We start from the raw sequence: 166,102 nt of genomic DNA, 5'->3' as shown, positions 1-166,102 counted from the left end.
GGGTTGATCGCGCGTAGCGCGAGCGGGGTGGGGTGATCCCTCCTCTCGGGCGCTGTTGGATGGGGAGAGACCGTCACCCCACCCCGTCTCACATTTCGCTACGCTCCATGTGAGCCGACCCCTCCAGTGGAGGGTATGAAAGAGGCGTTACCGCTTCTGCTCGGTGGGCCTGCGCGGGGGCCGCGGCGGCGCCGGCGTGCCGCTCATCTTGTTGGCGGCCTCGCTGACGTCGAGCAGCGAGCGGCGAATGTCGTCGAGGTAGGCCGCCGATTTCTTCTTCATGGTGCCGGCAAGCTCGTGCAGTCCCTGGATCTTCTCGAACAGCTCGTCGGCCTTGCCGTCGACGAAGCCCGGCACCGCGCCCTCGATCTTGGCGACCGCCTTGTCGAAGCCCGCAAAGGCGCTGTCGACCTTGGCCATGACCGAATCGATCTCGGCGCCCTTGCTCCTGAGGTCGGCGGTATAGGTCTCGAACGTGTGCAGGCCCTCCTTGATTGCGGGGGCGTTGTTCACGATGGTGCGGTCGACGCTGTGCAGAGTTTCGACGATGGTTTCGGCGTCGCTGAGATCGGCCGTCAGCACCGGGATGCCGTCCGCGTCCAGCGGCACCGGCGGTGCAGAGGGGGCGCCGCCGATGAGTGAGATCGCGGCAATGCCGGTGAGGCCCTGGAACTCGATTCCGGCCACGGTGTCCTTGCGGATCGGCGCGGTGTTGTCGAGCATGACGAGTGCCACGATCCTGCGCGGACTATCCAGCTTGATCGACAGGATCTGGCCGGCGGGCACGCCGTCGAAATTGACCGGCCCGCCGCGGCGCAGCCCGCTGGCGGAGCCGCCCTCGAACACCACGCGCAACTGGCTGCGGCTCTGGATGGTGCGCCATTTCTGCGCGCCGAGCAGGCCGCCGAACGCCACGGCGATCGCCGCCAGCGTTGCCGTTCCGATCACAAGATTGCTCGCGCGTGCCATGCAGGGGCGATTTTACGGCCAAAGCGGGGAAGTTGGAAGGAGCCCGCGATGTTACGTAGGGCGGGTTAGCGAAGCGTAACCCGCCACCATCTCTCGTACGCCTGGGGATGAATTGGTGGATTACGCTGCGCTAATCCACCCTACGGCACGGCGCGACGTCAATGCCCGGCCGCCCGCTTTGCCGCAGCATTGTTCAGCACGATCAGGGCATCGACGGCCACGCCCGTCCTGGTGTTGATCAGGAACGGGTTGATATCGATCGAGGCGATGCGATCGCCCGCATCCGCGATCAGGTTGGACAGCCCGACCAGCGCCTTCACCGCCGAGGCCTCGTGCAAGGCCGGCCTGCCGCGATAGCCGCGCATCTTGACGCCGGCCTTGGTGCGGCCGATCAGGAGCTGTGCCTCGGCCTCGTCCAGCGGCGCGCCGGCGAGCGCGACGTCCTTCATCAGTTCGATGTCGATGCCGCCGGTGCCGAACAGCACGACCGGGCCCATCTCCGCATCGAGCGAGGCGCCGACCACCAGCTCGAACTCGGCCTTGACCTGCTGCGCGATCAGGATGCCGTCGAGCTTCGGCTTGCCCTTGAGCTTCGCCACGCGCGCGGTGATGTCGGCGAACGCCTTCTTCACCTCGGCTGCGCTGTTGAGGTTCAGCACCACGCCGCCGATGTCGGACTTGTGCAGGATCTCCGCACTGACGAGTTTTGCCACGACCGGAAAACCGATCTGCTTGGCAATCTTGATGGCGTCCGCCGCGGTCTGTGCGATCGCCTCCTTCGAGATCGGGATGCCGTAGGCCTTGAGCAGCTTCTTCGAGGCGACCTCGTCGAGCGCAGCACCGGTCGCCGATTTCAACGTCTTCTCCAGCACGGCGCGGGCGGCGGGTTTCGAGCTCGAGACGATATCGGGCACCTCCTTGCGCAGCTTCGCATAGGCGAGCAGCGACTTGATCGCGGTCACCGCGCGGTCCATGCCCTGCATGACCGCGAGATGCGGCAGCGACTTCCGCAAGCCCTTGGTGTATTCGGTGAAGCCGATCGACATCGCGCTGATGTAGATCACCGGCTTGCCCGCCTCGCTCGCCATCTCGTTGACGATACGCAAATTGCGCTCGCGCAGCTCGTGCGGCGCCTTCGGCAGCTCGGCATCGACGATGACGATGTCGATATCGGGGTCGTCGATCATCAGCTTGATCGACTTCATGTAGACGGAGGGATCGACCACCGCGGCGAAGCCGGCATCGAGCGGATTGCCGACGATCGAGCCGGGGCCGAGCATCTTCGCCAGCTCCGCGCTGACATGCGGGCTCAGCGGCGTGAAATTCAGGCCTGCGGCATAGAATGCGTCGATCAGCATGCCGCGCTTGCCGCCGGACAGCGTCACAGCGGCGAGCCGGTCGCCTTTCGGAACGGCCGCGTGCACGAAGCACTCGGTGGTCTCGATCAGCTCGTCGAGGCCGCCGACCCGGATCACCCCTTCGCGCGTCGCGATCGCGTCGAACGTCTCGATCGAGCCGGCGAGTGCGCCGGTATGCGCCATCGCCGCGGCGCGGCCGCCTTCGGAGGCGCCGAGCTTGAGCGCGATCACGGGCTTGCTCGCCGCGCGCGCCGCCTTGCAGGCATCGCGGAACGCCTTGGTGTTGCGCACGCCTTCGAGGTAGACGACGATCACCTTGATGCTCGGATCCTCGGCGAAGTAGCGCATCAGATCCGGCGTCTCGAGCCCGGCCTCGTTGCCCGTGGTCACCATGTAGCCGACGCCGACACCCCGGTCTTCCAGCGTCTGGCGGATCGCCATGACGATGGCGCCGGATTGGCCGGCGATTGCCACCGCGCCCTGCTCCATGGTGACGATGCGATCGTCGATATTGGTGAAGAGCTTCTCGCCGGCGCTCAAATTGCCGAGGCAGTTCGGGCCCGTGACCGCGAGCCCCGTCTCGCGCACCGCAGCCTGCAATTCGGCAGCGAGCTTCTGGCTTTCGTCATCCTGCAGCTCGCTGAAGCCGGAGGTGACGATGGTGGCCGACCGCGCGCCGGCTGCGGCGGCGTCGCGGATCACCTGCACGGCAAAGCGCGCAGGCACCAGCACCAGGACGTGATCGGGCTTCTCCGGAAGACTCGCAAAATCCTTGTAGCAGGGAACGCCCCAGACGGTATCGCGCTTGGCGTTGACCGGATAGAGCCCGCCTTCGAAACCATATTTGATCAGATTGTTCCAGATGCGCTCGGCATAATTGCCGGGCTTGTCGGTCGCGCCCACCAGCACGATGTTGTGCGGGTGCAGCATTGCGTGGATGCCCTTGACGATGTCGCTGGCATCGGGCGGCGGAGACCATGGACGTGATGCGGGCGCAGCAGACACACGGGCTTCCATGGCGTGACCTCACCTGTTGTTCTTATTGGTGTCGCGTCACTCTGTTCTATGGCGAGTCCTTTGGCAACTGTGTGGCTGGTATGCCGTGTGGTGGAATGAAGCGCGCACCGGTGCGTGTCAGTCCGATCGGCGATCTAGCCGTCGGCGCCAATCAATGTCGCATGCACGATGTAGCGCTCGGGGCCGGATGTGACGGCATCGAATGGCCAGCAGGTCGCGAGAACAAGCTCGAAACCCTGTGCCATGGGATCGATGCCGGATGCATCGAAGCGAACCACGGCCGAGGAATCCGCGCGATAGCGAAAGTGTCGACCGTCACTGCGCGTGACATCGATGACGTCGCCAATGGCAACATCTTTCAGGAAGCGGAAATGGGTGTCGCGATGGGCGGCATAGACGGCGATCCCGCGTTCGCCCGCATCAGCCGTGTCCTGGATATGACCGGGCCCGAAAGCGAGCGCTTGCCCGCTCGTGCCTTCCAGCACGATGGCGCTGGCGCCGATCCGCTTCACCTCGATCCGCGCGACCGGCCAGGTGTCGGCCCATGACCAGGGCTTTACCGCCTGTCCCGTGGCAATGCTTCGGTCGAAGGCCCGCTCCAGCAGCACCTGCGCCAGCCACGCCTTGGCGTGGATATAGGCGCCGTCGCCGAACAGGATGAGGCCGCCAAGCGCGAGGACCAGCGGAGAGATGAAGCGGGGCATTGTGTTTCGTCTCCCGTCATTGCGATAGCGAAGCGAAGCAATCCAGACTGTCTCCGCGGCGGCAGTCTGGATTGCTTCGTCGCTTCGCTCCTCGCAATGACAGTGAAAAAAGGCGCGCGCGGCCGTTTGGAAGGGACGGGCAGCCGCGCGCGCTAACAGAGGAGTCGGGGAGCTCCTCTCTCAAGCGGCGTCGGTGAGCAAGGTCCGACGCCGGTTGAACACGAACAGGATCAGGGCGAGCACGATCAGGATGAAGCCCGCGATCATCTTCAGCTCGGCCGAGGTCGCGGTCTTGGGCAGGCGGATCGCATCGGGCGCAGCAGGCATAGGCCGTCGCGTTGCCGGCTGATTGCGCGCGTCGGCATGGCGCTCGTGCAGCTGCGTTGGCGTCAGATGCGGCCGCTCGCCGAACACTTTCTCGAACTCCCAGCCCGCGGGCAGGTTGATCGGCAGTTCGCTGAGCTTGAGCGGTTCGCCTTCGGGACGGCTTGGCGTCTTGTCGACCGCGACGAGGCTGGTCAGCCGCGTGACGATCTGATGGTCGAGCGCCAGCGCCAGGATCGCCTTGTCAGCTTCCTCCGGCGTCATCTCGCGCAGGGTGCGCGCGACTTCCGCATCGGCGATCTTCCGCCTGGCCCAGAGCTTTGACAGGCCCTTGCCTTCGGCTGCGTTTTGCAGCGGCAGCGTCACCGACCACGGACGGTCGCCGACGCGGCCCTTGATCTCGAGCGAGCCTGCGAGCTTGTCGAGTCTCGCCGCCAGCACCAGGGGCTCGTCGCGATAGACGTCGGGGATGATCGCCGGGGTGACGTCGGCATTGGCCTCGGAAAACCTTGCGGTGAGGCCGGTCACGGCCGGATTCTCCAACTTGGCGAACAGGCCGCGCATGCGCTCCTCCACCTGCTCGGTGGAGCCGATATGGGTGAAGGCGCCGCGGCCGAGCTCGGCGGCACGGGTCATCAGATAGGTGTTGGGCGCGGACCCGATGCCGACCATGAAGACGCGCGAGCGGCCGCGCATCGTCGTGATCGCATCGAACAATTGCTGCTCGTTGCCGATCGCGCCGTCGGTCAGGAACACGACCTGGCGGACCATGCCGGTGTCGCCGAGCCTGTCGGCCAGTGCCGCGCGCATCGCCGGCACCATCTCGGTGCCGCCGCGCGCCTGCAAGGCGCCGACGAAGGAGGTCGCCTCGCCGACATGCGCAGCATCGGCCGGCACGGAGGCCGGAAACAGCACGTCCATGGTGTCATCGAAGCGGATCACGTTGAAGCGGTCATTCGGCTGCAGGCGGCCGAGAGCGTAGAGCAGGCTTGCCTTGGCCTGCACGATGGACGTGACGCCCATCGAGCCGGAATTGTCGATCACGAACACGACCTCGCGGGGCAGCGGCTTCTGCGCCGCCTGCCCGGCGCTCGGTGGGGTGACGAAGGCGAGCAGGTAATCGGCATCGCCGATGTGCTCGCGGAACAGTCCGACCGATGGCGCTGTCTCGGCAGCCGGCTTCCAGGTCAGCTCGAAGTCGCGGTCGGCGGGAATAGTACCGTCAGCGAGCGTCACCACGCGCGTCGTGTTGTCCGGGCTTTCCGTCTTGACGTTGTGATGGTGGCTCTTGACCTCGCCGAGCGCGAAGCCGGCCTGCAGGCGTACCGTGATGCTGGTCGGATTGACCGGCGGATGTTTGGCGGGATCCAGCACAGGGGGCGAGATGCGCTCGCGATCCGGCACCGGGTCCGACGATGTCGCGCCCCAGCCCGAGCCGTCCTTGCGGAAATCGACGCTCTGGATGATCGGTGCGGGATTGTAGCGCGGCCCGACCACGAGCGGCAGGCGCAACGAATATTCGTTGCCGACTTGATGCACCGGCTCCTGGTACTCGATCTGCACCAGCACGGTTTCGCCGGGACCGATATTGGCGACCGAGTTGGTGAAGATGTTCGGCCGCTCCTGCTCGGTGAGCGCGGCCTTCTGGCCGGCGCGGCGCGCCTCCTCGTAGATCACGCGCGCTTGCTGCCGTTCCTTGATGTCGCCGATGATGACGCGGTCGCCGACCACCATCTTCAGTGTGTCGACGGCGCCGCCGGCCGCGAGCGGATAGACGTAGGTGGCCTCGACCCAATCCTTGGTCGGGTTGCGAAATGCTTGCGTGACGCGGGCGCGCAAGGTCGGGCCCGACACGGTGATGTCGATATCGGTCCCGAGGCGAATCGCCTCCGTGGTAGTGCCGTCCTCTTTCAGTAGCAGGCTGCCCGACCGTGCTTCGCCGGGCTGGAGCAGGCTGGCCTGTTCGGTCGTCGCCGACCAGCTCGCCCCGAAACTCACCAGCAGGGCCAGGAAGGCGACCAGCATCACGGCGATGCCCTGCGCCAGAAGGAACAGTCCGACCTTGATGAGGCGGCTCAACAGCGGGTGGTCGTCGCTATCGGCCGTGTCGTAGGCGTTCATTTGGCTTGCTCCGAAGCATGTTTGCTGGTCCTCAGCATCCGCCGGCGGGGCGGGATTTCGCGAGCAGAATGATCGGCAATGTTCCGCCGCGGCCGGCCCAGGCTCGCTTGAGCCGGGGCGGTCATGTGCGGTTTTGTGCTGGTTTGTCCGCCCTGCTAGAGTGACCGGCCTGGAGCGGGGCTGACGGTGAAGATGCAGGACAAACTCACGGACAAGCAGCTTTCGGACGAGCAGAGCCGCGAGATCGCCGAGACCATTCGCGAGGAGCTCGCCCGGCGCCGGATGTCCCGGCAGGCGCTGGCCGAGCAAGCCAAGCTCAGCCTGTCGACGCTGGAGAAGGTGCTCGGCGGCCGGCGGCCGTTCACGCTGGCGACGACCGTCCGGCTGGAGCAGGCGCTCGGCGTCTCCTTGCGCAAGAGCGTCATCGTGGTGACGCCGCCGGCCGCAAACGACGTCGCGCCCGACAGCCTCGGCTCTTATGCCCACCGCGCAGTGACCTGGCTCGAGGACGTCTACATCACCCTGCGGCCGTCGTTCGGCGACAAGGACGCGATCTTCGCCTACCGCACCGAGATCGCCTGGGAGCCGAAACTCTCGTCGCTGGTCTTCCGCGAAGGCGAGCGGACCGATGCCGCCTACGAGCATACCGGCGAGGTCGCCGTTCCCCATCAGTCCGGCTTCATCTACCTCGTCTTCATCAAGCACGGCCAGCACCGCGTGATCACGGTGTCGCGGCCGACGGTATCAGGCGAGATGTACGGCATCATCTCGACGCTGCGCGCCGGGCCCGGCTCGCAGCTCACGCCGATCGCCGCGCCGATCGCCTATGTGCCGCTCAGGAATATCCCAAAACCTTCCTTGGGCCGGGTTGCGCCCGAGGATCCCAACCACGCCTTGTATCGAAAGCACTTGCGCCGCACGGTGGAAGAGCCGTTCGCGTTGTTTCTGACGCTGTGACAGCAATCCGCTGGGGGGGTGCGTTGCTGGCTTGCTCGAAGCGTTCGCGCCGATCAGCCACTCCGCGCAAGTGAACGGCCCAGGTTAAAGCCATGGTGGTCGGGACGAATCCGGTCGAGGCAAGTCTCGCGATGAAGAGCCCGTTCTATACCGCCGAGCACGACGCGTTCCGCGACGCGATGCGGCGGTTCGTCGAGAAGGAGATCGCGCCCTTCGCCCATGAATGGGACGAAGCCGGCGAATTCCCGCGCGAGCTCTATCGCAAGGCGGCGGGAATCGGCCTGCTGGGGCTCGGATTCCCGGAGGAATATGGCGGCATCGCCGCCGACCAGTTCATGAAGATCGTCGCGAGCCAGGAGCTTGCGCGCGCCGGCGCAGGCGGCGTCAGCGCCAGCCTGATGAGCCACACCATCGGCTCTCCCCCGATCGCGCGGGCCGCACGCGCCGAGGTGAAGGCGCGCGTGCTGCCGCAGGTGCTGGCAGGCGAGAAGATCTCCGCACTGGCGATCACCGAGCCGGGCGGCGGCTCGGACGTTGCGAACCTGCGCACCCGGGCGCGTCGCGACGGCGATGACTACGTCGTGAGCGGGGAGAAGACCTTCATCACCTCGGGGATGCGCGCCGATTACCTCACCGTTGCGGTGCGGACCGGCGGCGAGGGCGCCGGCGGCGTCAGCCTGCTCCTGATCGAAGGCGACACGCCCGGCCTGTCCAGGACCAAGCTGAAGAAGATGGGCTGGTGGGCCTCCGACACCGCGACGCTGCATTTCGACGCGTGCCGCGTGCCCGCCGCGAACCTGATCGGTGAGGAGGGCCAAGGCTTCAAGATCATCATGCAGAACTTCAACAGCGAGCGCATGGGCATGGCCGCGAGCTGCACCGCCTTTGCGCGCGTCTGCCTCGACGAGGCCATCGCCTACGCAAAGGAGCGCAAGACCTTCGGCAAGCCGCTCGCGCAGCACCAGGTCATCCGCCACAAGATCGTCGACATGGCGCAGAAGGTGGCGGCATCGCAAGCCATGCTGGAGATGCTGGCCTGGCGGCTTGAGCAGGGCGAGAGCCCGGTCGCCGAAATCTGCATGATGAAGAACCAGGCGACGCAGACCATGGCTTTTTGCGCCTCGGAAGCCGTGCAGATCTTTGGCGGCGCCGGCTTCATGCGCGGCATCAAGGCCGAACGCATCTATCGCGAGGTTAAGGTCAACGCCATCGGCGGCGGCACCGAGGAGATCATGAAGGATCTGGCCTCGCGGCAGATGGGGCTTTGAACGCTCTCTCCTCGCGTCATTCCGGGGCGCGAGCGAAGCGGAGCGAGCCCGGAATCCATAACCACAAGCGGAGGTTATGGATTCCGGGCCCGCGCCAAGGGGCGCGTCCCGGAATGACGAGGCTGAGAGAGAATGTTATTCACCGCCGACCACGACGACATCCGCCGCTCGCTACAAAGATTCATCGCCAACGAGATCAATCCGCACGTCGACGCGTGGGAGAAGGCCGACATCTTCCCGGCGCACGAGCTGTTCAAGAAGATGGGCAGCCTCGGCTTCCTCGGCCTGAACAAGCCGGTCGAATTCGGCGGCTCGGGCCTCGACTATTCCTATGCGCTGATGATGGCGGAAGAGCTGGGCGCCATCACCTGCGGCGGCGTGCCGATGGCGATCGGGGTGCAGACCGACATGGCAACGCCCGCGCTGGCGCGGTTCGGCTCGGACGAGGTGCGGCGCGAATTCCTCACCCCCTCGATCTCCGGTGACTACGTCGCCTGCATCGGCGTCTCCGAGCCCGGTGCGGGGTCGGACGTCGCCTCGATCAAGACCCAGGCGCGCTCTGACGGCGACGATTACGTCATCAACGGCGGCAAGATGTGGATCACTAACGGCACCCAGGCCGACTGGATCTGCCTGCTCGCCAACACCGGCGACGGTCCCGTTCACCGCAACAAGTCGCTGATCTGCGTGCCCATGAAGGCCAAGGGCGTCACAGTCGCGCGAAAACTCGACAAGATGGGCATGCGCTCCTCCGACACCGCGCAGATCTTCTTCGACAATGTCCGCGTGCCCAAGCGCAACCGGATCGGCGAGGAGGGCCAGGGTTTTACCTACCAGATGATCCAGTTCCAGGAGGAGCGGCTCTGGGGCGCGGCCGCCTGTCTGAAGGCGCACGAATACATCATCGACCAGACCATCGAATACACCCGCAACCGCAAAGCCTTCGGCAAGTCGATCCTCGACAACCAGGTCGTGCACTTCAAGCTTGCGGAGATGCAGACCGAGGTCGAGCTCCTGCGTGCACTGATCTATCGCGCCGGTGAGCAGCTGGTCGCCGGCGAGGATGTGACGCGGCTCGCGACCATGGCCAAGCTGAAGGCCGGGCGGCTCGGCCGCGAGCTCACCGACGCTTGCTTGCAATATTGGGGCGGAATGGGCTTTACCAACGAGACGCCGGTCAGCCGCGCCTATCGCGACAGCCGCCTGACCTCGATCGGCGGCGGCGCCGACGAGGTCATGCTGATGGTCCTGTGCAAGATGATGGGCACGCTGCCCGGCAGCAAAGGAAACGCCTGATGATCACGCTCTATCATTGCGACGCTGCGCGCTCGTTCCGTCCGCTCTGGATGCTGGAGGAGATGGGTCTGCCCTATGAATTGAAGATGCTGCCGTTCCCGCCGCGCGTCTTCGCCAAGGACTATCTCGCGCTCAACCCGCTCGGCACCATCCCCTTCATGATCGACGGCGAGACCAGGATGACGGAATCCTCCGGCATCTGCCATTACCTCGGCATCACATACGGCCCGACGCCCTTGATGGTCGGCCCTAAAGATCCCGCCTACGGCACGTTCCTGAACTGGATGTACTTCAGCGACGCCACGTTAACCTTCCCGCAAACGCTGGTGCTGAGATACACCCAGCTCGAGCCGGAGGAGCGCCGCAACCCGCAGGTCGCCACCGATTACGCGAAATGGTTTCTGGGGAGACTGCGCGCCGTCGAGGCAGCGACCGCGAATGCCGAAACATTGTGCGCTGGCCGCTTCACCGCCGCCGACATCGTCATCGGTTACGCGCTTCGGCTCGCGAGCAATATCGGGCTTGCCAAGGATTTTGGCCCTAACGTCGCAGCCTATTGGTCGCGTCTGCAGCAGCGCGACGGCTATAAGCGCGCGGTTGCTGCGGAGCAAAAGGCCGGGCAAGAGCAGAATGTTGCGCCGAGGGTGAGGGCGTAAGGAAGGCTGTCATTCCGGGGCGCGGAAGCGCGATCCCGGAACCTCACGATTTCCCGGTTCGCGCTATTGCGCGTCCACGACGTGCTATGTCTTTTGACAGCGCTATCCTATCGTGACAGCGCCCGAATTTCCGCTAAGGTGACCTCCGTCCGCAGCGGCCAGAGAGCCGCGCGAGGAGGAACCCAATGGAATATAACGGTCGCGAATCCGACCATCTGATGCTGATCACGCCGGAGCGGGTGTTTTATGCGGGCCTGCTCGGCCGTCCGCGCAAACGGACACCCGGCTGCTGCCATGTCTATGTCGCGGTGAAGGGCAATCTGCACCTGACCATCGACGACGTTCTCGCCACCGGCGAGCTGTTCGTCACCCTGCCGAACCAGCGGCACTCCATCGCCAGCGACTATCGCACCGTCATCAGCGTGACGCTGGAGCCGGAGAGCATGCCGGATGGCGTGATCGAAGCCTTGGCCGCACGTCTGACCGGACCCGACCAGGCCGCCTATGTCCGCAAGATCCTCGCCGCCTACGCACTTTTGCGTCAGCGCCGCTATGGCGACATCACCACCGCCGAGTTCGACGAGATGTGCTTTGGCGAGGCGCTGCCGCGCCGCGTGCTGGATCCGCGCGTGATGCGTGCGGTGGCCCGCATCGAGCGCTTCTCCGGCGAGCCGGTGACGGCGGATACCTGCGCCGCTGAAGCCGGCCTCTCGGCCTCGCGCTTCCTGCACCTGTTCAAGGAGGAGACCGGCATCTCGTTCCGCTCCTTCCGCGCCTGGAAGCGCGCGCGGTATCTGCTGCACTTCGCCAACCAGGACCTCAACCTCGCCCATCTGGCGCAGGACATCGGCTATCCCGATTCCACGCATTTCAGCCACTCGATCCGCCGCTTCTACGGATTGAAGCCACGGGCGATCTTCGTCGGCTCGCGCGATCTTGCGATCTATCGCAGCACCGAGACCGTGCGGATGGCGGAGGCTTCGTAGGGTGGGTTAGCCGATCAGATGCGCGAAGCGCAGCTGCTCGGCGTAACCCACCTCGTCAATTTCCACGGAGGCAGACAGTGGTGGGTTACGCCTTCGGCTAACGCACCCTACGAATTCGTCGTTTTTCCCAGCTTCTCCGCGCAAGAAGCCGCATGTCGCGCGTCACATGATCGCAAGCGTTGAATTCTCAACGTGCGAGACATTGAACGCATGAGCGACAAGGCCGTCATCACCTGCGCGCTGAACGGCGTGCTCACCGACCCCAAGCAGCACAACGTGCCCGTGACGCCCGAGCAGATGGCGCGCGAGGCCAAGGCTGCGTTCGAGGCCGGCGCGTCCATCATGCACATCCATCTGCGCCAGCAGGCGCCGGGCAAGGGACATCTGCCGTCCTGGGAGGTCGCGGTCAGCAAGGAGATCCAGCAGGCGATCCGCGAAGCCTGCCCGGGCGTGATCATCAACCACACCTCGGGCGTGTCAGGGCCGAACTATTCAGGCGCGCTCGACTGCATCCGCGAGACCAAGCCCGAGATTGCCGCCTGCAACGCAGGCTCGCTGAACTACCTGAAGGTGAAGGCCGACAACAGCTGGGCCTGGCCGCCGATGATGTTCGACAATTCGGTCGAGAAGGTGAAGGACTATCTCGACGTCATGAACGCGGTCGGCACCATCCCCGAGTTCGAGTGCTTCGACGTCGGTATCGTCCGCTGCGTCGGCATGTACCACCAGGTCGGCATGTACAACGGCCCGCTCGAGTACAATTTCGTCATGGGCGTCGCCTCCGGCATGCCGGCCGATCCTGAATTGCTGCCGATCCTCTTGAAGCTGAAGCGCCCCGAGGCGCATTGGCAGGTCACCGCCATCGGCCGCGAGGAGATCTGGCCGCTGCACCAGCGCTGCGCCGAGCTCGGCGGTCATCTGCGCACCGGCCTCGAGGACACCTTCTATCTCGCCGACGGCAAGAAAGTGACGTCGAACGGCCAGCTGATCGAAGCCGTCGCCGCCTGCGCAAGGCGCGCCGGCCGCGAGATCGCGAGCCCCGCCGAGGCGCGGAAGATCTTTGGGACGAACAGGTAAGGTATCGCCCCGTCATTGCGAGCGAAGCGAAGCAATCCAGAATCTTTCCGCGGATGCAGTCTGGATTGCTTCGTCGCTTCGCTCCTCGCAATGATGAGCAGGATCAAGTCATGTCCACCATCGAAAACACCATCTCCCCCGGCAGCGCCGCCTACCAAGCCAACCGCGACGGCATGCTCGGCCTGATCGACCGCATGCGCGCGCTCGAGGAGCGCACGCGCGCCGCGTCCGCCGCGGCCAAGGACCGCTTCCACAAGCGCGGCCAGCTGCTGCCGCGCGAGCGCGTCGCGCTGGTGCTCGATCCCGGCGCGCCCTTCATCGAGCTCTCGACGCTGGCGGGCTACATGTTCGACGTGCCGGATGCGAGCAAGAGCGTGCCGGGCGGCGGCGTCATCGCCGGAATCGGCTTCGTCTCCGGCATCCGCTGCATGGTCAGCGCCAGCGATTCCGGCATCGACGCCGGTGCGCTGCAGCCTTACGGTCTCGACAAGACGCTGCGGGTGCAGGAGCTCGCGCTGGAGAACAAGCTGCCTTATGTCCAGCTGGTCGAAAGCGCCGGCGCCAATTTGCTGCGCTACCGCGTCGAGGATTTCGTTCGCGGCGGCAACATCTTTCGCAACCTGGCGCGGCTCTCCGCTGCCGGTCTGCCGGTCGTCACCGTCACGCACGGCTCCTCCACCGCGGGCGGCGCCTATCAGACCGGCCTCTCCGACTACATCGTCATGGTCCGCGGCCGCACCCGCGCCTTCCTCGCCGGGCCCCCGCTGCTGAAAGCCGCGACCGGCGAGATCGCGACCGAGGAAGAGCTCGGCGGCGCCGAGATGCATACGCAGATCTCCGGCCTCGGCGATTACCTCGCCGAGGACGATCGTGACGCATTGCGCATCGCGCGCGAGATCATGGCCGCGCTGCAATGGGAGCGGCCGGGCAAAGCGGCGGCGCAGTTCAAGCCGCCGCGCTATGACCAGGAGGAGCTGCTCGGCATCATGCCGATGGACCACAAGCGCCCGGTCGACATGAAACAGGTGATCGCGCGCATCGTCGACGATTCCGATTTCACCGAGATGGCACCGAGTTACGGCCCGGCCACCGTCTGCGGCCATGCCCGCATCGAGGGCCAGGCCATCGGCATCATCACCAACAACGGCCCGCTCGATCCCGCCGGCGCCAACAAGGCGACGCATTTCATCCAGGCCTGCTGCCAGACCCGCACGCCGATCCTCTATCTCAACAACACCACCGGCTACATGGTCGGGAAAGCCTATGAGGAAGCCGGCATGATCAAGCACGGCTCCAAGATGATCCAGGCGGTGACGTCGGCAACAGTGCCGCAGATCACCATCTATTGCGGCGCCTCGTTCGGCGCCGGCAATTACGGCATGTGCGGCCGCGGCTTCCATCCGCGCTTCTGCTTCTCGTGGCCCAACGCCAAGACCGCCGTGATGGGCGGCGAGCAGGCGGCCGAGACCATGGCGATCGTGACCGAGGCCGCCGCCGCGCGTCGCGGCAAGCCGATCGAGAAGGACAGGCTGGACGCCATGAAGGCTGAGATCATCGGTGTGTTCGACGGCCAGATGGATGTGTTCTCGACCAGCGCCCGCGTGCTCGACGACGGCGTGATCGATCCGCGCGACACCCGCGCGGTGCTATCGGAGGTGCTCGCGATCTGCCGCGAGGGCGATGCGCGCACGCCCCAGCGCATGCAGTTTTCGGTGGCCCGCCCATGAGGAACGGATCAGTGCAGCACCGGCCGTTCTCTAGGGTTCTGGTTGCCAATCGCGGCGAGATCGCACTGCGCGTGATGCGCAGCGCGCGAAAACTCGGCCTCGGTGTCGTCGCGGTCTATTCCGATGCGGATCGCGATGCGCTTCATGTGAAGCAGGCGGATCAGGCCGTGCGCATCGGCGACGCCTTGCCGGCGCAATCCTATCTCAACATCCCCGCGATCATGGCCGCGGCCAAGGCCAGCGGGGCGGATGCCGTTCACCCCGGCTATGGCTTCCTCGCCGAGAACGAGGCGTTTGCGCGCGCCTGCAAGGATACCGGCCTCGTCTTCATCGGCCCGTCGCCGCAGGCGATCGAGGCGATGGGCAACAAGGCAGGCGCCAAGGAGATCATGAAGAAGGCCGGCGTGCCCATCGTGCCCGGCTACCAGGGCGCTGAGCAAGGCGACGAGGTCATGCTCGCCGAAGCCGGGAAGATCGGCTTCCCCGTGATGATCAAGGCGGTCGCCGGCGGCGGCGGCCGCGGCATGCGGCTCGTCACTGACGCGGCATCCTTCCCCGAAGCCCTGCGCAGCGCGCGGTCGGAAGCGAAAGCCGCGTTCGGCGATGCTGCCGTCATCCTCGAGCGTGCGATCCAGAACCCGCGCCACATCGAGATCCAGGTGTTCGGCGACAGGCACGGCAATGCCATCCATCTCGGCGAGCGCGATTGCTCGGTGCAGCGGCGGCATCAGAAGCTGATCGAGGAGGCGCCCTCGCCCGCCGTCACGCCGGAGCTGCGCGCGAAGATGGGCGAGGTCGCGGTGTCAGCGGTCAAGGCGCTGCGCTATGAGGGCGCCGGCACGCTGGAATTCCTGCTCGATCAGAGCGGCGCGTTCTACTTCATGGAGATGAACACGCGGCTGCAGGTCGAGCATCCCGTCACCGAGGCGATCACCGGGCTCGATCTCGTCGAGCTGCAGCTGCGCGTCGCGCGCGGCGAACCCTTGCCGGTGAAGCAGCAGGACATCAGGTTCTCCGGCCACGCCATCGAGGTGCGGCTCTGCTCGGAAGACGCCGCGCAGGATTTCATGCCGCAGTCGGGTCGCATGGCGCGCTGGCAGGTGCCTGACAGCATCCGCGTCGAGCACGCATTGCAATCCGGCTCGGAGATCCCGCCATTCTACGATTCCATGATCGCCAAGCTGATCAGCCATGGCGCCAATCGCGAGGAGGCGAGGGGACGGCTGATCGTTGGCCTCGAGCAGCTTACGGCCTTTGGCGTGACGACCAATCAGGCGTTCCTGTTATCGTGCCTGCGTCACCCCGGCTTTGCCAAGGGTGAGGCGACGACGGCTTTCATCGGCGCCCATCGCAACGAGCTGCTTGCGCCGCGTGCGGACGCGGCATTCAAGATCGCGCTGGCAGGCCTGCTGCTCTACGTCACCAATCCGCGCGCGCCGTCGTGGCAGGGCGGGCGGAGCCTTGCCGCCACCTTTCCGCTGCCGGCGAAAATCGACATCGGCGGCGATGCGCACGAGCTCGACACCATGCGCGAGCGCGACGGCAGCTACACCGTCGCCGTCGAAGGCCGCCAGCATAAGTTCGAGATCGACCAGCTCGATCTCGACGCCATCCGCTTCCGCCTCGCCGGCGTGATGGACAGCGCAAAATTCCTGCGGGATGGCGATCGGCTGTACGTCCAGCACCGCGGCATCCCGCTGGTGGCGAATGATCTCACCCTCGCCGCGCCGAAGGCGACTTCAACGAATGGCGGCGACGGCAAAGTCCGCGCCGCCATGAACGGTCGCGTCGTCGCTGTTCTCGTCAAGCCCGGCGACCGCGTCACCGCCGGCCAGCCGGTGTTGACGCTGGAGGCGATGAAGATGGAGCACGTCCACAAGGCCGGCACCGCGGGCGTGGTTAGCGCGATCGACGTCGCCGAAGGCGAGCAGGTCACGACTGGCCGCATCGTCGCGGAGATCGGGGCGGGTTAGCGCCACAAACGCGGTCTCGTAGGGTGGGCAGGCACGCAGCGCCGTGCCCACGAATGTCGATCATAAGCGGAATGGTGGGCATGCTTCGCTTTGGCCACCCTACGGCTGTGGCGGCCGCTCACGTTCAAAAAACAAAGTAATTTCAAGATCTTGCTTGTTGCGCAAATCTCGCGGCATTTCGCATTGAACATAGTTCATTTTCAAGCTACCAATATTGAACGATGTTCAATATCTGGAGCTATTCATGCTGCGCGCGCGCGACCAAGCTCAACCGGCCAATGCACTGGTCCCGCCAGTCGTTCGCCGACTCTCGTACGCCCCCCTTCAAACCGGCGAGAAATATCTTATCGGTGCGCTCCTCGTCCTGACGCTCACCGCGCTTCTGGCGCCCACGATGCCCGCCGCCGCCTGGCACATCCCGCATTTCGTCGATAGCCGCACCTTCCTCGGCGTGCCCAATGCCGGCGACGTGCTGAGCAATCTCGCCTTCCTCGCGATGGGCGTCTGGGGCTCGGAGCGGCTGCGTGCCCGCCACGATGCGCCGGTGGGTGCGAACTGGTTCTTCGTCGGCCTGATCCTCACGTGCCTCGGCTCGGGCTTCTATCATCTCGACCCCGACGTGCCGCAACGGCTCATCGCCGATCGTCTCGGCATGGCGGTCGCGTTCGCGGGCTTTCTGGGCATCGCGGCCAGCGAGCGCATCAGCACGCGCGCAGGCGAAGCGGTGCTGGTGCTGACGATGATCGCGGGCCTGTTGGCGGCCTGGGTGGCACGCGAGAATCTCACGCCCTGGGTGGTCGTGCAGTTCGGCGGCATGGCGCTGGCCGTGGGCCTCGCGTTCACACGCCCGCGACCCGGCGCGCTTGGCGTGCCGCTCGGCGGCGTGATGGTCTTCTATGTGCTGGCCAAGCTGTTCGAACTCGGCGACGTGACCGTGTTCGAAGCGACCGGCCACATGGTCTCGGGCCATACGCTCAAACATCTCGCCGCCGCGCTCGCGGCCTGGCCGGTGATCCGGGCACTGGGATCTAGGCCGTGTACGCATTAAGCGGCTGGCCGTCGACTGATGTCCGCTTAAGCCCCAACACCAGCGGAGAAGCAGCAATCTTCCAATGTAGCTGAAGGGCCACATGCGGATTCATGCAGCGCAGCATCATTCAATCACCTCGTCAGCCGTCGCGAGTAGCGCGGTTGGAATATTCAGTCCGAGAGCGCGAGCAGTCTTAAGATTGATCACCAATCGGAAGCGTTCCGGCTGCTGGATCGGGAGTTCGGCCGCTTTCGCGCCCCGCAGCAGTTTTGCAACATAACCGGCGGAGCGGCGATTGAGGTCAATGATGTCAGGGCCATACGCGAGAAGGCCACCTTCGACCGCTTCTTCACGCCAGTGATACACCGCCGGAATGCGGTTTTGCGCGGCGAGCTCGATGATCTTGCGCCGGTTGGCGAACCCGATGGGGTCCACAAGCACGAGCAGGCCCTGAATATCCTTCGAAGCTATGGTCTGGAAAGCAGGGCCTATGTCCTCCACCGAGCGTTTGATCAACGGAAGTATCTCGACCTGCCGGTCCGCGGCGGTTTTCTGGAAGTCGGCCATCAGCCGTGCATGATATTGGTTGTCGGGGTCGAGGAGCACCGCGAACCGCGACGCCCGTGGCAGTAACTCCAACAGAAGCCCGAAATTCTTGCCGCTGCTTGCGACCCCGGTCAGTCCCGTCACGTTTCCACCCGGCCGCGCAAGACTTGCCGCAAGGCCGACACCGACCGCGTCTGCGGTGGCAGTCACGATGGGGATCGTGCCGGTGACTGCCCTGGCGGCAATTGCCTCGGGCGTGCTGGACGCCACAATCACCTCGACTTCGAGAGCCACCAGCTCGGCGGCAAATCTCGCCAGTTGTTCCCGGTCATTCTTCCAGAACCGGCGCTCGATGATGATGTTCGCGCCCTCCACATATCCCATCTCGCGGAGTCCGCGATCGAAGGCTTCGATACGTTGGTGCGGAACTGACGCCAGGAAACCGATGCGAGGCATCTTCTTCATGAGCTGATGGGCGGGCTGCGCGATCAAGCTGCGCGGCCAAACGGCACCGATGGCCCCGATCAGTGCAATGAACTCCCGCCGCTGCATGTACCCTCCAAGGACCACGCCTGGGGATGACTACATTAGCATTTTGCCATGGGACCGTGTGATCGACGGAGGTATGCGGGATTGAGATGGGCCGTTTGGGTTGAATAAGTCGAAAATAACGTCACAGCAAGAACCTCGCTGAATTAGGTCAGAGCGAGTGATGAAGTTCTCGCCTTCAACCCAACTATGCTCTCGGAGCTTTCGCAGAAAAGCATCGAGCGTGCGTTGTACCAACTCCCGGCTCGGAGCACTTAGGTAAACAATTCGATGGACACGTTCCTTTTGCCGGGCGCGCGCGGCAACTGGCCAAATTGCGGCCAGTCCGCCGAGGGTCGACATGAAATCGCGTCGCCTCATGACTAGCCTCCAAACAGCGGAGCATTATGGGGCGCAATCAGGACCGAGGATAGGGAAATGAGTCCGCAATGGATCGAATGCAGACGGTCGCGGTCGCGCGGCAAGGTCGCTACGGGCCGACATCGGGCGTAGAGCCTTATTCGATCACCTCGTCCGCACGGGCGAGCAGTGATGGCGGGATTTCGATGCCTAAGGATCGCGCGGTTGCTGAGTTGAGAACCAAACTGAACTCCGTGGGCTGCTGAATGGGCAAATCCTCCGGCCGAGCACCTCCCAAGATTCGTGCGGCGTAGATGCCGGCTTTTTCAAAGTTTGCGACAAGGCTCGGCCCGTAGCTCATCAGGCCACCGGCCGCCGGAAACTCGCGGAATTCATAAGACGCCGGAAGCGAATGACGATCGGCCAATGCGACAAGTTGCGCACGCAGGTTGAAAAATATCGCATCGTTGCTGACGAGGACCGCCCCGACTTGGGCACTAACAAGCTGCCTGAAAGCTGGCTCTAATTCATCCTGGTTGCGCGCCTTGGCTACTTTCAAGGTCCGCCCGGTCGAACGGGCAACTTCGTCAATTTCCTGAAGCAAGTCTTGATTGTCAGGGTTCACCAAAAATCCGACGGTAGCCTTTTGCTGGAGCAGCTCCTGGATCAGTTCGAGGCGCTTTAGGACAAGCCTCGCTGTCATCATAGATATGCCCGTGGCGTTGCCCCCGGGGTGAGCGAAGCTCTTTGCCAGTCCGAGCTTCACGGGGTCTGACGCGATTACGAATACGATCGGAATGGTTGAAGTCACTTTCCTTGCGGCGAGCGCAACCACATTGCCCCCTCCGATGATCAGCGCTGGATTGAAATGCAAGAGCTCCTGAGCGAGCTCCGGAAGCCTACTGTGGTTTCCTCGTGCCCACCTACGTTCTATCGTAACGTTTTTGCCAACTACGAAACCCCTCTCCGCGAGACCTCTTTCGAATGCTGCGTCATAGGGACTCGCAATGTCAGGGGAACCCACGGACAACACACCGATAACAGCTACCGCTGAACGTTGCGCGCTCGCCGTCAGCGGCCACAGAGGTGCCGCGCCGACAAGAAGCGTGATGAACTCCCGCCGTCTCATGTGCGCTCCTAAGCTCTCTGGTGACGGCATCGTAGCCGTTCAGGCGAGCTCATTGAAAGTGGCCAAGGTCAAAAGTGTTGCATCCGCGAACCGCCGCAGACTTCTGTCTCCCCCAGCTCCACGAAGCGAGAAACATTTGTTCCCGCTCCTAGAATTGCAATATGGCACGCCAATTTGCGACAGCATTACTGCTACACATCTCGCTGGGATTGCTGACCATGCCATTGTTTAAGGAGATCAGGGACCCTGACGATGCTCACGTTCCGGCGTCAGGCACGTGCAACCGCAAGAATGAGTTTCGACCCGGGCGGTTGAGGGGTTGGAGTGCAGGCTCAGACTTCTGCTATGGGTCAAAAGCGGTGCTCGGAGGGCGAGGTCCCAATGGTCGGCTGAGGGCCACAAGCGGACATCAACGGGACGATGCAAGAGCACATGGCGGATTTTCGGTTGCCATGATCCGGCCCCGCGCTGGGGAGCACGGAGCGTACAGAACGCTGGCTTGAGGTTGAGGCAATTGGTCCAATCTTCTGATCCATCTTGAAACAAGATCAAGCCTCTCTAAGTCTCACGCCGGAGGGCTCCTCCGACCTCTTTTGGAAAGGATTGCTTGTAACCGTCGAGGACGACGATGATGACACTGGAAGAAAAGCTCGCCCGCTTGCGCACCCACCGCAATAGCATTCACCGCTACCACCGGCTGCTCAAGACCCGCCTTTCCGATCTGGAGCGCGAGTACATCGAAAGCCGTCTCTCCGAGGAACGGGCGGCGCTGGTAAGCCTCGCGCGCACGCCGTTCCCCATTCCTTTTAAAATGCCGCCGCCAGAGCAGCAGCCGCAGACCTTCAAGCCTGAGGTGACCTGAGCTTGCCGTGGGCATCAGGAGGTCGCTCCCGTGCGACAGCGGCCCATCAACGGCGTCGAGCCGGAAAGAACCGAGGATGACATTACGCGTGAGCTGCTCGGCCCCAGGGGCGTTCCGGGCGGTCCCGATCCCGCCCGCATGGTCCCGCAGGTCGAGAAGAACACGCCAAAGCACATAAGGTGGAGAAACCCCGAGCTCCCGCGATGAACCGAGCGCCAGAAACCGGAACCTTGTTGATCTGGTCAAGGGCAGAGAGGCGGAACGGGTAGTGGCAAATCACCGTTGCTCCGAATTGCGGGGCGCCTTTGATTGCGGTGCAATGATGCAAGACGCTCAGAAGTACATCAACATTGCCGCTCTAGTCGCGCTCGCTGGTTGGCTTGGTCTCTGTTTCAAGATGGGCTGGTACTGATGGGGCGGCTTACGCCCGGAGTAGACCACATCGGCCCCAGCCTGGAGGTTTTTCCGGATCGAAAAACGAGCTGGGACCGAGAGGTCTGCCGTTGGATGGCAAACGCAGCTTGGTCCCAAAAATCATGCCCCGTGGCATTCAAATTTGGGAATCCGACGCAAACGGAATGCCCGATGAACCTAGCCGCGGAGCAAGGCCTTTCCATCGGCACTTTCGGAATTTGGCGCCGGGAGTAAGCCCTCCAGCAAGGCTAGCTCGAGCTGCGGCACTTTCGGCTGACCCAAGGCCGACTGCGCTGAGTAGCTGCCGGCCCCAGGTCCGCACCGAATTTCGTCCGCGTCGGCTGGACAGGTTTTTCCGATGACGGCGAAGCTATGCCACGAGCCAAACGATCCAGCTTCTCAGCTACCGGTGGTCAGCCGCGGCGGGTTGCGGGACATAATCCAGAGCTCGATTGCTGCCAAGATTGCGACCGCCGCGCCGATGATCACATGCACCGTCATCGCGGTGGTTCCCTGGAAGCCCAATACCCAGGGCGACACCAGTGCCCACAAGCCGACGACGAGGTTCAGCCATTCCTCCCACACCGCGAACGCCGCCAGCGCCGCGACCGCAAGGATCGCGATGGCGATACCGGTGATAACGGCGTTTTGAGAGACCGTCCCCGCATCGAAACCGAATATCCAGGGCGAAACGAACAGTACCGCGCCGAGGATCAGGTTCGCAACATCACAAAACTTTGCGTTCGTCCAATTCCCTTCCCAATTCTGCATGGCACCCTCCATTGGAGGTTTCGATGCCAAATCAACCGCGTAATCGCCGAGCCGGTTTCCATCGCGGCCCGCGGCATAATGGCAACGGAGAGGCGGACCCGCCGCGCCGGTGCTGTCCTAGGCTGTGTGCTCATTAAGCAGCTGACCGCCTGCGGTCCCAACCTTAACAGCGGCGGGAAAGCGGACGGCTCCGGAGGTCGCTGAAGGGTCAAAATGCGAAGAACTCAGGTTGAGCAAATCTGGACCGCTCTGCCGCGATAAGCAGACCTCTGTGAGACGCAGCGCAACTTCGCAGATGGACCAAAGGCTGAATTTACGGACTTAGTCACTATTGGCACGCGCCAGCAGGGACGTTCGAAGCCCTTCTTCGATTGACACGATCTGACTGTTCTCTCCAATTGGCCAATTGTCGGTTAGAGGCTTGAAGTCGTCGCCGCCCATCCTAAGTTCAGACGCTGCCGGCTGTGTCCGGCAAAACGAAACTCATGCGAAAGGATTGAGAAGCCCGCTTGCGCGGGCATAAGTCGAGGGAAGTCACATGAGAAAGCTTGCTCTTGCAATCGCCGCGGCAGCAACGCTCCTCATCGGAACCGTTGCGCCGGCCTCGGCCCATTGGCGGGGCCATCATCATCATTGGGGCGGTCCAGGCATCGGTCCGGCCATCGCACTCGGCATGTTCACCGGAGCGCTGGCCGCCGCGGCCGCACCTCCGGTCTATTATGCGCCGGTCTATGGTCCGCCGCGATACTATTATGGCCCCCGCTATTACCGGACCGTCCGGTATTATCCGGCGGCATATCCTTACTGGTATCCCTGGTGAACTGATGCAAAGGCCCGGCCTGCAACCGGGCCTTATCGCTGCCCGGCATCTCGATCGCCTGCGTCCGGCGCTGCCGAGCCCGCGTTTGGGACGACTGGAACCGATGGCAGCAGGAGAAGTTCTGTCGCTAAGATGCAGGTCCGGAGGCGCACCGGGCCCGAGCGAGCGCGCCAAAATGCGCCTCGACGTTAGCCCGGCCCGCGTAACACGATCGGATCTGGCCTCCCCATGAACAAGAATGCCCGTTTCAATATCGGATACGCCATCGCCGCAATTTTCGCGGTCTTCCTGATTCAGTATCTGATCTCGGCGGCGAACCAGATCGCGGTGATCCCCTACAGCGAATATCAGCAATTGCTGCGCCAGGGGAAAGTCGAGACGGTCGGCATCTCCGACCGCACCTTGCAGGGCACGCTGAAGGAGCCGCTGTCCGGCGGCCAGAAGCAATTCGTCACCACGCGCGTCGACCAGGACGTCGCCCAGGAGCTCGAGAAGCACAACGTCCGTTTCACCGGGCAGATCGAGAGCACGTTTCTGCGCGACCTGTTGTCCTGGGTCATGCCGGTTCTGCTGTTCTTCGGCGTCTGGTGGTACATCGGCCGCCGCATGGCCGAGGGCGGCGGGATCGGCGGCGGGCTGATGGCGATCGGCAAGAGCAAGGCCAAGGTCTACGTCGAATCCAACACAGGCGTCACCTTTGCCGACGTCGCCGGCGTGGACGAGGCCAAGGACGAACTGCGCGAGGTTGTCGATTTCCTGAAGAACCCGACCGACTATGGCCGGCTCGGCGGCCGCATGCCGAAGGGCGTGCTGCTGGTGGGCCCGCCGGGTACAGGCAAGACCTTGCTCGCCAAGGCCGTGGCCGGCGAGGCCAGGGTGCCGTTCTTCTCGATCTCCGGCTCGGAGTTCGTCGAGATGTTCGTCGGCGTCGGCGCGGCGCGGGTGCGGGACCTGTTCCAGCAGGCGCGCGAAAAGGCGCCGGCCATCATCTTCATCGACGAGCTCGACGCACTGGGCCGCGCCCGCGGCATCGGCCCGTTCGCCGGCGGCCATGACGAGAAGGAGCAGACGCTCAACCAGCTGCTCGTCGAGCTCGACGGCTTCGATTCGCGCTCCGGGCTCGTCATCCTCGCCGCCACCAACCGGCCCGAGATCCTCGACCCTGCCCTGCTCCGCGCCGGCCGCTTTGACCGCCAGGTGCTGGTCGACCGTCCAGACAAGCGGGGCCGGATCGAGATCCTCAAGGTGCACATGAAGAAGGTGCGCCTGGCCGAGAATGTCGATGCAGACGCCGTTGCCGCGCTGACACCAGGCTTCACGGGCGCGGATTTGGCCAATCTCGTCAACGAGGCCGCGCTGCTGGCGACGCGCCGCGCCGCCGAGGCGGTGACCATGAGCGATTTCAACAATGCGGTCGAGCGCATGATCGCAGGCCTGGAAAAGCGCAATCGCCTGCTCAACCCCAGGGAACGCGAGATCGTCGCCTATCACGAGATGGGGCACGCCCTCGTCGCGCTCTCACTGCCGGGGACCGATCCCGTGCACAAGGTCTCGATCATCCCGCGCGGCGTCGGCGCGCTCGGCTACACCATCCAGCGGCCGATCGAGGACCGCTTCCTGATGACCAAGGAGGAGCTGGAAAACAAGATGGCGGTGCTGCTCGGCGGCCGCGCCGCGGAGCTGATCGTGTTCGGGCACTTGTCGACCGGTGCGGCGGACGACCTGCGCCGCGTCACCGATATCGCCCGCAGCATGGTGACGCGCTACGGCATGTCGGAGCGTCTCGGCAGCGTCGCCTATGAGCGCGATCCCGGCAACTTCCTGGCCGGCCCTGACCGCCCCTATCCGACGCGCGAGCGCGACTATGCCGAGGAGACCGCCGCCGCGGTCGACCACGAGGTGAAAACCATCGTCGACCAGGTGTTCCAGCGCACCCAGGGCATCCTGACCACGCGGCGGCCGATCCTGGACCGCGCCGCAAAGAAGCTGCTCGAGAAGGAGACGCTGGAGCAGAGCGACATCGATGCGCTGATCCGGGAGATGCCCAAGGAAGGTCTGCGGGCGATCTAGGCCCCCCTCACGCAGCGCGCTTGCGCCTGATCTCGGCGGGAAACTCGATCATCCGCCTGTCCGGCGGCGAACCATTCGAGATCAGCGGCGCGGGCGCGCCTTCGCGCTTCGGCGCCTCGATCCCGATGCCGGGATCGGTGCTTCTGGCGTGCCATTCGATCAGGAGATGGCCGGCCACCAACATCAGGCCGGCGCAGAACAGCGCAAGAGCCGCGCTCACGAGATCACGATAGTCATCCATCCCACGAACCAAACATGCGTGCAGCCTCATCGGCGCCTGCGTGGACCAGATTGGAATGAAGGCTTCGCGTTTCAAGAGCCCGGCGAGCGCGGAGAAGGAGACGGCAATCGCCATCGCCGATTTCATTCACGTCACGCTGGAACATTCCGGCCATTTCCAAATTCTAGTGGCGCCCACCGGCCTGAGGCGTCTGGGTGCCATGATCGGGCTCAGCGGATCAGGTTCGCGGTGGTCCAACCATCTTGCTCTAACGAGGATTTGGCCATGAAACCTGACTGCGCTCGGACCGCGCCGCTCTCGGCGCTTCACTCAGATTATCGCTTGGATCGGCAACGCGCCCTGGATCGGGGCGAACGGTGCTCGTGAGGGAGGGCGCGATGTTGGTTACCTCACTTCCTGCCCTTCACGGGGAAAGTGGGCTATCCCGCTATCTCAAGGAGATCCATCGTTTTCCGCTGCTCGAGGCAACGGAGGAAGCCGACTATGCGAGGCGATTGCGCGATTGCGGCGATCGTGACGCCGCCTATCGGCTGGTGACGAGCCATTTGCGGCTCGCGGCGAAGATCGCGCTGCAATATCGCCGCTATGGCCTCGCCATCGCCGACCTCATCTCGGAGGCCAATGTCGGGCTGATGCTGGCCGTCAAGCGGTTCGACCCCGAGAAAGGCTTCCGGCTCGCGACCTATGCCTCCTGGTGGATCAAGGCCTCGGTTCAGGAATACATCCTGCGATCATGGTCGCTCGTCAAGCTGGGCACCACTGCTGCGCAGAAGAAGCTGTTCTTCAACCTGCGCAAGCTGAAGAGCAGACTTGGCGTTGCGGAGGATGGCGAGCTCCGGACGGATCAGCTGACATCTATCGCCAAACATCTCGACGTCAGGGAAGCCGACGTCGCCGAGATGAACGGCCGGCTGCGCGGCGACATCTCACTCAACGCGCCGATCAGCGTCGAGACGGAAGGCGACCAATGGCAGGACCGGCTGGTGGATCCCTCTCCCGATCCGGAGAGTCTGCTGCTGGACGCGGCCGACCGTGAACGCACCAAGGCTGCCCTCGCCGATGCACTCGCTGCGCTGACACCGCGGGAGCGCAGCATCGTCGAGGCGCGATATCTCGGCGAGCCGCAGCAGACGCTGGATGCGCTCGCCGGCAAGTTCGGCATCTCGCGCGAGCGCGTCCGGCAGATCGAGCAGCGCGCGTTGCAGCGGATCAAGGCGAAGATGTTCGCGCGCCTCGATGAGGCGCGCCTTGCAACGTCGCGTTAGGCGAGCGAGGAAGAATGCTGATCGGCCAAGGCCGATCAGCATCCTCTGCAGATATCGGGGACGAGACGTTCGGGCGAAAATTCCCGGCTCCTGCGCTCGGTCTGGCCGGACTTCCCCGGATTGCTCCGAGACGCTCCGACGGAACTGGTCGCAAGCTGCCGGGCGGGCTCGGCCGAGCTCCGCATCTCGGCACGAGGCGTGTCGGCCTCCTTGGCCTGGAGCCCATTGGCCATGCCCAACACAGCGACGGCGAGGACAATGCCTCTCATCTGATGATCCTCCTTTCGCCTGAGCGATGAGTGGCTGAACGATGAGGAGCGGCCTCGCCGGCCGCTCCGCCGTTTCAGCTCGTGGCGGGCTCCGGCTTGTCTCGATCAGGCGGCGTGAGGTCGAGTCGGATCCCGGATGGCCCGAGGACCGGCAGCAATGTGTCCACCTTCATGGTCGGGCTGCCCCGATCCCAGCTCGACCACGGCATCGTGTCCAGGTACGGGATCGGCGGCAAGGCGAGCCGCTCGAAACTGTCCGCCGTCTTGGCGGCAGGGCCGGGGCTTTCGGCGCCAAAGGCCGCAAAGGGCACCAGCGAGAGGCCAGCCCCAACGGCCAAGGCGGCGAGCCGCCGCAACGTTTTCCGAGTGGTTTCCCCGCGAGCGGAGAAAGCACGATCCTTGATCATTTCATCCTCCTTTCGTTCGAGAACACAGTCACAGATCCATGGCAAACGAGCCCGGCCGTTCGGCCGGGCTCGCCCGTCCTTAGAAGTCCATCGCGGGAGCGCTCGGCGCTTCCGTCTTCTTCGGCTTCTCGGCCACCAGCGCTTCGGTCGTGATGAGCAGCGAGGCCACCGAGGCCGCATCCTGCAAGGCGGTGCGGACGACCTTGGCAGGATCGATCACGCCCGCCTGCACCAGATCCTGGTACTCGCCAGTCGCGGCATTGAAGCCCCAGGTGTAGGTCTGGTTCTCGAGCAGCTTGCCGACGACGACGGAGCCGTCCTCACCCGCATTCTGCACGATCTGCCGCGCCGGGACCTGGATGGCGCGGCGCACGATGTCCACGCCCGCCTTCTGGTCGGCATTGACGGTCTTGACCCCGTCGAGCGCCTTGAGCGCGCGCAGCAGTGCCACGCCGCCGCCCGGCAGGATGCCTTCCTCGACCGCGGCCCGGGTCGCATGCAGAGCGTCGTCGACGCGATCCTTGCGCTCCTTGACCTCGACCTCGGTCGCGCCGCCGACCCGGATCACCGCGACGCCGCCGGCGAGCTTGGCGAGGCGCTCCTGCAGCTTCTCGCGGTCGTAGTCCGAGGTGGTTTCCTCGATCTGCGCCCTGATCTGCTGGCTGCGCGCCTCGATGTCCTTCTTGGCGCCGGCGCCGTCGACGATCGTCGTGTTCTCCTTCTCGATCACCACTTTCTTGGCACGGCCCAGCATCTTCACGGTGACGTTCTCGAGCTTGATGCCGAGATCTTCGGAGATCACGGTGCCGCCGGTGAGGATCGCGATATCCTCCAGCATCGCCTTGCGGCGGTCGCCGAAGCCCGGCGCCTTGACGGCGGCAACCTTCAGGCCGCCGCGCAGGCGGTTGACGACCAGCGTCGCCAGCGCCTCACCCTCGACCTCCTCCGCGATGATCAGGAGCGGCTTGCCGGATTGCACGACCTGCTCCAGCAGCGGCAACACGGCCTGCAGGCCCGACAGCTTCTTCTCGTGGATCAGCACATAGGGATCCTCGAGCTCGGCCTTCATCTTCTCGGCGTTGGTGACGAAATAGGGCGAGATGTAGCCGCGGTCGAACTGCATGCCCTCGACCACTTCGAGCTCGGTGTGCAGGCTCTTGGCCTCCTCGACCGTGATCACGCCCTCATTGCCGACCTTCTGCATCGCATCCGCCAGGAAGCGGCCGATCTCGGTGTCGCCGTTGGCGGAGATGGTGCCGACCTGGACGATCTCGTCGTTGGAGGTGATCTTCTTGGCGTGTGACTTGAGGTCGGCGACGATCGCGTCCACGCCAAGGTCGACGCCGCGCTTGAGGTCCATCGGATTCATGCCGGCAGCGACCGCCTTGGCGCCCTCCTTGACGATGGCCTGCGCCAGCACGGTCGCCGTGGTGGTGCCGTCTCCGGCGAGATCACTGGTCTTGGAGGCGACCTCGCGCACCATCTGGGCGCCCATGTTCTCGAACTTGTCCTCCAGCTCGATCTCCTTGGCGACGGTGACGCCGTCCTTGGTGATGCGGGGAGCGCCGAACGATTTCTCGATAACCACGTTGCGTCCCTTTGGACCGAGCGTGACCTTCACCGCATTCGCCAGTGTGTCGACGCCCCGCAGCATGCGCTCGCGGGCCTCGGTCGCGAACTTCACGTCCTTGGCAGCCATGTTGTTAAACTCCTTTCCGTTCGATGACTGTCAGCGTTACGCCGCCTTCTTCAGCGTGCCGGCCTGCTCGGCCACGCCGAGAAGATCGCTTTCCTTCATGATCAACAGCTCCTCGCCGTCGATCTTGACCTCGGTGCCCGACCACTTGCCGAACAGCACCCGGTCGCCGACCTTGACGTCGAGCGGCACGAGCTGGCCCTGCTCGTTTCGCCCGCCCGGCCCCACGGCGATGATCTCGCCCTGCTGCGGCTTCTCCTTGGCGGTGTCGGGAATGATGATGCCGCCGGCGGTCTTCTCCTCGGCATCGATGCGGCGCACGAGCACACGGTCGTGCAACGGGCGGAAATGCATGCACATCCTCCTTGGGTAGGTTCAGCGATGTCCAAAATCCGGGTCCGGAACCGGCCCCCGGGCGGCAAACGACCTAGGAATACGCGGATTTCTAGTCAAGAGGACCTGCAAAAATTTTTGCGCTACTTCAAGGTTCTTGTCCGGATCCTTTGGATGTGCCGCCGTCCCTGTCACGCCTGCTTGGCGGGCGAGGTGCATCGGCTTGGGCCCGCAAATCTCGAGAGCCGCCCTTACTGGTCATTTCCATGTGAGGATGATCCCATATAGCCCCTTGAGGTCCGCTTTGGGTCAAAAGCGGTAACGCTCTGCCGAGCAGAAGATTTCCGCTCCTCCCTCAGGAGCTGACATTTCTTCTATGAGTCCGCCTTAGCGGCCTCGCCCCGTCCCGTCATTGAGCAGACACGCCACCTGATGCCCGTCTCCGGCATCCACCAGCGCCGGCCGCTGCGTCTTGCACCGCTCCATCGCAAACCGGCAGCGGGTGTGAAATGCGCAGCCCGACGGCGGATTGACCGGGCTCGGCACGTCGCCGTCGACCAGCGGCGCGAGCTTCTTCGCCAGCGGGTTGGCGACCGGCACCGAGGCGAGCAGGGCCTGCGTGTAGGGATGCCGGGGATTGCGGAACAGCTCGTCCTTGTCGGCGATCTCGACGATGCGGCCGAGATACATCACGGCGACGCGGTGGCTGATATGGGCGACCACGGCAAGGTCGTGCGCGATGAAGAGATAGGAGAAGCCGTGCTGCCGCTGCAGGTCGATCAGAAGGTTGATCACCTGCGCCTGGATCGAGACGTCGAGCGCGGAGACCGGCTCGTCGCAGACGATCAGGCGTGGCCCCAGCGCCAGCGCGCGGGCAATGCAGATGCGCTGGCGCTGACCGCCGGAGAATTGATGCGGGAAATTGCGCATCTGGTCGGGCCGCAACCCCACCTGCTCGAACAGCCTTGCGACCTGCGCTTCCAGCTCCTTGCCGGTCGCGAGCCCATGCACGGCGATCGGCTCGCCGACGATGTCGCCGGCGGTCATGCGCGGATTGAGAGAGGCGAACGGGTCCTGGAACACGATCTGCATCGAGCGGCGGTGCGGCCGCATCGCCGTTTTCGACAGATGCGTGATGTCCTCGCCGTCGAGGCGGATCTGGCCCGAGGTCGGCTCGACCAGCCGCAGCACGCTGCGCGCCACCGTGGACTTGCCGCAGCCGGATTCGCCGACGAGGCCGAGCGTCTCGCCGGTGCCTAGCGCGAAGGAGACGCCATCGACCGCGTGCACGGTGCCGACCTGCCTTCGCAACACGCCGGCGCGCACGGGATAGTGCTTCTTGAGGTCGGTGACTTCGAGCAGTGCCTCGGTCATGCCACCTCCGCCACTTCTTCCGCGCGCCAGCAGGCGGCGAGATGCCCGCCGCCCCAATCCGCCAGCGGTGGATATTCGGCCTCGCAACGCTTGATGGCGAGCTTGCAGCGCGGCGCGAAGGCGCAGCCTTGCGGCAGCCGCACCAGCGATGGCACCGTGCCGGGGATTTCGTTGAGCCGCGCCTGCGCGGCGGCGCCGGAGGCCGGCACGGCCGGGATCGAGGCCATCAGCCCGCGCGTATAGGGATGCTTCGGCGCGGCGAACAGCGCCTCGACGCTGGCTTCCTCGACCTTCCGCCCCGCATACATCACGATCACGCGTTGCGCGGTCTGCGCGACCACGCCGAGATCGTGCGTGATCAGCACGAGCCCGGTGCCGAGCTCCTTCTGCAGGTCGAGGATCAGCGCCAGGATCTGCGCCTGGATGGTGACGTCGAGCGCGGTGGTCGGCTCATCCGCGATCAGGAGCGCCGGCCGGCAGGCCAGCGCCATCGCGATCATCGCGCGCTGGCGCATGCCGCCGGAGAGCTGGTGCGGATATTCGCGCGCCCGCCGCGCCGGCTCGGGGATGCGCACCAGCCGCAGCATCTCGACGGCGATGCCTTGCGCCTCTTTCGCCGAGATATGCCGATGCAGCCGCACCGCCTCGACGATCTGGTCGCCGATCCGCATCACCGGATTGAGCGAGGTCATCGGCTCCTGGAAGATCATGGAGATGCGATTGCCCCTGACCGCGCGCATCTGCGCCTCATCCAGCGCCAGCAGGTCGGTGCCTTCCAGCGCGACGGAGCCGCCGACGATGCGCCCGGGCGGATCGGGCACGAGACGCATCAGCGACAGCGCGGTGACGCTCTTGCCGCAGCCGGATTCACCGACGATCGCCAGCGTCTCGCCGCGCCTCACGCTGAAGGAGAGGTCGTCGACAGCCCTGAACAGGCCGGAATTGGTGAAGAACACCGTCTTCAGGTTTTTCACGTCGAGCACGAGATCGGTCTTGTCCGCCATCAGCCGCGCTGCCTCGGATCCAGGATGTCACGCAGGGCGTCGCCGAACAGGTTGGCGCCGAACACGGCGAGGCTGATCGCGACGCCCGGGAAGATCACCAGCCACGGCGCGGTGCGGACATATTCGGCGGCGGATTCGGACAACATGCGTCCCCACGACGGATAGGGTTCGGGAATGCCGAGGCCGAGGAAGGACAGCGAGGCTTCGGTCAGGATGGTCGAGCCGAGCTGCGCCGTCGCCAGCACGATCAGCGGCGCCAGCGTGTTCGGCAGCACATGGCGCAGCGCGATCCGCATCTCGCTCATGCCGATCGACTTGGCGGCCTCCACGAACGGCTGCTCGCGCAGCGCCAGCGTGTTGGCGCGGATGACGCGCGCCACCGTCGGGATCAGCGGAATGGCGATGGCGATGATCACGTTCGGCAGCGAGGGCCCGAGCGCGGCCGTCATCACCAGCGCGAGCACCAGCAGCGGCAGCGCCTGCAGCACGTCGGAGACGCGCTGGAACACCAGATCAAACCAGCCGGAGAGATAGCCGGAGGTGAGGCCGACGATCACGCCGATGGTGCCGCCGAGCACGGTCGAGCCGATGCCGACCGCGAGCGAGATCCGTGCGCCGTGGATGATGCGGCTGAACACGTCGCGGCCGAAGGAATCGGTGCCCATCCAGTGCGCCCAGCTCGGCCGCGCCAGCGCGCGGGCGGAATCGACGGTCAGCGGATCATAGCGCGCGATGACATCGGCGAAGATCGCCGTCAGCACGAACAATGTCATGATGACGAGCCCGGCCGCGCCCAGCACGTGCCGCTGCGCCATGAACAGCACGCGCCGCCAGCCCCCGGTCGCATGCGCCCCGGCCCGCCTCAGCTCAACGTCGAAATCGATCGCGGCCAAGCTGATCTCCTAATCCGTGTACCTGATCCGCGGGTCGAACACCGCGTAGAGCATGTCGACGGTGAAATTGGCGAACACCACCACGACCGCGATGAACATCACGAGGTTCTGCACGATCGGATAGTCGCGCCAGCGGATCGCCTCCACCAGGAAGCGCGCGACGCCGGGGATGTTGAACACGGTCTCAGTGACGATCAGGCCGCCGATCAGGAACGCCGCCTCGATGCCGATCACGGTTATCACGGGCAGGATCGCGTTCTTCAGCGCGTGGTGATAGTTCACCGCCGCTTCGGATGCCCCCTTGGCGCGGGCGGTGCGGATGTAGTCCTGCCGCAGCACCTCCAGCATCGAGGAGCGCGTGATGCGCATGGTCAGCGCCGCGCTGCGGAAGCCGACGGCGGCGGCCGGCACGGCGTAGGTCGCGAACGCCTCGAGCCAGGTCTTCGGATTGGGATTGAAGATCGGCATCTGCCCGAACATCGCCACCGACGCTGTAAGGATCAGAAGGCCGAGCCAGAACGAGGGCAGCGACAGGCCGCTGAGGCTGACGACGCGAAGCGCGTAGTCGAGCTTCGTGCCCTGCTTCACCGCGCTGATGACGCCGAGCGGAATGCCGATCGATGCCGAGAACAGCAGCGCGAGGCCGGCGAGCTTTGCCGTGATCGGAATTCGCGGCAGGATCTCCTGCAGCGCCGGCTTCTCCGAGACATAGGAGAAGCCGAAATCGCCGCGCATGAAACCGCTGATCCAGTGCCAATATTGCACGATCAGGGGACGGTCGATGCCGAGCTCCTTCTCCAGATTGGCCTTGTCGGCGGGATCGACATAGCCGGCGGCGGCGAACAGGATGTCGACGATGTTGCCCGGTACGATGCGCAGCAGGAAGAAGATGACGATCGAGATCCCGAACAGGGTCACGAACATCAGGAACAGGCGCCGCACCAGATAGGCAAACATGCACCGCCCTCCGCGCCAGCCGTTAGCGTCGCGTCACTTGTCGAGCCACACGTCCTCGTAGCGGAAGCCGTTGTAGGAGCTGTTCGACATGATCGTGACGCCCTTGACGTGGGGGTGCCAGCAGGTGCCGGCGCGGGCATGGAAGATGATCGGGCGGGCGACGTCCTCCTGCAGCTTCTTGTCGATGTCCCACACCAGCGGCCTGCGCTTTCCGATGTCGGTCTCCTGCGACTGCACGTCGAACAGCTTCTCGATCTCCTTGTTGCAATAATTGGTGTAGTTCCGCTCCGAGCCGCAGGCATAGTTCTCGTAGAACGACTGGTCGGGATCGTCGACGGCATTGCCGGTCAGGTTGAGGCCGAGCATGTAATCCTTGCGCGCGACCTTCGGGAACCAGTTCGCGGTTTCGACGACGTCGAGCTCGCCGTCGATATAGATGGTCTTGAGCTGGTCGATCAGGATCACGGCGGGGTCGCGATATTCCGCGATGTTGCGCGTCGAGACTTTCACGGCGAGGCGCTTGTCCGGACCGTAGCCCGCCTTCTGCATCAGCTTCCTGGCTTCCTCGCGGTTGGCGTTGATGTCGCGGCCATAGCCCGGAATGGTCTCCAGCCGGTCCTTCGGCATGCCCCAGAGGCCCTGCGGCGGCGGCAGCATGGTGCCGCCGATGTCGCCCTGGCCTTCGAACAGGATGTCGACGAACGCCTTGCGGTCGAGCGCGAGCGCCATCGCGCGGCGGATGTCGATGTTGTCGAACGGCGCGGAGGTGGAATTGACGATGATGTTGGTCGAGACGTTGGTCGGCTCGACGACGCAGGTGGCGTTCGGCGCCTGCGACTTGATGTCCTTCAAAAGCGGGATCGTGATGTGCGTCGGAAAGGTCATGTCGAACTTGCCGGCGACGAAGGCCAGGATCGCGGTCGAGCGGTTGGTGATGATGGTGTACTCGATGCCGTCGAGATAGGGCAGGCCCTTCTTCCAATAATTGGGATTGCGCGTCAGCTTGATCGATTCATTGGCCTTGAACTCGACGAACTTGAACGGTCCGGTCCCGATCGGATGGGTGCGCATGTCCGCCGGCGAGACATGACAGGGATAGACCGGCGTGTAGCCGGAGGCGAGCATCGCCAGCAGCGAGGGCTGCGGCCGCTTCAGGTCGAAGGTGACCTCGAATTCGCCGTTGGTCGTGACCTCGTTGACCTCGCTGTACCAGGCCTTGCGCGGATTCTGCCGCAGCTTCTGCTGCGACTTGCCCATCAACAGATCGAAGCTGCATTTGACGTCGGCGGAGGTGAACGGCTTGCCGTCGTGCCATTTCACGCCCTGGCGCAGCTTGAACGTGAGCTTCTTGTTGTCGCTGCTCCAGGACCAGCTTTCGGCGAGGTCCGGCCGCAGCGTATCGGGGCTGTTCTGCGCGATGTGCTGATCGTAGATGAGGAGATTGTTGAACACCCCCATGAAGGGGATGTTGATCGAATAGGTCGCGCCTTCGAGGATCGAGGCGTTGGCCGGACTGTCGCGGTGATACATCCGCAAAATGCCGCCCTGCTTGGGCTCGCCGGCGAGCGTGGCAGTTGAGGCCGTCAGCACAGATAACGCCGCCATTGCGGCGAGCGCCCACACGCTCCGCATGCTCATCCTCCCTGGACCTCGGTTTTGCGGCCTGTTTATCCAGACGATAGCGAGGCGCGTGCAGCGAGGCAACCCGCAAGGCTCGCTGCGCCCTCGACAATTCGGATGACGGAATATCTCGGGTGCTTCTCTCGCGATGTGAGAGTGCAGGTGCGAAGACGCGATTCCCTGTGAGAGTTTGCGCGAGGTCGCCTCAACAACCTCTGCTGTCATCCCGGACAAGCGCGCCCTCAGCGCGCGCCGATCCGGGATCCATAGCCACAGGGAGGAGTTTGGCGAAGACTCGGATTTGCCAGCCCATGCCGCAACTCCTTCCTGGGGTTATGGGTCCCGGGCTCGCGACTTCGTCGCGCCCCGGGAAGACAGTTGCGTGTATGGCGCTTGCTTGCGCACCTTACGTAGCGGAAACCCTCACACGATCCGCGAGACCTTGTTCCCCCAGTACCGGTCCCGCAGCAGCCGCTTGTACAGCTTGCCGGTCGGCAGCCGCGGCAATTCCTTTTCGAAATCGACCGAGCGCGGCACCTTCTGCCGCGACAGCGACTTTGCGCAGAACGCGATCAGCTCCTCGGCGAGCGCCGGCCGCGGCTCCACGCCGGGCATCGGCTGCACCACCGCCTTCACCTCCTCGCCGAGATCGGCATTGGGTACGCCGAACACCGCGGCGTCCGCCACCTTGGGGTGGGTGATCAGGAGGTTCTCGCATTCCTGCGGATAGATGTTCACCCCGCCGGAGATGATCATGAAGGTGGCGCGGTCGGTCAGGTATAGGAAGCGGTCGGCATCGACATAGCCGACGTCGCCGACCGTGCTCATGCTCCCATCGGCAGAGCGCGCCTCCTTGGTTTTCTCGGGATCGTTGAAATATTCGAACGGCGTTGCCGTCTTGAACCAGACCTGGCCGGGCGTGCCGGTCGGGCATTCCCGCATGTTCTCGTCGAGAATGTGCAGGTCCCCGAGCAGCACCTTGCCGACGGTGCCGCGATGCGCCAGCCATTCCTCGCTGTTGCAGGCGGTGAAGCCGAGGCCTTCGGTGGCGCCGTAATATTCGTGGATGATCGGTCCCCACCATTTGATCATCTCGTCCTTGACCTGCGGCGGACAGGGCGCGGCGGCGTGGATGGCGATCTCCAGCGAGGACAGATCGTAGCGGGCGCGCACCTCCTCCGGCAACTTCAGCATGCGCGAGAACATCGTCGGCACCAATTGCGTGTGGGTGATGCCCCATTGCTCGACCAGCTGCAGGTAACGCTCGGGATCGAAGCTTTCCATGATGATCACGGTGCCGCCCATGCGGATCGTGAGGTTCACGGCCGCCTGCGGCGCCGAATGATAGAGCGGCGCCGGCGACAGGTAGACCATGCCCTCGCGGTAGTGCCAGAGCCTCAACAGGAAATCGAACAGCGGCAGATTGTGCTTCGGCTTCTCCTCCGGCAGCGGGCGCAGGATGCCCTTAGGTCGTCCCGTCGTGCCGGAGGAATAGAGCATGGCGGTGCCGAGCCACTCGTCGGGAATCGGCGTTGCCGGCAGGCCGGCGGTCACCTCCGATAGGCCAACGATGCGCTCGCTCTCGCCCGGGCCGTCGGCGACGATGCAGAGCTTGATGTCGGGACAAGCCTCGATCGCCTCGCGCGCGATGGCGAGCTTGGTCATCGACGTGATCAAAATCTTCGACTGGCTGTTGACGAGCAGATAGGCGAGCTCGCCCGGCGTCAGGAACGAGTTGATGCAGGTGTAGTAGAGCCCGGAGCGCTCGCCCGCGCCGCAGGCTTCGAGATAACGCGCATTGTTCTCCATGAAGATCGAATAATGGTCGAGCCGCCTCAAGCCGTGCTGGCGGAACAAGTGCGCCAGCCGGTTGCTGCGCGCCTCCAAGTCGCGATAGGTGACGGCCTCGCCGGTCGCCGCCATGATGAAGGCGGGCTGCAGCGGACGCAGGCGGGCGTGGTGACCTGTGTACATCGATCCTCCGGATGTCGATCAGGCGGCAAGCAGCAGGATCTCGCGCACATCGGCGGAGCTAGCGATCTTGCGCGGGTTGCGCGGAATCCAGTTCGTCCGCATCGCGGCTTCCGCGATCGCGTCGAAATGCTCCGGCGAGATGCGCACGTCGGCGAGGCTGCGCGGCATGCCGAGCGAACGGATGAAGGCATCGAGCACGTCGGCCGCGTCACGGCCGGGATAGCCCATCGCGGCCGCGACGATCATCTGCCGCTCGGCATTGTCGCGCGCATTCCAGCGCATCACCGCCGGCAGCATGACGCAGGAGGTGTAGCCGTGCGGCACGTCGTATGCCCCGCCCAGCACGTAGCCGATGCCGTGGCTCGCGCCCATGGGCACGCCGGCGGCGAGGGCGCCCATCGACAGCCAGGTGCCGATCTGCGCATCCATCCGCGCATCGAGATCCCCAGCGTCGGCCTTCACCCGCGGCAGCGCGTCGGCGAGCATGGCGAGGCCCTTCACCGCCTGCGCATCGGCATAAGGATGCGTCTCGCGCGAGCAGATCGCCTCGACGCAATGGTCAACGGCGCGGATGCCGGTCGACAGGAACAGCCATTCCGGCGTGTGCACGGTGATGGCAGGATCGAGGATGGTCGCGCGCGGCACGGCGAGCGGATGCCGCAGCATCTGCTTCACGTGGCTCGCGCGGTCGGTGACGCCGGCAATCGATGAGAACTCGCCGCCGGCGATCGTGGTCGGCACGCTGACCTGCCGCACGTGAGGGGCGTTCATCTCGGGCGCGGCACCCTTGTGCACGCGGATGCGGTCGATGCCGGCGATATCGTCGATGCCGTTGGCAAGGCAGAGCTGCACCGCCTTGGCGCCGTCGGTGATGGAACCGCCGCCGATTGTGACGATCAGATCCGCCTCCGCCGCGCGCGCCGCTTGTGTCGCCGCGATCACCGCCTCGCGCGGCGTATGGGCCGGCATCGCGTCGAACAGGCCGGCGCAGCGGGAGCCGAGCGCCTCTCTGATTTTCGTGATTTCGTCGGTCTGCCGGTTCAGCGTCCCCGACACCATCAGGAAGGCGCGGCTTGTTCCGAGCCGGTCCATCTGCGCGACGATGGCCCCGGCCGCAGGATGGCCGAACACGACCTCCTCGATCGCGCCGAACACGACACGTCCCTGGTACACGCCTGTCCTCCCCGGACAATTCGTTGTTGTTGTTAGGGACGCAATCTAGCCGACCCCGCCGGAGCCGTCATGCGCGAAGACGCTGGCCGTTTGCAGCGCAGGGGCGGGGCTGTTGAAGATGAGATGTGGCGGCGGCCGGCGCGCACGCCTCGTCCTTCGAGACGGCGCTACGCGCCTCCTCAGGATGAGGCTCATCGGCGCCGGTGCCCGTCGAGAACTGCCGCCGCGCACTCCACCCTCATCCTGAGGAGCCCGCTTAAAGCGGGCGTCTCGAAGGATGGCTGCAGGGGAAAATCTCTCCAAGGCGAGTCCTTGCCAAAAAGGCAGGGCCAGCAACCGGCCGCTATTCCCTCAAAACACCACGCCCACGCGCGTGCCGCGCTTCCAGGCGATGCGGCAGCGCTTCTTGGTGTTGACGTGCAGCAGCTCGAAGCGATCGGGGATCGCCACCTGACCGCCGAGATCGACGCAGGCCCCGCCGGGCGAATAGTCGATCAGCGTGCACGGGATCACCGGCGCGCGCGGGTCGGTGATGATCTTGGCCTGGCGTGACACCAGGCCTGCGGGCTTCACACGGACGAACTTGCGCGGATGCATTGGCACGTCTCCTCCAACTCCGCAGGTCGCGGCGGCTGATCTGTCCCAATCATGGAAAAGAGTTGATGCGATCCCCCTAAGCCGCGCCCGAGAATTTTAACGAAAAGTGTCAGCGAAAGGCAAAAGCAGCGGTAGCGGAGTGCGCTTCCCCTCTCCCCATAGTGACGACGTGGCGCGCGCCTGCCTCAACACCGTCATTGCGAGCGAAGCGAAGCAATCCAGAAATCCCTCCGCGGAGGCAGCCTGGATTGCTTCGTCGCAAGGGCTCCTCGCAATGACGAGCAGCGAGCCGTGCCCACGCCCTCACTCGGTCACCGGCACCACCTCGATCCCCGCCGCCAGCCCCGGCGGCACCGGCATCGGCACCGTCACGTAATCCTTCGGCAGGTTCACCGGCCGGTAGTCCGGCTCCACCGCCATGCGCTTCAGCACGCTCTCATGCACATGTGCGCCTTCGGGGATCAGGCGCGGCTCGCCATCGGGGATGTAGAAGCCGAAATAGACTTTCCGCGCCGGCCATTCCCGGTACTTCGCGCGCTTCGGCAAGAACTCCAGCACCCGCCAGGCCGCCGTCATGGAATCGTGCAGCATGCCGCTCTTCCCGGTAAAAGCGGGCTCGACATAGGTGAACGGCGAGTTCTTGCGCTGGACGCCCCAGGCGAGCTGGTTCACCGTGCGCGGGTTGAACCTCAGCCCGGCCTTCTCGGCCTCGTCGATCATCCACAGCAGCGGATATTTGGACTCGCCGCTCTCGGCCTCCGGATAGCCGCCGCCGACGTCGCAATGCACGCCGGCGAACCACACCTGCATGATGTCCTGCGGCACCTTCTTCTCATCAGGCACGTAGCGATTGCTCCAGAACTCCTGCGGCTCCGCGTAGGGCTTCAGGCGGAACATGCGCCGCCGCTCGTCGATCGCGATCGCCTGCCGGAAGATCCTGATGCTGGGATCGCGCAGTGTGAAGGCGAGCTCCTCCAGGCTCGGCCAGTAGAAGCGATCAGCGCGCGGCACGATCACGCTCGCCACCGTGTCCCAGACGCCGACGAAATGGATGGTCGGCCAGCGCGTCGAGGTGATGCGCGCGAACTGCGCGGCGAGATCAAATTCGTCCTTCGGCAGCGGCCCGCTCTCGTCGAACACGATGTTCTTGATATCCTCGACGTCGTTGCCGCGCCCGCTGCCGGAATATTGCTTGTAGGCGATGAGGCCGCTTCCTGCGAGGTTCGCCTGCTCCGGCGAGATCAGGCCGATCTTGTGGATCAGCCCCGCCAGCACGCGCACCGTGTAGGCCCCGCGCGAGAAGCCGAACAGGTAGATCTTGTCGCCGGGCGCGTAATGCTGAACCAGGAAGCAATAGGACGACAGCACGTTGTCATCGAGCCCGTATCCGGTAGCGAGCCCCCACACCAGCTTGATGTTGGCCTTCCAGCGCCCCCAGGTCGACGGCTCCGTCATGGTGCCGACCCCGGGATCGTAAAACACCATCTGCCGCGGCGACGTCTTGTCCGTCTTGCGCAGGCAGCGATAGAGCTTCAGGACGTTGGAGATGTTCTCGCTGATCTCGTTGCCGGTGCCGTCACAGCAGATGACGAGATTCTTGCCGGCGGGCTTGTGGTCGGCGGGGTGGGCGGATTCCATGGGATGCGCCTCCGGGTGATGCTACCGGGGCGAGTATAGCGGAAAATGGATGGCAGCGAGGAGGCGACGTCGCCGGCACCCGGTCCCATGGCCGAAGGCTGTGTTGACATTAACCTCTTGTTAACCATGCGGTTGCCTAATGTCGACGATGGGGGATCACCATGTCGGCCCATGTGACGCGACGGAAGTTGATGCCTGTTTCGGCCGATCCGGCCATCTGGTCGATGGCGAGGCTGGCGGTTCGCGCCAAGGCCGTCCTACAGGGCAGAACGCCTGTCCTATGGAGCAACGCCATGTTCGCAAGGGACGACTTAGTGGACAATCTCAGCCGCGATCTCGATCGCGCGCGCGGCAGACGCGATGCGCTCGCATCCGAAGCCACGACCCTGACGGCCCAGATCGCCGAAATTGAAGCCCGCCTTTCGGAGGAGAAGAAAAGGCGGGAGCGTGAGCGCGTCCTGAGCGAGATCGAACTGATCAAGACGCGAATCAAGCAAGCCGCCGGCGCGTTTGCACCTGTCGTCGACGGTCTCTCCAGGGCGGTCGAATCGGCTGCGGCCGTTGTGCCCGAGGCGCGCGAGCTCAATAGTTTCCTGGTGTCGGTGGCGACCGAGGTCGACAGCGTGCTCGATCCCCTGTTGCGTGAACTGGATCAGCGCGCGGATGCGGTGCGATCCGGCCACGCGGCGCTGGACTTGCCGAGTTCGGCCGTTGAAGTGCCGCCCATCGAGCTGCCGAAGGACACCAACGAACGCCTGCTTCGCTTTCCGGCCTGGCTGTCCCGCGACAAGGAAACGGACAAGAAGGAAACGGCGGAGAAGCCGCACAGCACGGCGGCCTGAAGCATCGGCGCGCTGTGCACGCTCTACCCTGTCATTCCGGGGCGCGCCTCTTGGCGCGAGCCCGGAATCCATACTCACGATGGTGGTTATGGATCCCGGGCTCGCGACTTCGTCGCGCCCCGGGATGACGAGCCGTTGTTGGGCTCGCTGGTTGCCGAGCAGGTAACTCCCCCGACCCGCTCAGTTGGCCGCGCGGCGCAAGAAGGCCGGAATATCGAGAACGGCCTCGTCGGGCGCATTGCGTGCAGGCGCGCGGCCGTAAGCATGGAGCGGTTGAAGCGCCGCCTGCCGCGCATGGTCCAGGCCCGGCCTTGCCGGTGGCCCCACGGGGTGGTGCGGCTGCGGGCGCAACGGCGGGCTATCCACGTGCGGAAGGACGGCGCTGCGCTCGATGCGATCGGCGATGCGGCGGCCGTCGTTGCGCAGCCTGCCGGCGAGCTGGGTGAGGGCGGTTTCCACCGGGTGCGCCTGCGCCGGATCGAGATTATCGATACCGGTCGCCACCACCGAGACGCGGACGATGCCCTCTAAGCTTTCGTCAAAGGACGCACCGACGATGATGTTGGCGTCCGGGTCGGCCTCGTCGCGAATGCGGGTCGCCGCTTCGTCGACCTCGTACAGCATGAGATCCTTGCCGCCGGTGATGGAGATGATGAGGCCACTGGCGCGCTTGATCGAGGGATTCTCGATCAGCGGATTGGAAATCGCGGCGACGGCAGCGGCGAGCACGCGCTTCTCGCCGGAAGCCTCGCCCCGTCCCATCATGGCCTTGCCCTTCTCCTTCATGACGGAGAGGACGTCGGCGAAATCGAGATTGATCAGGCCTTCCTTGACGATGAGGTCGCTGATGCAGGCCACGCCCGAGTAAAGCACCTGGTCGGCAAGCGCAAAGGCATCGGCGAACGTGGTCTTCTCGCTGGCCACCCGGAACAGGTTCTGGTTCGGGATGATCAGGAGGGTGTCGACCGTCTTCAGCAGCTCTTCGATGCCGGCTTCGGCAAAGCGCATGCGGCGCGTGCCCTCGAAGTAGAACGGCTTGGTGACCACGCCGATGGTGAGAATGCCGAGCTCGCGCGCGATCCTGGCGACGACGGGTGCAGCCCCGGTGCCAGTGCCGCCGCCCATGCCTGCCGTCACGAACACCATGTGCGCGCCGGTCAATTGCTCGCGGATCGTGTCGATCGCCTCTTCGGCTGCGGCGCGTCCCAGTTCCGGCTGCGAGCCGGCGCCGAGGCCTGCGGTCACCTTCGTGCCGAGCTGGATGAGGCGCTTCGCCTTCGACATCGCCAGCGCCTGCGCGTCGGTGTTGGCGACCACGAACTCGACACCCTGCAGCCCGGCCGCGATCATGTTGTTGACGGCATTGCCGCCGGCGCCGCCGACGCCGAACACGACGATGCGGGCCTTCATTTCATGAATATCGGTGTTGCCAGTCATTCTTCCCTCGCGATTGCTCCGGCAAGCCGGGGATTAAAGAAAGTCTTGCGTGCTACCTGCAAGCATGATCCGGAAAAGTGCGAAGCGGTTTTCCGAAAAGATCATGCTCGAACAAAAACCTGGAGCGCGATGACGATTCGTCCCAATCTCATCGCGCTCTGGCCGCGCGGTCTGCTTGCACGATGAAGGCGGCCAGATGTCCCAACCGACGCGCCGCGTGTCCCGCGATCGAGCCGCCAGGGCGGCGATCGCTCCGCAGCGCCGTCACTTCGTCTTCCAGTCGTGCCGCCCATGCGTTGGCGGCCTTGGTCTCGGCGGCCGCCTGCGTCAGCTCGACGGCGAGGCGATCGGCGCGCTCGCGCTCGCGCTCGAACACGGCCCTGTAGGCGGTTGCGACGGATTCGAGCCGCGCGATCTCCGCCTTGAAGACCTCGGTCTTGACGGCCTCGATCCTGGCCAGGGAGGTCGCGATGGGATCTGCCCGGCGGGCTCGTCGCGGGCGCGGCGTGTAGCGGAGAGCGGCGAGATCGACGCTCACCACCGCCTTGCCGTCCCCCGACCGCGAGCGCGGCAACCGCCGACGCCGCGCCAGCGCCCGCGCGGCCTCGCGCGAGACATTGAGGCGGGCACCGAGATCGGCATACGTCAACAACTCAACGCACATCGGCGCTTCTCCTGGAGCGAACCGGGAAGGCATTTCGAGCTAATGATGGCTGGACGATTACCGCAGGCTAGGGTGCGTTGGTTAATGGACGGTTAACGGGCGCGGGGGGTGTTTACGGGTGGGTCGCCGTGCCGGCCGCCGGAGACGTAGGGGCACCAGCTGTCGCGGCTGCGTCTTGTCGGTCTTGCGCAGTCAGCGATGGAGCTTCAGGACGTTGGGGATGGTTTCCGAGATCTTGTTGCCGGTGCCGTCACAGCAGATGACGAGGTTCTTGCCGGCGGGCTTGTGGTCGGAATTGGCCGCGGTCTCCATGGGATGCGCCTCCGGGGGATGCTACCGAGGCGAGTATAGCGGAAAGCCAGACTCTCGTCAGCTATCGTCCGTAACCCTTTAAGCAGAATACAACTTCCGATACTCGTCGCAATCGTACCGAGCTGGTTCAAGTAGCTGACACATCGACTCAATCATTTCCTTTCGTATCTCATGTTGCGAAGTTAGGTACTCGTCTACGTCAACCAAATTTCCAATTCGCTTCAGGGCCTTCGTGGCGAGCTCACACTCGTCGAATTGAACTGGAGGGACGGCTGCGAGGTTTGCGGGATCTTTGGTGAGCGTGTGGGTTGGATTGAACTTTATCGCGATCGAAACCATGTCCTCGACTTCTGCTCCAGCATTTACGCGATACCCAAGAACATTCTTCACGTCCAAAATCGAGGGAGGGTTTTGCGAAGTCGAAAGTCCAATTAGCCACTTGCAAAGACCTACAAGGAAAAGGGCTTGAACGCCCTTCGGCAATTGATTTCGAGGATCCGATGCTTTGGCCGTTGTGTTGGCTCTAGAGAAGCCTTGGCAAGGAGGGCCGCCAATGATGCCAATTCGAGAGCCGACATCGACGGCATTCTTGACAATTGAAGCAACGCCTTTCGGACCAAGCGCGATCAAGTCGCCGGCCGTGGCGGTTGCACCTCGAAAATTACGCTTATGCGTTTCAATCGCTGCTGGGGAGATATCAAACGCGGCACTAAGTTTGAAACCGGCCGACTTAAATCCATGATCGAGACCGCCGGCGCCGGAGAAGAGACTCACTATCTTTGGAAGCTGGTTCGTCTTGCGCTTGGAACTGGATCGTTGCTGCTGGGCCTTCGTCATCACTCTTTATCTAGTCGGTAAGGTCGCTTGCGAGTGCTTGCGGCTTGTCACTGCAACCGAGGGTATACACAGAGGGGCGTTGCGTCCAATTGTTACTAAGTACAGTAAAAAACCTATTAAGTTTCAGAGAGTTGAAGGCAGGGAAGAGGCTCGGTCGGCGGAGATGGATACGATAACGGCGAATCGGCGTAGCGCGAATATGGCGGCGATCCGCTCGAAGAACACACGTCCCGAGATCGCCGTTCGCCGTTTCCTATTCGCCGCTGGCCTACGGTTTCGGCTGCACGCGAAGACCCTTCCAGGAAGGCCCGACATCATTTTCGGATCGCGGCGGGTTGTGATTTTCGTTCACGGCTGCTTTTGGCATGGGTGCACCAAGTGCGTAGATGGAACACGCAGGGTGAAGTCGAATTCGAAATATTGGGTCGAAAAGGTTCGGGGAAACCGATTGCGCGACGCTAGGCATAAAAGAGCATTACGCGCGGAGGGATGGAGATGTTTGACAATCTGGGAATGTGAAGTGGCGAAGCCACGTAAGTTGCGCCAACTTCTTGATGCTGTTCTCTCTCATCCGAGAGTGTAGTCGCTCGCTCGCCAAAAACAAAAACGGCCGGATCTTCCGATCCGGCCGCTACTCGAACTCTACTCGGCTAAGCCTACGCCACGCGACGCAACTTAGCCCCCGCCCTAAATCAAAAATCTCAGCTCGCCTGCTTCGCCGGCTGGGTGTCGCCGACCTTCTTCTGGATGGCGCGCTTCAGCTCGACGGCGCGCGGGGAGAGCGCATCGGCGTTGGCCTTGAGCAGGTAGGCGTCGAGGCCGCCATTGTGGTCGACGCTCTTGATCGCGTTGGTGGAGACGCGCAGGCGCACGTTGCGGCCGAGGGCTTCCGAGATGAACGTCACGTTGACGAGGTTCGGCAGGAAGCGGCGCTTGGTCTTGATGTTGGAGTGGCTGACCTTGTGGCCGACGAGGGGGCCCTTGGCCGTCAGTTCGCAGCGGCGAGACATGGCATAAATCCTTTAGTTCGAACCCCCAACGAGTGCGGCCGCCATTTCGGCGCCACGGGGGCAAATTCTTTCGTCCTTGCAGGGAGCGGGCGGACGTATAGGGGGGAAGGCGCCTTGCGTCAAGGCGACGGGCCGTTTTTGGCCCGTCGTCCCGGGGCGGGCAGAGCCCGAACCCGGGATCTCGTGCCCCATCCTCGGTGTCATCGCCCGCGAAGGCGGGCGATCCAGTACTCCGCGGCGGCGCGGCTGACCAGAGGCGCTGCGGCGTACTGGATGCCCCGCCTTCGCGGGGCATGACAGCGGAGGTGGGGAGAGCTCGGAACGCCCCCCGTTACCGCCCGCTCACCAAAACGGCAATGATTGTCGCGCCTTACCATCACATAAAGGGCGTATTCGCCGTCGAAGAGTCCGGTGGAGTTCCCGGGGCTGCACGCCCCGACACATTGTTTGCCGCCGGTTTTGGCTTAAGTAACAGCACATCGCGCTCTGATTGGATTGTTTCGTGCCGACAACGCTTCATTTCGCGCAAGACCTGCGCTCAGCCTGTCTGTGTCGGGGCGTCCGCTTGGACGTCCCCTTGGCCGGCCGGCTGATGGCGCTTTTTGGCCTGGCGGTGGTGCTGGGCCTGGCGTCCGGCGCGGCGCCGGCGGCGGCGCAAGGCAAGCTCGAGGCGCAATATGAGGCGACGCTGGCGGGCATTCCCGTCGGCAAGGGCGCCTGGAACATCGATATCCAGGACGACGTGTTCTCGGCGGCGGCCGCCGGCGGCACCACCGGGCTTTTGAAGTCGTTCACGGGCGGGTCCGGCACCGGCGCCAGCCAGGGGCGCGTCGTTGGCGGCGCGCTGGTGGCGACCGGCTACCAGGCCTCGACCACCACCCAGAAGAAGACCGAAGAGATCCGCATCACCCTCGACAAGGGCAATGTGAAGGATTTCGCCATTTTGCCGGAGCCGCCGGTCGATCCGGACCGCATCGTCGTCACCGAGGCCCACCGCCGCGGCGTCTGGGACCCCATGACGGCCTCGCTGCTGCGCGTGCCCGGCACCGGTGATCCCGTTTCGCAGGACGCCTGCCACAGCTCCGCGCCGGTGTTCGACGGCCGCATGCGCTACGAGCTCAAGCTCGATTTCAAGCGCATGGAGACCGTGAAGGCGGAGAAGGGCTACAAGGGCCCGGTCGTGGTCTGCGCGATCTATTTCGTGCCGATCGCCGGCTACATTCCCGACCGCCCGGTGATCAAATACCTCGCCGCCCAGCGCAACATGGAGATCGCGTTCGCCCCCATCGCCGGCACGCGCATCCTGGTCCCGTTCTGGCTGAAAGTGCCGACCCCGCTCGGCCCCGCCATGCTGGAAGCCACGAGCTTCATCACGTCGCCCCAGCCGCCGAGGGTCGCCAAGACGCAGTAGGCAAGGAGGCCGCACCGCTCTCTCCGACGTCATTCCGGGGCGCGCCCCTCGGCGCGAACCCGGAATCCATCGGGCTCCAGGGATGGTTTCACGATGGATTCCGGGCTCGCGACTGCGTCGCGCCCCGGAATGACGAGCGTTCGGTGGCGCCCTAGCAATATCAACGACCTACCTACTGTGCATGGGGTTGTTTTCGCACTCTTCGTTTGACCAGCCCGCGTGCTCAGGGAATCCATTTGACTCCTCCCCGATTCTGATTCGACTCGCTGCCGTCCCCAGCTTTAACCACCCCGGTCGCTTGTGTGCCCTCGCAAAACTCCATCTAGTGCGCAACCAAGACGAGTCCCGCGACATGTTGCGTGAACGGAACGGGACTCATAGGGGAGTCAGCGATTCGGCCGCGATTCGTTCTAGAGTCGTTCCGAAGCTTAAAGCGAACGGGAAAAGCGTCGCAAAGTGAGACAGTTGCGCGGGATTTGGGGAGGGCGTTTTCACGCCCGCGGTGTGCCCCTCACCCTGAGGAAGCCGCGCAAGCGGCCGTCTCGAAGGGCGAGGGGCTTGGCTCGCCCAGCAGCACCAGCCGGGCCTTCATCCTTCGAGACGCGCTGACGCGCTCCTCAGGATGAGGAACGAAGAGCCAGCCCCCTCTCCGCCCCGGATAGCACTGACATTCGCCCAAATCGCCATTACCTAATCCGATAGACATGGCTTTTTCCTCCTCCCCCTTCGCTTCCGAGCGCGCCCCCGGCGCGGGCGTCACTGCGGTGCTCGGTCCGACCAACACCGGCAAGACCCATCTCGCCATCGAGCGGATGCTGGCGCATCCCTCGGGCATGATCGGCCTGCCGCTGCGCCTGCTCGCGCGCGAGGTCTACAACAAGATCGCCGCTCGATCCGGCGAGGCCAGCGTCGCGCTCGTCACCGGCGAGGAGAAGATCAAGCCGAAGAACCCGCGCTATTGGGTCTCGACCGTCGAGGCGATGCCGCGCGATATCGACGTCTCCTTCCTCGCCGTCGACGAGGTCCAGATCGCCGCCGATCTCGAGCGCGGCCACGTCTTCACCGACCGCATCCTCAACCGCCGCGGCCGCGACGAGACGCTGCTCTTGGGTGCCGCGACCATGCGCCCGATCATCGAGCGCCTGTTGCCGGGCGTGTCCATGATCACGCGGCCCAGATTGTCGCAGCTCGAGTTCGCCGGCGATCGCAAGATCACGCGCCAGCCGCGCCGCACCGCCATCGTCGCGTTCTCGGCCGATGAAGTCTATGCGATTGCCGAGCTGATCCGCCGCCAGCATGGCGGCGCCGCCGTGGTGCTGGGCTCGCTGTCGCCCCGCACACGAAACGCGCAAGTGGCGATGTTCCAGAACGGCGACGTCGATTATCTCGTCGCCACCGATGCCGTCGGCATGGGCCTCAATCTCGACGTCGACCACGTCGCTTTCGCCTCCGACCGCAAGTTCGACGGCTATCAGTTCCGCCGCCTGACGCCGGCCGAATTCGCGCAGATCGCAGGCCGCGCCGGCCGCGCCACCCGCAACGGCACCTTCGGCACCACGGGCCGCTGCGCGCCGTTCGAGCCCGAGCTCGTCAACGCGCTGCAGAACCACACCTTCGATGCCGTGAAGGTGCTGCAATGGCGCAATTCCAAGCTCGATTTCTCCTCGCTCGGCGCGCTCCAGGTCTCGCTGAACCTCGCCCCCGGCCACGAGACGCTGACGCGCGCGCCGATCGCCGAGGACATGCGCGTGCTCGATCACGCCGCCCGCGACGGCGAGGTGCGCGATATCGCGCATGGCAAGGCCGCCGTGGAGCGGCTCTGGGAAGCCTGCCAGGTCCCGGACTACAGAAAGCTGTCGCCGGCCGCCCATGCCGAGCTGGTGACGACGCTATACGGCTTCCTGATGCGCAAGGGCTGCATTCCCGATGCCTGGTTCGAGTCCCAGGTCACCCAGGCTGACCGCATCGACGGCGACATCGACACGCTGTCGGCCCGAATCGCCCAGATCCGCACCTGGACCTTCGTCGCCAACCGCCCGGACTGGCTGAAAGACCCGGAACGCTGGCAGGGGATCGCGCGGGAGGTCGAAAATAAATTATCGGATGCGCTCCATGAACGCTTGACTGAGCGTTTCGTTGATCGCCGGACCAGTGTATTGATGCGCCGCCTGCGGGAGAACACGAGCTTGAATACTGAAATCGGCAAGACCGGCGAAGTCATCGTCGAAGGCCATGTCATCGGCCGCCTCGATGGCTTCACCTTTGCACCGGATGCGGCGGAAGCCGGCTCCGATGCGAAAGCCTTGCAGGCTGCAGCGCAAGCGGTGCTCGCCGGCGAGATCAACGCGCGCGCCGAAAAGCTGGGCAATGCGCCGGACGAGCAGTTCGTGCTCACCTCCGAAGGCATCATCCGCTGGACCGGCGATGCCATGGCGCGCCTTGCCGCCGCAGACGAGGCGCTGCATCCGCGCATCCGCATCATCTCGGACGAGCGCCTGACCGGCGCCCCCCGCGACAAGGTGCAGGCGCGGCTCGAGCTCTGGCTCAAGACCCACATCGAAAAGCTGCTCGGGCCGATGTTCGAGCTGTCGAAGGCCGAGGACGTCACCGGCATTGCCCGCGGCATCGCCTATCAGCTGGTCGAGGCGCTCGGCGTGCTCGAGCGTCCGAAGATCGCCAGCGAGCTGAAGGATCTCGACCAGTCCTCGCGCGCCGTCTTGCGCAAATACGGCGTCCGCTTCGGCGCCTATCACATCTATTTCCCCGGCCTGCTCAAGCCCGCCGCGCGTGCGCTGGCCGCGCTGCTCTGGGCGCTGAAGCAGGACAATGTCGATCTCTCCGCGCTCTCGGGCGCGCAGCATCTGGCCTCCTCGGGGCGCACCTCGTTCCCGGTCGACAAGGCGCTGCCGCGCGATGCCTATCGCGTGCTCGGCTACAAGCAGGCCGGCGAGCGCGCGGTGCGCGTCGACATTCTGGAGCGCCTCGCCGACCTGATCCGCCCGGCGCTGGCGTGGCGCGAGAATTCGCCGGGCGAAAAGCCCGCCGGCGCGTTCGACGGCCGCAGCTTCGTGGTGACGCAGGCGATGACCTCGCTGACCGGATCTGCCGGCGAAGATTTTGCCTCCGTGCTGCGCGCGCTCGGCTATCGCATGGAGAAGCGCCCGCCGCTGCCGCCGAAGCCTGTCGTGACCGAGCAGGTCGTGACCGAGCAGATCGTCACTGAGACCGTCGCGGCCGAGACGCCGCCCGCTGAAGGCAGCGCGGAGACCTCGACCGAGGCTGCAGCTGAGGCTGTTGCCGGCCTGCCGGCTGAGGCCCCGGCCGCTGAGACTACGGCCGAATCCGTCACTGTCGAAGACGCGCCCGGCATGGAGCCGCACGACGAGCCTGCTCAAGAGGAAGCTCACGAGGAGCCGGCGCTGGAAGCGTCTCCGGAAGCGCCCGTCACGCCCGAGGACGCCCCCGGCATCGCGCCGCCCGCAGAAGAGGCTGCGACGCCCGCCGATGCTACCGGCCTCGAAGCGGCTGCCGCCGAGACCGCCGCGACGGAAGCTGCTGCATCCCCCGATGCTGCCGCGCCTGAGGCGGCAGTTGCACCGGCCGAGCCCGAGCTGGTCGAGGTCTGGCGCCCTGCCGGCCGTCACGAGGATCGCAAGCCGCGCCACGAGCGCCATCGCCATCAGCGTCACAACAACCAGCGTCCGCGGCCCGGCGCTGAGGCTGGCGCTGCACCCGATGCAGCGAGCGCCGCGCCCGGCGAAGCCGCCGACGGCGCGAAGCCGGGCCATCGTCGTGGCGGCGGCCATCGCCGCGATGGCGGCCGCGATTTCCGCAAGCCGCGTGAAGGCGGCGAGGGCGGTGAGCGCCGCGACGACCGCAATCGCAGCTTCCAGGGCAAGGGAGACCGCGACAAGGATCGTGATCGCAACCGCGATAACAAGAAGTTCGGCGGAGATCGCGACAAGGGCCGCGACAATCGCGGCCGCGACCGCGACAAGGGCCGTGACCGCCGTGATCGCGAGTCGGGTCCCTCGCTGCGTCCCTACGCCTCGAGCGCGAACCCGCGCGAGCGCGATCGTCCGATCGATCCGAACTCGCCCTTCGCCAAGCTCGCCGCGCTGAAAGAGCAGCTGGGGCGGAAGGAGTAATCCCACGACGACGACGACCGAGCGGCAGCGTATCGACAAATGGCTGTGGCACGCGCGGGTGGTGAAGGCGCGCACCTCCGCGGCCGAGCTCGTCGTCACCGGCCATGTCCGCGTCAACGGCGTGCGCGAGACGTCGCCGGGCCATGCGATCAAGCTTGGCGACGTCCTCACCATCGCGCTCGATCGCACCGTGCGCGTGCTGAAGGTCACCGCCTTCAACGAGCGCCGTGGCGATGCCGCTTCGGCTCGCGTGCTCTACGAGGAGCTCGGCACGCGCAATTAATTGCGCTTTGCATTCATTTCTTGATCGATCAAACACACAAAGCCGTCATGATCGGGCCTTCCCGACCTTGCGGCGCCCGGCCATCCGCGCTAGGCAAGCCGCGACTTCTAAAAGAGCTTTTCGGAGCGTTGGATGACTTACGTCGTCACTGAAAACTGCATCAAGTGCAAGTACACCGACTGCGTCGAGGTCTGCCCGGTCGATTGCTTCTACGAGGGCGACAACATGCTCGTCATCCATCCCGACGAGTGCATCGATTGCGGCGTGTGCGAGCCGGAATGCCCCGCCGACGCCATCAAGCCGGACACGGAACCGGGCCTCGAAAAGTGGCTCCAGGTCAACGCCGACTACGCCAAGAGCTGGCCGAACATCACCCAGAAGAAAGAATCACCTGCCGACGCCAAGGAATTCGACGGCATGGAAGGCAAGTTCGAGAAATATTTTTCTCCGAACCCCGGCTCTGGGGACTAATTCGCGCCCAAACTTAACCCTAATAGCGGCGCTGCCGCCGAAAACCAGCCCTCAAGACCCCTAAATCATTGATTTTTGCGGGAAATGTGCTATATTGGGCACATTAAGCCGAACCCCGTCAGCCCCGTTGGCCCCTCTGGGTTCCCGTGAAACCAAATGTCGAACAGGGGCGTGGCAGTTTCCGCGCGCAGGCTGTGTCACAGAAAACGCGTAAAAAGAGTACTTCAGCGAGGGCTTCCCATAAGGAGGCCAAAAAAGTCGCCGCGGCCAGCCGTAGCGCATCCAAGGGTCGGACCGCGACGAAGGCGCCGGCTGCAAAGTCCTCGAAGAACAAAAGAAGCGCAATGCCTAACAAGACTGCCAAACCGGCCGCGAAAGCGACCGCTGCCAAGCCTGCTGCCGCCAAGCCTGTGACTGCCAAGCCTGTGACCGCCAAGGCCCCCGCTGCCAAGCCCGCCGCGCCGAAGGCTCCCGTTGCTGCTGCGCCTGCCAAGGCTCCCGTCGCTGCCAAGCCGGCCGCCAAGCCCGCGGCTGCGCCGAAGGTCGAGGAAAAGAAGGTCGTGACCCAGCGTCAGGGCTTCAAGGCCAACGAATTCGTGGTCTATCCCGCTCACGGCGTCGGCCAGATCCTGGCCATCGAGGAGCAGGAGATCGCCGGTGCGAAGCTCGAGCTGTTCGTCATCAACTTCATCAAGGACAAGATGACGCTGCGCGTGCCGACCGCCAAGGTCGCCAATGTCGGCATGCGCAAGCTGTCCGATCCGGCCCTGGTCAAGAAGGCGCTGGAGACGCTCAAGGGCCGCGCCCGCGTCAAGCGCACGATGTGGTCGCGCCGCGCCCAGGAATACGAAGCGAAGATCAATTCGGGCGACATCGTCGCGATCGCGGAAGTCGTGCGCGACCTCTATCGCTCGGAATCGCAGCCCGAGCAGTCCTACTCGGAACGCCAGCTCTATGAAGCGGCGCTCGACCGCCTGTCCCGCGAGATCGCGGTGGTGCAGCACTCGACCGAGACCGAAGCGGTCAAGGAGATCGAGGCGCAGCTCGCCAAGAGCCCGCGCCGCAATGCCAAGGCGGAAGCTGCCGAGGGCGAAGCAGACACGGATGCAGAGGGTGATACCGACGATACCGATGGCGACGACAGCACCGTCGCCGACGAGGCCGCGTAAGCCGGCACCGAACGCAAGCAATCAAAAGCCCGGCCGTTTGGCCGGGCTTTTTGTTTGGCTTCCTGAGGCCGCGGGAGTTCGGCTCTACGCGCCGCGCGGCTGGGTCCAGATCGCGATCGGCTGCTGAATGCCGCGGACCGCCCGCGCCTCTCGCGCTTCCAATGACTGAAACGTTGCGGCTGCGCCGCCCAGCTCGGCCTTCGCCTGGCTGACGAGGTCGTCACTTGCCACCAGCGCGCAGCCCAGGGTGCGGGTCAAGGCCTCGAGACGGCTTGCCACGTTGACGGTCGCGCCGATCACGGCAAATTCCAGACAGGTCTGCCCGAGGTCGCCGAGCACCACCGGCCCATAATGCAAGCCAAAGCTCACGTGCAGCTTTGGCTCGCCTGACGCTGCCCGCCGATCGTTCCAACCCTCGGCCGCGGCGATCATCGCCTGCGCACATCGCAGCGCGTTGCTGGCGTCGTGCTCGCCCGCGAACGGCGTGCCGAACGTCGCCATCAATCCGTCCCCGAGATATTTGTCGAGCGTGCCGCTATGACGGAAAACCTCGTGCTCCATCAAGCCGTGGAATTCCCGCAACGTCCGCACCACCTCCTGCGGCGAGCGCCCGTCGGCAAAGGCCGTGAAGCCGACGATGTCCACGAACAGCACCGCGACGTGTTGCGTGCGCACCTGCTTCAACGGCTCGTCCTGTTTCGACAATTCCGCCACGACATTGGGTGAGAAGTAGCGCGCGAGGTTGCCGCGCTCGCGCTCCACCGCGGCATGCCGGATCAGGAGGTCGTTGCTGCGGCGGACCGCGAGCGCCAAGGTCACGGCCACGATCATGAATACGACGATCTCCTGGATGCGAACGTGGATTACGATCGCGCTGGGCGAGATCATCGCAAACAAGCGCTCATCGCTGCCTGTTGCGGCGGCGATGCGGGCCGTCAGCGCAGGATCGCGATCGGGTTGCCACCAGACCCAGGCGATGCCGATCAACCAGAGCGCAGCCGTCCACACGCCGACCGCAATCACGGTCCGCCAAGTATAGGCCAGTGTGGCGCCCGCGAGCAGGACGAAGAAATAGATGAAGTTGCCGGAATGGTACTGCATCGCGACCGGCCAGTGCGAGGCTCCGAACGGATTGGGAACCACGATGAGGCACGTGAGCAGCGCCAGGTCGCAGAACAGGAGTGCCAATTCCGGCCGTGACAGGCCGACCCGCCCAACCCGGACCTGGGCCCAGCCGATCAGTGCGAACAAGCCGAGCAGCGCCACGTAGTAGAGCTGCTCCCAGGCCGGGTTGATCACCATGATCAGGCAGCCAATGACGACGAGGGCGACATAGCGCGCCCGCACCGCGAGTTGCAGGCCCTCCCGCTTGGCGGACGTCAGCGCGGCCTGTGCGAACTGAACTGTTTCGGCATCGCGCTCGCTCGGCGCGGGCGAATGCGCAGCCGGCAGGTTGAAGCGCTCGACGAGCATTGTCACGGCAGTCTCCTCGCTTGGGCCTTCAGCCGCTGGTTCGCTGCGCCCTTGCCGAGACGCTGATTTCGTTCCGGCGGCCTTCTCCGTCAGCCGCCGCCGCAACCGACGTCCACCAGTCCCCCAAGGCATCGATCAAGGGCACGAGCGCGTGACCGGCGGAGGTCAGATCGTACTCCACGCGCAGCGGATATCCGCCGAATTCGGTGCGGCTGACGATGCCGGCGTCCTCCAGCTTGCGAAGCTCGAGCGCGAGCATCCTGTGTGAGATGGTCGGATTATCGCGGCGCAGATCGCTGAAGCGCTTGGTGCCTTGCTTCAAATAATAGATCAGCAGAGTCGGCCAGCGACCGCTCAGAATCTGCATCACTTCCTCGATGGGACATCTCGACACGAGATCCTTCATCGGTGCCTCCAGGTTACAAAAAAGTTCGTAATTTACTTGATGCGGCGAGCGGCTAGGGTCGCATCACCGCTGCGCAGCGTGATCATCAGAAATCACGGAGAATGGATCATGGACCCAATTCTACTCTACGGCTTCCCGAAGGGAAGCTCCATGGGGCTCGTTGCGGCTCTCGAATGGCTGGGCAAGCCATATCGGCTGTGTCGGGTCGATATGTTGGGCGAGATGCGAAACCCGTCATACGCCCGTATCAATCCGCGACACGAGACGCCGGTCTTCATCACCGAGCAGGGCGAGGTGCTGACGGAAACGATGGCGATCGCGGCCTGGCTAGAGGCCAGGGATGTCGAACGGCGCATCAGCTTCGATCCGCTGTCACGGCAATCCGATCGCATGCATCAGCTCATGGCATTCGTGAATACCGGTTTCACCGCCGCCTTCGCGCCGCTGTGGGCCGCATTGGAAGCCGAAGCCATGGAGCCTGCCGCGAAGTCGGTCCTGCGCGCCTTTGGCACAGCAAGGGTCATCGAGCGTCATGACAAGCTGGAAGAGATGATCGAAACGCGGCAATTCCTGCTCGGAGAGCGGCCGACCCTCGCCGACGCCGTGCTCGTCGGCGTCGCGCGCTGGCTCGACTTCCACGCGGTTGCGGAGAAGAGCCGCTGGCCGAAGCTGGCGGCACTGCGGGCTCGCCTCGAAGCCGATCCCGCGGTCCTCTACGCCACCGCTCTGGAGGACGGCGGCTCTGATCCGGGAACGGGATCGTGCAAAGGCCACGTCGCGCTTGACGAATTGATCGCGCGGTTCGGCAAATAAGGAAGCAGGAGGAGCCTCGACGCGCTCCTACTTCACGGGCCGCTTCTCGAGCTTCCGCGCCAGCGTCCGCCGGTGCATGCCCAGCCGGCGGGCCGCTTCCGAGATGTTGAAGTCGGTCTCGATCAAGGTCTGGTGGATGCGTTCCCATTCCAGCGTCTTGATCGAGGTCGGCCGCGAATCGAGCGAGACCTCGGCGTTGCCTTCGGCCTTGTGGAAGGCGGCCTCGATGTCGTCGGTGTTCGACGGCTTTGCCAGATAGTGACAGGCCCCCAACTTGATCGCCTCGACCGCGGTGGAGATGCTGGCAAAGCCGGTCAGCACCACGATCAGCATGTCCGGGTCATGCGTGTGCAGGAGCTCGACGCAGGCAAGGCCCGAGGCGCCGCCGAGCTTGAGGTCGACCACGGCATGACCGAAAGAGCGTTCCTCCAGCACCTGGCGCACCTCCTCGATCGAGGCGGCGAGTACCACCTCGTAGCCGCGGCGCTCGAACGAGCGCTTCAGCGTGCGGGCAAAACCCGCATCGTCCTCGACGACGATCAGCGAACGGTCAGGCGTCAAAATTCCCTCCGATCGCCAATGTTGCGAGCGGCAGCGTGAGGCGCACCGTGGCGCCGCGCTTCCTGTGGTTCTTGGCGCTCACGGTGCCCCCCAATTTGCGCACGACGTTCACCACCAGGAACAGGCCGAGCCCGCCGCCGGCACGACCCTTGCTCGACTGGTAGGGCTTCCCCAACTGCGCCAGCATCTCCGGCGCAAAGCCCGGGCCGCGGTCGGAGATCGACAGCACGAGATTGTCGCCCTCGCGCTCGGCGACGAGCTCGACCCACTCGCGCGAGACCTCATAGGCGTTGTCGAGCACGTTGAAGATCACCTGCTTCAGCGCGACGTCGGAGACGATTGCGACGTCCTCGCCGAAGGTGTTGACGAAGTAGAGCGTGCGGGCGGAGCGCGCATTGCGCCATTCGTCGACCAGCGCGGTGACGAAGGCCGTCACCGTCGTCGGTGAGGAGCCTTCACCGCGCGCTTCGCCCGCCGACACCAGGATGCCTGTCACGATCGACTTGCAGCGCTGCAACGAGGTTTCCATCTCCGCGAGGTCCTCGGCAAGCTCCTGATCGGCGGCAAGATCGGGCATGCGGCGCCAGTCGCTGAGGATTACCGAGAGCGAGGCGAGCGGCGTGCCGAGCTCATGCGCCGCACCGGAGGCGAGCAGGCCCATGCGCACGATATGGTCCTGTTCGGCGGCATGCTGGCGCAGCGCCGCCAGATGCGCGTCGCGCTCGCGCAAATTCCTGTTGATGCGGGTGACGAACACGACGAGCAGCACGGCGTTAAGCACGAAGCCCAGGAGCATGCCTGTTACGGTGAGCGTATAGGTCTCGCTCAACGGATTGGGCGGCAGATCGAGCGGCCGGTAGGCCAATGTCAGCCAGACGAAGCTGGCGCAGGTCAGCGCCACCAGCGACCAGGTCGATCGGGCATCGAGCAGCACCGCACCGAGCGTCACCTGGAGCAGGAACAGCGAGGTGAAAGGATTGGTGGCGCCGCCGGAGAGATAGAGCTGCGCGGTCAGCGCGGCGACGTCCAGTATCAAGGCGACCAACAGCTCGTTGTTGGTGATCGCAGCGCGATGGCGCACCCAGACCAGGCTGGAGACGTTGAGCAGCACCAGCGCGCCGATCACCGCGCCCATCCGCTCCAGCGGCAGGGGGATGCCGAGGCCGAAATGCACGGCACCGATGGTCACGATCTGGCCGACCACCGCGGTCCAGCGCAGCTGGATCAGCAGCGCCATGTTCTTGCGGTTGGTCTCGTCCTCGGTCGGCATGGTGCCGATCAGCTCGCTGCGCGCGTCGGCCTGCGATTGCAGCGTGACGGCTTGCCCGTCACGCCCAAGCGTCTGGGAAAGCGTTTTCCCGTCGTCAGGTCGGCTCGACGATCGTTCCAGCATCTGATCCCGTCCTGCGGGCGTCGGCATCCGAGCCGCCGGCCTTGTCGTGGACGAAGCGCTTGCGACGGAACAGCCCGCCGCCGAATATGACGAAAAGCCTGCCGGCGAGCATGAAAGCCAGGGCAAACCACGTCAGCGCGTAGATCAGGTGGTTATTGGGAAAGCGGATCACGGTCAATCCGCCGATTGGGCCGCCGGCGATTTGTGATCCGGCGTCGGCGTCCACGAAGAAGGGCGCGACCTCGCGAAGGCCGCGCGCCGCCGCAATGGCGGCGACGTCCCGCGAGTACCAGCGGTTGTGCTGGGGCACGTTGGTTCGCAAGAAACCGCCCCTCGGCTCGGTGATGCGCAGGAGGCCGGTGATCTCGACCCGACCTTGCGGATTGCCGTCCCGGCGCGTCGATGCGTCGCGGCGCTCGGACGGCACGAAGCCGCGATTGATCAGGACCAGCGTGCCGTCGTCGCGCGCAAGTGGCGTCAGCACCCAATAGCCGGGGCCTTCCTCGGTAACGGCCTGAACCAGCGTCTCGCTCTCATGCAGGAAGCGCCCGCTGAGGCTGACGTGCCTGTATTCGTCATTTGCGGCGCTGACGGTGGACCACGAAGCGGGCGAGGGAATCGGCTGAGCCGGCGCGTGGACGCGCTGCTCGACCCGGTCGATCAGCGCCAGCTTCCAGGCGCGGCGCTCGATCTGCCAGACGCCGAGCGCGATCAGAAGCACGAAAGTAATGAGCGACAGGATCGTGAGCCACAAGGACGGCGACCGCGCAGCCTTGCTGCGCGCATCTCCGTCCTCACCCGTCACGGTCCCGGTTTCGCTCACTTCATGCCGCTCATCTGGTGCATCGGCATCATGTTGCTGTTGAGGTGGCTCATCACCCACAGCGAACCCGACAGCGCGATCACCACCATCACGATGGTGAAGATCAGCGCCATCATGGTCCAGCCGTTCTCGGAGGCCGTGTTCATGTGCAGGAAATAGACCATGTGCACGACGATCTGCACGATTGCGAAGGCCATGATCACCAGCGCGGTGATCTGCTTGCTCGGCAGCGCGCCGCTCATCACCAGCCAGAACGGGATCGCGGTGAGCACGACCGAGAGCACGAAGCCGAGCATGTAGCCCGAGAACGTGCTGTGGGCGTGGCCGCCCTCGTGGTGATGGTCGTGCGCGCCGGCTGCGTGGGTATCGGTGCTCATCGCAGAACTCCCAGGAGATAGACGAAGGTGAAGACGCCGATCCAGACCACGTCGAGGAAGTGCCAGAACATCGACAGACACATCAGGCGGCGGCGGTTGGCCTCGATCAGGCCGAACTTTCCGACCTGCACCATCAGCGTCACCAGCCAGATCAGGCCGCAGGTGACGTGCAGGCCGTGGGTGCCGACCAGGGTGAAGAAGGCGGAGAGGAAGGCGCTGCGCTGCGGCGTGGCGCCCTCGTGGATCATGTGGGCGAACTCGAAGAGCTCGATGCCGATGAAGGCGAGGCCGAACAGGCCGGTGATCGCGAGCCAAACCTGCGTCTGCGCGACCTTGTTCTGCTGCATCGTCAGCATGGCAAAGCCGTAGGTGATCGACGACAGCAGCAGCATGGAGGTGTTCACCGCGACCAGGGTGAGGTCGAACAGGTCCTTCGGCGCGGGGCCGGCGGCATAGTTGCCGCCGAGCACGCCGTAGGTGGCGAACAGGATCGCAAAGATGAGACAGTCGCTCATCAGATAGATCCAGAAGCCGAGCGAGGTGCTCCAGCCTTCCGGATGCGGATGCTCGTCAGCGAGGTAGAAGACCGGCTCGCCGGTCTGCGAGGGATTGACGGCAACGGTCATTTACTTGGCTCCGGCGAGCAGCTTGGTGCGCGCGTCCTCGGTCCGGATGACGTCGTCAGCCGGAATGTCGAAGTCGCGGTGATAGTTGAAGGTGTGGCCGATCCCGACGGCGAGCATCGCGATGAAGCTCAGGGCGGCGAGCCACCACATGTACCAGACGAGAGCAAAGCCCATCGCGGTGGCGAAGCCGGCGAGGATGATGCCGGTGCCGGTGCTGCTGGGCATGTGGATCGGCTTGAACCCGGTGAGCGGACGCTGATAGCCGCGCCGCTTCATGTCCCACCACGCGTCATTGTCGTGAACGACGGGGGTGAAGGCGAAGTTGTAGTCCGGCGGCGGCGAGGAGGTCGCCCATTCCAGCGTGCGCGCGTCCCAGGGATCGCCGGTGACGTCCTTGAGCTGCTCGCGCTTGAGCAGGCTGACCGCGAACTGCATCAGCATCGCGAGGATGCCGATGAAGACGAACACGGCACCGATCGCGGCGATGACGAACCAGATCTGCAAGGACGGATCGTCGAACACGCGCAGGCGGCGGGTCACGCCCATCAGGCCGAGCACGTAGAGCGGCATGAAGGCCAGGTAGAAGCCGGTGACCCAGAACCAGAACGACATCTTGCCCCAGAACGGATCGAGCTTGAAGCCGAACGCCTTCGGGAACCAGTAGTTGATGCCGGCGAACGCGCCGAACACCACGCCGCCGATGATCACGTTGTGGAAGTGCGCGATCAGGAACAGGCTGTTGTGCAGCACGAAGTCGGCCGGCGGCACCGCGAGCAGAACGCCGGTCATACCGCCGATCACGAAGGTCAGCATGAAGGCGATGGTCCACATCATCGGCAGCTCGTAGCGGATGCGGCCGCGATACATCGTGAACAGCCAGTTGAACATCTTCGCGCCCGTCGGGATCGAGATGATCATCGTGGTGATGCCGAAGAACGAGTTGACGCTGGCACCCGAGCCCATCGTGAAGAAGTGGTGCAGCCACACGAGGTAGGACAGGATGGTGATGACCACAGTGGCGTAGACCATGGAGGTGTAGCCGAACAGCCGCTTGCCCGAGAAGGTCGAGGTGACCTCGGAGAAGATGCCGAAGGCCGGGAGAACCAGGATGTAGACTTCGGGGTGGCCCCAGATCCAGATCAGGTTCACGTACATCATCGGGCTGCCGCCGAAATCGTTGGTGAAGAAGTTGGTGCCGACGTAGCGGTCGAGCGACAGCAGCGCGAGCACCACGGTCAGGACCGGGAAGGAGGCGACGATCAGCACGTTGGTGCAGAGCGAGGTCCAGGTGAACACCGGCATCTTCATCATGGTCATGCCGGGGCAGCGCAGCTTGACGATGGTGCAGATCAGGTTGATGCCGGATAGCGTCGTTCCGACGCCGGCGACCTGCAGCGCCCAGATGTAATAGTCGACGCCGACATCGGGACTGTAGCCGATGTTCGACAGCGGCGGATAAGCCAGCCAGCCGGTGCGGGCGAATTCGCCGATGAACAGCGAGGCCATCACCAGCACCGCGCCGCCGACCGTCATCCAGAAGCTGAAATTGTTCAGGAAGGGGAACGAGACGTCGCGCGCGCCGATCTGCAGCGGCACGACGTAGTTCATCAGGCCCGTGACCAGCGGCATCGCCACGAAGAAGATCATGATCACGCCGTGGGCGGTGAAGACCTGGTCGTAGTGATGGGCGTTGAGATAGCCTTCGGAGCCATTGAAGGCGAGCATCTGCTGGCCGCGCATCATCAGCGCATCGGCAAAGCCGCGCAGCAGCATCACGATGCCGAGGATCATGTACATGATGCCGATGCGCTTGTGGTCCACGGTGGTGAACCATTCGCGCCAGAGATAGCCCCAGAGACGGAAATAGGTGAGGGCGCCGAGCAGCGCGGCGCCGCCGAGCGCGACCACGACGAAGGTGCCGACGACGATCGGCTCGTGCAGCGGCAGCGATTCGAGGCCGAGCCGGCCGAAAATGAGCTTGAGAAGATCAGGAGACATGCGCGTTCTCTTTAGGAATCTGACTTCAGGAATCGGACTTGGGACGCTGTCCGAGGAAGAAGGACGAGGACTTCAGCGGCGTGAACGACGGCCGCTTCAGGCCGGCACCCAGGAGCGGCGCGAATTCGGTCGGAGCCTTGATCGAGGCGGTGGTCTGCCCCTGCGGCGCATCCGGCGTGCAGGTGCCGGCGACGAAGGTCGGCTCGGGTCCGAGCACCGTGCCGCGGCGGGCATACTTGTCGTAGGCGAGCGGCAGGGTGTTGTTCAGGCCCTGATGGCCGTTGCCGCCCTTGGCGTCGATCGCCATCATCTCGCTTTGACACATCTTGCCGGTCTCGACGCACATGTTGAGGATCAGGCGGTAGAGATCGGCATCGACGGTGCCCCAGCGCCGCACCGGCTCGTTCTGGCTGGGCTTCTCCAGCTGGAGATATTCGGCGCGGCCGAGCGAGCCGCCGGCCGACTTGGCGCTGGCGATCCAGGCGTCAAAACCGTTGTCGTCGAGTCCCTTGAAATTGAAGTGCATGCCCGAGAAGCCGGCGCCGCTATAGTTCGCCGAAAAACCCTTGTAGGTGCCGGCGTGGTTGACGACGGCGTGGAGCTTGGTCTCCATGCCCGGCATCGCATAGATCTGGCCGGCGAGCGCGGGGATGTAGAACGAGTTCATCACCGAGGACGCGGTGATGCGGAAGGTGATCGGGCGATCGACCGGAGCTGCGAGCTCATTGACGGTGGCGATGCCGTAGTCCGGGTAGATGAAGAGCCACTTCCAGTCGAGCGCGACGACGTCGACCTCGAGCGGGGCCTTGGACTTGTCCACGGCGCGCTCGGCATGAATGCGGCCGAGGGTGCGATAGGGATCGAGCAGATGCGTGCCCATCCAGGTCAGCGCGCCGAGGCAAACGATGATCAAGAGCGGCGCCGACCAGATCACCAGCTCGAGCTTGGTCGAGTGATCCCAGTCCGGCTCGTAGCGGGCCTCGGTGTTGGACTGGCGGTAGCGCCAGGCGAACAGCACCGTCAGCGCCATCACGGGCACGACGATCAGCAGCATCAGGACGGTGGAGATGATGACGAGGTCGCGCTGTTGCGCTGCGATATCGCCGGCTGGCGCCAGCACGATGTAGTCGCAGCCGCTGAGCGCAGCAGCCAGAGGTAGTAGCGCCAGGATCTTGAGACGGGACACGGGCCGAGCCTTATGAGATTGAGTTTCCTTTGCGGGGCCAAGGGGTAGCTGCGGCGCAACAATGGGGACATTGGACAATTTGTCCAATGTTGCAGTGCGGGAGGTTGGGCCAGATAGGGCCAGATTGCCTGGGCCCCGCCGGGCGGTCGGCTTTGGTTTTCAGGACGTTAAGGGCGCACGAATGGCGACGGCACAGACCCCCGAAATGGCAAACCTCCACACGGGCGAGCACGGCCACGACCAGGCCAGTCCCGGCGAGATCGCCATCGGCGTCATCATCGGCCGTACCTCGGAATTCTTCGACTTCTTCGTCTTCGCGATCGCCTCGGTGATCGTGTTTCCGCGTCTGGTTTTTCCGTTCGCGGGCGAGCTGACCGGGACCCTCTATTCCTTCATGGTCTTCGCGCTGGCCTTCATGGCCCGTCCGATCGGCACCGTCATTTTCATGACGATCGACCGGGAATACGGCAAGACGGCCAAGCTGATCTCGGCGCTATTCCTGCTCGGCACCGCCACCGTCGCGCTCGCGTTCCTGCCCGGATATCAGGAGATCGGCGTCGCCGCGATCTGGCTGCTGGCGCTGGCGCGCATCGCGCAGGGTCTGGCCTGGGGCGGCGCCTGGGACGGCATGGCTTCGCTGCTGGCGCTGAATGCGCCGGCCTCCCAGCGCGGCTGGTATGCGATGGTGCCGCAGCTCGGCGCGCCGCTCGGGCTGATCGTGGCGAGCGCGCTGTTCGCCTATTTCGCCGGCCTCCTCTCGGCCGATGATTTCTTCGACTGGGGCTGGCGCTATCCGTTCTTCGTCGCCTTCGCTATCAATGTCGTCGCGCTGTTCGCGCGCCTGCGCATGGTGACGACGGAAGAATACGCCACGCTGTTCGAGACCCGTGAACTCCAGCCGGCGAGGATCTCAGAGACGGTCGCGCGCGAAGGCCAGACCATCATGCTAGGGGCCTTCGCGCCGCTGGCGAGCTTCGCGCTGTTTCACATGGTCACGGTGTTCCCGCTGTCCTGGGTGTTCCTGTTCACCCACGAAAGCCCGGTGCGCTTTTTGATCATCGAGATCGTCGCCGCCGTGTTCGGCGTCGCCGCGATCGTGGCCTCCGGCATCATTGCCGACCGCGTCGGCCGCAAGTCGCTCTTGATGGGATCGGCGATCGCGATCGCGATCTACAGCGGCTTCGCGCCGCAGCTGCTCGACGCCGGCGCGTTCGGCGAGACCATCTACATGGTGATCGGCTTCATCCTGCTCGGCCTGTCCTTCGGCCAATCCTCCGGTGCGATCGCCTCGAACTTCCGGCAGGCCTATCGCTACACGGCGTCCGCGCTGACCTCCGACATGGCCTGGCTGTTCGGCGCCGGTTTCGCCCCGCTGGTCGCGCTGCTGCTCGCCACCAATCTCGGCGTCATCGCCTCGGGTGCGTATCTGTTGTCCGGCGCGTTCTGGACCCTGCTCGCGCTCTGGCTCAGCGGCCAGCGCGAGGCGGGGGATATGGACGCAGGGCGCTGATCACGCAGCGCATGCAGGGGTGGGTAAAGGCGCTCCTCGCGCCGTGCCTACCTCTAGGCATTACCCCTGCCGCTGCCGCAACAGCGCTTCGACATCCAGCCGCTTGGTGAACATCGCGAGCTTCCCGTCAGGCCCGAACGGCCATTGCTCCCGCGGCTTGTCCCAATACAGCTCCACGCCGTTCTGGTCGGGATCACGCAGGTAAAGCGCCTCGCTGACGCCATGGTCGCTGGCGCCATCGAGCGCAATCCCGGCCGTGAGCACCCGATGCAGCGCATCGGCCAGCGCAGGGCGCGTCGGAAACAGGATCGCGGTGTGATAGAGCCCGGTCGCATCAGGCGGCGGCGGTGAGCCGCCCTTGCTCTCCCAAGTGTTGAGCCCGATGTGGTGGTGATAGCCGCCGGCCGCGATGAAGGCCGCCCCCGAGCCCATCCGCTGCATCAGCTCGAAGCCGAGCACGCCGCAATAGAAGCCGAGCGCACGATCGAGATCGGCGACCTTGAGGTGGACGTGGCCGATCCTGGTGCCGGCAGGAATGGTGGGGCTTTGCGACATGTGAATGCTCCCTCGAAAACATGCACGTAAGCCCCGCTGGAGCCAGTGCTACGGCCAAACTCGAAACCCATCGTTTCTGAATGGGAAACTAAGCCAGCTCCGACACCTCGCCCTCGGGCAGGCCGAACTCGAACGTGTTCAGCGTCATCGACACCAGCGTGTAGTAGCCGCACAGCCCGATGACCTCGACGACGCCGCGCTCGCCGAGCAGCTTGACCGCTTCGTCGTAGAGACCTTTCTCGACGCCGTGGCCCTCGTGCAGCGACTTCGCGAGATCGTAGATCATCTTCCCCATGGGATCGTCGAAATCGGGGGTGCGGCGGTCGCGGATCGCATCGATGATCTCGCCCTTCATGCCGCCGGCGAGCGCGAGGCGCTTGTGCGCGTACCATTCGTAATGCGCGGTCCAGTGCCGCGCCGTCACCAGGATCGCGATCTCCGACAGCTTGGCCGGGAAGATCGTGTCGAAGCGCATGACCTCGCCGAGCCGCGTGGCGTGCCGGGCCATCTCGGGACTATTGAGCCAAGCCATCATCGGAGGCGGCGGCTTGCCGCGCTTGCCGGCGATCGACTCGTCATAGGTCTGCCGCTGGCTCTCGTTCATTTCGCCAGGCGAAAGAAGTTTTAGGCGCATTGTCGTTTCCTCTTTGTTTTCAAAGCTCGCCGCAGCAATGACTATAACCGATAAGTGGTTGAATTCCGCGGGGGCTTGGCCCAGACTCGCTGGCAACAATTCGAATGTTGGGTGATGGAAACGACCAATGACCGATCTCAAAACCAGCGATTCCGAATCCGCCGATCTCGAAACATTCCGCAACGAGACCCGCGCCTGGCTAGAAGCCAATTGCCCGCCGGAGATGCGCAAGCCCGCAACGTCCGATGCCGACGTGTTCTGGGGCGGACGCAACGCGAAATTCTCGTCCGAGCCGCAGCGCATCTGGTTCGAGCGCATGCGCGACAAGGGCTGGACCGTGCCGGATTGGCCGCGGGAATATGGCGGTGGCGGCTTGAGCGCGGCCGAGCACAAGGTGCTGCGCGCCGAGATGGCGCGGATCGGCGCCCGGCCGCCGCTGTCGAGCTTCGGCATCTGGATGCTCGGGCCGGCGCTCTTGAAGTACGGCAACGAGGCCCAGAAGAAGGAGCATCTGCCGAAGATCGCCGCGGGCGAGATCCGTTGGTGCCAGGGCTATTCGGAGCCGAACGCCGGTTCCGACCTCGCTTCGCTCCAGACCCGCGCCGAGAGCGATGGCGACGACTTCATCATCAACGGCCAGAAGATCTGGACTAGTTACGCCAATTACGCCGACTGGATCTTCTGCCTGGTCCGCACCGACCCGACCGCAAAGAAGCATGACGGCATCAGCTTCATCCTGTTCGACATGGCCTCGAAGGGCGTCTCGACCAAGCCGATCCTGCTGATCTCGGGCTACTCGCCGTTCTGCGAGACCTTCTTCGACAATGTCCGCGTGCCGAAGTCGCATGTCGTCGGCACCATCAACCGCGGCTGGGACGTCGCGAAATATCTGCTCCAGCACGAGCGCGCGATGATCTCGGGGATGGGCGAGCGCGGCGTCGGCCGGCCGCTCGGCCAGATCGCGGCCGATTCCGTCGGCACCGATGGGCAGGGCAGGCTCGACGACGCCATGCTGCGCGGTAGAATCGCGACCTTCGACGTCGATGAGGCCGCGCTGGCGGCCTGCGCCGAGCGCGCGGTCGATCTCGCCAAGGCCGGGCAGGCGCATCCGGCGTTCTCCTCGGCGATGAAATATTACGGCACCGAGCTCAACAAGCGCCGCCACGAGATCCTGATGTCGGCGGGCGGCGTCGATGCGCTGGAATGGGAGAGCGAGCGCTCCAGGCAGGGCGCGCGCCCGCGCGCCTGGCTGCGCACCAAGGCCAACTCGATCGAGGGCGGCACGTCCGAGGTCATGCTCGGCATCGTCGCCAAGCGCATCCTGGATCTGCCGGGGGCGTGAGCCTTTCTGTCATTCCGGGGCGCGCGTAGCGCGAGCCCGGAATCCATAACCACCAGTCGGGAGTATGGATTCCGGGCCTGCGCCTGCGGCGCATCCCGGAATGACGAACCAGATAGATTTCGAACGGAAACACGCACATGGCCCTCGTCCTCACCGAAGAACAATCCATGCTCCGCGACTCCGCGCGCGGGCTGATCAGCGACAAGGCGCCGGTGTCGCACCTGCGTCACTTGCGCGACAGCAAGGACCCCACCGGCTTCTCCAAGCAGCTCTGGCATTCCTTCGCCGAGATGGGTTTTGCCGGCTTGCTCGTGCCGGAAGAGTTCGGCGGCAGCGGTCTCGGCTTTGTGGAGGCCGGAATCATCATGGAGGAGATCGGCCGCACCTTGATGCCATCGCCCTTCCTCGCGACGTCAGTGGTGGCGGCATCAGTGCTGACCCGCGCCGGCAATGCCGCGCAGAAATCGGAATATCTGTCGAAGATCGCGAACGGCTCGCTGCTCGCGACGCTCGCGATCGACGAGGGCGCCAAGCATCGCCCGCTGCAGACCAGCCTCAAGGCTGTGCGCGCTGGCAACGGCTTCAAGCTATCGGGCGCCAAGGCGCTGGTGGTCGACGGTCATGTCGCCGATCTCCTCATCGTCGCCGCGCGCACCGCGGGCTCTGCCGGCGAACGCGAGGGCCTGACGCTGTTCCTGGTCAACCCCAAGGCCAAGGGCGTTGCGATCGAGCGCACCATCATGGTCGATGCGCACAATGCGGCGCGGATTGAATTCGCCAATGTCGAGGTCACCGCCGACAGCGTGCTCGGCGAGGTCGACCAGGCGGCCGGCCCGCTCGATGGCGTGCTCGATATCGGCCGCGGCGCCGTCGCCGCCGAAATGGTCGGCCTCAGCGACGAGGTGTTTGGCCGCACCGTCGAGTATCTGAAGAGCCGCAAGCAATTCGGCAAACTGATCGGCGAATTCCAGGCGCTGCAGCATCGCGCCGCCGAGCTCTACATCGACATCGAGATCACCCGTGCCGCCACCATGAAGGCGCTGCAGGCACTGGACGCCGACATTGCCAAGGCCGCACCCGCCGTCGCCGTCGCCAAGGCGCGCGCCGGCACCACCGCCACGCGCGCGGTGCAGGAAGGCGTGCAGATGCACGGCGGCATGGGCATGACCGACCAGTTCGACATCGGCTTCTTCATGAAGCGCGCCCGCGTCTGCGAGGAGCTGTTCGGCGACGCGAACTACCACACCGAGCAGCTGGCCAGGTCGCGGGGTTATTGAGATGCTCTCGTAGGGTGGGTTAGCACTGCAGAAGCGCGAAGCGCATCTGCAGTGCGTAACCCACCATCTTCGTCCGGCAAACGCGGAAGCATGGTGGGTTACGCCGAGCAATTGCGCTTAGCGCAATTGCAAGGCTAACCCACCCTACGACGTTCGCCGGAGACACCCCTTACCGCATCGGCGGTGCGTACTGCACACCGCCTGCGTTCCACAGCTGGTTCATGCCGCGCGGGATCTTCAGCTTCGACTTCTCGCCGATGTTGCGATCATACATCTCGCCGTAATTGCCGACGTGGCGGATGATGCGCGCGGCCCAGTCCTTGGTGAGGCCGAGCTGCTCGCCGTAACGGCCTTCGGTGCCGACGAGGCGCATCACCTCCGGCTTCTTCGACTTCAGGGCCTCGTCGATGTTCTCCGAGGTGACACCCAGCTCCTCGGCGTTGATCATCGCGTAAAGCGTCCACTTCACGATCATCATCCAGTCGTCGTCGCGCTGGCGCACCACGGGGGCGAGCGGCTCCTTGGAGATCATGTCCGGCAGGATCATGTGGTCGCCGGGCTTCGTCAGGTTCAGCCTGAGAGCATAGAGCTGAGAAACGTCGGCGGAGAACGTGTCGCACTTGCCGGTGTCGTACGCCTTCACCACGTCGTTGAGGTTATCGAACTTCACCTCTTCATACTTCATGTTGTTGATGCGGAAGTAATCGGCGACGTTGAGTGTCGTCGTGGTTCCGTTCTGCACGCAGACCTTGCTGTCTGCCAGGTCGAGCGAGGTCTCCTTGTTGCGCGTGCGCGGCACCATGAAGCCGACGCCGTCGTAATAGGCCACGGCCGGGAAATACAAATCGTAGTCGAGCTCGCGCGCCATGCTCCAGGTCGTGTTGCGCGAGAGGATGTCCACCTTGCGGCTCTGCAGCTCCTTGAAACGCTCGTTGGCGTCGAGCGGAACGAACTTCGCCTTGCCGGGGTCGTTGAAGATCGCAGCGGCCACCGCGCGGCAGAAATCGACGTCGAAGCCGGTCCAGTTGCCCTTGTCGTCGGGGATCGAGAAGCCCGGCAGGCCCTTGTTGACGCCGCACAGCACCTCGCCGCGGCGAACCGTGCGCCTCAGGGTGCGGGTGTCGTAAAACTCGTAAATGATCGCGCCGATGGCGACCAGCACGGCGATGGCGACCCCGATCAGCAGGCCGCCACGAAAAGTGCGCATCATGTTGCTCTCTCGAAAAATCGGGAAAAGGAATCAGGCGAGGACGGAGTGCATGATCCGGATCCGGACGACCGCGTTGGCGCAAGGCACGCTGCGACCGTCCGAAGCAATCATGCCGGGATCATGAACCTTAGAGCTCGGGCTTCTGCCGGATGACCACCTTGGTGCCGACAGGGACGCGATCGTAGAGGTCGGCGACGTCGGCGTTGACCAGGCGGAAGCAGCCCGAGGACACCTTGGTGCCGATCGTGTCGGGTCGGTTGGTGCCGTGGATGCGGTAGACGGTGGTGCCGAGATACATGGCGCGGGCGCCCAGCGGATTGCCGGGTCCGCCGGCCATGAAGCGCGGCAGATAGGGCTGGCGCTGGATCATCTCCGGCGGCGGCGTCCAGTCCGGCCACTCCTTCTTGTTGGTGATGGTCACCAGCCCCTGCCACTGGAAACCGTCGCGGCCGACGCCGATGCCATAGCGGATGGCGCGCCCGCCGGGCTGCACCAGATAGAGGTGACGTTCGGCGGTCGAGACGATGATGGTGCCCGGCGGCTCGGTGGTGCGGAAGTAGACCACCTGCTTCTGCCATTCCGGCTCGAGCTGGTATCCGTCATCGGCGATCAGGCCCGGCTCGTCGCCGCGGTCCGGCTGCTGGGCGAAGGCGTGCGGTGTGGACAGCACCAGTCCCATCGCAGCCACGAAAATCCCGGTCAGGCGACGAAAATCCGTCATTCAAGCTCTCCCCGCTGCCACACAGCGCAAATCATTCGGAACCATCAAACCTGAGGGGCAAGTTCATGGCAAGTTGATGGCGCGCCGTCCTGGCATGTCACGAGAATGCTTTGGTTTTTTGACGGGCCCGGCGCAATGCCACGAACAGGGGATGGCGCGAAAAGCATAGGTGGTACCGCAGTGGTGGTTCGCTCCCTCCCCCGCTCGCGGGGGAGGGTTGGGGAGAGGGTGCTTCCGCAATGGGACACTTCCCCAGAGGATAGAACCCTCACCCGCTGCGCGGGACGATGCTCGCATCGCCCGGAACGCGGCGACCTCTCCCGCAAGCGGGAGAGGCTTAGATCGAACGCGCGGTGAGATCGAGGCCGACAATTTGCGCCAGCTAAATCTTGTTGCTCTCCGCCGGGATCCCGAGCCGCCGCACGATCTCCGCCGCGACGGCGCGGGCTTCGACGCGCGAGCCGATGCGGGGGCTGCGAAACCGCCGCCCCGAATGCAGCCGGATCACCACGATGCAATGCTCGTCCTCGGAGCGGCCGCGGCGCTCGACCGTGATCGTTTTCACGTCGGGTCCGGCGATGCGGTCGGCGCGCAGGCTGCCGTCGCCCCACAGGCGCTCGACGCGAATATCGTTCGGCCCGATGATCCAGAACGCGCCAGTCGCAAGGTTGGCATAGCGATAGACGGCGAATGCGGCGATCGCGCCAAGCGGCAGCAGCAGGATATCAACATGGCTCGGCGAGAGGCCGCGCCACAGCTTGTAGGCATAGGGGGCCGCGGACAAAGCCACCGCGATCAGTGCGACGATGCGGATCTCCCGTGCAGGAAACGCCTCGAGAGGCTCGCCGAGATGCATCTCGGGATTGCTGGCATCGAGCGGGTTGCTCGGCGCCTCGACATTGGGAACGTCGAAATGCGCCGCGATCCACGCCACGGTGTCGCGGACATGGGTGACATCGGAAATCGGCGGCGAGGTCAGCCGCTCGCCCGAGGCCAGGGTGAAGACGAGCTGGAAGCGGGCCTTCACCCGCTTGCTGCCGGGGACCTGTAGCGCGGCGATCTCGTCCTTGCGGACGAGGCGCGTCCGGAGCTTTCCGAACGGCCGCTGCCGGCCGATCAGGATCTCGTCCGGCGTGATGATCCACACCACCGCCGGCGCCATCATGATGCCGACGACGAACCCGGCCCCCACCAGCAGCGCCACGGACGATATCGCGATTTCCAGGACGTCCCTCGTGAACAGTCCCGGCGTGAAGCAGAGTGCGACGGCAGCCGCACAGCCGGCCACGACCAGCCGCTGCGCGATCGAGGAACCTTCACGAAGGCGGATGTCGGTGCTGGTGGTCGCGTCCATTGCGGGCGGCTGATTGCGTCGGTTGCGAAACTCCACGGACGGCTCCGTGGAGTCAAGCAACAAGGGCGACAATTGAAGCCCGCCGCGCGATGACCGTGCGGCGTCAGCTGCTCGCGTTCAGCAGCTTGGCCACCGTGCGATCGATCTCGTCGTAGCTGCCTTCGCCGGCGTGCTGGAACACGATCTTGCCGCTCTGGTCGACGATGTATTGCGCCGGCCAATATTGATTGCGATAGGCGTTCCAGGTGTTGGACTCATTGTCCTGCGCCACCGGATAGGTGATGCCATGGCGCTTCAGCGCGGCCTGCACGTTGGCGGCGGAGCGCTCGAACGGGAATTCCGGCGTGTGCACGCCGACCACGACGAGGCCTCGATCCCGGTACTTGGCGTAGAGGCCGGTGACATGCGGCAGCGTGTTGACGCAGTTGACGCAGCCATAGGTCCAGAAATTGACCAGCACGACCTTGCCGCGGAGATCGGCGATATGAAGCGGCTTCGAGTTGAACCAGTTGGTGATGCCGGTGAAGTCGGGCGCGGCCTGCTGGTTCGCGGCGGCGGTGACGACAGGCGCGGCGCGTGCGGCCTCGTCGCAGATGCCGGGGATCACGGCGCCGGTCACTGTGATGCCGATCAGTGCAGCAGACACCGCGAGCAGCTTGAGAGTCATGGAAAGCGTCCTCCGGTGAAGATGAGGTGGGATCACAGGCCGATCTGGCCGGTGGGGTAGAAGCCGGTGAGCCACGCCACAATCAGCGTGTCGTATTGAAAATAGGCGGCGACCGCGAAGCCGATCACGACGACGCCAAAGCCCTGCTGCAGCCGCGGTGAGATCCGGGCCAAGCTGCGTACGCGCGTGGTCGCGGCCTGTCCGCCATAGGCTATTCCAAGCATCGGGATCGCAGCGCCAATGGCATAGGCGACCAGCAGCGTGCCGGCCCAGGCAACGTTCTTCGACGTCGCCACCAGCGTCAGGATCGAGCCGAGCACGGGCCCTGCGCAGGGCGTCCAGACCAGTCCCAAGGTGGTGCCGAGGATCAGCCCACCGAGCGCGCCCTCGCGCTGTGTGGCGCCGATGTTGCCGAGATCGAGCCAGCCGTTGATCCGGATCGACAGCCATTCGAACGGCGCCGGCCACAGCATCAACAGGCCGAAGCCGAGCAGCAGGACCGCTGCCGCCTCGCGCAGCACGTTCGGATCGAAATCGAAGGCCCGCGTGATCGCGCCGAGCGCCAGCGCGACCATCGAGAAGGAAAAGACGAAGCCGAGCGCGATCATCGCGGGTCGCAGATGCCCCGCGCGCCCGATCGAGGCGCCGAGCAGGATCGGCAACATCGGCAGCGTGCAGGGCGCGGCGATGGTGAGGATGCCGGCGAGGAGAGCAAAGAGCAGGTCCAGCATGAGGCAGTCGTGAGGGAGGTCACGAGGGCTGTTCGCGTGCGGTGGGACGGTCGTTACGCAGCGTCACGCCTTCGTGACGGGGGCTGTTGCTTTGCAGAGCACGGTGGCCGCGGGCTCCCGCCTCTCCCCCTTGCCGGAGAGGCCGGCGCACTCGCAGAGTGCGGCGGGTGAGGGTTCTTTCCTCTGGGGGGAGTGCCCCGTTGCGGAAACACCCTCTCCCCAGCCCTCCCCCGCAAGCGGGGGAGGGAGCGCACCGACCGCGGAGCCGGCAACCACTCAGGCCCAAATAAAAACGACCCGGACGGGGCATCGCCCGGGTCGCTGGAGGTCTTGGGAGGTTTAACGAAACCGTATGGGAGCTTTATAGAAGGGAAGTTTTTCCGCCTGATGTTGTCGTTTGTTTCAATTGTTTCGTCAGTGGTAACGCTTCCGTGTCCGGGGAGAGGGCCAAAACGAAGGTCCTATCCCCTTGAAAACATTGTTGTTAAGCGGCGAAACGGTCGACGCCGGCGCCCTTAAGCAAATCGGCGAGTTGCTTGCGCGCATAGAACATCCGCGTCTTCACCGTGCTCTGGGGGATGCCGATGATCTGGCCGACCTCCTCCACCGACTTCTCGTGGTAATAGACGAGGTTGATGATCTCCCGATGCGCCGGCGACAGCTTCTGCACGCAGGCGCGCAGGATGGCGCTGGTGTCGCTGCGGTCGAGCGAGGTCTCCGGCGTGTCGCAACCATCAGGGATCTGACGCACGTCCTCCTGATCGATGTCCTCAAAGCGGCGCTGGCGCATCGCGGTCAGCGCCTTGAAGCGGGCGATCGAGAGCAGCCAGGTGGACACCTGCGAGCGGCCCTGGAATTGGCCGGCGGTCCGCCACACGTCCAGAAACACCTGGCTGACCAGATCTTCCGCCGTGGTGGCGTCCCGCACGATGCGCAGGATGAATCGGTACACCCGTACATTGTGCCGGCAGTAAAGGATGTGCATGGCCGTCCGGTTGCCGTCGGCAATGCTTGCGAGGAGCATGTCGTCCGAGGTCGCCTGAGCGGCAATGATGCTCTGGCCGGCTTGGGCGTTGATGGCAATGACGTTCGGCATGGACTTGGCTCCCCGTAGCGCCGCAACCGAGCGGCGTTTCCTTGGGTCAAAGTGTTAATGAGCCAACGTTTCGGGACGTCTGCACGAAAAGCGGAAAATGGTTTCGTGCGCCGTCAAATTGTTTCGCCGGACAGGGTGCGACGAAACATTCGGGGCAAAAAACCTTGTGATTTCAACGTACGGAAAATACGGGGGTGGGGATTCGGGGCCGGACGGGCGCGCCGCGGAACGAATTTAGGAGGATTGCGTTTGGTCGCGCCGCACCTACCGCTGTCGTCCCGGGGGCGATAATCTCGTAGCCCGGATGAAGCGCAGCGAAATCCGGGGCAACTCCATCCGCGGCTACAGCACCCCGGATTGCGCTGTGCTCCATCCGGGCTACGGCAGAGCGGGTTGTGCCGCTCGCCCTACGCCTTCTCGCCCTGCGGCGAGAACAGATAGCCGCCGCCGCGGATGGTGCGGATTACGGCAGGCTTGGCCGGGTCGGGCTCGATCTTGCGGCGGATGCGCATGATGCGCAGATCGACCGCGCGGTCGAAGGCTTCGGCGTCGCGGGCGTTGGCAAGCTCGAGCAGGCGCTCGCGCGACAGCACGCGCTTCGGATTGGCCGCGAACACCTTGAGCAGCCCGAACTCGGATGCGGTCAGCGGATGCTCGTTGCCCTCGTCGTCGCGCAAGGCCTGCGCTTCGAGGTCGAGCCATTTGGTGCCGAAGCGCACCAGCTGCTCCTTGTCCGACTTCGCCGCCGGCGCCTCTGCCGCCTTGGCCGGTCCGCTCCGCCGCAGCACCGAGCGGATGCGCGCCATCAGCTCGCGCAGCTCGCAGGGCTTTGCCACGTAATCGTCCGCGCCGAGCTCGAGGCCGACGACGCGGTCGATCGGGCTCGCGGTCGCCGTCAGCATGATGACGGGCACGTTGATGCGGCTCTTGAGGTCGCGGATGATCGAGAGCCCGTCTTCCTCGGGCATGTTGAGGTCGAGCACGACGAGATCAGGCATGCTGCCCTGGATTGCGGCGCGCAAGGACTTGCCGCCGTCGCACAGCGTCACGGTGAAGCCGTGCATCTTGAGGTAATCGCCGACCATCTCCCGGGCCGGAGCCTCATCGTCGACGATCATGATGTGCTGGCTTTGGGTCATGGGCTTTGCATCATGGGCTTTGCATCACGGGCTTTGACATCACGGCGCTTCAGTCGCAGGGAGGGTGATGGTGAAGGTCGAGCCCTTGCCGGGGCCCTCGCTCTCGGCGGTCACCTCGCCGCCGTGCATGTCGATGATACGCTTGACGATGGAGAGCCCAAGTCCCGTCGAGCTCTCCCCGGCAGTCGGCTTGGCCGACAGCCGCTGGAACCGGCCGAACAGCCGGCCGAGGTCCTCCGGCGACAGCCCGGCGCCCTCGTCGCTGACGCTGACGATGGTGTCGCTGCCCTCGTGGACCACGGTGACGTCGATCTTGCCGCCGATCGGCGAGTATTTGATGGCGTTGCTGATGAGATTGTCGATCGCCTCGCGGATGCGGTCGGTGTCGCACATGGTGACGATGTTGGGCGGCGCGGTGACGCTGATCGCCTGCTGCTTGTTGACCGCGAGCGGCTGGTTGGCCTCGGCGACTTCCTTGACCAGGGCGGCGACGTCGACCGGCTCGCGGCGGATGGTGATGTCGAAGGCATCGGCCATCGCGTCCGAGATCAAATGATCGACCATCGTGGTCAGGCGCTTGGTGGCGTCGCGGATGTGGTCGACCTGGGCGACGACCCCGCTTTCCGAGGCGCCGGTCGAGATCAGCTCCTTGAGCATCTCGGTGCGGCCGAGAATGACGCCGAGCGGGTTCTTCAGGTCGTGCGCGACGGTGCCGAGAATCTCGTTCTTGAAGCCGTTGGCGCGCTGCAACCGCAGCCATTGCGCCGAGAGGCGGCGGTTGGCCTGCATCAGGGCGCGGGTGCGCTGGGCGACGCGGTCCTCCAGCTGGGTATTGGCGTCCTGCAGCTGCTGGTAGAGGATGACGTTGTCGAAGGCGATCGAGAGCCTGGAGGAGAAGATCTCGACCAGCGAACGGTCGGTCTCCGACAGCTCGCGCTCGGCCTGGAGGAGCACCACGACCTCGCGGCCCGATCCGGTGCGCAAATAGATCACGCTGCGATGGTCGGCGAACTCGTTCTTGCGGCGCTGGAACGCGGCCTCCACCATCTCGCGCAGCTCGGGGTCGAGCGCCTTCGACGAGGTGGTGCCGATGAAGCGGCTGTAGCAGCCGCTGCCGGCGAGCACCGAGAGCTCGGGGTCGATGCCGCCATTGTCGCGCAGCACCAGGATGCCGGCGCAATCGACGTTGAGTAGCGAAGCGAGCTGGGTCAGGACGCCCTCGGCGAGCCGCTGCATCGACTTGAAGTCGTACAGCGTGGACGCCGCATCGATGATGATCTCCAGCCCGCGCCGCGTCTGCACCATGCGCTCGAGCTGCTGATAGGAGCGCAGCGCCGCGGTCAGCGAGGTGAACAGCTTGTCGGCGGTGAGCTCGGTCTTGGCCTTGTAGTCGTTGATGTCGTACTGAACGATGACGCGCCGCTCCGGCGCCTGGCCGGGCTGGCCGGTGCGCAGGATGATGCGCACGGTCTCGTTCCGGATCTCGTTGCGGATGAACTCGACCAGCTCGAGGCCGGCGACGTCGGTCTCCATGATGACGTCGAGCAGCACGGCGGCGACGTCGCGGTGCTCGGCCATCAGCTTGCGCCCTTCGGCCGCGGAATAGGCCGACAGGATCTCCAGGCTCTGGCCGTTCAGGCTGTAGTCCGACAGCGCGAAACGCGTACCGTCATGCACGGCCGGATCGTCATCGATGACGGCGATCTTCCATTTCCGGGCGTTGCTGTCCTCCGACGCGGTACCGGTGTCGTCGATCAGGTGGAGGACATCGTCCTGTTCGGCCATTGCGAAGATCCGTCACTTTCTGTGCTTTGCGCGCCGCCCTTGGCGACGCGGGGCATGATAATGCGAAAAGTAGTGCCTTGTCCCAGCTTGGATTCCAGCATCATCCGGCCGCCGAGCTGCTGGGTGACGAGGTTATAGACGATATGAAGGCCAAGTCCCGTGCCGCCTTCATTGCGCCGGGTGGTAAAGAAAGGGTCAAAGGCCTGGCGCTGCACGTCCGGGGTCATGCCGGCCCCGTCGTCGGAGAAGCTGATCTCGATGTCCTCGGTGCCGCGCGGCCGCGCCGAGATCGCGATCCGGCCGGCGCGGCCGTCGGCGAAGGCGTGGTTGGCGGCGTTGAGGAAGAGGTTGGTCAGGATCTGGCCGTAGGAGCCGGGATAGCCGTCGAGCAGCAGCCCCTCGGGGACGTCGACCTCCAGCGTGATCGGCGAGCGCTTCAGCACGGGCTTGAGGCTGGCGATGATCTGGTCGGTGGCTTCGCTCAAGGAGAATTGCCGCCGCTCGGCATGGGAGCGGTCGACCGCGACCTGCTTGAACGACTGGATCAGCTCGCCGGCGCGGGTCAGATTGGCGACGAGCTGCTGCGAGGCGTCGCGCGAGGACTGCACGAATTCCTCCAGCTGCGAGCGGCGCAGGCCGCCCTCGCCCTTGAGCTGGGCTTCGAAAATCTCGGTGCGCCGGGCAAAGCTCGAAGCCACCGTCAGGCTGATGCCGATCGGGTTGTTGACCTCGTGCGCAACGCCGGCAACGAGGCCGCCGAGCGCGGCCAGCCGCTCGGCGTCGATCAGGTTCTGCTGCGCGGTGTTGAGCTCGAGCAGGGCGCTCTCGGCCTTCTCCTTGGACGCGCGCAGCTCGTCCTCGGTCCGGCGCTTGGCGATCGCGTTCTCGCGGAATACCTCGACCGCGCGTGCCATGGCCCCGACCTCGTCGCGCGCTTTCGTGCCCTGCACCTCGCGATCGAGGTCGCCGAGCGTGATCGCGCGCATCGCGGTCATGATTTGCTGCAGCGGCAGGCGGATCGACAGCGCGATCAGGACGCCCGCGGTGAGGATGATGCCGAGGAAGATCACCGCGATCGACAGCACCCGGCGTGAGATATCCGCCAGCGTGCGGTCGAACACCTCCTGCGCCTTCTGCTCGCGCTGGCGCATCTTGGTCGAGAGGTCGTCGATGGCGCCGATCGCCTCGGCCTGGCTGGCGTCGATGGTGTTGCGGAGCAGCTCGGTGCGGCTCGCAAGCTGCTCGGAGAGTTTTGCAAAGCCCTCGCGAAGTGCGGCGGTGCGGGCCGCGAGCCGCCGCAAGGCCATCTTCTGCAGGTCGTTGTCGGCGAGATCGATCATGACCGGGATGGTCCTCTCGATCGTCTCGGTATGGCGGCGCGCGTCGTCGGCGGCGCCCGACGACTGCGACAGGTAATAGGAATTGGCCGCGACCAGCATCGCGGTGAAGGCTTCGCGGGATTTGCCGAGGGAGGGCCAGATCAGCGCGTCGCGATGGCCGGTGGCGCCCTCGATGATGGAGTAGAGTCCCGCCATGTCCCTGGCCGGGCCCTGCACCTGCTCCTCATAGGTCTTGGCGATGGTGGACTGCACGCTGCGCAGCTCGCCGAAGCCGTTGAGGAAACGGTCGGTGGTGCGCTCCAGCTCCTCGACCGACCCTGATAGCATCGGGTCCTTGGCGGCGCGATTGGTCAGCGTGCCCAGCACCGCCTCGCGCAGCAACAGGATCTCGGCGAACAGGTCCGGACTCGGCTGGTTGATGTAGCGGTGGATCAGGTTCTGCAGCCGCCCGGTCTCGCTTTCGAGCAGCGCCAGGATCCGGTCGGACTCGCGCACCTGGCGCACATCGTCCCAGGCCGAGCCGAGCACCTTGGCGCCGTTCCAGATCATCGCCACCAGCACCACGACCACGGCGGAGTTCAGCGCGGCGATCGACAGGATGCGCCAGCGGATCGGCACCGCCCGTAAGAGGCCGACGATGCGCGCGCGCAGCTGCCCGATCGGGCCGGGTGGCTTGTCCGCGTGATCGCTATGTCCAAGCGCAGCCAACAGGCCTCACTCCACCTTGCGAATCCGTTCGATCAGCGCGGCCGCCGCGGGGTCGCGCGCGGCCTTGGCGTAGATTGCGGCCATGGCGTCCTCGAACGGCTTGCGGTCGATGTCCCTGATGATGGTCACGCCGGCTTCCTGCGCCTTGCGCTGCGACTGTTCCTCGAGGTCGCGCCACTTCTCGCGCATGAACCGGCTGGAGCGCTGCGCGGCCTCCTTAAAGATCGTCTGCTCCTCCGCCGACAGGCTGTTCCAGGCCTTCAGAGAGATCACCAGCACCTCCGGGCTCATCGTGTGCTCGGTCAGCGTGTAATGGCCGGCATGCTTGTAATGGTTCGTGGTCACGAAGGATGGCCAGTTGTTCTCGGCGCCGTCGATCAGATGGTTGGCGAGCCCGGTGAGCACCTGCCCGTAGGGCAGCTCGACCGGTTCGGCGCCGAGCGCGCGCATCATCTGGCTCATCAACTCCGACTGCTGCACCCGGATCCGCAATCCCTTGAGGTCCGCGATGGTCTTCACCGGGCGGACCCCGTTATAGATCGACCGCGCACCCGAATCGTAGAAGGCGAGCCCGACGAAGCCGTAGGGCTCGAAGCTGCCGAGGATCTCGCTGCCGACAGGCCCGTCCAGCACCTTCTGCATGTGCTCGATGGACCGGAACAGGAACGGCATCGCCAGCACGTTCATCGCCGGGACGAAATTGCCGATCAGGGCGACATTGGTCCGGTTGAGGTCGATCGCACCGGCCCGGGTCTGCTCGATGGTCTCCTTTTCCTCCCCGAGCTGGCGGGAGTGGAACACCTTGATCTCGTGGCGGCCCTTGGTGCGCTCGGCGATCAGGGCGCCCATGTAGCGCAGCGCCTGGACGGTCGGGTAATCTTCGGCCTGGGTGTCGGCGGCGCGAAATTCGCGCGCAACCGCACTCGTCGCGCGCATGCTCGACGAGACTGCGGCAAGCAGAAGCGCGACGAAGACCACCCCGGTCCGCGAGAGTTCGGCACGGCTCAACACTGGCACACTCAACCCCTCAGTGGTGGAGTCTATGGCGGAAGGAAAAGGTTCAATGCAATCTAAAGCGTTTTCAAGCGAAGTGGATACCGGTTCGCGTAAAGAAAACCCGTCAAATTAATAATTTAGAACCCGTTCCGATCGGAACGGGGCTCCAGCAGAAGTTAAGGGAAGTCCCATCCCGCCCCCGGCCAGCGGGCTGATTGTGCGGCGCGGCCGGCGTTCATTCCCGGTTGAAACGACCACTGCCGGGCCTTAAGCAGGACAGCCGCCTCGTCGACCGCGGCCTGGGAAGAGCCATCCTGATGTCAGCCTTGCGCCTTTTGCAGCTCGTTGCCGCCTTTGCGGCCCTCGCATTGGCCGCCCCTGCGCGGGCCGCCACCGAGATCGCCTGGTGGCACGCCATGTCCGGCGAGCTCGGCCGGCAGCTGGAGAAGCTCGCCGCCGACTTCAACGCCTCGCAATCCGATTACCGCATCGTGCCCGTCTACAAGGGCAATTACACCGAGACGGTGACGGCCGCGATCTTCGCCTTCCGCTCGCGCAGCCAGCCCGCCATCGTCCAGGTCAACGAGGTCGCCACCGCCACCATGACCGCGGCCAAGGGCGCGATCTATCCGGTGTTCAGCCTGATGCGGGACCAGGGCGAGCCGTTCTCGCTCAGTGATTACCTGCCCGCGGTCTCCGGCTATTACACCGATGCGGCGGGCAATCTGTTGTCCTTTCCGTTCAATTCCTCGACGCCGATCCTCTATTTCAACAAGACCATGTTCCGCGACGCCGGCCTCGATCCGGAGGCGCCGCCGAAGACCTGGCCGGAACTGGGAGCGGCCGCCAAGCGCCTGCGCGACCGCGGCGCTGCTTGCGGCTTCACCACGTCCTGGCCGTCCTGGATCCATGTCGAGAATTTCGCCGCCTTCCATAACCTCGCGGTCGCGAGCCGGGCGAACGGCTTCGCCGGGCTGGATGCGGAATTGACCATCAACAATCCGAGGCTGGTGCATCACGTCGCGGCGCTCAGCGAGTGGCAGAAGACCAAGCTGTTCGACTATAGCGGCCGTGGCCAGTCGGCCGAGCCGCGCTTCCAGAAGGGCGAGTGCGGCATCTTCATCGGCTCCTCGGCGACGCGCGCCGACATCAAGGCCAATTCGAAGTTCGAGATCGGCTACGGCATGATGCCCTATTGGCCCGACGTGAAGGGCGCGCCGCAGAACTCGATCATCGGCGGCGCCACGCTGTGGGTGCTGCGCGACCGTCCGCGCGAGGAATACAAGGGCGTGGCGCGCTTCTTCGCCTATCTGTCCCAGCCCGGCGTGCAGGCCGCCTGGCACCAGAACACCGGCTATCTCCCCGTGACCCGCGCCGCCTTCGAGCTGACGCGCTCGCAAGGCTTCTACGAGCGCAATCCGGGCTCGGCGATCTCGTTCGAGCAGATCACGCTCAATCCGCCGACCGAGAATTCCAAGGGCATCCGGCTCGGCTCCTTCGTCCTGATCCGCGGCGTGATCGAGGACGAGCTCGAGCAGGCCTTCGCCGGCCACAAGAGCGCGCAATCAGCGCTCGATTCCGCCGTCGAGCGCGGCAACAAGCTCTTGCGCCAGTTCGAGCGCGCGAGTCCCGAGCGGTAGGGTGTGTTGCGATTAGGTCTCGCCGCCGCTGCGAACGAGGTGCGCTCCCTCCCCCGCTTGCGGGGGAGGGTTGGGGAGAGGGTTCTCTCCACGTTGGGATTGTCTGAAGTCTGCGGAGAGTGTCCCCACGTGGAGAGAGCCCCCACCCGGCGCTTCGCGCCGACCTCCCCCGCAAGCGGGAGAGGTGCACCGTTTCCTTGGCTTGCACCGGGTCAACCAAAGTTGCCCCTGCATTCGATACGCGAGTGCAGATGACAATCACGCCGCAACAGCTGCCTCCCTTCACCGACGCCGCAAGCTTCCGCGCCTTCCGCTCCGCGTCCACGCAATGGCTGCCGATCGCCCTCGACATCGCACGTAGCCATGGCCTCGATGCCGGCTCGCCGCATGTGTTTGCGACCGGCACCAATCTCGTGGTCGGCCTCGGCGAGACGCTGATCCTGAAGATCTTTCCGCCGCTGCTCGCAGCGCAGTTCGTCTCGGAGCGCGTCGCGCTGACGCAGCTCAAAGGCCGTCTGCACCTGCCGATCCCCGAGATCGTCGCGGAGGGGATGCGCGACGGCTGGCCCTATCTCGTCATCACGCGCCTTGCCGGCACGCTGGGTTCGGAGGTCTGGCCATCACTGCCGGAGCCGCAGAAGGAGTGGCTGCTGCGCCAGATCGGCGAGACCATTGCGAGCGTGCAGCGCGCGCCGCTTGGACCGCTCGCGCATATCGAGCCGCGCTGGGATGCGTTCATGCGTCAGCAGATGCAGGGCTGCCGCGGGCGGCACGAGCGTCTCGGCCTCGCACCAAAATTCCTCGCCGGCCTCGACGATCTCCTACGTGACGCCCCGAAGCTGATCCCGATGGACGCGCCGCCGGTGATCCTGATCGGCGAATACATTCCCGAGAATTTCCTGCTCGCCTGCGATAATGGCCAATGGTCGCTCGGCGGCCTGTTCGACTTCGGCGACGTGCTGACAGGGTGGCGCGACTACGACCTGCTCGGCCCCAGCGCCTTCATGGCGGCGGGCCGTCCGGGCAGAGTGAAGAGCCTGCTCGAAGGCTTTGGCTATGCAAGGCTGGATTTCACGCTCAAGCGCCGCCTGATGACCCTGATGCTGCTGCACCGCGCCAGCGACCTCAACAGCCACATCTGCATCGAGGGCTGGCAGGAGAGGGCGAATGATCTGGTCGAGCTACAGGAGCTGATCTGGCCCAACTGAGCGCTCCGCTCCGTCATTCCGGGGCGCCGCGCAGCGGCGAGCCCGGAATCCATTGTGCCGCGCGTTCTGCCGCCGGATGGATTCCGGGTTCGATGCTGCGCATCGCCCCGGAATGACTCCTGGGGCGCCGCGGCGCGAGCGCCAGATGGCAACGTTTGGCGACTGCCTCCACACTGAGCCCTCAAGCCGAGAAGCCTAATTTTTATGCAATTGCTCGTCTTTGTATGCAATGGCCCCTTGCGGTGCAGAGTGGTCAGATAAGAATAGCCGGCGATATCAATTACTTAGATGAACTTTAGTCTCCCGTTAAGCCTTGGCACAAACCTTGCGAATCCAGTTCCAGCCAAAAACCTTTGTGTTGGAGCGATTTCATGAAGCGCCGCGATTTCCTCAAATCCGTTTCCGGGTTGGCCGCTGGCGCGGCGCTCCCGGCCATGCCGTCCGTGATCTCCCCGGCCAAGGCCGATGCCCGCTCGGAGACCTTGCTGATCGTTTCCGAAGGCGGCCCGAACAATCTCGACATCCATGGCATCGGCACCAACGTGCCCGGCTATGAAGTCTCCTGGAATTGCTACGACCGCCTGATCAGCCACGAGATGAAGAGCGGTCCCGGCGGCGTGCCCTATTACGACCGTGACAAGTTCAAGGGCGAACTCGCCGACGACATGAAGATCGACGACATGTCGGTCACCTTCAAGCTGAAGAAGAACGCCAAATTCCACGACGGCGCGCCTGTTACCGCGAAAGACGTGAAATGGTCGCTCGACCGCGCCGTCAGCGTCGGCGGCTTCCCGACCTTCCAGATGAGCGCGGGTTCGCTCACCAAGGCCGAGCAATTCGTCGTGGTCGACGATCACACTGTGCGCGTCGACTTCCTGAAGAAGGACAAGCTGACGATCCCCGATCTAGCCGTGATCGTGCCCTGCATCGTCAATTCCGAGCTGGTGAAGAAGAATGCCAGCGAGAAGGATCCCTGGGGCCTCGAGTTTACAAAACAGCAGACCGCCGGCTCCGGCGCCTACAAGGTGACGAAGTGGACCGCGGGCACCGAGGTGATCATGGAGCGCAATGAGGATTGGGTCGGCGGTCCGCTTCCCAAGATCAAGCGCGTGATCTGGCGCATGGTGCCGCAGGCAGGCAACCGCCGTGCACTGCTCGAGCGCGGCGATGCCGACATCTCCTATGAGCTGCCGTTCAAGGATTTCCAGGAGATGAAGGCGAACGGCAAGCTCAACGTGGTGTCGCTGCCGTTCTCCAACGGCATCCAGTATATCGGCATGAACGTCACCAAGCCGCCGTTCGACAATCCGAAAGTGCGGCAGGCCATCGCCTATGCGTTGCCGTACCAGAAGATCATGGACGCCGTGCTGTTCGGTCTCGGCAATCCCATGTTCGGCGCAAAGGACAAGGCCACCGAAGTCGCCTGGCCGCAGCCGCACAAGTACAACACCGACATGGAGAAGGCGAAGGCCCTGCTGGCTGAAGCCGGTTACGCCAACGGCTTCGAGACCACGATCTCGTTCGATCTCAACTTCGCCGGCGTCAACGAGCCGCTCTGCGTCCTCGTGCAGGAGAGCCTCGCCCAGCTCGGCATCAAGACCACCATCAACAAGGTGCCCGGCGCCAACTGGCGCACCGAGCTCAACAAGAAGGAGATGCCGCTCTTCACCAACGTGTTCTCGGGCTGGCTCGATTACCCCGAGTACTTCTTCTACTGGTGCTATCACGGCAACAATTCCGTCTTCAACACCATGAGCTACAAGTCGGCGGCGATGGACAAGTTCATCGACGGTGCGCGCACGGCGGCCGCCACCGGCGACAAGGCCGCTTACGATGCCGACGTGAAGGGCTTCGTCGATCTCGCCTTCGCCGACGTCCCGCGCATCCCGCTCTACCAGCCCTTCGTAAACGTCGCGATGCAGAAGAACGTCAGCGGCTACCAGTACTGGTTCCACCGGCGGCTGGATTATCGCGCGATGGCGAAGGGGTAAGGGGTCATGAGTGAGGTGCGCACGCCTCTCTCATTCCCTCTCCCCTTGTGGGAGAGGGTGGCTCGCCGCGTAGCGGCGAGACGGGTGAGGGGTAGCCACGAACTCCGATCTCGCTTGTCGCTACCCCTCACCCCAACCCTCTCCCACAAGGGGAGAGGGGGCGCAGCGGCGCAAGCCGTGCGAGCTTGTTCCCAATCGGAATGCGGAAGGAGGTTGCTATGCTGACCATGATCGGCAAGCGCCTGATGTTCGCGATTCCCTCGCTGATCGGCGTCGTCATCGTCACCTTCCTGCTGACGCGCGCGCTGCCGGGCGATCCCGCGGCCTACTTCGCCGGCCCCGCCGCGACCAAGGAAGCCGTCGAGCAGATCCGCAAGAAGCTCGGCTTGGACAAGCCGCTGATCGAACAGTTCTTCCGCTATGCCAACGATCTCGCGCATGGCGATTTCGGCAACTCGCTGACGACGGGCCAGCCGGTCGCCACCGAGATTCGTAACCGCCTGCCGGCGTCAGCCGAGCTGACGCTGCTCGGCCTCTTCGTGTCCATTGCGATCGCCATTCCGCTCGGCGTGCTCGCGGCAACGCGGCCGGGATCGTGGATCGATCATCTCTGTCGGATCACGACCACGGCCGGCGTGTCGCTGCCGGTGTTCTTCACCGGCCTCGTGCTGGTCTATGTCTTCTATTTCCGGCTGGGCTGGTCGCCGGCGCCGCTCGGCCGTCTCGATGTGTTCTACAGCGCGCCGCCGACGGTGACAGGCTTCTATCTGATCGACACTTTGATCGCGCGCGATGTCGAGGCGTTCCGCTCGGCGTTGAGCCAGCTCATTCTTCCCGCAACGACGCTCGCAATCTTCTCGCTGGCGCCGATCGCGCGCATGACGCGCGCCTCGATGCTCGCGGTGCTCGCGTCCGAATTCGTCCGCACCGCGCGCGCCAGCGGCCTGTCGCCGGCAACCGTGATCGTCACCTACGCGTTCCGCAACGCGATGCTGCCGGTCATCACCACGCTCAGCATGGTGTTCTCGTTCCTGCTGGGGGCCAACGTGCTGGTCGAGAAAGTGTTCGCATGGCCGGGCATCGGCTCCTACGCGGTGGAAGCGCTGATCTCCTCCGACTTCGCGCCGGTGCAGGGTTTCGTGCTGACCATGGCCGTGATGTACGTGCTGCTCAATCTGATCATCGACATTTTGTACGGCGTGATCGACCCGCGCGTGCGGTTGGAGGGCTAGGCTATGAGCTCCGTTGCGCCTGCTGTTGAACCTGTCGGCCCCGCCCGCACGTCAGGCCTCGTCGCGGTGCTTGAGCAGACCCGTTACGTCCTCAGCGAGAACAAGGTCACGGGCTTTGCCTTTGCGCTGCTCCTGATCATCGTGTTCGCCGCGCTGTTCGGCCCTTACGTGGTGCCGTACGATCCGCTCGCCTCCGACACCGCGGCTGCGTTGAAACCGCCGTCGGCGGCGCACTGGTTCGGCACCGACCAGCTGGGGCGCGACATCTTCAGCCGCGTCATCGTCGCCACGCGCCTCGACTTCTTCATCGCGATCGCTTCGGTCGCGCTGGTGTTCCTGATGGGCGGCCTTGCCGGCATCGCGGCCGGCTATTTCGGCGGCTGGACCGACCGCATCGTCGGCCGCATCGCCGACACCATTATGGCCTTCCCGCTGTTCGTGCTCGCGATGGGCATCGTCGCCGCGCTCGGCAACACCGTGCAGAACATCATCCTGGCCACCGCGATCGTGAACTTCCCGCTCTATGCCCGCGTCGCGCGCGCGGAAGCCAATGTCCGCCGCAATGCCGGCTTCGTGCAGGCCGCGCGTCTGTCAGGCAACGGCGAATTCCGCATCCTCCTGGTGCACATCCTGCCGAACATCATGCCGATCATGATCGTGCAGATGTCGCTGACCATGGGCTACGCCATCCTCAACGCCGCCGGCCTCTCCTTCATCGGCCTCGGCGTCCGCCCGCCGACCGCCGAATGGGGCATCATGGTCGCCGAAGGCGCGGGCTTCATGGTGTCGGGCGAATGGTGGATCGCGCTCTTCCCCGGCCTTGCCCTGATGATCGCCGTGTTCTGCTTCAACCTTCTCGGCGACGGCCTGCGCGACATCGTCGATCCCCAGCGGAGGACGTGATGCTCAACCTCCAAGAAAAATTCTCCAATGATTTCAGTCGCCATTCTACTGTGCATGGGGTTGTTTTCGACCGTTTGAGTGACGGGAGCCGGCCATGACGGCCCAGCCCCTGCTCGACGTCCAGGACCTCACGGTCGAATTCACCACCCGACGCGGCATCGTCAAGGCGGTGCAGCACGTCAACATCTCCGTCGCCAAGGGCGAGACGCTCGCCATCGTCGGCGAGTCCGGCTCCGGCAAGTCGGTGACCTCCTACGCGGTGATGCGCATCCTCGACCGCGCCGGCAAGATCGCCGAGGGCTCGGTGATGTTCTCCGGCATCGACGTCAAGGCGGCGACCGAAGACCAGATGCGGGACTTGCGCGGCCGCGAAGTCTCGATGGTCTTCCAGAACCCGCGCGCCGCTCTGAACCCGATCCGGAAAGTTGGCGACCAGATCGAGGACGTGCTGCGGACCCATGTGCAGCAGGCCCAGGTCGCCGATCACGGCGAGAAGGCGATCGAGGCGCTGGAGCAGGTCAAGATCGCCCGCCCACGCGAGCGGTATCACGCCTATCCGTTCGAGCTGTCGGGCGGCATGTGCCAGCGCGTCGTCATCGCGCTCGCGCTGGCCTGCAATCCGCAGCTGCTCATCGCCGACGAGCCGACGACCGGATTGGATGTCACCACGCAGAAGGCGGTGATGGACCTGATCGTCGAGCTGACGAAACGCCGCGCGATGTCGACCATCCTGATCACGCACGATCTTGGCCTCGCTGCCGCCTATTGCGACCGCGTCGTCGTCATGGAGAAGGGCCGCGTCGTCGAGACCGCCACCGCCGCCGACATTTTTGCCAACCCTCAGCACCCCTACACCAAGAAGCTGATGCGCGCGACGCCGCGGCTCGGGGTGAGCTTGCGCGATCTGCTGCCGGAAGAGGAGACTCTTGCCTCTCCCCGCGTGCGGGGAGAGGCCGACGCACGAAGTGCGGCGGGTGAGGGGGACTCTCCACGAGTCGAGTTCGCAGAGGCAGCCCCTCACCCCAACCCTCTCCCCGTGAAGGACGGGGAGAGGGAGCAGAGCGGTGCAAGCGGTGAGAGGGAGAAGACGCTCCTCCTCCGCGTTGAAAAGCTCGTCAAGGAATATCCCCGCCAGGGCGCGACCGCCGTGCTCGGCAAGCTGTTCGGCCGCAAGCCGCCGGTCGAGCCGGACGTGTTCCGCGCCGTCGACGGCATCAGCTTCGTGATCGGTCATGGCGAGAGCGTCGGTCTGGTCGGCGAATCCGGCTGCGGCAAATCGACCACGTCGATGATGGTGATGCGTCTGCTCGACCAGACCTCCGGCCTGATCCAGTTCGACGGCGAGGACATCGGCGGCATTCAGCCTGCCGCCTTCGCCCGGCTGCCGCAGCGTAGCCGCATCCAGATGGTGTTCCAGGACCCGACCGACAGCCTCAACCCGCGCTTCACCGCCGCGCGCGCGATCGCCGACCCGATCATGCAGCTTGGCGATATCAAGGGCCGCGACGCGCTCCGCGCCCGCTGCGAGGAACTCGCCACCATGGTCGGCCTGCCGCACAATCTGCTCGACCGCTTCCCGCACCAATTGTCCGGCGGCCAGAAGGCCCGCGTCGGTATCGCCCGGGCGATCGCGCTGCATCCCAAGCTCGTCATCCTGGACGAGCCGACCGCGGCGCTGGACGTCTCCGTGCAGGCTGTCGTCCTCAACCTGCTGCAGGACCTCAAGGCGCGGCTAGGTATGAGTTATCTGTTCGTCTCGCATGATTTGAACGTGGTGCGCTTGTTGTGCGATCGTGTCATTGTGATGCGGACCGGACGGATCGTCGAGGAGGGCTCTTCCGAGCAGGTTCTCGGCGATCCCAAGGACGACTACACCAAGGAGCTGCTGACGGCGATCCCGCATCCGCCGTTGCCGATCCACTGAGACTGCACTGATTGCTTGAGAGCGTGATGGCCGAACCCCTGGACGACTATATCGACGCCGTATCGAAGGCGCTGGCGCTGCCGATCGAGGAGGCCTGGCGGCCTGCCGTGCGCGCCAACCTCGAGGTCTCGTTGCGGCTTGGCCGTCTGGTCGACGAATTTGCGCTGCCGGACGAAACCGAGCCGGCGCCGATCTTCACGGCCTGACGCCATGTCCGCCAAGCCAGAGATGACGGCCTCCGAGATCGCAAGTGCGGTTGCGGGGCGCAAGATGTCCGCGCTCGATGCCACTGAAGCTGCGCTCGCGCGCATCGCGCGGCATGACGGCATCCTCAATTCCTTCACCGACGTCACCGCTGAACGCGCCCGCGCGAAAGCGCGCGCGATCGATGCGGATCTCGCGGCGGGCAGGACAATCGGTCCGCTCGCCGGCGTCCCCTTCGCCGTCAAGAACCTGTTCGATGTGGCGGGCCTTTCAACGCGCGCCGGCTCGAAGATCAACCGCGACCTCGCGCCCGCCAAGCGCGATGCGACGCTGATCGAGCGGATGGAGGCGGCCGGCGCCGTTCTCGTCGGTGCGCTCAACATGGGCGAATACGCCTACGATTTCACGGGCGAGAACATCCACGACGGTCCCTCGCGCAATCCGCACGACACCACGCGGATGAGCGGCGGCTCCTCCGGCGGCTCGGGCAGCGCCGTCGGCGGCGCGCTGGTGCCGATCGCGCTCGGCTCCGACACCAACGGCTCAATCCGCGTGCCGTCGTCCTTCTGTGGCATCTTCGGCCTGAAGCCGACCTATGGCCGGCTGTCACGTGCGCGCTCCTTCCCGTTCGTGGCGAGCCTCGATCATCTCGGCCCGTTCGCGCGCTCCGTCGCCGATCTCGCGCTCGCCTATGACGCGATGCAGGGTCCGGATGCCGACGACGGCGCCTGCACTACGCGCGGGTTGGAGCCCGTCACGCCGCTGCTCGATGAGTCCATCTCCGGCCTGCGCGTTGCGATCGCCGGCGGCCACTTCCAGAAGAACGTGTTTCCGGAAGCGGTCGAAGCCGTCAGCCGCGTCGCCAAGGCGCTGGGCGCAACGCAAGTGGTGGATGTTCCCGAAGCATCGCGCGCCCGTGCCGCCGCCTATGTCATCACCACCACTGAAGGCGCTTCGCTCCATCTCGATCGCCTGCGCAAGCGCCCTGGCGATTTCGACCCGGCGGTGCGCGACCGGCTGATCGCGGGCGCCATGGTGCCGGCCCCGCTGGTCGACCGCGCCCAGAAATTCCGCCGCTGGTATCGCGCGCAGCTTGCCGAGATCTTTCGGTCGGTCGACGTGCTGCTGGCGCCGGCGACGCCCTGCACCGCGCCGAAGCTCGGCCAGGTCAATTTCAATCTCGACGGCGTCGAGCTGCCGGTGCGCGCCAATATCGGCATCCACACCCAGCCGATCTCCTTCATCGGCCTGCCGGTGGTCGCGGTCCCCGTGCCGCTCGAGCCGCTGCCGATCGGCGTGCAGATCATTTGTGCGCCCTGGCGCGAGGACATCGCGCTGCGCGTCGCGCACGCATTGGAGAAGATGGGCGTCGTCGCTGCGCCCGCGCCGAGAGGGTTCTAAGATGCAGATCGATCTCCCCGAGGTGATCGCGGAAGTCAAAGCCGCGTTCGAGCGCTATGAGCAAGCCCTCGTCAGCAACGACGTCGCCGTGCTCGGCGAGCTCTTCCGCAACGATCCGCGCACCTTGCGCTACGGCATCGGCGAGAACCTCTATGGCTACGAGGCGATCAGCGGCTTCCGTGCCGCGCGCTCGCCGGTCGGGCTGAACCGCCGCACCGCCAAAACCGTGATCACCAGCTATGGCCGCGACACGGCCGTGGCGTCCACCTTGTTCTATCGCGATACGGCTCCCGGCAAGGTCGGCCGGCAGATGCAGACGTGGATACGTTTCCCGGAGGGCTGGCGCGTCGTCGCCGCTCATGTCAGCATCATCGACGAGCCGAAAGAGACCGTATGACGCTTGATGATCTTCCGCAGGGCGCATTGCCGGCCGAGCCGGTGGTGCCGCGCGTCGACCGTGCATCGCCGTCGCTGCTGAAGGTCACGCGCGCCGAGGAGCTGCGGCTGCAGCTTGCCGACGAGATCGTGCGGGGAACGCTGGCGCCGGGCTCGCCGCTGGACGAGACCGACATCGCGCGGCGCTTCAACGTCTCGCGCACGCCGGTGCGCGAGGCGCTGCGCCAGCTGGTGGCGAGCGGCCTTGTCGAGGCGCGGCCGCATCGCGGCGCCGTGGTGGCGCGGCCATCCGTCGAGCGGCTGAAAGGCATGTTCGAGGCGATGGCGGAGCTCGAGGCCTTGTGCGCCGGTCTTGCCGCCGAACGCATGTCGGCGGCGGAGCGTCACGGCCTGGAGGCCGTCCACGAGGAGCTGCGGGTGCTGAGCTACACCGGCAATCCCGAGCGCTTCCACGAGGTCAACGAGCGCTTCCACAACGCGCTCTATGCCGGCTCGCAGAACGGCTACATCGCCGAGATCACGCTCGCGACCCGCGTCCGCGTGCAGCCGTTCCGCCGCGCCCAGTTCCGCAACCTCGGCCGCCTCGCCAAATCGCAAGCCGAGCACGACCGCGTCGTCGTCGCCATCATGCGCGGCGACAAGCAGGGCGCCGCCGCCGCCATGCGCGCGCATATCGAGCTGGTGCGCGGGGAGTACGAGATCTACGCGGTGTCGGTGTGAGTTGCGTGTTCACCACGAGGTGAAGGAGAGGCGTCGGTTCTCAGGAACCCGGCTTTGCACCGATCGTTTCCTCCCATCGATCCGATAAGGAGAATACACCATGGCCTCCTCCGAGAAAGATCCCCGCCATCACACCCAGAAGATGAAGCAGCGTCTACAGGAGACGGTGACGCATCTGCGCGAAGACATCCGCAAGGTCGACGAGCCCCAGCTCACCGCGATGTTCGAAACGTCCGCAGAGGTGCTGTCCGGCCTCGTCAAGGCGTTCGACGATTACGAGAAGAAGAACGAAGCCGCCTGGCGCAAGTCGGCGTGAGGCCGCGGTCGCTGTCTACGCCGTCGTGGCTTCAGCCATAAACTTGCGCCAGCCGCCATAGGCGGTGATGTCGCGAGCTTCGCCCAGCACTTCCGGCTCGACCAAAAATCCCTTCACGCTGCGGCCGTCGGCGAGCCTGATCGTGCCGATCGCCATGGGCGCGGGAATCGCGTTGACGAACTTGCCGAAGGCGGAAGACGACAGCGACCAGATCTCCAGCTCGATCGCAGCGCCTTGGCCGGCCTCGACGCGCAGCATGCCCGGCTTCGGCGGCGTGGTCTGGAGTGCATAGAGCTTGTAATCGGCGGCCGTCCTGGTGGCCTCGATCATGTGTGCGTTCAGCGCCGTCAGCTCGCCGTTCAGCGCCATGCCGGACAGATGTGCGCCGACCACCGCGATCGGAATCTCGTCGTCGCTGCTTGCGGGCAGGGGCGCGAGCGGGGCCTGCGCCACACCCTTCGCGCCGACCGTCAGTTTCGTGTCGCCATGGAACACCCGTCCGATGCTGGCCAGCAGCGCGTCGCGCCCTGCGGGCGCCAGCAGCGTGATGCCGAACGGGATGCCGTCGCTGCGCATCGCAGCCGGCACGGCGAGGCCGCAGAGGTCGAGCAGGTTGACGAAATTGGTGTAGGTGCCGAGCCGGCTGTTGAGCTCGATCGGATTGGCCAGCACCTGCGCGGTCGTATAGGCCGTCGGCGCCGTCGGCAGCACCAGCGCGTCGATGTTGGCGAACGTGCGCTCGGCGATCTTGCGCAGGCCCTGCAGGCGATAGAGCGCCGAGAAGGTTTCCGCCGCGGTCAGCCGCGCGCCGGCCGCGGTGATCTCCCGCGTGACGGGGTGGATCGTGTCTGGCGCGGACGCCAGCAGGTTCTTGATCACGAGGTAACGCTCGGCGACCCAGGGGCCCTCATAGAGCAGCCGCGCCGTCTCGTAGAACGGCTCGAGGTCGAACTCGACCAGCTTTGCCCCGAGCGCGGTCCATCGCTTCAGCGCATCGTTGTAGGCGGCTTCCGCTTTCTTGTCGCCGAAGAAGATCAGCTGGCCGTTGCGCGGCACACCCAAGCGCAGGTTTGCCGGCATCGGCGTGATCGCGCCGAACGGCCGGTCGCGCGAGAATGGATCGGCCTGGTCGGGGCCGGCCATCACCGACAGCGCGAGTGCGGCATCGTCCACGGTCAGTGCGAACACCGAGATGCAGTCGAGCGTGCGGCAGGCCGGCACCAGGCCTGCGGTCGAGATCATGCCGAGGCTCGGCTTCAACCCGACGATGTTATTGAGCATCGCCGGCACGCGGCCGGAGCCGGCGGTATCCGTGCCGAGCGACAGCGGCACGAGTCCGGCGCCGACCGCAGTGGCTGAGCCCGAGCTCGAGCCACCGGGAATCAGATCCTCGCGGATCGAATTCCTGGGGATGCCGTAGGGCGAACGGACGCCGACGAGGCCGGTCGCGAACTGGTCGAGATTGGTCTTGCCGATGATGATCGCCCCCGCCCCGCGCAGCCGTTCCACCGCGGTCGAGTCGTGTGCCGGCGTGTAGGAGAAAGCCGGGCAGGCCGCGGTGGTAGGGAAGCCCAGCGCGTCGATATTGTCCTTCACCGCGACCGGCACGCCGTAAAGCGGCAGGCTGGCAGCATCCGCCTGGGCCGCGAGCTTCTCTGCTTCCGCGATCGCGTCCTTCTCGTCGCGCAGGCTGATGAACACGGCAGGATCGTCGTGATCGCGGATGCGCTGATAGGTCCGCGCGACCGTCTCTGCCGGCGTCAGCGTCCCCGCGCGGTGCGCGGCCACAATCGCGGCGATCGTTTCAGGCTGCTCGGCCCCCATGGCGGCAAAACTCCGGCAATTCGTCTTCGCCCGGAGTTAAGCAAGCGATGTGCCATTGTGTACAGAATCCGGGCAGGATGATCGTGCCGGATCCTATCGTGCGATCAGTGGCTTGGGGGACATTTCGGCCGGCGCCCGGCCGGTCGCCTCAGTGACCTATCTGCCCAAATCATAGGCAGTCGGGATCAGGTGAAGCCGGAGAGGATCCGGAGCAGCTGTGCCCGGTTCTCCTTGCCGATCTTCGCCTCGACGTGCCGCTCGTGCTCGGCTGCGAGCCGCTTGAATTTCGTCAGCGCCGTCTCGCCCTGCGCGGTGAGGTGCAGCGCATGCGAACGCCGGTCCTGCTTCGACTTGATCCGCTTCACCAGCTTGCGCTGTTCGAGGCTGTCGAGCAGGTGCACCAGCCGGGCACGCTCGATGCCGAGGCGTTTTGCCACCGCCATCTGCGACAGGCCCGGATTGGCGCCGATCACGGTCAGCACCGAATATTGCGTCGGCCTGATGTCGACCTCGCCGAGCGTCTTGATGAAGTCCTGAAAGATCCAGATCTGGAAGCGCCGTACCGCATAGCCGGCGTGGCCGACCAGCGCGTCGAGGCCAACGTCGTCGGCACCATCGCGTGGTGCTGCGCCGTTGCCGGCGCGCTTGCGCGGGGCGTGGCGGCCGTCGGCCCGGGATGCTGTGGCTGTCACGTCGTGTCTCCTGTCGCGCAACCCTAGCGCCCTTGGACCCGGAGCGAAAGATTGTTGTTGACGACAACAATTGGCGTGCCCAACATTATAGGCCAAAGCAGCCCGGAACGAGGCCGCGGCCGATCCTGTAACCGGGATGGAGGAGGAAACACATGACAGTCGCCTCACATGGTGACGTTGCAGGCCTGTTCGCAACGCCAAGGACCGTCGCAGAGCATCGGCCCGACGGCAGCATCGTTCTGCGCTCGCCCGAGCCTCTCGGCGAGACTGCGCGCTGCACCGGCGATTGGCTGGAGCAATGGGCGCAGCAAAGGCCGGATGCGATCTTCCTGGCCGAGCGCGGCAACGTCGAAATGCCCTGGACCACCGTCACCTATGCGCAGGCGCGGCGGAAGGTGCGCGCCGCCGCGTCCTGGATCCTGGCGCAAGGGCTCAGCGCGGATCGCCCCGTCGCGATCCTCTCGGACAACAGCATCGATCATGCGCTGCTCGCGCTCGCCGCCCAGCATGTCGGCGTGCCCTCGGCGGCGATCTCGCCGGCCTATTCGCTGATGTCGAAAGATTTCGACAAGCTCAAGAGCATGATTGCGCTGCTCGATCCCGGCGCGATCTACGTCTCTGCGCTCCAGCCGTTCGCGCCAGCGCTGGCCGCCATCAAGCCGCTGCACAACGCACACATCATCAGCGGCAATGCCGATGACGTCGACGTGCTCGCGTTCCACGCCATTGCGGCAACGCCCGAGACGCCTGACGTCGCAAGAGCCTTCGCAGCGGTGACGCCTGATACGATCGCGAAATTCCTGTTCACCTCGGGCTCGACCGGCACGCCGAAAGCCGTCATCAACACCCAGCGCATGCTGACGTCGAGCCAGCAAGCCAAGGCGCAGACCTGGACCTTCCTCGAACGGAGCCGCGATCTCGTCATTCTCGATTGGCTGCCCTGGAGCCACACCTTCGGCGCCAACCACAATTTCAACCTCGTGCTGCGCAACGGCGGCGCGCTCTACATCGATGGCGGCAAGCCCGCGCCCGGCCTGTTCGCGACCTCGCTCGCCAACCTTAGAAGCGTGATGCCGACGGTCTATTTCAACGTGCCGCGCGGCTTCGACATGCTGATCGCCGCGCTGCGCAGCGAGGAGGAATTGCGCCGCCGCTTCTTCGACGAGGTGAAATTCGCGTTCTATGCCGGCGCGGCATTGCCGCAGAATCTGTGGGATGCTCTCGAAGAGCTCTCGCTCGAGACGGTCGGCCGCAAGCTGCCGATGGTCTCGGCCTGGGGCTCGACGGAAACCTCACCGCTCGCCACCGACTGTCATTTTCTCGCCGAGCGCTCCGGCAACATCGGCGTGCCCATTCCCGGCACCGAGCTGAAGCTCGTCACCTCCGGCGACAAGCTGGAGGTGCGGGTGCGCGGCCCCAACGTCACGCCCGGCTATTGGAAGGCACCCGAGCTGACCAGGCAAGCGTTCGACGAGGAGGGCTTTTACTTGATCGGCGACGCGGTGAAGCTTGCCGATAGCGCGCGCCCCGAGCGCGGCCTGTTCTTCGACGGTCGCGTTGCCGAAGACTTCAAGCTCAATTCCGGCACCTGGGTCAGCGTCGGCGGCTTGCGCGTTGCCGGCATCGCCGCGCTGGCGCCGCTGGCTCAGGACATCGTGGTCGCCGGTCACGGCGGTGACGAGGTGCGTTTCCTGGTGTTCCCGAATATTGCGGCTTGCCGCGCCCATGCCGGTCTGCCCGAAACGGCGGCGGCCAGCGACGTGCTGGCGCACGACAAGGTCCGCAGCGCCATCGCGCAGGGTTTGGCGAAGCTGAAACAGCAGAGCGCCAACTCCTCCGGTCACGCCACCCGCGCGCTGCTGCTCGCCGAGCCACCGTCGGTCGACGGCGGCGAGATCACCGACAAGGGCTACATCAACCAGCGCGCCGTGCTGACGCGCCGCGCCGATGCGGTAGCGCGGCTGAACGATGATGCGTCGGGTGAGTGGATCGGATTGTAAAGGCCGAGTTAGCGACGCCACATTCCGCTGTCATTCCGGGGCGCGCCTCTTGGCGCGAGCCCGGAATCCATTTCACCGTAGGGGTGGTGCACGATGGATTCCGGGTTCGCGCCACGCGCGCCCCGGAATGACGAGTGGGATACGCCAACAACCCTGTCGCAATATCCTGCCGATTCTTTTGTTGCCTAAGCAACTAATCTGTGCGAACCGTTCCAGACAGAGATGACGGCGGGCGAACCGCCGCGTTCTTTTCTGGAGGAAGCAATGCGCGGCAGAAGGGGTGCCGTCGGCAAATGCCGGCGCATGATCGGGAGTGACGGGAGCTTGCGCGCCGCGCGCGACCCGTCAGGTGTCGACGCTGCCGGTGACTGCGCCGAGATTTTCGTGCAGCCGGCGCAAGAGATCGATCAGCACCTCGCGTTCGTCCTTGCTGAGGCAGGACAACAGCCGTCGCTCGCGTTCGAACGCAGCGACGATCACCTTGTCATGGGTGGCGCGGCCCCTTGCCGTCAACGAGATCGAGTGGGTGCGGCCGTCGTTCGGGTCGGTGCGGATCGACACCAGCCCGCGCTTTTCGAGGCCGGCAAGCGTCCGGCTCACCGGCCCCTTGTCGAAGCCGATGACGTGGCAGATGCGCGAGGCCGGGATGCCGGGTTCGATCGCCAACAGCGACATGATCCGCCATTCGGTGACGTTGACACCGAACTCGCGCTGATAGAACGCGGTCGCGCTGTTCGAGAGCTTGTTGGCGATGAAGGTGATGAACGCCGGGACGTAACGGTCGAGATCGAGCGTCGGCCCTGCATCATGGGGCGCGGGCTTGTGGCGGGCTTTGGTCGAGGACGGCGGCATATCGGGTTTCTGACTCGCGGCGGGCCCAAAGACCTAAGGGCATGCGTCGTCCTTTCACAAGAACAAAATGAGGGAGGTCTTCCATGACCGCATCCGGCTGCGCGGGATCGGGTGTCCCGCATGTCGACGTCGACCCCTTCGACATGAGCTTTTTTGCCGACCCCTATCCGGCGCATGAGCTGCTGCGGGAAGCCGGCCCCGTGGTCTATCTCGACAAGTGGAACGTCTATGGCGTGGCGCGCTATGCGGAGGTCCACGCTGTGCTGAACGATCCCGCAACCTTCTGCTCCAGCCGCGGCGTCGGCCTTTCCGACTTCAAGAAGGAGGCGCCGTGGCGACCGCCGAGCCTGATCCTCGAGGCCGATCCGCCGGCGCACACCCGCACCCGCGCCGTCCTGTCAAAAGTGTTGTCGCCGACCGTGATGAAGCAGGTCCGTGACCGCTTTGCCGAGGCGGCCGAGGCGCGTGTCGATGCCCTGCTGCAGATGCGCAGCTTCGATGCGATCGCGGATCTCGCCGAGGCCTACCCGCTCTCGATCTTTCCGGATGCGCTGGGCCTGAAACCGGAGGGGCGTGAGCATCTGATTCCCTACGCGAGCGTGGTATTCAACGCGTTCGGCCCGCCCAACCGGCTGCGCCAGGAGGCGATCGAACGATCGGCGCCGCATCAGGCATACGTTGCCGAGCAGTGCCAGCGCGAGAATCTGGCACCCAGCGGCTTCGGCGCCTGCATCCACGCGCAGGTCGACGAGGGTGCTATCACGGCCACCGAAGCGCCGCTGCTGGTGCGCTCGCTGCTGTCGGCCGGACTCGACACGACAGTCAACGGCATCGGCGCTGCGGTGTATTGCCTCGCGCGCTTTCCCGATCAATGGCAGCGGCTGCGCGACGACCTCACGCTCGCGCGCGGTGCCTTCGAGGAGGCCGTGCGCTTCGAGAGCCCGGTGCAGACCTTCTTCCGCACCACCACCCGTGAGGTCGAGCTCTCCGGTGCGCGAATCGGCGAGGGCGAGAAGGTGCTGATGTTCCTTGCCGCCGCCAACCGCGATCCGCGGCGCTGGGATGCCCCCGACAGGTACGACATCACCCGCCGCACCTCCGGCCATGTCGGCTTCGGCTCCGGCATCCACATGTGCGTCGGCCAGCTCGTCGCCCGCCTCGAAGGCGAGGTGATGCTGACGGCGCTGGCGCGCCGCATCGCGAGAATCGAGATCACGGGCGAGCCGAAGCGCCGTTTCAACAACACGCTGCGCGGGCTCGACAGCCTGCCTGTGACGATCACCCCGGCCTGACGAGGAGCTTGATGCCTGCCATTACCTTCATCCATCCCGACGGCAAGTCCTATCGCGTCGAGACCGCGGGCGGCGAGAGCGCCATGCAGGCCGCGACCCGTCACGGCCTCGACGGCATTCTGGCCGAATGCGGCGGCAACGCGATGTGCGCGACCTGCCATGTCTATGTCGACGAGAGCTGGCTCGCGCGCCTGCCTGCGATGGCCGACGACGAGGATGCGCTGCTCGACGGCACCGCCGCTGAGCGGCGACGGACGAGCCGACTGTCCTGTCAGATCACGATCACGCCCGATCTCGATGGGCTCGTCCTGAAGTTGCCAGAGCGGCAGGTCTGATCTGCCAAGCCGTCGGATCTTCGCAAAATATCAAACAGGGAGGGAATGATGAAACATCTGAAGTGGACGCTCGCGCTGGCTGCGAGCTTGGTGACCGGCGCGGCCAACGCCGAAATATCGGACAACGTCGTGCGCATCGGCGTGCTCAACGACATCTCCGGCATCTTCCAGGACACCAATGGCATGGGCTCGGTCGAGGCCGCGCGGATGGCGGCGGAGGATTTCAACGGCGGCGGCAAGGGCATCAAGGTCGAGATCGTCTATGCCGATCACCAGAACAAAGCCGATGTCGGCAACGCCATTGCGCGCAAATGGCTCGACGTCGAAGGCGTCGACGCCATCGTCGACGTGCCGAACTCGGCCGTCGGTCTTTCCATCAACGCGCTTCTGCGCGACAGCCGCATGACCTTCCTGGCATCATCGACGGCGAGCTCGGATCTGACCGGCAAAGCGTGCTCGCCCAACACCATCCAATGGGTCAACGATGCCTGGGCGACCGGCAACACCACCGCAGCCGCCATGGTGTCGCGCGGCGGCAAGGACTGGTATTTCCTCACGGTCGATTACGCGCTCGGCAAGGGCATCGAGGCGGAGGCGCAGAAATACATCGAGGGTCACGGCGGCAAGGTGCTCGGCTCGTCCAAGCATCCGCTCGGCACCTCCGATTTCGCGTCCTTCCTGCTGCAGGCGCAAAGCTCGAAGGCGCAGGTCATCGGGCTCGCCAATGCCGGCGGCGACACCATCAACGCGGTGAAACAGGCCGCCGAATTCGGCATCCAGCAGAGTGGGCAGAAGCTCGTCGCCTTCCTGCTCTTCATCAACGACGTTCACGGCATGGGCATCAAGGTCGCGCAGGGCCTCCAGCTCATGGAAGCCTTCTACTGGGACATGAACGATGATACCCGCGCGTTCGCCAAGCGTTTTGCTGCACGGCCCGGCATGAACGGCAAGATGCCGAGCGGCAATCAGGCCGGAGTCTATGCTTCCACGCTCGCTTATCTCAACGCCGTCGCCGCCACCGGCAGCGACAATGCCAAGCAGGTCGTGCCCGAGATGAAGAACTTCAAGGGCAAGGACAAGCTGTTCGGCGACACCGCGATCCGTCAGGACGGTCGCGTCGTGCATCCGATGTACCTGTTCGAGGTGAAGAAGCCGGAGGAGTCGAAATATCCGTACGACTATTACAAGCTGGTCGCGACGATTCCGGCAGACCAGGCGTTCCGCCCGCTCGCGGAAGGCGGGTGCGAGCTGGTGAAGTAGCGGCCGCGAGCGCGGCGCAATTGCACCCTCTCCCCTTGTGGGAGAGGGTGGCTTCGCGAAGCGAAGCCGGGTGAGGGGTCTCTCTCCTCACGAACAATCGCGAGAGTTGAGAGAACCCCTCATCCGACGCCGTAGCCGAAGCTCTGCTTCGGCGTTCTTAAGAACGGCGGCCGAAGGCCGCCTATGCCACCTTCTCCCACAAGGGGAGAAGGAAGTAAGACTACACCACCTTGCTCGACCCCTGCGTGATCAACCGCGCTGCGCGCTGGTCTCGCGCGTAGATCCACAGCCAGCTCAGCGCGACGCTGAGGCGGTGGCGCAGGCCGATCAGGAAGTAGATGTGGGCGATGCCCCAGATCCACCACGCGATGGTGCCGCGCAGCTTGATCTTGCCGAAATCGATGATTGCGAGCCGCTTGCCGATCTGCGCGAGGTTACCGGAATGCTTATAGCGGAACGGACCCGCTGCAGCGCCGCGGAGGCGCGCTTTGATGGTCTCCGCGACGTGACGGCCCTGCTGCTTGGCGGCCGGCGCGATGCCGGGCACCGGCTTGCCGTCCCAGGCGTTGATGCTGACGGTATCCCCGATCGCGAAGATCTCGGGATGGCCTGATATGGTGAGGTCGGCCTCGACCAGCACGCGCCCGGCGCGATCGTGCGCTGCGCCGAGCCATTCGGCCGCGGGCGAGGCGCGCACGCCGGCGGCCCAGATCCGTGTCTTGGCCTCGAGCAGTTTGCCGCCGAACACGACGCCCTCGCGATTGATCTCGGTGACGGCCTGCCCGAGCACGACCTCGACGCCGATCTTTTCCAGCGAGGCCTGCGCATAGGCTGATAGCTCGTCGGGAAAGCCGGCGAGCACGCGCTGGCCGGCCTCGATCAGCACGACGCGGGCCTTGTGCGTGTCGATGTTGCGGAAATCGGCGGGCAGGGTGTGATGCGCCATCTCGGCGATGGTGCCGGCGAGCTCGACGCCGGTCGGGCCGGCGCCGACGATCACGAAGGTCAGCCGTGCCGCGCGCCGCTTTGGATCGATCTCGCGCTCGGCGCGCTCGAACGCCACCAGGATGTGCCGGCGCAAGGTGGTCGCATCCTCCAGCGTCTTCAGGCCGGGCGCGAACTGCTCCCATTCATCGTGGCCGAAATAGGCGTGCCGCGCGCCCGTGGCCAGCACCAGCGTGTCGTAGGGCACCTCGCTGCCGTCGTCGATCAGCACGCAGCGTCGTTCGGCATCGACGCCGCTCACGGTGGCGAACAGCGTCGTCACCTCGCGCCGGTCGCGCATGAGATGACGGATCGGCCAGGCGATCTCGCTGGTTGCGAGCGAGGCGGTCGCGACCTGGTAAAGCAGGGGCTGGAACAGATGATGATTGCGGCGGTCGATCAGCGTGATCTCGACGGGAGCGCCCGCAAGCCGGTAAGTCGCCTCCAGCCCGCCGAAGCCGGCGCCGACGATGACGACGCGATGGGGATTTGCGGCCATGATTTAACCCTCGAATCTCGCTGCTGCTCGCCTTCATTTAAGTGCGGATTGGGCGCCGCGGTCCAATAGAGGTCATCAATCGTCGCATAGGCCTGATGTATCGATCCGGCGCGAAAAAACGCCGCAGCCTCCCGGACCGGCCCTGAGCCGGCCTCGGCCGAAGTGAGTAGAATTATAATTCTTGCCATCTCAGATAGGGGCGAAATATGGTGCAGGGCGGGCGCTGAGCCATTGGCGGCGCGACATATTTTGCGTTCAATAGAGACAGGCCTGGAGCGGCGATCACCCCGCTTCCAGGACCGATAATTAAGGAGGGAGTGTTATGAGGATGGCATTCTGGCTGGCGGGCGCAGCGGCGCTGGTGCTGGCAAATCAGGCATTCGCCGGAGACACCATCAAGATCGGTTTCGTCTCGACCTTCAGCGGCCCGACCGCCGTGATCGGCAACGACATGCGCAATTCCTTCGAGCTCGCGCTCGATCATCTCGGCCGCAAGATGGGCGGCAAGCCGGTGGAGGTGATCTACGAGGACGACGGGCAGAAGCCCGACGTCGGCAAGCAGAAGACCGAGAAGCTGGTGCAGTCGGACAAGGTCGACTTCATCGTCGGCTATATCTGGTCGAACGTGCTGCTCGCCTCGCTCAAGACCGCGGTCGATTCGAAGACCTTCCTGATCTCGGCCAATGCCGGTCCGTCGCAGCTCGCGGGCGAGCTGTGCTCGCCTTACGTGTTCTCGACCTCCTGGCAGAACGACCAGACCCCGCAGGCGGTCGGCACCTATATGAACCAGAAGGGTGTCAAGTCGGTGTTCCTGATCGGCCCGAACTATGCCGCCGGCAAGGACATGCTGGCCGGCGTCAAGAGCACCTTCAAGGGTCAGGTCGTGGGTGAGGAATATACGGTGTGGCCGAGCCAGCTCGACTTCTCCGCCGAGCTCTCCAAGGCGCGTGCCTCCGGCGCCGAGTCGATCTTCGTGTTCTACCCGGGTGCTGCTGGCGTGCAATTCCTGAACCAATATGCACAGGCCGGGCTGAAGAGCACGATGCCGCTCTACACCGCCTTCACCATCGACGAGCTCTCGCTGCCGCTCCAGAAGGAGAACGCGCTCGGGGTGCCCGGCGCGCAGCAATGGGTCAACGACCTCCCCAACGAGCAGAACAAGCGCTTCGTCGCCGACTACCGCAAGAAGTACCCCGGCCTGCGCCCGACCTTCTACGGCGCGCAGTCCTATGACGCCGCGAACCTGATCAACAGCGCCGTCGTCGCCGTGAAGGGAGACACCTCCAAGAAGGACGAGATGAAGGCCGAGATGGAGAAGGCCAACTTCAAGTCGGTGCGCGGCGCGTTCAAGTTCGGCAACAACCACATCCCGATCCAGAACTTCTATCTGCAGGACGTGGTCAAGGATTCCGAAGGCCAGCTCGCCTTGAAGACCGTCGCCACCATCGTCGAGAACGACCAGGATCGCTTCCACGAGAAGTGCAAGATGAAGTGAGCCACAAGCGACGTAGCCCCTTCTCCCCTTGTGGGAGAAGGTGGCGCGAAGCGCCGGATGAGGGGTTCTCTCCCCTTGCAAGATTGTCCGTGAGGAGAGAGACCCCTCACCCGTTCCGCCGCTTTGCGGCGAGCCACCCTCTCCCGCAAGGGGAGAGGGGAAGCAGAATTGCCTACACCCTCGGCATGCTTGCCGGGCGCACCTCGCGCGCTTGCGCTGCGAGCCTGATGCCGGCGTTGGCCGCGCCAAAACCCTGATAGTTCCTGCGCTCGACGATCTCGAAGAAGAAGCGCTCGTCGAAGATGTGGGTGTAGACCTGGAAGAACTCGCCGTCGCCTTCGCGGTCGTAGAGGATGTGGTTGGCGCGCAGCTGCGCCATCAGTTCGGGCGAAAGATCGTATTTGGCTTCGATGTCGTCGTAGTAATTGTCGGGGATGTCCAGGAAGCCCGCGCCGCGCTGGCGCATCGCGGCGACGGTCGCAAAAATATCCTGACACGCGAAGGCGACATGCTGCACGCCCGAGCCGAAGAACTCGGAGATGAAGCGCGCCGGCAGGGTGCGGTTGGCAGAGGAGCCGTTGAGCACGAAGCGCAGGCTCTGGTCGGCGTTGATCACGGCCTGGCTCTGCACGAGGCCTCTGGGGTCGGCGATCTCTATCTGCGGCAGGCGTTTCAGATCGAGAATGCCGGTGTAGAACAGCAGCCAGGTCAGCATCTCGTCATAGGGCATCGACTGCGCGATGTGGTCGACGGCGACCAGCGCATCGGCGCTTGAATCGCTTGCAACAGGCTCGAAATCGGTGTCCCAGTTCTTGCCGGCTTGGTCGAGAAAATAGAGCAGGCTGCCGCCGACGCCATGGATCGCGGGAATCTCGAGTTCACCCGGTCCGACCGGCTGGTAGAAGGTGCGCGCTTTCAGCGTCTCGGCACGCTGCATGGCGCGGTCGGCGTCGTCGACGTCGAGCGCGATGGCGCAGACGCCGGGCCCGTGGGTGACATAGTGCGAATGCGCAAAGCCGTCGGTCTCGCAATTGATGACGAGCTCGACCTTGCCCTGCGACCAGCGCTCCACCGCCTTGCTGCGGTGCTGGCCGCTCTTGCGGAAGCCGAGCTGTGAGAACAGGCGGCCAAGCTCGCCGGCCTTGCTCTCGTTCACGGCAAATTCGATGAAGCCGGTGCCGCGGCTCTTCGCCTTCGGGGCCAGCGCCTTGCCGGCGAAATTCTGCCAGTCCGGTGCGAGCTGGTCCTCCAGCAGAATCAGCGAGCGCAGGCCATCGACGGCGGTCTGTGCGGCCGAGCCGGCGCGGAACTGGTCGTTGAAGATTTCCAGCGACAGCGGTCCGGCATAGCCGGTCGCTGCGATCGCCGCCATGAACGCGCCGACCGGCAGGTCGCCCTGGCCGGGGAAGGAGCGGAAGTGCCGGCTCAATGACAGGATGTCGAGCTCGAGCCTTGGCGCGTCGGAGAGCTGCACCAGAAAGATCTTGTCGCCGGGGATCGAGGCCATGGCGCGGGTCGGAAAGCCAGGTGCCAGCGCATGGAAGCTGTCGAGGATGACGCCAATCGCGGGATGATCGGCGCGGCGCACGATCTCCCAGGCGTCGCGGTAATCGTTGACGTGGCGGCCCCAGGCCAGCGCCTCATAGCCGACGCGCAAACGACGTTTCGCGGCGCGATCGCCAAGCTCGCGAAAATCGTCAGCCGCGCGGTCGATGCCGCCGAGCGCGGCGGGTGAGACGTTGGAGCAGATCAGCAACAGATCGGTGCCGAGCTCCTGCATCAGATCGAACTTCCGCTCCGCGCGGGCGAAGTTGCGCGTACGCTGCGGCTCCGGCATGCCCTCGAAATCGCGGAACGGCTGGAACGCACAGAGCTCGAGATTGAGGTCCGCGCACATCTTCGCGATATCGCGTGGGCCGGCGCCGAACGACAGCAGATCGTTCTCGAAGATTTCGACCGCATCGAAGCCCGCGGCGGCGATGGCGCGGAGCTTTTCGTCGAGGCTGCCTGAGAGGGAGACGGTGGCGATCGAGCGCTTGTTCATGCGGCCTGCTCCATGATCTGCCCCGGCGAGATCGTTTGCCCGGTACGCGCGGCCGCGCTGACGGCTTCGACGACGGCGAGCGTCCCCATCGCGTCCTCGACCGATATCAGCGGCTGTTCACGGCCGGCAATCATTGCGCAGAAATGCCGGAGCTGCTCGACCAGCGGATCGAACGCGGGCGGCGCGATGGTCCCGCGCGCCAGCGGCGCGTACCAGCCGGGCTGCTCCGTGTATGACCACAGCTCCATGTTCGGCACGGAGAGCGAACCCGCCGTCCCTGCGAAGATGTAGCAGGGCTGGTCCTGCCTGGGATAGGCCGGGTTCTCGCCTGAGGAGAGCTCCCAGCTCCACGGCGCCGGCGTCGCATCCGACACGGTTACCGTGCCCAGCGCGCCGTTGGCGAAGCGCAGCAGCAGCGCGGCGGTGTCCTCGACCGCGAAGCCGCGCACCTTGTTCGAGGTCAGCGCCTGCACCTCGACGATCTCGCCGCAGATGAAGCGGAGATTGTCGATGTCGTGGATGAGATTGATCAGCAGTGGCCCGCCGCCTGCCTCACGCCGCCAGGCGACCTCGAAATAATCGTCGGGCTTCTTGAGGAGCCACAGCCCGACCACGGCCGTGAGCTGGCCGAGCTTTCCGTTCGTCACGGCCTCGCGGGCCGACTTGATGACGGGATTGTGCCGCCGGTGGTGGCCGACCAGCATCGGCACGCCGGTGCGTCTCACCGCCGCGCACAGGCGTTGCGCGGTGGCAACCGTCTCGGTCACCGGCTTCTCGATCAAAGCCGGCACGCCGGCTTCGGCGCAGTCGAGCGCCATGGGCAAGTGCAACGTGTTGGGCGACGCAATGATGAGGCCGTCGGGCTTCTCTTCGGCCAGCAGCGCGCGATGGTCCGCATAGCAGGGCACGCCATGCGCCCGCGCATATTCCTTCGCGGCGGGCGAGGGGTCTGCGATGCCGGCGAGCACGCAATCCTGGGCGGACTCGATCAACTCGATATGGCGGCGGCCGATCAGGCCGGCGCCGGCCACGGCGATCCGCATTCTCGCGCTCATGCCGCGCTCTCCTCCATGGCGCCGCCGAGGAAGAGCTGCCCGATGCGCGGATCGTTCAGAATGCGCCTGGCGTCATCGACCATGCGGGTCTGGCCAAGCTCCAGCACGATGCCGATGTCGGAGATCTCCAGCGCCGAGCGCGCGTTCTGCTCGATCATCAGGATGGTGACGCCGCGATCGCGCAAGCTCTTGAGGATGTCGAAGGTCTGCTGCACCATCAGCGGCGACAGACCGATCGAGGGCTCGTCGACCAGCACCAGCTTCGGCTCGAGCAGCAGCGAGCGGGCGATCTCGAGCTGCTTCTGCTCGCCGCCTGATAGCGTCGAGGCCTGCTGCGCGGACTTGCGCCGCAATGCCGGAAACAGGTCGAGCGCCGCCTCGATCCGCTTGGGCAGGTCGAGGCCCTTGTCGGCGGCGACGCCGCCGAGCTCGATATTGTGGCGCACCGACAGCTCGGGAAAGATGTTGCGGCCCTGCGGCACGTAGCAGATGCCGGCGTTGAGCAGCGCGCGCTGGCTCAAATTGGTGACGTCGCGGCCCGCGAAGCTGATCTTGCCTTCGCGCAGCTTGAGCAGGCCGAAGATGGCCTTGAATACCGTCGATTTGCCGGCGCCGTTCGGGCCGATGATCGTCGTGATCGTGGCTGACGGCACGGCAAACGTCGTGCCGTTCAAGATCGTCATCTTGCCGTAGCCGCCGACGAGATTGTGGACCGAGAGAATGGGATCGCTCATTACGCGCTCCTAATGTCCGAGATAGGCTTCGATCACGGCGGGGTTCTTGCGGACCTCGTCGGGCCGGCCCATCGCCAGCACCTTGCCTTCCGCCATCACCATCACGCGCGAGCACAGCGACATCACGAACTCCATGTTGTGCTCGATCACGACGAAGGTGGCGTTCTTCTCGCGGTTGATCGCGACCAGGCGCTCCTTGAGGTCCGCCAGCATCGACGGGTTGACGCCGCCGGCTGGCTCGTCGAGCAGCACCAGGCGCGAGCCGCCCATGAAGGCCATGGCGGCATCGAGCAGTTTTTGCTGACCATAAGAGAGACCCCCAGCCGGCTCGTCGGCGAGATGGTCGAGCTTGAAGAAGCCGATCATCTGGTTCGCGGCCTCGGTCAGCCCGGCATCGGAGCGGCCGACCAGGCGCGAGGCCATGTTGCCCTGGTGCTCCTGTCCGGCGAGGATCAGGTTCTCGCGCACCGAGAGCTTTGGGAACACCTGCAACAGCTGGAAGGTGCGGCTGACCCCGAGCTTGTTGAGCTCGGAGGGACGCAGGCCCGTGACGACCTGTCCGTCGAGCTTGACTTCGCCGCCGGTCGGCGTGAGCTGGCCGAGGATGCAGTTGAACAGCGTGGACTTGCCGCAGCCGTTCGGCCCGATCAGGCCGAGGATCTCGCCCTCGCGCACGTCGAACGAGACCCCGTTGACGGCGTGGATGCCGCCAAAGCTCTTCTTGATGTCGGTGACTTCGAGGACCGCGCTCATTGCGCCGTCTCCAGGCGCGACTTTGCGACGGCGCGCAGCGCGGACGCCGCCTTGGTGCGGCGCTCGGCGAGATATCGGTCGAGGATTCCGAGAATGCCGGTCGGCGACCAGATCAGCAGCAGCATCACGGCGACGGCGTAGAGCATCAGGTAGTAGCCTTCCGTGAAGCGCAACCATTCCGGCAGCAGCACCGCGATCATCGCTCCCAGGAACGGACCGAAATAGAAGCCGGCGCCGCCGACGATCACCATCAGCAGGAGGTCGAGCGAGAGCGACAGGTTGAACGGCACGGGATCGATATATTGCGTCAGCGGCGCATAGAGCGCTCCGGCGACGCCGCCGAGTGCCGAGCCGATCGCGAAGGCCATCAGCGTGTAGCGGCGGGTATCGACGCCGAGGGATTGCGCGCGCAACGGATTCTCGCGCAGCGCCATGAAGGCACGGCCCCAGGGCGATCGGATCAGCCACCACACCGCAAGCGAGACGATCGCGAGCGAGCCGAGGCAGACATAGTAGAACGGCAGCGGTTTGTTGGTCGCGATGCCGAAGATGTGCGGACGCGGAATGTTGGAGATGCCGTAGATGCCGCCGGTCAGCCAGCTCTCGTTGCGGAACACCAGGAAGGCGAGGGTAGAAAAGGCGAGGGTGACGAAGGCGAGGTAATGGTGCTGCACGCGCAGTGCGGGATAGCCGAGCACCCAGCCGATCGCAAAGCTCAAGACGATCGCCACCAGGATCGCCGCCGGCAGCGGCCAGCCATGTGTGGTCATGATCGCGGCCGCATAGGCGCCGATGCCGACGAAGGCGCCTTGCGCCAGCGAGACCTGGCCGGCATAGCCGAGCGTGAGATTGAGCCCCATGGCGGCGATGCTCATCACCGCCCATTGGCTCAGGATGAACAGGCCGTAGCGGTTGAAGTTCATGGGGACGATGATCAGCGCGGCGATGATGGCAAGGCCGAGCGCGATCTTCAGGGGTTTGGCGATGCCGCTCATACGGTGCGCTCCTCGGCACGGCCGAGCAAGCCCTGCGGCCGGAACAGGATGACGGCGATCAGGAACATCATCGGCACGGCGGCGCGATACTGCGTCGAGACATAGGCCGCCGCGAGATTGTCGAGTACGCCGATCAGCAGGCCGCCGGCGATGGCGCCGCGCACCTGGTTGAAGCCGCCGACGATCGCGGCGATGAAGGCGGCCTGGCCCAGCACCTCGCCGGACGAGAATTTTGCGAGGTAGATCGGTGTGATCAGCAGCGAGGCCAGCGCCACCAGGAAGGCGTTGATCAGGAAGGTCAGCAGGATCATGCGCTCGACCGGGACGCCGATGATGCGGGCCACCGTCGGGTTCTGCGCCGCCGCCTGCATCTGGTGGCCGAGCGAGGTACGGCTCAGCAGCGTGGTCAGGCCGAGAACGGCGAGGATGGCAACAGTGAGCACGCCGATGCTCTGCAGCGACACAGCATGGCCGAGGATGGAGATGTCGCCGGTCGGCACGATCGAGGGGAAGGGCGAAGCCTCCGCGCTGTAGAACTGCTTGACCGATTCCTTGATGCCGATCGCGAGCGCCATGGTCGCGATCGCCAGCGGTAGCACACCGTGACGCATCATCGGGTCCACCAGCAGCATCTTGAAGGCGAGCCCGAGCAGGATCAGCGAGAGCAGGATGCCGAGGATGATCGCGAGCCAGAACGGCGCGCCCACATGCATCGCGGCCAGCATCAGGAACGCCGGCAGCATCACGAACTCGCCTTGCGCGAAATTGATAGTCTGCGAGGTCTGCCACAGCAGCGTGAAGCCGACCGCGACCAGCGCGTAGATGGCGCCGGTGGCGAGCCCCGCGACCAGTAGATCGAATAGGTTGGACATGTTCCCCTCTTTCCTCTCCCTCTCCCCGCTCTCTTTCTTCTCCCTCTCCCCGCGAAGGGGCGGGGAGAGGGAGACGAAAGATCTCTCCCCGCGTAGAGCGGGGCGAGGGAGAAGGGCCACGCTTCACTTCACCTTGGGCAGCACCTGCTTCACCACCTGCTTGCCTTCGACGACCTCGACCAGGAAGCTCTGGCGGTCGATGTCGCCGGTGTCGCTGAAGGTGACGTCCATCAAAATGCCCGGCTCGTCCGCGGCCTTGATGGTGAGGCCGTGCAGCGTGTCGGCGAACTTCTTCGGGTCGACCTTGCCCATCTTTTCCGTGGTCGCCTTCACCATGTAGACGGCGAGGTAGCCCTTCAGGCCGTTATGATCGGGGACGTAATTGTACTTCTTGGAGAACTTCTCGCGGAACGCCTTGACCAGATCGACCGGCGCGTCGGTGGTGAGGCCGACATGGCCGCGCGCGCCGTTGGCGGCATCGCCCGCGAGCTCGATCACCTTCTGGCCGATCAGCGTGGTCTCGCCCATCAGCGGCGCGGTGACGCCCTGGCGCTTCAGCTCTTTCAGGATGCGCGCGCTCTCTTCCTCGTTCAGATAGACGAACACGGCGTCGGGATTGGCGGCCTTGATCTTGCCGACGTCGGCGGCGAAGTCGGCTTGGCCCGCTTCGGTGGAGAGATCGGCGACGACCTTGGAGCCGAGCCGATCGAGCTCCTTGACCACGACGTCGCGGCCACCGCGGCCGAAATCGTTGTTGACCCAGACCACCGCAACGGTCTTCGCCTTCATCTCGTCGTGGATGTACTTTGCGACCTTCGGCATTGAGGATTGCTGGCCGAAGGAGGTGCGGAACAGGAACTTGTTACCGGTCTGCGTCAGCTCGGCGGCCTCGCCGCCCATAATCTGCGCGATGCCGGCTTCGGCCGCGAGCGGCGCGGTCACCTTCACCGAGCCGGAATAGCCGGGCCCGAGCAGCACATAGGGCTCGGCGTCGAGCGCCTTCTGCACCTGGGCGCGCGCCACCCCGGGGTTGGACTGCGAGTCGGCGTGGCTGACCTCGAGCTTGCGGCCGAGCACGCCGCCCTTGGCGTTGATCTCCTCGATCGCGAGGTCGATGCCGTTCTTCCAGTTCGTGCCGACGGTGGCGCCGCCGCCCGAGAGCTCCGCGACGTTGGCGAGCTTGATTGCCTGGGCAAAGGCGCCCGTTGCGGTCATGACGGTGAGCAATGCGCCCACCACTAGCGTTGATTTCATCGTCCTCTCCTCCCGTTTCAAATCTTGCAAGCGGCCTTGTATCCGGCCGCTTCGCCTCAAGCTGCCTGATAGGCGGCGCTGCGCGCTGCCATCACGGCGTCGAAAGCCTCTCCCATGATCTCGGTGGATGGGGCAAGGCCTGTGAACAATTCGAAGGCGTCGGCGGCCTGGTAGATCGCGAGGTCGCGGCCGGTCATGATCTTCGCGCCTTTCTCTCGCGCTGCGGCCAGCAGCGGCGTGATCAGCGGCGAATAGACGGCGTCGGCGACCCATAGGTCCGCCCTGAGCAGTCTCGCCGGCACCGGCGTGTCACGGTTCGGCAGCATGCCGACCGGCGTGCCGTTGACGAGACCGGTCGCACCCTCGAGCGCATCCTCGACGCTGGCGGCAACGCGGGCGCCGCGCGGGGCGAGCATGGCGGCCAGTTTCTCGGCGCGCGCCGGCTCGCTGTCGAAAATGCGGATGTCGGCCACGTTCAGGCTCGCCAGCGCAAACGCGATGGCCTTGCCGACGCCGCCGGCGCCGATCAGGGCGATGGCGTTGCCGGAGGGCGCCAGCAATGGCGTCACCGCCCGCGCGAAACCCGTGGTGTCGGTGTTGTGGCCGGTCAGCCGGCCATCCCTGACGACGACGGTGTTGACCGCGCCCATGCTGGCTGCGCCCGGCGCCAGCGCGTCGAGCAGCGGCACCACCGCTTCCTTGTAGGGGTAGGTGACATTGACGCCGGCAAAGCCGAGCCGCCGGACGCCCTCAAGCATCAAGCGCAGCCCGGCCGCATCGGCGCCGGCGACCTCGATAAGCTGGTAATGGCCGCGCAGGCCGAGCGCTTCGGCGGCGCGCTCATGCATGGCGGGCGAGGCGGAATGCGCGATCGGGGCGCCGATCAGGCCGGTGAGGAGCTTCTTACTGGCGGCGTATCCGCGTTTCGACATGGTTGGCTATCGTCTCAAGGGAGCGTCCGGCCCCGGCCATTAGCGGGGAAATCCGTGCAATTCCAGCTGCGACGATAGCCTTTCCCCCGCCTAACACAATTACCCTTTTATCTGGCAAACCTAACATCATGTTATTTCCTCCGCCCGCGGGCAGGGGCGGTCTTGCCACTGCCGCGGGAGGGCTCGACCGCGCGCATCTCGGCGCGCAGGGCCTCGATGAAATACTCGGCATGCAGCGACAGCGGCGTGCCGCGCTTGACTGCGATGTAGGTGTCGAACCGCGTCGGCTCGGCGATCTTCAGAAGCTCGATCCCGGGATAGCCGCCATGGGCGACGGTGAACTGGTCGATGATGGCGATGCCGAGTCCCGCCTTCACTAGCGCGCAGACGGTGGTGCCGAAGCGCGCGCGGATCGTGATGTTGTAGTCGAGCCGGTGGCGCGCGAAGATCCCGGCCATGATCCGGCCGTAGGGGTCGTTGGGATCGATGCCGATCAGCGGATAGCGCGTGATCTCGGCGGCGGAGACCTGCTTGCGGCCGGAGAGCTCGTGGCCGGGCGGCACGATGCAATAGAGTTCGCCCGAAGCGAGCGGCATGAAGTCGAGCCCGGAATGCTCGAGCCGATAGCTCATCGCCACGCATTCGCCGCGGCCGAGCATCAGGTAGTCGATGGCTTCCTCGAGCTTGAGGATGTTGATGTCGATGCCGAGATCGGGATAGCGGCGGCGGACGCGCTCGATCGCACGCGGCACCATCACCTGCGAGATGCTCGGCACCGAGCCGATGCGCAGCTCCGACAGGCCGCCGCGGCCGATCTTGGAGATGATCTCGGAGAGGTCGTCGACCTTCTTGTAGACGCCGTTGATCTGCTCGAAGATGTTCTCCGCTTCCGGCGTCGGGAAGTAGCGCCCGTTCTGGCGCTGGAAGAAGCGGATGCCAAGCGAGCGCTCGGTGTATTTGACGAGGCGGCTGATCCCCGGCGCCGAGACGTTGAGCAGCTTCGCCGCACCGCCGATGGTGCCCGTCACCATCACGGCACGGATCACTTCGACCTGGCGCAGCGTCATCATGGCCTTGAACCGTCCCTGGCATCGACAAGAGATCGCGGCGATCATCTCACGAGAGATGCGCTGTCATCCAGCGGCAAGTGTGCGCCGATGTGGTCGGAGGCTGGCGCCTTCCCTCTCCCCTTGTGGGAGAGGGTGGATCGCCGCAGAGCGGCGAGACGGGTGAGGGGTCTCTCTCCGCGACTTCAAATGGGAGTTGGATTCGCGGAGAGAGACCCCTCATCCGGCGCTTCGCGCCACCTTCTCCCACAAGGGGAGAAGGGAAGCCAAAATTCGCGGTCAGAGCGTTTCGACTAAAACCCGCGCGATCAGATGGAGAGGCGTCCTCGTGACGCGATCTGTTGCTGCGGCGTCGTCTTTGCAACGGCGTTCTAGCTCGCCGGCCCTTCCGGCGACACGCTCTCGGCCAGCTCCGCGCGCTCGCTCTGCAGCACCTCGCGCGCAAACTCGATGATCTTTTGCTTGTTCGCCGTTTCGCGGACGGTAAAAAACACGCGGTTCAATTCCAGGCCGAGCACGCTGTTGAGGGCGATGTCCTCGTCTTCCATCGTTGGCTTCCCGCTTCGGATGTTCTCAGGTGTATCGTGGCGTCAATTCTGCCACAAGTAGTTAAATCCTCAGAGCGCATGAGCACCGGGAAACTACGGCCACAGCGAATTGAGGCGGTCTGTGAATACGTGCTATACGAAAGCGCGAGGGTCAGGAAACGTACGATGTCCGCCGTAGACTATGGCCGGGAGGCGCTCGACTTCATCGAAGGCCTGCAGACCTACCGCAAGGTACCAGAGGCCATGAACGCGCTCGAAGCGGCGTTCGGTCGCTTCGGCTTCGAAACCATCATCGTGACGGGGTTGCCCAATCCCGATCAGCAGTTTGCACAGATGGTGCTCGCCAAACGCTGGCCTGCGGGATGGTTCAGCCTCTACACCGAGAAAAACTACGATCGTTTCGATCCCGTGGTGCGGTTGTGCCGGCAGTCGGTCAATCCGTTCGAGTGGTCGGAAGCGCCCTATGATGCGGAACTCGAGCCGAATGCGGCCGAGGTGATGAACCGTGCCAGCGAGTTCCGCATGTCGCGCGGCTTCATCGTGCCGATCCACGGCCTCACCGGCTACGAGGCGGCGGTCTCGCTCGGCGGTGTCCATCTCGACCTCAATGCCCGCAGCAAGCCGGCGCTGCATCTGATGGCGATGTATGGCTTCGACCACATTCGCCGTCTGCTCGAGCCGATGCCGCATTTGTCGACGCGCCTCACCCCGCGCGAGCGCGAGGTGATCGCCTGGGCTTCGCAGGGGAAGTCGGCCTGGGAAATCGGCGAGATCCTGCACATCACCCAGCGCACCGCCGAAGAGCATCTTGCAACTGCTGCGCGCAAGCTCGGCGCGGTCAACCGTACGCATGCGGTCGCGCTGGCGATTCGGAACAAGATCATCAATCCTTAAGCCGCCTTACTGGGAAATTTCCCAATACCGAAGCTGCGTCTTTTCGCAGAATCTCCCCCCATTGAGGATGAATGGGGGTTTTCATGATTCACGCAGTTTCCGCGGTAAATCGTCACCTTTATGAAGACGTAATCGAGCAGCATTTCCGGCTGCGTCACGACATCTTCGTCGAGGAGCGGCGCTGGGAGACGCTGCGCAGGCCGGATGGCCGTGAGATCGATTCCTACGACGACGAGGACACCGTCTACCTGCTGGCGCTGGAAGGCCGCCGCGTCGTGGGCGGTCATCGGCTCTATCCGACCACCAAGCCCTCGATGATGAGTGAGGTGTTTCCGCATCTGGCGGCGGTTCGCGGCTGGCCCGCCGATCCGCTAGTGTGGGAATGGTCGCGCTACTTCGTCGTGCGCGATCGCCGCGACGGCGCGCTCAACCTGCAACTGATGGCTGCGGTGCAGGAGTTCTGCCTCGACCAGGGAATCGCGCAGGTCAGCGCAATCATGGAGACCTGGTGGCTGCCGCGCTTCCACGAAGCCGGCTTCGTCGTGACGCCGCTCGGCCTACCGGCTCTGGTCGAGAACGCATGGACCATGGCGGCGACCATCGACATTCGTCGGGAGACGCTCGATGCCCTGCATCATCGGATCGGCACGGCTTCGGTCGTGCAGCAGGACGGCCCTCGTCTCGATGCCATCGCCCGTGCCAACCTCTGCGGTCATGTTGCCGCGCAACGAAAGAGCGCCTGAGATGTCGAACGTGATGCGGGACAGCCAGATCATGGCGCAAATGAAAGACGAGGATCTCGGCTACATGTCCGACATGGCGCTCGAACTGGCGCAAATGGCGGAGGACACCGGATTGACGACGCTCGCTTATCTGTTTCGGATGGCGGCCCTGGAGGCGTCGACGGCCAACAGCGTTCTCGCCGAGCCGGACGAGCTCCCCCGGCAGATGACGTCGCACTAGACGCAGCCCTGCTCGATTTTACGACGATCGTACCCTCTCACCGCCAGCCGGTGAGAGGGTGATGCCGTTTCGCTGCGGCAGGTTGCCTCATGCCGCGCGGCAGCCTTTTTGCATTGCGGGGCGCGTCCCGGCCGCACGTGCCGAGATGCAACAAAGTGCATGTTTGATGTCGAATCGCTCTTGCCTCGGAACGATACTGCCATTACCCATTTTTCGGCCTTGAAGAGGCAGGGGGAGCTCTTTCACTGATGCCGACAGTGTTCGAACATCGGCGCGCGTCTGTATGCGCCTGAAAGAGTCCTGATGCTGCTCGTCGTCGAACAATTCTTGAATGGGTTGCAGTTCGGTCTGCTGCTGTTCCTGCTCGCCGCGGGCCTGACCCTGGTGTTCGGGATCATGGATCTCGTCAACCTCGCGCACGGCTCGCTCTATATGATGGGCGCCTATTTCGCCGCCACCTTCGCGGCCTGGACCGGCAGCTTCCTGCTCGGCGCGCTGATGGCGTTGGGCGCGACGCTCGTGCTCGGCATCGTGCTGGAGGTGAGCGCGCTGCGGCATCTCTATGGCCGCGACCATCTCGACCACGTGCTCGCGACCTTCGGCCTGATCCTGTTCTTCAACGAAGCCGTGCGGCTGATCTGGGGCCCGGCGGGCCTGGCGTTGCCGCTGCCGGCCTGGCTCACCGTGCCGGTGCCGATCCTGCCCGGCATTCACTATCCCGCCTATCGCCTCGCCATCATTGGGGTAGCGCTGCTGGTCGCGCTGCTGCTCTATCTCGGCGTGATGCGCACCCGCATCGGCATGCTGATCCGGGCCGGCGCATCCAACCGCGAGATGATCGGCGCGCTCGGCATCAACATCAAGCTGCTCTACACGCTGGTGTTCGGCCTGGGCGCCGCACTCGCGGGCCTTGCCGGGCTGATGCAGGCGCCGATCCTGACCGTGCAGATCGGCATGGGCGAGAACATCCTGATCCTCGCTTTCGTCATCATCGTGATCGGCGGCATCGGTTCGATCCGCGGCGCTTTCCTCGCCGCGATCTTCGTCGGCATGATCGACACGCTCGGCCGCGCCTTCCTTCCGAACCTGCTCCGCCAGGTGCTGAGCGGCGCCGCCGCATCCACCGCCGCGCCCGCGCTGTCCTCCATGCTGATCTATCTGCTGATGGCGATCGTGCTGGTGGTGCGGCCGGAGGGGCTGTTTCCGGCCAATCGTCGATGAAGGGTTTGAGCGTGAGCAAGGCCGTCACGGCCCTGATGCTGGCGGGCCTCGTGCTGCTGCCGCTCTATTCGCAGCTGACCGGCAACGTCTTCATCCTGACGCTGTTCACCCGCATCATCATCCTGGCGCTGGCGGCTGCGAGCCTCAACCTCATCATGGGATTTGCGGGCCTGATGAGCTTTGGCCATGCCGCGTATCTCGGCATCGGCGGCTATGCCGTCGGCATGCTCGCGCAGGAAGGCGTTGGGTCCGGCTTCATCCAGTTTCCGGTCACGATTGCGGCGTCGGCGATCTATGCGCTGGTGATCGGCGCGCTGTCGCTGCGCACCCGTGGCGTCTACTTCATCATGATCACGCTGGCCTTCGCCCAGATGGCCTATTACGTCGCCTCGGGGCTGGCCCGCTACGGCGGCGATGACGGCCTCACGATCTACAAGCGCAGCGACTTCTCGGGCCTGATCGATCTCGGCAACCGCACGCAGTTCTACTATCTCTGCCTCGTCTGCCTTTTCGGCGTCATGCTCCTGATATGGCGCATCGTCAACTCGCGCTTCGGTCTTGTCGTGCAGGGCCTGCGTTCCAACGAGCAGCGCATGCAGGCCATCGGCTTCCCGGCCAAGCGTTACCAACTGGTCTGCTTCGTCATATCAGGCACGATGTGCGGCCTTGCCGGCGCGCTGCTCGCCAACAACACCGATTTCGTAAGCCCGGCCGTGATGTACTGGACCCGTTCCGGCGACCTCATGGTGATGGTGATCCTGGGCGGCATGGGCACGCTGTTCGGCCCGGTCATGGGTGCGGTGGTGTTCCTGCTGCTGGAAGAACTGCTGTCGCAGATCACCGAATATTGGGCGCTGATCCTGGGCCCGCTGCTGCTGCTCATCGTCCTGTTCGGCCGCGGCGGCATCATGGGCGCACTCGGGAGGGCTGGCCGTGGCTGAACCCTTGCTCCGCGTCGAAAAGCTGGTGCGCCGCTTCGGCGGCATCATCGCCACCGACAACGTCTCGCTCGACGTCGCATCCGGCGAGCTGCACGCCATCATCGGCCCGAACGGCGCCGGCAAGACCACGCTGATTAGCCAGCTCACGGGGCATCTCGAACCGCATTCCGGCAGCGTATCGCTGGCGGGGCGCGACATCACCTATCTGCCGGCCTATCGCCGCTGCGCGTTGGGCCTGGCGCGTTCGTTCCAGATCACCTCGCTGCTGCTCGACTTCACCGCCGCCGACAATGTCGCGCTGGCGGCGCAGGCGCATGCCGGCACCTCGTTCCGATTCTTCGCCAATGCGCGGAAAGAGAAGGGCCTGCGCGATGCCGCGCAGGCGGCGCTCGATCGCGTCGGCCTCGGCCATCGCGCCGATATCGTGGTCTCCAGGCTCAGCCACGGCGAACGCCGCGAGCTGGAGCTCGCGGTCGCGCTCGCAAGTAAGCCGAAGCTGTTGCTACTCGACGAGCCGATGGCCGGCCTCGGCGTGACCGAATCCCAGCGCATGGTGAAGCTGCTCCAGGAGCTGCGGAAAGAGGTCTCGATCGTGCTGGTCGAGCACGACATGCCGGCGGTGTTCGCGCTGGCCGACCGCATCACGGTGCTGGTCTATGGCCGCGTCATCGCCTCCGGCGACCCGGCCGCGATCCGGGCCAATGAGGACGTCAAGCGCGCCTATCTCGGCGATCAGCATGTGGTGACGCATCATGGCTGACACGCTGCTCGAGGTCGACGGCATCGAGACCTGCTACGGCCTGTCCCAGGTGCTGTTCGGCCTGTCGCTGTCGATCAAGCCGGGCGAGATGGTCTCGCTGATGGGCCGCAACGGCATGGGCAAGACCACCACCATCCGCTCCATCATGGGCCTGACGCCGGCGCGCGCGGGCACCATTCGCTTCGCGGGCGCGGAGGTGCGGCAGCTTCCGTCCTACCGGATTGCGAAACTCGGTGTTGGTCTCGTGCCCGAGGGCCGGCAGATCTTTCCGAACCTCACCGTGCGCGAAAACCTGGTCGCGGCCGCGGCGGATCGCTTCAACAGCGATAATCCCTGGACGCTCGCCGCGATCTACGTGATGTTTCCGCGCCTCGCCGAACGCGCGTCCAACATGGGCAACCAGCTTTCCGGTGGCGAGCAGCAGATGCTCGCGATTGGCCGCGCGCTGATGACGAATCCAAAGCTCCTGATCCTGGACGAGGCGACCGAAGGCCTCGCGCCGCTGATCCGGCAGGAGATCTGGAATTGCCTGTCGCTACTCAAGAGCCGCGGACAGTCGATCCTGGTCGTCGACAAGAACGTCGACCATCTCGCCCGCATCTGCGATCGCCACTACATCATCGAGCGCGGCAAGACGGTGTGGAGCGGCACCTCCGACGAGCTGATGGCCGCGCCGGATCTGCAGCACAAATATCTGGGAATTTGAGCCCAGCTCCAGCCGCGTCGTCGTTGCGAGCACAGCAAAGCAATCCAGACTGCCGCTGCGGAAAGATCCTGGATTGCTTCGCTGCGCTCGCAATGATGGAAGAGATAACGTGAGCTCTCACCAATAAATTCCGTGCCGATGCAACTCGCGGATCACGCGCGCCTCGGTGGACGGCTGCCGGCGCTTCGGCTTGGCAGTTTCGGCCCTCGACGCCGTTGCGGACCTGGCCGACGTTGTGGCGGCCGGAATTGCAGAGGCAGGCGCCGTCGATGCAGCTGGTGCGGTCGCCGTCGGCCCATTCGTTGTTGGCGGGGCTTGAGGCGTCTGCGCTGGAACTGGCGTCGCAGTGGCCGGCTGTTCCGCCTGCTGGCTTGCATTGCTGGCCGCCAGGCTGAGGCTCCGCGAGCCTCCGGCATGGGCCTGGCTTGCGAGCAGCGACATCGCGGCGATCAGGATCAGCTTGCTCATGGCAATCCCCGTCATCTGGTCAATCGATCTTACCCAATTCCCTTGGGCTTCATGGACCTAACGCGCGAGGCGGTGCGTGCCGATCTCGATCAGGGTGGTCCGGCAGGACAGGCGATAGATCAGGCTGAAAAGTTGACCCCACATGACCGAACTCCGTTGTTGATCAATGCAGAGAATCTAGACCGCCTGCCTTTCCGGCGTTTTTCGCCGGGTGAGGAAAATGGCTTCGTCCGGGGGCGGCGCGATGTCGTCGCTACAGTCCGGAAGAAGTCGCCTCACGCGGGCGTGAAGCAGCGCGCCGAGCGGGGCCGATCGGATTCCGATCAAGGCCGGTAGTTCTCCCGGGATGAAGCGCCCGCAGCGCGGCAGTAACGTGCGGGCGCCTCAGCCCCGGTTATTGTATGAGTTCCGATCGCCAAGACGATCCGCCGATCCTCATCTGCTCAAAATGCAGGCGGCCAATGAAGTTCCTGGCGACACTACCTGGAATAGTCACGCAGCCTGCGGAGCACGTTTATCATTGCGTCCAGTGCCGTCGCGTCGACACGATTCGGCTGAAGTGACGCTCTGGTGGGCGGGGCGGGCCGCTTACAGCAGTTGTAGCTGCTCCCGCCGCCGCGAAACCGGTGCTATAATATCGTGAACAGACGAGAACAGGGAGGACACCATGAACCACACCATGGTTCCCAGTGATCGCGTGGAGCACGTCGCCGTCTACGGACGCGACGGCACGAAGCTCGGCACGATCGAGCGGTTGATGCTCGACAAGATGAGCGGAACGGTTGCCTATGCCGTGATCAAGACCGGCGGGCTGCTCGGTACGCGTCACCATTATCCGCTGCAGTGGAGCGCGCTGAAATACGATCCAGCACGGCAGGCGTTCCAGACCGAGCAGACGCTGGACGAACTCAGCAGCGGCCCGTGCGAGTTCGATGGCGACGCGTTCGACTGGGGCGACCGCTCGCGGCCCTACCCGCATCCGCATTACTGGTCGGTCTAGCGAGCAAGACGGTTCGGCCGCGGAGCAGTATTTGACGCGAGCGCCCGCTATCCGGCGAGCGGCTGCTCGCCGACCTTGGGCCAATAGGTGCCGAAGCTCCAGAGCCCGCCCTCCGGATCGCGTGCGGCGAAATCGCGGCTGCCATAATCGGTCGTGTAGGGCTCCATCTCGATCTGCGCCCCGGCGGCTTTCACCTTTTGAAAGAGCGCGTCGGGATCCTCCACGGCCAGATAGACGGCATCCGTCCGCCGGCCGCCGATGTCGCCAACCAATTTGCCGTAGGCGTCGTCGCGATGCGCGCCCAGCATGAGGATCGACGATCCGAACGCCAGCTCGGCGTGAACGACCGTGCCCTCCTTGCGGTACACCACCCGTTCGGTGAAGCCGAGAACGTCCTTCAGCCAGGCGATCATCGCCTCGGCATCCTTGCAGCGCATGGTGTGGTAGAGGCGCGGCGCTTCGTAGCCGTTCGGCTGGTTCATGACACTCTCCAGGTTCGGTGCAAGCTTGTTGCGAAGCCGACCCTAGTTCGGATCATGGCGGCCGGCTTGAACAAATGGGACCTGACCGTGCCTCGCGCCGTCTTGCCGCTGTTTTGGCGCTAGCCCCCGCCGTCCCGCATCAGGCGTGAATCGACGACATCGAGCCGCGCGGCCCATCCGGTCGGCGTCTCTCCGCTGAACATCCGGAAATCGCGAGCAAGATGTGCCTGGTCGGCATAGCCGGCGTCCGCGGCAATGGCCGCCCAGCCGCCTGCGCCATCCGTCCGGGCCAGGACGCAAGCGCGATGAAAGCGCAGCATCTGGGCCAGCGTCTTTGGCGGAGCGCCGATCTCGCGGTGGAAGCGGCGTGTGAGATGCTTGCGGCTCCAGCCGATGTCGGAGGCAATGTCGGCGATCCTGACCGCGCCCGCGCCTCGCCACAGCGTCTCCAGCGCGAAGGCGACCTCAGGCGAGGGCTCGTGTACGGCGCGGCGAAGCACGAAGTCTTCGACGATCTCGAATCGTCGCTGCCAGCCGGCCGCCTCGGCCACCCTGGCGCGGAGCTCCCTGCCGTGCCGTCCCAGAATGTCGTCGAGCCCGACGATCCGCGCGGTCAGATCGGGCACGGCGCCTCCGAAGAAACGATACGCCCCGAGCGGCGTGAAATCGACCTGAACGCATTCGGCGCGCCCGTCGGATTCGATCACGACCGGCCCGGGAAACAGACCCGCTGCGAAACTCGGCCGCGCATCGGCGGTGTCCGGTCGGTGTCCGAGCGCAATGCGGAAGGGCGTTCCCAAATTCACCAGCAGAGGCAGTGCAAGCGGCGCGGCGTGGCGGAAGGCGGCCAAGCCGATCCCACGCTCGCGGTAGAAGGAAATGCTGGAGATCAGCCGCGCAAGACGCGGCGAGGGCGGTCGACGGATGACATCGGGAGGTGCGTCCATCACGCGCTAACGCTCCGTCACTTCGCGCTCCATGCGTATGGTGTCGCAGAGCATGTCGGTCATGCCTGGAGCTTAGCAGGCGATCGCAGCGGAATTCAAATGACCCGGTGCGAGGCCGTCGAATTGCGCCGAAGCGCTGCCGCCCCGTCACGGCCGGTTGCGCATCCAGTCGGCCAGGCCCGCTATCGCCTTGTCGAGATCCTGGCGCGCGGCGGCGTCGGTGATCGTCTCCTCCAGCGCGCCGCGCATGCAGAGCATCCAGGCGTCGCGCTCGGCGTCCCCAATGGCGAAGCCGAAATGGCGCTGGCGCAGCCGCGGATGACCTTTCTCGGGTGTATAGAGCCGCGGGCCACCGGTCCATTCGGTGAGATAGCGCTTCAGCACGTCCCTGATCAGGCCAAGGTCGTCCGCATGCATGGCGCGGATGATCTTCGCCTCCGGCAGCGTGTCCATGCGGTCGTAGAAGCGGTCGACGAGGGCGTCGATCGTGGCGCTGCCGCCGATCCGCTCGAACATGGAGGTGGCGACGTCGGTGGACGTCATCGCTACAGCGCCACGCTGCGCAGGCCGAAGCTGCGGGCTTCGTTCTGCAGCACCGGCCGCACCGCATCGATCAGGCGTGCGGCGGCGGCATCGACGGAGAGGCCGGCGGTATCCACCACCGCGGTCGCGCGCGAATAGAGCGGCTCGCGGCTGAGCAGGATGTTGCGCAGCTCCGTCATCGCCGAGCGATCATCCGCCATCGGGCGTAGATCGCCCTGGCGACGCACGCGCGCCATGTGCTCCTCGGGCTCGGCCTTCAGCCAGATCGTGTAGAACGAGGAGAGGACCTGGTCGAAGGTCAAAGGCTCGGAGACGATGCCGCCGCCGGTTGCCAGCACCATCAACTCGTTGCGCGCGAGCAGCTGTTGCAGCGCCGCCTGCTCCATGCGGCGAAAGCCTTCCTGGCCGTACAGCGCGATGATCTCGGCGACCGAGAGCCCGTTCTGCTGCTCGACCTCCTTGTTGAGCTCGACGAAACTCCAGCCGATCCTCTTCGCCAGCATCCGCCCAAGTGTGGACTTGCCGGCGCCGCGCAGGCCGATCAGCGCGATCCCGCAGAACGGCGCGCGCCGGGGCGCGGTTGCGCTGCCGCCGGCGAGCAGATCCTTGGCCTGAGCAATCTGCGCGGGCGTCGCCTTGCGCAGGAGGTCGCGAAACACCTGCCAGTCCGGGGTCGGATCGGCGCTGGGCAGCAAATCTTCGAGATGGGCGCCCATCGCGTCGGAGACGCGGCGCAGCAGCACGATCGAGACATTGCCCTTGCCGCTCTCGAGCTGCGCGATGTAGCGCTCCGAAATTCCCGACACCTTGGCGAGTACTTTGCGCGACATGCCGCGCAGCGCGCGCATGGTGCGCACACGCTGGCCGAGTTGTTCGAGGAAGCGGGATTCGGCGTCGGGACTTTCGGTCATGAGTCTTCTTTACAGGGGTCCTGCGGCGCGTTTTAATGAAACATAGTGCCTGCTGGCATTGACAGCAAGCCGCCGTGGTGTCTTTCTATGAATTATAATTCTAAATTCCGGGGAGATGTCCGTGAGCGAGGGATCCTATAACGCGGTGACCTGGCTGCTCGACCGTAACGTCGACGAAGGCAGGGGCAGCAAGCTCGCCTTCGACGACACCGTCTCGCGGCTCACCTATGGCGAGCTCCAGCAACAGACCCGGCGCGCGGCCAACATGCTGCGCCGGCTCGGCGTCCGCCGCGAGGAGCGCGTGGCGATGATCATGCTGGATACAATCGATTTCCCGATCGTGTTCCTGGGCGCGATCCGCGCCGGCATCGTGCCGGTGCCGCTCAACACGCTGCTGACCGCGGACCAATACGCCTACATCCTCGCCGACTGCCGCGCGCGCGTGCTGTTCGTGTCCGAACCGCTCTATCCCGTCATCAAGGACGTTGTCGGCCGCATGCCGGATCTCGAGCATGTCGTGGTCTCCGGCGCCAAGCAGAACGGCCACAAGCAGCTTGCCGAAGAGCTCGCTGGCGAGAACGATCAGTTCACCACCGCCGTGACGCATCCGGACGAGCCGGCGTTCTGGCTGTACTCGTCGGGCTCGACGGGCATGCCGAAGGGCGTGCGCCATTTGCATTCCAATTTGCAGGCCACTGCCGACACCTATGCCAAGCAGGTGCTCGGCATCCGTGAGAGCGATGTGTGTCTCTCCGCGGCGAAATTGTTTTTCGCCTATGGCCTCGGCAATGCGCTGACCTTCCCGATGTCGGTCGGCGCCAGCGTGATCCTCAACAGCGAGCGGCCGACGCCGGCGCGCATGTTCGACCTGATGAATCGCTACAATCCCTCGATCTTCTATGGCGTGCCGACCTTGTTCGCCGCGATGCTCAACGACGAGACCATGAAGAGCGAGCGCGGCGGCAAGGCTTTGCGCATCTGCACCTCCGCCGGCGAGGCGCTGCCGGAATCCGTCGGCCACAGCTGGAAGGCACGGTTCGGTGTCGACATTCTCGACGGCGTCGGCTCGACCGAGCTGTTGCACATTTTTCTGTCGAACGCGCCCGGCGACATCAAATACGGCTCGTCCGGCAAGCCGGTGCCGGGCTATGCGGTGCGGCTCGTCAACGAGGCCGGGCAGGACGTCGCCGACGGCGAGGTCGGCGAGCTCCTGGTCGATGCGCCCTCGGCCGGCGAGGGCTACTGGAACCAGCGTCACAAGAGCCGCCGCACCTTCGAGGGGCCGTGGACCCGCACCGGCGACAAATACATTCGTGACGCCGATGGCCGCTACACCTTCTGCGGCCGTGCCGACGACATGTTCAAGGTCTCCGGCATCTGGGTCTCGCCGTTCGAAGTGGAGAGCGCGCTGATCACGCATCCGGCCGTGCTGGAAGCTGCAGTCGTGCCTGAGGCCGATCCAGAAGGACTCCTAAAGCCGAAAGCCTTCGTCGTGCTGCGCCCCGGCGCCAAGACGACGGATTTGCAGGAGATGCTCAAGGAGCACGTCAAGCAGAAGATCGGCCCCTGGAAATATCCGCGCTGGATCGATGTGGTGGAGTCCTTGCCGAAGACGGCGACGGGCAAGATCCAGCGCTTCAAGTTGCGCGAGGGCGCGCATTGATGGTGCAGGCGGCGGACTGGCTTCCTTACCCTCCCCTGGAGGGGTCCGGGACGAGCGTAGCTCGCCCGTGGGTCGGCACGCGATCGAGCGTAGCGAGACGCCTGACGGGTTGGGTGATCTTTCCACGGGCACCGCATCCGTGGAGAACCTGTCACCCCACCCCGCTTCACATCTCGCTGCGCTCGCTGTGAATCGACCCTCCCCCTCCAGGGGAGGGTGGGCATCTCGGCATTGGCTAGAAATGGGAATTCGACCATGACCAATCTCACCCCCAGCGGCTTCCTCAGCATCGGTGGCGCCAGCCTCGAATACAGATGGCTCGCTCCGCTAGCCCCCGACGCGCCCACCATTGTGATGCTGCATGAGGGCCTCGGCTCCGTCGGCCTCTGGGGTGATTTTCCGGAGAAGCTGCAGCAGGCCACGGGCGCGGGCATCTTCGCCTATTCGCGCGCAGGCTACGGCCAGTCCAGCCCGGTCGCGCTGCCGCGGCCGCTCGACTACATGCATCGCGAGGCGCTGGACGTGTTGCCGAAGCTGCTCGACATGATCGGCTTCAAGCGCGGCCTCCTGCTCGGCCATTCCGATGGTGCCTCGATCGCCACCATCTATGCCGGGGCGCATCAGGATCATCGCCTCAATGGGCTCGTGCTGATCGCGCCGCATTTCATCGTCGAGGACATCTCGATCAAATCCATCGCCGCGATCAAGACCACGTTCGAGACCACGGACCTCAAGACAAAGCTCGCGCGCTGGCACAAGGACGTCGACAACGCCTTCTACGGCTGGAACGGCGCCTGGCTCGATCCGGATTTCCGCGATTGGGATATCTCCGAATACCTCGCATACATCCGCGTGCCCGTCATGATCGTGCAGGGCACAGATGATCAATACGGCACGCTGCGCCAGGCCGAGATCGCACAGGAGGAATGTTACTGCCCGGTCGACCTGAAAATCATTGCCGGCGCGGCGCATTCCCCGCATCGCGAGGCCGCGGGGCCGACCCTCGATGCCATCATGCAGTTCGCAAAGGCCGCCTTGCGGGATGATCCAGGGCTTCAGGCCGCGTGACCTCCATGCGGATTTAGATGAAGCAAAGTGCATGTGAGTTCGAGATTCGTGCTGGACTAGCCCAGTTAGATGCACTATTGTGCATCTAACGCTCCAAATGCATAACCAAGCTTAAGGGTGGCTCATGGCCGGGGAAGATCGGCGCCTCGCAGGCGGCGCGACATTCATCGATTTCCAGACCGAACCGTCCCGCTACAAGCATTGGAAGCTCGCGGTCGACGGCGACGTCGCCACGTTGACGATGGACGTCGACGAGAATGGCGGCCTGTTCGAGGGCTACCAGCTCAAGCTCAATTCCTACGACCTCGGCGTCGACATCGAGCTCGCCGACGCGATCCAGCGCCTGCGCTTCGAGCATCCGCAGGTGAAGGTCGTGGTGCTGCGCTCGGCCAAGAACCGCGTGTTCTGCGCCGGCGCCAACATCCGCATGCTCGCGGGCTCCACCCATGCCCACAAGGTGAACTTCTGCAAGTTCACCAACGAGACCCGCAACGGCATGGAAGATTCGTCGGAGAATTCCGGCCAGCGCTTCATCACCGTGGTGAACGGTTCGGCCGCCGGCGGCGGCTATGAGCTGGCGCTCGCGACCGATCACATCATCCTCGCCGACGACGGCTCGTCCGCCGTCGCGCTGCCCGAAGTGCCGCTGCTCGCGGTGCTGCCGGGCACCGGCGGTCTCACGCGGGTGGTCGACAAGCGCAAGGTGCGCCGCGACCACGCCGATGTCTTCTGCACCATCGAAGAGGGCGTGAAGGGCAAGCGCGCCGTGCAATGGCGCCTCGTCGACGAGATCGCGCCGAACTCCAAGCTCGAGGCCAAGATCGCCGAGCGCGCCAAGGAATTCGCAGGCCAATCGAAGCGCAAGGGCAGCGGCAAGGGCATCGCACTGACGCCGCTCAGGCGCCTGATCGACGAGAACAGCATCCGCTACGGCTTCGTCACCGTCGATATCGATCGCACAGCGCGCATCGCCACCATCTCGATCAAGGCGCCGGAGACCGCGCCGCCCGCCGACATCGACGGCATGATGGCGCAAGGCGCCTCGTTCTGGCCGCTGCAAGTGGCGCGCGAGCTCGACGACGCCATCCTGCACTTACGCATCAACGAGCTCGAGATCGCGATGCTGGTGTTCAAGAGCCACGGCGACCGCGCCCATGTGCTCGCCAGCGATACGTTCCTCGAAGCGAACAAGGCGCACTGGCTGGTCAACGAGATCAGGCATTACTGGAAGCGCGTGCTCAAGCGCGTCGACGTCACCTCGCGCACGCTGGTGACGCTGGTCGAGCCCGGCTCCTGCTTTGCCGGCACGCTCGCCGAGCTCGTCTTTGCCGCCGACCGCTCCTACATGCTGATCGGCACCCGCCAGGGCGACAATCGTCCGCCGCCGTCGATCGAGCTGTCCGCCATGAATTTCGGCCCCTATCCGATGAGCCACGGCCTGACACGGCTGGAATCGCGCTTTCAGGCCGATCCGTCCGATTTGGAGCGCGCGGAAGCAACGCTCGGCACCAGCCTCGATGCGGAGCAGGCCGAAGAGCTCGGCCTCGTCACCTTCGCGCTCGACGACATCGACTGGGACGACGAGGTCCGCGTGTTCCTCGAGGAGCGCGCCAGCTTCTCGCCCGACAGCCTCACCGGCATGGAAGCGAGCCTGCGCTTCGTCGGCCCCGAGACGATGGAATCGAAGATCTTCGCGCGCCTCACCGCATGGCAAAACTGGATCTTCCAGCGCCCGAACGCCGTCGGCGAGGAAGGCGCGCTGCGCCGCTACGGCAGCGGCCAGAAACCAAAATTCGATATGACGCGAGTCTAGCGAATAGGGAGTGGCGAATAGCGAATAGGGGAATTCCATTCGCTACTCGCCATTCGCCATTCGCGCCCTTCAAACGAGTAAGTCCCCCACGGGAGGTCCACATGAACATGAACATCATGAACGTCGACTACTCGACCAAGATTCCCAACAACGTCAATCTCGCTGAAGACCGCCAGGTGCTCAAAGCGCTGGAAGGCTGGCACCCCGGCTATATGGATTGGTGGAGCGACATGGGCCCCGAGGGCTTCCAGGAATCGCTGGTCTATTTGCGCACCGCCTACTCCGTCGATCCGCGCGGCTGGGCCAAGTTCGACTATGTCCGCATGCCCGAATATCGCTGGGGCATTCTCCTTGCGCCGCAGGAAGAGAACCGCGTCGTGCCGTTCGGCGAGCATTATGGCGAGCCGGCCTGGCAGGAAGTGCCGGGCGAGCATCGCGCCATGCTGCGCCGCCTAATCGTGATCCAGGGCGACACCGAGCCCGCTTCGGTCGAGCAGCAGCGCCATCTCGGCAAGACCGCGCCCTCGCTGTACGACATGCGCAACCTGTTCCAGGTCAATGTCGAGGAAGGCCGTCACCTCTGGGCGATGGTCTACCTGCTGCAGAAATATTTCGGCCGCGACGGACGTGAAGAAGCCGATGATTTGCTGCGCCGCCGCTCCGGCGATGCCGACGCGCCGCGCATGCTGGGCGCCTTCAACGAGGCGACGCCGGACTGGCTGTCCTTCTTCATGTTCACCTATTTCACCGACCGCGACGGCAAGATGCAGCTGCACTCGCTCGCGCAGTCCGGCTTCGATCCCCTGTCGCGCACCTGCCGCTTCATGCTGACGGAGGAAGCGCACCACATGTTCGTCGGCGAGACCGGCATCACCCGCGTCGTGCAGCGCACCTGCGATGCGATGAAGGCGGCCGGCATCACCGATCCCACCGACATCGCGAAGGTCCGCGCGCTCGGCGTGATCGATCTTCCGACCATCCAGAAGAAGCTGAACCTGCACTACACGCTGTCGCTCGACCTGTTCGGCTCGGAAGTCTCGACCAACGCGGCCAACGCGTTCAACGCCGGCATCAAGGGCCGCTACCACGAGACGCAGATCGACGACGATCACCAGCTCAAGAATTCGACCTATCCGGTGCTCAAGCTGATCAACGGCGAAGTCAAGCTGGTCGACGAGCCGGCGCTGACCGCGCTCAACATGCGCCTGCGCGACGATTACAGCCAGGATTGCGTCAAGGGCATGCTGCGCTGGAACAAGGTAATCTCGACCGCCGGCTACGACTTCAAGCTGACGCTGCCCAACGTCGCCTTCCACCGCCACATCGGCGAGTTCAAGGACGTGCACGCGACGCCCGACGGCATCCTGATCGACGATGCGACCTGGGCCAAGCGCAAGGACGAATGGCTGCCGTCGGCCAGCGACGGCGACTTCATCACCTCCCTGATGCAGCCCGTCACCGAGACCGGCAAGTTCGCCTCCTGGATCTCGCCGCCCAAGGTCGGCATCGACAACAAGCCCGGCGATTTCGAGTATGTGAAGATCGAGTCGTGAGGGCGCTTGCGACGCACCACGACTGTTCCACACCCACAGTGTCATCGCCCGGCTTGACCGGGCGATCCGGTATTCCAGAGGCGGCTGTGATAGACGCGAGGCGCCGCGGCGTACTCACGCGCCAGCCTGCCCACCGCCTGCTTGCCCCAAGAACAAAGCTATTCGGGTAGTCCCGCCTTGATCATCGCTTCCAAGAGTTCCGCTCTAAGCTTGGGCGAATAGTGCGGGGCAGCCACAGTTGATCGTCGAGAGCCAGAAGATCGGCGGAGAATTTCTGCCATCAGCCTTTGAGCGTCGTCCAATCGTCCAGCGCCCACGTAGCAGAGGATGGCCTGAGCCATTCCTACATTAAACGCCGGGGGGAAGGCTCGAACGGCTTTGTCAGCCCACTCACCCGCTTCGGCATGTCTGCCGGCGTTGTGATGCGCTAGGGCAAGTCCCAGCATTGCGTTGTAGTTGAAAGGATCGCGCGGACTTAGGTGCAGAGCCAGCTCAAGGTCCGCAACGGCGGCATCGGATTCGCCTTGCCAACCTCGAATGAGGCCCCGCGCGTGAAGTGCGGGTCCATAGGTTGGATTGAAATGGATGGCGCGCTCGACCAATTCAACCCCGCCATTGAGGTCGAGCGCGAACCAGAACAGGAGAAAGCCCACAACGGTTAAGGCCATTGCGTCGTCTGCCCCGAGCTCCTTTAAACGTTCGGCAATCTGCAAGACCTGAGCGTTGTCTTCGACAAAGTCTCCAGGCCAATTGTTGGCCCTTCGCCACGCTATGCAAGTTGCAGCGCCGCCATACGCAGGCGCAAAACTGGGATCAAGAGCAATCGCTTGCTCGAAATGCCTAGAGGCAGCTTCATTATTCTGTGGAGTGGTCGGGAAACGAATATGAGGCAAACCGCGATAATACGCTGTCACCGCATCGATGTTACCGGTCCTTTTTCGACTGGCTCTGTCGATCTCGGCACGATCGACTTCTGGAGCGATGGCCCCGACCACGTGTAGCGCGACCTGGTCCTGTAAATCGAAAACGTTTCCCAAAGCACCTTCAAACCGATCGGCCCAAAGGTGCGCGCCAGTTGCAACATCGATCAATTGTGCATTGATTCTTAGCTGCGACCCTCCCTTGCGCACACTGCCTTCGAGCACGTATCGCACGCCAAGCTCCTGTCCGACGCGCTTGATGTCGACAGCCTTACCTTTGTAGGTGAACGAGGAGTTGCGAGCGATGACAGAGAGCGTCCTGAAGCGCGAGAGAGTAGTAATGATATCGTCAACCAACCCATCGGCGAAGTATTCTTGTTCTGGACGGGCCGGCATGGATTGGAACGGCAACACGGCAATCGCGGGTTTGTCGGACGGCGCGGGAGCTGGTGTCGAGGGTTGAAGTGCGTCATTTGGGACCGCAGCGTCATCCTGTCCGCCGATTTCCTGCACGCTGCCAATGAAGCGAAAACCCTTCCTCTGTAGCGTCTTAATGAGGCGCTGCTGATCGCCGGCATCATGGATTGCGGCGCGCGCTGCATTGAGGCGGGTCGCAAGCGCGGCATCCGAGATGGCGCGGCCGCCCCAAATGGCGGAAATCAGATCGTCCTTGCTAACCACACGCTGGCGGTTGCGGATCAAGTAGAGAAGCACGTCGAAGGCCTGCGGCGTCACCGAAACCGCATCGATCCCCCTGCGCAGCTCCCGCTTGTCGGCGTCGAGCGCAAAGTCTTCAAACAGATAGCGCATCAGCTCGTCCGTTCCTCCAGCAGCGCGAGCGTAGCACAGCCCAGCAAGCGGGGGAGCGCGCGAAATCAGCCGTCGGTAATGAAAATGTAAGCGGTCTGTAAAGTGTTGCCGTCGCGCTTCGCGCATTCTTGCCAGGCGAAACCCTCGAGACCGGAGTGATGGCGATGAACGCAGCCTCAACAATGCTGCAGGATAGGCACGGCCACATCGACTATGGCGAGGAGGGCACGGGACCCACCATCGTGTTCGTGCCGGGATCGTGGGCGACCGCGTCAAGCTGGCGGGGCGTGATCGAGGCGCTCGGCGGTCGTTTCCGGACGGTGACGACGAGTCTTCCGGGTTATGGCGGCACGAGGGACCGACGGACGGCTGCCGATACATCGATCGGTCGGCAGGCGGAGATCATCGAAGCCGTGATCCGCCGGGCCGGCGGTCCCGTGCATCTCGTCGGACATTCCCTCGGCGCGCTCGCGTGTCTGGACGTCGCGCTGTGCGGGATGCTGCCGCTCATGAGCCTGACCCTGATAGAGCCGGTGGCTTTCGGCCTGCTGCGCCGGGAGAGCCAGCTTGCGCTGTATGAGCAGTTCACGGCGATGCGCGATGCATACTTCCAGGCGTTCGAAAACGGCGAGAGGGAAGCCGCGCTCCGGGTGATCGATTATCTCGGCGGTGAGGGCAGCTTCGATGCCCTGCCGTCCCGGATGCGGCAATACATCGTCAGGACGACCGCGACCCAGGTTCTGGACATGCGTTCGGCATTCGATCCACCATTATCGGCTTTTGCCAACATCCTGCTCCCAACCCGCCTCATCTGCGGTGAGCGTAGCCCGCAAGCGTTGCAGCGAAGCGCGGAAATCCTGACCCGTGCGTTGGCGAATGCTTCGCTATGCACGATAGCAGGGGCAACCCACTGTATGCTGGGCACGCGCGCTGCAGAGGTAGCCCAGCGGATTGGCGACCATGTATCGAAGACCGAAGCACTCGCTTGGAACAGCCTCTCCATCGCCTCTCCGTTCAGTTCACGATCTTTCGGCAGTGAGGTCTAGATCACCAACTCCGCTCCTCGCCGGCGGCCTCCGGTCATCGTCGGCGTGGAGCCAGCGCTTCCGAAGCCGACCGCGTCCGTCGTTATCCAGCCGGTTCCCAATGGTGCCGGTTTGAAACTGGCGCTCGGTGAATCCCAGGCCTGGCGTGACGCGGGACATGAAACGACGCGAGTTCATTGCGGCACTCTGCGCGCAGTCTCGCGCGAACCGGTTGGGTGAAAGGAAGGTGAAAAGCACATGAGAGACTTGGCTGGACAGACCGCCTTCGTGACAGGCGCTGCCTCGGGAATCGGACTGGGGATCGCGACCGCGCTATCACAGGCGGGCGTGAAGGTCATGCTCTGCGATATCGATGAAGAGGCGCTGAAAAAAGTGGTCGCGGACCTGAAGACACGAACCAAAGCCGATGTCGATGGCGTGAAAGCGGACGTTTCGCTCAAGGGCGAACTTCAGGCGGCAGCGGACGCGACCGTCGCGCGGTACGGCAGAATCCACATATTGGTCAACAATGCGGGCGTGGGTGGCGGCGGCACCTTTGGTGAGTGGACTGATTCAGGCTGGAACTGGGTCCTCGGCGTCAACCTGATGTCGGTGATCTGGGGCTTTGAGATATTCGGTCCGCTGATCGAAGCGCACGGCGAAGGAGGGCAGGTTGTTTCCACGGCGTCCGTCTCCGGACTGATTACGGGACCAAGTCCGGCATACGATGTAAGCAAATATGGAGTGGTCGCGCTCTCCGAGGGGATGCGTAACGTGCTCGCGCCGAGGAAGATTGGGGTCTCCGTTCTGTGTCCGGGCTTTATCCGCACGCAGATCATGAACTCTCGGCGCAACGTGCCGCACCGATTTGCCGGGGCTGTCGGCAACCCTCCGCCGACAGAAGGACCACGCGCGGAGATCATCAAGGCATTGCATGAACGGATCAACAACGGCGTTGATCCGCTCTACGTAGGCGAGCTGGTTCGCGAGGCCATCGAAAACGACTGGCCCTACATTTTCACCGATACTGAGCACGAACCATTCATCGAGCAGCGCTTCGCAGCGATCAAGCAAGGATTCGACCGGATACGCGGACGAACGCCGCGACGCTAGCTCTCGCATCCATAGATTTTGAGTACACGCGCCAGCTCGACGCGTGTTTTGCCCGACGTGTCAACTGCATGGCGGCTGCAAATGTTGTCTCCAGGCCGCTCGAAAGATCCCTTATCGATGAAGGGGCCCGCTACTGTGCATGGGGTTGTTTTCGACGTTTTGGTTTTGAGTCCCGATGCACGTGACGGGAGATCGCCGCATCAATCGCTGTCCCACCCGCTGCCCTTGATCCCCGGGTTCGCATAGACGATGCCGCCATCCACCGCGATGGTCGCTCCCACCACGTAATCGCCGGCGCGGGAGGCGAGGTAGATCGCAGCGCCCGCCATGTCCTCGTCGGTGCCGATGCGGCCCACGGGGACGCGCGTTGCGACCTCGTCGGCGTGGTCGCGCGCGGCGCGGTTCATGTCTGACTTGAACGGGCCCGGCGCGATTGCGGTGACCACGATGTGGTCCGGGATCAGCTTCACCGCCATGCGCCGCGTCAGGTGGATCAGCCCGGCCTTGCTCGCCGCATAGGAATAGGTCTCGCCGGGATTGACGAAGATGCCGTCGATCGAGGCGATGTTGATCACCTTCGCCGGCCGTTCCGCGCTTGCCGACGCGCGCAGCGTCGGCGCCAGTGCCTTGGTCAGGAAGAACGGCGCCTTGACGTTGAGGTTCATCACCTTGTCCCAGCCGTTCTCCGGAAATTCGTCGAACTCCGCGCCCCAGGCGGCGCCCGCATTGTTGACGAGGATGTCGAGCCGGGACTCGCGTTTCCCGAACTCGCTGGCCAGCAGCTCGGCGCCGGCAACGGTCGAGATGTCGATCGGCAGCGCGATGCATTCCCCGTCATATTGCGCGCTGAGCTCCTTCGCGGTGGCCTCGCACGGTCCGGCCTTGCGCGCGGTGATGTAGACCTTTGCCGCGCCGGCGCTGAGAAATCCCGCCGCGATCATCTTTCCGATGCCGCGCGAGCCGCCGGTTACCAGCGCGATGCGGCCTTTGAGCGAGAACAGATCGTTGAACATGCGTTCCTCCCTTGGTTGCCGCCGGTTGTGGGCGGAGCAGGGAGGGGAGTCAAGAAAGGCGCGCTTGTCCTCGACCAGTGCAGATTGAGGCCTACGCCGCCGCGATGCGGCGGAAGCCATTCCACATCGCGGTCGCGGCGCCCGAGGTCAGCACCGGCAGGATCCGCGCGTCCTGATAATTGCCATTGAGCGAGACGCGGGGCAGCGCGGTCATGTGGCCGGCGTTCTCCGCGAACAGCATGCCGGGCCGCGTCGTCACCGCGGTCTTGAAACCGGCGGATGCGGCAAGGGCGAATTCGCGCGCGCCCGCGGCGTCGCGGTCGCCATAGGGATAGGCGAGGTGCAGCACGGGGCGCTCCAGCACCTGCTCGATCCGCGCGCGGCTTGCGGCCATCTCCTGCGCGGCGATGTCTTCCGTCTGCTTGGCGAGATTGCAATGGCTGATGCTGTGCGCGCCGATCGTGACCAGCGGATCGGCGGCAAAGGACTTGAGCTCGGCCCAGGACAGGCACAAGCCGCGGCACAGCGCTTCCATGTCGACGCCGTAAGTCCTGCACAGCGCCCCGATCTCGCGCGCAAGATCCTGCTCGCCCGGCAGCGCGCGCAGCCAGTCGTGCAGGCGGTCGAATGCCGCTTGCTTCGCCGCGACACTGTTCGCATCGAGCCGCAGGGCGGAATTGCCGATCTGAATGTCGATCTGCTCGGCCTTGGCGATCACGGCCTCCAGCGCCGTCCACCACAATCGCCCGGTGCCGTCGGCAAAATCGCTCGTGACGTAGACTGCCAGCGGCGCGTCAAATTCGCGCAGCAGCGGCAGCGCGTAATCCAGATTGTCGCGGTAACCGTCGTCGAGGGTGAAGGCGGCGAAGCGACGGTCGAACCGGCCCTGCACCAGCCGCTCATGCAGCTCGTCCATGCTGACGATGTCGATGTCGCGCGAGCGCAAATGGCACAGCGTGGCGCGCAGGAAGTCGGGGGTGACCTCGAGATGCCGGTTCGGCTGGAACGCGGCCTCGCGCGCCGGCCGCACATGGTGCAGCATGAAAATGGCGCCGACGCCCGACAAGAGCGGGCGCAACAGGTGGTGCGCCCCGCTGAGATAGAGTGCTCCCAGCCCGGCGCGGATGACGTTGTTACGCAGTTGTTTCATGACCGGGTGGGGGACTTTGGCATTCCGGCCTCAACTTACGGAAGAACCCTTGAAGAAAAAGTTATTCCGATTGTCCCACCCGGGCCTTGGGACCAGGGCCATTTCCGGTTTGACAGCCTGCCAAGGGTTTGTTTTGTCTCCGTTTCCAGAGGTCGGGTCGTCGAATGCAGAAGCTTTTCTCGTGGGCCAGCAAATGGTGGCCGGGGTTGATCCCCCTTGCCGTCATGTGGGGATTTGCGGCCTGGAATAATACCTTACCGGTCGAGGCTGATCTGTCGGCCCGCAGCTCGGCTGCGCTGAAGGACACCGTTCTGGACAAGACCCGGATCGCGGTCGACGGCCGCGACGTCAGCCTGGCCGCGGACGCCTTCTCCGAGGAGGGGCGCCGCGACGCAGTGATGGCGGTCGAAACCGTGCCCGGCGTGCGGCTGGTCGACGACCGGACCCGCCTCGTTCCCGAGGCCAAGCCCTTCGTGTGGAATGCCGAGCGCGACGTGGTGCGGGTGACGCTGTCGGGCTCCGCGCCGCTGCCATCGATGAGGGCCCGGCTGACCGAGGCGGCCCGCAAGGAAGTCGGCGGCGTCGAGGTCGCCGACCAGATGGGGCTGGCGCGCGGGGCGCCGCCCCGGTTCGAAGCCGCCGCGATGCTGCTGCTGGATCAGATCGGCAAGCTGAAGGACGGCAAGATCACGATCACGGACACCAAGGTCAATCTGTCGGGCATGGCGCGTGAGCTCGGCGGCCGTGAGGCGATCGCGGCTGCGCTGAAGAACCTGCCCGAGGGTTTTTCGATTGCGGCCAACGAGATCAAGGCGCCGCCCTACATCTTCCAGGCCTACAAGGATCCGGTGGCTGCGACGGTGACGCTGACCGGCTATGTTCCGGACAACAACGTCCACGCCGCGATCGGCACCAGCGCCTCGCGAAAGTTCTTCACCGAAAAGGTCGTCGACAATCTCAAGGCCAGTATCGGCGCCCCCGGCTCCTTCAGCACGGCTGTTATCGCCGCGCTCGGCGCGCTGTCGCGGCTGTCGACCGGCACGCTGGTCGTCTCCGACCGCGAGGTGAAGCTCTCGGGCGATGCGCTCTACGAGGGCGCCGCCAACGAGATGCGCGCAGGCCTCGGCAAGGACTTCCCGAAGAACTGGCAGTACAAGCCGGAGATCACGGTGAAGCCCGCCGCAGGCCCGGTCGACGGCACCGTGTGCCAGCAATTGTTCTCGGAGCTTCTGACCAAGGGCAAGATCCGCTTCGCGAACAGGCGCGCGGACATCGATCCTGACTCGGCCGGCATTCTCGATCGCCTCATCGAGACTGCGCTGCGCTGCCCCACCACCAATATCGAGGTCGTCGGACATACCGACGCCGATGGCGAGGATGCCTTCAACCAGGCCCTTTCGGAAAAGCGCGCGCAGGCGGTGATCGACTATCTGGTCAAGGCGGGCCTTCCTGCCAGCCGCTTCACCGCGGTCGGCCATGGCAGCACGCAGCCCGTCGCCGGCAACGACACCGATGAAGGCAAGGCGCAGAACCGCCGCATCGAATTTCTGGTGAGGTGACGATGCCTTATCTCGTCTCGTTCCATCTGGGCTGGCTGATCGGCTCGCTGCTGCTGGGCTTCTGCATGGGCTGGATCTCGGTGGTCCAGCGCGGCAACGGCACCTCGAAGGTGATTGCGCGGTGGCTCGCAGTGCTTGCCGCCGCCCTGGTCGCGGCCTCTCTCACCCATGTGGTCCCCGGTCGCTTCGGCTACTGGCTCGACCTCGGCCTGATCATGTTCGCCTGCTATCTCGTCGGCGGCACGATCGGAGCGTGGCTGCGCGATCGGGTGGTCTCGCGTACCGCGCCGCCAGCCGCTGTGTGATGTTGCTATGCACCCTCACGCGCGGGACGGGGTGTGCTCCGCCGCGGCCTTTCGGCGCATTGGAAAACCGGGACCTGGCCGCTCCAGTCACCCCTCTTTCAACAGGCAGGCCGGCTCCATAGATTGACGTTGGCTTAAGGCGTGACGGAACATTGTGCGGCCGAAATCATCAAAACTTCATGGCCCCTGCGCAGGATCGCCTGGAGATTCGCGCCAAGCCTTGCCGACGAAAGCGCCAAACCCTGCACTGGGAGCTGCAACCCTGCCTAAAATACTGAAGGCACGTGTTTTTGTTCGAATTGGCGAATTCCACTTCGGCCGAAAACGCGCTAGTGGAGGGGCAGGGGGCATGCGCGATTCCGGCGCCGGCGGCGAGGGTTCGTTGAATGCCTGCGCGTCCGCCTGTCCGCCGGCCACCCTGGCCGCTGAAGCGTTGTTCGAGGTCTAGATGCTGGAAGCCATACGCAGGGCGACGACGTTTCTGCGCCAGAAGCAAGTCCTGCATAAGCTTGGAGTCGTGATCAGCATCGCGGTCATCGGCATCGCTTGCTACGTGCTCTACCACATGCTGCGCGGCATTGATTTCAACGAGGTCCTCGAAGCGATCAAGAGCACTGAGCCGAGCCAGATTGCGATGGCGGCGCTATTCGTCACTGCGGGCTATTTCACGCTGACCTTCTACGACCTCTTCGCCACGCGCGCGATCGGCCATGCCCATGTGCCCTATCGCATCAACGCGCTCGCGGCCTTCACCAGCTATTCGATCGGCCACAATGTCGGCGCCTCCGTCTTCACCGGCGGGGCGGTGCGCTACCGCATCTATTCGGCCTATGGGCTCAACGCGATCGACGTCGCAAAAATCTGCTTTCTCGCCGGCCTGACCTTCTGGCTGGGCAATGCCGCGGTGCTCGGCCTCGGCATCGCCTACCATCCGGAGGCGGCAGCCTCGATCGACCAGCTGCCGGTCTGGCTGAACCGGACACTGGCGCTGATGATCATCGTGGCGCTGATCGGTTACGTGATCTGGGTCTGGAGCCAGCCGCGGGTGGTCGGCCGCGGCCCTTGGACGGTGGTGCTGCCGGGCGGCCCGCTGACGCTGCTCCAGATCGCGATCGGCATCGTCGATCTCGGTTTCTGCGCGCTGGCGATGTATGTGCTGGTCCCCGACGAGCCCAATCTCGGCTTCGTGATGGTCGCGGTGATCTTCGTCTCGGCGACCCTGCTCGGCTTCGCCAGCCATTCACCCGGAGGCTTGGGGGTGTTCGATGCCGCCATGCTGGTCGGGCTCTGGCAGATGGACCGCGAGGAGCTGCTGGGCGGCATGCTCCTGTTCCGCGTCCTCTATTATCTGTCTCCGTTCGTCTTATCTGTAATCTTGCTGACGTTTCGAGAGGTTATAATCGGCGCCCGATCGAAGCGCTTGCAACAGGCGGCGCTCAAGCTGGACCCCGGCCCGGCGCCTGAAGCCGCCTATGTGAGAGAGCGCAGCGACAGCGGCGCCTGACCGGTGTCAGGTCCTTAAGGACAGTCCCCAGGAGAAGTCCGCCCCGATGGCGATCGACGCCCCCTCTTCTCCCTCCGCCCAGCCCTGGTCCGATCGGCTGCGGCACTCGACCATCATCCTGATCGCCGCGGCGCTGGCGCTGTCCGTCGTGGTCTCGCTCGGCGAATTGTCGGCGCTGCACGCTGCAATCGTGTTCCTCTGCATCGCGGCGGCTGCCTTGATCCCGTGGCGGCTGCACGATCCCGCCACCTCCCGCGACGACGTCAGACGCATCAACCCGGTCGAGAGCGCGGCGGTGGCCGCGGTGGTCGCCGGCATGCCGGATCCGGCGGTGCTGCTCGACCGGGCCGGCCGCGTCATCCACCTCAACGCCGCCGCCGCCCAGCTCGCGCCGGCGCTGCGCAAGAACGAGCTCGCCCAGTTCGCGCTGCGCTCGCCGGAGATCATCACCGCGCTGCGCGAGGCCATCGCGACCACCGAGCCGCGGCGCGCGACCTATCTCGATCATGTTCCGGTTGATCGCTGGATGGAGCTGATCATCACGCCGGTACCGGTGCCGACCAGCTTCGGCGGCGCCGACAAATGCATGCTGATGACCTTCCACGACCAGACGCCGCTGCGCCGGGTCGAGGAGATGCGCGCCGACTTCGTCGCCAATGCCAGCCACGAGCTGCGCACGCCGCTGGCGGCGCTGTCGGGCTTCATCGATACGCTCCAGGGCCAGGCCAAGGACGATCCCAAGGCGCGCGAGCGCTTTCTCGGCATCATGCACAACCAGGCCACGCGCATGGCGCGCCTGATCGACGATCTCTTGTCGCTGTCGCGGGTCGAGCTGTCGGCCCATGTCCGGCCCGACACCCTGGTCGATCTCGTCCCGATCATCCGTCAGGTCGCCGACGGGCTCGAGCCGCTGGCGCGCGAGCGTCAGGTCGAGGTGGACATCCACCTGCCGGAGCCGCCGGTGATGATCGCGGGGGACCGCGAGGAGCTGCTCCGCCTGTTCGAGAACCTGATCGAGAACGCGCTCAAATACGGCGCCTCCGGCGGGCGCGTCATCGTGTCGCTGACCTCGAGCGCCGCCGCTGACGGAACTCAGGAAATCCGGGTCATGGTCCGCGATTTCGGCCCGGGCATCGCGCCGGAGCACCTGCCGCGGCTGACCGAGCGCTTCTATCGGGTCGACGTCGGCGACAGCCGCTCGCAAGGCGGCACCGGGCTCGGGTTATCGTTGGTGAAACATATCCTTAACCGTCATCGCGGCCGCCTTTTGATCGAAAGCGTGCCCAGGCAGGGCGCCACCTTCACCGCCTGTTTTCCCCAGATCAAGACTCCGGTTTGATTGGAAACGCAAGCCATTTCAATTGCTTGGTGTCGTCATCCAACTGTCACGAAACCTTCGTAAAAGCACAGCCGACCGCCCCTAAAGCGGCGGCGCGGGGAGCGCGATCGGGCGCGGATGGCGCTTCGCTCCCCTGTATGGAGACCAGCATGAATTTCCTCAAAACCATGGTCGCTGCCGGCTTGGTCGCCGCATCGACGACGGTAGCCTTTGCGGCCGACATCACCGGTGCCGGCGCGACGTTCCCGTTCCCGATCTATTCGAAGTGGGCTGACGCCTACAAAAAGGAGACCGGCAACGGTCTGAACTACCAGTCGATCGGCTCGGGTGGCGGCATCAAGCAGATCCAGGCCAAGACCGTGACCTTCGGCGCCACCGACGCGCCGCTCAAGGCCGAGCAGCTCGAGAAGGACGGCCTCGTCCAGTGGCCGATGGTGATGGGTGCCATCGTCCCCGTCGTCAACATCGAGGGCGTGAAGCCGGGCGAGCTGGTGTTCGACGGCGAGACCCTGGCCAACATCTATCTCGGCAAGATCACCAAGTGGGACGATGCCGCGATCAAGAAGCTCAATCCCAACGCGAAGCTGCCGTCAGAAGCCATCACCGTGGTCCGTCGTTCGGACGGCTCGGGCACCACCTTCAACTTCACCAACTATCTCTCCAAGGCCAGCGCGGACTGGAAGAGCAAGGTCGGCGAGGGCACCGCGGTCGAGTGGCCGGTCGGCGTCGGCGCCAAGGGCAACGAGGGTGTGTCGGGCAACATCAGCCAGACCAAGAACTCGATCGGCTATGTCGAATACGCCTATGCCAAGCAGAACAAGCTCACCCACACCGGTCTCGTCAACAAGGCCGGCAAGCCGGTGCAGCCGACCGTCGAGGCCTTCCAGGCGGCCGCCTCCAACGCCGATTGGTCCAAGGCTCCCGGCTATTACGTCATCCTGACCGAGCAGCCCGGCGAGAAGTCCTGGCCGATCACGGCGGCGACCTTCATCCTGATGCACAAGTCCGCCACCGACAAGGCGGCCGCGCAGGAAGCGATCAAGTTCTTCCGCTGGGCCTTCAAGAACGGCGGCAAGATGGCCGAGGAGCTCGACTACATTCCGATGCCGGACAGCGTCGTCCAGCAGATCGAGAAGACCTGGGCTGCCGAGATCAAGAGCTAAGGCGCTATATGTGTCCCGGACACGGTTCCGGGACGCTGCAAGATCTCCGCTCCGGATCGGCCTCCTGCCGCATCCGGAGCGCGCCACCAACAACAAGCGTACATAAAACGGGTATAGGGGATCGGCGTGGCTGAGATGGCTGTTGAGAGCAATGTGATTGATGCTGCCGGTCCATATGATCGCGCCAAGGCCTTGAGCGCGTTCAAGCTCGGCGACGTCACCTTCTACTGGATCACGCGGTTGTCCGCGATCTCGGTGCTGCTGATCCTCGGCGGCATCATCATCTCGCTGATCGTCGGCGCCTTACCGGCGATCCAGGAGTTCGGCATCTCCTTCCTGTGGACGCAGCGCTGGGCGCCCTCGGCCGATCCGCCGGTGCTCGGCGCGCTCGGGCCGATCTACGGCACGCTCGTCACCTCCTTCATCGCGATGCTGATCGCCATTCCCGTCGGTCTCGGCATTGCGATCTTCCTCACCGAGCTCTGCCCGCAATGGCTGCGCCGCCCGATCGGCATGGCGGTCGAGCTGCTCGCCGGCATCCCCTCGATCATCTACGGCATGTGGGGCTTCTTCGTGCTCGGCCCGTTCCTGGCCAACACCTTCCAGCCTTTCATGATCAGGGTGTTCGACGGCGTCCCCGTGCTGGGCGCGATCTTCGCAGGGCCCCCGTCCTATCTCAGCCTGTTCAACGCCGCGCTGATCCTCGCCATCATGGTGCTGCCCTTCATCACCTCGATTTCGGTCGACGTGTTCAAGACGGTGCCGCCGGTGCTGAAGGAAGCCGCCTACGGCGTCGGCTGCACCACCTGGGAGGTCGTCCGCAGCGTGGTGATCCCCTACACCCGCGTCGGCATCATCGGCGGCGTCATGCTGGCGCTGGGCCGGGCGCTCGGCGAGACCATGGCGGTGACCTTCATCATCGGCAACTCGTTCCGGATCTCCTCGTCGATCTTCGCGCCGGGCACGACGATTTCGGCGGCGATCGCCTCCGAATTTGCCGAGAGCGACGGCCTGCACCAGTCCGGCCTGATCCTGCTCGGCCTCCTGCTGTTCGTGCTGACGTTCTTCGTGCTCGCTGCCGCCCGTTTGATGCTGCTGCGCCTCGAAACCAAGGCCGGGAAGTGAAGCCATGAACCCGATCTATTCGCGCCGCCGCCGCTGGGACATCGTCATTCGCGGCCTCTGCATCGCAGCCGCCGCCTTCGGCGTCACCTGGCTCGCGCTGATCCTGGTCACGCTGCTCTACAACGGCTTGGCCGGGCTCAACCTCCAGGTCTTCACAGCTGACACGCCGCCGCCCGGATCGACCGAGGGCGGCCTGCGCAACGCCATCGTCGGCTCGTTGATCATGACCGTGATCGGCGTCGGCATCGGCGCGCCGCTCGGCCTGTTCGCCGGCACCTATCTCGCCGAGTACGGCCGCAACGACAAGCTGACCTCGGTGATCCGCTTCATCAACGACATTCTCCTGTCGGCACCCTCGATCATCATCGGCCTCTTCATCTATGGCGCGGTGGTGGTGCCGATGCGCGGCTTCTCGGCGATTGCGGGCGCGCTGGCGCTTGCCGTCATCGTGATCCCGGTCGTCGTGCGCACCACCGAAGACATGCTACTGCTGGTGCCGAATCCGTTGCGCGAAGCTGCCAGCGCGCTCGGCCTGCCGCGCTCGCTGGTGATCAAGCGCATCGCCTATCGTGCCGCGCGCTCCGGCCTCATCACCGGCGTGCTGCTGGCGACCGCCCGCGTCGCCGGCGAGACCGCGCCGCTGTTGTTCACGGCACTGTCGAACCAGTTCTTCAGCCTCGGCCTGAACAAGACGATGGCGAACCTGCCTGTCACCATCAACAACTTCGTGCAGAGCCCCTACGAGTATTGGAAGCAACTCGCCTGGAGCGGCGCGCTGTTGATCACCCTGACCGTGCTTGCCCTTAACATTGGCGCGCGCATCCTTGGCGCCGAGAGGACTGCAAAATGAGTGAAATGTCTGTTTCCGTCAGCGCACCGTCCGTTCATCCCGGCTCGCAGCCCCTGCCCGAGGCGCCCGCCAAGGTCACGGCGCGCAACCTCAACTTCTACTACGGCGACCACCACGCGCTGAAGAACATCAACCTGGCGCTCGGCACCAACCGCGTCACGGCGTTCATCGGCCCGTCCGGCTGCGGCAAGTCCACCCTGCTGCGCATCTTCAACCGGATGTACGACCTCTATCCGGGCCAGCGCGCCGACGGTCAGCTGTTGCTCGACCATACCAACATCCTCGACCCCAAGCTCGACCTCAACCTGCTCCGCGCCCGGGTCGGCATGGTGTTCCAGAAGCCGACGCCGTTCCCGATGACGATCTACGAGAACATCGCCTTCGGCATTCGTCTCTATGAGAAGATCTCCAAGTCCGAGATGGACGACCGCGTCGAGAAGGCGCTGCGCGGTGGCGCGCTGTGGAACGAGGTCAAGGACAAGCTCAATGCCTCCGGCCTGTCGCTCTCCGGCGGCCAGCAGCAGCGCCTCTGCATCGCCCGCACCGTCGCGGTGCGGCCCGAGGTGATCCTGTTTGACGAGCCCTGCTCGGCGCTCGACCCGATCTCGACCGCCAAGGTCGAGGAGCTGATCCAGGAATTGTCCGAGAACTACACGATCGCGATCGTCACCCACAACATGCAGCAGGCGGCGCGCGTTTCCGACAAGACCGCCTTCATGTATCTCGGCGAGTTGATCGAGTTCGACGACACCAGCAAGATCTTCACGTCGCCGAGCGATCGGCGCACGCAGGATTACATCACCGGCCGGTTCGGCTGAGGAGACGGAACATGGGTTCTGAACATACCGTAAAGGCTTTCGACAGCGACCTTCAGGAGCTCACCCGCCTGGTCGCCGAGATGGGCGGCATCGCCGAGCGCATGATCGTCGATTCCGTCGACGCGCTGATCCGCCGCGACGTCGCGCTCGGCCAGCGCGTCGTCGCCACCGACGTCGAGCTCGACGCGCTGCAGAAGCGCATCGAGGAGCGCGCCGTGCTCACCATCGCCCGCCGCCAGCCGATGGCCGTCGACCTGCGCGAGATCGTCGGCGCGATGCGCGTTGCGACCGATCTCGAGCGCATCGGCGATCTCGCCAAGAACATGGGCAAGCGCGTCGCGGCGCTGGAGACGGATTTCCATCCGCTCAAGCTGTTCCGCGGCCTGGAGCACATGACCGACCTCGTGCAGCAGCAGGTCAAGTCGGTGCTGGACGCCTATGCCGCGCACGACCTGCCGGCGGCGATGGCGGTGTGGAAGGGCGACGAGGAAGTCGACGCCATCTGCACCTCGCTGTTCCGCGAGCTCCTCACCTACATGATGGAAGATCCGCGCAACATCTCGTTCTGCATCCACCTGATGTTCTGTGCCAAGAACATCGAGCGGATCGGCGACCACGCCACCAACATCGCCGAGACCGTGTTCTACATGATCGAGGGCCAGGCGATCACCGACAAGCGGCCGAAGGGCGACATGACGACCTTCGCCACGACGGTGCCGAACACCTGACGACTTAAGGAGCTACGACCACATGGGCGCACGCATTATGGTGGTTGAGGACGAGGAAGCTCTCACCGAGCTTCTTCGCTACAACCTCGAAGGCGACGGCTATGACGTCGAGACGGTGATGCGCGGCGATGACGCCGACACCCGCCTCAAGGAGCACATTCCCGATCTGATCGTGCTCGACTGGATGCTGCCGGGCCTGTCAGGCATCGAGCTGTGCCGGCGGCTTCGGACCCGCCCCGAGACCAAGCAGCTGCCGATCATCATGCTCACCGCGCGCGGCGAGGAGAGCGAACGGGTGCGCGGGCTCGCGACCGGCGCGGATGATTATATCGTCAAGCCGTTCTCGGTGCCGGAACTGCTTGCGCGCGTGAAGGGCCTGCTCAGGCGTGCGAGTCCCGAGCGCCTCGCCACCGTGCTCGCCTATGGCGATATCGAGCTCGACCGCGACAAGCGCCGCGTGGCGCGCTCGGGCCGGCCGATCGATCTCGGTCCGACCGAATATCGCCTGCTGGAGTTCTTCCTGGAGCATCCCGGCCGCGTGTTCTCGCGCGAGCAGCTGCTCGACAGCGTCTGGGGCCGCGACATCTACATCGACGAGCGCACCGTCGACGTCCATATCGGCCGCCTGCGCAAGCTGCTCAACCTTGGCCGCGAGCAGGACCCGATCCGCACCGTCCGCGGCGCCGGCTACGCGCTGGACGATCGCTTCGCGAAGGCTGAGCAGACGTAAGGCGCCAGCGACAGCTGGTTTGGCGAACTGCGGCGCCGATCTCGGCCGTCATCCCGGGGCGCGCGCAGCGTGAGCCCGGGATCTCAGCGCGAGCGCTTGCGCTATTCGCGATTAGCCACAGGACGTGGTTTGGCGAAGACTCGGAGTGACCATCTCGCGCAACGATTGCGCCCCGCGGTTACGGATCCCGCATTCGCGGGGATGACACCGAGCGATTGGGAGCCGTCATCGTGTGGCGGCTGCAGTCTTGGCGATCAAGCTTGGCGATCAAAGCTTGGCGATCAGGGAATTCCGCAAGCTCACCGCGTGCCCGGTTTCGGTGCTGCGCGACGGCGATCCGCTGCGGGCTGATAGGCCACGCGCGAATGCTGGGCACAATAGGGCAGGCCGGAGAGCGCCTTGCCGCCGCAGAAGAAGAAATCCGGGCTCGAGGGATCGCCGACCGGCCAGTGGCAGGTCGCCTCGTTCAATTCCAGCAGCGACAGCCGCTGGCTCATCGGCACCACGTTGTCGTAGGTAACCGGCTCGGCTTCCAACTCGACCTCGAAGGCCTGCGCCAACGCGGTGTTGCCGCGCGCGACGGGGCGGGTCACCCGCATCATATGCTGCGCGGGCCGTGCCTTGCGCGGCCGCGGCGCTGCCGATGAAGGGCTCTTGGCGCGGCCGGACAGGCCGAGCCGGTGCACCTTGCCGATCACGGCATTGCGGGTCACATTGCCGAGCTCCGCCGCGATCTGGCTGGCCGAAAGTCCGGCCTCCCAGAGCTTCTTCAGCTGCTCGACGCGATCATCGGACCAGGTCAAAACCGTCATTGCACCCTTTCCCTCGCTGCGGGCCTGCCATCCTGGGGCCTTCGCAGCGAATGCTTTAGCCTTGAAAAACCCGTGCCGTCAGAATCCCTTAAGGCTCGCCGGGCGCGCTCAAGACGCCCGAACGTTTACGCCGGTACATGAGGACTTCTGGGATCAGAACTGCTGCACGAGATGTCGTATCTGACAGTCCAAACGCTACAATATGGCGTGACTCCCGCGCAAGAGTCCGCCGACTCGCTTCCACATGTTCCGTGGTGAAAAACCCGCAAAATCGGCACCGCAAGACTACGGAATCAGCGTTTCGCGAGGCTTTCCGGGCGGCATTGACACCCGTCTTGCCAGGCATAAGATAGTGCCACGTGCCGCCCTTAAAAGGCGGCACGTTTCGTTTTCCGGGGCCGGTCGATGGTGCGTCGCGCAATGCATGCCTCACACCGTCCGCAACATTCAAGTGACGTCATGACTAACAGCGCAGCGCCGCATTTGCTCCCCGTTTTCGCCAGGGCCGACCTCGGTTTCGAGCGCGGCGAAGGCTGCTGGCTGATCGCGACCAACGGCGATCGCTATCTCGATTTCACCTCGGGTGTCGCGGTGAATGCGCTCGGCCATGTCCATCCCGCGCTGGTCAAGGCGTTGCAGGAGCAGGCGACCAAGCTCTGGCACATGTCGAACCTGTTCCAGAGCCCTGACGGCGAGAAGCTCGCAAGCCGCCTCTGCAATGAGAGCTTTGCGGACTTCGTGTTCTTCTGCAATTCCGGCGCCGAGGCGCTGGAAGGCGTGATCAAGCTGGTGCGCCACCATCACTTCTCCAAGGGGCATCCGGAGCGTTACCGCATGATCACCTTCGAGGGTGCCTTCCATGGCCGCACGCTGGCGACGCTCGCCGCCACCGGCTCTGCGAAATATCTCGAGGGCTTCGGTCCGCCGATGGACGGCTTCGATCAGGTGCCGCACGGCGATCTCGACGCCGTGAAGAAGGCGATCGGTCCGCACACCGCCGGCATTCTCATCGAGCCGATCCAGGGCGAGGGTGGCGTTCGTTCTGCACCTCACGCCTTCCTGAGGGCGCTGCGCGAACTCTGTAACGAGCGCGGCCTGTTGCTCGCCTTCGACGAGGTGCAGACCGGCATGGGCCGCACCGGCGAGCTCTTTGCCTACAAGCGCACCGGCGTCACACCGGATGTGATGTCGCTCGCCAAGGCGCTCGGCGGCGGCTTTCCGATCGGCGCGGTGCTGGCGACCGCGGACGCGGCGGCCGGCATGGGGCCCGGCTCGCACGGCTCGACCTTCGGCGGCAATCCGCTCGCGATCTCGGCTGCCAATGCCATGCTCGACGTCATGCTCAAGCCCGGCTTCTTCGACCACGTGCAGAAGATGTCGCTGCTGCTCAAGCAGAAGCTCGCCTCCGTGATCGATCGTCATCCCGAAATCGTCAGCGAGGTGCGCGGCGAGGGCCTGCTGATCGGTATCAAGGCGGTGGTGCCCTCGGGCGATCTCGTCGCGGCGCTGCGCGCCGAAAAGCTGCTCACCGTCGGGGCCGGCGACAATGTCGTGCGCTTCCTGCCGCCCCTGATCGTCACGGAAGCGGAGATCGAGGACAGCGTCGGCCGGTTAGAGCGCGCCTGCGCTGCGATCTCCTCCAGCCAGACCAAGCGGGCGGCAAGCTGATGAGCACGACGCCCAACAAAGCCCCCAAGCACTTCCTGGACATCAACGAGCTGCCGCTCTCGGAGCTCAAGAGCATGCTCGCCGCCTCTTCGGCGATGAAGGCGAAGCAGAAGGCGCAGCAGCCGGTCAGGCCGCTCGAAGGCAAGACGCTGGCGATGATCTTCGAGCGTCCCTCGACCCGCACCCGCGTCTCGTTCGACGTCGGCATGCGCCAGCTCGGCGGCGAGGCGATCATGCTCACCGGCGCCGAGATGCAGCTCGGCCGCGGCGAGACCATCGCCGACACCGCGCGGGTTCTGTCGCGCTATGTCGACGCCATCATGATCCGCATCCTCAACCATGATGCGCTGCTGGAGCTTGCGGCCAACGCCACCGTGCCCGTCATCAACGGCCTGACGCGGCGTTCGCATCCCTGCCAGGTGATGGCCGACCTCATGACCTATGAGGAACATCGCGGCCCGATCGAGGGCAAGACGGTGGCCTGGACCGGCGACGACAACAACGTGCTGGCGTCCTGGGCCCATGCCGCCGAGCGCTTCAAATTCCAGCTCAATGTCGCAACGCCGCCGGAGCTCGCACCGAAAAAGGCCATGCGCGACTGGATCAAGGCGACGGGCGCGCCGATCGTGCTCGGCACCGATCCGGAAGCCGCCGTGCGCGGCGCCGATTGCGTCGTCACCGACACCTGGGTGTCGATGGGCGACAAGGAGGGCGAGCACCGCCACAACGTGCTCAAGCCCTACCAGGTCAATGCCAAGCTGATGTCGCTGGCGAAGCGAGATGCGCTGTTCATGCATTGCCTGCCGGCCCATCGCGGCGAGGAGGTCACCGACGAGGTGATCGACGGGCCGCAATCGGTCGTGTTCGATGAGGCCGAAAACCGCCTGCACGCGCAGAAGGGCATCTTGGCCTGGTGCTTCGACGCGGTGAAGTAGGCCCGCCAGAGGCCCCGCTGCGGCCTCACACGCAATTGTCGTCCCGGACAAGCGCGCCAAAAGCGCGCGCAGATCCGGGACCCATAACCACAGGAAGTCGTTTGGCGAAGACTCGGAGTTGCCATCTCGCTCGATGACGTGGTCCTGTGGTTATGGGTCCCGGGCTCGCGCGTTGCGCGCCCCGGGACGACACCGAGCTTGCTGTAGCGTTGTGCACCCTCATCGCATCCGGAACGCGCCCCTTCCATTTCCGCCCTCCGACCCCAGATAAAGCGCCATGGTTTCCCAATCTCCTGACATGAACACCGGGCCTGAAGGCCCGGTTCGCGCGCCATCATCGGTTCCGATCGATGACGCCGTGCTGCCTTACGAGGTCGACGCGCTTGACGTGCGCGGGCGCCTGGTGCGGCTTGGCCCCGCGCTCGACGACATTCTCACCAAGCACGATTATCCCGCAGCCGTGGGCAAGCTGCTCGGCGAGGCCATCGTGCTGACGACGCTGCTCGGCTCGACGCTGAAATTCGAGGGCCGCTTCATTCTTCAGGCCCAGACCGACGGTCCGGTGTCGTTCCTGGTGGTCGACTACAAGGCCCCGGACCGCCTGCGCGCCTATGCGCGCTTTGACGCCTCGCGCCTGGGCACGGCCAAGGATTCCGGCACGCTGCTCGGCCGCGGCCATCTCGCCATGACCATCGACCAGGGCCCCGACATGAGCCGTTACCAGGGCCTGGTTGCGCTCGACGGCGGCAGCCTGGAAGACGCCGCCCACGAATATTTCCTGCGCTCCGAGCAGATCCCGACGCGCGTGCGCCTCGCGGTCGGCGAGGAGTGGCGCTCGAGCGACGGCGGCAAGCATCGCTGGCGCGCCGGCGGCATGCTGATGCAATTTCTGCCGAAGGCGCCGGAGCGCGCGCGGCAGGCGGACTTGCATCCCGGCGATGCGCCCGACGGCACCGAGGTGCACAGCGTCGCGGAAGACGATGCCTGGGTCGAGGCACGCTCGCTGATCGAGACGGTCGAAGACGTCGAGCTGATCGATCCCGAGCTCTCCGGCGAGCGGTTGCTCTACCGCCTCTTCCAGGAGCGCGGCGTGCGTGTGTTCAATCCGCAGGTGCTCGAGGCGCGGTGCTCCTGCTCGCGCGATGCGGTCGCCGCGATGCTCAAGAGCTTCTCGCACGACGACCGCGCCGCCATGGTCAAGGACGACAAGGTCGTCGTCACCTGCGAATTCTGTTCGTCGGTGTACCAGTTCACGCCGCACGAGGCGGGCGTCGAGGACGCCTGAGCCTACCCGCGTCGCTGCACTCGCAATGTCGAGTGGAGCAGTGCCACACGCGCGGTGTCATCGCCCGACTTGATCCGGCGATCCAGTACTCCGAGACGATGCTGATCGAAACGAGAGGCCGCGGCGTACTGGATGCCCCGGTCAAGCCGGGGCATGACAGTTGTGAGTGTTACGGCGAACTCGCCTCTCTAATTCAACACCCGCTTGTTGTCGGGGCTGTCCAGCGAAAACGTCGGCACGTCGATCTCGAAACGCTCGCCGGTTTCGCTGACCATCTGGTAGCGGCCGGTCATGAAGCCCGAGGCGGTCGAGAGCGGCACGCCGGAGGTGTATTCGAAGCGTTCGCCGGGGGCGAGGATCGGCTGCTCGCCGACCACGCCTTCGCCCTTCACCTCCTGCTGGCGGCCGGAGGCATCGGTGATGATCCAGTGCCGTGTCTTGAGCTGCACGGTCTCCTCGCCCGAATTCGTGATGACGATGGTGTAGGACCAGAAGTAGCGCGAGCGGTCGGCCGACGATTGCTCCGGAACAAAGTTCGGCTCGACGGTCACTTCGATCTGGCGGGTCACGGCGCGGTACATGGCTGTCATCATACCGAATCCGCCTCGGGAACCAAACCCCGCCGGCGGCTTTGGCGACATCGTCCCGCCAGAATTGGAGGAAAAGCACACCACCGAGGGAGACACCCTTATGTGATCCGCGCGCTTTGCGAGACGACACCCGGACCATTACACTGCTTCGACGTCGCGATTTGCGGAACGGTTTCCAGGCCCCGATGACCATTGCCGACCAAGTGACGGGATCGACCATCGCAGGAACCGCGGGCGCCAAGCCTGCGGGGACCAAGGCGCGCGCCGCGGCACCGGCCATCACGCTGCCCGCCATCGGCGAGCGCGAGCTCCGGCTCGATCTGTTCCGCGGGCTCGCGCTGTGGCTGATCTTCATCGACCATCTGCCGCCCAGTCTGCTGACCTGGTTCACGATCCGCAATTACGGCCTCAGCGACGCCACCGAGATCTTCATCTTCATCTCCGGCTACACCGCGGCCTTCGTCTATGGCCGGGCCATGCTGGAGAGCGGCGTTCTCATCGCCACCGCGCGCATCCTGCGCCGGGTCTGGCAGATCTACGTCGCCCACGTCTTCCTGTTCACGATCTTTCTCGCCGAGATCTCCTATGTGGCGACCAGGTTCGAGAACCCGCTCTACACCGAAGAGATGGGCATCATGGACTTCCTCAAGCAGCCCGACGTCACCATCGTGCAAGCGCTGCTGCTGCGCTTCCGTCCCGTCAACATGGACGTGCTGCCGCTCTACATCGTGCTGATGCTGGCGCTGCCTCTGATCCTGTGGTCGATGAAATGGCGGCCGGACGTCACGCTCGGGCTGTCGGTCCTGCTCTACGCGGTGACCTGGGAGTACGACCTTTACCTGTCGGCCTATCCGAACGGCTTCTGGGCCTTCAATCCTTTCGCCTGGCAATTGCTGTTCGTGTTCGGTGCCTGGTGCGCGCTCGGAGGTGCGCGTCGCATGTCGGGCATCCTGGCCTCGCCCGTGACGATGTGGATCTCGATCGCCTATCTCATCGCGGCGTTCTACGTGACCTTGACCTGGTACGTGCCCCAGCTCTCCCAGTTCATGCCGAAGCAGATCGAACAATGGATGTATCCGATCGACAAGACCGACCTCGACGTGCTGCGCTTCGCGCACTTCCTGGCGCTGGCGGCGCTGACCGTACGCTTCCTGCCCCGCGACTGGCCGGGCTTGAAATCGCGCTGGCTGCGACCATTGATTCTATGTGGTCAGCATTCGCTCGAGATCTTCTGCCTCGGCGTCTTCCTGGCCTTTGCCGGCCATTTCGTCCTCGCCGAAATCTCCGGCGGGCCGGTCATGCATGCGTTGATTAGCCTCTCCGGAATCCTGATCATGTGGGGGGTGGCCTGGGTCATTTCGTGGTACAAGCGTGTGGCTGACAAGAGCGGTGCGAAAACCAAAAACGCCGTCGGCAACGCCGATCTGGCGGGAGGGGGCTGATGAAGGCGAAGGTTCTCCTGAGCCTGGTCCTGCTATGCGGTAACCTCGCCGCGCCCACGGCGCGCGCGGGCGATGCCGCGTCTGCCGCATCCCCTATGCCTGCGGCCTGCGAACTGCCGTCCTATCTGCTGACCAGCGAAAGCCAGCTGCCCAAGGTCGCCGAGGCGATCAAGGCCGGCAAACCGCTCGACATCCTGGTGATCGGCAGCCGCTCGACCACGATTCCGTCGTCGGAGAGCAGCTCCTATCCGGCGCGCATGGAGGCGATCCTCAAGGAGAAACTGCCGCCCTCCGAGCCGGTGCACGTCTCCGTAGAAATACAGAGCAAGAAAACGGCAGAGGAGACCGCGTCCACCTTCGTTAAGCTGATGGAAGCAAAAACGCCTACTTTGGTCATCTGGCAGACCGGGACCGTGGATGCTATCCGATCCATCGATCCCGACGAATTTCGTAGCGCGGTGACCGACGGGGTTGTTGCGTTGCAAAAGGCAGGGGCGGACGTCGTCTTGATGAATTTGCAATATAGCCCGCGCACCGAGACCATGATCTCGGCGCAGCCTTTTCTCGATAATATGCGCGTCGTGGCACAGGAGCACGACATCCCGCTGTTCGATCGTTTCGCGATCATGCGGCAGTGGAATGAACAGGGTCAGTTCGACCTGTTCAACCCGTCCCGCGGGCCTGAGCTGGCGAAGCAGGTCCATGATTGCCTTGGCCGGGCGTTGGCACAGTTCGTGATTGACGCTGCTCATCTGGAGCCGGCCCAGCAGCAAAATTGAGGTCTAGCGTTAATGAGTTCTCTCCGCCCTTTTTGCCTGACGTCATGGCTGGCCGTGCCTGCAACAGCAGTGCTGTTGTTGCTGACGCCCGCCTCGCATGCGCAGACGCCGGCTGCACAGCCGGCGACCCCCGCACCCGCCCAGTCGCCTGATCCCGCGCCCGCTGCGCCGTCCCAGACCACCGTCGCCGCGAGGTCGCCCGAGCAGCGCGGCGTCACCTCGCGCGCCATCGACAAGGTGAAGGAGGTCGCGAAGTCCGCCGCCGACATCTTCAGCCGGGTGCCCTGCCTGCCGCCGAAGGGCGGCTCCAAGGCGATGGGCTCGCTGCCGCATGTCGCGAGCAAGCTGGCCGCCGGCCAGCCCGTCGTCATCGTCGCGTTCGGCTCCTCGTCGACTCAAGGGTTCGGCGCGAGCTCGCCGGAGTTCAATTACCCCAATCGTCTCGCCGCGCAGCTGCGCCGGCACTATCCGACTGCCGACATCAGCGTCATCAATGCCGGCGTCGGCGGCGAGGACGCCCCCGAGATGATGAAGCGTCTGCAGACGCAGGTGATCGACAGGCATCCGGATCTCGTGATCTGGCAGGTCGGCACCAACGCCGTGCTGCGCAATCTCGATCCTGCCGATACGGCCAAGCTGGTCGAGGACGGCATCAGCCGCATTCAGGCCGCCGGCGGCACCGACATCGTGCTGGTCGATCCGCAATATTCGCCGGCCGTCAACCAGCGCAAGGAGAGCGCCGGCAAGATGATCAAGCTGCTCGGCAACGTCGCCGAGCTCCGCAAGGTCGGCATTTTCCCGCGCTTCGAGGTGATGCGCGACTGGCACGAGAACCAGTCGATCCCGGTCGAGGGCTTCGTCATCGCCGACGGCCTGCACATGAACGATTGGGGCTATGCCTGCTTCGCCCAGCTGCTCGGCGACGACATCATCCGCTCCGTCGGCCAGATCAAGCTCGGTGTGAGCGTGCCCGCCGACGTGAGAACGTACCGGCCGATGTGAGAGGGTGCGTAGGGTGGGTTAGGCGAAGCCGTAACCCACCACTGTCTATCTCCGCGGATGCAGCAGAGGTGGATTACGCCTTCGGCTAATCCACTCTACGAGACCTCGCTTCCCTCACGCCTTCTCCAGCGCCGCGGTGAGATCCTCGATCAGGTCATCCGCGTGCTCCAGCCCCGCCGAGAAGCGGATGAAGCCCTCGCTGATGCCGAGCGCGGCGCGGTCTTCCGGCTTGAGGCGCTGATGCGTCGTCGTCGCCGGATGCGTGACGAGGCTCTTGGCGTCGCCGAGATTGTTGGAGATCTTGGCAAGCTTCAATTCGTTGAGCACACGGAACGCCGCCGCCTTGCCGCCCTTCACCTCGAAGCCGACCAGCGTCGAGCCGCCGCGCATCTGCTTCTTCACCAGCGCCGCCTGCGGATGATCGGCGCGGCCGGGATAAACCAGCCGCGAAATCTTCGGATGGCTCGCCAGCACCTCGGCGACGCGCGCGGCCGTGTCGGTCTGCGCGCGCACGCGCACGCCCAGCGTCTCCAGGCCCTTGAGCAGGACCCAGGCATTGAACGGCGAAATCGACGGGCCGGTCTGGCGCATGAAATTGTGGATGTGCTCGGCGATGAAGGCTTCGGAGGACAGGATGATGCCGCCGAGACAGCGGCCCTGGCCGTCGATGTGCTTGGTCGCAGAGTAGACGACGACGTCGGCGCCGAGCGCGAGCGGGCTCTGCCAGATCGGCGTCGCGAACACGTTGTCGACGACGAGCCGCGCGCCGCCCTTGTGCGCGATCTCGGCGATCGAGGGGATGTCGAGCACGTCCAGCGTCGGGTTGGTCGGGCTCTCCAGGAAGAACGTCTTGGTGTTGGGCCTCAGCGCGCGCTGCCACTGGTCGAGATCGAGCCCGTCGACCAGCGTGGCCTCGATGCCGTAGCGCGGCAACAGGTCCTGGATGACGTAGAGGCAGGAGCCGAACAGCGCGCGGGAGGCGACCACGTGATCGCCGGCCTTGAGCGGCGCCAGGATCGCGGTCGTCACCGCCGCCATGCCGGTTGCCGCCGAGCGCGCGGCCTCGGCGCCTTCGAGCTCGATCATGCGGCGCTCGAACATCGCAATCGTCGGGTTGGAATAGCGCGAATAGATGAAGCCGGGATCCTCGCCCTTGAACCGTGCCTCGCACTCCTCCGCGCTGGCGTAGACATAGCCTTGCGTCAGGAATAGCGCCTCCGAGGTCTCGCCATATTGCGAGCGCAGGGTGCCGGAATGGACCAGGCGGGTTTCGGGGCGATAGGCAGCAGACGACTTCGACATAGGACCCTCTCCGAGATGACCGTCGAGGCGAAAACGGTCACAAAAAAACCGGCCTGGATATCTCCACGGGCCGGGATCACAGAGGTCCCCGGCCTGTTTAGCGACTTATTTAACGTGGCTGCAAGCCGGCCGGCTCAAATCACCACGGGATAAGTGATGCTCATATTCCGCAATGCCCTTTCCGTCAAGGCGTCCATCGGATAGCCGTAAAAGACTTGTATTTCCGGCATGTCCGGATGCACTCGACCCCTAATGAGGACCCCCGGTTGACGTTCACGGTCGCCGCCGACGCCAATGGTATCCTGCCCGACCGCATGATCGCGGCGATGGCGGAAGAAGGTCTCATCCTGCCCGCCTACGACTTCGTCGAGAGCCAGATCCAGCCGGCGAGCCTCGATCTGCGCCTCGGCGACATAGCCTATCGGGTCCGCGCCAGCTTCCTCCCCGGGCCCGGTGCCACCGTGGCCGAGCGCATCGACGAGCTGAAGCTGCACGAGTTCAGCCTCGCCGACGGCGCGGTGCTCGAGACCAACTGCGTCTACATCGTGCCGTTGCTCGAGAGTCTGGCGCTGCCGCCGGAGATCGTCGCTGCCGCCAATCCGAAGAGCTCGACCGGCCGGCTCGACGTCTTCACCCGCGTGATCGCCGACGGCACCCGTCGCTTCGACATGATCGGCGCCGGCTATCACGGCCCGCTCTATGCCGAGATCAGCCCGAAGACGTTTCCGGTGCTGGTGCGCGAGGGCTCGCGTCTCAGCCAGGTGCGCTTCCGCACCGGCGATGCCATCCTCAATGCCGACGAGCTCGATGCGCTCCACGCCAGCGAGCGTCTCGTCGACATCGACGATGCCGATCTCTCGGGCGGCGTTGCCGTCTCGGTCGATCTCTCCGGCGAGAAGGCGAGCGGCTTCGTCGGCTACCGCGCCAAGCGCCACACCGGCGTCGTCGATGTCGACCGCCGCGCCGGCTACGCGGTGGAGGATTTCTGGGAGCCGATCTCGGCGCGTCCCGACGGCAGCCTGATCCTCGACCCCGGCGAGTTCTACATCCTCGCCTCCAAGGAAGCGGTGCAGGTGCCTCCCGACTACGCCGCGGAGATGGTGCCGTTCGATCCCCTGGTCGGCGAATTCCGCGTGCACTATGCCGGCTTTTTCGATCCCGGCTTCGGCTATGCCGGCGCTGGCGGGCTGGGATCGCGCGCCGTGCTGGAAGTGCGCTCGCGCGAGGTGCCGTTCATCCTCGAGCACGGCCAGATCGTCGGCCGCCTCGTCTACGAGAAGATGCTGGCCCGCCCCGACGCGATGTACGGCCAGCGCATCGGCTCGAATTACCAGGCGCAAGGCCTGAAGCTCAGCAAGCATTTCAGGGTGTAGTGCTAACCTCACCCACCGCTGTCATTCCCCGCGGAGGCGGGGAATCCAGTACGCCGCGGCCTCTCGATTCAAGCATGACCATCTCGGAGTACTGGATCGCCCGCCTTCGCGGGCGATAACACCGAGAGCGCGTCCGGTTGCGTCACCCGATCCGCGATGACACACTCCCGCAAAACAACAAGCCGGGAGCGAACATGACTATCGCACCAGACCTCGCGCAGCACGCGCAATGGAAGCGCTGGCGCGCCGTCGCCGATCTCTATCACGCTTACTTCACCGGGCTGATCCTCACCGTCGTCACGCGCCGCGGCACGGCGGATGCCGCAGAGTTCGTCTTCCGCGTGTTTCGTCGCCAGCAGCAGGAGCGTTTCCTGCCGGGGCTCAGCAAGCTCGGGATCGACCATCTGCCGCCGGCGGTCGCGGCTGCGCAATACCACTATCTCTCCAACTGGATCGGCGGCGTTCATGTCGAATACATGTACGAGAGCGACACCAAGGCTTGGATCCGCTATCCGCCGCCGCGCTGGATCTGGAAGGGCACTGCGATCTGTGGCGTGCCGGGCGAAGTCTCACGCGCCATGCTGCGCGGCTGGCACGCCAACAATGGCGCGGCCCTCGGCGACCTCAGGCTCGGCTTCGTCTGCACCAAGCAGAGCGTCGACGGCCAGGACGGGCTCGAAGGCTATTACCATCTCTACGACCATCCGCTCGAGCTCGACCAGCGCCTCGTGTTCGCGCGCCACCTCGAAGCACCTTTGTTCGATGCGAAGACGGCGCCCGCCTTGCCGGTCGCGAGCTGGCCAAGACCGCGGCTGGAAAAGGCCTATCGCAATTACGCGATGGAATATGTCCGCACCGCCGCGCCCGTGATGGTGCAGCTGTTCGGCCCGGAGGATGCCGGCTATCTGCTGCACCTCACCGGCAAGCTGATCGGCATGCAATATTTCGACGAGGTCGCCGCGGCGCTGGCGACGACCCGCGGCGGAGCGCGAGAATTCGCATCGTTCCTGAACGCGCTGCTCGCCGCGCAGGATGATGCGGCCGAGATGACGCAATCGGAAGGCACGTTCGAGATCCGGCAGCAGAGCTGGAAGCTGATGGACGACGTCGCCGATTATCATCGCGCCTGCGCCAAGGTGCTGGAGGGATTGTTCGAAGGGCTCGCCGCAGGCTGCGGCCGGCACATCGGCGTGCAGATGCGCACCGCGGTAGGCGGGCGCCCACCGCTGGTGTGGACCATCGGTTAGGCGACGGCCGCAGCGGGCCTCACCTCGCCCCGCTTGCGGGGAGAGGTCGGATTGCATCGAAGATGCAATCCGGATGAGGGGGAGTCTCCGCGAGTCCAGCTCTCGCCGTCTTCGCGAATAGAGCCCCTCACCCCGACGCTCTCGGCGCGAGCAAGGCTCGTCGCGGCCCCGTAAGAACGGGGAGAGGGAGAAGAACGAATTCCACCGCTTGAAATGCGCTGCCGCAGGGCACGCCTGCATCGGGCGCAGGCAGAATCGGAGCACGCCGTGCTAACACGCCTCAGCCGCGCCATTCGCGCGAACGACGCCATTGGCACACCAAGTGATTGCTGCGCTGCAAACGGCGCCTGCGCCCGGGAGAGGACATGTCCGACATCGCCGAAATCCCGGTCGATGAGCAAGAGCGCCCACTGCCGCCGCCTCCGCCGCCGATCAGAAGCGCCCTGACCGAGGGGCCGATTCTGCGCACGCTGCTGTCGCTCGCCTGGCCGAACGCGATCGGTCTGTCGGCCGGCATTTGCGTGGTGATCGCCGAGACCTCCTATGTCGGCCGGCTCGGCGTCGAGGCGCTGGCGGCGATGGCGCTGGTGTTTCCGACGATCATTCTGACCATGACGATGTCCGGCGGCGCCATGGGCGGCGCGGTGGCCTCGGCCATCGCGCGTGCGCTCGGCGCCGGCAATCGCGAGCGCGCCGGCACATTGGCCGTGCACGCGATGCTCATCGGCATCAGCTTCGGATTCGTCTTCATGCTGGGCATGTTGATCTTCGGGCCGAGGCTGCTCGAGATGCTCGGCGGCCGCGGCGATGTGCTGACGCATGCGATCGCCTACACGCAGGTGTTCTTCGGCGGCGCCGTGCTGCCCTGGCTGCTCAACACCATGGCGGGCATCTTGCGCGGTACCGGCAACATGAAGCTGCCGTCGTTCCTGATCCTCAACTCCGCGGCCTGGCAGATCGTGCTCGGCGGCACGCTCGGTCTCGGGCTCGGGCCAGTGCCGCAGTTCGGCATGCGCGGCGTCGCCGCTGGCGCGCTGATCGCCTACACTATGAACATCGGCATCATGAGCTGGTACCTGTTCTCCGGCCGCGCGCGGATCACGCTGAAGCTGCGCGGCCTGCGCATCCAATGGGCGATGTTCTTCGACATCCTCAAGGTCGGCGCCATCGCCTGCTTCTCGCCGCTGCAATCGGTGCTGACGATCTCGATCTTCACGCACATGCTGGCGCAGTTCGGCACTGCGATCCTCGCCGGCTACGGCGTCGGCGCGCGGCTCGAATTCCTGCTGACCTCGATCGCATTCTCGTTCGGCATCGCCTGCGTGCCGATGGTCGGGATGGCGATCGGCGCCGGCCGCATCGCGCGGGCCCGGCGCATCGCCTGGACCGCCAGCGTTGCTGCTTTCGTGGCGGTCGGCGTGCCGGCGTGCCTCGTTGCGATCTTCCCCGATCTCTGGGTCAACATGTTCACCGACAGTGTGGCGGTGCGCGCGGCGAGCCATCAATATCTTTCGACGGTCGGGCCGTTCTACGCCTTCTTCGGCCTGGCAACGACGATGTATTTCTCCTCGCAAGGCGCGGCCAAGGTGATCGGGCCCGTGCTGGCGCAGACCGCGCGGCTGATCTACATCGCCGGAATCGGCTGGTGGCTGTCGAGGCACGGCGCCAGCGCGCAGAGCTTCTTCTGGCTCGCCGCGAGCTCGATGGTCGTGCTCGGCCTCTTGTCGTGCTCCAGCGTCGTGCTGACACGCTGGGGACCGCGCGAGACGAAGCCTGCGATCAAGCCGGCGCTTTCGGCTGCGGACTAGCGACGCTTGTGGCGGCGATGGCCGCCGCCGGTATTGGCGAGACGCATCAATTGCGGGATCATCGCCATCATGTTGCTGCCACCGGTGCCGCCGAGCATGCCCATGATGTCGCCGCCGCCCATGCTGCCGATCCCGACCGGCATGGTGCCGCCGCCCATCGGGGTGTAGCCGCCATAGCTCGGTGCACCGAATCCGCCGCCGAAATTGCCGCCGCCCATCAAGCCGCCGAGCCCGCCGCCGTTCTCCATCATGCGGCTCATCATCGGGCCCATGGTCTGCATCAGCATGGCGAAGCGGCGCTTGCCCATCTTCGCCTTCATCATCTCCAGCATCGGCGCCATCTGGGTCATCATGTCCTCGCCGCCGGCTCCTCCGCCGCCGAGGAATTGCGCCTTTGCCGGCACGCTCGAGATTGAAAACAGCAGCAGCACCGCGGCCGCCTGGCAGATCACCTTGTCCGCACCTCTCATTGCATGCTCCTCGCGTGCGTGGCGCCGCCGGGAGAGCGGAGCCGACCGGACGCACGAGGGCATGGTTAGGGCGGTCGAGGACGGGCTTCTGTGAGACAACTCACAGTGAATGATCAGGCCGAAGCGGGCGGAAACGCCTTGTGCATGGCGGCCACCGCCTCCTTGGTTTGCCCCTGAACGTAAGGCGCGAGCTCGTTCGGCAGCATGTCGATGATCCAGACGAGGCGGCAGCTCGCCTTGCCCTCGGCGATGACCTGAACCGAGGCGCTGTAATGCCTCAGCCGCTCGTTGCTGATGGCATAGACCAGGCGCCGCCGCGCATCGTCGCAATCGATCAGCACCTCGCGCGCCACCGAGCCGTTTGCGAAGGTGACGATGCGCGCATCACCGTCGAGCGTGCACGCCGTGACGAAGCCCGGCACCAGCCGCCGATGCAGCGCGCCGAAATCGCGCACGGCGTCCCAGACGTCGCGCGCGGAGGCGGGGAGGGAGACGTCGTTGTGGATGGAGGCCATGATCTCTCCTGGAATGCGTAGGGTGGGCAAAGGCGCGCTCTTCGCGCGCCGTGCCCACCATTCATCGGGCGTTGTCGCGAGCAATTGGTGGGCACGGTACGCTTTGCCCACCCTACGCGATCTCGCAATGACGGAGCGAGTGGCTAGCGCTCACGCGCAAACCGCCTCGACATTGTTACCATCAGGATCGATCAGGAACGCCGCGTAATAGGTCGGGCTGTAATCCCTGCGCGGGCCGGCGCCGCCATTGTCGCGGCCGCCGCTCCTGAGGCCTTCGCTGTGAAATGCCTTGACCGCATCATGATCCCCGGCGCGGAAGGCGATGTGGACGCCATCTGCCTTGCGGCCCTTGTTCAGGTGCAGCCACAGCGCCGGCTCGCCCTTCGGCCCGAAACCGGCATAACCGTCGCCGCTCGAGCACAGGACAAAACCGAGCGGCGCCAGCACCGCGCTGTAGAAGCGCGTGGCGGCGTCGAGGTCGGCAACGCGCAATCCGATGTGGTCGTACATGTTCGTCTCCATTGCGAAGAAGCGTGCCGCGAAGGGCACGCGCCGGAGACGACCCTAGTCAGTTGAGGGCAAGCTGCTCTTGGAGAATCTTGCGCTCCCCCTTCGACGCCTGCCGGAACTTGGTCGGCGACACGCCGGCGGCGCGATGGAAGGTGCGGACGAAATTGGAGAGATCGCCGAAGCCGACGTCATAGGCGATATCGGTGACGGCGATGTCCTCGTCAGCGAGCAGCCGTGCCGCGTGGCGCAGCCGGGAGCGCACCAGATATTGATGCGGGGTGACACCGAGCACGGCCGAGAACAGCCGCAGGAAATGAAACGGGCTCAATCCCGCCTGCTTGGCTGCTTGCTCGAGGTCGAGCTCGGCATGCGAGTTATCGTCGATCCACAGCGCCGCCTCCACCGCGCGGCGGCGGTCGCGTGCGGTGGGAGTGGCCGGCTTGCGCGCTTTGCCCGAGACGGCGTCGACAAAACGGCCGGCCAGGATCTGGCCGATCTCGTCGAGGCCGAGATCGCTGTTGCCTTCTGCTGCCGTCTGGGCCAGCTCGCCCAGCACCATCAGCTCGGGCAGCGGCGGCGTTGCGCCGATCTGCCAGACCTCGCGCCGCCCGCCGAGGGCGTCGACCAGGTCCTCGCTGAAGAAGAAGCCGAGGCAGACGTCGCCGGACACGTGCTCATGCGTGCAGGTGTATTCCTCGCCGGGGGCGCCGATCAGCATCGAGCCCGCCACCAGCTCGAAGAAGCCGGCGCGGCAATGGCAGCCGAAGCTGCCGGAGCGCACATAGGCGATGGAATGGCCGGTGCGGCATTCCGCAAACGGCCTGTCGTCCGGTCCCGCATCGCAGCGAAACTCGGAAGCCGTGATCGAGGGCGTCGTCAGCAACGTGGTGGCGTGCATGCCGCCTATTTAGGTAGGGGCACGGGGCGGAGCAACCGGCAGCAGCACTTCGAACAAGGTCTTGCTGGCGACGGGATGGGCGCCTTCAAGCGCCAGCAGCCGCCGCTTCGAGATCACGCCGCCGTAAGGCGAGAGCCGGTCGGTGTAATTGCCAGCCTCCAGCACCCTGTGGCAGGGCACGATCAGCATGAAGGGATTCTTCGCGATCGCCTGCGCCACGGAATAGGACGCGCCGGAGGCGCCGAGCGCTCGGGCGACCTCGTGATAGGTGCGTGTCTCCCCGCGCGGAATGCTGCAGGTGTACTCGTAGACGCGCCGGTTGAAGCCGGGCACCCCGCCGGCGTCCAGGCTGACCTCGGAAAAATCGGGATCGTGACCCTGCAGCAGGCCCGTGATGCCCTCGATCGCAAGCTCGGCATTCTCGGACGGGCGCTGCTCCCGCGCCTCGGGATGGACCTGGAAAATCTGGCGGCGGGTGTCGATCTCCCGCGCCTCCGGCAATTGCACGGCGACCACGCCGGTGCCGCTCCAGATGATGCCGCAACGGCCGATGGCCGTATCGAATATCGCGTAAGCCCGCCCCACCATGCACACGCCCCACTCAGTGCACGTTTCTCCCCGGAGAAGCGATCATAACACCGCCACAATCCGGCGCACCTGGAATCTTATCAGGACGTTAACAACCGCCCCGCTGGTCGCGCCAAACCGCTTGGCGGCAGGCGCCGTCTCGGCTAATCAAGAGGGGCGCAAAGCGCGCATCGCGGGCGTAGTTCAATGGTAGAACGGCAGCTTCCCAAGCTGCATACGAGGGTTCGATTCCCTTCGCCCGCTCCAGCCCTTAGTTAGGCAGGCTTCTCAGAAACTGGACGATCGCCGCGTTCACCTCCGCCGGCCGCTCCTGCTGCGTCCAATGTCCGCAGCCGGGCAGCATCTTGATGTCGCGCAGCTGCGGCACCCATTGCTTCATGTTGGCGAGATGTTCGGCGGCACCGGGGAAGGCGATGACCATGTCATGGTCGCCGGCGATGAAGAGCGAGGGCACCACCACCTGCATGCCCTCGAATGCTGCCATCAGCTCCCAATTGCGATCGATGTTTCGGTAGTAATTGAGCGGCCCGCGAAAGCCGCTGCGCGCAAATTCGGCAGCGTAGTGGTCGAGCTCGGCGGCACTCAGCCACGACGGAAGCGGCACCGGCACCTTCGGCAGCATGCCGTCCTTTCGGGAGACCATGCCGGCGGCGACCGTCCGCCCTTGACGCTCGGCATTGGCGCGGATCGCGGTCGCCCCTTCGCCGGAGCCGCCGAAGAGCATGGCGCCGAGCGTTGCGCGAGGATCCCGCTCGAACTCCGCTTCGGCGATACCTGGCTCCTGGAAGTACAGCTGATAGAACTGCGCATCCGCCGTCTGCGGCATGACGCTCGTCGGCCGCACGGGACTGCGCGGCCGATACGGTACGCTGAGGATCGCGGCGGCCCGGAAGCGATCGGGCCGCAGGCGCGCCGTGTGCCAAGCGATTGTCGCGCCCCAGTCATGTCCAACGATGACGGCGTCCTTTGCCTCGAACGCGTCGAGCACGCCGACGAGATCGCCGACCATATGGAGGATCGTGTATTGATCGATCGCTCCGGGCCGGTCGCTCTTTCCGTAGCCGCGCATATCCGGTGCGACCGCGTGGTAGCCAGCCGCCGCCAGCGCCTCGAGTTGATGCCGCCAGGAGTACCAGCCTTCCGGAAAGCCATGGCAGAGCAGCACCATAGGCCCGTCGCCCTGCTCGGCGACATTGAGGCTGATGCCGTTGGCTTTGATCCTCCGCTGCGTCGGGCCATCCATTCGTCGCCTCCGATTTTTTGTGGTTGGGGCGCATCCTAATCGGGCGTACGGCCTGCGCAAAATTTCTAATATATTGGACTGCCGCTCCCGGCGTGTGCCTCCGCGCGCGCTAAGCTTCTCTCACCCCGGCGGATGCGGTCCTCGTATCGGGCGATGTTCGGATGAAACCCATGGACCAGCAAAAACTCGATCGCGCCATCGGTCGGCGCCTGAAGACGCTGCGGACGCAGGCCGGAATGACGTTGAACGAGCTTGCAGGCCGCTCCGGCGTCAGCCGGGCCATGATCGGGCGGGTGGAGCGGGCACAGAGCAGTGCGACGGCGGCGCTGCTCAACAAGCTCTGCGCGGCGCTCGACGTCACGCTCAGCGATGTCGTCGCGCTCGCCGAGAAGCCGCCGGAGCGCCTGGTGCGGCTGGCGGACCAGCCGCTCTGGCGCGACCCCGACAGCGGCTATCGCCGGCGGCACGCCTCGCCGCCGGATGCGGCCAGCGGCATCGAGATCATCGTGGTCGACCTTCCCGCCGGCGCGCGCGTCTCCTACAGCCCGTGGGGCCGCAACGCCTTCACCCAGCAGCTCCTGATGCTGGAGGGCGCCATCGCCGTGCATATCGACGCCAAGGCGGTGCGGCTGCGCGAGGGCGATTGTCTGGATTTCGACGTGATGCGCGCCGTGATCTTCGAGAACGAAACCAAGCAGGACGCGCGCTATGTCATCATCGTCAGGCGCGGCGCGTCCTACGGCAAGATGTGAGGGCAGGACGTGGAGACGAGCACGATGCAGATCCGGACCGGCGACACCTCTGATGCGCGCGTCGTCGCGCTGCTCGATCATCACGTCACGGCCGCGCGGGCGCAGACGGCGCCGGGCAGCGCCCATGCGCTCGATCTCGCGGGCCTGCGTGCGCCAGAGGTCGCGTTCTGGACCGGCTGGGACGGCGAGACGCTGGTCGCCACCGGCGCGTTGAAGACGCTTTCGACTGGCCACGGCGAGGTCAAGTCGATGCACACGCTGCAGACCGCGCGCCGGCGCGGCTATGGCGGCCAGATGCTGCGCCACATCATCGCGGAAGCCCGCGGGCGCGGCATGACGCGGCTCAGCCTCGAGACCGGCTCGTGGGACTATTTCAAGCCGGCACACGCACTCTATCTGGCGCACGGTTTCGTCGCATGCGGCCCGTTCGAAGGTTATGTCGAGGACCCCAACAGCCTGTACCTGACGCTCGACTTGTCGGCGCCAGAGCGCGAATAGCTCAAGAGCGCGTCTCCTCGATCTTGTCGAGCACGCGCTCGGGGGCGATGTCCCGGGCCGCCTCCTGCAGGTCGCGCTCCGCGTCCGGCTTGACGTCGAGCCGCTCGGCGACCTGAGTGAGCAGGCGGGCCACCTTGGTCAGCTCGTGCTCGGCGAGCAGGCTGATCTGGAGATCGAGATCGGCGCGCTTGTCGGCCGCCGCGGTCATGCGGTTCTGCGAGATCAGCACGAAGGTGGAGAGGAAGATCGCCTCCACCGAGGCGATCATCGCCAGCATGACGAAGCTCTCGTCCCAGGCCGGAATTCCCGGAATCCAATGCAGGTTGGCGATGATCCAGAACCCGAACAAGGCGAGGTGCAGGTAGACGAAGATCATGCTGCCGGTGAAGGCCGTGATCGCGTCCGCGACCTTGTCCTGGCCGCGTGCCGCCTGCTGCTCACGGCGCCGCCGCGCCACCAGTGCCTGGATGTTGCGCTCGAGCGTCGGGCTCAGCCCCTCGCCGGAATCATGGGTGATGTCGTTATGCACGCCCCGGCAACGGCCCGCCGGGGAAGCCGTTCCTGTAAGGGGAAGCAAAAAGACCGATCCCCTCATCAAATGAGTTGCGTACCTCAAAACACCTCTGCTAGCCTTCAGCCATGGCCGAGACCCTCGCCCCGACTGTGCTGACGCTGAAGGACATCGCCCGCGAGGCCGGTGTCAGCCTCGCCACGGTCGATCGCGTGCTGCACAACCGGCCGGGGGTCCGCCCCGACACGGTCCGGCGCGTCAAGGACGCCATCGCGCGCAATTCGTTCCAGCCGCATGTGGCCGCCGCCGAGCTCGCGCGCGGCCGGGCCCGCCGCTTCGCCTTCGTGATGCCGTCGGGCTCGAACCCGTTCATGCAGCAGATCGAGGCCTATCTCGGCGAGATGGCGGCCTGGCTGTCGGCCCGCCGCCTCAATGTCGAGATGATCGCCACCGACGTGTTCGAGCCCGCCGCGCTCGCGGCTTCGCTCGAGGCGCTGTCGGGCGACTATGACGGCGTCGCCGTGGTGGCGCTGGACCATCCGAGCGTCCGCGCCGCCATCAACGACCTCGTCGACGCCGGCGCCAAGGTCGTGACGCTGGTCTCGGATGTGCCGTCCTCGCGCCGCCACCATTATGTCGGCATCGACAACATCGCCGC

Annotated in this window: 153 protein-coding genes, 1 tRNA gene and 1 riboswitch (1 of these 155 cut by a window edge); of the genes, 78 read left to right on the top strand and 76 right to left on the bottom strand. The window is 64.9% G+C overall.

Going from position 1 to position 166,102, the window contains the following annotated elements:
* Positions 1-147 precede the first annotated feature (147 nt).
* The 4 genes from I6F21_RS13730 to I6F21_RS13715 form a co-directional block, all read right to left on the bottom strand.
* On the bottom strand, positions 148-969 hold the full coding sequence (locus I6F21_RS13730) for an MlaD family protein (RefSeq protein WP_036002108.1): 822 nt from the start codon (positions 967-969) through the stop codon (positions 148-150).
* Positions 970-1,127: 158 nt separating this feature from the next.
* Positions 1,128-3,344 (bottom strand): acetate--CoA ligase family protein, encoded by a 2,217-nt coding sequence (locus I6F21_RS13725; RefSeq protein WP_225130473.1) that lies wholly within the window; start codon positions 3,342-3,344, stop codon positions 1,128-1,130.
* 134 nt (positions 3,345-3,478) lie between these two features.
* Positions 3,479-4,048, bottom strand: coding sequence for a class GN sortase (locus I6F21_RS13720; protein ID WP_225130470.1), 570 nt, complete (start codon positions 4,046-4,048; stop codon positions 3,479-3,481).
* 180 nt (positions 4,049-4,228) lie between these two features.
* A complete protein-coding gene (locus tag I6F21_RS13715) occupies positions 4,229-6,493 on the bottom strand; it encodes a marine proteobacterial sortase target protein (RefSeq protein ID WP_225183249.1) in 2,265 nt (754 codons plus the stop codon).
* A 186-nt stretch (positions 6,494-6,679) separates the two neighbouring features.
* Here I6F21_RS13715 and I6F21_RS13710 point away from each other — a divergent pair, with 186 nt between their 5' ends.
* The 9 genes from I6F21_RS13710 (at position 6,680) to I6F21_RS13670 (ending at position 17,481) form a co-directional block, all read left to right on the top strand.
* Entirely contained in the window at positions 6,680-7,450 is a 771-nt protein-coding gene (locus tag I6F21_RS13710; RefSeq protein WP_225183248.1) for a helix-turn-helix transcriptional regulator, read from the top strand.
* A gap of 131 nt (positions 7,451-7,581) precedes the next feature.
* On the top strand, positions 7,582-8,718 hold the full coding sequence (locus I6F21_RS13705; protein WP_225130576.1) for an acyl-CoA dehydrogenase family protein: 1,137 nt from the start codon (positions 7,582-7,584) through the stop codon (positions 8,716-8,718).
* A 132-nt stretch (positions 8,719-8,850) separates the two neighbouring features.
* Complete coding sequence (locus tag I6F21_RS13700; RefSeq protein WP_225183247.1) at positions 8,851-10,014, top strand: acyl-CoA dehydrogenase family protein; 1,164 nt, start codon at positions 8,851-8,853, stop codon at positions 10,012-10,014.
* The gene (locus I6F21_RS13695) at positions 10,014-10,670 is read left to right on the top strand and encodes a glutathione S-transferase family protein (RefSeq protein WP_225183246.1); all 657 of its coding nucleotides are present in this window, start codon (positions 10,014-10,016) and stop codon (positions 10,668-10,670) included. The genes I6F21_RS13700 and I6F21_RS13695 overlap by 1 nt, the downstream gene beginning before the upstream one ends.
* Before the next feature lie 185 nt (positions 10,671-10,855).
* Positions 10,856-11,656: an AraC family transcriptional regulator gene (locus tag I6F21_RS13690; protein WP_036002084.1), complete on the top strand. Its 801-nt coding sequence runs from the start codon at positions 10,856-10,858 to the stop codon at positions 11,654-11,656.
* A gap of 210 nt (positions 11,657-11,866) precedes the next feature.
* The gene (locus I6F21_RS13685; protein ID WP_225183245.1) at positions 11,867-12,733 is read left to right on the top strand and encodes a 3-keto-5-aminohexanoate cleavage protein; all 867 of its coding nucleotides are present in this window, start codon (positions 11,867-11,869) and stop codon (positions 12,731-12,733) included.
* Positions 12,734-12,843: 110 nt separating this feature from the next.
* Positions 12,844-14,460, top strand: a complete 1,617-nt coding sequence (locus I6F21_RS13680; RefSeq protein ID WP_225183244.1) for an acyl-CoA carboxylase subunit beta — start codon at positions 12,844-12,846, stop codon at positions 14,458-14,460.
* Entirely contained in the window at positions 14,457-16,433 is a 1,977-nt protein-coding gene (locus I6F21_RS13675; protein WP_225183243.1) for an acetyl-CoA carboxylase biotin carboxylase subunit, read from the top strand. The genes I6F21_RS13680 and I6F21_RS13675 overlap by 4 nt, the downstream gene beginning before the upstream one ends.
* A gap of 244 nt (positions 16,434-16,677) precedes the next feature.
* A complete protein-coding gene (locus I6F21_RS13670) occupies positions 16,678-17,481 on the top strand; it encodes a hypothetical protein (protein ID WP_036002177.1) in 804 nt (267 codons plus the stop codon).
* Between the two features lie 105 nt (positions 17,482-17,586).
* On the opposite strand, the gene I6F21_RS13665 is transcribed toward I6F21_RS13670, so the two are convergent.
* A complete protein-coding gene (locus tag I6F21_RS13665) occupies positions 17,587-18,561 on the bottom strand; it encodes an ABC transporter substrate-binding protein (protein WP_225183242.1) in 975 nt (324 codons plus the stop codon).
* A 493-nt stretch (positions 18,562-19,054) separates the two neighbouring features.
* On the bottom strand, positions 19,055-20,026 hold the full coding sequence (locus I6F21_RS13660) for an ABC transporter substrate-binding protein (RefSeq protein ID WP_036023876.1): 972 nt from the start codon (positions 20,024-20,026) through the stop codon (positions 19,055-19,057).
* 628 nt (positions 20,027-20,654) lie between these two features.
* On the opposite strand from I6F21_RS13660, the gene I6F21_RS13655 reads away from it, so the two are divergent.
* Positions 20,655-20,888: a hypothetical protein gene (locus I6F21_RS13655; protein WP_306469161.1), complete on the top strand. Its 234-nt coding sequence runs from the start codon at positions 20,655-20,657 to the stop codon at positions 20,886-20,888.
* Between the two features lie 813 nt (positions 20,889-21,701).
* Here I6F21_RS13655 and I6F21_RS13650 read toward each other — a convergent pair.
* The gene (locus tag I6F21_RS13650) at positions 21,702-22,073 is read right to left on the bottom strand and encodes an SPW repeat protein (RefSeq protein ID WP_225145710.1); all 372 of its coding nucleotides are present in this window, start codon (positions 22,071-22,073) and stop codon (positions 21,702-21,704) included.
* Between the two features lie 538 nt (positions 22,074-22,611).
* On the opposite strand from I6F21_RS13650, the gene I6F21_RS13645 reads away from it, so the two are divergent.
* Together I6F21_RS13645 and ftsH are read left to right on the top strand one after the other, a co-directional pair.
* Complete coding sequence (locus tag I6F21_RS13645; RefSeq protein WP_057030022.1) at positions 22,612-22,893, top strand: hypothetical protein; 282 nt, start codon at positions 22,612-22,614, stop codon at positions 22,891-22,893.
* Positions 22,894-23,121: 228 nt separating this feature from the next.
* Positions 23,122-24,963, top strand: coding sequence for an ATP-dependent zinc metalloprotease FtsH (ftsH, locus tag I6F21_RS13640; RefSeq protein ID WP_225183241.1), 1,842 nt, complete (start codon positions 23,122-23,124; stop codon positions 24,961-24,963).
* A 7-nt stretch (positions 24,964-24,970) separates the two neighbouring features.
* On the opposite strand, the gene I6F21_RS13635 is transcribed toward ftsH, so the two are convergent.
* Entirely contained in the window at positions 24,971-25,204 is a 234-nt protein-coding gene (locus tag I6F21_RS13635; RefSeq protein ID WP_225183240.1) for a hypothetical protein, read from the bottom strand.
* Between the two features lie 377 nt (positions 25,205-25,581).
* Between I6F21_RS13635 and rpoH the strand changes: the two genes are divergently transcribed.
* The gene (rpoH, locus tag I6F21_RS13630) at positions 25,582-26,469 is read left to right on the top strand and encodes an RNA polymerase sigma factor RpoH (protein WP_225183239.1); all 888 of its coding nucleotides are present in this window, start codon (positions 25,582-25,584) and stop codon (positions 26,467-26,469) included.
* A 343-nt stretch (positions 26,470-26,812) separates the two neighbouring features.
* Here the strand turns inward: rpoH and I6F21_RS13625 are convergent, their stop codons facing one another.
* The 12 genes from I6F21_RS13625 to I6F21_RS13570 form a co-directional block, all read right to left on the bottom strand.
* The gene (locus I6F21_RS13625) at positions 26,813-27,145 is read right to left on the bottom strand and encodes a hypothetical protein (protein ID WP_036002054.1); all 333 of its coding nucleotides are present in this window, start codon (positions 27,143-27,145) and stop codon (positions 26,813-26,815) included.
* Positions 27,146-27,224: 79 nt separating this feature from the next.
* Entirely contained in the window at positions 27,225-28,844 is a 1,620-nt protein-coding gene (gene groL / locus I6F21_RS13620; protein ID WP_225183238.1) for a chaperonin GroEL, read from the bottom strand.
* Positions 28,845-28,880: 36 nt separating this feature from the next.
* Positions 28,881-29,195 (bottom strand): co-chaperone GroES, encoded by a 315-nt coding sequence (groES, locus tag I6F21_RS13615; protein ID WP_036002037.1) that lies wholly within the window; start codon positions 29,193-29,195, stop codon positions 28,881-28,883.
* A gap of 366 nt (positions 29,196-29,561) precedes the next feature.
* Entirely contained in the window at positions 29,562-30,548 is a 987-nt protein-coding gene (locus tag I6F21_RS13610) for a dipeptide ABC transporter ATP-binding protein (protein ID WP_225183237.1), read from the bottom strand.
* Entirely contained in the window at positions 30,545-31,552 is a 1,008-nt protein-coding gene (locus tag I6F21_RS13605; protein ID WP_036020169.1) for an ABC transporter ATP-binding protein, read from the bottom strand. The genes I6F21_RS13610 and I6F21_RS13605 overlap by 4 nt, the downstream gene beginning before the upstream one ends.
* Positions 31,552-32,445: an ABC transporter permease gene (locus tag I6F21_RS13600; RefSeq protein WP_036020171.1), complete on the bottom strand. Its 894-nt coding sequence runs from the start codon at positions 32,443-32,445 to the stop codon at positions 31,552-31,554. The genes I6F21_RS13605 and I6F21_RS13600 overlap by 1 nt, the downstream gene beginning before the upstream one ends.
* Positions 32,446-32,454: 9 nt before the next feature.
* Positions 32,455-33,402: an ABC transporter permease gene (locus I6F21_RS13595; RefSeq protein WP_036002026.1), complete on the bottom strand. Its 948-nt coding sequence runs from the start codon at positions 33,400-33,402 to the stop codon at positions 32,455-32,457.
* A 33-nt stretch (positions 33,403-33,435) separates the two neighbouring features.
* The gene (locus I6F21_RS13590; protein ID WP_036002044.1) at positions 33,436-35,034 is read right to left on the bottom strand and encodes an ABC transporter substrate-binding protein; all 1,599 of its coding nucleotides are present in this window, start codon (positions 35,032-35,034) and stop codon (positions 33,436-33,438) included.
* A gap of 411 nt (positions 35,035-35,445) precedes the next feature.
* On the bottom strand, positions 35,446-36,996 hold the full coding sequence (locus I6F21_RS13585) for an AMP-binding protein (RefSeq protein WP_225183236.1): 1,551 nt from the start codon (positions 36,994-36,996) through the stop codon (positions 35,446-35,448).
* A gap of 18 nt (positions 36,997-37,014) precedes the next feature.
* Positions 37,015-38,169, bottom strand: a complete 1,155-nt coding sequence (locus I6F21_RS13580; RefSeq protein ID WP_225183235.1) for an iron-containing alcohol dehydrogenase — start codon at positions 38,167-38,169, stop codon at positions 37,015-37,017.
* Positions 38,170-38,520: 351 nt separating this feature from the next.
* Positions 38,521-38,766: a PilZ domain-containing protein gene (locus I6F21_RS13575; protein WP_036020176.1), complete on the bottom strand. Its 246-nt coding sequence runs from the start codon at positions 38,764-38,766 to the stop codon at positions 38,521-38,523.
* A gap of 303 nt (positions 38,767-39,069) precedes the next feature.
* Positions 39,070-40,404: a DUF2235 domain-containing protein gene (locus I6F21_RS13570; protein WP_225183234.1), complete on the bottom strand. Its 1,335-nt coding sequence runs from the start codon at positions 40,402-40,404 to the stop codon at positions 39,070-39,072.
* Positions 40,405-40,595: 191 nt separating this feature from the next.
* On the opposite strand from I6F21_RS13570, the gene I6F21_RS13565 reads away from it, so the two are divergent.
* Positions 40,596-41,246 carry a hypothetical protein gene (locus tag I6F21_RS13565; RefSeq protein ID WP_225183233.1) on the top strand — a complete coding sequence of 217 codons (651 nt, stop codon included), beginning with the start codon at positions 40,596-40,598 and terminating at the stop codon, positions 41,244-41,246.
* Between the two features lie 180 nt (positions 41,247-41,426).
* Here I6F21_RS13565 and ftsZ read toward each other — a convergent pair whose 3' ends face one another.
* The 3 genes from ftsZ to I6F21_RS13545 form a co-directional block, all read right to left on the bottom strand.
* Positions 41,427-42,683, bottom strand: coding sequence for a cell division protein FtsZ (ftsZ, locus tag I6F21_RS13560; RefSeq protein WP_225183232.1), 1,257 nt, complete (start codon positions 42,681-42,683; stop codon positions 41,427-41,429).
* 148 nt (positions 42,684-42,831) lie between these two features.
* Positions 42,832-43,347: a hypothetical protein gene (locus I6F21_RS13555; RefSeq protein WP_225140584.1), complete on the bottom strand. Its 516-nt coding sequence runs from the start codon at positions 43,345-43,347 to the stop codon at positions 42,832-42,834.
* Between the two features lie 390 nt (positions 43,348-43,737).
* The gene (locus I6F21_RS13545; RefSeq protein ID WP_225183231.1) at positions 43,738-44,496 is read right to left on the bottom strand and encodes a DNA cytosine methyltransferase; all 759 of its coding nucleotides are present in this window, start codon (positions 44,494-44,496) and stop codon (positions 43,738-43,740) included.
* 163 nt (positions 44,497-44,659) lie between these two features.
* On the opposite strand from I6F21_RS13545, the gene I6F21_RS13540 reads away from it, so the two are divergent.
* Positions 44,660-45,079 carry a very short patch repair endonuclease gene (locus tag I6F21_RS13540; RefSeq protein ID WP_225152031.1) on the top strand — a complete coding sequence of 140 codons (420 nt, stop codon included), beginning with the start codon at positions 44,660-44,662 and terminating at the stop codon, positions 45,077-45,079.
* Between the two features lie 118 nt (positions 45,080-45,197).
* Here the strand turns inward: I6F21_RS13540 and rpmB are convergent, their stop codons facing one another.
* A complete protein-coding gene (rpmB, locus tag I6F21_RS13535; protein WP_036045358.1) occupies positions 45,198-45,506 on the bottom strand; it encodes a 50S ribosomal protein L28 in 309 nt (102 codons plus the stop codon).
* 592 nt (positions 45,507-46,098) lie between these two features.
* On the opposite strand from rpmB, the gene I6F21_RS13530 reads away from it, so the two are divergent.
* The 5 genes from I6F21_RS13530 to I6F21_RS13510 all read left to right on the top strand — a co-directional run bounded on the left by I6F21_RS13530 (position 46,099) and on the right by I6F21_RS13510 (position 52,988).
* On the top strand, positions 46,099-46,917 hold the full coding sequence (locus tag I6F21_RS13530) for a DUF3108 domain-containing protein (protein ID WP_225183256.1): 819 nt from the start codon (positions 46,099-46,101) through the stop codon (positions 46,915-46,917).
* Between the two features lie 704 nt (positions 46,918-47,621).
* A complete protein-coding gene (locus I6F21_RS13525) occupies positions 47,622-51,065 on the top strand; it encodes a helicase-related protein (protein ID WP_225183230.1) in 3,444 nt (1,147 codons plus the stop codon).
* A gap of 31 nt (positions 51,066-51,096) precedes the next feature.
* Positions 51,097-51,348 carry a S4 domain-containing protein gene (locus I6F21_RS13520; RefSeq protein WP_074447665.1) on the top strand — a complete coding sequence of 84 codons (252 nt, stop codon included), beginning with the start codon at positions 51,097-51,099 and terminating at the stop codon, positions 51,346-51,348.
* Between the two features lie 132 nt (positions 51,349-51,480).
* Complete coding sequence (gene fdxA / locus I6F21_RS13515) at positions 51,481-51,819, top strand: ferredoxin FdxA (RefSeq protein ID WP_018643465.1); 339 nt, start codon at positions 51,481-51,483, stop codon at positions 51,817-51,819.
* 344 nt (positions 51,820-52,163) lie between these two features.
* The gene (locus I6F21_RS13510) at positions 52,164-52,988 is read left to right on the top strand and encodes a CarD family transcriptional regulator (protein ID WP_225183229.1); all 825 of its coding nucleotides are present in this window, start codon (positions 52,164-52,166) and stop codon (positions 52,986-52,988) included.
* An 84-nt stretch (positions 52,989-53,072) separates the two neighbouring features.
* Here I6F21_RS13510 and I6F21_RS13505 read toward each other — a convergent pair whose 3' ends face one another.
* The gene (locus tag I6F21_RS13505) at positions 53,073-54,461 is read right to left on the bottom strand and encodes an adenylate/guanylate cyclase domain-containing protein (protein WP_225183255.1); all 1,389 of its coding nucleotides are present in this window, start codon (positions 54,459-54,461) and stop codon (positions 53,073-53,075) included.
* A 28-nt stretch (positions 54,462-54,489) separates the two neighbouring features.
* On the bottom strand, positions 54,490-54,867 hold the full coding sequence (locus I6F21_RS13500; protein WP_057028499.1) for a helix-turn-helix domain-containing protein: 378 nt from the start codon (positions 54,865-54,867) through the stop codon (positions 54,490-54,492).
* 108 nt (positions 54,868-54,975) lie between these two features.
* Between I6F21_RS13500 and I6F21_RS13495 the strand changes: the two genes are divergently transcribed.
* Positions 54,976-55,680 (top strand): glutathione S-transferase family protein, encoded by a 705-nt coding sequence (locus I6F21_RS13495; RefSeq protein WP_225183228.1) that lies wholly within the window; start codon positions 54,976-54,978, stop codon positions 55,678-55,680.
* A gap of 27 nt (positions 55,681-55,707) precedes the next feature.
* Here I6F21_RS13495 and I6F21_RS13490 read toward each other — a convergent pair whose 3' ends face one another.
* From I6F21_RS13490 to cyoA, 7 genes are read right to left on the bottom strand one after another with little or no spacing between them, the layout of a single operon-like run.
* The gene (locus tag I6F21_RS13490) at positions 55,708-56,241 is read right to left on the bottom strand and encodes a response regulator transcription factor (RefSeq protein WP_225183227.1); all 534 of its coding nucleotides are present in this window, start codon (positions 56,239-56,241) and stop codon (positions 55,708-55,710) included.
* The gene (locus tag I6F21_RS13485; RefSeq protein ID WP_225128415.1) at positions 56,231-57,634 is read right to left on the bottom strand and encodes an ATP-binding protein; all 1,404 of its coding nucleotides are present in this window, start codon (positions 57,632-57,634) and stop codon (positions 56,231-56,233) included. Before I6F21_RS13485 ends, I6F21_RS13490 begins: the two co-directional genes overlap by 11 nt.
* Positions 57,606-58,457, bottom strand: coding sequence for an SURF1 family protein (locus I6F21_RS13480; protein WP_225183226.1), 852 nt, complete (start codon positions 58,455-58,457; stop codon positions 57,606-57,608). Before I6F21_RS13480 ends, I6F21_RS13485 begins: the two co-directional genes overlap by 29 nt.
* Positions 58,454-58,834: a cytochrome o ubiquinol oxidase subunit IV gene (gene cyoD / locus I6F21_RS13475; protein ID WP_225134383.1), complete on the bottom strand. Its 381-nt coding sequence runs from the start codon at positions 58,832-58,834 to the stop codon at positions 58,454-58,456. The genes I6F21_RS13480 and cyoD overlap by 4 nt, the downstream gene beginning before the upstream one ends.
* Entirely contained in the window at positions 58,831-59,460 is a 630-nt protein-coding gene (cyoC, locus tag I6F21_RS13470) for a cytochrome o ubiquinol oxidase subunit III (RefSeq protein WP_109142141.1), read from the bottom strand. Before cyoC ends, cyoD begins: the two co-directional genes overlap by 4 nt.
* Positions 59,461-61,458: a cytochrome o ubiquinol oxidase subunit I gene (gene cyoB / locus I6F21_RS13465; protein ID WP_225183225.1), complete on the bottom strand. Its 1,998-nt coding sequence runs from the start codon at positions 61,456-61,458 to the stop codon at positions 59,461-59,463.
* A 25-nt stretch (positions 61,459-61,483) separates the two neighbouring features.
* Complete coding sequence (gene cyoA, locus I6F21_RS13460) at positions 61,484-62,644, bottom strand: ubiquinol oxidase subunit II (protein WP_225183224.1); 1,161 nt, start codon at positions 62,642-62,644, stop codon at positions 61,484-61,486.
* A 181-nt stretch (positions 62,645-62,825) separates the two neighbouring features.
* Between cyoA and I6F21_RS13455 the strand changes: the two genes are divergently transcribed.
* Positions 62,826-64,154: an MFS transporter gene (locus I6F21_RS13455; RefSeq protein WP_225183223.1), complete on the top strand. Its 1,329-nt coding sequence runs from the start codon at positions 62,826-62,828 to the stop codon at positions 64,152-64,154.
* Positions 64,155-64,214: 60 nt separating this feature from the next.
* On the opposite strand, the gene I6F21_RS13450 is transcribed toward I6F21_RS13455, so the two are convergent.
* Both I6F21_RS13450 and I6F21_RS13445 read right to left on the bottom strand, forming a co-directional pair.
* A complete protein-coding gene (locus I6F21_RS13450; RefSeq protein WP_225140618.1) occupies positions 64,215-64,709 on the bottom strand; it encodes a VOC family protein in 495 nt (164 codons plus the stop codon).
* Between the two features lie 88 nt (positions 64,710-64,797).
* Entirely contained in the window at positions 64,798-65,343 is a 546-nt protein-coding gene (locus I6F21_RS13445) for a carboxymuconolactone decarboxylase family protein (RefSeq protein WP_036001930.1), read from the bottom strand.
* Between the two features lie 127 nt (positions 65,344-65,470).
* On the opposite strand from I6F21_RS13445, the gene I6F21_RS13440 reads away from it, so the two are divergent.
* A complete protein-coding gene (locus I6F21_RS13440; protein WP_225171930.1) occupies positions 65,471-66,685 on the top strand; it encodes an acyl-CoA dehydrogenase family protein in 1,215 nt (404 codons plus the stop codon).
* A gap of 137 nt (positions 66,686-66,822) precedes the next feature.
* Positions 66,823-67,962, top strand: a complete 1,140-nt coding sequence (locus I6F21_RS13435; RefSeq protein WP_225183222.1) for an acyl-CoA dehydrogenase family protein — start codon at positions 66,823-66,825, stop codon at positions 67,960-67,962.
* Between the two features lie 169 nt (positions 67,963-68,131).
* On the opposite strand, the gene I6F21_RS13430 is transcribed toward I6F21_RS13435, so the two are convergent.
* The 10 genes from I6F21_RS13430 to I6F21_RS13385 all read right to left on the bottom strand — a co-directional run bounded on the left by I6F21_RS13430 (position 68,132) and on the right by I6F21_RS13385 (position 79,730).
* On the bottom strand, positions 68,132-69,169 hold the full coding sequence (locus tag I6F21_RS13430; protein ID WP_036001959.1) for an amino acid ABC transporter substrate-binding protein: 1,038 nt from the start codon (positions 69,167-69,169) through the stop codon (positions 68,132-68,134).
* A gap of 130 nt (positions 69,170-69,299) precedes the next feature.
* Positions 69,300-69,893, bottom strand: coding sequence for a L,D-transpeptidase (locus I6F21_RS13425; protein WP_109142148.1), 594 nt, complete (start codon positions 69,891-69,893; stop codon positions 69,300-69,302).
* Between the two features lie 382 nt (positions 69,894-70,275).
* Positions 70,276-71,247: a hypothetical protein gene (locus tag I6F21_RS13420; RefSeq protein ID WP_225183254.1), complete on the bottom strand. Its 972-nt coding sequence runs from the start codon at positions 71,245-71,247 to the stop codon at positions 70,276-70,278.
* A 103-nt stretch (positions 71,248-71,350) separates the two neighbouring features.
* Entirely contained in the window at positions 71,351-71,914 is a 564-nt protein-coding gene (locus I6F21_RS13415) for a thioredoxin family protein (protein ID WP_225183221.1), read from the bottom strand.
* 32 nt (positions 71,915-71,946) lie between these two features.
* Positions 71,947-72,645, bottom strand: coding sequence for a cytochrome c biogenesis CcdA family protein (locus tag I6F21_RS13410; RefSeq protein ID WP_225183220.1), 699 nt, complete (start codon positions 72,643-72,645; stop codon positions 71,947-71,949).
* A gap of 484 nt (positions 72,646-73,129) precedes the next feature.
* Positions 73,130-73,741: a sigma-70 family RNA polymerase sigma factor gene (locus tag I6F21_RS13405; RefSeq protein ID WP_225183219.1), complete on the bottom strand. Its 612-nt coding sequence runs from the start codon at positions 73,739-73,741 to the stop codon at positions 73,130-73,132.
* Between the two features lie 407 nt (positions 73,742-74,148).
* Positions 74,149-74,880, bottom strand: coding sequence for a response regulator (locus I6F21_RS13400; RefSeq protein ID WP_036001902.1), 732 nt, complete (start codon positions 74,878-74,880; stop codon positions 74,149-74,151).
* 39 nt (positions 74,881-74,919) lie between these two features.
* On the bottom strand, positions 74,920-76,665 hold the full coding sequence (locus I6F21_RS13395; protein ID WP_074447643.1) for a DUF3369 domain-containing protein: 1,746 nt from the start codon (positions 76,663-76,665) through the stop codon (positions 74,920-74,922).
* Positions 76,635-78,665: an ATP-binding protein gene (locus I6F21_RS13390; RefSeq protein WP_192893386.1), complete on the bottom strand. Its 2,031-nt coding sequence runs from the start codon at positions 78,663-78,665 to the stop codon at positions 76,635-76,637. Before I6F21_RS13390 ends, I6F21_RS13395 begins: the two co-directional genes overlap by 31 nt.
* A 54-nt stretch (positions 78,666-78,719) precedes the next feature.
* Positions 78,720-79,730, bottom strand: coding sequence for a TRAP transporter substrate-binding protein (locus tag I6F21_RS13385; RefSeq protein WP_057028609.1), 1,011 nt, complete (start codon positions 79,728-79,730; stop codon positions 78,720-78,722).
* A 296-nt stretch (positions 79,731-80,026) separates the two neighbouring features.
* On the opposite strand from I6F21_RS13385, the gene ugpB reads away from it, so the two are divergent.
* The 11 genes from ugpB to I6F21_RS13330 all read left to right on the top strand — a co-directional run bounded on the left by ugpB (position 80,027) and on the right by I6F21_RS13330 (position 91,644).
* Positions 80,027-81,349 carry a sn-glycerol-3-phosphate ABC transporter substrate-binding protein UgpB gene (gene ugpB / locus I6F21_RS13380; protein ID WP_225183218.1) on the top strand — a complete coding sequence of 441 codons (1,323 nt, stop codon included), beginning with the start codon at positions 80,027-80,029 and terminating at the stop codon, positions 81,347-81,349.
* Positions 81,350-81,600: 251 nt separating this feature from the next.
* Positions 81,601-82,557 (top strand): aminoglycoside 3'-phosphotransferase/choline kinase family protein, encoded by a 957-nt coding sequence (locus I6F21_RS13375; protein WP_225183253.1) that lies wholly within the window; start codon positions 81,601-81,603, stop codon positions 82,555-82,557.
* Positions 82,558-82,928: 371 nt separating this feature from the next.
* Positions 82,929-84,548, top strand: coding sequence for an ABC transporter substrate-binding protein (locus I6F21_RS13370; RefSeq protein WP_225183217.1), 1,620 nt, complete (start codon positions 82,929-82,931; stop codon positions 84,546-84,548).
* Positions 84,549-84,766: 218 nt separating this feature from the next.
* Positions 84,767-85,780 (top strand): ABC transporter permease, encoded by a 1,014-nt coding sequence (locus I6F21_RS13365; protein ID WP_225134372.1) that lies wholly within the window; start codon positions 84,767-84,769, stop codon positions 85,778-85,780.
* A 3-nt stretch (positions 85,781-85,783) separates the two neighbouring features.
* The gene (locus tag I6F21_RS13360) at positions 85,784-86,683 is read left to right on the top strand and encodes an ABC transporter permease (RefSeq protein ID WP_128266039.1); all 900 of its coding nucleotides are present in this window, start codon (positions 85,784-85,786) and stop codon (positions 86,681-86,683) included.
* A gap of 94 nt (positions 86,684-86,777) precedes the next feature.
* A complete protein-coding gene (locus tag I6F21_RS13355) occupies positions 86,778-88,607 on the top strand; it encodes an ABC transporter ATP-binding protein (protein ID WP_225183216.1) in 1,830 nt (609 codons plus the stop codon).
* A 26-nt stretch (positions 88,608-88,633) separates the two neighbouring features.
* Complete coding sequence (locus tag I6F21_RS13350) at positions 88,634-88,813, top strand: DUF4089 domain-containing protein (protein ID WP_036001861.1); 180 nt, start codon at positions 88,634-88,636, stop codon at positions 88,811-88,813.
* Positions 88,814-88,817: 4 nt separating this feature from the next.
* On the top strand, positions 88,818-90,212 hold the full coding sequence (locus I6F21_RS13345; protein WP_225183215.1) for an AtzE family amidohydrolase: 1,395 nt from the start codon (positions 88,818-88,820) through the stop codon (positions 90,210-90,212).
* Between the two features lies 1 nt (position 90,213).
* Positions 90,214-90,609, top strand: a complete 396-nt coding sequence (gene hpxZ, locus I6F21_RS13340; RefSeq protein ID WP_225183214.1) for an oxalurate catabolism protein HpxZ — start codon at positions 90,214-90,216, stop codon at positions 90,607-90,609.
* Positions 90,606-91,328: a GntR family transcriptional regulator gene (locus tag I6F21_RS13335; protein WP_225128439.1), complete on the top strand. Its 723-nt coding sequence runs from the start codon at positions 90,606-90,608 to the stop codon at positions 91,326-91,328. The genes hpxZ and I6F21_RS13335 overlap by 4 nt, the downstream gene beginning before the upstream one ends.
* Positions 91,329-91,428: 100 nt before the next feature.
* Positions 91,429-91,644 carry a hypothetical protein gene (locus tag I6F21_RS13330; RefSeq protein WP_029673845.1) on the top strand — a complete coding sequence of 72 codons (216 nt, stop codon included), beginning with the start codon at positions 91,429-91,431 and terminating at the stop codon, positions 91,642-91,644.
* Between the two features lie 15 nt (positions 91,645-91,659).
* Here the strand turns inward: I6F21_RS13330 and atzF are convergent, their stop codons facing one another.
* Entirely contained in the window at positions 91,660-93,468 is a 1,809-nt protein-coding gene (gene atzF / locus I6F21_RS13325) for an allophanate hydrolase (RefSeq protein ID WP_225140632.1), read from the bottom strand.
* Between the two features lie 185 nt (positions 93,469-93,653).
* Positions 93,654-94,160 (bottom strand): MarR family winged helix-turn-helix transcriptional regulator, encoded by a 507-nt coding sequence (locus I6F21_RS13320; RefSeq protein WP_225152045.1) that lies wholly within the window; start codon positions 94,158-94,160, stop codon positions 93,654-93,656.
* A gap of 152 nt (positions 94,161-94,312) precedes the next feature.
* Here I6F21_RS13320 and I6F21_RS13315 point away from each other — a divergent pair, with 152 nt between their 5' ends.
* A complete protein-coding gene (locus I6F21_RS13315; protein ID WP_225183213.1) occupies positions 94,313-96,160 on the top strand; it encodes a feruloyl-CoA synthase in 1,848 nt (615 codons plus the stop codon).
* Between the two features lie 345 nt (positions 96,161-96,505).
* On the opposite strand, the gene I6F21_RS13310 is transcribed toward I6F21_RS13315, so the two are convergent.
* Positions 96,506-97,012, bottom strand: a complete 507-nt coding sequence (locus tag I6F21_RS13310) for a MarR family transcriptional regulator (protein WP_036001836.1) — start codon at positions 97,010-97,012, stop codon at positions 96,506-96,508.
* 83 nt (positions 97,013-97,095) lie between these two features.
* On the opposite strand from I6F21_RS13310, the gene I6F21_RS13305 reads away from it, so the two are divergent.
* The 3 genes from I6F21_RS13305 to I6F21_RS13295 are packed head-to-tail and all read left to right on the top strand — an operon-like array spanning position 97,096 to position 99,899.
* Positions 97,096-98,304: a cytochrome P450 gene (locus tag I6F21_RS13305; RefSeq protein WP_225147466.1), complete on the top strand. Its 1,209-nt coding sequence runs from the start codon at positions 97,096-97,098 to the stop codon at positions 98,302-98,304.
* Positions 98,305-98,315: 11 nt separating this feature from the next.
* Positions 98,316-98,639 (top strand): 2Fe-2S iron-sulfur cluster-binding protein, encoded by a 324-nt coding sequence (locus I6F21_RS13300; RefSeq protein WP_225147465.1) that lies wholly within the window; start codon positions 98,316-98,318, stop codon positions 98,637-98,639.
* Between the two features lie 48 nt (positions 98,640-98,687).
* The gene (locus I6F21_RS13295; RefSeq protein ID WP_225183252.1) at positions 98,688-99,899 is read left to right on the top strand and encodes an ABC transporter substrate-binding protein; all 1,212 of its coding nucleotides are present in this window, start codon (positions 98,688-98,690) and stop codon (positions 99,897-99,899) included.
* A gap of 220 nt (positions 99,900-100,119) precedes the next feature.
* Here I6F21_RS13295 and I6F21_RS13290 read toward each other — a convergent pair whose 3' ends face one another.
* On the bottom strand, positions 100,120-101,382 hold the full coding sequence (locus I6F21_RS13290) for an NAD(P)/FAD-dependent oxidoreductase (RefSeq protein WP_036001827.1): 1,263 nt from the start codon (positions 101,380-101,382) through the stop codon (positions 100,120-100,122).
* Between the two features lie 322 nt (positions 101,383-101,704).
* On the opposite strand from I6F21_RS13290, the gene I6F21_RS13285 reads away from it, so the two are divergent.
* On the top strand, positions 101,705-102,877 hold the full coding sequence (locus tag I6F21_RS13285) for an ABC transporter substrate-binding protein (protein ID WP_225183212.1): 1,173 nt from the start codon (positions 101,705-101,707) through the stop codon (positions 102,875-102,877).
* Positions 102,878-103,049: 172 nt separating this feature from the next.
* Here I6F21_RS13285 and I6F21_RS13280 read toward each other — a convergent pair whose 3' ends face one another.
* The 10 genes from I6F21_RS13280 to I6F21_RS13235 all read right to left on the bottom strand — a co-directional run bounded on the left by I6F21_RS13280 (position 103,050) and on the right by I6F21_RS13235 (position 113,131).
* Positions 103,050-104,921 carry a sugar phosphate isomerase/epimerase and 4-hydroxyphenylpyruvate domain-containing protein gene (locus I6F21_RS13280; RefSeq protein ID WP_225183211.1) on the bottom strand — a complete coding sequence of 624 codons (1,872 nt, stop codon included), beginning with the start codon at positions 104,919-104,921 and terminating at the stop codon, positions 103,050-103,052.
* A complete protein-coding gene (locus tag I6F21_RS13275; protein WP_225183210.1) occupies positions 104,918-105,976 on the bottom strand; it encodes a Gfo/Idh/MocA family oxidoreductase in 1,059 nt (352 codons plus the stop codon). The genes I6F21_RS13280 and I6F21_RS13275 overlap by 4 nt, the downstream gene beginning before the upstream one ends.
* A complete protein-coding gene (locus I6F21_RS13270; RefSeq protein ID WP_036020339.1) occupies positions 105,973-106,710 on the bottom strand; it encodes an ABC transporter ATP-binding protein in 738 nt (245 codons plus the stop codon). Before I6F21_RS13270 ends, I6F21_RS13275 begins: the two co-directional genes overlap by 4 nt.
* Before the next feature lie 9 nt (positions 106,711-106,719).
* A complete protein-coding gene (locus I6F21_RS13265) occupies positions 106,720-107,463 on the bottom strand; it encodes an ABC transporter ATP-binding protein (protein WP_036001814.1) in 744 nt (247 codons plus the stop codon).
* Complete coding sequence (locus tag I6F21_RS13260) at positions 107,460-108,458, bottom strand: branched-chain amino acid ABC transporter permease (protein WP_036020342.1); 999 nt, start codon at positions 108,456-108,458, stop codon at positions 107,460-107,462. Before I6F21_RS13260 ends, I6F21_RS13265 begins: the two co-directional genes overlap by 4 nt.
* Complete coding sequence (locus I6F21_RS13255) at positions 108,455-109,330, bottom strand: branched-chain amino acid ABC transporter permease (protein WP_036042799.1); 876 nt, start codon at positions 109,328-109,330, stop codon at positions 108,455-108,457. Before I6F21_RS13255 ends, I6F21_RS13260 begins: the two co-directional genes overlap by 4 nt.
* A gap of 123 nt (positions 109,331-109,453) precedes the next feature.
* Complete coding sequence (locus tag I6F21_RS13250; protein WP_036001805.1) at positions 109,454-110,584, bottom strand: ABC transporter substrate-binding protein; 1,131 nt, start codon at positions 110,582-110,584, stop codon at positions 109,454-109,456.
* A 56-nt stretch (positions 110,585-110,640) separates the two neighbouring features.
* On the bottom strand, positions 110,641-111,516 hold the full coding sequence (locus I6F21_RS13245; RefSeq protein ID WP_225183209.1) for a shikimate dehydrogenase: 876 nt from the start codon (positions 111,514-111,516) through the stop codon (positions 110,641-110,643).
* Positions 111,517-111,647: 131 nt separating this feature from the next.
* Positions 111,648-112,586, bottom strand: a complete 939-nt coding sequence (locus I6F21_RS13240; RefSeq protein ID WP_036001799.1) for a LysR family transcriptional regulator — start codon at positions 112,584-112,586, stop codon at positions 111,648-111,650.
* A gap of 368 nt (positions 112,587-112,954) precedes the next feature.
* Complete coding sequence (locus tag I6F21_RS13235) at positions 112,955-113,131, bottom strand: hypothetical protein (RefSeq protein WP_225183208.1); 177 nt, start codon at positions 113,129-113,131, stop codon at positions 112,955-112,957.
* A gap of 165 nt (positions 113,132-113,296) precedes the next feature.
* Between I6F21_RS13235 and I6F21_RS13230 the strand changes: the two genes are divergently transcribed.
* The 9 genes from I6F21_RS13230 (at position 113,297) to I6F21_RS13185 (ending at position 120,084) form a co-directional block, all read left to right on the top strand.
* Positions 113,297-114,025 (top strand): LuxR family transcriptional regulator, encoded by a 729-nt coding sequence (locus I6F21_RS13230; protein WP_057028468.1) that lies wholly within the window; start codon positions 113,297-113,299, stop codon positions 114,023-114,025.
* An 83-nt stretch (positions 114,026-114,108) separates the two neighbouring features.
* The gene (locus I6F21_RS13225; protein WP_036020350.1) at positions 114,109-114,768 is read left to right on the top strand and encodes an acyl-homoserine-lactone synthase; all 660 of its coding nucleotides are present in this window, start codon (positions 114,109-114,111) and stop codon (positions 114,766-114,768) included.
* A 1-nt stretch (position 114,769) separates the two neighbouring features.
* Positions 114,770-114,988: a hypothetical protein gene (locus I6F21_RS13220; RefSeq protein WP_036001783.1), complete on the top strand. Its 219-nt coding sequence runs from the start codon at positions 114,770-114,772 to the stop codon at positions 114,986-114,988.
* Positions 114,989-115,291: 303 nt separating this feature from the next.
* Complete coding sequence (locus I6F21_RS13215; protein ID WP_036001780.1) at positions 115,292-116,209, top strand: branched-chain amino acid ABC transporter permease; 918 nt, start codon at positions 115,292-115,294, stop codon at positions 116,207-116,209.
* On the top strand, positions 116,206-117,150 hold the full coding sequence (locus I6F21_RS13210) for a branched-chain amino acid ABC transporter permease (protein WP_225183207.1): 945 nt from the start codon (positions 116,206-116,208) through the stop codon (positions 117,148-117,150). Before I6F21_RS13215 ends, I6F21_RS13210 begins: the two co-directional genes overlap by 4 nt.
* Positions 117,143-117,910, top strand: coding sequence for an ABC transporter ATP-binding protein (locus I6F21_RS13205; protein WP_036001772.1), 768 nt, complete (start codon positions 117,143-117,145; stop codon positions 117,908-117,910). Before I6F21_RS13210 ends, I6F21_RS13205 begins: the two co-directional genes overlap by 8 nt.
* Positions 117,903-118,616: an ABC transporter ATP-binding protein gene (locus I6F21_RS13200; protein WP_036001768.1), complete on the top strand. Its 714-nt coding sequence runs from the start codon at positions 117,903-117,905 to the stop codon at positions 118,614-118,616. The genes I6F21_RS13205 and I6F21_RS13200 overlap by 8 nt, the downstream gene beginning before the upstream one ends.
* A gap of 414 nt (positions 118,617-119,030) precedes the next feature.
* Entirely contained in the window at positions 119,031-119,420 is a 390-nt protein-coding gene (locus I6F21_RS13190) for a hypothetical protein (RefSeq protein WP_225183257.1), read from the top strand.
* Positions 119,421-119,751: 331 nt separating this feature from the next.
* The gene (locus I6F21_RS13185) at positions 119,752-120,084 is read left to right on the top strand and encodes a PRC-barrel domain-containing protein (protein WP_036001758.1); all 333 of its coding nucleotides are present in this window, start codon (positions 119,752-119,754) and stop codon (positions 120,082-120,084) included.
* 47 nt (positions 120,085-120,131) lie between these two features.
* Here the strand turns inward: I6F21_RS13185 and I6F21_RS13180 are convergent, their stop codons facing one another.
* From I6F21_RS13180 to I6F21_RS13165, 4 genes are all read right to left on the bottom strand, one after another.
* Entirely contained in the window at positions 120,132-120,566 is a 435-nt protein-coding gene (locus I6F21_RS13180; RefSeq protein WP_036001753.1) for a VOC family protein, read from the bottom strand.
* A 119-nt stretch (positions 120,567-120,685) separates the two neighbouring features.
* The gene (locus I6F21_RS13175; RefSeq protein WP_225113437.1) at positions 120,686-121,417 is read right to left on the bottom strand and encodes a helix-turn-helix domain-containing protein; all 732 of its coding nucleotides are present in this window, start codon (positions 121,415-121,417) and stop codon (positions 120,686-120,688) included.
* A gap of 243 nt (positions 121,418-121,660) precedes the next feature.
* A complete protein-coding gene (locus tag I6F21_RS13170) occupies positions 121,661-122,056 on the bottom strand; it encodes a group II truncated hemoglobin (RefSeq protein ID WP_057028463.1) in 396 nt (131 codons plus the stop codon).
* Between the two features lie 2 nt (positions 122,057-122,058).
* Complete coding sequence (locus I6F21_RS13165; RefSeq protein ID WP_036001723.1) at positions 122,059-122,967, bottom strand: helix-turn-helix transcriptional regulator; 909 nt, start codon at positions 122,965-122,967, stop codon at positions 122,059-122,061.
* A gap of 121 nt (positions 122,968-123,088) precedes the next feature.
* On the opposite strand from I6F21_RS13165, the gene I6F21_RS13160 reads away from it, so the two are divergent.
* The 4 genes from I6F21_RS13160 (at position 123,089) to boxB (ending at position 129,064) form a co-directional block, all read left to right on the top strand.
* The gene (locus I6F21_RS13160) at positions 123,089-124,630 is read left to right on the top strand and encodes a benzoate-CoA ligase family protein (protein WP_225183205.1); all 1,542 of its coding nucleotides are present in this window, start codon (positions 123,089-123,091) and stop codon (positions 124,628-124,630) included.
* Between the two features lie 255 nt (positions 124,631-124,885).
* The gene (locus tag I6F21_RS13155; RefSeq protein ID WP_225183204.1) at positions 124,886-125,698 is read left to right on the top strand and encodes an alpha/beta hydrolase; all 813 of its coding nucleotides are present in this window, start codon (positions 124,886-124,888) and stop codon (positions 125,696-125,698) included.
* 124 nt (positions 125,699-125,822) lie between these two features.
* A complete protein-coding gene (boxC, locus tag I6F21_RS13150) occupies positions 125,823-127,511 on the top strand; it encodes a 2,3-epoxybenzoyl-CoA dihydrolase (RefSeq protein ID WP_225147458.1) in 1,689 nt (562 codons plus the stop codon).
* 101 nt (positions 127,512-127,612) lie between these two features.
* Entirely contained in the window at positions 127,613-129,064 is a 1,452-nt protein-coding gene (gene boxB / locus I6F21_RS13145) for a benzoyl-CoA 2,3-epoxidase subunit BoxB (protein ID WP_036020399.1), read from the top strand.
* Between the two features lie 158 nt (positions 129,065-129,222).
* On the opposite strand, the gene I6F21_RS13140 is transcribed toward boxB, so the two are convergent.
* Complete coding sequence (locus I6F21_RS13140; RefSeq protein ID WP_225183203.1) at positions 129,223-130,794, bottom strand: winged helix-turn-helix domain-containing protein; 1,572 nt, start codon at positions 130,792-130,794, stop codon at positions 129,223-129,225.
* Between the two features lie 158 nt (positions 130,795-130,952).
* Between I6F21_RS13140 and I6F21_RS13135 the strand changes: the two genes are divergently transcribed.
* Positions 130,953-131,840 (top strand): alpha/beta fold hydrolase, encoded by an 888-nt coding sequence (locus I6F21_RS13135; RefSeq protein ID WP_225183202.1) that lies wholly within the window; start codon positions 130,953-130,955, stop codon positions 131,838-131,840.
* A gap of 237 nt (positions 131,841-132,077) precedes the next feature.
* A complete protein-coding gene (locus I6F21_RS13130; RefSeq protein ID WP_225183201.1) occupies positions 132,078-132,932 on the top strand; it encodes an SDR family NAD(P)-dependent oxidoreductase in 855 nt (284 codons plus the stop codon).
* Between the two features lie 200 nt (positions 132,933-133,132).
* Here the strand turns inward: I6F21_RS13130 and I6F21_RS13125 are convergent, their stop codons facing one another.
* Positions 133,133-133,945: an SDR family oxidoreductase gene (locus I6F21_RS13125; protein ID WP_225147454.1), complete on the bottom strand. Its 813-nt coding sequence runs from the start codon at positions 133,943-133,945 to the stop codon at positions 133,133-133,135.
* Between the two features lie 91 nt (positions 133,946-134,036).
* Positions 134,037-135,095, bottom strand: coding sequence for a polysaccharide deacetylase family protein (locus I6F21_RS13120; RefSeq protein WP_225183200.1), 1,059 nt, complete (start codon positions 135,093-135,095; stop codon positions 134,037-134,039).
* 164 nt (positions 135,096-135,259) lie between these two features.
* Between I6F21_RS13120 and I6F21_RS13115 the strand changes: the two genes are divergently transcribed.
* From I6F21_RS13115 to phoB, 10 genes are all read left to right on the top strand, one after another.
* Positions 135,260-136,654, top strand: a complete 1,395-nt coding sequence (locus tag I6F21_RS13115; protein ID WP_036020406.1) for an OmpA family protein — start codon at positions 135,260-135,262, stop codon at positions 136,652-136,654.
* A gap of 2 nt (positions 136,655-136,656) precedes the next feature.
* Positions 136,657-136,959, top strand: a complete 303-nt coding sequence (locus I6F21_RS13110) for a hypothetical protein (RefSeq protein WP_036001688.1) — start codon at positions 136,657-136,659, stop codon at positions 136,957-136,959.
* A gap of 448 nt (positions 136,960-137,407) precedes the next feature.
* Complete coding sequence (locus I6F21_RS13105; protein WP_036001683.1) at positions 137,408-138,463, top strand: lysylphosphatidylglycerol synthase domain-containing protein; 1,056 nt, start codon at positions 137,408-137,410, stop codon at positions 138,461-138,463.
* 46 nt (positions 138,464-138,509) lie between these two features.
* Positions 138,510-139,802 carry an ATP-binding protein gene (locus I6F21_RS13100; protein WP_036020408.1) on the top strand — a complete coding sequence of 431 codons (1,293 nt, stop codon included), beginning with the start codon at positions 138,510-138,512 and terminating at the stop codon, positions 139,800-139,802.
* Positions 139,803-139,951: 149 nt separating this feature from the next.
* Complete coding sequence (pstS, locus tag I6F21_RS13095; protein WP_036001732.1) at positions 139,952-140,965, top strand: phosphate ABC transporter substrate-binding protein PstS; 1,014 nt, start codon at positions 139,952-139,954, stop codon at positions 140,963-140,965.
* 135 nt (positions 140,966-141,100) lie between these two features.
* A complete protein-coding gene (gene pstC / locus I6F21_RS13090; protein WP_036020411.1) occupies positions 141,101-142,090 on the top strand; it encodes a phosphate ABC transporter permease subunit PstC in 990 nt (329 codons plus the stop codon).
* A gap of 4 nt (positions 142,091-142,094) precedes the next feature.
* Positions 142,095-142,940: a phosphate ABC transporter permease PstA gene (pstA, locus tag I6F21_RS13085; protein ID WP_036001676.1), complete on the top strand. Its 846-nt coding sequence runs from the start codon at positions 142,095-142,097 to the stop codon at positions 142,938-142,940.
* On the top strand, positions 142,937-143,758 hold the full coding sequence (gene pstB / locus I6F21_RS13080; protein WP_036020413.1) for a phosphate ABC transporter ATP-binding protein PstB: 822 nt from the start codon (positions 142,937-142,939) through the stop codon (positions 143,756-143,758). The genes pstA and pstB overlap by 4 nt, the downstream gene beginning before the upstream one ends.
* Positions 143,759-143,769: 11 nt before the next feature.
* Complete coding sequence (gene phoU / locus I6F21_RS13075) at positions 143,770-144,486, top strand: phosphate signaling complex protein PhoU (RefSeq protein WP_036001670.1); 717 nt, start codon at positions 143,770-143,772, stop codon at positions 144,484-144,486.
* A 22-nt stretch (positions 144,487-144,508) separates the two neighbouring features.
* Positions 144,509-145,216, top strand: coding sequence for a phosphate regulon transcriptional regulator PhoB (gene phoB / locus I6F21_RS13070; protein WP_008143479.1), 708 nt, complete (start codon positions 144,509-144,511; stop codon positions 145,214-145,216).
* Positions 145,217-145,515: 299 nt separating this feature from the next.
* Here the strand turns inward: phoB and I6F21_RS13065 are convergent, their stop codons facing one another.
* The gene (locus I6F21_RS13065; protein ID WP_036001664.1) at positions 145,516-146,028 is read right to left on the bottom strand and encodes a GcrA family cell cycle regulator; all 513 of its coding nucleotides are present in this window, start codon (positions 146,026-146,028) and stop codon (positions 145,516-145,518) included.
* Positions 146,029-146,487: 459 nt separating this feature from the next.
* On the opposite strand from I6F21_RS13065, the gene I6F21_RS13060 reads away from it, so the two are divergent.
* The 3 genes from I6F21_RS13060 to I6F21_RS13050 all read left to right on the top strand — a co-directional run bounded on the left by I6F21_RS13060 (position 146,488) and on the right by I6F21_RS13050 (position 149,916).
* On the top strand, positions 146,488-147,696 hold the full coding sequence (locus I6F21_RS13060; RefSeq protein ID WP_036020415.1) for an aspartate aminotransferase family protein: 1,209 nt from the start codon (positions 146,488-146,490) through the stop codon (positions 147,694-147,696).
* Positions 147,696-148,631 (top strand): ornithine carbamoyltransferase, encoded by a 936-nt coding sequence (gene argF, locus I6F21_RS13055; RefSeq protein ID WP_036001658.1) that lies wholly within the window; start codon positions 147,696-147,698, stop codon positions 148,629-148,631. Before I6F21_RS13060 ends, argF begins: the two co-directional genes overlap by 1 nt.
* Positions 148,632-148,908: 277 nt before the next feature.
* Positions 148,909-149,916 (top strand): Hsp33 family molecular chaperone, encoded by a 1,008-nt coding sequence (locus I6F21_RS13050; protein ID WP_036020418.1) that lies wholly within the window; start codon positions 148,909-148,911, stop codon positions 149,914-149,916.
* A gap of 188 nt (positions 149,917-150,104) precedes the next feature.
* Here I6F21_RS13050 and apaG read toward each other — a convergent pair whose 3' ends face one another.
* The gene (gene apaG / locus I6F21_RS13045) at positions 150,105-150,497 is read right to left on the bottom strand and encodes a Co2+/Mg2+ efflux protein ApaG (protein WP_024337101.1); all 393 of its coding nucleotides are present in this window, start codon (positions 150,495-150,497) and stop codon (positions 150,105-150,107) included.
* Between the two features lie 194 nt (positions 150,498-150,691).
* On the opposite strand from apaG, the gene I6F21_RS13040 reads away from it, so the two are divergent.
* From I6F21_RS13040 to I6F21_RS13030, 3 genes are read left to right on the top strand one after another with little or no spacing between them, the layout of a single operon-like run.
* Positions 150,692-151,948, top strand: a complete 1,257-nt coding sequence (locus I6F21_RS13040; protein WP_036020420.1) for an OpgC domain-containing protein — start codon at positions 150,692-150,694, stop codon at positions 151,946-151,948.
* The gene (locus I6F21_RS13035) at positions 151,948-152,727 is read left to right on the top strand and encodes a lipolytic enzyme (RefSeq protein WP_036020422.1); all 780 of its coding nucleotides are present in this window, start codon (positions 151,948-151,950) and stop codon (positions 152,725-152,727) included. The genes I6F21_RS13040 and I6F21_RS13035 overlap by 1 nt, the downstream gene beginning before the upstream one ends.
* A 12-nt stretch (positions 152,728-152,739) precedes the next feature.
* Positions 152,740-153,729 carry an SGNH/GDSL hydrolase family protein gene (locus I6F21_RS13030; protein WP_225183199.1) on the top strand — a complete coding sequence of 330 codons (990 nt, stop codon included), beginning with the start codon at positions 152,740-152,742 and terminating at the stop codon, positions 153,727-153,729.
* Positions 153,730-153,843: 114 nt separating this feature from the next.
* On the opposite strand, the gene I6F21_RS13025 is transcribed toward I6F21_RS13030, so the two are convergent.
* The gene (locus I6F21_RS13025) at positions 153,844-155,031 is read right to left on the bottom strand and encodes an O-succinylhomoserine sulfhydrylase (protein WP_225128479.1); all 1,188 of its coding nucleotides are present in this window, start codon (positions 155,029-155,031) and stop codon (positions 153,844-153,846) included.
* Positions 155,032-155,107: 76 nt separating this feature from the next.
* Positions 155,108-155,187: riboswitch (SAM riboswitch) on the bottom strand.
* Positions 155,188-155,297: 110 nt separating this feature from the next.
* On the opposite strand from I6F21_RS13025, the gene I6F21_RS13020 reads away from it, so the two are divergent.
* From I6F21_RS13020 to I6F21_RS13010, 3 genes are all read left to right on the top strand, one after another.
* Positions 155,298-156,404, top strand: coding sequence for a 2'-deoxycytidine 5'-triphosphate deaminase (locus I6F21_RS13020; protein ID WP_035996377.1), 1,107 nt, complete (start codon positions 155,298-155,300; stop codon positions 156,402-156,404).
* 194 nt (positions 156,405-156,598) lie between these two features.
* Complete coding sequence (locus I6F21_RS13015; RefSeq protein ID WP_225183198.1) at positions 156,599-157,651, top strand: hypothetical protein; 1,053 nt, start codon at positions 156,599-156,601, stop codon at positions 157,649-157,651.
* A 365-nt stretch (positions 157,652-158,016) separates the two neighbouring features.
* Positions 158,017-159,459: an MATE family efflux transporter gene (locus tag I6F21_RS13010; RefSeq protein WP_225134339.1), complete on the top strand. Its 1,443-nt coding sequence runs from the start codon at positions 158,017-158,019 to the stop codon at positions 159,457-159,459.
* Here the strand turns inward: I6F21_RS13010 and I6F21_RS13005 are convergent.
* The 5 genes from I6F21_RS13005 to I6F21_RS12985 all read right to left on the bottom strand — a co-directional run bounded on the left by I6F21_RS13005 (position 159,456) and on the right by I6F21_RS12985 (position 162,440).
* The gene (locus I6F21_RS13005) at positions 159,456-159,929 is read right to left on the bottom strand and encodes a hypothetical protein (protein WP_225175113.1); all 474 of its coding nucleotides are present in this window, start codon (positions 159,927-159,929) and stop codon (positions 159,456-159,458) included. The two genes, I6F21_RS13010 and I6F21_RS13005, sit on opposite strands and share 4 nt — an antisense overlap.
* Positions 159,930-160,042: 113 nt before the next feature.
* On the bottom strand, positions 160,043-160,444 hold the full coding sequence (locus tag I6F21_RS13000; protein WP_225183197.1) for an SRPBCC family protein: 402 nt from the start codon (positions 160,442-160,444) through the stop codon (positions 160,043-160,045).
* Between the two features lie 150 nt (positions 160,445-160,594).
* Complete coding sequence (locus tag I6F21_RS12995) at positions 160,595-160,954, bottom strand: VOC family protein (protein WP_225140686.1); 360 nt, start codon at positions 160,952-160,954, stop codon at positions 160,595-160,597.
* A gap of 58 nt (positions 160,955-161,012) precedes the next feature.
* Positions 161,013-161,852, bottom strand: coding sequence for a helix-turn-helix domain-containing protein (locus I6F21_RS12990; RefSeq protein ID WP_036020435.1), 840 nt, complete (start codon positions 161,850-161,852; stop codon positions 161,013-161,015).
* 9 nt (positions 161,853-161,861) lie between these two features.
* Positions 161,862-162,440: a methylated-DNA--[protein]-cysteine S-methyltransferase gene (locus tag I6F21_RS12985; protein ID WP_225153241.1), complete on the bottom strand. Its 579-nt coding sequence runs from the start codon at positions 162,438-162,440 to the stop codon at positions 161,862-161,864.
* Between the two features lie 172 nt (positions 162,441-162,612).
* Between I6F21_RS12985 and I6F21_RS12980 the strand changes: the two genes are divergently transcribed.
* Positions 162,613-162,686: transfer RNA gene (locus tag I6F21_RS12980), tRNA-Gly, on the top strand.
* Between the two features lie 4 nt (positions 162,687-162,690).
* Here I6F21_RS12980 and I6F21_RS12975 read toward each other — a convergent pair.
* Entirely contained in the window at positions 162,691-163,683 is a 993-nt protein-coding gene (locus I6F21_RS12975; protein WP_225147443.1) for an alpha/beta hydrolase, read from the bottom strand.
* A 170-nt stretch (positions 163,684-163,853) separates the two neighbouring features.
* Between I6F21_RS12975 and I6F21_RS12970 the strand changes: the two genes are divergently transcribed.
* Complete coding sequence (locus I6F21_RS12970) at positions 163,854-164,435, top strand: XRE family transcriptional regulator (RefSeq protein WP_074447667.1); 582 nt, start codon at positions 163,854-163,856, stop codon at positions 164,433-164,435.
* Positions 164,436-164,459: 24 nt separating this feature from the next.
* The gene (locus I6F21_RS12965) at positions 164,460-164,933 is read left to right on the top strand and encodes a GNAT family N-acetyltransferase (protein ID WP_225147442.1); all 474 of its coding nucleotides are present in this window, start codon (positions 164,460-164,462) and stop codon (positions 164,931-164,933) included.
* Position 164,934: 1 nt separating this feature from the next.
* Here the strand turns inward: I6F21_RS12965 and I6F21_RS12960 are convergent, their stop codons facing one another.
* Entirely contained in the window at positions 164,935-165,462 is a 528-nt protein-coding gene (locus I6F21_RS12960; protein WP_109142190.1) for a DUF1003 domain-containing protein, read from the bottom strand.
* A 110-nt stretch (positions 165,463-165,572) separates the two neighbouring features.
* Here I6F21_RS12960 and I6F21_RS12955 point away from each other — a divergent pair, with 110 nt between their 5' ends.
* Positions 165,573-166,102: the 5' portion of a LacI family DNA-binding transcriptional regulator gene (locus tag I6F21_RS12955; RefSeq protein ID WP_057028440.1), read on the top strand. 544 nt of this gene lie beyond the right edge of the window; the window shows 530 of its 1,074 coding nt (coding positions 1-530); the start codon lies at positions 165,573-165,575; its stop codon lies off the right edge, out of view.

The organism is Bradyrhizobium sp. NBAIM03, from assembly GCF_020194055.1.
GTDB lineage: Bacteria > Pseudomonadota > Alphaproteobacteria > Rhizobiales > Xanthobacteraceae > Bradyrhizobium > Bradyrhizobium yuanmingense.
The sequence above is the reverse complement of the archived record's forward strand: the minus strand, read 5'-3'. Positions and strand labels throughout refer to the sequence as shown.

Coding starts and splice junctions, on each gene's coding strand:
- I6F21_RS13025 (WP_225128479.1), bottom strand. CDS start 155,031: ATGTCGAAGTCGTCTGCTGCCTATCGCCCCGAAACCCGCCTGGTCCAT.
- I6F21_RS13610 (WP_225183237.1), bottom strand. CDS start 30,548: ATGACCGAGGCACTGCTCGAAGTCACCGACCTCAAGAAGCACTATCCC.
- I6F21_RS13125 (WP_225147454.1), bottom strand. CDS start 133,945: ATGTTCAACGATCTGTTCTCGCTCAAAGGCCGCATCGCGCTGGTAACC.
- I6F21_RS13665 (WP_225183242.1), bottom strand. CDS start 18,561: ATGCAGCGGCGGGAGTTCATTGCACTGATCGGGGCCATCGGTGCCGTT.
- I6F21_RS13265 (WP_036001814.1), bottom strand. CDS start 107,463: ATGAGCGCGGTCCTCGAAGTCACCGACATCAAGAAGAGCTTTGGCGGC.
- ugpB (WP_225183218.1), top strand. CDS start 80,027: ATGTCAGCCTTGCGCCTTTTGCAGCTCGTTGCCGCCTTTGCGGCCCTC.
- I6F21_RS13050 (WP_036020418.1), top strand. CDS start 148,909: ATGGTTTCCCAATCTCCTGACATGAACACCGGGCCTGAAGGCCCGGTT.
- phoU (WP_036001670.1), top strand. CDS start 143,770: ATGGGTTCTGAACATACCGTAAAGGCTTTCGACAGCGACCTTCAGGAG.
- I6F21_RS12965 (WP_225147442.1), top strand. CDS start 164,460: ATGCAGATCCGGACCGGCGACACCTCTGATGCGCGCGTCGTCGCGCTG.
- I6F21_RS13575 (WP_036020176.1), bottom strand. CDS start 38,766: ATGCATCCGCGCAAGTTCGTCCGTGTGAAGCCCGCAGGCCTGGTGTCA.
- I6F21_RS13110 (WP_036001688.1), top strand. CDS start 136,657: ATGCCTTATCTCGTCTCGTTCCATCTGGGCTGGCTGATCGGCTCGCTG.
- I6F21_RS13135 (WP_225183202.1), top strand. CDS start 130,953: ATGGCGATGAACGCAGCCTCAACAATGCTGCAGGATAGGCACGGCCAC.
- I6F21_RS13425 (WP_109142148.1), bottom strand. CDS start 69,893: ATGACGGATTTTCGTCGCCTGACCGGGATTTTCGTGGCTGCGATGGGA.
- argF (WP_036001658.1), top strand. CDS start 147,696: ATGAGCACGACGCCCAACAAAGCCCCCAAGCACTTCCTGGACATCAAC.
- I6F21_RS13690 (WP_036002084.1), top strand. CDS start 10,856: ATGGAATATAACGGTCGCGAATCCGACCATCTGATGCTGATCACGCCG.
- I6F21_RS13510 (WP_225183229.1), top strand. CDS start 52,164: ATGCCTAACAAGACTGCCAAACCGGCCGCGAAAGCGACCGCTGCCAAG.
- I6F21_RS13395 (WP_074447643.1), bottom strand. CDS start 76,665: ATGGCCGAACAGGACGATGTCCTCCACCTGATCGACGACACCGGTACC.
- I6F21_RS13225 (WP_036020350.1), top strand. CDS start 114,109: ATGATTCACGCAGTTTCCGCGGTAAATCGTCACCTTTATGAAGACGTA.
- I6F21_RS13275 (WP_225183210.1), bottom strand. CDS start 105,976: ATGAGCGCGAGAATGCGGATCGCCGTGGCCGGCGCCGGCCTGATCGGC.
- I6F21_RS13725 (WP_225130473.1), bottom strand. CDS start 3,344: ATGGAAGCCCGTGTGTCTGCTGCGCCCGCATCACGTCCATGGTCTCCG.
- I6F21_RS13500 (WP_057028499.1), bottom strand. CDS start 54,867: ATGAAGGATCTCGTGTCGAGATGTCCCATCGAGGAAGTGATGCAGATT.
- I6F21_RS13105 (WP_036001683.1), top strand. CDS start 137,408: ATGCTGGAAGCCATACGCAGGGCGACGACGTTTCTGCGCCAGAAGCAA.
- I6F21_RS13250 (WP_036001805.1), bottom strand. CDS start 110,584: ATGAAATCAACGCTAGTGGTGGGCGCATTGCTCACCGTCATGACCGCA.
- apaG (WP_024337101.1), bottom strand. CDS start 150,497: ATGTACCGCGCCGTGACCCGCCAGATCGAAGTGACCGTCGAGCCGAAC.
- I6F21_RS13650 (WP_225145710.1), bottom strand. CDS start 22,073: ATGCAGAATTGGGAAGGGAATTGGACGAACGCAAAGTTTTGTGATGTT.
- I6F21_RS13420 (WP_225183254.1), bottom strand. CDS start 71,247: ATGGACGCGACCACCAGCACCGACATCCGCCTTCGTGAAGGTTCCTCG.
- I6F21_RS13060 (WP_036020415.1), top strand. CDS start 146,488: ATGACTAACAGCGCAGCGCCGCATTTGCTCCCCGTTTTCGCCAGGGCC.
- I6F21_RS13345 (WP_225183215.1), top strand. CDS start 88,818: ATGTCCGCCAAGCCAGAGATGACGGCCTCCGAGATCGCAAGTGCGGTT.
- groES (WP_036002037.1), bottom strand. CDS start 29,195: ATGCATTTCCGCCCGTTGCACGACCGTGTGCTCGTGCGCCGCATCGAT.
- I6F21_RS13700 (WP_225183247.1), top strand. CDS start 8,851: ATGTTATTCACCGCCGACCACGACGACATCCGCCGCTCGCTACAAAGA.
- I6F21_RS13695 (WP_225183246.1), top strand. CDS start 10,014: ATGATCACGCTCTATCATTGCGACGCTGCGCGCTCGTTCCGTCCGCTC.
- I6F21_RS13715 (WP_225183249.1), bottom strand. CDS start 6,493: ATGAACGCCTACGACACGGCCGATAGCGACGACCACCCGCTGTTGAGC.
- I6F21_RS13450 (WP_225140618.1), bottom strand. CDS start 64,709: ATGTCGCAAAGCCCCACCATTCCTGCCGGCACCAGGATCGGCCACGTC.
- I6F21_RS13670 (WP_036002177.1), top strand. CDS start 16,678: ATGCTGCGCGCGCGCGACCAAGCTCAACCGGCCAATGCACTGGTCCCG.
- groL (WP_225183238.1), bottom strand. CDS start 28,844: ATGGCTGCCAAGGACGTGAAGTTCGCGACCGAGGCCCGCGAGCGCATG.
- I6F21_RS13335 (WP_225128439.1), top strand. CDS start 90,606: ATGACGCTTGATGATCTTCCGCAGGGCGCATTGCCGGCCGAGCCGGTG.
- I6F21_RS13360 (WP_128266039.1), top strand. CDS start 85,784: ATGAGCTCCGTTGCGCCTGCTGTTGAACCTGTCGGCCCCGCCCGCACG.
- I6F21_RS13035 (WP_036020422.1), top strand. CDS start 151,948: ATGAAGGCGAAGGTTCTCCTGAGCCTGGTCCTGCTATGCGGTAACCTC.
- I6F21_RS13405 (WP_225183219.1), bottom strand. CDS start 73,741: ATGCCGAACGTCATTGCCATCAACGCCCAAGCCGGCCAGAGCATCATT.
- I6F21_RS13170 (WP_057028463.1), bottom strand. CDS start 122,056: ATGACGTCCACCGACGTCGCCACCTCCATGTTCGAGCGGATCGGCGGC.
- I6F21_RS13555 (WP_225140584.1), bottom strand. CDS start 43,347: ATGTGCGTTGAGTTGTTGACGTATGCCGATCTCGGTGCCCGCCTCAAT.
- I6F21_RS13565 (WP_225183233.1), top strand. CDS start 40,596: ATGCCTGTTTCGGCCGATCCGGCCATCTGGTCGATGGCGAGGCTGGCG.
- I6F21_RS13660 (WP_036023876.1), bottom strand. CDS start 20,026: ATGAGACGGCGGGAGTTCATCACGCTTCTTGTCGGCGCGGCACCTCTG.
- rpmB (WP_036045358.1), bottom strand. CDS start 45,506: ATGTCTCGCCGCTGCGAACTGACGGCCAAGGGCCCCCTCGTCGGCCAC.
- I6F21_RS13645 (WP_057030022.1), top strand. CDS start 22,612: ATGAGAAAGCTTGCTCTTGCAATCGCCGCGGCAGCAACGCTCCTCATC.
- I6F21_RS12985 (WP_225153241.1), bottom strand. CDS start 162,440: ATGGTGGGGCGGGCTTACGCGATATTCGATACGGCCATCGGCCGTTGC.
- I6F21_RS13485 (WP_225128415.1), bottom strand. CDS start 57,634: ATGCTGGAACGATCGTCGAGCCGACCTGACGACGGGAAAACGCTTTCC.
- I6F21_RS13445 (WP_036001930.1), bottom strand. CDS start 65,343: ATGCGCCTAAAACTTCTTTCGCCTGGCGAAATGAACGAGAGCCAGCGG.
- I6F21_RS13375 (WP_225183253.1), top strand. CDS start 81,601: ATGACAATCACGCCGCAACAGCTGCCTCCCTTCACCGACGCCGCAAGC.
- I6F21_RS13605 (WP_036020169.1), bottom strand. CDS start 31,552: ATGGCGGACAAGACCGATCTCGTGCTCGACGTGAAAAACCTGAAGACG.
- I6F21_RS13000 (WP_225183197.1), bottom strand. CDS start 160,444: ATGGCCTCCATCCACAACGACGTCTCCCTCCCCGCCTCCGCGCGCGAC.
- fdxA (WP_018643465.1), top strand. CDS start 51,481: ATGACTTACGTCGTCACTGAAAACTGCATCAAGTGCAAGTACACCGAC.
- I6F21_RS13680 (WP_225183244.1), top strand. CDS start 12,844: ATGTCCACCATCGAAAACACCATCTCCCCCGGCAGCGCCGCCTACCAA.
- I6F21_RS13355 (WP_225183216.1), top strand. CDS start 86,778: ATGACGGCCCAGCCCCTGCTCGACGTCCAGGACCTCACGGTCGAATTC.
- I6F21_RS13625 (WP_036002054.1), bottom strand. CDS start 27,145: ATGATCAAGGATCGTGCTTTCTCCGCTCGCGGGGAAACCACTCGGAAA.
- I6F21_RS13155 (WP_225183204.1), top strand. CDS start 124,886: ATGACCAATCTCACCCCCAGCGGCTTCCTCAGCATCGGTGGCGCCAGC.
- I6F21_RS13255 (WP_036042799.1), bottom strand. CDS start 109,330: ATGTCCAACCTATTCGATCTACTGGTCGCGGGGCTCGCCACCGGCGCC.
- I6F21_RS13705 (WP_225130576.1), top strand. CDS start 7,582: ATGAAGAGCCCGTTCTATACCGCCGAGCACGACGCGTTCCGCGACGCG.
- I6F21_RS13685 (WP_225183245.1), top strand. CDS start 11,867: ATGAGCGACAAGGCCGTCATCACCTGCGCGCTGAACGGCGTGCTCACC.
- pstA (WP_036001676.1), top strand. CDS start 142,095: ATGAACCCGATCTATTCGCGCCGCCGCCGCTGGGACATCGTCATTCGC.
- I6F21_RS13540 (WP_225152031.1), top strand. CDS start 44,660: ATGGATACGATAACGGCGAATCGGCGTAGCGCGAATATGGCGGCGATC.
- I6F21_RS13300 (WP_225147465.1), top strand. CDS start 98,316: ATGCCTGCCATTACCTTCATCCATCCCGACGGCAAGTCCTATCGCGTC.
- I6F21_RS13495 (WP_225183228.1), top strand. CDS start 54,976: ATGGACCCAATTCTACTCTACGGCTTCCCGAAGGGAAGCTCCATGGGG.
- I6F21_RS13235 (WP_225183208.1), bottom strand. CDS start 113,131: ATGGAAGACGAGGACATCGCCCTCAACAGCGTGCTCGGCCTGGAATTG.
- I6F21_RS13655 (WP_306469161.1), top strand. CDS start 20,655: ATGATGACACTGGAAGAAAAGCTCGCCCGCTTGCGCACCCACCGCAAT.
- I6F21_RS13720 (WP_225130470.1), bottom strand. CDS start 4,048: ATGCCCCGCTTCATCTCTCCGCTGGTCCTCGCGCTTGGCGGCCTCATC.
- I6F21_RS13315 (WP_225183213.1), top strand. CDS start 94,313: ATGACAGTCGCCTCACATGGTGACGTTGCAGGCCTGTTCGCAACGCCA.
- I6F21_RS13260 (WP_036020342.1), bottom strand. CDS start 108,458: ATGAGCGGCATCGCCAAACCCCTGAAGATCGCGCTCGGCCTTGCCATC.
- I6F21_RS13030 (WP_225183199.1), top strand. CDS start 152,740: ATGAGTTCTCTCCGCCCTTTTTGCCTGACGTCATGGCTGGCCGTGCCT.
- hpxZ (WP_225183214.1), top strand. CDS start 90,214: ATGCAGATCGATCTCCCCGAGGTGATCGCGGAAGTCAAAGCCGCGTTC.
- I6F21_RS13440 (WP_225171930.1), top strand. CDS start 65,471: ATGACCGATCTCAAAACCAGCGATTCCGAATCCGCCGATCTCGAAACA.
- I6F21_RS13040 (WP_036020420.1), top strand. CDS start 150,692: ATGACCATTGCCGACCAAGTGACGGGATCGACCATCGCAGGAACCGCG.
- I6F21_RS13120 (WP_225183200.1), bottom strand. CDS start 135,095: ATGAAACAACTGCGTAACAACGTCATCCGCGCCGGGCTGGGAGCACTC.
- I6F21_RS12995 (WP_225140686.1), bottom strand. CDS start 160,954: ATGTACGACCACATCGGATTGCGCGTTGCCGACCTCGACGCCGCCACG.
- I6F21_RS13590 (WP_036002044.1), bottom strand. CDS start 35,034: ATGCGGAGCGTGTGGGCGCTCGCCGCAATGGCGGCGTTATCTGTGCTG.
- I6F21_RS13585 (WP_225183236.1), bottom strand. CDS start 36,996: ATGTACACAGGTCACCACGCCCGCCTGCGTCCGCTGCAGCCCGCCTTC.
- I6F21_RS13370 (WP_225183217.1), top strand. CDS start 82,929: ATGAAGCGCCGCGATTTCCTCAAATCCGTTTCCGGGTTGGCCGCTGGC.
- I6F21_RS13245 (WP_225183209.1), bottom strand. CDS start 111,516: ATGTCGAAACGCGGATACGCCGCCAGTAAGAAGCTCCTCACCGGCCTG.
- cyoB (WP_225183225.1), bottom strand. CDS start 61,458: ATGTCTCCTGATCTTCTCAAGCTCATTTTCGGCCGGCTCGGCCTCGAA.
- pstC (WP_036020411.1), top strand. CDS start 141,101: ATGGCTGTTGAGAGCAATGTGATTGATGCTGCCGGTCCATATGATCGC.
- boxC (WP_225147458.1), top strand. CDS start 125,823: ATGGCCGGGGAAGATCGGCGCCTCGCAGGCGGCGCGACATTCATCGAT.
- I6F21_RS13220 (WP_036001783.1), top strand. CDS start 114,770: ATGTCGAACGTGATGCGGGACAGCCAGATCATGGCGCAAATGAAAGAC.
- I6F21_RS13140 (WP_225183203.1), bottom strand. CDS start 130,794: ATGCGCTATCTGTTTGAAGACTTTGCGCTCGACGCCGACAAGCGGGAG.
- I6F21_RS12975 (WP_225147443.1), bottom strand. CDS start 163,683: ATGGATGGCCCGACGCAGCGGAGGATCAAAGCCAACGGCATCAGCCTC.
- atzF (WP_225140632.1), bottom strand. CDS start 93,468: ATGGGGGCCGAGCAGCCTGAAACGATCGCCGCGATTGTGGCCGCGCAC.
- I6F21_RS13410 (WP_225183220.1), bottom strand. CDS start 72,645: ATGCTGGACCTGCTCTTTGCTCTCCTCGCCGGCATCCTCACCATCGCC.
- I6F21_RS13675 (WP_225183243.1), top strand. CDS start 14,457: ATGAGGAACGGATCAGTGCAGCACCGGCCGTTCTCTAGGGTTCTGGTT.
- I6F21_RS13130 (WP_225183201.1), top strand. CDS start 132,078: ATGAGAGACTTGGCTGGACAGACCGCCTTCGTGACAGGCGCTGCCTCG.
- I6F21_RS13240 (WP_036001799.1), bottom strand. CDS start 112,586: ATGATGACGCTGCGCCAGGTCGAAGTGATCCGTGCCGTGATGGTGACG.
- I6F21_RS13230 (WP_057028468.1), top strand. CDS start 113,297: ATGTCCGCCGTAGACTATGGCCGGGAGGCGCTCGACTTCATCGAAGGC.
- rpoH (WP_225183239.1), top strand. CDS start 25,582: ATGTTGGTTACCTCACTTCCTGCCCTTCACGGGGAAAGTGGGCTATCC.
- boxB (WP_036020399.1), top strand. CDS start 127,613: ATGAACATGAACATCATGAACGTCGACTACTCGACCAAGATTCCCAAC.
- I6F21_RS12970 (WP_074447667.1), top strand. CDS start 163,854: ATGGACCAGCAAAAACTCGATCGCGCCATCGGTCGGCGCCTGAAGACG.
- I6F21_RS13065 (WP_036001664.1), bottom strand. CDS start 146,028: ATGACGGTTTTGACCTGGTCCGATGATCGCGTCGAGCAGCTGAAGAAG.
- I6F21_RS13730 (WP_036002108.1), bottom strand. CDS start 969: ATGGCACGCGCGAGCAATCTTGTGATCGGAACGGCAACGCTGGCGGCG.
- I6F21_RS13330 (WP_029673845.1), top strand. CDS start 91,429: ATGGCCTCCTCCGAGAAAGATCCCCGCCATCACACCCAGAAGATGAAG.
- I6F21_RS13010 (WP_225134339.1), top strand. CDS start 158,017: ATGTCCGACATCGCCGAAATCCCGGTCGATGAGCAAGAGCGCCCACTG.
- I6F21_RS13215 (WP_036001780.1), top strand. CDS start 115,292: ATGCTGCTCGTCGTCGAACAATTCTTGAATGGGTTGCAGTTCGGTCTG.
- I6F21_RS13505 (WP_225183255.1), bottom strand. CDS start 54,461: ATGCTCGTCGAGCGCTTCAACCTGCCGGCTGCGCATTCGCCCGCGCCG.
- I6F21_RS13015 (WP_225183198.1), top strand. CDS start 156,599: ATGACTATCGCACCAGACCTCGCGCAGCACGCGCAATGGAAGCGCTGG.
- I6F21_RS13430 (WP_036001959.1), bottom strand. CDS start 69,169: ATGCGCACTTTTCGTGGCGGCCTGCTGATCGGGGTCGCCATCGCCGTG.
- pstB (WP_036020413.1), top strand. CDS start 142,937: ATGAGTGAAATGTCTGTTTCCGTCAGCGCACCGTCCGTTCATCCCGGC.
- phoB (WP_008143479.1), top strand. CDS start 144,509: ATGGGCGCACGCATTATGGTGGTTGAGGACGAGGAAGCTCTCACCGAG.
- I6F21_RS13435 (WP_225183222.1), top strand. CDS start 66,823: ATGGCCCTCGTCCTCACCGAAGAACAATCCATGCTCCGCGACTCCGCG.
- I6F21_RS13525 (WP_225183230.1), top strand. CDS start 47,622: ATGGCTTTTTCCTCCTCCCCCTTCGCTTCCGAGCGCGCCCCCGGCGCG.
- I6F21_RS13290 (WP_036001827.1), bottom strand. CDS start 101,382: ATGGCCGCAAATCCCCATCGCGTCGTCATCGTCGGCGCCGGCTTCGGC.
- I6F21_RS13180 (WP_036001753.1), bottom strand. CDS start 120,566: ATGAACCAGCCGAACGGCTACGAAGCGCCGCGCCTCTACCACACCATG.
- I6F21_RS13595 (WP_036002026.1), bottom strand. CDS start 33,402: ATGTTTGCCTATCTGGTGCGGCGCCTGTTCCTGATGTTCGTGACCCTG.
- I6F21_RS13455 (WP_225183223.1), top strand. CDS start 62,826: ATGGCGACGGCACAGACCCCCGAAATGGCAAACCTCCACACGGGCGAG.
- I6F21_RS13285 (WP_225183212.1), top strand. CDS start 101,705: ATGAGGATGGCATTCTGGCTGGCGGGCGCAGCGGCGCTGGTGCTGGCA.
- I6F21_RS13005 (WP_225175113.1), bottom strand. CDS start 159,929: ATGAGAGGTGCGGACAAGGTGATCTGCCAGGCGGCCGCGGTGCTGCTG.
- I6F21_RS13570 (WP_225183234.1), bottom strand. CDS start 40,404: ATGGAATCCGCCCACCCCGCCGACCACAAGCCCGCCGGCAAGAATCTC.
- I6F21_RS13545 (WP_225183231.1), bottom strand. CDS start 44,496: ATGACGAAGGCCCAGCAGCAACGATCCAGTTCCAAGCGCAAGACGAAC.
- I6F21_RS13115 (WP_036020406.1), top strand. CDS start 135,260: ATGCAGAAGCTTTTCTCGTGGGCCAGCAAATGGTGGCCGGGGTTGATC.
- cyoD (WP_225134383.1), bottom strand. CDS start 58,834: ATGAGCACCGATACCCACGCAGCCGGCGCGCACGACCATCACCACGAG.
- I6F21_RS13210 (WP_225183207.1), top strand. CDS start 116,206: ATGAAGGGTTTGAGCGTGAGCAAGGCCGTCACGGCCCTGATGCTGGCG.
- I6F21_RS13185 (WP_036001758.1), top strand. CDS start 119,752: ATGAACCACACCATGGTTCCCAGTGATCGCGTGGAGCACGTCGCCGTC.
- I6F21_RS13280 (WP_225183211.1), bottom strand. CDS start 104,921: ATGAACAAGCGCTCGATCGCCACCGTCTCCCTCTCAGGCAGCCTCGAC.
- I6F21_RS13530 (WP_225183256.1), top strand. CDS start 46,099: ATGGCGCTTTTTGGCCTGGCGGTGGTGCTGGGCCTGGCGTCCGGCGCG.
- I6F21_RS13310 (WP_036001836.1), bottom strand. CDS start 97,012: ATGCCGCCGTCCTCGACCAAAGCCCGCCACAAGCCCGCGCCCCATGAT.
- I6F21_RS13635 (WP_225183240.1), bottom strand. CDS start 25,204: ATGGATGACTATCGTGATCTCGTGAGCGCGGCTCTTGCGCTGTTCTGC.
- I6F21_RS13270 (WP_036020339.1), bottom strand. CDS start 106,710: ATGAGCGATCCCATTCTCTCGGTCCACAATCTCGTCGGCGGCTACGGC.
- I6F21_RS13365 (WP_225134372.1), top strand. CDS start 84,767: ATGCTGACCATGATCGGCAAGCGCCTGATGTTCGCGATTCCCTCGCTG.
- I6F21_RS12990 (WP_036020435.1), bottom strand. CDS start 161,852: ATGCACGCCACCACGTTGCTGACGACGCCCTCGATCACGGCTTCCGAG.
- I6F21_RS13400 (WP_036001902.1), bottom strand. CDS start 74,880: ATGACCCAAAGCCAGCACATCATGATCGTCGACGATGAGGCTCCGGCC.
- I6F21_RS13305 (WP_225147466.1), top strand. CDS start 97,096: ATGACCGCATCCGGCTGCGCGGGATCGGGTGTCCCGCATGTCGACGTC.
- pstS (WP_036001732.1), top strand. CDS start 139,952: ATGAATTTCCTCAAAACCATGGTCGCTGCCGGCTTGGTCGCCGCATCG.
- I6F21_RS13415 (WP_225183221.1), bottom strand. CDS start 71,914: ATGACTCTCAAGCTGCTCGCGGTGTCTGCTGCACTGATCGGCATCACA.
- I6F21_RS13295 (WP_225183252.1), top strand. CDS start 98,688: ATGAAACATCTGAAGTGGACGCTCGCGCTGGCTGCGAGCTTGGTGACC.
- ftsH (WP_225183241.1), top strand. CDS start 23,122: ATGAACAAGAATGCCCGTTTCAATATCGGATACGCCATCGCCGCAATT.
- I6F21_RS13200 (WP_036001768.1), top strand. CDS start 117,903: ATGGCTGACACGCTGCTCGAGGTCGACGGCATCGAGACCTGCTACGGC.
- I6F21_RS13100 (WP_036020408.1), top strand. CDS start 138,510: ATGGCGATCGACGCCCCCTCTTCTCCCTCCGCCCAGCCCTGGTCCGAT.
- ftsZ (WP_225183232.1), bottom strand. CDS start 42,683: ATGACTGGCAACACCGATATTCATGAAATGAAGGCCCGCATCGTCGTG.
- I6F21_RS13165 (WP_036001723.1), bottom strand. CDS start 122,967: ATGACCGAAAGTCCCGACGCCGAATCCCGCTTCCTCGAACAACTCGGC.
- I6F21_RS13350 (WP_036001861.1), top strand. CDS start 88,634: ATGGCCGAACCCCTGGACGACTATATCGACGCCGTATCGAAGGCGCTG.
- cyoC (WP_109142141.1), bottom strand. CDS start 59,460: ATGACCGTTGCCGTCAATCCCTCGCAGACCGGCGAGCCGGTCTTCTAC.
- I6F21_RS13190 (WP_225183257.1), top strand. CDS start 119,031: ATGGGCCTGGCTTGCGAGCAGCGACATCGCGGCGATCAGGATCAGCTT.